Genomic DNA, 229,462 nt, shown 5'->3' on the forward strand with positions numbered 1-229,462 from the left:
CCGCTTCGCCACGGCGGATTTCGGGCAGTACACCTGGAAGCAGTTCCCGGTGATCGGCAGCGCCATCGTCGATTTCGCCTGCCTGGAACTGGGCATGGCGATCGCCATCGACGAGGAAGGCGATCCGCTGACCCATCGGCGCGACAAGAGCCTGGAAGCGGTCGGCATCCGCACGATGCACCTGAACGCCGCGGAAATCCTGACCGACATGGATGCCCTGCTGCCCCGCATTGCGGCCGGCATGCGGATGCGCATCGGCGACAAGCAGACTGCCCGCAAGGCGCATTACCGCGCCAATCCGGGCCAGACCAGCGGCCGGGTGCCTGGCCGTGACGGGCCGCCGCGTGGCGGTCCGGGTCGCGACGGGCCAGGACGGGCCGGGCCGGGCAGGACCGGACATGACCGCAAGCGGTAAGCTTCCCATGCGCTATGGATGCCGCACCTGCAGGAGCACGCCTCATGACTGACGAGTTGCGCCCGAGCACCATCTGCGGCCTGCTATATTGCGGCGACATCGGCGAACGCCACACCAACATGGCGGATTCCGGTGGCGATCCGTTGCTGATCTATGTGCAGAACGCGGCCACCCTGGCCCGCTCCCTTGCGGCGCACGAGCAGGCGCTGACGCTCGTCACCAACGATGCCATGCGCGTCGGCGGGCTGGTGGAGCAGGCCGGCGCCACCGGGCTGATCGCGGTGGAGGAAGTCGCATTCACGCTGGAGGTGCCGCGCGGCATTCCGTTCTATTCCGCCCATTTCAAGCTGGAGCTGCTGCGCCTGTTCGGCGAAGGCCGGTTCGGCGCCTTTCCCGCGCTGTTGGACCTGGATGTGGTGGCATTGCGGCCATTGGCCTTCCCGCCACGACCCGGCCTGTGGGCCTATGACATCGCACACGAGATGCTGGACGGGTCCGGCGGTGCGGTCGCCAGCCTGCAGGATCTCGCCGGCGTGCCGCTGCAATCGCGCAGCTGGTTCGGGGGCGAGTTCCTGGCCGGGCCGCAGGCGGAATTCGCGCGGCTGTGGCAGATGGTGGAGGAGCTCTGGCCGGATTACTGCAACTCCGCGGGCGAGTGGTATCACAGTGGTGACGAGATGGTGGTGTCCGCCGCGCTGAACCGGCTGGTCGACGACGGCATGACCGTCAACGATGCGGGCCGCGCCGGGCTGGTGTCCCGCTGGTGGTCGGTCCGCACGACACGCCGGTTGGGCCGGCTGGCCGATGCGCAGCAATGCGCGATCCTGCACCTGCCGGCGGACAAGCACCTGCTGGCGCGCCATTCCACCCGCCCCTTCGCCGCGGACGCCTTCGTCACCGACCTGCGCGCCGACGTGAAGGGCCGCGATTCCATCCTGCGCACCATCGCGCACAATCTGAAGGGGCGCCGCTTCGCCCCGCTGCTGGACTGACATGACCATGCTCATCATCGACAATCTTCATGCCGAAATCGACGGCAAGCCGATCCTCAAGGGCCTGACCCTCACCGTGAACGCGGGCGAGATCCACGCGATCATGGGCCCCAACGGTGCCGGCAAGTCGACGCTGGCCTATGTGCTGGGCGGGCGCCCCGGATATGAGGTGACGGGCGGTTCGGTCACGCTGAACGGCGCCGACCTGCTGGACATGGACCCGCATGAACGCGCCACCGCCGGCATGTTCCTGGGCTTCCAGTACCCGGTGGAGATCCCGGGCGTCTCCAACGTGCAGTTCCTGCGCGAGGCGCTGAACGCGCAGCGCACCGCGCGGGGCGAAGCGCCGCTGTCGGGCGGGGACTTCCTGAAGCTGGCACGGGAGAAGGCCGGGCTGCTGCGGATGGACATGGAGATGCTGAAGCGCAACGTGAATGTCGGCTTCTCCGGCGGCGAGAAGAAGCGCGCGGAGATGGTGCAGATGGGCATCCTCGACCCTGCCTTTGCCGTGCTGGACGAGACCGATAGCGGCCTCGACATCGATGCGCTGCGCGTGGTCGGCGACGGGATCAACGCCATCATGCGGGCGCCCGACAAGGCGGTGCTGCTGATCACGCATTACCAGCGGCTGCTGGATTATGTGCGCCCCGATTTCGTGCACGTGCTGGCCGCCGGCCGCATCGTCACCAGCGGCGGGCCTGAACTGGCGCAGCGGCTGGAGAGCGAAGGCTACGAGGCGGTGGCGTGATGGCCACCTTGCCTACCACCCGTGACGAGAACTGGCGCTATGCCGATGGCGCGGTGCTGGCGCAGCTGGACCCGGACGTGCTGGACCAGTGGGACGATTTCGATGTCGCCCCGGGTGAGACGGCGCGCCGCATCATCATGGCCGGCGGGGCCGGGCCGGAGCTGATCCGGGTGCGCGTCACCGTGGGTGATGGCGCCACGGCGGAGCTGTTCGGCGTGGTCGCCGGCGATGCCTATGCGCGGCTGGAGGTGGTCGTCCATCTGGGCCGGGGCGCGCATTTCCAGTTCGGCGGCGTCACCATCGGCGGCGGCGACGCGGTGCGGGAGATCGTGACCCGCATGGACCATGCGCTGCCCGACGCCACCAGCGACCAGGTGATCCGCGCGGTCCACTGGGGCACCGCGACCGGCAATTTCCTGGGCCGGATCGACGTGGCGCGCCATGCGCAGAAGACCGACGCGGCGCAGGACTTCAAGGGGCTGATCCTGGAACGCGGCGCGGCGACCAATGCCCGGCCGGAGCTGGAGATCTATGCCGATGACGTGAAATGCGCCCACGGCGCCTCCATCGGCCAGCTGGACGAGAGCGCCCGGTTCTACATGGCCGCGCGCGGCCTGCCGCCCGAGCTGGCGCGCAAGCTGCTGGTGCAGGCCTTCATCGGCGATGCCTTCGCCGCGCTGGGGGACGAGGGCGAGCAGGAGCGTTTGATGGACGTGGCGCTGGCCGCGCTGGGAGACCGGTCATGAGCAGCGCCGCGCCGACACTGGCGCCGCCACTGTCGCGCAAGGCCGACTTCCCCGGCCTGCTGACCGCCGGCGGGCAGCCGTGGCATTACCTGGACACCGCCGCCACCTCGCAGAAGCCGCAAGTTGTCATCGACGCGATGACCCGCGCGATCGGGGCCGATTACGCCACCGTGCATCGCGGCGTCTATGGCCGATCCGCCAACATGACGCTGGGTTACGAGGCCGCGCGCCGGCGCGTCGCCGCCTTCATCGGCGGGCAGGAGGATGAGCTGGTCTTCACCCGCGGCGCGACCGAGGCGATCAACCTGGTCGCCCATCAATGGCCGACCAAAGGCCGGGTGCTGCTGTCCGCGCTGGAGCATCATTCCAACATCGTGCCGTGGCAGCTGGCCGGCTGGCAGGTCGATGTCTGCCCGCTGACCGGCGATGGCCGGATCGACCTGGACGCCGCCGAACGCATGCTTACGGCGGAGCACGCCATGGTGTCCTTCGCCCACGTGTCCAACGTGCTGGGCAGCGTGCTGGACGCGCCCCGCGCGGCGGAGCTGGCGCACAATGTCGGCGCGCTGCTGCTGCTGGATGGCTGCCAGTCCGCTCCGCGGCTGACGCTCGATGTGGCGGCGCTCGGCTGCGACTTCTATGCCTTCAGCGGCCACAAGCTGTACGGCCCGACCGGGATCGGCGCGCTATGGGGCCGCAGCGAGCTGCTGAACCGGATGCCGCCCTGGCAGGGCGGTGGCTCGATGATCGACAAGGTCACCTTTGCGCAGAGCACCTACCTGCCCGCGCCCACAAGGTTCGAAGCCGGCACGCCCGCCATCGTTGAGGCGATCGCGCTGGCCGTGGCGTGCGACTATGTGGACGGGATCGGGCGCGACACGATCCATGCGCACGAGACGCAGCTGGTGGCGCAATTGCGCGAAGGCTTGCGCCAGTTCGACGACATCACCCTGTTCGGGCCGGAGGACAGCGCCGGCATCGTATCCTTTGCGATGCATGGGGTTCACCCGCACGATCTGGGCACCATATTGGATGAAGAGGACGTTGCCATCCGGGCCGGGCACCATTGCGCGCAGCCTTTGATGGAGCTGCTGGATGTGCCGGCCACGGCGCGCGCCAGCTTCGGCCTCTACAGCGACGAGGACGACGTCGCCGCGCTGCTGCGCGGCATCGCGCGGACCAGAAGGATTTTCGGATGACCCCGGACGAACAGCAATTGGCCAAACCGCCCCGCGCACGCGTTTCCGACCCGGACCTCGCGCCGGAGGAGCCCCGGCAGAAGGACTACCTGTCCGGCTTCCTGGCGCAGAAACCGGCGGAGCAGCCCGCGGGCGAGCCCGGCGGCGCCATGTATGATGCGGTGATCGAGGCGTTGAAGGACATCTTCGACCCAGAGATACCGGTCAACATCTACGATCTGGGGCTGATCTACGGCGTGGACGTGACGCCCGATGCCGATGTGGCGATCACCATGACGCTGACCACGCCGCACTGCCCGGTGGCCGAAACCATGCCGGGCGAGATCGAGATGCGCGTGGGCGCGCTGCCCGGCGTGCGTGATGCGCAGGTCAACGTCACCTGGGATCCGCCGTGGGATCCGTCCAAGATGACCGACGAGGCCCGCCTCGAACTGGGGATGCTGTAATGGCGACGACCGCACCTGTCCGCGCCCGGCCGGCCGCCGTCAACCTGACGCCCTCCGCCGAGGCGCGCGTGGCCGAACTGATGGGCAAGGCGCCTGAAGGCTCGATCGGCGTGAAGCTGTCGACCCCCCGGCGCGGCTGTTCGGGCCTGGCTTATTCGGTCGATTATGTCAGCGAAGAAGCCGCCTTCGACGAGAAGATCGAGACGCCCGGCGGCACCTTCTACATCGACGGGGCCAGCGTGCTCTATCTGGTGGGCAGCACGATGGACTGGGTGGAGGATGACTTCACCGCCGGCTTCGTGTTCACCAATCCCAACGCCAAGGGCGCGTGCGGCTGCGGCGAAAGCTTCATGGTCTGACTCCTGCTGATCCTTCCTGAAGGGGGAGGATCAGCAGTCGTTCAACGCCGGCCCAGCGCCGCCACACAGGCCGCGCGGTCGACTTCCTGCCCGTCACTGGCACGGCGTGCATCCACCCAGGTCGCCACCGGCTCCGCACCCTGCTGCAGCGGGTACAGGAACACATCCAGCACGCAGGCGGTGCTGCTGAATTGCAGCTTGCGCATGTCGCCTTCGCGCACATCCAGCCGGGGCTGCCCGAACTGCCGCACCAGCGTGGCGCCGTCGCGTTGGATCACCCGTTCCAGCCCGGCCATCTGCTGGATCTGCGGCGCCAGGAAACCGGTCTGCGGCGGCGGGGCGGGGCGTTCCGGCGGCGGCTGCTGTGTCTGCACATCCGGGCGCGGCGGCGGGCGCTGGCCAGTGCCACCCGCCTGCGGGATGGTGGTGCAGGCCGCCAGGCCGGTCAGCAACAGGGGGGCAAGGAGGCGAGGGGTCATGCTTTGTCCAGCTTGCGATGCAGCAGATGGGTGGCCGCTGCCGCCCCTAGCAGCGGGGCGATGAACGCAACACCCGGTACGGCCAGCAGCACGGCGATCATGCCGCCCAAAAGGAACCGTTCGGCGCGGGTGAAGGGCGCGGGCTGGCCGCTATCGCTCCGGTGGCGCAGCCAGACCATGTCCTGCAGTTCCCGCCCCAGCAGCACGGCATTGACCAGCAGGAACAGAGCCAGCGTGCCGACCCCGGTCACCAGCAGCGCGACCGCGAACGGCAAGGCCAGCAGGTTCGCCAGCAGCGCGCGCCCCGCACCCGCCAGCGCCACGCGCGCTTGCGTGGGCAATGACGGATCGCGGGCGCGCTGGGCGGCGGCGGGGTAATGCCGCTGCTCCACCAGCGCGACCACCTCGTCCGCGAAGAAGGCGATCACCGCCATCGCCACGATCCGCCAGCCGAGCCACAGGCCAAGCCCCACCAGCAGCACCGACAGCGCCGCGCGCAGCGGCCCCGCGCCGGCGAACAGCGCATCCTCCAGCCCGGCGGTAGCGAACAGCCAGTCCAGCCCCCACCAGCCCGCGCCGGCCAGAGCGGCGAACAGCAGCAGCGACACGGCGAGGCTGCGCGCCAGGATGGCCAGCACGCGCGGCCGGGCCAGTTCGCGGCAAGCCAGCATCAGGGATCGGGTGACAGCGAGCATACGGGGTTGCGATTGCGCGGGCGGCAGGGCAAGTCAACGCCCGCCGGGCAGGCCTGCCACGGCGTCTCCCCCTTTCCAGCTGTGTGGAACCCGAATGTCCGAACCCCGCTACGATGTCATCGCCATCGGCAACGCCATCGTCGATGTCATGGCCCCGGCCGAAGACGACCTGATCGCGCGGCTGGGCCTGAACCGGGGCGGCATGACGCTGGTGGACGAGGTCGGTGCCGATACCCTGTACGATGCGATGGGCCCCGCGCGGGAGATTTCGGGCGGGTCCGCCGCCAACACGCTGGCCGGCCTCGCCGTGCTGGGTGCGCGCTGCGCCTTCATCGGGCAGGTCGCGGACGACCAGCTGGGCGATGTGTTCGCGCATGACATCCGCGCCGCCGGGATCGACTTCGACACGCCGGCCCGCGCCGGGCAGCCGGCCACCGCGCGCTGCCTGATCTTCGTCAGCCCCGATGGGCAGCGCACCATGAACACCTTCCTGGGAGCCAGCCAGTTCCTGCCCGCCGAGCTGATCGACGAGGACGCGATCGCCGACGCCCGCGTGCTGTATCTGGAAGGCTACCTGTGGGATCCGGAGGAGCCGCGCGCCGCCATGCGCCGGGCGATCGCCGCCGCCCGCACCGCCGGGCGGCTGGTCGCCTTCACCCCGTCCGAGGAATTCGTGATCGCCCGCCATGGCGACGATTTCCGCGCCCTGATCGCGGCCGGGCAGATCGACATCCTGTTCGCCAATCAGGGCGAGCTGGCGGCGCTGACGGGCGAGGCCGATTTCGATGCCGGCCTAGCGCAGCTCGGCGCCAAGGTGCCGGTGCTGGTGGTGACGCGCGGCGCCGATGGCGCTGTGGCGCTGGTCGATGGGGTGCGGACCGAAGTCGCGGCGGAGCCGGTTGCGCGCGTGGTCGACACGACGGGCGCGGGCGACCTGTTCGCCGCCGGGTTCCTGTTCGGCCATGTGCAGGGGGAGGACGCCGCCACCTGCCTGCGCCGGGGCGCGATCGCCGCGGGTGAGATCATCAGCCATTATGGCGCCCGCACGGAAGTGAACCTGAAGCAGCTGATGGCCGACCGGCTGGGCTGAGGCGCCCCTGTTCCCGGCCCCTCTGGCCATCCGCCCGCCTGAAAGTTAAGGTCGGGCGCATGGCTGGGTCGGGTTCGGAACGGGTGTTTGAGCGGGCGGACGCCTTCCGCAAGGTGCGCGAGGCGCATCAGACGGAGATGGCGGAGGATTATGTCGAGCTGATCGGCGACCTGATCCGCCAGCATGGCGAGGCGCGGCTGACCGACATCGCCGACAGCGTGGGCGTGACCCAGGCCACCGCCAGCAAGGTGGTGGCCCGCCTGCGCCGCGACGGCCTGGTGGAGAACCGCCGCTACCGCTCCATCTTCCTCAGCGAAGCCGGGCAGGCCATGGCCACCATGTCCCGCGCCCGCCACCGGGCAGTGTTCGAATTCCTGCGTGCGCTGGGCGTGGACGAGGCCACCGCGCACGAGGATTCCGAAGGCATGGAGCACCATGTCAGCGAGACCACGCTGGACCGGCTGCGCGCGCTGACGGCCGAACTGCGCGCGCGCCAGACGCCTGCAGGCGATTAGGATTCAGCCACCGGTAACCACCCGCCTTCACGCGGCCTTCGCTCATGCGCTGCTACCACCGGCAAGAATTTGCAGGGTGGAGGCAGCATGGCGGGTGTCGGGAAGGGCAGGGTGGTCCGCATTGTTGCGGCACTCGCGCGGGTGGCGATGGCTGCCGGCATCGGCTGCATGGTGTTTTCGGCTGCCGTGACGCTGATCCTGGCAAATGGTGCATCGCCGACCCTGGTCGAACTCGCCGCCGATCTGGGCGTGCAGGGCGCGATGTGGGCGGTGGCAGGGTTCGTGGCGGATCGGCTGCTGCGGGTGGCCGGCGGGCGCCGGAGCGAACCGGTCGCGCCAGCGCCGCCATCCTGGCACAATCAGCATCTAGGGCACGAACGGCAGGCAAGGCCAGTCCACCGCCCTGCACCTTTGCCAACGGGATGGTGGACCGTGCTCGGTGTGCCAGCCGATGCCGTGCCGGCCAGTTTCGAAAGTGCCGCCCGCACCCTGTTGCGGCAATCCCATCCGGATCGCTGGGCCACCGCGGAGCCTGCCCGCCGGCAGGAAGCGGAAGGGCGCACCCGCGTCATCCTGCAGGCCCTGGCGGAGGCGCGGGCTTCCTCGCGCTGAAGGCGGATCGTTCTGGAACCCTGTACTAGGCGTCTTCGCGCGCCACCTCGCGCCAGCCGATATCCCGCCGGCAGAAGCCGGAAGGGAAGTCGACCGCCTCCACCGCGCGGTACGCCGCCGCCTGCGCCTCGCGAACGGTTGCGCCGCTGGCGGTGACGTTCAGCACCCGGCCTCCCGCCGCCACCAGCGCGCCGGCATCGTCCAGCGCGGTGCCGGCGTGGAACACCTGCGCCCCGGTCGCCTCCGCTGCATCAAGCCCGTCGATCGCGCCGCCCTTCTCCGGCACGTCGGGATAGCCGCGCGCCGCAAGCACCACGGTCAGCGCCGGATCGGGCGCGAAGTCGGGCGGGGGCATGGCGGCCAGTCGCCCTTCGGCACAGGCCAGCAGGTATTCGCCCAGATCACCCCGCAGCCGCAGCATCAGCACCTGACATTCCGGATCGCCGAAGCGGCAATTGTACTCGACCAGCTTCGGCCCATGCTCGGTCAGCATCAGCCCGGCATAGAGCACGCCGCTATACGGCATGCCTTCGGCCGCCATGGCGACCACGGTGGGCCGCACGATGGCCTCCATCGCCTCCGCCTGCAGGGCCGGGGTCAGCACGCGCGCGGGGCTGTAGGCGCCCATGCCGCCGGTGTTGGGGCCGATGTCGCCATCGCCCACCCGCTTGTGATCCTGCGCGCTGCCGAAGGGCAGGATATGCGTGCCGTCGGTGATGGCGAACAGGCTGGCCTCCTCGCCATGCATGAACTCCTCGATCACCAGCGTTGCTCCGGCGGCGGAGAACATGTCGGCAATCGCCGTCTCCGCATCGGTGCGGTTCTCCGCGATCACCACGCCCTTGCCCGCCGCCAGCCCGTCCGCCTTCAGCACATAGGGGGCGGTGAAGCGGTCCAGCGCCGCCAGTGCCGCGTCCGCGCTCTCCACCCGGACATAGCCGGCGGTGGGGATGTCGTGCCGCGCGCACAGATCCTTGGTGAAGCCCTTGCTGCCTTCCAGCTGCGCCGCGGCCCCGGACGGCCCGAAGACCGCCACGCCGGCGGCTCGCAGCGAATCGGCCAGGCCGTCCACCAGCGGCGCTTCCGGCCCGATCACGACCAGGCCGATATGCCCGGCCGCGCAGAAGCTTGTCACGGCGGCATGGTCGCCCACATCCAGCGTCACCAGCGCGGCATGGCGCGCGATGCCCGGATTGCCCGGAGCCGCGAACAGTCTACCACCATCGGCCAAGAGCTGGGATTGCGCCAGCTTCCATGCCAGCGCATGTTCGCGCCCGCCCCCACCCAGCAGCAGGATATTCATGCCCGGCCCCACTTCCTTCTTCGACGACAGCGGCGAACCCGCCCCCGGGCTGGTAGCGAAGGGCAAGCCGGGCGACAATTCCGCACCCCTGACCATCACCGAGATTTCCGGCCTGCTGAAGCGCACGGTGGAAGACCGCTTTGGCCATGTCCGGCTGCGCGGGGAATTGTCGGGCGTGAAGCGGGCCGCCAGCGGGCACCTGTATTGCTGCCTGAAGGATGACGGCGCGATCATCGACGGGGTGATGTGGCGCACCGGGGCGCAGCGCCTGGGCTTCGTGCCGGAGGACGGGATCGAGATCGTCGCCACTGGCAAGCTGACCACCTATCCCGGCCGCTCCAAGTACCAGGTCGTGATCGACAGCATGGAGATCGCGGGTGAGGGCGCGCTGCTGGCGCTGCTGGAGAAGACCCGCAAGCGGCTGGAGGCGGAAGGGCTGTTCGCCAGCGAGCGGAAGCGGGCGCTGCCCTTCATGCCGCGGGTGATCGGCGTGGTCACCAGCCCCACCGGCGCGGTGATCCGCGACATCCTGCACCGGCTGGCCGACCGCTGCCCGACCCATGTGCTGGTTTGGCCGGTGCTGGTGCAGGGGCAGGGCTCCGCCGCGCAGGTCACCGCTGCCATTGAAGGGTTCAACGGGATGCCGGCCGGCGGCGCGATCCCCCGGCCCGACCTGCTGATCGTGGCACGCGGCGGCGGATCGATCGAGGATCTGTGGGCCTTCAACGAGGAAGCGGTGGTCCGCGCCATCGCCGGCTCCGCCATTCCCACGATCAGCGCCGTGGGGCATGAGACGGACACCACGCTCGCCGATTTCGCCGCCGACCGCCGCGCTCCCACGCCCACCGCCGCGGCGGAGATCGCGGTGCCGGTGCTGCGCGAGTTGGCCGCCACGCTGGACGAGTTCGGCCTGCGCCAGCGCCGCTGCGCGCTGCGCCCGGTGACGCTGGGGCGGGAGCGGCTGGAGGCGCGCGTCGCCCGCCTGCCGCAGCCGCAGGCACTGGCGGCCGCCGCGCAGCAGCGGCTGGACGATGCGGGCGAACGCCTGCGCCGGGGGCTCGCCGACCGGGCCACCGCCGCGCGGCACCGGCTGGCCGACGATGGTGCGCGCCTGTCGCTGTCGCTGCTGCGTGAACGGGTCCGCTCCGCCGGGCGCGATCTCGCCGCCATCCGCCTGCGCCCGGCCATGCTGGAACGCGAGCTGCAGACGCGGCAGCAGCGGCTGGACGCGCTGGACCGGGTGCGGCGGCAGCTGGACCCCAAGGCGCCGCTGCAGCGCGGCTATGCGCTGGTCCACGCCGACGGGCATGCGGTCGTCGCGAGCCGCGATCTGGCCGCCAGCCTGCCTTCCCTGGTGCTGGAGTTCGCAGATGGTACGCTGGACGTGATTCCGCAGGATGCGTCTGCTCCCCCTGGCGCTTCGCCCCGCCGCAAGCCCGCCCGGTCGCCGGCCGGTGCTGCAACGCAGCAGCCGAAATTGCTTTAGGAGGCCGCAATCGCTAGGTTGCGGGCATGCTGATGAAGTCCGGTGAAGAACCCGCCACCCTGATCTACGGACCCAACGGTTTCCGCATGGTGCAGCCGGGCCGTTTCGTGCTGTGCGCGGTCAGCGGGGAAGCGATCGATCTGGAGGAGCTGCGGTACTGGAGCGTGGAGCGGCAGGAGGCCTATGCCAGTGCCGCCATCGCGACCGCCCGGCTGAGCGGGCAAGCCTGATCCGCCGCCTGCTGATCCCCGCGCCAGTGCTGGCGCTGATGGCCTGCGTGCCTGCGGTGCCGACAAGCGCTCCAATGCCGGTTGCCGCGCCGGGGCAAACGCCCAGCGGCGCAACCGCCACTCCGGTGCGGCCTGCGCCTCCCGTCGCACCGGATCCCTTCCGGCCGGCGGGCCCCGCCACCTTCTCCTTCGCGGGCGAGCTGACACAGGGCGGCTGGCTGCGCGGGCAGGCGCCGGGCGGCACCGTGGCGGCGCGGATCGACGACCAGCCGCTGGTGCTGGATGCCGACGGCCACTTCTTTGCCGCGCTGGACCGGGATGCGCCGGCGCAGGCGCTGCTGTCCGCGACCCTGGCCGATGGCCGCACGGTGGATCAGCCGGTCACCGTCTCCCCACGGGACTGGGACATCCAGCGGGTGAATGCCTCCCGCACCGCGGGCGTCCCGTCGGACAGCTTCATGGCCCGGCGGCGCCCCGAACTGGACGCCATCATCGCCGCCCGGGCGCAGGAGACCGGCGCGCAGGGGTGGCGGCAGGATTTCGCCTGGCCGGTCGCCGGGCGCATATCCGGCCGGTTCGGGTCGCAGCGGATCTATCGCGGGGAGCCGGGCAGCTACCATTCCGGGCTCGACATCGCGCCGGGCGCTGGCACCCCCTATGTGGCGCCCGCCGATGGCGTGGTGGTGCTGGTGGCGGAGCAACCCTTCAGCCTGGAGGGGAACCTGCTGATCGTGGACCATGGCGCGGGGCTCAACAGCGCGTTCCTTCATTCGCAATCGATCGCCGTCCGCGAAGGGCAGCGGGTGCGGCAGGGGGAGGTGCTGGGCCGCGTCGGTGCGACCGGGCGCGCCACCGGGCCGCATCTGCACTGGAGCCTGATGTGGCGCGGGCGGCGGCTGGATCCGCTGCTGTTCCTGCCGCCGCAGGGCTGAGGCGCCATCGTGCGCCAGCGCTATCGCCGGTGGCTGCGACTGCTGCCGCTGGCATTGCTGGCGCTGCTTGTCGCCCCCGGCACCTGGTGGCGCGACCAGCCCTTGCCGCTTGGCGAGCAGGCGGTGCTTTCCGTCACATCGCTGGAACTGGACCAGCCGCGGCACTGGCCGGCAGGGCTGACGCTGGCGGGCGCGTGGCACATCGCCAGCCGGCATGAAGGGTTCGGCGGCTATTCCGCACTGCTGGTGCTGCCCGGCGATCGCCTGCTGGCCTTCAGCGACCGGCGGGACTTCTTGGAGTTCCCGGTACCGGACACGGCGGCCGGCCCGGTGCGGATCGGGCCGGTCCCGCAGGATCCGGCGGGCCGTTACAAGCAGTCCGATTACGAGAGCGCCACCCGCGATCCGCTGACCGGTCGCCGCTGGCTGGGGGTGGAGGGCGCCAATGCCATCCGCCGGCTGGATGCACAGGGGCGGCCGGACGGCTTTGTTTCTCCGCCGCTCATGCAGCGCTGGCCATCCAATCAGGGGCCGGAGGCAATGGCCCGCCTGCCTGACGGCCGCTTTGTCGTGCTGGCGGAGGGCAGCCCCGGCAGCAAGCCGCGCAACAGCGAAGGGGTGCTGTTCGCGGGCGATCCGGTGGACGGGGCGCCGGCAACGCGCTTCCGCTTTCCCCGGCAGGGCCGCTACCGGCCGACGGACATGGCCGCGCTGCCCGATGGGCGCGTGCTGATCCTGCAGCGGCAGATCACGCCCGGCCTGCCGCCATTAGGCGCGCTGCTGGCGATCGCCGACCCGGCCACGATCCGTCCCGGGCGCCCGTGGCACTGGCAGGTGCTGGCGCCGCTTTCCCCGCCCATGCCGCGGGAGAATTACGAAGGGCTGGCGGTCACCCCCGCACCCGGCGGCGGGCACCACCTCTGGCTGATCTCCGACGACAACCAGTCCAGTCTGCAGCGCACCTTGCTGATCAAGCTGCACTGGAACGGGTAGGGGTCAGCCCGTCACGCCCAGATGGCCGGGCCCGAAGGCTTCGGGCAGCAGGGCGGACAGGCGCAGGTCGCGCCGGTCGCCGCCGCCGGCGCAGGTGACCGCCGGGTCCGCGCCGTCCAGGCTGGCCAGTTCGTGCAGCACCTGCCGGCAGCGGCCGCAGGGGACCGGCACGGCGCTTTCCGCAGCCACGGCCACGCTGACCAGCCCGCCCCGGCGCCCTTCGCCCAGCGCGCGGGCCACGGCCACCGTCTCGGCACAGAGCGACAGGCCGTAGCTGGCATTTTCCACATTGGTGCCCGTCACCACGGCGCCATCGGCGAACAGCAGCGCGGCGCCCACCCGGAACCGGGAATAGGGGGCGTAGGCATGGGCCAGCGCGCCTTGCGCCACGGCCAGCAGATCGTCGTTCGTCATGACCAATGCCCTAGGGCTGCGCCACCACCCAGCGCAAGGGCGTGTCCGCCGCCTCGCTGCGATAGGCGGCATTGGCGGTCCACAAGGTCCAGGGCCGGCCGGCATAGTCGGGCTGCAACCAGTCGCCGGTCAGCCACAGCCCGCGATCGAACCGGGCGGCCAGCTGATGATGCGCCTCGAACTCCGGGCTGATCGCCAGGATCGCAGGGGCGCCGGCATGGCGTTCGATCTGGTTCAGGAACGTCGTCAGTTCGCCCTGCAGCCCGGTGGCGGCCACCGGATCGGCGCAAGCGTCCGCGGTGCGGGCCAGCGCCACGGCCGGCGGCAGCAGGCGCGCATCGCGTGGCACGGTGATCACGAAATTGGCCGCCTGCGCATCGGCCGGCGCACAGGGGTCGTACAGGTGCAGCGCGCCCATGCTGAGGCCGGCGGCATGCCCGGCGGCCAGCGCATCCGCAAAGCGCGGGTCGCGCCCGGAGGCCCCGCGGCTCGCCTCCAGATAGGCGAAGCGCGCGCCTGTGGCGGCCAGCGCGCGCAGGTCCACCGGCCCGTCAGCGGCACTCAGCAGCACGCCCTGCACGGGAAAGGCCGTGCGGTCCGGCGTCCAGTGCGCCGCCTGCCACCAACCCCAGGCCGCAGCGGGCAGGCACAGCAGCAGCAGCGCCAGCGCCACGCGCCAGCGCCTTGCCTGCCACCATGCCCGTCTGCGTCCCATTCCGCCGCCCTGCCGCAAAGCGGTGAACAAGCGCTTACCTGCAGAGATCTGCCATCACCCCTTGATGTGCAACACGCAGATCAGCGTGAACAGGCGGCGGGCGGTGGCGAAATCGGCATCGACCTTGCCCTCCAGCGCTTCCTGCAGCTGGCGGGTCGCGCGGTCGTGAATCGCGCGGCGGGCCATGTCGATCGTCTCGATCTCCTGCGCCGAAGGGTTGCGCACCGCCTTGTAGTAGCTGTCGCAGATCGCAAAATATTCGCGGATGTCGCGCCGGAAGCGGGCGAGACCCAAGCCGATCGCGCCGGCCTCCACGCCGTCGCCGTCGCGCAGCCACAGGTCCAGCCGGCCATCGGCGACCGACAGGCGCAGCGTCCACGGGCCGCCATGCCCCTGTTCCACCGCCCGCAGCGGCACGAAATGATTGTCCGCCACCAGGTCGGTCATCGCAGCGGTACGCTCGCGCTCCACATCCTCGCTGCGCGACAGGATGGTGGAATCGTCCAGCTCGACATGAGCGATACGGTCGGTGCGGGTGGTTGGATCTTGCATGGCGGTCGGCTGCTTTCGCAAATTGGCGGGCTTTGCGCAATTCGGCTGGCAATGGCCGGGGTGCCGGTCCGTTCCGGTCCACAGCTTGTCCACAGGCTGCGCACAGGGCTCTGCACCGCACGGCCATTGCTGCCGGGGCGCGCACAGGGCACACCGCGCGCCATGGCCACGCTTCCCGATATTCTCCGCCACCCGGCCGCCGCTTCGGCCGAGTCGAACACGCCGCAGCCCCGCGCGCTGCCCGCGAACCTGGATGCGGAGGCCGCCTTCCTGGGCGCGGTGATGATCGACAATCGCGTGCTGGAGGAACTGACCGTTCCCCTGCGTGCCGACCATTTCTTCGAGCCGCTGCACGGCCGCATCTTCGACCGGATCACCCTGCAGATCGACAAGCAGATGGTGGTCACCCCCGTTACGCTGAAGCCGTTCTTCGATGCGGACCCGGCCATGGCGGAGCTGGGCGGCCCGTCCTACCTGCTGCGGCTGACGGCCGACGGCCAAGGCCTGCTCGTGCCGCGCGAACTGGCGCAGCAGATCTACGACCTGGCGCTGCTGCGCGAACTGGTCAGTGTGGGCCGCGAACTGGTGGAGGGCGCGCTCGACACCTCCGAATCGGTCGAACCGATGCTGCAGATCGAGTCGGCGGAAGCCGCGCTGTTCAAGGTGGCCGAGGGCGCGACCGGGCAGAACGAGGCGGAAAGCTTCCGCGGCGCGACCGGCAAGGCGCTGGCCATGATCGAGACGGCGATCAATTCCGGCGGCCATGTCAGCGGCAAGACGACGGGCCTCACCTCCATTAACGAAAAGGTCGGCGGGCTGCATGATTCCGACCTGATCATCCTGGCCGGCCGCCCCGGCATGGGGAAGAGCTCGCTCGCCACCAACATCGCCTTCAACTGCGCCGATCGCTGGCTGCGCGACAAGCGCGACGGGATCGAGAAGTCGGTCGGAGCGCCGGTCGCCCTGTTCAGCCTGGAAATGTCCAGCGACCAGCTGGCGACGCGTATCCTGGCCGAACAGGCGGGCATCTCCTCCGAAGCGTTGCGCATGGGCAAGATCAGCCGGGACGATTTCCAGCAGCTGTCCTATGCCAGCCAGCGCCTGGCCGAGCTGCCGCTGTATATCGACGACACGCCTGCCTTGTCCGTCTCCGCCCTGCGCGCCCGCGCCCGGCGGCTGAAGCGGCGCCACGGGATCGGGCTGATCGTGCTCGATTACCTGCAGCTGATGCAGGGCAGCGGGCGCAGCCAGGACAATCGCGTGAACGAGATTTCGGAAATCAGCCGCGGTCTGAAGACGCTGGCCAAGGAATTGCAGGTGCCGGTGATCGCCCTGTCGCAGCTCAGCCGTGCGGTGGAGCAGCGCGAGGACAAGCGCCCGATGCTGTCCGACCTGCGCGAATCCGGCTCCATCGAGCAGGATGCCGACATGGTGTGGTTCATCTTCCGCGAGGATTACTACGTCGCCAGCCGCGAGCCCAAGATGCCGACGGGCGATGGCGACATGAAGGGGCACGAGGCGCATGCCGCCTGGCAGGCGGAAATGGAGCAGGTCTATGGCCTGGCCGAACTGATCGTGGCCAAGCAGCGCCACGGTGCCACCGGCAAGGTGCGCCTGCGCTTCGAGCCCAAGATCACCCGCTTCTCCGACCTGGCGGAAGGTGAGTATGGCGGCGGGGGCGGCGGCTACGATTAAGCCAGGCGGCGCCTAGGCAATGGGCTGGCTGTGTGTCCGCCCGGGAAGGTGGAGATAGGTGGGGGAGAAGCAGCCGATCGCCTGCAGCCCTTCCCAGTCGAGGATCGTCAGCCGATCGCCATCGCGCACCACGACATTGTCGGCGCGCAGGCCCTGCAGCACGCGGTTGACGTGAACGGTGGTCAGGCCCAGCGCTTCGCCCAACTGCTCCTGCGTCAGCGGCACGCGGCAGCTATCGCCGTTCGCCTCTCCCCTGGCGCGCAGCCGGGTGATCAGTTCGCACAGCAGATGGGCGATCCGCTCCTGCGCCGGCCGCTGGCCCAGGCTGGCGATGCGGGCGCCCAGCACCACCTTGTCGTGCGCGGCGAACCAGCCCAGCGCCTCGGCAAAGTCGGCGTCGCGTCGCGCCAGATCCCGCAGGCGTGCCTTGGGGATAGCGGCGACTTCGCATTCGGTCAGGGCGGAAACGCTTTCGCCCGGCGGATCGAAGAAGACATTGTCCAGGTCGCAGATGTCGCCGGACAGCAGGAATGCGGTAATCTGCCGCCGCCCGTCCGCCAGCGTCCGCGTGCGGCATGCCCAACCGCTGAGCACGATGTGCAGATAGGCTGACGGAGTGCCGCTCAGCACGATATCGCTCTTCGCACAGACACGTCTCGGCTCGCGGCACAGCCGCTGCAGGAACTCCAGCGTTTCCGGCAACGGGCAACTCACCCGGCGCAATTGCCCGATGAACTGGTTTGTCCGGTCGCGCGTATGTCCTTGTGTGAATGCGGGCTGCCAAGACAAGAGATCTGACCCTGTTTATTGGAATCGAAGCTGTTCAGTCTTCGGCCCCTTACAATTCAGAACCTTGAGAGTGTCATTCGGTCCAGTACCGGACGGTCGCCGGCTATGTTGCGGTCGAGCCACACGGAACGCTGTTGGCCACAAGCACGTTGGGGGCCGTCAGGAGAGACCGTTGCCCTTGTCGATCCCCAAGGCAGAAACCCGCAACCGGCTCATCCGCCTGATGAGCGAGGCAGATCATGCCTTGCTTGCCCCGCACATGTCGCGGCAGCGCGTCAGCAAGTGCCAGGTTCTGCTGGATCGCGATCAATCGGCCGATCTGGTCTGGTTTCCGGAAAGCGGGGTCAGCAGCCTCATCACCATCTCCCCCGCGGGGCTGAGCGCGGAGAACGGCCTGTTCGGCCGCGATGGCTTCGTGCCCGTGCCGCTTGTTCTGGGCAGCAACCGGGGGCCGCAGCGGGCGGTGGTGCAGGTTGCGGGCGAGTGCCAGACCGTGCCCGTGCCCGAATTCCTGCGGGCGATAGCGGCCAGTCCCGACCTGCATCACCTCCTGCTGCGTTACACGCAGACCCTGCGGATACAGACGGCATTCACGGCGCTGAGCAATGCCGTTCACCACATCGACGAGCGACTGGCCCGCTGGCTGCTGATGACGCATGACCGGCTGGACGGCACCGAATTGCCGCTGACGCATGAATTCCTGTCAACCGTGCTGGGGGTCCGCCGCCCCAGCGTCACCACCGCGCTTCATGTCCTGGAAGGAAAGGGCTTCATCCGTTCGGAACGCGGCTGCATCATCATTCGCGACCGCGCCGCTCTGGAGCAGTTCGCCCGCGATTCCTACGGCGTGCCGGAAGCGGAATATGAACGTCTGATCGGGCCGCTGCGGTAAGACGGCTCAGTGACTGCGCGCGCGTTGCGCCTGGTCGAGCGCGCTCAGCAAATCATCGAACCGACCGTCATCGGTGATCGGGAACACCTTCTTCAGGCTGCTGCCCAGCGTCCGGACATTGCTTTCCGTCAACAGCCCGACCGCAACGATCTTTTCGCTTGGCACAACGTCGCGTCCTTCTCCTGCGCAATCCCGGATGGGTGGCATGTCAGCTAATGAACCACGGGCGGTGCAGATGTTTCCGCCAGCGGCATGGAAAGGAGTGGCCCGTCGCCGGGCCTGTCACGGTCCGCAGGTCCAGAAGCCATCGAACACGCGTTCCGCCCCATCGGCGCGTTGCGCCAGCAGTTCGGCCGAACGCGGCGGCGACTCGCCCCCGCCTTGAACAGCACGCCCCAGATTGCGGACGGTCAGCACCAGGCCCTGCGTACCGAAGCGTCCGCCATCCAGCATGGCATCGAACCCGCCATCCTTCAGCGCCATGCCCTGCTGCACATAGCTGCCGGTCTTCACCGCGGAGGTGGCCCGGCCATCATCGTCGGCCACACTGCCGCGCGCCAGCAGTAGAGGCGGGCTACCGGCAGTCTGGCTAAAGCTGCAGGCCAGTTCGCCCGCCAGCGTGACTCCTGCCAGGTCGCCTTCGGTCAGCGGCGACAGGACCAGCTGCGATCCGTCGCCGCCGGTCGTCGACCGGGCTGCAGCCGGGCTGTCCGTCGTCAGCGCCTGGCTTGCCTCCGGGATTGGAGTGGCGACAGGTGTGGCGGTGGGGGCGACCTGCGCCGTGGCGGTGCCGGGCTCCGCCGGCAGGGGCTGGTCGTCCGGCACGCTGCAAGCGGCGAGGGCGGCGCTGGCGATCAGTGCGGTGGCGAGATGGCGAGGGCTAGGGGTCATGCCCGTTCAACCCGCAGCCGCACCGCTGGTGCCCGGGGCAGCCGGCAGCCAGCGTTGACTCCGACCGGCTTGTCGCGTAAGTGGCGCCCTTTCCGCACAAGCTGTGTCTGACAAGGGAGTGCACCATGGCGCGCGTCACCGTCGAAGATTGCGTCGACAAGATTCCCAACCGCTTCGATCTGGTGCTGCTGGCGGCCCAGCGCGCGCGCGAGATTTCCGGCGGGGCGGAACTGACCATCGATCGCGATCGTGACAAGAACCCGGTTGTCGCCCTGCGCGAGATCGCCGAACAGACCGTGCGGCCCAAGCACCTGCATGAAAGTGTCGTCCAGTCGCTGCAGCGCGTCCTGCCGGACGAAGAGGACGAGGCTGATGCGATCGGCTCGCTCAGCCAGTCGGCCGAAGCCATGCGCCTGTCCGCGGCGGCACCCGCCCGCAACACCAGCGTGGGCGGCGATTACGAGGGCTGACCTCCGGTCCTGCATCATCACATCACCAAGGAGGGCCGTGCCGCAAGGTGCGGCCCTTCTTCGTTTATGAGCCTACATTGGTGAGTCCGCGTTATGACCGGGCGGAGACAGGCCTTGCCTGCCATGCCCGCCCTGTCCCAAGCTGCCAGCCATGGCAGTGATCGCGATCTATTCGGTGAAAGGCGGCGTGGGCAAGACCACGCTGGCCGCCAATCTGGCCTGGTGTTCGGCCGCCACATCCTGCCGCCGCACGCTGCTGTGGGATCTGGACCCGGCCGGCGGCGCCGGCTTCCTGCTGGGGGTGGATACCGGCGGTGCAGGCAAGGGCGCCGGGCAGATCTTCGCCGATGGTGAGCCCGATCGCCTGATCCGCCGCACCGCGTGGGACCGGCTGGACCTGCTGCCCGCCGACGAGTCCCTGCGCGACCTCGATGCGCTGTTCGCCACTTTGGGCAAGCGCAAGCGGCTGGCCAAGCTGACCGCCGCCCTGGCCGGGCGCTACGAACGCATCATCCTGGATTGCCCGCCCGTGCTGGGCGAGGTTGCGGGGCAGATCCTGCGCGCCACCGACCTGCTGGTGCTGCCGCTGCCACCCTCTCCGCTGTCCACCCGCGCGCAAGGCACGGTGGCAGCCGCGATCCGCCAGCGCACCAAGCGGGCACCACCGGTGCTGCCGGTCCTGTCCATGCTCGACCGCCGGCGCGCCCTGCACCGGGAGATCGCGGCGGAGCACCCGGACTGGCCGGCCATTCCGCTGGCCAGCGCGGTGGAGCAATGCGCGGTGCATCGGCAACCGGTAGGTGCCTTCGCTCCTGGCACCTCCGCCACGTCCGCCTTCAATCAGCTGTGGACCCGGGTCGAGCGCGAACTGAGCGCCTGAGGCTCGGAGCCTTGTCGCGGGCTGGCCGGCTGCATCCGTGCCTATCCGCTCCGCGGCGTTGCTGCCCGGTCGGGCGGCAGGCGAGACGGGCGGCGGAACCGTCATTCGTCAGGGCCATTGCCTTCATGGTGCATCGCCCGTCCTGGTCGTTCACGACAGGAGTATCTTCATGGCCACAGACACGCTGACCACCCGCAGCGGCATCGAGCTGCATGTCCGCCCTGCGACTGCGGCGGACGAGCCGGCACTGGCGACCTTCTTCGGCCAGGTCACGAGTGAGGATCTGCGCTTCCGCTTCCTTACCGCCGCCAAGGCGAGCAACGGCGCCATGCTGCAGGCGATGATCCGCCCCGAAGATCCCGATACACTCAGCCTGATCGTGACGGAGGCGGATGACGAGGCGGTGGTCGCCACCGCCATGCTGGCGGGGGACGGTGCGGGCAACCGGGCGGAGGCTGCCATCGTGCTCCGCGCCGACTGCAAGGCCCGGGGTATCGGCTACACCCTGCTCAGCCATTTGATCGGCGAGGCACAGGCGCGTGGCTATGCCGTGATCGAGTGCCTGGAGGACCGCGCCAACCACGGCGCCATATCGGTGGAGCGCGACCTCCATTTCGCGGCACAGGCCGTGCCGGGCGAACCCATGCTCGTGCTGCTGAGCAAGGAACTGCGGTGATCCGGCGACCTTCAGCCGCAGGCCTGCATGACGGCACGTGACGCAAGCATCCTGCTGCCCTAGGCTGCGCCGATGCAGGAGATCCTCGCCCCCTTCTATCTCTGGCTCAAGGCCGGCCACGTCATCTTCGTGATCTTCTGGATGGCCGGGCTGTTCATGTTGCCGCGCCTGTTTGTCTACCACCAGGAAAGCGCCCCCGGATCGCCGGAGCATGCGCAGTGGGTGCAACGCGAGACGCGGTTGCTGAAGATCATCCTGGGCCCATCCATGATCGTGGTCTGGCTGCTGGGCATCGCACTGGCGCTGGCGAGCGGCGCCTTCAGCCAGGGCTGGCTGCATGCCAAGCTGCTGATCGTGCTGGGTCTCAGCGGCTATCACGGTTTCCTGTCGGCCTATGCGAAGAAGCTGGCGCGCGGGGAGCGCACCCTTTCTGGCAAGGCGCTGCGCCTGCTGAACGAGGTGCCCGGCGTGGCAGCGGCGATCATCGTGGTGCTGGTGATCGTCAAGCCGTTCTGATTCCGCCCGCCAAATGCTCGGCGGGGAATTGACCTGCCGGGCAGGGGCGCATATCTGACAGGTACCCCGGCTGGGGGCGCTGCCATCGCGTGCGCCCGGGTCGCTTTCCCCAAGCCCTATACCCTCCGACCATCGGCCCGCCGGCCTCCGAACGGACATCAACCATGCACTTGAAAGAACTGAAGAAGCGGACGCCGGCCGAACTGGTATCCATGGCCGAGGATCTCGGCGTCGAGGGCGCCTCCACCATGCGCCGGCAGGACCTGATGTTCGCCATCCTGAAGGAAGTGGCGGATGACGGCGAGGAGATCCTGGGCATCGGCACGATCGAGGTGCTGCAGGACGGTTTCGGCTTCCTGCGCAGCCCGGAGGCGAACTACCTCGCCGGGCCGGACGACATCTACGTCTCCCCCAACCAGGTCCGCAAGATGGGCCTGCGCACCGGCGACACGGTCGAAGGCGAGATCCGCGCACCCAAGGACGGGGAGCGCTACTTCGCCCTGACCAAGCTGCTGAAGGTCAATTACGACGATCCAGACGCCGTGCGTCACCGCACCAATTTCGACAATCTCACGCCGCTTTACCCTGAAGAGCGGCTGGTGCTCGATACCGTCGACCCCACGGTCAAGGACAAGTCGGCCCGCGTGATCGACCTGATCAGCCCGCAGGGCAAGGGCCAGCGCGCCCTGATCGTTGCCCCGCCGCGCACCGGCAAGACCGTGCTGCTGCAGAACATGGCCAAGGCGATCACGGACAATCACCCGGAGGTGATCCTGCTGGTGCTGCTGGTGGACGAACGGCCCGAGGAAGTGACCGACATGCAGCGCTCCGTGAAGGGCGAGGTCATCTCCTCCACCTTTGACGAGCCCGCCCAGCGCCACGTGCAAGTCGCTGAAATGGTTATCGAAAAGGCCAAGCGCCTGGTCGAGCACAAGCGCGACGTGGTGATCCTGCTCGATTCCATCACCCGCCTGGGCCGCGCCTACAACACGGTGGTTCCTTCGTCGGGCAAGGTGCTGACCGGCGGTGTCGACGCCAACGCGCTGCAGCGCCCCAAGCGCTTCTTCGGCGCGGCGCGTAACATCGAGGAGGGCGGCTCGCTTTCCATCATCGCCACCGCGCTGATCGACACCGGCAGCCGCATGGACGAGGTGATCTTCGAAGAGTTCAAGGGCACCGGTAACTCGGAAATCGTGCTGGACCGCAAGGTGGCGGACAAGCGCATCTTCCCAGCGCTGGATGTCGGCAAGTCCGGTACCCGCAAGGAAGAGCTGCTGGTGGACAAGGCCAACCTCAGCAAGATGTGGGTCCTGCGCCGCATCCTGATGCAGATGGGCACCATCGATTCCATGGAGTTCCTGCTCGACAAGATGAAGGACTCCAAGACGAACGAGGACTTCTTCGCCACGATGAACCAGTAAGTTACGGCTTGCGAGGGGCGGGCAATTGCTGTTTCCTGCCCCTCGACAGCGTTTGGGAGTTGCGACGCCATGAAGATGACCATCGAGATCGACTGCTCGCCGGACGAGGCGCGCCGGTTCATGGGTCTGCCCGATGTGGAGCGGGTGAATGGCGTCTATCTGGATGCCATGAGCAAGGCGATGCAGAACGTCAGCAGTTTCGACCAGATCGAAAGCTACGCCAAGCAGGTCGCCCCGATGGGACAGTTCGGGCTGAACGTGTTCAAGAGCTTCATCGAAGGGGCGCAGCAGGCCGCTGGTACCGGCAGCCTGTCCAAGGACAACAAGCAGGGCTGACTTGGACACGATCTTCGCCTTGTCGAGCGGGGCACCGCCCGCCGGCATAGGCGTGGTGCGGATCAGCGGCCCCGCAGCTGGCGTCGCGCTGCAGGCATTGGCCGGTGGGTTGCCAGCGCCAAGGCGAGCAAGCTTCCGCACATTGCGCGACAAGGCGGGTGAGCCGCTCGACCAGGCGCTGGTCCTGTGGATGCCCGGACCGCGCACCGTTACCGGCGAGGACCTCGCCGAACTGCACCTGCATGGTGGCCGCGCGATCATTGCCGCAGTGGAAGGTGAGCTGGCGACGTTGCCGGCCCTGCGCCGCGCCGCCGCCGGAGAATTCACCCGCCGCGCCTTTGCCAATGGCCGCATCGATCTGGCGGAGGCGGAGGGTCTCGCGGACCTGCTGACCGCCGAAACCGAAATGCAGCGGCGGGCCGCGATGGTCATGGCCGGCGGCATCCTGTCGGCACAGGTGGAAGGCTGGGCGCGCCGGGTCTTGCACCTGGCGGCCATGCTGGAGGCCGTGCTCGACTTTGCCGATGAGGACGACGTGGCGCTGCCCCCAAGCTTCGCGTCAGATCTGGACAGGTTGGGAGATGACATCGAGGCAGCGATGGCCGTTCCGTCTGCTGAAATGCTGCGCGAAGGATTTCGGGTTGCCCTCGCCGGTCCGCCCAATGCGGGCAAATCCACTCTGTTCAACGCGCTGGTGGAGCAGGAGGCTGCCATCACGGCACCCATCCCGGGCACCACACGCGACGTGCTGACCCGACCGGTGGCAATTGCGGGTGTGCCGTTTCTGTTGATCGACATGGCAGGACTGCGCAGTGATGCCGTCGACCCGGTGGAAGCCATCGGGATCGCCCGGGCAGAGGGCGAAATTGCCGGCGCTGATCTGGTCCTGTGGCTGGGCCCGCACGGGCAGGGGCCGGATGGTGCATGGGAGATCGACGCGCAGTGCGATCGGGCCTTGTCGGGCAAGCCGGCGCCGGCTTTGCGACTGTCCGCAATAACGGGCGAGGGCATGAACGATCTGCGTCAGCGGCTTGTGGCCCATGCCACGGGACGGTTACCCAAGCCTGGGCAGGCTGCGCTGAACGCTCGTCAGCGCGAGTTGCTGCAGTCGGCGGCGCGGGCACTGAGCGAAGCGCGGCACTCCGCTGATCCGTTGATCCAGGCGGAACTGCTGCGAACGGTTCGGCGGAGCTTCGACCATCTTGTCGGTCGATCCGGAACTGAGGATCTGCTGGATGCACTGTTCGGCCGTTTCTGCATCGGCAAGTGAGGGTTCCACGTGGAACATCACTTTTGACCGTTGCCGCACAAGCGCCTAGATGAGGGCCATGCACGACTTCGACATTCTGGTGGTTGGCGGCGGACACGCCGGCTGCGAGGCGGCTGCGGCTGCTGCGCGCATGGGCGTGCGCGTGGGTCTGGTCACCTTCGATCTCGACACGGTCGGCGCGATGAGCTGCAATCCCGCCATCGGGGGCCTCGGGAAGGGGCACCTGGTCCGTGAAGTTGACGCGTTCGATGGACTGATTGCTCGTGCTGGGGATGCGGCGGCCATCCACTACCGGATGCTCAACCGCTCGAAAGGCAGTGCGGTGTGGGGGCCGCGCATTCAGGCGGACCGCCAATTGTTCCGCGCAGCCATCCGACGGGAGCTGAGCCGGTACCCCGATCTGACAATGATCGCAGGCGAGGCAGCGGCGCTGCGGCTGCAAGGGGGCAGAGTGATTGGTCTGCAGCTAGCAGATGGTACCAGCTTCCAGGCGCAGGCAGTAATCCTGTGTACCGGCACCTTCCTTGGCGGGCGCCTGTTCCGTGGCGAGGAGCGGCTGACGGGCGGCCGGATCGGCGAAGATGCGGCTCACCGCATGGCCCTGCAGTTGCGCGACGCGGCACTGCCGATGGCTCGGCTGAAGACCGGCACACCTCCGCGGCTTGACGGGCGGACCATCGACTGGGCACGGCTCGAGGTGCAGCCCTCTGATCCCGATCCCTGGACGCTCTCCCCGCTTACCGAGCGCAGAGCGAACCCGCAGCTTGCCTGTGCCATCACCCGGACCAATGGACGCAGCCACGATATTATCCGCGCCAATCTCGATCGATCCCCGCTCTTCAGCGGAGCGATTGAGGCGGCAGGTCCGCGCTATTGCCCGTCGATTGAGGACAAGATCCATCGCTTCGCCGACCGGGACGGGCACCAGGTGTTCCTTGAGCCCGAGGGTCTCGCCACGCCGCTGGTCTACCCCAATGGTATCAGCACATCGCTGCCCGTCGATGTGCAATTGGCCATGTTGCGCAGCATGGAAGGGTTGGAGCAGGTGCATATGGCCGTGCCGGGATATGCCGTGGAGTACGACCATATCGATCCGCGCGCGCTGACGCCGCAATTGGAGGTGCGCGCCATGCCGGGCCTGTATTGCGCCGGGCAGATCAACGGCACCACCGGTTATGAAGAGGCCGCTGCGCAGGGGCTGGTCGCTGGCCTGTCAGCGGCTGCAGAAGTGACCGGGCGCGATGCGCCGGCGCTGGATCGCGGCAACAGCTATATCGCGGTGATGATCGACGATCTGACGCTGAATGGTGTGAGCGAGCCCTATCGCATGCTGACCTCCCGCGCCGAGTATCGGCTGCGGCTGCGGGCCAATAACGCTTCTTCCCGGCTGACGCCGGTCGCGCTGGCGCTGGGCTGCGTCGGGGCGGAGCGCGCCGGCTGGTTCGCGCAGCAAGATGGGGAGCGGGCCCGCTGGGACGTCGCGCTGGAGCGTAGCGTTTCGGCGGCAGAGCTTGCGATTCCGGGGGTTCGCCGCGACGCAGGCCGGATGAGCCTGCGGAACTGGCTGCGCTTCCCGCAGGTAGAGTTGGCGACCCTCACGCCCTGGTTTGATGCGGAACTTGACCCGGGATCGCCGGTCGCCTTGGAGGTTGCCGAGGATGCGGCTTACGCGCCCTATCTGGAACGGCAGGAGAGCGAGCTGCGGGATCTGCGCAGCAGCCAGCATGTGCGGCTCGGCAGCAGCTTTGCCTATCACGCAGTGCCGGGATTGTCGGCCGAAATGGTGGAGCGGTTGCAGCGCGCACAGCCGGCGACGCTGGCGCAGGCTGGCCAGGTAAGGGGTATCACGCCGGCAGCTCTGGCCGCATTGCTGGTCCAAGCGCGCCGACAGCAGCAGGTTGCGGCATGATCGCCGACGAGGGCGCGGCGCGGGAATACTGTGCGCGATATCTGGATGCAGAGGGCTTGTCCCGGCTCGATCGGCTGACCACCATGCTGGCTGCGGAAAACCGGCAGCAGAACCTGGTAGCCGACGCTACCATCGCTGCAGTCTGGCAGCGGCACTATGCCGACAGCCTGCAATTGCTGCAGCATGCTCCGGAAGGTGAGGGGGTGTGGCTCGACCTTGGCACCGGTGCGGGGTTCCCCGGCCTGCCAGTGGCTTTGGCGCAGCCGCGACGAGTTGTGGTGCTGGTAGAGTCACGCAAGCGCCGGGTGGAATGGCTGGCGCAGTCTGTCGAGGCACTCGGACTGGCGAATGTGCGGATTGTCGGCACGCGACTGGAGCGTGCGGATACCGTCGCTGCGCAGGTGATCTCGGCCCGCGCCTTCGCTCCGCTCACCCGATTGCTACCGCTTGCCACCCGGTTTTCTTCTGCCGACACCACATGGCTCTTGCCCAAGGGGCGCTCCGCCGTACAGGAGTTGGCAGAGCAGAGTGCGGCAGTGCAGCAGATGTTCCATGTGGAACACTCCGTGACGGACGCAGGGGCCGGCATTCTGGTGGGGCGGGGGGTCCCGGCGACATGATCACCATCGCGATAGCCAATCAGAAGGGCGGGGTAGGCAAGACCACCACCGCCATCAACGTCGCGACCGCCATGGCGGCCGTGGGCTGGCGCACCTTGCTGGTCGATCTCGATCCGCAGGGTAATGCGTCCACGGGCTTGGGTGTCGGATCGGCGCAGCGGGATTATACCTCCTATGACCTCCTGCTGGGCGAGGCGGATCTGGCGCAATGCAGCGTTGCCACGACCATCCCGAACCTGACGCTGGTGCCCGGCACGGTGGATCTCAGCGGGGCCGAAATAGAGCTGGTGAGTGGCGAGCAGCGTACGCAACGCCTGCGAAACGCACTGGCCGATGCCCCGCACGACATCTGCTTTATCGACTGTCCGCCATCGTTGGGTCTGCTGACATTGAATGCCCTGGGCGCAGCCAACAGCCTGCTGGTGCCGCTGCAGTGCGAGTTCTTTGCCCTCGAGGGCCTGAGTCAGCTGTTGCAGACGGTCGAGCAGGTCAAGGATCGCTTTAACTCGCAGCTGGTGATCGTGGGCATTGTGCTGACGATGTATGATCGGCGCAACCGGCTGACGGAGCAGGTGGCTGACGATGTGCGCGAGACCCTGGGCGAGCTGGTATTCGAGGAGGTGATCCCGCGCAATGTCCGCCTGTCGGAGGCGCCCAGCCACGGCCTGCCAGCGCTGCTGTATGATCATCAATGCGCCGGGTCGCGGGCTTACATGAATCTGGCGCGCGAGTTGATCGGCCGGATCGGGGCAAAGGAAACAGCATGAGCGGCAAGGGTGATACAGTAGGTCAGGACCGCGCACCGGCCCGCCGCAAGCTGGGCAAGGGACTGGGCGCCCTGCTGGGCGAGGTGCGAGGCGAAGAGGCTGTTCCGGCGAAGCGGGGCGAGGATGGTCCGAACGCCGGCGTGCGCGAGGGGCTTGCCAGCCTCTCGGTCGCGTCGATCGAGCCGCACCCCGATCAGCCACGACGTCATTTCGACGAGGACGCATTGGACGAGCTCGCGGCCTCGATCGCCGCGCGAGGTGTGATCCAGCCGGTGATCGTGCGACCGCTGTTGGGCGGTCGGTACCAGCTGGTCGCCGGCGAACGACGCTGGCGAGCGGCACAGCGGGCGCGGTTGCACGAGATACCGGCGCTGGTGCGGGATCTGGCGGAGCGCGACGTCATGGCGCTGGCGTTGATCGAGAACATCCAGCGTGAAGACCTGAACCCGGTGGAGGAGGCCCGCGCCTATCACCGGCTGGCCGAGCACGAGGACATGACCCAGGCGGAGATTGCCCGCCTGGTGGAGAAGTCCCGCAGCCATGTCGCGAACCTGCTGCGCCTGCTGAGCCTGCCAGGCAGCGTGCTGGACCATGTGGAGGCCGGACGGTTGGATATGGGCCATGCACGCGCGCTGGTGGGTCATGGCGACGCGGTGGCGATTGCCGAGCGGGCGGTGTCCGAAGGGCTGACGGTGCGCGATGTCGAGCGGCTGGCGCGCAAGGACAAGGGCGAGGTCAAGTCCGAGCCGCGGCCCCGGACCAAGGGCACGGGTGCATTGGACCCGGACACCGAAGCTGTGCAGTCGAGCCTGGAAGAGTTCCTGGGCCTGCCCGTGCGGATTGCCCCGGATGCCGACCCACGGTCGGGTTCGATCACGGTGAGCTATCGCACGCTGGATCAGCTGGACATGCTGTGCCAGCGCCTTTCCGGCGGGGAAATCTGAGCCCTTATATCCCGTAAGTCGCTGAAATATTTACGTTTACCAACGATCTATAAGCGTCGAACGTAGCGCTTCTGCAATGGTCGGAAATCCCGATGGTACATACAGGAAGGGCCGACCCTCGCATCCAAGGATCGGCCCTTCCTGTAGCGGTAGTGAAACCGTTTAGGCAGCGGCAGCGGGCGCAGCAGCCTTCTTCAGATCACGCTTCACCTTCAGCGCGCGGGCGCTCAGCTTGGTGTCGGCGGTCTTCAGCAGCCAGTTGTCCAGCCCGCCATTGTGCTCGACCGAGCGCAGGCCGTGCGTGGAGACGCGGAACTTGAAGCTGCGATCCAGCCCTTCGCTCATCAGCGTGACGTTCTGCAGGTTGGGCAGGAAGACGCGCTTGGTCTTGTTGTTGGCGTGGCTCACATTGTGGCCAGTCTGGCGGCCCTTGCCGGTCAGTTCGCAGATGCGCGACATGCTTGCTCTCTCGAATCAGTTCGGGCCGGGAGGCAGCGGAAAGCCGCCAGAGGCCTGTGGGAAAGGCGCGCGCATAGCGTTCAGGGCGGTTGCCGTCAAGCAAAGGAGGCGATAGCGCAAGGCGCCATGACCCGCTGGCCGCTCCCTGCGCCGATGCAGCGCGCCCTGCAACTGGCGGCGCAAGCGGCCGGGGAAGGCGAAGTTCCGGTCGGCGCGGTGGTGGTTCGGGCAGGGCGGATCGTGGGGGAGGGGCGCAATGCTCCGCGTGCGCTGCACGATCCCACGGCCCATGCGGAAATCATGGCGATCCGGCAGGCGGCGGCGCATCTGGGCAGCGAGCGGCTGGGCGGGTGCGAGCTGTGGGTCACGCTGGAGCCATGCCCGATGTGTGCGGGGGCGATCATCCATGCGCGGCTGGACCGGCTGTATTATGCCGCGCCCGATCCCAAGGGCGGGGCGGTGGCGCATGGGGCCAGATTGTTCGACCAGCCCGGCTGCCTGCACCGGCCGGAGGTCTATTGCGGCATGGGGGAGAGCGAGTCGGTCGGTCTGCTGCGCACCTTCTTCATGGAGCGGCGCTAGCGCGGGCGAACCATCGCCGCGCACCCGGCGTGAACAGGCAGGCAGCGGCGGCAAGGGCCAGCGCCAGCGTCAGCCATTCGGCCGCCGGCATGCCGGACCGGGCCAGCAGCAGGCGCAGCGCGACCATCGCCGGCACCAGCCAGCGCACGAGTCGCGCACGGCGCCACCAGGCGAGCGCCACGGGAATCAGCACGATCGACAGCCGTGCGCTGCTCGCCACGATGGCGAAGTCGCGGGTAACGGTCAGGTCGGGGAAGGTGGCGGCCCAACCCGCCTGCGCCCGCGGCACGTCAGCCATGGCGACGGCAAAGGCGATCAGCCCTTGCACCACGAACAGCACGGCAAAGGCCCTGATGGGCCACGGGGGCGTCACAGGGGCGTGAAATCCAGCCCGATATCGGCGGCCGGCGCGCTCTGCGTCAGGCGGCCGACGGAGACATGATCGACCCCGGTGGCGGCGATGGCACCGATCGTGTCGAGCGTGACCCCGCCGCTTGCCTCGGTCACGGCACGGCCGGCGATCAGCCTCACGGCCTGGCGCAAGGTTTCGGGCGCCATGTTGTCGAGCAATATGTGATCGGCCCCGGCGGCCAGCGCGGGTTCGATCTGGTCGAGGTGGTCCACCTCGCAGATGATCCGCGCCACGCCGCCTGCCCGCGCCCGGCGAACCGCCTCGCCCACGTCACCCGCCACCGCAATGTGGTTGTCCTTGATCATCGCCGCATCCCACAGGCCCATGCGGTGGTTCTGTGCGCCGCCCATCCGGGTGCCGTATTTCTCCAGCAGGCGCAGGCCGGGGATGGTCTTGCGCGTGTCCAGCAGGGTGCAGCGCGTCGAACCCATTGCGTCCACATAGCGGCGGGTCAGGGTGGCGATGCCGGACAGGTGCTGCACCGTGTTGAGGGCGGAGCGTTCGGCCGTGAGCAGGGCCCGCGCATTGCCCTGCAGCCGCAGCAATGCGGTGCCGGCGGGCACCTGATCGCCATCCTGCACCAGCAGCTCGATCCGGATCTGGTCGTCCAGCGCGGAGAAGAAGGCGCAGGCCACCGGCAGCCCGGCGACCACGATGGGGTCCCGGCTGGCCATGACGCCGGCGAAGCGCGCATCGGCCGGGATGACGCTTTCCGCCGTCACGTCGCGTCCGCCACCGGGCAGGCCGGTGCCCAGATCCTCGTTCAGTATGGCGTCGACGAACGCCCCGAGATCGAGGCCGGGCAGATCGAAATTGTGATGCGAGTAAGGCATGGCTTCAGATGGCGCTTTTTACCGCCGCCCTCAAGCGGCGCCTACCGGACAGATCGGAAGGCAAGCCGCCGCCTGACGCGCATCATCCAACGGGCGCCGCGGATCAGTGAACGAAGCGCGCCACCACGTCGCGATAGGACCGGCTGACCTTCACCTCGGCGCCGGACTGCAGCACCAGGAAGCATTCGCCATTGGTGTGAGGCTTCACCTGCCGCACCTGGTCCAGGTTGACGATGGTGGAACGGTGCACGCGCTGGAAGGCGCGCGGGTCCAGCCGGCGTTCCAGATCCTTCATCGTCTCGCGCAGGATCAGCGAATTGTCGCCGGTATAGATGCACATGTAGTCGCCGGCCGCCTCGATATGTTCGATGCTCCCCACATCCACCCGGAAGATCTGCCCGCGATCCTTCACGTTGATGATCCGTTCATAGCGGCCCGCGGATTCGTCGTCGGGCGCGGCCATGTTTTCCACCGCATCGGGCGCGACCTCGGCCAGCACGTCCTTCAGCTTTTCCGCTTCCTCGCTCGACCGCTTCTCGGCCAGGCGCTGGCGCACCCGCTCGATCGTGTCGGCCAGCTGGTCGGGGTCGACCGGCTTCATCAGGTAATGGACGGCATTGGCCTCGAAGGCGCGGATCGCATGTTCGCCATAGGCGGTGACGAACACGAACAGGGGCGGCTCGATCTCCATCACGCCCTTCACGACGGAGAAGCCGTCGAACCCCGGCATCTGGATGTCGAGGAACACCAGATCGGGCTTCTCGGTCTTGATGGCGCGGATCGCCTCCCGCCCGTTGGCGCAGGTGGTGATGACTTCCACATCGGGGAAGGCTTCGAGCCGCAGCTGGAGACCCTGGATGGCGAGCTTTTCGTCGTCGACGAGAATGGTGCGGATTGTCATAGGTTGCTCCCCGATGCCCTGTGGACCGGTGGGTTGTGAACGGGCGAGTCGATGGCCGGTTTCGAAAGCGCGGCAAAAGGCTGCGGCGCCATGTCGGACCCGGCGCTATCGCCCTGCAATTCGAACGGTATCTCGATAGTCACGGTGAAACCGCCTTCAGGCGGCGTAGTGATCTCGAACCGGTGATCTTCGCCATAGGCCTGCGCCAGACGGTTGCGAATATTGGCCAGGCCCACGCCGGTGGACTCGGTGCGGCTGGCGGGCTGCTCCATCGCCAGGGCGCGCCCTTGCGTACCCGGGCCGGTATCGGCCACCACCAGCCGCAGGCGGCTGCCCAGCACCTGCGCCGTCAGGCTGATGCGGGCGCCTTCCTCCTGCGGGGAGACGGCGTATTTGATCGCGTTCTCGACCAGCGGCTGCAGCAGCAGGCTGGGGATGGCGGCATTCACCGCCGCCGGATCGACCCGGAAGCGGGTGCGCAGCCGCTCCTCGAACCGCATGCGCTCGATATCGAGATAGAGCTGCAGCGTGTGCACCTCCTGCGCGACAGTGACCGTGCCGCCGGGCTGCGCCACCAGCGTGTGCCGCAGGAAGGCGGAAAGGCGGGTCAGCATGGCATTGGCCGGTTCGGTCTGCTTCAGCAGCACCAGCGTGCTGATCGAATTGAGCGTGTTGAACAGGAAATGCGGGTTCAGCTGGTAGCGCAGCATGGCCAGCTGGGCGCTGGTCGCCTGCGCCTCCAGCCGCTCCAGCCGGTCCGCCTGTTCTTCCACCTGCAGGAAGTAGTTGATGGCGTAATACAGCGCCGACCAGGCACCCAGCAGCGTCAGGTCCAGGTAGAACGCACCCAGCACCAGGCTGGCAAAGCCGGTATCGCTGGTCTGCGCCTGATACAGGCTGAGCACCCAACCGTTGATCGCGGCAGAGACGATGACGGCCACGCCCAGCGCCAGCGCGGTCGAGCTCCAGGTCACCAGCGGGCGGCGGTGGATCAGCTGGCCGTAGATGACCGACAGGATCAGGCTGATGGAACAGCGCGTCACCATCTGGATCAGCACGATGACCAGGAAGCTGAGCGGCCGGCCATTGGCCAGGCTGGTGACGGCATGCAACAGCATCGCGCCGCCCCAGCCGATCATCTGCAGCCGCCAGAAGGCGCGGTTCTTGTCCGCGAAGAAGGGGGCGGCGGGGGTGAAGTGCAGCCGGGCGATGGCGGCGGCCTGGCTGGTCCCGTTGCGGGCGCCCGGCCGGCGCATAGCTGATGGCAGCGGGTTCAGCTTGCCGCCCCTTGGCCGGGGTTGCCGTCGCGGGCCGTCTGGACCGCCTCCGCCAGAGCCTGCTGGCCGACCGCCCCGCTCAGCAGCTGGTCGCCGGCGATCCAGGCGGGCGTGCCGTTGATCCCCAGCTGCGCGGCCATGGCACCATTGGCCTGCAGCGCCTGGTCGATCGCCCCGTTCCTGATGGCCGCCTGCGCCCGGGCCATGTCCAGTCCGGCCTCCCTGGCCGCCGCGGCGATGCCGGCTTCGGACGGCGGGCCCAGACGGAACATGGCATCGTGGAACGCGGCATACCGGCCCTGCTGCGCGGCGGCGAGCGCCATGCGCGCGGCATCGGCGCTGGCGGGGGAGAGGATCGGATATTCGCGCATCACCACCTTCAGGTCCGGATTGGCGGCAATCAGCGCCTTCACGTCATCCAGGCTGCGGCGGCAGAATCCGCAGGCATAATCGCTGAAGGCGACCAGCGTGACCGCACCCTGCGGATTGCCAAGCACCGCGCCGGAGAAGGGCTGTTCCAGCTGTGCGCGCAACGGCCCGATCCGGCCCTGCTGTTCCTGCTGCTGCAGCAGGGCGATGGCTTCGGGCAGGACCTGTGGGTTGGCCAGCAGGTAATCGCGGGTGCGGCTGTCGCCCAGGCCCGAATAGCTCCAGCCCGCGGCACCGGCAAAGCCGGCAACCAGGGCGACAAGGATCGTCAGCAGCCAGCGCATGGCTGCCGACCTAGTCGCGCGCCCGCGCCCGTTCAAGCTGTGCGCGTGCCTGCAACGCGACATCCTGTGCCCGCAGCCAGTCGGCCGAGCCTTCGGGCAGGCTGTGTTCGGCGGCTTCCGCGTTCTGCAGCGCGGCCGATGGCTGGCCGCTCATGATCAGCTGTTCGGCACTGGCCAGCTGCGCGCGGGGGATGTCACCCTGCTGGCCATAGACCACGCCCAGCTGATACCAGGCAAAGGGGTTCTCCCGGTCGCGCCCCACGGCGGCGCGCAGCACCTGCTCCGCTTCGGCCAGGTTGCGGCTGTCTTCCGTGGCGATCAGCGCATGGCCGAACGTGCCGGCGATCAGGCCGTTATTGTTGGTCAGCCGCGTCGCCTGCCGCAGCAGGGGCAGCGCCTCCTGTGGCCGGCCGGATTCCAGCAGCACCTGCCCCTTCAGCTCCAGGAAGTAGGGGTCGTCGGGGTCGGTGGCGATCAGCGCGTCCGTCTCCGCCAGCGCCAGGTCCATGCGCGCATCCTTGTGATAGGCATAGGCGCGGGCATAGCGGGCGGGCGCATCGTTCAGATAAGCGGGGTAGTGCGCCAGCGTGTCGGCCGGCTTCGCCAGATAGCCGTACAGCTTGGCCTTGATCCGTTCGAAGCGGCGCTGCTGATCGGGATCGGGCGGGGTGTCCCACGCCGGGTCCGCCTTGTAATCGGCCTGCAGCCGGCTGATCCGGTCGCCCGACAGCGGGTGCGTGCGGCTGAAGGTGGCATCGTCGTCCTGGCTGAAGCCGTAGCGGTATTCCAGGTTCTGCAGCCGGCCGAAGAAGGTGAGGCTGCCCTTGCCGGTGATGCCCGCGTCCGACAGATATTGCACGCCGGCCGCATCCGCGCTCGCCTCCTGCGCGCGGCTGAAGGACAGGAACGATCCCATCGCCGCCTGCTGGCCCAGCGCCATCGCGCCCATGGCCGCTTCCCCGGCGCCGGCCAGCGCGGCGGCGACGCCCACCAGCATGGACAGGATGGAGATGTTGGTGGCCGCGCTCATCCCTTCGGAAAAGCGCACGATGTGCCCGCCCTGGATATGGCCCAGCTCATGCGCCAGCACGCCCTGCACCTCGTTCGCGGTCTCCGCCGCGCCGATCAGGCCGGAATGGATGTAGATCCGCTGCCCGCCGGCGACAAAGGCGTTAATGCTGTTGTCGTTCAGCAGCACCACTTCCACTGCATTGGGCTGCAGCCCGGCAGCTTCGGACAGGGGCGCCATCATGTCCTGCAGCAGCGCCTCCGTTTCCGCATCGCGCAGCACCGACTGGGCCAGCACCGGCCGGGTGCCGAGCAGTAGCAGCGCGAACAACGCCAGGGCGAGCGCCGGCAGGCGGCGGAGGGTCACATCCATCGGCGCGGACCCCAACACGGGAGGGCTGAATACAGCGTTAAGGTTGGCGCGGGTGCCGCCCGGTATGCTCACGCCATCGCTTCCCACACCAGTCCGACCCCGACCAGCACCATCAGCCAGTGGATCGCGGTGTAGAACCGCTCTGCCGAGACCCTGCGCACCAGCCACACGCCGGCAAAGGTCGAGAGGATCGCCAGCGGAAACAGGGCGGCGGAGGTGAGCAGGTTGTCACGGTCGAACTGGCCCAGCGCCACATAGGCGGGCACCTTGATCCAGTTCAGCGCCGCGAAATACAGGGCCGTGGTGCCCACCAGATGGTCACGCCCCAAGTTGCGCGGCAGCACCCAGATCTGGAATGGCGGCTGGCCGGCATGGGCGATCTGGCTGGTATAGCCCGATGCGATGCCGAACAGCGACCCGACCCATTCGGGCCAGCGGCGGACCCGTGGCGGCAGGCTGTGGCGGGCGGCCCAGATGCGGTACAGGCCGAAGATGATGGAGATCGCGCCGACCATCGCCATGACGGTCATCGCCGACAGGCTGGCCGCGAAGACATAGCCGAGCCAGACGCCCAGAATCGATCCGGGCATCATCCAGGCCAGCAGGGGCCAGTCCACGGTGCGCCGGAACGCCCATACGCCGACCGCATCCTGCGCGATCAGGATCGGCAGCAGGATGGCGGCGGCGCGCACCGGATCGACGGCGAAGACCAGCATGGGCATGGCGAGGGCACCCATCCCGGCGAACCCGCCCTTCGACAGGCCGAGCAGGATGACCGCCGGTATTGCCAGGGCATAGAACAGCCAGTCATGCACCATGGGCGGCGCCTGCGGCAGGATGGTGGATGGTCAAGGTTTGGCTCCGACGGCGGCGATCCGGTGTGGTCGCCGATACGCCGCCGGGCCGCAAACCGCCACTCCCCGGCGTCAGAGCCCCATGCGCTGCGCGGCGGCGGCAATCAGTTGCGGGTCGGCGGGCACCTCGCCCAGCACCTGTTCCCCGCCCGCCGGATCGCGGCGCACCAGCATCAGCACCAGTTCGCCTGCCAACGGCAGCTCTGCCGCCGGGGCGGGCAGGCCCGGCCCATCCGCCCAGTCGGTCAGCAGCATGGGGGTCAGCGGCACCCGGTCACGGCGCAGGGCAGGGGCCATCTCGCGCGCGATCTGCGCCTCCAGCTGCTCGCCCGCCAGTTCCTTCCAGTTGATGACCGCCAGCACATGGGTCGGGCCGGTGCCGGTGGCGGTGAAGGGCAGCAGGATGCCGCGATACAGCATGGTCGAGCCGCGCAGCCCGACGAACTCGGCCTCGAACCCCGCGGGTGCGCCGCTATCGATGATGGCGCGGTAATGGTCGTCCACCCGTTCCAGCAGCGATCCGGCGGGTGCCTGATGCAGATGGGTCGGCGTGGTGTCGCCCAGGCCGCATTCAGCCGCCAGCGCCGCCCCCAGCCAGGTGATCGCCGGCTGTCCGGTGCCGTCCGGCACATGCAGCAGCACGGCATTGGCGGCAAAGCCGGGCAGGGCGGCCGGGTCCAGCATGTCGATCCGCGGCAGGCTGGTCTCCGCCAGCAGGCTGACCCAGTAATTGTAGGCACGCACCTGCATCCGGCGTTCGCCATGCCCGGCAAAGGCGGCGGCGCAGGTCAGCCCGCCATCATCGTCGGGCTGGTAATCCGCCAGGAAGGCGGTGTCTGCGGCTGCGGGCCCGAAATCCATTGCATGCCCCCCATGCGATTGGCTGAGAATCATTCGCGCAGCATGGCGGCGGGGGCGTGAAGGTTCGGTAAAGACGCGAAACTTCGGTAATCCAGGAAACTACAGCATGTAGCGCATGCGGATTGTCTGCTGCACCGGCTGCGCACCCACGGCAAAGGCGGCGTCGTCAAAGGTGGGCGGGCCCATCCGCACCCGCGCATCGCGCGAGAAGCCGAAGCCTTCGCGCGGAATCATCGCGGCCTTGTCCGCCCGGCCATTGCCGTTCTCGTCATGCAGCAGCGCGATGGCGTAGGTGCCGGGCCGTACATCGGGGAAGGTGATGACCAGCGTTTCCGGGGCCCCATCGGCCGGCACATTCGCGCGGTAGGATGCGGCATCGCCCCGGCAGCGGGGGAAGCGGCCTTCATTCGTCGTCATGCAGGCCATCACCACGCCATTGTGGTTGCGCAGCGCCGTCACCGCGACGCGCACGGTGACGCCATGCGGAACCTGCGCGGGCGAGGCTCCGACCAGCAACGGGGCGCTCAGGGCTGCTGCCAGCGCCGCGACAGGCCGCGATCCGTGCCGCACAGATGATCCCAGAACCGGAAATAGAGCCCGTAATTGCATTTGTACTCTTCATGGTGCCGCTGGTGGTGGCTGGCGGTTATCAGCCAGTTGCCCAACCTGGAGTTAACAAAGGCGGGCGGAAACATCTCCCACCCCATGTGGTTCGTCACGCCCATCACGGTCATGACCGTCAGCACCAGCCCCAGCACCGCCACATGCACGGGCAGCACGAACACCAGCACGGGAATGACCAGCGCACCGGTCAGCGACTCGGTCCAGTGGAAGGCCATCGCGGCCCAGGCCGTGGGCGGCCGGCTGGCATGGTGGACCGCATGCATCACCTTGAACCAGCGTGGCCGGTGCATCAGCCGGTGCGTCCAGTAGAACCAGGTGTCGTGCGCGAACAGGTACAGGAACAGCGAGGCGGGCAGCCACCAGAGCGGCCAGGCATCCCATTCGGCATAGATCCGGGTCCAGCCACGTTCCTGCCAGCCCCAGGCGATGATGCCCGCGGGCACGCCATAGATGATCGCGGCGGACAGCGACCAGGCGATCTCCCGCCGGATCTGCGGCCCCAGCGTGGCGTACAGCCCCGGCCGCACGCGCGCCGTGGCGAGGGCAAAGGCGCCGCTCACCAGCAGGTAGCGCAGGCCCACGATGGCCACCATCGCCGCCGCCGAGGCGATCAGCGCGGTCAGCATGGGGAGGGGAGCGGGCGACGGGTCATGCCGTGCCCTTTAGCGCAGCTGGTGGATGCAAGACAGGGTTGATGACAGCGCGTTTCGGCTACGTATTGTGTCGCATATCTTTCGCAATCGCTTTGTAAGGCTGTCAATGTGCGCAGGCAGACCGTCGACGGCCTGCCGCCCAGACATGTGCCTGCATCCGGGGAACTGACGATTATGGCCTTTATCGATTTCACGACCGCCTCCGCCGCCATCGGCGATGATGCCACCGTCACCCTGCTGGCGCAGGACTTCACCGGCTTCACCGGGGCCGGCTTCGCCGCCACGCCCGAAGCGGGCCAGCTGGACAGCGACACCTATGTCCTGACGGGCATGAGCGATGGCGACGGCCTGTTCGGCGGCACCTTCGCCAGCGGCGATTTCGCGCGCGGGCTCACCACCGGCGGCGTGACCACCGGCGGCCTTTATGCACTGGATCGCGGCGCGGGCGATACGGCTCTGTGGATCCAGCCCGGCGGCACCGACTGGACGCCCGGTGCCTTCGAGATCGCACTGGTGAACAGCGGCGAGAGCAGCGCCACCTTCCAGCTGAGCTACGACCTGCTGGTGCTGAACGATCAGGCGCGGTCCAACGCCCTGTTCGTGGAAGTGTCCGCCGACGGCAACGCCTGGAGCCGGGTCAGCGCGTTCGACTATGTCTCGCCCGAGGCGGCGGATGGGCTGGGCGTGCAGGCCTTTGCCCGCAGCGGCACGCTGGTGCTGCCCACCACCATCGCGAACGGCGCAACCTTCTACCTGCGCTTCGCGGGCGACGATGTCGGCGGTAGCGGTTCGCGTGACGAGTTCGGGCTGGACAATATCGTGGTCACCGCAGGCGCCGGTGGCGGCACTCCGGAGCCGGTGCCCGGCACGCTGGCCATCGCCGATGCAACCGTGGCCGAAGGTGACAGCGGCACCGCCGCGATCAGCTTCACCGTCACCCGCAGCGGCGGCAGCGACGGTGCGGTCTCCGCCACATGGGCGGTCAGCTTCGGCAGCGCCGATACGGCGGACTTCGCCGCAGGACAGGCCTTCACCGGCACCGTCAGCTTCGCCGAGGGCCAGACCAGCGCCACGGTCACGCTGGACGTTGCGGGCGACACGCTGGTGGAAGGCGACGAGACCTTCACCGTGACCCTGACCGATCCCACCGGCGGGGCGGCCATTGCCGGCGCCACGGCCACCGGCACCATCACCAATGATGATGCCGCCACTCCCGGCGGCCCGGTCGCGAATGTCTGGATCAACGAATTCCATTATGACGACGCCGGCACGGATGAAGGCGAGATGGTGGAGATCGCCGGCGCGGCGGGGACCGACCTGTCGGGCTACACCGTGGTGTTCTACAATGGCAGCAACGGCCCGGATGCGGCGGTCAGCTACCGCACGCTGGCGCTGACGGGCGTGATCGATGACGAAGGCGAAGGCTTCGGCGCGCTGGCGTTCGACCTGCCGGCCAACGCCATCCAGAACGGCGCGTCAGACGGCTTCGCGCTGATCGCGCCCGATGGCACGGTGGTGGAGTTCCTGTCCTATGAAGGCGTGATCACCGCCGCGGACGGTCCGGCTGCCGGCCTCACCAGCACCGATATCGGCGTGGCCGAGGCGGGCGATCCCGAAGGGCTGTCGCTGCAGCGCACCGGTGCGGGCGCGGCGGGTGCCGATTTCGACTGGACCGGTCCGGTGGCGGTCAGCGCCGGCTCGCTGAATGACGGGCAGGACATCATCGGCGCGAGCGACACCGGGCAGATCCGGGTGCTGGATGCCAGCGTGACGGAAGGCGATGACGGCACCAGCCAGATGCAATTCGTGGTCCGCCGCGCCGGCGGGCTGGGGAGCGAGGCCAGCGTCGATTTCGCGATCACGCTGGATGGCACCGCCGATGCGGCCGATCTGGCGCCTGGCGCGGTGCTGGCGGGCACCGTCACCTTCGCCGTGGGCCAGACCAGCGCGATCATCACCGTGCCGGTACAGGGCGACACGATCGGCGAAGGCAACGAGACGCTGACCGTGACGCTGGGCAACCCGCAGGGTGCGATCACCATCACCGACGGCACCGCCATCGGCCTGATCGTGAACGACGATCCCGTGGCGCTGACCATCATGCAGATCCAGGGCGCGGGCCATGCCTCCGCCTTTGCCGGCCAGATCGTTTCCACCACCGGCGTAGTAACGGCGGTCGCCGGCAACGGCTTCTACCTGCAGGATGAGGCGGGCGACGGCGACGCCGCCACCTCCGACGGCGTCTTCGTGTTCACCGGCAGCACGCCGACCGTCGCCGTCGGCGACCGCGCGGATGTGGGCGGGCAAGTGGCCGAATATGTCGGCGGCGCCGGCGCGCTCAGCCTGACGGAGATCATCAATCCGACCGTCACCGTGACCGCATCGGGCGTGGCGCTGCCGCAAACCGTGCTGATCGGCGCGAACGGCATCCTGCCTCCTTCGGAGGTGATCGACGATGACGGCCTGACCAGCTTCGACCCGACCACAGACGGCATCGACTTCTGGGAATCGCTTGAAGGCATGCGCGTCACCATCGAGACGCCGCAGGTGGTCGCCAGCACCAACAATTTCGGCGAGACGGACGTGGTCGCCAGCCTGGGGCAGGGCGCGACCGGCGTGAACGATCGCGGCGGGATCACCATCTCCGAAGGGGATTACAACCCGGAGAAGATCCAGCTGGACGATGGCCTGCTGGCCGGCTTCGACCCCGACTACACCACCGGCGACCAGCTGAGCGACGTGACCGGCGTGGTCGGCTATTCCTTCAACTTCTATGAAGTGCTGGTGACGGAAGCGGTCACCACCACGCTGGACACCACGGTGGACCGTGAGGTGACGGATCTGGTGGGCGATGCCGACAGCCTGACCTTCGCCAATTACAACATGGAGAACCTGGACGCAGCGGAGGAAAGCACCGACGGCTCGTTCGACCGGTTCGACCAGCTGGCGGCCGACATCGTCAACAATCTGCGCAGCCCCGACATCATCGCGGCGCAGGAACTGCAGGATGCAGACGGTCCGGGCGGCGGCAGCGACCTGACGGCGGTGGCCACGGCCAATGCGCTGATCCGCGCCATCCAGGATGCCGGCGGCCCGACCTACGCCTATGCCGAAGTCGCGCCCACCGTGCCCGGCAGCACCGGCGGCGAGCCGGGCGGGAACATCCGCAACGGATATTTCTACAATCCGGAACGGGTCAGCCTGGTGGATGGCAGCCTGCAGGTGATCGAGGATGCCGCCTTCAACGGCAGCCGCAGCCCGCTGGTGGCGACCTTCGACTTCTTTGGGGAGCAGTTCACCGCCATCAACATCCACTTCACCAGCCGCGGGGGCAGCGACCCGCTGTATGGCAGCACGCAGCCGGCGGCCAATGCCGGTGACGCCGCGCGCCAGGCGCAGGCGGCGGCGGTGAAGGCCTGGGTCAACGACCAGCTGGCGACCGACCCGGATGGCCAGTACGTGGTGGCGGGCGACTTCAACGGCTTCTATTTCGAAGCCTTCCAGCGCCAGCTGACCGATCCGGCGCAGGGCGGCGTGTTCACCAGCCTGCCGGAGGCTCTGCTGCCGGACGAGGAGGTCTATTCCTACCTGTTCGAAGGCAATTCGCAGTCGCTGGACAATCTGCTGGCGACCGGCGGGCTGTACCAGAATGCCGAGGTGGACATCGTCCACATCAATGCCGAGTTCGCCGATGCCGACCGGGCCAGCGACCACGATCCGGTGGTGGCGCGCTTCAACTTCGACCGTGCCACGCCCATCACCGGCACCGCCGGGGATGATGTGCTGACCGGCACGGATGGCGATGACGTGCTGCTGGGCCTGGCCGGCAACGACGTCCTGTTCGGCGGCCGTGGCAACAACACGCTGACGGGCGGCGCGGGCAATGACACCTTTATTGTCAGCGGGGCCTATCTGAACGCCAGCTATGCCACGATCACGGACTGGGAAGAAGGCGACACCTTCCGCATCAACTCGCTGGGCAACGGCCGGGTGCGGTACGAGGAGGTCGCGGGCGACACGATCGTCTATGCCAACGGCGTGGCGGTGGCCACGATCGAGGACACGAGCGTGCGCGAAGTGCTGGCCTCGCAGGAATACGAGTTCACCCCCCGCTCGATCGCCGTGGTGATCGACGGTGTGGCGACCTCCTTCGTGGCTTATGGCGGCGCGCAGGCGGACACGCTGAACGGCCGGGCCAACCAGTCGAACAACATCAGCGGGCTGGGCGGCGACGACATCATCAACGGCCGCAACGTCGATGACTACCTGTTCGGCAATGGTGGTGATGACATCCTGGATGGCGCTGCCGGTGAAGACTACCTGTATGGCGGTGGCGGCAACGACATCCTGCTGGGTGGCAATGGCAACGACTACCTGGAAGGCGGCAACGGGTCCGACCTGCTGTATGGCGGGCGCGGCAACGATATCCTGGTGGGCGGCGACGGGGCGGACACCTTCCGCTTTGCGCGCGCCAACGAAGGCGTCGACCGCGTGCTCGACTACAATGTCGGGGAAGACAGCCTGGAACTGGGCGTGAATGCGCGCCAGGTCACCTTCCAGGACAGCTCGGAAGGCTCGCAGATGTTCTTCCGCGGCGAACTGGTCGCCGACTTCATCGGCGTCAGCGCGGCGGACATGATGGGTGAGATCGGCCAGGCCGCCGCCATGGCGCGAATGGAAGACCTCGCCTGGGCGTAAGGTGACATAGCGGGGCGGGGCGGCCCGGTGCCGCCCCGCACATGCTTCAGCCGCGCAGGGGTACGCGGGCCAGCATCGTGTGCGCGGTCAGGTAGAGGCAGCGCCCGCCATTCTCGTCCTGGCCGATCGCGCAATTGGCGATCGCGGTGCCGGTGCCGATGATCCCCAGCAGGCGACCTTCCGGCGTCAGCACATGTATGCCGCCTGGCCCGCTGGCGAAGACGGTGCCGTTCTCCGCCACATCCATCCCGTCCGGCAGGCCCGGCCGCCCGGCGGCATGGTGGCTGCGCATGTCATGGAACAGGCGTGGCGGACCGCTGGGCCGGCCATCGGTGCCCAGCGCATAGGCCAGCACCTCTGGCCGCTGTTCGTCCGACAGGGACAGGTACAGCGTGCGCCCGTTCGGCGACAGGCCGACGCCGTTGGGCCGATGATGCCGGTCCAGCAGATGCAGCGCGCCGTCCGGATCGCGCAGATACAGGCCGTTATGCTGAACCTCGCGCAGAGGCGACTCCTCCGCCGCGGTGAAGCCGTAAGGCGGATCGGTGAAGTAGATCGCGCCGTTGCGGGCGATCGCCACGTCGTTGGGGCTGTTGAAGCGCTTGCCCTCGAACCGGTCGGCCAGAACCGTGCGGCGCATGGTGGCCAGGTCAATTGCGCTGATCACGCGGGTGCCGCTGTCGGCGATCACCAGGCGGCCGGCCCCGTCGATCGCCAGGCCGTTGGCGCCCGCCTCGCGGATCTCCGGCGGGACCGGGGTGGCCAGGCCCGCGGGGCGGAGGAACTCCTCGACGGCACCGCCGGGGCGGTAGCGGTACATGACATTGTTGCCGGGATCGGTGAACAGCAGGTAATTGCCGGCCGGCACCCAGGCCGGCCCTTCGGCCCAGCCATAGCCGGTTCCCAGCACCTCGGCCCGGGCAGCCGGGTCGATGATGGCGGCAAGCGCCGGGTCGAGCATCTCGACCCCGCCGATCCTTGGCCGGTCCGGTGTACCCGCCAGCCGGGCGGCGCAGCCCGCCAGCGGCAGGGCGGCAAGGCCAGCCAGCAGGGTGCGGCGGGTGGCGGTCACGCCCATGGCCACAGCAGGGCGGCCATGGCGAACATGGAAAGGCCGGCGATCGTCGAGCATAGGGTCCAACTCCGGAATGTCTGCGCCTCTGTCAGGCCCAGGAACTGCTTCACCAGCCAGAAGCCGGTATCGTTGACATGGCTGGCGACGGAGGCGCCCGCACCGATCGCCACGGTCACCAGCGCCACCTGCCCCGGCGACAGGCCCGCGACGGCGATCAGCGGCGCGGCAAGGCCGGCAGCGGTGACCATCGCCACCGTGGCGGACCCCTGCGCCACACGTACAAAGGCGGACAGCAGGAAGGCGAAGACCAGGGCGGACAGGTTGGCGGAGGCGACCAGCGCGGTGATCCGGTCGCCCGCGCCGGACTGGATCAGCACTTCCTTGTAAGCCGCGCCCGCCCCCACGACCAGCACCATCAGGCCCGCCGGCGCCAGCGCGCGGGTCATGATGTCGGAAATCACCTGCAGCGGGGCGTGCACGACCATCCGCAACCAGCTGCCGACAAAGCCGCAGGCGATGATCAGCGCGGTGAAGGGATGGCCGATGAACAGCAGCGTCGTCCTGACCGCGCCATCGGGCAGCCAGCCATCCGCCGCGGCGGCCAGCATGATCAGCGCCAGCGGTATCAGCATTCCGGCCAGAGCGGGGCCGAAGCCGATCGCGGCGGTGGCCGGCGCATCCGCGTCGAATTGTGGAGGCGGTGCCTGGTCGCCGAAGCCGGGCGCGCCATGCGCCAGGCGGGTGAAGACGGGACCGGCGATGATCGCCGCCGGAATGCCGCACAGCAATCCGTAGAATGCCAACAGGCCGTAATCGGTGCCGATCAGCTCCGCCACGGCGACCGGGCCGGGATGCGGCGGCAGCAGGGCATGCATGGTCATCAGGGCGGCCAGCAGCGGCAGCGCGAAATAGGTCACCCGTCGGCCGGCGCGCAGCGACAGGGTGGTCAGCAGCGGGGCGAGCACGATGAAGGCCACATCGAAGAACAGGGGCACGCCGACGATGAGGCCGACGGCGGTCAGCGCCCAGGGCGCGCGCCCTTCGCCGAATGCCGCCAGCAGCCGATGCGCCAGCGCCGCGACGCCGCCGCTCGCCTCCAGCAGCCCGCCCAGCATGGCGCCCAGGCCGATCACCACCGCCACGAAGCCCAGCGCCTGGCCGGTGCCTTCGCGCACGGCTTCCAGCACGCCGGCGGGCTCGCCACCCAGCACGAGGCCGGTGCCCAGCGCCACGACCAGCAGCGCGATGAAAGCCGGCACCTTCAGCCGCAACACCATCACGATCAGCGCGGCAATGCTGCCCGCGACGATCAGCAATACGGGACCGGTGCCCATGTCAGGAGACCGTCACGGGCGTGGCAAGCGCCGCGCCGGCCACCGCGTCCGCCGGCAGGGCATAGGCTTGCGGCACGGCCAGCGCGCCGGTCAGCCGGATGTCGGCGGAGGACGCACCGATCATCAAGTCCACCCGACCCGGCGCGACCTGCCAGCCATCATCGTCCCAGTGCGCGAACTGGTCGCTGGTCAGCGTGAAGCTGACGCGGCGGGTCTGGCCCGAATCCAGCGGTACCCGCACGAACCCGCGCAACTCGCGCTCCGGCCGGGCAAGTCCCGCAGCCGGTGCGCGGATGTACAGCTGCACCACCTCGTCGCCCGCCACCCGGCCATCATTGGTGATCGTGCAGCCGACGGTGTAGCGCGCCTTCTGCCCGTCCAGGTGCGTGTCGAGCGCAAGGTCGGCATAGGTGAAGCTGGCATAGCCAAGCCCATGGCCGAACGCGAACAGCGGACCGATATCGGTGTCGTGATAGCGCGCGCTGTCCACCGCCAGGTCCGGATTGGCCGGACGGCCGGTGGGCGGATGGGCGTAGAACAGAGGCAATTGCCCGCTGGTGCGCGGCATGCCCATCGGCAGGCGGCCGGCGGGGTTGACGCGGCCGTACAGCGCATCGGCAATGGCCGGCCCGGCCTCGTTGCCGGCGAACCAGGTCTCCAGCACGGCGGGAATGCCGTCCAGCGCCGCCTCCAGCGCCAGCGGTCGGCCGTTCATGAGCACCACCACGATCGGCTTGCCGACCTCGCGCAGCGCGGCGATCAGCGCCATCTGCGGGCCGGGCAGGGTGATGTCGGCGCGGCTGCGCGCCTCGCCCGAATGGTCGAAATCCTCGCCCAGCACCAGCACCACCACATCGGCATTCTGCGCGGCGGTGACGGCGGCGGGGATGCCCGCCTCATCATCGCTACGCGGCGCGACGCCGGGTGCGTAGGTCACATCGCCCATGGCTGTGCGCAGGGTGACGGAGTCCTCCTGCACCCCGCGCGCCTTCCACGAACCCAGCGTGCTGCGGGCGTCATCCGCCAGCGCGCCGACCAGCGCCACGCGGGCACCGGCGGTCAGCGGCAGCACGCCGCCTTCGTTGCGCAGCAGCACCAGCGATCGTTCCGCCGCCCGTCGCGCCTTCGCCCGGTGATCGGCGGACCCCAGCACTGTGCGTTCACGCACGGCATCGCCGAAGCGGTAGGGATCATCGAACAGGCCCAGCCGCGCCTTGGTCGCCAGGATGCGGCCGACAGCCTGATCCACCAGCGGCAGCAGCGTGGGATCGTTCGCCAGCGCCGTGCCGAGATGTTCGGCATAGGTGTCGCTGGTCATGTCCATGTCGACGCTGGCCCGCAGCGCCAGCGCGGCGGCCTCGGCCGGGGTGCTGGCGGCACCATGATCGATCAGTTCGGAAACGGCGTTCCAGTCGCTGACGACCAGCCCCTGATAGTTCCACTCGTCCCGCAGGATGCCGCGCACCAGATCGGCATTGCCGGTGGTGGGCACGCCGGCCAGATCGTTGAACGCGGTCATCATCGTGCCCACGCCCGCTGCCGCGACAGCGCGGAACGGCTGCAGATAGACCTCGCGGAGGGTACGCTCCGACACATCCGCCGTGTCATAATCGCGCCCGCCCATGCCCGCGCCATAGGCACCCAGATGCTTGGCGCAGGCCAGCACCGCATCGCGGCCGGCGAGGTCGGCGGTCTGGAAACCCTGCACCTGCGCCACGGCAATGCGGGCGCCGAGATATGGATCCTCGCCTGCACCCTCCACCACGCGGCCCCAGCGGGCATCGCGGGCGATGTCGATCATGGGGGCGAAGGTCCAGTGCAGCCCGCTGACCGCCGCCTCAATTGCCGCGACCCGCGCGGCCTCTTCCGCCACGGCGGGGTCGAAGCTGGCGGCCAGCGCCAGCGGCACGGGAAAGATGGTGCGGTATCCGTGGACCACATCCATCGCGAACAGCAGCGGGATGCCATGCGGCGATTCCTCCACCGCCACGCGCTGCAATTCGCGCAAGGGTTCCCCGCCCGCGACATGCAGGAACGATCCGATCCGCCCCGCACGCACGCGGTCCAGCGCGGCGGCATCCAGCCGGCTGTTCAGCGCCACCTGCCGCCCGCCGGCGACCTGGGTCATCTGGCCCAGCTTTTCCTCGACGCTCATGGCGGCGATCAGCCGGGCGATCCGCTCCGCATGCTGGCGCGGCAGGGCCGGCGCGGACTGCGCAAAAGCGGGGAAGCGGATGGCGGCGGCCAGCAGCGTACCGGCCACCAGCACTTCGCGGCGGCGCAACTCCATTCCGGCAGGCATCAGGCGGTCAGCCGGATGGCGCGGCCTTCGCGCGCGGACTGGTAGATCGCCTCGATGATCCGCATGTCGCGCAGACCCTCCATGCCGTTGGAGCGCGGCTCGGTGCCGGCCATGATGGATTCGGGCAGGTGGTCCAGCTGGGCGACGAACTGGTTCTTGGCCGGCGTGGGCAGGCGCACCTGCTCCGTCCTGCCTTCGCGATGCACCCATAGCTGGTGATCGGTGTAGGACGTCGCCGGCTCCGCCCGCAGCCAGCCTTCGGGGCCGTGCACGCGATAGGTGTTGTGGTTGGAGGTGTAGGAACTGACGCAGCTGGCCAGCGCCCCGCCGGGGAAGCGCAGCTGGAAGTTGATCCGGTCTTCCACCGTGGCGAAGCGCGGATCGCTGCGGTCGGTCAGCTCCATTGCGGTGACCTCCACCGGCTCCTCGCCCGCCAGATAGCGTGCGGCATTCAGGCTGTAGATGCCGATATCCATCAGCGACCCGCCGCCCGACAGCGGCTTGTCCAGCCGCCACTGGTTCGGCTGCGCGTCGAAGCCATGTTCGGAGGTGATGATGCGCACTTGGCCCAGCGCGTCGGACCGCGCCAGTTCCATCGCGTGCAGATTGTGCACCTCGAACTGCGAGCGGTAGCCGATCATCAGCTTCGTGCCGGCCTGGCGGCAGGCGGCGATCATCGCCTCCGCCTCCGCCGCGCTGATCGCCATCGGCTTCTCGCACATCACATGCTTGCCGGCCTGTGCGGCGCGGATGCTGTATTCGGCATGCATCGAATTGGGCAGCACGACATAGACGGCGTCGATATCGGGATTGTCGCGAATGCGGTCGTAATCGGCGTAGCTGTAACGGTGGGTCGCGGGGATGTCGTACTCCTCGCCATAGCGTTGCAGCTTCTCCGGCGTGCCGCTGACCAGCGCCACCAGCCGGGCATGTTCGCAATCCTTCAGGCGCGGCATGATCTGGTTGGTGGCGTAGGAGCCGAGGCCGACAATGGCATAGCCGAACTTGCGGCCCGGCTCCGCCGCGCGCGCCCGGCCGATCAGGGCACCTGCCGCCAGTGTCGCGCCCATGCCCGCAAGAACATGCCGCCGGTTGGCTGCCATCATCACCGTTCTCCCATCTGGCGGCCGATCTCCAGGCCATCTTTTCTGGTAACGGTATCATGCAAACGATTACGCGCAAGCACAAGCTGCTTGCGGATGCAATTACTCCGCTGTGAAGCGGAAGATGGTGGTGGAGCGGAAGGTTTGGCCCGGCCGCAGGACGGTGGAGGGGAAGTCTGGCTGGTTGGGGCTGTCGGGCGCGTGCTGCGTTTCGATCGCGTAGCCATCACCCTGCCGCAGCATCCGCCCGCCGGCACCCGCCAACGTTCCGTCGAAGCTGTTGGCGGTGTAGACCTGCATGCCGGGCTCGCTCGTCAGCACCTCCAGCACGCGCCCGCTGGCCGGATCGGTGGCGCGCGTCGCCAGGCGGATCGTGCCGTCCACCGCTCCCAGCGCGAACCAGTGGTCCAGCCCGCGGGTCAGCCGCATCTGCGGGTGAGGGTCGCGCAACCGCGTGCCGATTGGCGCGGCCTGCCGGAAATCGAAGGGCGTGCCGTCCACCGGCAGCATGCGGCCGGTCGGGATCCTGCCGGGCCCGAGCTCGGCGATCCTGTCGGCGAACAATTGCAACGACTGGCCGTCCGCAGAGCCGCCGCCCGCCAGATTGAAATAGGCATGATGCGTCAGGTTGAGCACGGTCGGTGCATCGCTTGTGGCGGTGTATTCGATCTGCAGCGCATCATCATCGGTCAGGGTGAAATCCACCTCCACCGACAGCCTGCCCGGGAAGCGGTTGGCCCCGGCCGGGCTGGTGTGGCGCAGCTTCACCGAACTGCAGCCGGCTGTCGTGCACTGTTCCGCCTGCCAGACCTGCGCCCCCAGGCTGTTGCGGCCGCCATGACTGACGGTGGCGGCGGGATCGTCGGCCAGGGCGACGCGCCGGCCATCCAGCACGAAGCCGCCACCGGAGATGCGCCCGGCATAGCGGCCGACGATGCTACCGAAATTGGCCCGCGCCTCGTAAGCAGCGAGATCGGGCAGGCCCAGCACGACATTGTCCAGCCGTCCCTCGCGATCGGGCATGGTGATGGCGGTGATGATGCCGCCCAGCGTCAGCAGGCTGACGCTGTGGCCGCGCGCGTTAGCGAGCGTGATCCGCTCCACCGCCTCGCCGCCGGCCGTGGTGCCATAGGGCTCGCGCACCACCTCCGCCCGTGCGGCCGCGGGCATGGCCAGCAGGAGGAGCGCGAGCGCGAGTCTCACCGCCCACTCTCGAGACGGGAGGCGATCGTGTCGCCCAGCCGCGCGCGATTGTTCGCCGGTGTCACCTCGCGCACGGCACCGTCCAGTTCCAGTCGTACCTGAACGCCTTCGCCGGTGCCGCGCGGCAGCGTCAGCACCAGATCCGCTGTGCGCGGCAAAAGGTTCGTTGGAGCCTCCAGCGCGGGGAAGGGCGCACGGGCGAGTTCCTGTCCGGCGGCATCGCTGGCGATGGCCGTGCCGGCTGATGTGGCCCGGGCGCCAAGAGAGTGCACCCGCACGCTCAGCCGCCGTCCGCGCAATGCCAGATCGTCGGCCGACAACCCGATATCGGGGCGCGTCGCGGGATCGTCATGGGATGTGGCGAGCGCGAAATCATAGACCATGCTGACGCCCGCCGGCAGGTCCAGCGCGATGCCGAGGCCGCGTTCCAGCTCCACCTGCTGCGCCGGGCCGGGCGCATCGGCGGCCCCGTCGCCATCACCATCGACGCCGCCCGCCATCGTCCATGTGCCAGCCGGCAGTTCCGCCCCGATCATCCGTGCGGCGACGCTGCGGCCCGACAGGTTGTGCGCCGTCACGCGGAACCGGTCGCGGCCCTGAGGCAGGACCAGGATGCCGACCTGCTCCGCCGCCAGGGGGTGGTCGAACCGCCAGCTGACCAGATTGCCGGGATAGATTGCGTTGCGCAGATGCGCGACGCCGCCCAGCCGTGCGCGCTGCAGCAGTTCCGATGGCAGGCTGACCCGGTCGGACCAGAAATGCGCCTCGGTCAGCAAGGGCAGGCGTTGTGTGGTGATGGCGACCTCCGCCTGCCACAGATCGGCCAGCAGGGTGGTGTCGCCGGTCTGCTGCCAGCGCACGAAGCGGGCAAGGGCGGCATCGCCCACCCCGCCCAGATTGCGGTCCACCGCGCGACCATCCGCGCCCGTGCCGTTGCCGGCGATGGTCTGCGCAATAGTCGCGCCATCTTGTATCCGCGCCAGCAGGTCTGCGTTGACGGTTGAGAGCGGCGCCACGTCGCCCTTCGCCAGATTGCCCAGCAGCGGACGCAGATAGCGCGGGTCCCCGGTCCAGTCGTAAGCGGCCCAGAACAGGTGCGATGCGCTGCCGAGGCCGCTGCCCTCCGCCGTGTCGGTCGCCCACGCGATCTCGGCCGGCAGGCGGAACGCGCCGTCGCGCTCCTCCCCATGGGCCAGCCAGCCATCCAGCAGTGACAGCACCGTCTGCCGCACCGCCGGCGCGCCGTTCCAGTTCACCAGCAGCAGGCCGGGATGGAAGATGAGGAAGCCGTAAGGCCGCTGCCAGCCCAGCGTGCCTTCGCGATAGATCTGCGACCCACTGAAATAGCTGCTGACCAGATGGTTGTGCCCGGCCGGGTTCACTTCTGCCAGCCGGCCATATTCGCGCGCCACCTGCATCGCGCGTTCGATCGCGGCAGGATCGCCCCATTCCATCTGCATCGCCTGCGCGACGGAGTTGATGCCCTCCTCGTAGGAATGCAGTTCGTCGGTGGCGATGCGGCTGAGCCCGCCGGTCCACATGCCGTTGGCATAGGTCGCATCCAGCACCCGGCGGACGGAGGCAGCCAGCCGTTCGGGCTGCACGCCCATGGCGGTGAGCGGCACCCACTGGTTGACGAGATCGGTGTCGTCCGACAGCCCGCCGCCGAACTCGCCATTGGGCACCTGCCGCTCGTCGATCCACCAGTCCACGAAGCGGCGCAGCAGCTTCAGCTGCTCGGTCTGCCAGAATGCCCAGGCGGGCACGCCGGCGGGCGGCTGGGGCAGGGTCAGCGAAGCGTAAGGCTGTTCGGGGTTCTTCTCGACCCAGTAGGCGCGCGCCAGCGCATTGCCGGGATCGACCCGCAGCACGTCCGAGATGTCGCGCTCGAACCGGTTCCAGACGGGGAACAGCCGCTGATTGGGCTGTTCCTCCACCAGGAAGGCGAGGTTGTCCCGCGCCTGTTCCAGCCGGTCGGCCACATGCTCCGCCTTGGCCTCGTCCCCAAGCTTGAACACGAGGCGCAGCCGGGCACCGGCCAACGCACCGGCATCGAAGCCGCCGCTCGCGGCACTGATGGAGACCATCAGGCTGTGCCCGCAAGTCAGGATGCGGTCGCGCGTGTCGAGCCACAGCGTGCGCGCTTCGTCCGGGCGAATCGAGACATTGACGTCCAGCAGGTCGCGGGCGGGCCACAGCGGATCGCGCACGCGGATGTTGAGCGGGATCAGCCCGTCATGCGTCGGCGGAAGGTCCAGCGCAGGCAGGTCTAGCGCGATGCCGTCCAGCCCCGCATCCATGTTCCCCCAGCCATAGGAGAAGCGGCTGGGCACCTCCCCCAAAGGCGGGTCGCGGAAGTCCGCGGGAACCAGCACATGCACCACCGGCATGGCCGGCGCGGCGGTGTCGGCGGTGTCGGCGGTGCGGGCAGCGCGCGGCGCGCCGGTGGGGAGGGCAACCACGATGCTGCGTTCGGCGGGCACGAAGCGGCCGGCGATGAAGTCCCGCGCCTCCGTCAGCGCAGAATAGCGCGCCGGATCGGCGGCGGGGTCGATGGAGTAGCTGAGCGTGACCAGCCTGCCCGGCACCTCTCCCGGCGCGACATGGTAGGCGGCGATTTCCTGGATCGGCGTTTCCGGCGTGGCGTTTTCCCAGCGGATCCTGCCGCCACGGCGATCCTGCGCCAGCTGCGTGGTGGTCCGTTCCACCCCTTCGCGCCGGCGCAGCAGCACGCCGGGCCCATCGCCGGCCACCCGGTTCAGCGTGCCATCGGCAGCGCCGGTCAACTCGATCCGGTTCCATGGCTCATCGGGTAGGGTCAGGTCGTAAGCGCGGCCGCCTTCGGAATAGACGTTCCAGTCGGGCAGCTGGAAGTAGTCGTCACGCCCCGGCAGGCGGGACCGGTTGTAGACGCCGGGCCAGGTCGTCTCCCGGATGCCGTCGGCCCCGCGGAACATCTTCGCCTTCAGGTCGCGCGTGTCGGCGAACTCTACCTTGCGGATGGTGGTGACCGGCGCGGTCAGCGGCGGCGGAGCCTTGTCCTGCCAGCCATGGCGCTGCAGCCAGGCGGCGCGCAGCGCGGCGTCGTCCGGGGCGGGCAGGACAGGCGCCTCGCCCCGCGCCAGCGCGGCCACGCCGGCATCGTCCAGCATCCGGTCGTAGATCCGCAGCTCGTCCATGTCGCCCGAGCGCCGGAAATTGTACATGCTGTGGACCTGGTACGGGCTGACGATGCGCTGGAACGGACCGAAGCCGAACAGCCCCATGTCGTACCGCGCCTGCCGGTCGGAGCTGGCGACCTGCCGCCCGTCGATCCACAGCCGCACGCCGGTCAGCTCGTCCCAGGCGAAGGCCACATGCACCCAGGCGTCGGGCGCAGGCGCGGACATTGCGGCGGAGATGCGGGTGCGCGCGAGATTGGTGTCGGTGACGAAGGCGTCATAGCCGGCGCCGTTCCAGTCGATCCGCAGCCAGCTCATGTCCCAGCTGGTGCTGTCCGCCGCACCCACCCGGAACAGCGTCACCGGTGCCTCGCCCAGCGGCGTGCGCGTGCGCAGGAAGAAGGACAGCGTGCCGCGCTGGGCGTGGATGTTGCCGGGGGCGGACCAGGCGAGCGCCAGATCGTCGTCCAGCGACAGGGCTGGCCCATCCGCGCCATCGGGCACGGTGGCAAGGCCGCGGGCGAAGATCGGCTGCGCCTCCCCGCCCGCCACCTGCGCGGTACCGGCATCATCGGCAGAAACAGCGAACAGCAGGCCGTCGCCATCCTGCGCCCGTGTCGCCGCCGGTAGCAGCAGCGCCGCTGCAACCAGCAGGGCGCTGCGGCCGATCATCGGGCCTGTTCGACCGTTTCGGGCACCGGCACGATCATGAGTCCCAGCTTCTGCCCGTTGCTGAGCAGGCCGGACTGCACCAGCAGGCGCTTGCCATCGGGGCTGAAGCTGGGATGCGTGTGGTCGGGGCGCATCAGGTGACCGCTGCTCAGCAGCGTGCGCTTGCCGTTCTCCCGGTCGATCAGCCACAGATTGCCGTCGAAATCGTCGCCCGCGGCCCAGCGCCCGTCATAGGTGACGGCGTTGTGCCAGTACCCGCCGGTGCTGCTATCGTCCTGCGGGATGTTGGGGTCGGTGAAGCCGCGCAGCGCGGCGCGGGTGAAATCCTCGATCGGAATCTGGCCCAGATGCTCCACGCTGTTGTCGCGCAGATTGACCACCAGGATGCCGGTGGGCACCTGCCGCAGCTCCCGCTTGTGGCCCATCAGGTTGAAGATCACGTGGTCCGCATCGGCGAACTGTTCATGCGTGACCCAGTCCAGCGGCCCTTCGGCATAGACCGGGCGGTTGCCGGTGCCGTCGGCGTTCACGATCCACATCCGTTGCGGCGCGTCGCCGCCGGTTTCGTGGCAATACAGGATCTCGCCCGGCCTGAACGGATTGGCCTGCACATGGCCCATGCGGAACGGCACTTCCACCACCGTGCGCACCGCGCCGCTGGCGAGGTCGATCGCGCGGAGGCCGCCGGGCACCTGCGGCACCGGCTGGCCGGGCTCGCGCGGGGGCGCCTGCCGGGCGTCGAAGCCGACATAGGCGGTGCGCTCGTCGGCATCCATCGTGAAGCCGCCGGCCTCGATGTGATCTTCGGGCATGGTGGCGACGACGCGTTCGTAGCCTTCGCGCTTCATCCGGCCGGCGGCGGCATCGGCCAGCAGCGGGGTTAGCTCGACCTCGATCAGCTGCGTGCGGCCGTTGCGAGCCTTGCGCATGTAGTACAGCCTGTTGCTCAGCCGCGCGACGTTGAGGCTGCCGGTGCCGACCCCCGGACCATCGGTCAGCTGGGTGATCGCGCCAGTGACCTCGTTGACGGCAAAGGCCTGCGACTCGCCATTCGCATCACGGTCGCCGGAACGGAAGATGATGTGCTGCCCATCGAACGCCCATTGCGGGTGCGTGGGGTAGTTCTTGGCATCGGTATGCCCGCCATCGGTCAGCACCGTCAGCACGCGGCCAGTGGTGCGGTCGGCGATCAGCTGCTGTTCCGAGGGGAATTGCCGCCCGACATCATCCGCCAGCGCCGGGGTCGCCACGAGGGCGGCTGCCGCCAGCAAGGTCAGCCGAACCGATCCGAAAACGTGCATCTGCAATCCTCTTTGCCATCGCGGTCGTCATCGCGACCTGCCATTTCAGCGGCATACAAGCACGTTCCAGCTTGTGGAACAACGTTTCACATTACGAACAAGTCCGGCGCGCTCAGACAGCCGGCTCCGTGAGCAGGCCGTACCGCTCCAGCATCGCTGCCGGCTCCGCATCACGGCCGCGAAAAGCGCGGAAGCTGTCCACCGCCGGGCGCGATGCGCCGCGGGCCAGCACCTCGGCCCGGAACAGGTCGCCGGTGGCGCGATCCACCAGCCCGGCCTCGGCAAAGCGCGCAAAGCCGTCCGCCGCCAGCACCTCGGCCCACAGATAGCTGTAATAGCCCGCAGCATAGCCGCCGCTGAAGATGTGGGTGAAGGCATGGGGGAAGCGGTGCCAGGCGGGCGGGCGCACCACCGCGATCTCCTCCCGCACGGCGTCCAGCACCTCCATCGGGTCGGTGCCCAGCGTGCCGCCATGCAGCAGCAGGTCGAACATGGCGAATTCGATCTGCCGCAACAGCGCCAGGCCCGACTGGAAGTTGCGCGCGCCCTGCATCCGGCCGAACAGCTCGGCCGGCAGCGCCTCTCCCGTCAGGTAATGGCCGGACATGCCGGTCAGCACGTCGCGATCCCAGGCGAAATCCTCTAGCAGCTGGCTGGGCAGCTCGACCGCGTCCCATTCGAAGCCGCTGGTGCCGGCGATGCCCGGGCGGTTCACGGTCGTGAAGATGCCGTGCAGCGCGTGGCCGGTCTCGTGCAGCAGGGTGACGATGTCGTTGTGGCTCAGCAGCGCAGGGCTATCCTCGCCATCGGGCGCCCAGTTGCAGTTGAGCGTGGCGACCGGCACGCGCACCGCATTGCCGTCCGCCAGACGCGGGCGCATGCCCGACATCCAGGCGCCGCCGCGCTTGCCGGCGCGGGCGTGCAGGTCGACATACAGGCCGGCGATCACCTGGCCGCTCTCGTCCGCAACGTCGTAATACAGGGCCTCCGCATGTGGCAGCGGCATGTCGGTGCGCTGCTGCAGAGTGATACCGAACAGCTGCTCCAGCAGGCGCTGCCAGCCATCCAGCACGCGGGCGACCGGGAAGTAGGCGCGCACCGCTTCCTCATCCAGCGCGTGGCGCATGGAACGCAGCCGCTCGGCGGCGAAGGCGATGTCCCATGGCTGCAGGTCGGCGATGCCCAGTTCCGCCGCGGCGAAGCTGCGCAGCTCCGCCAGGTCGCGCTCCGCCGCAGGGCGGGCACGATTGGCGAGATCACGCAGGAAGGCCAGCACCTCCCCGCCATTGGGCGCCATCTTGGTCGCCAGCGAACGCTCCACCGGATCGGCGAAGCCCAGCAGCGCCGCAGCTTCCCGCCGCAGGGTGACGATGCGCGCGATACGCCCGCTATTGTCGAACCGCCCGGCCTGCGGTCCCTGGTCGGAAGCGCGGGTGCCGAAGGCCTCGTACACCCGGAACCGCAGGTCGCGGTTGCGGGCAAAGCGCAGCACCGCCTGCACGCTGGGCTGCCGCAGCGTCACCAGCCAGCCTTCCAGGCCCGCATCGCGCGCAGCGGAGGCCAGCATGGCGCGATCCGCCTGCGAAAGACCCTCCAGCAGTGCCTCGTCAGTCACATGCTCGGTCCAGGCTTCGGTGGCGTCCAGCACGGCGTTGGCGAATTCGGTGCCGAGCTCCGCCAGCTCGACCGTGATCGCGCTGAACCGGGCGCGCGCCGCCGGCTCCAGCGCGACGCCGGACAGGGTGAAGCCGCGAATGGCATGGTTCAGCGCCGCGCGGTCCGCGGCGTCGGCCCGCGCCATCTCCGGCGATGCGGCCAGCGCGCTGAACACTTCGAACAGGTCGCGGTTCTGTTCCACCGCCAGCCCGTTCTCCACCACCAGCACCTTGCCGGCGGCTTCCGCGGCGCGCAGTTCGGGCGTGTCGGCTACCGCGCCCAGATGAGTCACGGCGGACCACAGGCTGTCCACGATCGTCTCCGCGCGCTCGAACGGCAGCCAAGCCTCCGCAAAGCTGGTCGGCCGCCGGGTGACGATATCGGCCACCACGGCGCGATGATGCGCCAGCGCCTCGTCCAGCGCAGCGCCGATGGCGGCCGGGGTGAGCGCGGGGAAGGCCGGGGGCGAGAGCGGATCGAGCAGGGGGTTCATCGCTCTGAGATGCGTATGGCGCAGGCAGGGGTCAACCGCGCCGCCCCAAGCCTTCTTGCACGCTGATCGAACGACGCTATCTCGCGGCCCATGGCCCAACCGCTCTCCCTCACCGTCAATGGCGCCCCGCGCCGGTCCGAAGCCACCACGGTCGCGCAGCTGGTCGCCGAGCTGTCGCTGCGGCCGGACAAGGTCGCGGTCGAACGCAATGGCGCCATCGTGCCGCGATCGACCTTGGGCGAGGCGCCGCTGACCGATGGCGACGTGCTGGAGATCGTGCATTTCGTGGGCGGCGGCGATCATGCGGCAGCCCCCCCCACAGTGGACGACGACAGCTGGGAAGTCGCCGGCCACCGCTTCCGCTCGCGCCTGATCGTGGGCACGGGCAAGTACAAGGACTTCGCCCAGAACGCCGCCGCGCTATCCGCCAGCGGGGCGGAGATCGTGACGGTGGCGGTGCGCCGCGTGAACGTGACCGACCCTGGCGCGCCGATGCTGACCGACTTCATCGACCCGGCCAAGGTCACCTACCTGCCCAACACCGCCGGCTGCTTCACCGCGGAGGACGCGATCCGCACCCTGCGCCTGGCGCGCGAGGCCGGCGGCTGGGACCTGGTGAAGCTGGAAGTGCTGGGCGAGGCGCGCACGCTGTATCCCGACATGCGCGAGACGCTGAAGGCGACGGAGGTGCTGGCCAAGGAAGGCTTCAAGCCGATGGTCTATTGCGTGGACGATCCCATCGCCGCCAAGCAGCTGGAAGAGGCCGGCGCGGTCGCGATCATGCCGCTGGGCGCGCCGATCGGATCGGGGCTGGGCATCCAGAACCGCGTCACCATCCGCCTGATCGTGGAAGGCGCCACCGTGCCGGTGCTGGTGGATGCCGGCGTCGGCACCGCCAGCGATGCGGCGGTGGCGATGGAACTGGGCGTGGACGGCGTGCTGATGAACACCGCCATTGCCGAGGCGAAGGACCCGATCCGCATGGCCCGCGCCATGAAGCTGGCGGTGGAGGCCGGGCGCGACGCCTATCTGGCAGGGCGCATGGGCACGCGCCGCTATGCCGATCCGTCCAGCCCGCTGGCCGGGCTGATCTGACAGGAGCCGGTGCCGGCTTTCCCCACCGTAATCGATTGACTTCTGCCTCCGCGTGGCTTGATTGCGCTAACAGGCCGGGCAACGGTGGTGGAGGAATCATGAAGGCAGGAACGATCGGGCTGGCGGCATTGCTGCTGGCGAGCAGCGCGGCGGTGACGGCGCAGGATACCGGCGGCAGTGCACCCGCCGCGGGCGCGGCGCAGGCCCATCCGGAAAGCTGGCCCGTGCTGCAGATGCAGCGCCAGCGCGATCCCGCGATCGAGACGCGGATCGACGCTTTGCTGGCGGAGATGAATGTCGAGGACAAGGTCGGCCAGCTGCTGCAGGTCGACATCGCCTCCATCACCCCGCAGGACTTCGAGACCTACAAGCTCGGCTCCATCCTGAATGGCGGCAATTCGGCCCCGAATGGTGACGAGTTCGCGCCGGCCGCGGAGTGGCTGAAGCTGTTCGACGCCTTCTACGACGCATCGGTGAAGCGCAGCGACGGGCGGCCGGCGATCCCGGTGATCTGGGGCACCGATGCGGTGCACGGCCACAACAACATCGTCGGCGCCACGCTGTTTCCGCATAATATCGGCCTGGGCGCCGCGCGCGATCCGGACCTGATCCGCCGCATCGGCGTCGCCACCGCGGCGGAAACGGCGGCGACCGGCATCGACTGGAGCTTCGCGCCGACCGTGGCCGTGGTGCAGGACGACCGCTGGGGCCGGACCTACGAAAGCTATTCGGAAGAGCCGGAGGTGGTCGCCGCTTATGCCGGAGCGATGGTGCAGGGCATCCAGGGCCGCGTGGGCGACGACTTCATGCAGCCCGGCCATGTGATCTCCAGCGTGAAGCACTTCCTGGCCGATGGCGGCACCGGCGGGCGCGACCAGGGCGACGCGCGCATTTCGGAAGAGGTGCTGCGCGACGTGCATGCCGCCGGCTACACCACCGCACTGCCGGCCGGCGCGCTGACCGTGATGCCCAGCTTCTCCAGCTGGAACGGCGTGAAGATGACCGGCAACACCAGCATCCTGACGGGCGTGCTGAAGGATCGCTGGGGCTTTGACGGCTTCGCAGTCGGTGACTGGAACGCGCACGGCCAGCTGCCGGGCTGCACCAACGAGGATTGCGCGGCGGCGATCAATGCCGGGCTCGACATGTTCATGTATTCCGGCCCGGGCTGGAAGGATCTGTACGCCAATACGCTGCGGGCCGCGCAGGACGGCACCATCCCTGCCGCCCGGCTGGACGATGCGGTGCGCCGCATCCTGCGCGTGAAGCTGCTGGCCGGCACCTTCGAGGCGGGCCGCCCGTCCGAACGGCCGATGGCCGGACGGTTCGAGCTGCTCGGTTCGCCCGAACATCGTGCCCTGGCGCGGGAGGCGGTGCGCCGGTCGCTGGTGCTGCTGAAGAACGAAGGCAACGTGCTGCCGGTGAAGCCGGGCGCCAATGTGCTGGTCGCCGGGCCGGGGGCCGACGATATCGGCATGCAGTCGGGCGGCTGGTCGCTGACCTGGCAGGGCACGGATGTGACCAACGCCAACTTCCCCAACGCGCAGTCGATCTGGGCCGGCCTGCAGGAAGCCGTACAGGCGGGCGGCGGCACCGCCACCCTGTCGGCCGATGGCAGCTTCACGCAGAAGCCCGACGTGGCCATCGTGGTGTTCGGCGAGACGCCCTATGCCGAATTCAGCGGCGATCGTCCGACGCTGGAGTTCAACCCCGATGACAAGGCCGCGCTCGCCATGCTGCAGCGGCTGAAGGCGGCTGGCATTCCCACCGTGTCGGTGTTCCTGTCCGGCCGGCCGATGTGGGTCAATCCGGAGCTGAACCAGTCGGACGCCTTCGTGGCGGCCTGGCTGCCGGGCACGGAGGGCGGCGGCGGCATCGCCGATGTGCTGGTGGCCGGCGCTGACGGGCAGGCGCGGCATGATTTCGCAGGCACGCTGTCATTCAGCTGGCCCAAGCGGCTGGACCAGTACGTCCTGAACCAGCGGGACGAGGGCTATGACCCGCTGTTCCCGTTCGGCTACGGCCTGACCTATGCCGGCGGCGGCAGCGTGCCGCAGCTGGATGAAAGCCGGCCGGCGGTAACGGGCGGCGACCAGAACGCGCTGTTCGTGCGCGGCCGGCTGGCCCCGGGTGCGCAGACCGTGACCGATGGTGCGGTGACGCTGGGCCGCGTGGACCGGCTGGCGCAGGAGGACAGCCTGCAGCTGACCTATGCTGGCACGGGCACGCTGGCGCTGGCCCAGGCACAACCGATCGACCTGACCCGCGAATCGAACGGGCAGCTCAGCCTGCTGATGGAATATCGCGTAGTGGCCCCGCCGGCCGGGACGGTGACGCTGGGCATGACCGGCGGCGGTACCGCCAGCGTGCCGATCACCGGCGCATTGCGCGAAGGTGCCGGCGAATGGCGCGAACTGGCCGTGCCGCTGCGCTGCTTCGCCGACAATGGTGTCGACATGGCGGCAGTGACCCGCCCAGCCGCGATCACCAGTTCCGGAGCGTTGCGGCTGGACGTGTCCGGCATCCGCATCGCCAGCGCACTCCCGGGCCCGGTGACCTGCGGCACGCCCTGATCGCGCAGCCCGGAGCGGACACGGGTCCGCTCCGGGCGGACTGGCGCCTGAAGGTCGCATGACGATGTGTGGGAAGTGGTGCACCCGACAGGATTCGAACCTGTGACCCCTGCCTTCGGAGGGCAGTACTCTATCCAGCTGAGCTACGGGTGCGCTGGCGCGTGCCTCTACATCGGCCCGGGGCGCGGGGTCAAATGCAATCGTCGCCCGATCGCCTGTGCTTGACCTCGTTCCCGATCCGTTCCAGCAAGGCTGGATGAGCGACTCTCTTCTGCTGCCCGCCGCCGCCCTCGACCTCCCCGAAGCGGAGCGGCGGTCGCGTGCGGTGGCGCGGGGGATCTGCCGGCTGTTCGCCCGCAACGACATCTGGGCCATTGCCGAAATGCCGCTGCGCAACAATCGCCGGGCGGACCTGATGGGGGTGGATGCCAAGGGGCGCATCGTGATCGTGGAGATCAAGACCGCCCGCAGCGACCTGCTGGGCGATGGCAAGTGGCCCGACTACCTGGATTTCTGCGACCGGTTCTACTGGGGTCTGCCACCCGAACTGGACCGGTCGGTGCTGGAAAGCGCGGACTACCGGCCCGATTGCTGCGGCATCATCGTGGCGGATGGCTATGATGCGGAGATCGTGCGCCCGGCGCCCAGCCACCCGCTGAACGCCGCGCGCCGGCGGGTGGAGGTGGAGCGGCTGGCGCGCGCCGCTCTGCGCCGGCAGGTGGTGGCGCTCGACCCCGAATGTTCGGCGTTCGGGGCTGGCTGAGGCGCTGCTCAGCCCATCAGGCCCAGCACCAGCAGCACGGTGACGAACAGGCTGACGATCACCTGGATGAAGAAGGTCAGCACCACAGTGCGCCACAGGGCGGAGCCGCGCGACAGGCCATAGGCATGGCGCAGCTGGGTCGCCATGTGCCAGATCGGCAGCACGGTGCCCGCGAGCAGCAGCCATGTCAGCGGCACCCCGGCAAAGCCCAGGATCGTCAGCACGACGAACAGCAGCGACATGAACGACAGCGAATAGGTGACGAACACCGCGTGGTCGTACAGGCCGAACCGTCTCCGCCATGCGAACAGCAGCGCCACGAAGGGGAGCGACAGCGGGATCAGCAGCCAGCTGAACTTGTAGCTGTTCGATTGCAGCTTGTAGAGCGCCAGGCCCGGGTTCTTGCGCGCCTTCTCGATCCCGTGATCCAGCCGGGTCCAGCCCGTGTGGATGTTCTCCAGCTGCTCGGTGGGATCGGCGTTGCTCTGCGCGCGTCCCAGCACATTGAGGGCGGCGTCCAGTTCCGCCAGGCGGTCCTGCAGCGCGGCGCGCGTAGGGTCGTCATCCGGCACTTCCGCCAGCTGGCGCGCGATGTCGACCCGATCGCCGCGCGCCCTGATCTGCAGCTCGGTCACGCTGGCCTGCGTCTCGTTCGACAACGCCAGATCAGCCGGCGGGCCGATGCCGGCGATCTGGAACACGGCGAACATGATGAAGACCGTGAACAGGAACAGCCCCATCGGCGACACGAAGCGCATCCGCTCCCCTTCGATATAGCGGCGGGTCAGCTGCCCCGGCCGGCGCAGCAGCATCGGCAGCGTCGCCCAGGTCCGCCCTTCGAAATGCAGCGCGCCGTGCAGCAGATCGTGCAGGAAGGCGCCGGCGGTGCGGTGAAGATGCGCCTCCTGCCCGCAGGCATGGCAATGCGGGCCGATCAGCGCGGTGCCGCAGTTCAGGCAGGCGGCCTCATGCGTGTGCCCGTCCGGCGCCACGGGGGCGGGCGGGACGATTGTCTGCCCGCTGCTGGCCTGCACGCTGTCGCTCATGTCGGAACCCCCCGGTTGCCCGCATGATAGTGGCAGCGGCCTGCTTGTCGAGCGGAACAGAGGTGGAACGCCAATGCGTCATCGGCGTTGGGGCTGGCAGAGGAGCATTGTGCAATGACTGTCCAGACCCCTGACGAAAACCCCAAGGCCCACCCGGTGTCCAACGCGCAGAAGGACCCGGACAACTGGACCACGGGCGACGAGCCGATGACCGGCGCCCAGGCCAGCTACCTCAAGACCCTGAGCGAGGAAGCCGGCAAGGACGATGATTACGCCACCGACCTGACCAAGGCCGAGGCATCCAAGCGGATCGACGCGCTGCAGGAAGAGACCGGGCGCGGCCAGTAAGCGCAGGCCATCCGGCGCCACTGTTGCAGCGGCGCCGGATCGGCGCGCCACTATCCGTCGAGCGCGGTGAAGCGGAAGTCGCGGAACTTCGCCTCGCCCGGACCGGCGGCATACAGGCCGGGGCGCAGCATCAGGAAATCCCCGCGCACATTGTGATGATAGCCGGACACTTCCATGCCCCGGTCGAAGCGGTGCCAGGTCTGCCCGCCATCGCCGCTGGTGTCGAAAGTGACGATATGCGCGTCATTGGTAACGCGCAGCCGCATTCGGCGGCCATGCGGGTTGGCCGGCCGCCCGCGCTCGATGCCATATTGGTGCGTGACGAAGCGGTCCTCGTCAAAGCCCAGCCCGGCATAGAGCTTGTCGTCATAGAACAGGATCAGCCCCGCCCGCCCGCCCGGCGCGATCTCGATATCGCATTCGAAAGTGTAGCGCCGGTCGCCCGCGGTGATCAGCAGGGGTGACCCGCTGGAGGGCGCCTCGCCCTTGCCGGCCAGGTGCAGCGTGTTGTCGGCCACGCGGATGCGCGTCGCCTCGTCCGGGGCAGGGCGGAAGAAGGCCCATTTACTGCCCAAGGCGAGCGGCTGCGAGAAATCGTCCGACAGCGCCATGCCGTGCGGCTGCACGGCGCCGCCCTGCGGCTTGACGATCGGCTGCGACAGGTCGCCGCCGGTCATGTGGAACCAGCCATCATCGGTGAAGGTGACCGGGTCGAGCAGGCATTGCCGCCCCAGCGTCCAGAAATCGTTCTCGTACCCGTGATAGACCGACCACCAGGCGCCGTCAGGGGCCTGCACCAGGCTGGCATGGCCGCGCGACCACCACGCCTCGTCCAGCGAGGTGGTGCGGACCAGCGGATTGTCCGGATGGTGTTCCCACGGCCCATGGATGGAGCGCGAACGGGCGGCGATGACCATGTGCCCGGTCGGCGGGCCGGCGGTGCCGCCCACGGCGGTGATCATGTAGAACCAGTCGCCCACCCGATGGATCTTGGGCCCTTCGGGGCTGAATCCCTCGACCACCCAGTCAGACGGGTAGCGCCACGGATCGTAGACATGCTCCACCTCGCCGGCGAGGGAGAGATTGTCGTCGCTCAGCCGTACCCGGTCTCCGCCAGACAGGAACAGCCACTTGCTGCCATCTTCCCCCACGGCATGGCACGGGTCGATATGATCATGCAGGCCGAGCGCGACGGGATCGCTCCACGGACCTTCGATCTTGTCGGCGTAAGCCACGAAGATGTCGTTCCGGGGCTTTGCCTTCACCGGGATGTAGAGGAGGTAGCGGCCCCCCTCCTTGTGCAGCGACGGCGCCCAGACGGAGCCGATATTGCGGGTCAGCGCGGCGTTCAGCGGGCGCCAGTTCACCAGGTCGCGCGAATGCCAGATGGTGAGGCCGGGATAGGCATCGAAGGTGGAGAAGGTCATGTAGTAATCCTCCCCATCCTGCAGGATCGCCGGGTCCGGTCGGTCGCCCGACACCACCGGATTGAGGAAGCTGCCATTGCCCAGATCGGGGATGCGCTGATTGTCGAACCCGCGGACATAGGCGGGCGGCGGCGGCGTGCCCGTGCCAGCAGCGGCCCGTGCGACACCTGCCGGGGTCAGCGCGACAAGGCCGGTGGCGGCGGTGCCGACGAACAGGGATCGGCGATCAGTCTGCATGCTCAAGCTCCTTGTCACCCCAGCGGGGTCGTTCGCGCCCAGGCGCGCCACAGTTCGGGCCAGATCTCCACCGGCTTGCCGATGGTCTGGCGCAGGCCGAAGCCGTGGCCGCCCACTTCGAACAGATGCGTTTCGACGCGCAGCCCCTTCCCCTTCAGCGCGTCGCGCAGGCGCAGCGTGTTGGCCACGGGGACCGCGCCATCATCTTCGGCATGAAGCAGGAAGAAGGGTGGGGCATCCGCCGGCACGTTGCGGTCGGGCGAATGAGCCGCCTCCAGCTCTGCCGAGGGATCGGGGCCGAGCAGCAGCTCGCGCGATCCGGCATGGGCGATGGCTGGGTCCATGGAGATGACGGGGTAGATCGGCGCCGCGGAGCAGGGCCGGGCGGACAGCCGGTCCGCCGCATCGACCGGGTCGTAAGCCGGGTGCGCGAAGCGGGTGGACAGGTCGGCGCAGACATGGCCGCCGGCGGAAAAGCCCATGGCGCCCACCCGTTCGGGGCCGATGCCATAGTCGCCCGCGCGGTGGCGGATCAGGCGCATGGCGCGCTGCGCATCGGCCAGGGCCACGTCGGTGCGGTTGGCCCAGCCTTCGCCCGGCAGGCGGTAGAACAGCACAAAGCAGGTGAAGCCACGCTCCGTCAGCCAGCGGGCGAGTTCATACCCTTCCTTGTCCACCACCACCAGGCGATAGCCGCCGCCCGGCGTCAGCAGCACGGCCGCGCCGTTCGGCCGGGCAGGGCGGAACACCACCATCCGGGGTACGGCGATGCCCTGCACCGAACGGTCGCTGATGGCCGGGTCGGAGGCGCGCTGCGTCACCGTTTCCACCGGCAGGGTGGCCGGTGCGCCGGGAGCGCCCCCCGGCCACAGGTCGATCACTTCGGTCGGATCGGGCTGAACCGGCATCGGACCACCGGCGGCGGCGGGCGGGGCGGTCTGCCCCCGCGCCGCGCCGGTGGCGAGGCCGGCCGACAGGGCCACCCCCGCCGTCATTCCGGCGGCCAGCAGCGATCGCCGGTCCAGGCCCGTTCCCACCATCACAGCTGCACGCGAACACCGGCCATGATGATGCGGCCGAAACGGTTGTTCTCGTAATTGCGGCGGGTGAAGTCATCCACCCAGCGCTTGCGGGCCGCATCGGTCAGGTTGGTGCCTTCCAGCGTGACGGAGAGCTGTTCTGTCACATTGTAGCGGATCGACGCGTCGACGTTCAGGATATCGTCGAACCCTTCGAACACGTTGCGGTTGCCGCTGAGCCCGTCGATATACTCGTCACGCCAGGCGAGCGAGGTCCGGACGGAGAACTTCTCGTTCTCCCAATACAGGGTACCGTTGGCGGCGCGCTTGGCCATGTCCAGCAGCGGACGCTGGAAGATGTCGGACGTGCCCGTCGGGTTGCCGCTGCGGTCCAGGCCGGTCCCGGGGGTCGGCACGGTATATTCCACGTCGCTTTCGATCAGCGTCACATTGCCCAGCACGCCGAAGCCGCTGAGGAAGCTGCTGTCGGTGAAGGCGCTGAACGGCAGGTTCAGCGAGAATTCGACACCGCGCAGGCTGCCGCCCGGATTGTTGACCTGGGTGCGGTATTCGATCGGCACGCCCGGATTGGTGCCGCCGACGATGGCCTCGTACAGCGGGGTGCCGGGCGTCAGCAGCGAAGTCGGCAGCTGGCTGTCGGCAAAGGTGCCCTGCTGGCTGCCCGCGATCGGGAAGTTGTCGATCTCCTTGGAGAACACCGCGACCGATGCCAGTGCCCCCGGCGCGAAGTACCATTCCACCGCTGCGTCATAGGCCATTGCCCGGAACGGTTCGAGGAACGGGTTGCCGGTGGTGATGCGGAAGTTGAACGGATCGATCGAGCCGCCCGGCGTCAGGCTGCCCAGCGACGGACGGGTGATCACCCGGCTCATCGCACCACGCAGGATGACATCGTCCGTCACGAACAGATTGACGTTCAGCGCGGGCAGGAAGTCGTCATAATCCCGCTCCACGGTCACCTGATTGGTGCCGACGAAGCCGGTGGAGGACTGGTCCGTGCGGACATAGCGCAGGCCCAGATTGCCGGTGAAGCGCAGGCCGAAGAAGTCGCTGTCCCAGTTCGCCTGGATATAGCCGCCGGTCGTCTTCTCCGTGACGGAGCGGGTGTCGCCCGGGAAAGCGGCAGGGTTCAGCTCGAACAGCCCGACCGCATCGGCTGCCGGACCCAGCTGCGGCACGACCCATTCATTGGTGTTGCCGGCGGGCTGGCCCGCGCTGCCCAGTTGGAACAGTTCGGCGATGTTGCCCGTCACCGGCAGGCCGTACTGCCCCGCCGCACAGGTGAAGGCGGCGCAATAGGTGCTGTCCGCGCGATAGCCGATCGTGTCGAAATCGAACTGGCGATACACGCCGCCGATCTCGAAGTTCAGTTCGTCCGTTGCCTGCCAGTCGATATTGCCGGACACGGTCTTGAACTTGTTGGTTGTTTCCGACGGCCGGTTGCGGAACTCCGCCAGCTGGAACTGTGTCGGATCGCTGATCCCGTTATTCCCGAAGCTGAGCTGCGGGCTGTCCATGTCGCTGTAATCGTAGCTGTAGCCGTTGAAGTCGCGATCGTCGAAGATCAGCGTGGCCTCGCGCGTGATCGGCGCCTCCGACTTGGAGAAGCCGCCCAGGATGTCGATCTTCACCCGGTCGCTGAACTCGTGCTCCACCCGGGCGGACAGCTGGTGGAACTTGGTCTCGCTTTCGCGGGAATAGCGTTCCGTGCGCACCCAGGCATTGTTGAACGTGCCGGAGATCAGATTGTTGTCGCCGTCGATCTCGTAATCGACCACGTCGATGGTCCGTTCGTTGGACCGGAACAGCACCTCGCCCCAATATTCGTCGCGGCTGGCCTTAAAGGTGGAATACAGGCCGTCAACCGACAGCTTGGTGCGGTCGGTGGGCGCCCACTGGACGGAACCGGTCAGGCCCAGCCGCTCGCGGTCATGCTCGACCGCGCCGTAGCGCGGGATGCGCGGGTGGAAGGCAAGGCCGACCTCGTCGCAGGCGCTGTTCGGCGTGTATGTGGTGCCGGTGTAGCACGACGTGCCGCCGACGGAGCGGAACGCACCCTGCGTCCAGCGCACACTGTTGTTGCCCAGCTCGCTGGTCTTGTACTGCGAATAGGCGGCGGAGACGCTGACGCCGAAGGTGCCGTCATCATTGGTCCAGCCCAGCAGGCCGGCCAGGCGCGGGCCGGCATCTTCGCTGAGGTCGTTGTAGCGGACCTGTGCGGAGGCGACGGCGCTGAAGCCGCTATCCAGTGCGAGCGGGTTGCCGGTGTTGAGGTCGACCACCGCACCCAGCGAACCCTCGTCCAGCGAGGCTTCGGCGGTCTTGTGCACCACCAGCGAACTGAACAGCTCTGCCGCGAACACGTTGAAGTCGAAGCCGCGCTCGCGATTGGCGGACGCGTCGGAGGTGGAGGTGGCGACCGCCTCCATCCCGTTGACGCGCACGCGGGTGAACTGCTGCCCCAGGCCGCGCACGGTGATGGCGCGGCCTTCGCCGGCCTCCCGCTGGATGGAGACGCCCGGCACGCGCTGCAGCGATTCGGCCAGGTTGGTATCGGGGAACTTGGCAATGTCTTCCGCCACGATCACGTCCACCTGACTGGCGGAGTTGCGCTTGGCCGCGATCGCGGCATCCAGCGCCTGGCGGAAGCCGGTGACGACGATCTCGCCGCCGACATCCTGGGTCACCTGCTCGTTCAGATCGTCCTGCGCCACGGATGCGCCGGGCGTGCCCGACTGCTGCGCCATGGCTGATGCGGGCAGCACGATGGCGCCGCCTGCCAGCAGGGCGACCTTCAGCTTGCCCGTGAAATTATGCGTGTTCATGCCCATCACTCCCCAATGTCGGCGGTGTCGTCATGGGGATCGGCAGCCTCTCGGCTCCATCTCCAGACATCGCTCTGCTCCTGCCCGGCTTTCTCTGGAAACCGGTGTCATTGGGTCTTGTCCCGTGCCGTCTCCACTGTCAAGACAGGGGTGGGAGAGAAGCCATGAACATTGTTGCAAGATTGACACTATCGACCGCCGCCATGCTGTGCGTGCTGAATGCCGGCGCGGCCCTGGCCCATCCGGACGACCCGACGCAGGGCGGGGCCGGCGGGCGGATCATCCGCGTGACCACGCTGGCCAAGGACGGACCGGGCAGCTTCGCCGAAGCGCTCGCCACGAAGGGGCCGCGCATCATCGTGTTCGAGGTCGGCGGCGCGATCGACCTGGAAAAGTCGGTGCTCGACATCCGCGAACCCTTTGTCACGATCGCGGGGCAGACCGCGCCGTCGCCGGGCATCACCCTGCTGCGCGGCGGGATCGACGTGAACACGCATGACGTGATCCTGTCCAACATGCGCATCCTGAACGGCAGCAATGGGGAACCGCTGCTCAGCGGGTGGGAAACGGACAGCTTCTCCACCGTGGCTGGGTACAATGTGGTGGTGGAGAACAACACCTTCCTGTGGGCGGTGGACGAGAACATGTCCGCCAGCGGCCCTCGCTTCACCGGCGACACCGTGGCGGAGTGGCGGCAGGGAACCAGCCACGACGTCGTGTTCCGCCTGAACCTGGCGGCGGAGGGCCTGGCCAATTCGACCCACCCCAAGGGCGAACATTCCAAGGGGTCGCTGATCCACGACAATGCCACCGGCATCGTGTTCGACCGCAATATCTGGGCCCATCATGTCGAGCGCAGCCCGCTGGTGAAGGGCGGGGCGCAGGTGCTGATGGTCAACAATTTGATCTACAACCCGCAACACCGCGCGGTGCATTACAATTTGATGGACCTGGAATGGGCCGGGCACGAGCCTGTCACCGGGGAGATCACCGCCGTCGGCAACGTCATGCGCGGCGGCAACGACACGGACGAGAACCTGCCCTTCCTGATGCTGGGCGGCGTGGGCGATCTTGCCTATTACGGGCGAGACAACATCATGGTGGACCTGCACGGCAACCCGCTGCCCGCCTTTGGCCGCTATGGCGTCACCGCCGCGCAGCTGATCGAGGCGCCCGAGCCGCTGGCCAGCCTGGATGGCTATGACATCATGCCCGCCGCCGATGTGGAGACAACGGTGCTTGCCACCGCCGGCGCGCGGCCGTGGGATCGCGGCCCGCAGGAGGTGCGCGTCCTGTACTTCATCGCCGAAGGGCGCGGCGATGTGATCGACAGCGAAGTCGAGGTTGGCGGCTATCCCACGATCGAGCCGACCAGCGCCCCCTTCGTGGAGGCGGAGTGGGACCTTGCCACGATGCGGCCAAAGAACGGCATGTATCCGGGCCAGACGGAAGGCGGGCAGGAGCACCTGTCCCCGCGCGGCCGCGCCATGCGGGCATCCCGCTGATGCGGGGTGCGGCCCTGCTGCTCGCCCTGGTGACTGCTCCGGCAATGGCGCAGGAGCAGCCCGCTACCGCGCCGCCCATGGTGGTGGTGCGCGAAAGCGAGGTGGAGGTGCGCGAACCGGTGCCGCATGGCGCCATCGGCATGTCCACCGCCTACCGCATCAGCGACGCCGCGCCGCAGCCACGCCGGATGGAGTTCCGCCGCCGCGTGCTGGATGTGGGTGCCGCCATCGGCGAGCATCCCATCAAGCATGACGAGGTCTATTACGTCACCGCGGGCGAGGGCGTCGTCATCTCGGATGGGGTGGAGGCGGCGCTGGAGCCGGGCATGGCCGCATATCTGTATGACGGCGCGGTGGTCGGCATCCGGCAGGTGGGCGAGGAGCCGCTGTCGCTGATCGTCGCCTATCCGGTCGATCCGCCGGCAGCGCAGTAGCCCTTCACGTTCCCGGCTGGATGTAGGGCCCCTTGGCCCACAGCTCCCGCTCCCACCTGCGCGGATCATCCACGCAGGCCGTGCGATCCTGCCCCACGACCAGCGTGGCGCGCGTCGGCAGGGTGTAGGGGCGCCACTCGGCCGAGCCGGGCTGCCCCGTCGCTGCAAGCGAGGTGAAGTCGCGCATCATCTGCCGGCTGATCTCCCGCGCGCGCGCATCCGTGCCGGACATGCTGCCCACCGCATCCAGCGTGCCGAACACATAGGGGATGTCGTCCGTGTGCCCGGCCCCGCGCAAGGGATCGACGGGGGAAGGGCGGTCCAGCTGATAGACCCAGGTGCGTTCCGCCTCGGCGGCAGCGCGGGCATCGGCCTCGATCACCTGCCCCGGCCAGCTGCGCCCGGCGGTCGTCGCGGCGTAGAACACCTGCTCGACCGTCCAGTCGGGATATTGCGCCCGGTACTGCGCCACCACCCAGCGCGGGTCGAGGTCGATCTTGATCTGCGGTGCCATCCGCTCCGCGATGTTGTCCCAGCGCAGCCCGGTCGCCACATCCCCGCGCGGGTTGATGAAGGCGCGGGTCTCCTGCGCGGTGTTGCCCAGGATCATCGGAATGTCGTGCGACTGCGCCGGCGCATCGGGCCAGAAGGGGTGCCGCGGCAGGTTCACCATGTCGAGCACCGGCCCGAAATAGACGCGCCCGCCCATGATCGGGTCCTGCGCCTGCAGCGCCTCCATCAGCCGTTCCACCGGCAGCGCCAGCAGTGCATCGGTGTCGCCCTCCGCCACGCCGGCTTTCGCCATGAAGGCGCGCATGCGGGCAGTGGCGTTGGCCGGGCCGGTGGCGGTGACCTGCTGGCCGCTCATGGTGGCGGCGGAATGGAACAGGCCGGCGGCGGCAGGCATCGCCATCAGCGTGGCGATCTTGGCACCGCCGCCTGACTGCCCGAACACCATCACCCGCGCCGGATCGCCGCCGAACGCCGCGATGTTGTCCCGCACCCATTGCAGCGCGCAGATCAGGTCGAGCTGACCCAGATTGCCACTGTCGGCAAAGCGTTCGCCCCACGGCGACAGCCAGCCATAGCCGAGCACGTTCAGCCGCTGGTTGACGGTGACGACCACCACATCGCCATCGGCAGCCAGATGCGGCCCCTGGGTCAAAGGGTCGGTGACGCTGCCGGTGGTGTAGGCCCCGCCATGGAAGTAGACCATCACCGGCCGGCGCGCAGCGGGCGCAACCTCCGGGGTCCAGACGTTGAGGAATAGGCAGTCCTCGCTCTGCGCCTCGTCCGTGTTGCCCTGCTGCGGGGCGACCGGGCCGAAGGCGGTGGCGGGCAGCGGGTCGCCGGTGAACGGCACCGCCGCGGGTGGTGCCCAGCGCGCGGCGGTGGCGTAGCGGATGCCGAGGAAGGCCGGCACGCGGCGGTCGATCAGCCCGGTATAGCGCCCAGCCTTCGGTGCCGCACCGCGCCGCCGCTGCGCCAGCGCCGGCCCGGCCGTCAGCGCCGCGCCCGCCATTCCGCCGGCCAGCACCGCGCGGCGCGTGACGCCCTCAACGCCGGACATCACCACCGCCGTCGAACGCCTCCAGCTCCGCCCGGGTGACCGCGATCGTGTCGCCCGGCACGCCGTGCTTCATCGCCGCCATCGCCAGCGCGCTGCGCGCCATCTCCCGCGCGCTGGCGCCTTCCAGATATCGCAGCAGCAGGCCGGCGGCGAAGGCATCGCCGGTGCCGATGCGATCGACGATGTTCTCGATCCGCATGTCGTCCGTCTGCCAATGATCGCCCCGCAGATCGACCCGCGCCGCCAACTCGTGCGTGGAGGCGGCAACCACGTGCCGAGCGGTGGAGGCGATCAGCTTCAGCCGGGGGAAAGCGGCGAAGGCCGCCTCCGCCGCGTGCCGCCGCCGGTCCGGTCCGTCGCCGCTGAACGTCTCGCCCAGCAGCAGGCTGATGTCGCGGTGATTGCCGATCAGCACCTCCGCTTCCGCCACCAGCCTGGTCAGGATGGCGCGCGGGTCGCTGTCCCAGGCGGACCACAAGTTGGAGCGGTAATTGCCGTCAAAGCAGATCGGTACGCCCGCGGCATTGGCGGCGGCGACCGCCGCTTCGGCCAGGGCCACGCCGGCCGGCCCCAATGCGGGGGTGATGCCGGAGATGTGCAGCAGCGCCGCCCCTTCCAGTGCGCCGGCGAAGTCGAATGCGTCCGGCGTGGCCCCGACGAAGGCGCTGTTCGCCCGGTCATAAGTGACCCGCCCCGCGATCGGCCCGGCCGGCGATTCGAAGAAGTACAGGCCCATGCGGCCTTCGCCGGAAACGATCCGGCTGATATCCACGCCCGCCGTGCCCAACGCGCCGCGCGCCATGTGCCCCAGCGGATTGTCGGGCACCAGGCTGACGCTGCGGACCGGCCGCCCCAGCGCGGACAGCGCGATGGCCACATTCGCCTCCGCCCCGCCGACATCGATGTTCAGGTGCGACGTCCGCGCCAGCGGCACCTGCCCCGGGGGGGACAGGCGCAGCAGCAGCTCGCCGAACGTGACGACCGGGGCCAAGGCAGGGGTGGTGGCGGAGGCTGAGCTCATCGGCCCATCCAGCCGCCATCGACTGTCAGGACATGGCCCTGCACATAATCGGATGCCTTGCTGGCCAGGAACACGGCCGCACCGCCGATATCCTCCGGCGCGCCCCAGCGGCCTTCGGGGATCCGCTCCAGGATCTGGCGGTTGCGCGTCTCGTCCGCCTGCAGGGCGGCGGTGTTGTTGGTGGCGATGTAGCCGGGGGCAATGGCGTTCACGTTGATGCCCTTGGCCGCCCATTCATTGGCCAGCAGCTTGGTCAGGCCGGCCACGCCGCTCTTGCTGGCGGTATAGCTGGGCACGCGGATGCCGCCTTGGAAGGACAGCAGCGATGCCACGTTGATGATCTTGCCGCGCTGCCCCGTCTGGCCGGACCAGCCGGTCATGTGCCGCGCCGCCGCCTGGCACAGGAAGAACAGCGTCTTCAGGTTGGTGTCCATCACCGCGTCCCAGTCGGCTTCGGTGAAGTCCAGCGAGTCGGCGCGGCGGATGATGCCGGCATTGTTGACCAGGATGTCCAGCCGCCCCAGCTTCGACACGACCGTGCCGACCACTTCGGTCACCGGCCCGACGGAGGACAGGTCCGCCCCCACCAGCTCGCACCGGCGGCCCATCGACCGCACCTTGGCGGCGGTCTCGGTTGCCTCGCTGCGGCCCACGGCGGCGATATCCGCGCCGGCGGCAGCCAGCGCCAGTGCGATGCCCTGGCCGATGCCGGTATTGGCGCCGGTCACCAGCGCCACGCGGCCGGTCAGATCGAACAATGCCATGCTACTTCTTCTCCAAGGAAACCGGTGTCACGAAACAGTGTAGGCGCTATGCCGGCGGCAGATCAACCCGCACGCTGCGCCACGGACGCGCGGCTGACCAGATCGGCGGGGAAGCGGCTCGGCTCTTCCCCCGCGATGTCCGGGCGGATCAGCTTCAGCGCGGCCGCCCGCGCCATCGGGCGGATCGGCCAGCGCACGGTGGTCATCGGCGGCCAGATATGCGCGGCGATCGGCGCATCGTCGAACCCGATCAGCGACAGATCGTCCGGCACCTGCAGGCCGCGGGTGCGCGCGGTGTGCAGCGCGCCGGCGGCCATCTCGTCATTGCTGCAGAAGATCGCGGTCGGCCGGTCCGCCACGTCCAGCAACGCCTCCGCCCCGGCCACGCCCGATGCGAAGCGATAGCTGCCCTGCGTCACCAGCTCGTCCGGCACGGCCAGCCCATGCCGTGCCATCGCTTCCCGGAAGCCGGTTGCCCGCTCATGCGCCGAGCGGAAGCCGACCGGGCCCAGGATCAGGCCGATGCGGCGATGGCCCTGCGCTACCAGGTGATCGACCGCGCCGGCGACCGCCTCCCGGTCGTTCGATCCCACCGCATGCGCCGGTTCGTCCAGCTGCGCGCTGCCCATCCGGACATAGCCGCAGCCCAGCTGCGCGCACATCTGCGCCAGGTCGTCATTCTCGCTGATGGGCGGCAGGAACAGCACCCCGAACAGGCGCTGGCGTTCGATGAAGCGGCGGCAATCATCCACCAGCGTGGGCGAGTGGCGATCCACCGGGCGCACCACCAGCGCGAAATCCATGTCGCGGATCACGTCCAGGATACCTTCCTGCACGTTCAGCACGGTCTGCGCATTGGGGTTGTCGTGCAGCAGGCCGATCAGGAAATTGCGCCGCAGCGCCAGCGCGCGGGCCTGCGGATTGGGCACATAGCCCAGCTCCGCGATGACCCGGGCCACCTTGTCGCGCGTGTCGGTGCGCAGCAACGGGGAAGCGTTGATGACGCGGCTGACCGTCTTTTTGGAGACGCCCGCCACCCGCGCGACGTCGTTGATCGTCGGCTGCCCCTTGCTCATCGGCTTGTCATGTTCTCCCACCAGGCAGTCATAGCCATGCTTTGCCACCGCCGACAATCGCCATCCGCATGTGCGGTGCGGTCGCGCGACAAAGTTTTTGACACCGGTTTCCGGCTGATCCATGCCGCGCGTTCAAGCAGGATTGGGAAGGGATTATCGCCATGTCGGGCGACAACACTAACAAGCAGGCGATCGCACGCGCCTTTGTCGATGCACGCCGCAGCGGAACTGCGCTCGCCACCTATCCGGGGGAGCGGCCAGCCACGCTGGCACAGGCTTACGAGATCCAGGACGCAGCGCTGGAACTGTGGGGCGAACGGCAGATCGGCGGCTGGAAGGTCGGCAAGGTGCCGCCGCAGCATCAGCAGGCGCTGGGTGCGGACCGGCTGGCCGGGCCGATCTTCGCCGATACGGTGGTCGAGGCGGCCGAGGGGCTGACGCTGCCGATCTTCGCCGGCGGCTTTGCCGCGGCGGAGGCGGAGTTCATGCTGCGGCTCGCCCCGCCCGCCGGCGCCACCACGCCGCCCGCCACCAATGAAGAGGCCCGCCAGTGGGTCGACCAGGTGCGGCTGGGGATCGAGATCGCCTCCTCCCCATGGAAGGGCATCAATGATGACGGTCCCTGCGTGACCGTCGCCGACCATGGCAACAATCACGGCCTGGTGCTTGGCCCCGTGCTGCCCGAAGGCGAGTGGGACGCGATCGACAGCATCGAGGTCGGCGTGTTCTTCGATGGCGCGCATGTGAACAGCGCCACCACCGCCACCATGCTGGACGGCCCGTTCGGCGCGGTGCGGTTCCTCATCGCCAACCTGATGGCCCGCGGCATCGCGCCGCAGGCCGGCTGGTGGGTCTCCAGCGGAGCGGTGACCGGGGTGCATGAAGTGGCCTCGGGCACGCTGGTGCGCGCCACCTTCGGTGCCGCCGACGCGGTGGAGGTGACGGTCGACTGACCTGTCAGGCGCGGATTGCAGCCGCTTCCGGAAGATCGGCTGCAATTCGCGGTTGAGCCGCGTTGGTGATAGCGTTATCAAACCTCCGAGTAATAGGTTGGCTGCCACGCGATGCGCAGCCCGATTGTGGGAGAGGGTGAATGATGGCTTTCGATCCGGCAGCCCTGCCGGATGACCATGCGGATGCGGTGCTGGCCGGGCGGGTGATGCTCGCCGACGGTCCGGTGCCGGTGATCCTGCGCGGCGGACAGGTGCATGACGTGTCCGCGACCGCCCCGACCACCGCCGACCTGTTCGACCTGCCGAATGCGGCGGGGGTGGACGGCCCGGTGCTGTGCAGCGTGGAGCAGTTGACGATCGGCGGCGGCGAGTTCGAGCTGCTCGCCCCGATCGACCTGCAATGCGTCAAGGCCTGCGGCGTCACCTTCGCCGTCTCTGCGATCGAGCGGGTGATCGAGGAACGCGCGCGCGGCGATGCCGGCGCAGCAGCGGCGATCCGGGCCGAGCTGGAGGAACGCGTCGGCGGCGGCATCCGCAATGTGGAGCCGGGCAGCGAGCCGGCCGCACGGCTGAAGGCCGCCCTGATCGAGGCGGGCATGTGGTCGCAATATCTGGAGGTCGCGATCGGCCCGGATGCGGAGGTCTTCACCAAGGCGCCGGTCCTGTCCAGCGTGGGCTGGGGCGCGCCCGTCGGCATCCGTTCCGATTCCAGCTGGAACAATCCGGAACCCGAAATCGTCCTGATCGCCAATGCGGCGGGCGACGTGGTCGGCGCGACGCTGGGCAATGACGTCAATCTGCGCGACTTTGAAGGGCGCAGCGCGCTGCTGCTGGGCAAGGCGAAGGACAACAACGCCTCCTGCGCGATCGGCCCCTTCGTGCGCCTGTTCGACGACCGCTACACTATCGACGATGTCCGTAATGCGGAGCTGGATCTGGTGATCGACGGGCCTGAAGGCTACCGCCTGCAGGGTCACAGCTCCATGCAGCAGATCAGCCGCGATCCGCTGGACCTGGTGCGCCAGACCTTGTCGGAACATCAATATCCGGACGGCTTCACCCTGTTCCTGGGCACTTTGTTCGCGCCGGTGCAGGATCGTGACGATCCGGGCCGCGGCTTCACGCACAAGGTGGGCGACGTGGTGCGGATCACCACCCCGAAACTGGGCACGCTGCAGAACCCGGTCACCACTTCGGCCGATGCCGCTCCGTGGAGCTTCGGCATCCGCGACCTGTTCCGCACGCTGGCGACACGCCAGGCGCAGGTTCCCGCGGCATGAGCGGCGCGACCTATCCCAGCCTCCGGGGCAAACGCGTGCTGGTGACCGGCGGCGGGTCGGGCATCGGCGCCGGTGTCGTGGAAGGCTTCGTGGCGCAGGGCGCAGCTGTCACCTTCTTCGACATCGCGCAGGAGGATTCCGAAGCGCTGGTGGCGCAGCTGGACGGCAAGCCCGTGTTCGAACGGGTCGACCTGACGCGGATCGACGAGGTGCGCGAAGCGATCGCCCGGCTGGGCCCGTTCGACGTGCTGGTCAACAATGCCGCCAATGACGACCGCCACCAGGTGGCCGACGTGACGGAGGAGTACTGGGACAACCGCATCGCGGTGAACCTGAAGCACACCTTCTTCTGCGCGCAGGCGGTGATCCCGGCCATGCAGCAGGCCGGCGGCGGCGCGATCATCAATCTGGGCTCCATCTCCTGGCATCTGGGCCTGCCCGATCTGGCGCTGTACCAGACCTGCAAGGCCGCCATCGAGGGCCTGACCCGCAGCCTGGCGCGCGATTTCGGGCGCGACAACATTCGCGTCACCAGCGTGATCCCCGGCAACGTCCGCACTCCGCGCCAGCTGCAATGGTACACGCCCGAAGGCGAGGCGGAGATCGTCGCCGCGCAATGCATGGACGGCCGCCTGCTGCCGCCGGACATCGCCGCCATGGTGATGTTCCTGGCATCGGACGATGCCCGGCTGGTGACGGGGCACAGCTACTTCGTGGATGCCGGCTGGCGCTGACGCGATGCGGCTGACCGCTCACGACTGGACCCTGGAGCTGAGCCCCCGGCTGGGCGGCAGCATCCTGGCGCTGGAGCAAGCGGGCCGGGCCGTGCTGCGCCCCGGCGGCACCGATGCGGCACATCCGCTGGAGACCGCATGTTTCCCGCTGGTGCCTTACGCCAACCGCATTGCGCAGGGGCGCTTCACCCATGACGGGGAGAGCCACGAACTGCCGCGCAATTTCGGCGCCGATCATCCGCACACGCTGCACGGCACCGGCTGGCTGCGTGCGTGGACGGTCGCCGCGCAGGGGGCGGACAGCGTGGTGCTGGCGTACGAACATGCCGGCGACGTCCACTGGCCCTGGCCTTTCGCGGCGGAGCAGCGCTTCACCCTGGCGCCCGGCAGCATGATCCTGGAGCTGTCGGTGCGATCATTGGCGGACGGGCCGGTGCCGGCGGGGCTGGGGCTGCACCCCTATTTTCCGTGTGACGACGCCACCCGGCTGACGATGGCGACCGGACAGGCCTGGCTGGCCGACGCGGACGATCTGCGCACCGATCCCGTACCTCTCGACCGTTTCGGCGACTGGCATGCAGGTGCGCCGGTGCGCGGCGACACCCTGATCGACAACAGCTACTCCGGGTGGGACGGACAGGCGCGGATCAGGCAGCGGGATCACGTGCTGGACCTGTCCGCCACCGGCGCGCCCGATTGCCACCTGTACCGCCCGCCTGGCGGTGACTTCTTCTGCCTGGAGCCGGTCAGCCACCTGCCCGATGCGATCAATCGCGAGGGGATGGCGCTGCTAGCACCCGGTGAAACGCAGACACTGGGCCTGACGCTGACGATCACGGATCGCTGAACGGCCGGAACGCCGCGCTTGGACGATGCCTCAGTTGCCGAGCGACCCCGTCCGGCCCCGATCGATCATGGCCTGGCTGCTGGACTGCGCGGCTTCGGCGATGCGGGTCCATTCCGCGACGGTGCGACATTCGCGCCGGCTGGGGATCATTGACCCGGTATTGGCGAAACGCTTGCAGATGCGCTTGTTCGGGTCGGCCGCCGGCTCCGGCGCGGCGGCGGGGGCCGGTGCCGTGGCGGCTTGCGGTGCGGCGGCCGGCTGCGCCGCAGCCTGGGCGGGTGCGGCGGCGAGAGTCAGCACGCCGGCGGCAAGAAAGGTCAGCATGGTCGCTCCTTCATCTGAACAGGTGGAGCAATAGAACACGAGCCGCGCGCGAAGGCAAAAGCCAATCGCCGCCCCCTGTTCGACCGGCCGCGACCGTGGCATCGCTGCCGCATGACAAGCAGACCTGCCCCCGTGCGCGACCCTGACTGGCTGGTGCATCGCTATGACGCGGTGGGCGATGCGTTTCACTACATTCCGGCGCCGCGGGACTTGCGCAGCCGCGCGGTGTTCCTGACCGATGCGGAGCTGGGCGCCCCGGCGCAGGCGCCTGTGCCGGTGGCGCGCATGCGGGCGATGGCGGGGATGGCCGCGAAGGAGGCGGACGCGCCGCTGCGGCTGATCGTGCATTCGGCCTTCTGCTGCTCCACGCTACTGGCCCGCGCCTTCGACCTGCCGGGCATCGCCCATGCGTTGAAGGAGCCGGTCGTGCTGAATGACCTTGCTGGATGGCGCCGCCGGGGCGGAGCGCCGCGAGAGGTGGCGGCGCGGCTGGATGACACACTGCGGCTGCTGGCGGCACCTGTGCCAGCGGGCGAGGCGCTGGTGGTGAAACCCTCCAATGCGGTGAACGCGCTGACCATGGCGATGCTGGCGCTGCGGCCGGACGCATGCGCCATCCTGCTGCACGCGCCCTTGCCGACCTTTCTGGCGTCCGTCGCATCGAAGGGGCTGGAAGGCCGCCTGTGGGTGCGTGAATTGTGGACCAAGCTGGCGGCGGACGGCCTGACCGAACTGGCGGTGGAGCCGGCCGATCCGCTGCGGCACAGCGACCTGCAGATCGCTGCGCTGGGCTGGCTGGCGCAGCACCGGCTGTTCGGCCAGATCGCCGCCCGCTTCGGCGGCCGAGTGCGCACGCTGGACAGCGCCACGCTGCTGGCGCAGCCGGAACGCGCACTGGCGGCGGCGGCGGAGCTGTTCCGGCTGCGGGTGGATGCCGCCGCGATCGCCGCCGGACCGGCCTTTGCCCGCCATTCCAAGACCGGCGAAGGCTTCGGCGCGGGCGAGCGGACGGCGGTGCATGATGCCGCGCGCGCGGCGCACGGGCCGGAGATCGCGCTGGTGACGCAATGGGCGCACGCCGTGGCCGCTGCCAACGGCATCGCCATGGATCTGCTACAGCCGCTCGGCTGACATGAAAAAGGGCGGCCCTGTTGCCAGGACCGCCCCCTTTCAGATTGCCTCGGGCAAACCGCGGATCAGAACCGCAGGCGCGCGCCCAGCAGGAACCGGCGACCGATCGGATCATAGGTCGACGGGAAGGTGTTGCCGCTGTTGTAGGCGGTCGCACCGATGGTGTTGCCCACCAGCGGCGGATCCTTGTCGAACACGTTGGACACGGCCAGCGTGTAGGTCAGGTGGTCGCCATGCTGGTACCGCAGCGACAGGTCGAAGATGTCGTAGGCATCGATGCGGTTGAAGTCGAAATCGTCGCCGCCCATGCCGTCCACCGGGCCGGTGTAGGCTGCTTCATCGGGATCGTTGGCGAATTCGTACTCCATGCTGCTCAGGTGACGCCACAGGAACGAGACGTCCAGGGCATCGAAGGTCAGCGTGGTGCGCTGCGACCAGCTGAATTCCGGCTGCAGCGAACCGCAGTTGACGGAATACAGGCCAACGCAATCGCGGTTGAGGCTATCGACCGAGGTCACATTGGCGTTGAACGTGTTCTTGTTCGTCCAGTTGCCGATGAAGCCCAGCGACAGGCCGAACCAGTCGAAGTCGCGGGTGTAGTTCACCACCAGGTCGATACCGTCGGTCTCCAGCCGGCCCAGGTTGGACAGGCCGATCGGCAGGCCCGGCGTGGTGCCGTAATCACCCGACAGCGACCCGTCGATCGGGTTGCGGCGGATGGCGGTGCAGGCCGGGTTGCTGGTGCTGAGATTGACGTCGAAGCAGGCGCTGATCACGTCGCCCGGGGTGGGCGAGCTGACGGCGTCCGTCACCACGATGTTGTAGTAATCGACGGTGGCGTTGAAGCCCTGCAGGAAGTCGGGCTGCAGCACCACGCCCACGGTCCAGCTGTCCGACGTTTCCGGCTGCAGGTTCAGGTTGCCGCCGCCGATGGTGTTGGCCTGGCCGGAGGTCGGCACCGCGATGGCGCCGATCACGCCCGCCGGGGCACCCTGAGCGATACAGACATCGCGCAGCGCACCGGTGGGAACCGGACGGCCCGGGATGGGTGCGCCGGCATCGGTCAGGTTGGCGCAGGGATCGTCCGACAGGTTGGTCAGAACGGTGTTCACCGGACTGAACAGTTCGGAGATGTTCGGCGCGCGGACCGCACGGTTGAACACGCCGCGGACGGTCAGGCCATAGACCGGTTCCCAACGACCGCCGACCTTCCAGGTCGTGGTGGAATAGGTCGGGCTGGACGGCGCATCCACGCGGTAGTCGGAATAGCGGATGCCGCCTTCCAGCTGCAGCGTCTCGAAGAACGGCCGGTCGGCTACGAGCGGTACGATGACCTCGCCGATCGCCTCCCACACGTCATAACCGCCATTGATGTTCGGGCTCGCGCCGCCGGCGCCACCCAGATCACCCGATTCGGACAGCGAATCGGACAGGCTGGATGCGTCGTACTTGCGATATTCGCCCGCCACCGCGAAGCTGACCTGCTCGGTCGCCAGGGGCGAACCGAAGCCGGCGCCGCCGGAGATGGCCGCATGGGCCTGGAACTGCGACACATTGGTCTGCGAGATGCTGGTGCCGGTCAGGAAGTCGACTGCTTCCGGCGTGATCGCACCCTCCGGGCCGAAGAAGTTGACCGGGATACAGCCACCGGTTTCGTCCTGGCAGATGGCGCTGCCGTCGGCTCCACGGGAAACCAGCAGCGACTGCGCCACACGCGAATTCAGCGTGTAGCCCTGGATCAGCTGCTTGTTCTCGCTTTCGCCATACGTACCATAGATGTCGTATTGCAGGTCGGCGGTGATGTTGCCGCGCACGCCGGCGCGGTAGTCGAAGAAGGTGGTCGTGTATTCGGAGATACGCGGGCCGACTTCCGTGGCGCGACGGGACAGAGAGGTGTTCGCCTCGCGGTAGGCCGCATCACCCGGGTTGGCGGTTGCTGCCGCATCGCATTCCGCCTGCGTGTACAGCGGCGAATAGCCGGCGCCCGAGTTGGTATCGAAGCCGCAGAAGGCGTTGCGTTGCGCGGTCGTCAGGAAAGGATTGTTCAGGCTGACTGCGACGGGGATGCCGAAGGCGCCCGACGGGGCGATGATCGTGCTGACCGTGTTCTTGGAGAACAGCGCGCGATTGTACACTTCGACGCTGTCGGAAATTTCGTAATTCGCGGCAGCATAGGTGTTGAAGCGTTCGAACGGCGTCTGGAAGATGTTGTCCGGATTGAAGTTGAACGGATCGTACTCTGCAGTCTGGCGGAAGGCGGTGCCGTCCGCGGTGATCTGGCGCGTACCCTGCACGATCGCGCCGCCGATGATCGCATCGGCGCCGGTGGGATTCACATTGCCGAAACGCGACGGGACCGAGGTGCCCGAGCCGCCGACGCCGCCGGTGAAGGAGTCGATCTGCTCCAGCGAGATGTCGCGGTTGCCCTGGAACACCGGGTCCACCGACTGGTAGCCGATCGACAGCACGGCATTGCCGCGATTGTCGTCGAAGTTGGCGCCCACGGTCAGGTCGGCGCGGAAGCTCTTGCCGTCACCTGCTTCGGGAATGCCGCCGGTGACGTTCAGGTCGATGCCGGCGAAATCGGTGCGGGTGATGAAGTTGACGACGCCGGTGATCGCGTCCGCACCATAGGTGGTGGAGGCGCCGCCGGTCAGCGTCTCGGCCCGCTGGACCAGGGCCAGCGGGATGTTGTTGAGGTCGAACTGGCCCGCCAGCGTGCCCGGGGTCAGGCGCACGCCATCCAGCAGCACCAGGTTGCGGTTGGAACCGAGGCCGCGCAGGTTGACGAAGGACGCGCCGCCATTGCCGTTGTTCACGGCCGAACCGATGGAGGGAACGACGCCCGGCAGTTCGCGCAGCAGCTCTTCGGCCAGGGTGGCCTGCTGCAGGTCGATCTCGTCCGAGCCGATCACGTTGACCGGGTTGGCGGCCAGCAGATTCGGGTTGCTGATCAGCGATCCGGTAACGACGATGGCGTTGCCGCTGGAGATGGTCTCGTCCTGCGGTGTGACCTGTGCACTGGCGGTGTTGGGGGTGCCCGTGACGTTCTCGGTCGTCTGCGGTGCGACTTGCGCGAAGGCCGGGGTGGCGAAGGCGCCCACCAGCAGGGTCGAAGCAAGCAGCTTCTGACGCGTCAGCTTCCTCATGAGTTCGAAGTCCCTTTTGTTCGCGGCGGTCCGTCCCTGTTGCGGCCGCGCGGGTGATCGCGTTTTCGAGCGACTGGTAACGAGTGTATTGATTTTCCGCACTTGCGAGCAATGAGATTTCGCGGATAGTATCATCTTACACAAGATAGTGGCATTTGCGTCACACAACCGTCATGTGTGGCTTGCGCGTTACAGCGCGGAAAGGTGATCGGATGCGGTGCAGCCCCGGCAGAACACTTGTTGCGATGATGGTGGTTGCGGCGACGCCACAGGTGTGGGCGCAGGATGCCACAGCCGATCCCGCGGCGTCGGCGCTGATCGCCGAACTGGCCGCCTGCCGCCCGCTGACGGACGATGCGCAGCGGCTGTCCTGTCTGGATCGCGCGGCCGCCGCGCTGGTCGATGCGCAGGCCGCGAACCAGGTGGTGCTGGTGGACCGCGCGGCCGTGCGCGATGCCAAGCGCGCCGTGTTCGGTTTCTCCTTGCCCGAGATCCGGTTGTTCCAGGGCGGCGGGGAGGACGAGGCGGAGGAAGTCCGCTCCCTGTCCGGCACGCTGGCGCAGGTGCGCCCGTTCTCTCGCGGGCTGCATCTGTTCGTGCTGGACGACGGGTCGCAATGGCAGACCACCGAAGCCCGGACCAACTTCTTCCCGCGCGCCGGCGATCCGTTCACGATCACCGCCGGGGCGCTGGGCAGCTACAATGCGCGGGTGGATGGCAGCCGCAGCATCAGCGTCAAGCGGGTCAACTGACCCGGCAATCAGGTTAAAGGAACAGATGATGGGTGTCGTGGCGAAATATGGGGCCGGACTGCTGGCGGCGGCGGCGATCTTCGCATTGCCGGTGGCGGCGCAGCAGGCAGGCAGCACGCCTGCCCCGGCGGCGCCGACGGGTGCGGCAGCGGAGGACGCGCGGCTCAACGCCTTTCTTGACGCAGCCTTCGATGCCTCGCTCGCGCTCAGCCCTGAAAGCATGACCAGCCTGGGGTTGAAGACCGAATACGACCGGCTGGACGATTACACCGATGCCGGCGCCGCCCGCGCGCTGGCCCTGCGCGAAAGCCAGCTGGCGCAGTTGCGGCGGGACTTCGATCCCGCGCGGCTCGGCCCCGAAGGCCGGGTCAGCTATCGCCTGTTCGAACAGGCGGTGGAGCAGGACCGGCGCCAGTTCGCCTGGCGCGATCACGGCTTCCCCGTGTCCACCAATGGCAGCCCGGCGGGCGAGATCCCGGTGTTCCTGATCAACCAGCACCGGGTGGAGAATGTGGAGGATGCGCGCGCCTACATCGCCCGCATCGTGGATGCGGAGCGGGTGATGGGCGAGGTCGCAGGCCAGATCCGCAGTCAGGCGCAGAAGGGCATCGTGCCGCCGAAGATGGTGTTCGAGCCCGCCCGCGCCGATGCCGAGCTGGTCATCACCGGCGCGCCGTTCGATGATGGCGCGGACAGCACCGTGCTGGCCGACTTCCGCGAGAAGGTGACCGCGCTGGAGCTGGATGCCGCCACGCGCGACACGCTGGTGGCGGAAGCGAGCGCGGCGCTGGCCGGGCCGTTCCGTCGGGGCTTCGACACGCTGTTCGCCGCGCTGGACGCGGTGGAGCCGCTGGCGACCGGCAACAATGGCGCGTGGAGCCTGCCCGATGGCGGCGACTACTATCAGGCGCGGCTGGCCTATTACACGACCACCGACATGACGGCCGAGCAGATCCATCAGCTGGGTCTGGACCAGGTGGCGGCAATCCGGGCGGAGATGGACGCGGCGCGCCAGCAGATGGGCTATGCCGGCACGCTGGACGAGCTGATCGCCGCGGTGCGCACCGATCCGCAATACCGCTTCCCCAACGATGACAGCGGCAAGGAACAGTATCTGACCGAGTCCCGCGCCGTGATCGCGAAGATCATGGCGAAGGCGCCGGAATATTTCCACCGCCTGCCGGAGGCTGCGCTGGAAGTGCGCGCGGTGGAGCCGTGGCGGCAGGAAACCGCCTCCGTCGCGTTCTACAACCGGCCGGCTCCGGACGGTTCGCGCCCCGGCATCTTCTACGTCAACTTGGCAGACATGACGCAGGTGTCGCGCCTGCAGGTGGAAAGCATTGCCGCGCATGAAGGCGCGCCGGGGCACCATTTCCAGATCGCCCGCGCGCAGGAACTGCCCGGCCTGCCCAAGTTCCGCCGCTTCGGCTTCTATGGCAGCTATATCGAAGGGTGGGGGCTCTACAGCGAACGGCTGGCCGGCGAGATGGGCCTGTACCAGACGCCGGAGGCACGCTTCGGCATGCTGTCGCTGCAGATGTGGCGCGCGATCCGCATGGTGGTGGACACCGGCATGCACGCCAAGCGCTGGACCCGCGAGCAGGCGATCGACTACTTCCGGGCCAATTCCCCGGTGTCGGAGCGCGACATCGCCAAGGAGATCGACCGCTACCTCAACAATCCCGGGCAGGCGACCAGCTACATGGTCGGCCAGCTGCACATCGCCGGCCTGCGCAAGAAGGCGGAAGCTGCGCTCGGCGAGCGGTTCGACCTGCGCGACTTCCACGAGGTGGTGCTGGGCAATGGCTCCGTTCCGCTGGAAGTGCTGACCGAGCAGGTGGATGCCTACATCGCAGGCAAGCAGGCCTGAATGTCGGGGCGCGGTGGTGATGGCCGCCGCGCCCCCGCCTGTCACCCCAGCATGCGGTCGGTGACCAGCCGTTCCAGCACGGTCAGCGGCATCGGCCCCTCGCGCAGCACATCGTGGAAGGCCCGCGGATCAAACGCCGCACCCTGCTTCGCCTTCACCGCGTCGCGCAGCTTGACCCATTGGGTGTGCCCGATCTTGTAGGAGCAGGCCTGCCCCGGCCAGGCGGTGTAGCGGTCGATCTCGTTCTGGCTGCGCTGGCGGGCGATGCCGGTGGTGTCGATCAGGAAATCGGTCGCGCGCTCCCGGCTCCAGCGCTGATGATGCATGCCGGAATCGACCACCAGCCGCGTGGCGCGGAACAGCAGCGATTGCAGGTAGCCGACCTGCCCCAGCGGATCGCCGTCATACATGCCCATCTCGTCCGCCAGCTGTTCCGAATACAGCGCCCACCCTTCGGTATAGCCGGAAAAGCCCGCGCGGCGGCGGATCAGCGGGATGGCGTCAGATTCCAGCGCCGTCATCACCTGCAAATGATGGCCGGGCACCGCCTCGTGATAGGACAGGGTCGCCAGCCCGAACTTGGGCCGGTTGAAGGTGTCGCGCAGATTGATGAAATAGATCGCCGGGCGCGATCCATCCAGCGACGCGCTCTGGTAATAGCCGCCGGGTGCGCCGTCCTGGATCGACGGGGGCACGCGGCGCACCTCCACCGGGGCCTGGGGCAGGGTGCTGAACTGTTCGGGCAGGCGGGCGGACATCGCCTCGATCTGCCGGTTCAGCGCCGCCAGCAGCTCCGCCCGGCCGGGATCGGTGTTGGGGAAGAGCTGGTCCGGCCGCTCGTTCAGCGCCACCAGCCGTTCGCCGACGGTGCCCTGCGTCATGCCCTGCGCCTGCAGGATCCGGTCGATCCGGTCGCTGATCTGGGCCACCTGTTCCAGCCCCATGCGGTGGATCTCGGCCCCGTCCAGCGCAACGGTGGTCGCCGCTTCGGCGGCGGCGGCGTAATAGGCCTCCCCATCGGGCAGGCGCCACACGCCGGCATCATGCGTGGCGCGCTTCCGCAAATCGGTCAGCAGCGCACGCTGCCGGTCCAGTGCGGGGAACACCTCGCCCTCCACGATCGAGACGGCCCGAGCTACTCGGTCATCCGGCAGGCCGGCCTCCGTCAGCTTGCGGGCGAGGGCGGTGACCAGCACGGTCTCCCCCGCCGGCTGGTCGCGCAGCTGGCCCAACTGGCCCAGCGTGGTGTCCAGCAGGTAATCGGGCGCGAACACGCCGGCCGCGGCATCGTCGGCCTGCCGCTGCGTGTCCTGGTCGATCGCGGTGGCAAAGGCGGCGACGCGTGCCAGATAGGCATCGGCATCAGCCGCATTGGCAATGCGGTGTTGTGAATCCAGGAAGTCCGGCACGTCGCGATAGGCGCCGCTCAGCTGCGTCAGCACATAGGGCGCATAACGGCCCATGCTGGCACCGTAGCGGAACCGTTCCGCGCCGCTGATGGAATGTTCCAGCTGGTAGGTCACCACCTCGTGATCCAGCCGGCTGGAAGGGGAGAGTGCCGCCACCGGCACGGCCTGCAGCTGCGCCAGCTCCGCCTTCGCCCGCGCCAGATCGGCCGTGACGCCCGCGGCGGAGCGGTCGTCCAGCTGCGAGCGGAGCGGCGCCAGTTCGCCGGTGTCGAGGCCCAGCCGGGTCGCCCCTTCCGGGCTTTCGGTCAGCCGCGCGGCAAAGAAGCGGTCCAGCATCGCGCGCAGCTGCACATCAGCGGCGGACGGAGTGGCACTCGCCTGGCCTGCGACCTGTGCGGCCGCCGGAAGCGCGGCGGCGACGGCCACCGCGCTGGCGCTGCCCAGGAACAGGCGCCGGTTCATGTTGGTGCTCACGCTCACTTCTCCCACCAATAGGCGCCGCGCTTCGCATCGCCCGTCGTCACCTCGTCCAGCGTCGCCGCGTCGTACAGCCGCCCGCCCAGCATCACCTGATGCACCTTGTCGCTGTTGCGGATGTCGGCGCTGGGATCGGCATCCAGCACCAGGAGGTCGGCCAGCTTGCCCGCCTCCAGCGATCCGATGTCGCGCGCCATGCCCAGCGACTGCGCCGCCACGATGGTGCCCGCGCCCAGCGCCTGCACCGGGGTCATCCCGCCGCGCACGAAGGACCACAGCTCCCAATGCGCGCCGATGCCGGCCTGCTGGCCATGCGCGCCGATCGACACCTTCACGCCGCGCTCCGCCAGCTTGGCGGCTTCGCGTGCGTTGTCGTCATCCACGAAGTTGGACTCGGGCGCAGTGATGCGGCGAGCATTGTCGGCCAGCAACCGGGTGGGCGGGGTGTGTGCCTGCAGCAGCGGATGGGCGAATACATCCGTCGCCTGCCGCCAGTACGGATCGCCCGCCAGCCCGCCATAGCTGACCACCAGCGTCGGGGTGTAGTTGGTGGTGCTGCCGCTGAAGAACTGCAGCACATCGTCATAGAACACGTCCAGCGGGACATTATGCTCGAGGGTCGAGTTGCCGTCCGCCACCAGGTTCATGTCCATGCCGAACAGCGATCCGCCCTCGGCCACGACCTGCATGTTCTCCTGCCGGGCGGCCTCCACCACCTGCTGCCGCTGGTCGCGGCGCGGCTGGTTGTAGTTCTTCACGCTGTGCGCGCCCTGCGCCTTCAGCCGGCGGACATGCGCCAGCGCATCGTCCAGGCTGTTGATCTCCGCATAAACGTCCGCCGCCTTGGCGCCGTAGACGATCTCCCCGGTGGAGAAGATGCGCGGGGCCAGGATCAGGCCGGCGCGCTGCATCTCCGATGCGGCGAAGATCTCGCTGCTGGTGTTGGACGGATCGTGCAGGGTGGTGGTGCCCAGCGCCAGGTTCTGCAGCATGGACCAGTTGCGCTGCGGCACCAGCTCCCCCGTGCCGGCCGGGCCATGGGCATGGGCGTCGATCAGGCCGGGCATGATCGTCTTGCCCGTGGCATCCACGTTGATCGCGCCCGCCGGGATCGGGGTGGAGGCGCGCGGGCCGACCGCGACGATCCGGTCGCCCCGGATCACCACCACGCCATCATCCACGATCCCGCCATCGGGCGATGCCATGGTGATGATGCGCGCGCCGGTCAGCGCCACGGTGGCGGTCGCTTTTGCGGCGTCCACCTCCATCGCCAGCGACACGCCGGCAGTGGGCGGGGTGAAGCCCTGTTCGCCCTCGTCCCGCGGAGCGGCGGGGAACAGCTGCGTGGTCTCCGCCGTGAACAGCGTCGGCCCCAGGCTCCAGTGCAGGCGTTGCCCGTCATTGGACCAGTTGATGTAGTCCGCCCCGCCCGCACTGGCGCGCGTTACCGGCAGCGCCTTGGCATCGGGCGCCAGCGACACCGCCTGCCCGCCTGGCATCAACGGCACGACAAAGGCGGCATAGTTCTGGCGGAACGCGACAAAGCGGCTGTCGGGCGACACGATGTAGTCGGTCGCGAGCGCGCCCGTCGCATGGACGCGGCGGTCCTGCCCGTTGAGATCGGTGCTGACCAGCTGGCGCTCGCTCGCGCCGTCGGTGCTGCCCTCCGCGATCATGAAGATGCGGTCGCTGCCGGCGCCGAACTGTGGCGCGGCCAGCCCGCGGGCCACGCGCACCACCTCGCCGCCATCGGCCGCCACCCGGTAAACCCCGGGGTCGGCCGACCAGTTGGGATTGGTCAGCCCGCCATCGCCGACACGTTCGAACACGATCGTCTCGCCATCGGGGCTGAAGCGGGGCCGCGCATAATGGCCCGGTTGCTGCGTGACGTCGCGCGGCGCACCGCCGCCCGCCGCCACCGTGCGGATGTGGCCCAACCCGTCATCGGTCCAGCCGACGAACACGATCTGGCGCCCGTCGCGCGACCAGCTGGGGAACAGTTCAAACCCCTCCCCACCGCGCGTCAGCCGGCGCGGCTCGCCACCGGACACCGGCTTCAGCCACAGCTTGCCGAGCGATTCGAACACCACTTGTCGCCCGTCAGGCGACACGCTGGCGAAGCGCGGCATGGCGGTGGTGAAGCGGTCCGGCGCGACGGTGATTTCCGGATGCGGCGCGTCGATCACGCCGCGCGTGTCGTCCACCGCGAAGGGGATCACGCGCGCGGCCGTGCCATCGGCATTCACGCGGTTGATCTTGCCATTGGCCCAGAACACGATCGCGCTGCTGTCGGGCAGCCAGGCCATGTTGGGATAAACGCCGGTGACCGCCCAGGTCTCCTGCACGTCCTGGTCCAGATCGTCGAAGATCTTGCGCTCCTCGCCGCTCTCCAGATCCTTTACATACAGCTTGGACCGGGTCGCTTCCCGGCGGACGAAGGCGATCCGCTTGCCATCCGGGCTGGGCGTCGGGCGCACCGCGCCGCCGGCGCCGGTCACCGCCGTGCTGACCTCGCCGGTGGCGAAGTCATAGCGCTCGATATCGAACAGGTTGGTGTTGGAATCCTGCGCATATTCGAAGATCGGGCCGGGCGTGACATTGCGGGTGTAGAACACCGCGCTGCCATCGGCGGCATAGACCGGCTCGCCCAGTTCCTTCTGGTGGACGGGATCGGGCCGCTCCACCAGCGGGACGCCGGCGCCGCCGCTGACATGGTACAGCCAGACCTCCCCGGTGCCGAGCGAGCGGCCGGTGGTGAAGTGCTTCTTGGCGACGATGAACTGCCCGTCCGGGCTCCAGCTCGGCTGGTTCAGCAGGCGGAAGTCCTCCTTCGTCACCTGCCGCATGTCGCTGCCGTCGCGGTTCATGATCCAGATATTGTCGCCGCCGCCCCGGTCGCTGGTGAAGGCGATGCGCTGCCCGTCAGGCGAAAAGCGCGGCTGCACTTCCCAGGCCAGCCCTTCGGCGATGCGGGTGGGCGTGCCGCCGGCGATCGGCATCGTGTAGATGTCGCCCATCAGCGTGAAGGCGATGGTGCGGCCATCGGGGCTGACGTCCAGGTCCATCCAGCTGCCTTCGTCCACCCGCAGCGGCACCTGCCGGACCGTGGCGCCAGTCGGAGCGTTGACGTCCCACTTGGGCGCCTCGTCAGCCTCTTGCGCGAGGGCGGTGAGCGGCATGGCGGTGCCCGCCAGCAGGGCGATGGCGGCGATACGGTGATACATGGTGGTCCCCTCTAGGAATCTGGATCAGTAGGCCAGCGCGCAGCCATCGGCGCGCATTTCGCTGGCGGCAGCATAGACGCGGCTGTTTCCGTCGCGGCGATGTTCGACGCACTGGTACCGGCCGAAGCCGCCATCGGGGTCGCCGATGGTCCAGCCCATATTGGCCAGCTCCGCGCGGGTCTTTTCCGGCACACCGGTTTCCAGCCTGAGCAGGCCGGTATCGGGCAGGCCGGGGGCATCCTCGCCCATCACTTCGGACGACCCCTCATGATGCCAGCGCGGGCTGTCGCCGGCGGACTGGATCTCCAGCCCGTAATCGACCGTGTTGACGATGATCTGCGCCTGCCCCTGCGGCTGCATGTCGCCCCCCATCACGCCGAAGCTCATCCACGGATCATTGCCGCGCGTGGCGAAGCCCGGGATGATGGTCTGGAACGGCCGCTTGCCGGGCGCATAGATGTTGGGGTGCCCGTTCTGCAGACTGAACAGCTGGCCCCGGTCCTGGAACATGAAGCCGAGGCCATCGGCCACCAGCCCCGATCCCATGCCGCGGAAATTGGACTGGATCATCGACACCATCATGCCGCTGTAATCGGCGCAGCTGAAATAGGTGGTGTCGCCCCGGCCGGGCGCGTTGCCCGGCTGCACATTCGGCGCGATCCGGTCTGGCCGGATCAGCTTCGCCCGCTGCGCCGCATATTCCTTCGACACCAGCCATTCGACCGGCAGGTCTGTGAACTTCGGATCGGCATAATACCGCGCGCGATCCTCGTAAGCGAGGCGCTTCGCCTCCGCCTGCAGGTGGATCGATTGCGCCGACTGGAAGCCGGCACCCTTCAGGTCGAAATGTTCCAGCATGTTCAGCATCTGCAGCGTGGCGATGCCCTGCGTGTTCTCCCCCAGCGCGTGCACGGTGGTGCCGCGATAGTCGGTGCTGTGCGGCTGCACCCATTCGCTGCGGTGGCGCGCCAGGTCCTCGGCCCGCAGCCAGCCGCCGATACGGCGGAAATAGGCGTCGATGGTGCGCGCGATCGGCCCGGCGTAGAAGGCATCGCGCCCGCCCTCGGCGATCATCTGGTATGTGCGCGCCAGATCCGGGTTGCGGAACACCTGCCCCGTCTGCGGTCCCGCGCCATCGGCCATGCCATAGGTGCGCAAGGCATTGTCCGCTTCCTCCAGCCCGTTGTTCGGGCGGCGGAAGGCGAGCAGGTTGCGGCGGATGTACCAGGCGATCATGTCCGGCACCGGCGCACCTTCCAGCGCCATGGTGATGGCCGGCATGAACAGGTCGCGCCACGGCAGCTTGCCGTAGCTCTGGTGCAGCGTCCACCAGGCATCCACCGTGCCCGGGACCGAGACGCTGATCGCACCCAACGCCGGCAGCACACCGTTGCGCGCCCGTTCGCGGACCGTCTCCAGCGACAGGCCCATGGGGGAGGCGCCAGATCCGGCCAGGCCCATCACCTTCCGCGTCGCCGGGTCCCACACCATGGCGTAGCAGTCGCCGCCGATGCCGCAGGCGGTCGGTTCCAGCAGGCCCAGGCAGCTGTTGATGGTGATGGCCGCATCCACCGCCGAACCGCCCGCGCGCAGGATGGCGATGCCCGCCTGCGTGGCCAGCGGATGGGCGGTGCCGGCCGCGCCGTGCGTGCCGTAGGCGGCGGTGCGGCTGGCGAAGCTGGCACCCACCGGCCGGTCGCCCGCCTGCACGTCGGGCCGCAGGAAGCGCGCCTCGTCCTGCGGCCAGGCAGGTGCCGGTGTGGCATCGCTGGCGGGCATCGGCGCCCCGCCCTGGCCACCGCCGGGCGGGGCGCTGTTGCTCTGGGCCAGAGCGGCGGGCGCAAGCGTGACGGCCGGCATGGCGGCGATGAAGGTGCGACGGCGCATGGGCGATGTGTCCCTGTTGGTCTCTTATGTGACCATGACCATCCGCGTATACGATCATATCTGCAACGCCAAATGCATGTTTTCCCGCCGGCATGGGACATATTGCACCCTTGTGGCGCGCAGGCGCCGGGCGCACTTGGGCTGGCATGGAGCATGATCTGATCATCGTCGGCGGTGGGCCGGTGGGGCTGGCGCTGGCGGCGGCGCTGGCGCCGCTGGGCCGCAGCATCGCCGTGGTGGAGCGGCAGCCCCGGGCCGCGCTGGCCGATCCGGCGGAGGATGGCCGCTATATCGCGCTGACCCATCGCTCGATCGGCTTCCTGCAGCAGGTCGGCGCGTGGGACCGGATCGACCCGGCGGACCGCTCCCCCTTGCGGGAGGCGCAGGTGCTGAACGGCCAGTCGCCCTTCGCGCTAAGCTTCGATCCGGGCAGCGGAGGGGCGCAGTGGCTGGGGCAGCTCGTCTCCAACCACCTGATCCGCCGCGCCCTGTTCGATACGGTTGCCGCATATGGCAACGTCACCCTGCTGGCCGATGTGGCGGTGCAGGATGTCGCCACCGATCGCCGCGCCGCGCGCGTGACGCTGGCCGATGGGCGCGTGCTGACCGGACAGTTGCTGGCGGGCGCCGACAGCCGCTTCAGCAAGGTGCGCGAGGCACTCGGCATCGGGGCGGAGGTGAAGCGGCTGGGCCGCTCCATGCTGCTGGCCCGGGTCGCGCATGAGGGCGATCACGGGGGCATCGCCACCGAGTGGTTCCAGCATGGCCACACCATCGCCATGCTGCCGCTGAACGGCCGCCGCTCCTCCGCCGTGCTGACGCTGGAGGATTCGGATGTGGTGCGGGTCGCCGCCATGTCGCCCGCCGAACTGGGGGCGGAGATCACCCGCCGCTATGGCCATCGGCTGGGCGCAATGCAGGTGGAGGCGGGGCCGCATGTCTATCCGCTGGCCGTGACCTATGCGGCCCATTTCGCCGCCCGCCGCGCCGCGCTGCTGGGCGATGCGGCGGTGGGGATGAACCCGGTGACGGCGCATGGCTTTAATCTGGGGTTGCAGGGCGTTGCCAGCCTGGCCGGGCTGATCGGCGGTGCCGGGGCGGGTGCCGACTGGGGTGGGACGCTGCTGCTGCGCCGGTTCGAAGGCGCACACCGGCTGGCGACGCGCCCGATCTATGCCGCCACCAACCTGCTGGTCGGCCTGTATGGCGATGACAGCCTGCCCGCCCGGGTGATGCGCCACGCCACCCTGCGCGCCGGGGCGCACCTGCCGCTCGCCCGCCGCGCCGTGGCCCGGATGCTGATGCAACCCTAGCTTCCTGAGAAAGCTATTGAGAATAAGTTTCAGCAAGACTATGCGGCCATCCGTGTTCCCGAGGGGGGACGATCTGGATGGGGAAAATGATGCGTCTGAAGTCTGCCATGCTGCTGGGTGCCGCGCTGCCGGCGCTGTTTCTGTCGGAAGCGCCGGTGCTGGCGCAGGATGCCGGCGACAGGGCGGATAGCGCGGACAGCACGGATGACGACATCATCGTCAGCGGCAAATACACGATCGCCGATGCCATCGACACCGCGACCGGCCTGGGGCTGACGATCCGCGAGACGCCGCAATCGGTGTCCATCATCACCGCGCAGCGCATCCGCGACCAGAACCTAGTCAGCATCGCCGACGTGGTGGACAACGCCGTGGGCGTCACGTCCGAGACGATCGACGATGTGCGCAACAATTTCTACGCCCGCGGTTTCCAGATCACCAATTACCAGATCGACAGCGTGCCGATGGCCTGGACGTTGGCGGGCGGCGCGGGCGAGACCAATATCGACGTGTCCATCTTCGACCGGGTGGAGGTCGTGCGCGGCGCCACCGGCCTGATGACCGGCGCGGGCGAGCCTTCGGCCAGCATCAACATGGTGCGCAAGCAGGCCAACAGCGTGGACTGGACCGGCTATGCCGATGTGCAATACGGATCATGGGACACGGTGCGCGCCACGGCCGATGTGGGCGGCGCGATCTCCGCCGATGGTCGCGTGCGGTTCCGCGGCGTCGCCCGCTACGAGCAGGGCGACAACTTCATCGACGTGTACGAGAACGAGAAATACGTCCTCTACGGCACGGTGGAAGCCGATCTGACGCCCGATACCGAGGTGCGCGCCGGCTACAGCCACCAGCGGCACACGCCCAGCGGCGTCGCCTGGGGCGCGCTGCCGACCTATGACAGCAATGGCGACTTCCTGGACTGGGACCGCAGCCAGACGACCTCCGCGCCGTGGAGCCACTGGAACACCACCAACAGCAACCTGTTCATCAGCGGCGAGCATGATTTCGGCAATGGCTGGCGCGCGCAGGTGCATTACAACTTCGTGCGCAACCAGCAGCAGGCGACGCTGCTGTATTTCAGCGGTTTCGTGGATGCGGATACCGGCACGATCGGCTCGGCCTACCCCTACAAGGATGAAGGCGACAACCGGCAGAGCAGCTTCAACGGGCAGGTCAACGGCCGGGTGAACGTGTTCGGCCGCGATCACGAGATCGTGGTGGGCGGCCTGCACTCCAACCTGGTGCGCGACACCTCCACTTTCGGGGTGGTGCCCGGCTATCAGGCGACCGACTATCCGTTCGTCGGCTACGAGGGCGAGTATCCCGATCCCGGCTTCACGGACGAGACCACCTTGCGGGTGGACGAGCGGGTCAAGCAGACCGGTGTCTATGGCGCGGTGCGGCTGAACCTGTCCGACCGGTTGAAGCTCATCGGCGGCGGGCGTATCGCCAGCTGGGAACAGACCGGCATCAATTATGAAGTGCGCAGCGACTTCGGCGATGACGGGGTGTTCATCCCCTATGCCGGTGCGCTGTTCGACCTGACGCCGAACCACCGGCTCTACGCCAGCTATACCGAGATCTTCCAGCCGCAGGGCGAGCTCGGCCGTGACTTCGTGCAGCTCGATCCGCTGCAGGGCGTGTCCTACGAGGTGGGCCTGAAGAGCGCGTTCTTCGACGAGGCTCTGCAGACCACGATCGCGCTGTTCCGCATCGAGCAGGACAATGTGGCGATCAATCCCCTGCAGGCGCCGCCCTCGGTCCCCGGCGGCCTGCCGCGCACCACTTACGAAGCGGGCGAAGGCGTGGTCAGCAAGGGGTTCGAGATCGAGGCAACGGGCGAGATCGTGCCCGGCTGGAACATCAATGCCGGCTTCAGCCTGTTCGAGGCGGAGGATGCCGCCGGCGACGACGTGCTGACCGACCAGCCGCGCAAGCTGCTGAAGCTGTTCACCACCTTCACCCCCGATGGCGGCATGTCGCCGCTGACCGTGGGCGGCGGCGTGAACTACCGCAGCCGGGCCTATTCCGATGGCATGCTGACCCTGCCGGGTGGCGAGGTCATCACGCCCCGGTTCGAACAGGGCGGCTATGCCATCGTCAACCTGATGGCGCGGTACCAGCTGACCGAGCAGCTGCAGCTGCAGGCCAATCTGGAGAACCTGCTGGACGAGGAATATTACAGCCAGATCGGCTTCTACAGCCAGTATCGCTGGGGCACCCCGCGCAACGTGATGGTGGGCGCCAGCCTGCAGTTCTGACGCTTTCCTCGTCATTGCGAGCCGGCGCAGCAGGCGTGGCAATCCAGGGAAACCGGGCGCAGCGCTCGTGGCTCTGGATTGCTTCGCTACGCTCGCAATGACGAATAGGTTTGCCATGCGCCCCAACTTCCAGCCCGCGGTCTACATCATGTGCAACAAGCGCAATGGCACGCTGTATGTCGGTGCGACCTCCAACTTGCCGCAGCGTGCCTGGCAGCATCGGGAAGGCGTGGCGGACGGGTTCACCAAGCGATACGGCTGCAAGCTGCTGGTCTGGTACGAGCAGCACGCCACTATGGATCATGCCATCACGCGCGAGAAGCAGCTGAAGGCGGGCTCGCGGCAGAAGAAGCCGGCGTTGGTCGAGCAGGGCAATCCCAATTGGCAGGACCTGTTCGCCAAAATCTGTGCCTGACATTTTCCCTCGTCATTGCGAGCCTGCGCAGCAGGCGTGGCAATCCAGGGCCGCACGCGCAGCGTTTGTGGCCCTGGATTGCTTCGCTACGCTCGCAATGACGAAGGTCAGGGCGTCTGCCACCCATGCTCCAGGAAATGCAGCGCGCAGCCGCCCAGCAGCGCCGCGCCGCGGGGCAGGGCGGCCTCGTCCAGCATCATGCGGGTGGAGTGCAGGCCCGGCTGCGCGGCGGGATCGTTGCTGTCGGCGGGGGCCACGCCCAGGAAGGCCATGGCACCGGGCACCTGCTGCAGCACGTAGGAGAAGTCCTCCGCCCCCATCAAAGGGTGGGCCATCGGCAGGTAATCGGCCTGCGGCAGCGCGCCTGCGACTTCCGCCACCAGAGCGGCGGCGCGCGGATCGTTGACGGTGGGCGGGAAGCCGTCCGTCACCGTCACCTCGGCCGTGCATTCATGCGCGGCGGCGATGCCGTCCGCCAGCCGGGCCAGCGCCGTCCGCACATCCTGCCGCCGCTCCGCGCTCAGGGTGCGGATGGTGCCGCTCAGCACCGCTTCGTTCGGGATGACATTGTGCGCGCTGCCCGCCTGCAGCGTGGTGATCGTGATCACGGTCGCCTCCGCCGCGCTGTAGCGGCGGGTGATCAGTGCCTGGATCGCGGTGACGATCTCCGCCGCCACCGGCACCGGGTCGCGCGTCTGATGCGGCAGGCTGGCATGGCCGCCGCGCCCGGTAACGGCGATGCGCAGCATGTCCGCCGCCGCCAGCATGGTGCCGGGCCGGCAGGTCACCTGCCCGTGTGGCATGTCGGGCATGATGTGCAGCGCGAAGGCGGCATCGGGCAGCGGATCGAGCAGCCCGTCCTCGATCATGTGCCGCGCGCCGAAATGGCCTTCCTCCCCCGGCTGGAACATGAAGCGGACCTCGCCCGCCAGCTCGTTCTGCCGCGCCGCCAGCAGCCGCGCGGCGCCCGCCAGCAAGGCGGTGTGGGCATCGTGCCCGCAGGCATGCATCCGGCCGGCGATGGTGGAGGCAAAGGGCAGGCCGGTCGCCTCCGCCATGGGCAGCGCATCCATGTCGCCGCGCAGCAGCACGGATCGGCCAGGCCGCGCGCCGCGCAGCGTGGCGATCGCGCCGGTGGCGGAGGTGCCGGTGCGCCATTCCAGCGGCAGGTCGGCCAGTTCGCTGCGCACCTTGGCCAGCGTCAGCGGCGTCTCCAGCCCCAGTTCCGGCTCCGCATGAATGGCGCGGCGCAGCGCGGTGATGCGAGGGGCGAGCGCCGTGGCGGCGGGCAGCAGGTCGGTGAACATGGTGCGCAGCCTATCGTACCGGGGCTGCGGGGCAAGCCTGCGTTCATTGACGCGCACGCAGGGGCGCGCGCGTCTGGCAGGTGATGGTCATCCTGCCGTTTTCAGGTAAACGCGCAGACACCATGAACGCGACGATCCATCTGTTCGACCAGTTGCCGGTCGCGCCGCTGGCCGATGCCGGCGCGCCCGACGCCGTGCGCGCGCCTGTGCGGGACGTGCCGCTGGTCGGCGTGATCCGCAACCAGCGCAGCCACCGCAATGCCGGCGGCGCGCAGCCGGAGATCACCTCCAGGGCCACGCTGCTGGTGGAAGCGCCCACGCGCCGGGGCGAGCTGCTGGACATCCTGCGCCGCTTTGCCGAGCAGCGGGTCGATTATCTGGTGGTGGATGGCGGCGACGGCACGGTGCGCGACGTGCTGACCTGCGGCACGGCGGTGTTCGGCCAGGCCTGGCCGCAGCTGATCGTGCTGCCCAGCGGCAAGACCAACGCGCTGGCGGCCGACCTGTTGCTGCCGGCCGATTGGTCGCTGGACCGGGCGCTGGCCTGCGCGGCGCAGGGGCACGGCGTACGTCGGCGGCCGCTGGTCGTGGCGGAGGTCGACAATCCGCAGGCGCGCGTAGTCGGCTTCGCGCTAGGTGCCGGCCTCTATACCCGCGCCGTCGCGCTGGGGCAGCGGGCGCACCGGCATGGCGCGTTCAACGCCGCAGTGGTGGTGCTGACCGCGCTGTGGACCGTGCTGCAGGCGTTGTTCGGCCGCGCAAACAATCCCTATCGCCGCTCCACCCCGATGCGGCTCAGCGATGCGGCCGGCCGCCCGCTGCCGCATGTGCAGGGCCCGCGGGCCGACGAACGGTTCATGCTGTTCGTCTCCACGCTGGAGCGGTTTCCCGGCGGGGTGCGCCCGTTCCGCAAGCTGGGCGGGGCGATGCGCATGGCGCTGGTCGATCGTGCGCGCGCCGGCGTGCTGCTGCGCATCCCGCTGGCGTTGGCCGGGCTGATCGGCGGCGGCCCGGTGCGGCGCGGTTACCACCTGCTGGGCGGGCAGGAGTTCGGCCTGGAGCTGGGCGAGGAGTTCATCCTGGACGGGGAAGCTTTTCCCCCGGGCCGATATCGCCTGTCGCTGGGGCCGCGGCTGATCTTCGTCACGCCATGAGCCGGCCGGCTGTGTCCATCGACCCTGCCGTGTCCGCCTTCGCCGCCCGTCTGGCCGTTGGGGAAGCGGGCGCGGCGGCGGTGCTGTTCTACGGTTCCAACCTCAGGACCGGCTCGCTGGACGGCGTGCTCGACTTCTATGTGCTGACCGATGGCCCGGTGGAGCGGGGGCTGTGGCCGCGCGTGTCCTATCGCGAATGGCGGCACGATGGCCGGGATCTGCGCGCCAAGATCGCCACCATGCACCTGGCGACCTTCGCGGCGGCGGCGGCGGGGCGCACGCTGGACACGACCATCTGGGCGCGCTTCGTGCAGCCATCGGCGCTGGTGTGGCAGCGCGACGAGGCGGGCGCGGCACAGGTGGCGCGGGCACTGGACGCGGCGGCCGGGACCGCCGCCTGGCTGGCCGCCGCGCTGGGCCCGGCGCAGGGGCGGGAGGAGGATTACTGGCGCGCGCTGTTCCGCGCCACCTATCGGGCTGAACTGCGGGTGGAGGCACCGGGGCGCGAGGACACGATCCTGGCCACGCACCGCACCCATTTCACCGGCCTGCTGCCCCGCATCTGGGCACGGGACGGCATCGCCTTCGATCAGGATGGCGACAGGCTGATTCCCTATCTCAGCGCCGCGCAGCGCCTGCGTGCGCGGCGCTGGTGGGGGCGGCGGCGGCGGATGGGCAAGCCGCTGAACGTGGTGCGGCTGGTGCGCGCGGCGGCGACCTTCGACGGCGCGGCCCGCTACGCCGCGTGGAAGGTGGAGCGGCACACCGGTGTCGCGGTGGAGGTCACGCCGTGGCGCGAACGGCACCCTCTGCTGTCGGCGCCCGCCATGCTGCTGGAACTGGCGAGAAAGCGACGTAGCGGACGCTAGTCCCGCACCAGCGCCTGCAGGGCGGCGATCCTGTCGGCCTCGTGCACCGGCTTGTCCCAGCGGATGCGGTGGATGCGCGGGAAGCGCATGGCGAGGCCGCTCTTGTGTCGCTTGCTGACGTGGATGGAGTCGAACGCGACCTCGAACACCAGTGACCGGTCGGTCTCCCGCACCGGGCCGAACCGCTTCACCGTGTGTTGCCGCACATGGCGGTCCAGCCGCTTCAGCTCCTCGTCCGTGAAGCCGGAATAGGCCTTGCCCACGGGCAGCAGCTCCGCACCTTCATCCGGGTCGCCGTCCCAGCAGCCGAAGGTGTAGTCGCTGTAGAAGCTGGCGCGCCGGCCGCTGCCGCGTTGCGCATACATCAGCACGCAATCCACCAGCAGCGGATCGCGCTTCCACTTGTACCACAGGCCGGTGCGCCGCCCTGCGACATAGGGGCTGTCGCGCTTCTTCAGCATCACCCCCTCGATCGCATCGTCGCGCGTGCCTTCGCGGATGGTGGCGAGATGGGCGAAATGGTCGGCAGCGATCACGGCGGAAATGTCGAACCTGTCTGCCGGCAGCCGTGGCAGCAGCGCCTCCAGCGCGGCGCGACGCTCCGTCCAGGGGCGCTCGCGCAGATCCTCGCCATCCAGTTGCAATACGTCATATAACCGCACGAAGGCTGGGGCTTCGGCCAGCATCTTGGCGCTGACGGCCTTGCGCCCGAGCCGTTGTTGCAAGGCGTTGAAGCTGGCCGCGCCGCCTTCCTCACCCCCCTGATGCGCGCCGCGCACCAGCAATTCGCCATCCAGCACGGCGGGGATCGTCAGCGCTTCCGCCATTTCGGGGAAGGTGCCGGTGATGTCCTCCCCACCACGCGAATAGAGCCGTGTCTCGCCGCCAGCATGGGCCAGCTGCACGCGGATGCCGTCCCACTTCCATTCCGCCACATAGTCGAGCAGGTCGACCTCGAGCTCCTCCAGCGGGTGCGCCAGCATGAAAGGGCGGAACAGCGGCAGCGCCGCCGTGTCGGGCGGGGCTGCGCCGTTGGCCGCCCAGTCGAACAGGGCGGTGTAGGGGGCGGGGATGGCGTGCCAATATTCCTCCACCTCCTCCACGCTGACTTCGAAGGCCTGAGCGAAGGCGGTCTTGGCCAGCCGCGCCGATACGCCCACGCGCATCGCCCCCGTGGCCATCTTCAGCAGGGCATAGCGGCCGTCGGCATCCAGCCGGTCGAGCAGCTGCGCCAGCTTCACGCCCACGGTGGCGCGCGTCATCTCCGCCAGCAGCTCCACCGCTTCACTGACGGTCGGCGGGGAGGGCGGGTTGCCCGGCAGTGCGGGGCCCTGAGGCCACAGCAGGCTGGCGGTTTCCGCCGTGTCGCCCACGAAATCGCGGCTGAGCGTCCACAGCACCGGATCGACCCGGTCGTGCAGCAGGTTGCGGATGGTGGAGCTCTTGACCGCCGGGAAGTCCAGCCCTTCGGTCAGTGCCGCCAGCGCCCAGCCGCGATCGGGGTCGGGCGTGCGGCGCAGGTAATCGGCCACCAGCTGCAGCTTGGCATTGCGGCTGGTGGTGTAGACCAGCGAGTCGATCAGGGCGGCGAACTCTTCCACCGTCAGTCGTCCTCGTCCTCGTCGTAACCGACCAGCGCCAGCGCGCGCGCCTTGCGCTGATGCAGCTCGCACCAGCGCAGCAGCGCTTCCTCCCGCCCGTGCGTGATCCAGCTTTCCTGCGGATTTACCTCCTGGATGGTTCGGATCAGCTCGGGCCAGTCGGCATGGTCGGAGATGATCAGCGGCAGTTCCACCCCGCGCTGCCGCGCACGCTGGCGCACCATCATCCAGCCGCTGGCCATCGATGTGACCGGATCGGGCAGGCGCCGGCTCCAGCGATCATTCAGCGCGGATGGCGGCGCCATCACCACAGCCCCGCGCATCTCGTCCTTCTTCGCGTCGCTGACCAGCCGCAGCTCGCCAAGGTCGATGCCCCAATCCTCGTACAGGCGGCACATGCGTTCCAGCGCGCCATGCAGGAAGACCGGCCGATCATGCCCGGCACGGCGCAGCTCCGCGATCACCCGCTGCGCCTTGCCCAGCGCATAGGCGCCCACCAGCACGCAGCGGTCGGGCTGGTCGGCCAGGCGCTGCAGCAGCTTGGCCATCTCGCCCTCGATCGGCGGATGGGTGAAGACCGGCAGGCCGAAGGTCGCCTCCGTGATGAAGATGTCGCACGGCGTCACCTGGAAGGGCGGGCAGGTCGGGTCGTGGCGGCGCTTGTAGTCGCCGGTCACGATCACCCGTTCGCCCGCATGTTCCAGCAGGATCTGTGCGCTGCCCAGCACATGGCCGGCGGGCAGGTAGGTCGCATCGACGCCGCCGGGCAGGCGGATCGTCTCGCCATACTCCACCGGCACTGCGCCTTCGCGCGTGTTGTAGCGCAGCTCCATGATGGCGAGCGTGGCGGGCGTCGCCACCGTCTGCCCGTGCCCGCCGCGCGCATGGTCGGCATGGCCGTGCGTCACCAGCGCGTGCGGCACCTCGCGCGCCGGATCGATCCAGCAATCGGCCGGCACCACATGGATGCCCCACGGCTCCGGCCGGATCCAACTGAAGTTCGCGGGCATACCTCCTCCCAATGAGACAGGAGGTATGCAGTTCCTGCCGCTCAGCCCGTGTTGCCGGGCGCGTAAGGGAAGCTGAGCGACTGGTAGTAATCCAGATCACGTGGCGGAGCGGCCGCGCCACCGGGCATCGGCAGGCCGTTCAGGGAGCGCCAGTAGGCGATGCTGGCATCGCGCCACCATTGCGCGTCACGCTGCTGGATCGCCAGGAAGGCGGCGGTCTGTTCGTGCCGCTCCGCATCCACCAGCGGGGCCAATGCGTGCCACTGCCGGCGCATCTCGGCCACGTTGCCGATCCCCCGATCATAGCGGTGCACCAGCTCCGCCCACAACGGGCGGCCGGACTGCATCCGGTAATCCCACGGCAGATGGTGGAACCACAGCAGGTCCGCCTCCGGCGTGGTGGCGGGATCGGCGAAGCGGGCGGCGAGCGGCGCGGCATATTGCGCCACCGCATTGCTGCCGGTCGACGTCCGGTCGAAGCCGATGCCCTGCCGGTCCGCCTTGTGGTAATAGGCCGGGTTCCATTCGGGCCGCGCCAGATCGGCGATCCACGGCGCGGGGCCGTAATGGTGGCCGGTGCCCATCAGATGCGCCAGGCCCAGCGGCGTCATGTAATCGACCACCGCCTGCCGCGAGCCCATCATCATGGACACGACCGGTCCGGTCAGCGCCGGATCGGGCGTGAAGGTCAGCGCCGCCCATTCGCGCGCGATCGCCTCCGCCGGCAGGGTGTGGTCCCAGGCCAGCCGGCCGAACGCATACCAGTTCGCCTGATCGAAGGTGGAGCCGGACCAGTTGCGATCCGCACCGATATTGGCGACGCCGGCAATGCCGGTCAGCTGGTGTCCCTCCAGCGAACCGTCCACCACCCGCGCCACCGTGGAGCCGGCCCCGCGCACCATGGTGTCGGCGTCCAGCACCTCCTCCCACATGGTGCCGAGGTAAGCGAGGTGCGTGTTGAAGCCGAGATATTCCTTGGTGATCTGCAGCTCCAGCATCAGCGGGGTCTGCGGCATGGCGCCGAACAATGGGTGGAACGGCTCGCGCGGCTGGAAGTCGATCGCGCCGTTCTTCACCTGCACCAGCACATTGTCGGCGAACTGGCCATCCAGCGGCTTGAACTCGGTATAAGCCTGCTTGCCGCGATCGTCCGGGTCGGTGTCGGCATAGACGAAGGCGCGCCACATCACGATGCCGCCATGGGGCGCCACCGCGCGGGCCAGCATGTTGGCGCCATCGGCATGGCTGCGGTCATAGTCGCGCGGGCCGGGCTGGCCTTCGCTGTTGGCCTTCACCAGGAAGCCGCCGAAGTCGGGGATGGCCCTGTAGATTTCAGCCGCCTTCGCATCCCACCAGGCCTGCACCTGCGGGTCCAGCGGGTCGGCCGTGTCCAGCCCGCCCAGTTCGACCGGAGCGGAGAAGCGGGCCGAGAGATAGACCTTGATGCCATAGGGGCGGAACACCTCCGCCAGCGCTGCCGCCTTGGCGATGTAAGGTGCGGTCAGGCTGTCGGCCTTTGCGTTCACATTGTTCAGCACCGTGCCGTTGATGCCCAGCGCAGCATTGGCGCGGGCATAGTCGGTGTAGCGTGGCCCGGTATATTCGGGCAGCGTCCACCAGTCCCAGATGCTTTCCCCGGAATAGCCGCGCTCCACCGAGCCATCCAGATTGTCCCAGTGGTTCAGCACGCGCAGGCCGATGCGCGGGGCGGAGGCGAGGTCGACACCAGCCAGCGCCCCACCGCTGCCCAGATGGCGCAGCAGCGCGAAGGCGCCATGCAGCACGCCGATATCGCTGTTGCCGGTCACCAGGGTCGCGGGCGCGTCGCCCAGCCGCACCTGCCGGATCAGGTAGCCCTCCGTTCCAAGATCACCCAGCGGCAGGCCCAGCGCGGCCACCTGCGGGTCGGCGGCAGCGGCCAGCACCACGCGCGCGCCGCGTCCCTGCGTCTCGCCCGCCATGGCGGCGAATGCGCGGATCAGCTCGGCTTCCGCCGCGCGCAGGGTTGGCGTGTCACCACGCCGCTCCACCGCAGCAGGCAGGGCAGCCGCGCCTTCCGCAGCCAGCGGGCGATAGCGCAGCCATAGATCGTGGCCGTCCTCCGCCAGCGCCGGTGCCGGCAGCAGGATCGCGGCAAGGACCAGCAGCCAGCGCCTCAGGGGGGTGAACATCCTCGCATCTCCATCGTGCCCGCTTGTCGGGGCTTTGCTGGTACCGCTAACACCTCTGGCCGTGTTTACAAAGCCCGGGCGGAACCGGCAGGCGCTTGCGCGTTCTGTCAGCTGACACCCCGATCCCAGGAGCGGACCCGCACTGCCATGGCCAACATCCCCTACCAGCCCGATCCCGCCCGTTATGACGGGCAGATGCCCTATCGCCGGTGCGGCCGCAGCGGACTGGACCTGCCGGCGATCTCGCTGGGCCTGTGGCAGAATTTTGGCGGGGCCGACGTGTTCGAAACCGGCCGCGCGGTGCTGCGCCGCGCCTTCGATCGCGGGGTGACGCATTTCGATCTCGCCAACAATTACGGGCCGCCCTTCGGCTCGGCGGAGGAGAATTTCGGCCGCATCATGGCCGCCGATTTCCGCGATCACCGTGACGAGCTGATCATCTCCAGCAAGGCGGGATGGGACATGTGGCCCGGCCCCTATGGCGGCCCGTCGGGCAGCCGCAAATATGTGATCGCCAGCTGCGACCAGAGCCTGCAGCGCATGGGCCTGGATTATGTCGACATCTTCTATTCGCACCGGGTGGACGAGAGCACCCCGCTGGAAGAGACGATGGGCGCGCTGGCGCAACTGCATGCACAGGGCAAGGCGCTGTATGTCGGCATCTCCTCCTACAGCCCGGAGCTGACGCGGGCCGCCGCGGCGATCCTGGCGGAGCACAAGGTGCCGCTGCTGATCCACCAGCCCAGCTATTCGCTGCTGAACCGCTGGATCGAGGGAGGGTTGCTGGACACGCTGGAGGATCTGGGCACCGGCTGCATCGCCTTCTCCCCGCTGGCGCAGGGGATGCTGACGGACAAGTACCTGGCCGGCGTGCCGGAAGGCTCACGCGCCACCAAGGGCCGATCCTTGCGCGAAGGTTTCCTGTCGGAGGACAATCTGGCGCGCATCCGCAAGCTGGCGGACATCGCCGCGGCGCGCGGGCAGAGCCTGGCGCAGATGGCCATCGCCTGGGTCCTGCGCGACCCGCGCGTGACCAGCGCCCTGATCGGCGCGCGCAATGTGGAGCAGCTCGACAACAGCCTGGATGCTGTCAAGCGGCTCGACTTCGCAGAGGACGAGCTGGCCGCGATCGACGCTGCGGTGGCGGAGGGCGGGATCAACCTGTGGGAGGTGTCATCGCGCATCACCGAAGTGCCGCCCGCCGGCGGCGTGCCGCTGGCGAAGTAGGGGGCGCGGCCTGCCGGCTGCTTGACAACCGACGGGGGCTGTATGAGCATCCGGCCATGCTTGCTCCCGTGCTGCTCCTCATGGCGCAAGCCGCCTCCGCCGCCCCGGCCTCAGCGCCGGCGGACGAGATCGTCGTCGTCGGCCAACGGATCGAGGAGGAGCTGGCCACCTGCCTCGCACGCAGCTGCCCGCCCAAGGAAGAGATCGAGCTGTCGCTCCAACTCTCCGTGAACCAGTTCGCCAGCGGGCGCTACACGGATGCGCGCAATACCTTGCAACGCGCGATCCGCCGCAATCGCGACCATGCGGCCGAGCTGCCCGGGCCGGTATCGATGATGTACGCCACCCTGGCATCCGTTGCGGAGCATCAAGGCGACCCGCGCTTGTGGCGCCAGTCAGCGCGGAACAATGTGGAGGTGCTGCGCCAGCATGTGGGCGAGAGCCACGTGGCGACGCTGGGGCAGGAACTGGCCTTTGCTGACAGCATGGTCGGCCTGGGGACGCTGGATTCCGCAGGCGCGCTGTACCGGGCTGTCCAGCGCAAGGCTGCGGATAGCGGCAACGCACAGTTCGCTGCCGGTGCGGCATTCCGCCGCGCGTGGCTGGCGCTGTTGCAGGAGCATGACCGGGATGCCTTGCGCCTGGCGGACGAGGCTGTCGGCCTTGCCGGTGCCGACGACCGGCTGATGCGGGACTTGCGCGAGATCCTCCGAACACGGATCGCGGTCCGCGAAGGGGACAATGACGCGGTCGATGCGCTGGCCACCCGGTTGCGACAGGCCGCGACGGACCCTCCGCGCCTGCTGTTCGCATCCGGGTACGAGGACATCAATGCGGACGATACCGTGGAGGTGAACCGCTTCATCGATTCGGACCTGCGGCTGGCCGATGTGGGTTACTGGATCCGGCCGGACGGGCGGACCGCGGATATCGAGATCCTGCGCAATAACGGGCTTGGCCAATGGGCGCCCGGCATCCTGCGCCAGATCAGGAGCCGTCGCTATGTCCCGTTCGACGGGGCGGCGGGCAATCCGGGCCTTTACCGGATCGAGCGTTTCACGGTGCGGGCCACCAAGGGGGACGTGACCGGCTCCCACATCGAACAGCGGCGGGGCGACCTGACGATCCATGTCGTCGACCTCACCGAAACGGAGGCGATGGGCGAGGCGCATCGCCGGCGCCTGCGCGAGGCGGCGGCACCGGTCGGCTGAGGGCCGGAAGGAGGTGGCGCATGCCGGCACCACCCCCGCTCGACTGCGCCTACTTGAACGGGCTGATCGTGCGGATCGTGCCATCCGGGTTGTAGGTCAGCTCCGTCACCTTCACGTTGCGCAGGCGCGTCTGGCCGGACAGCTGCGTGTCGGCATAGAACAGCCACCACTTGCCGCCCTGCTCCACGATGGAATGGTGCGTGGTCCAGCCTTCCACCGGCTCCAGGATGCGGCCGCGATAGGTGAAGGGGCCATAGGGGGAATCGCCGGTGGCATAGACCAGGTAATGCGTGTCCCCGGTCGAGTAGCTGAGATAGTACTTGCCGTTATATTTGTGCATCCACGCCGCCTCGAAGAAGCGGCGGTCGGTGTCGCCGCCCAGGATCGGCTTGCCCGCCTCGTCCAGGATCTGCACATCGCGCGGGGCTTCGGAGAAGGTCTTCATGCCGCCATCCATGCGCGCGATCTTGGGCATCAGGGCCGGCTGGTCGGGCTGCTCCAGATCGGTCTTCGATCCGTTCGCCTGGTAATTGCCGGTGGCCCAGCGTTGCAGCTGGCCGCCCCAGATGCCGCCGAAATACATGTAGGAGGCGCCGTCATCATCGGTGAAAACGGCCGGGTCGATGGAGAAGCTGCCGGGGATCGGCTGCGGATCGGGCGTGAACGGGCCGGTCGGGCTGTCGGAGGTGGCGACGCCGATGCGGAACACGCCCTGCTTGTCCTTGGCCGGGAAGTAGAGGTAGTAGGTGCCGTTCTTGAACGCCGCGTCGGGCGCCCACATCTGGCGGGCCGCCCACGGCACCTGATCCACGTCCAGCGCCACCGGATGCACCGTAACCGGCGCGCCGACCCGATCCATGGAGAGGACGCGGTAGTCGCGCATTTCGAAATGGCTGCCCAGATCGTCTTCCGGCGTGGGGCCGTCGATGTCGTGGCTGGCATAGATGTACATCCGCCCGTCGAACACATGGGCGGACGGGTCGGCGGTGTAGATCTCGCTCACCAGCGGTTGCGAGAGATATTCCCGGCCATCGGAGGAGCGCGCCTCGCCCTCGGCCGCCTGTTCCGGGGCGGAGGTGCAGGCGGCGGCGCACAGGATGGTGGACGCCAGCACGGCGGCACGAAGCAGTTTCATTGATTGTCCTCTCCAGGATGTATTTTGCGATAACGCTATCATGGTCGCGGCCGGCGGCGCAAGGCTCAGCCGACCTCCAGCACCGCGGTCTGCAGATTGACCGAGTCCGCACCGGTCATGATGTCGAACCGGCCCGGTTCGACCACCTCGCGCATGTCGATGTCCCACATGGTAAAGGTGCGGCGGTCCAGCGTGAAGCGCACCGTGCGCCGTTCGCCCGGCGCCAGGGTCACCCGCTCGAACCCTTTCAGCTCCTTGATCGGCCTGGTGACGGATGCGACCTGGTCATGAACATAGAGCTGCACCACCTCGTCGCCCGCTCGCGTGCCGGTGTTGCGCACATCGACCTCCACCTGCACCGTGCCGGCCAAGCCGATTGCTTGCGCCGACAGACGTGGCGGCGACAGTTCGAACGTGGTGTAGCTGAGCCCGTGGCCGAAGGGGAACAGCGGCGCGGTCGTGTCGAACAGGTAGCCGCGCCCGACCGAAGGCTTGCTGTTGTAGAACAGCGGCAGCTGCCCTTCGTTTCGCGCCACCGTGACCGGCAGCTTGGCCCCGGGATTGACGTCGCCGAACAGCGCGTCGGCAATGGCGGTGCCGCCCTCCTGCCCGGGGTACCAGCATTCCAGCAGCGCATTGGCGCGGGCGGCGATGGCGGGCCAGCTGGGCGGGCGGCCATTGATGGCGCACACGACCACCGGCTTGCCCAGCGCATGCAGCGCATCGAACAGCTCGTTTTGTTCGCCCACGATGTCGATATCGGTGCGGTCGCCCAGATGGTTCCTGGCGAAGCCTTCGCGACTGGTCTGCTCCGTATCGCCGATCGCAAGCACGATCAGGTCGGCACCACGCGCCGCCTCCACCGCTTCGGCGATCATGCGGCGGTTCTCCGCCGGATCGGCCAGCAGCACCTCGCTTTCGGAGCGGTCTTCCGTCTGGGTGATGCGCACGCCTTGCGCCACGATCAGCCGTTCGGCGGGCAGGCGGGCGCGCAAGGCATCGGCCAGCGTCACCACCTGCCGCGGCGCGCCGGAATAGCCGCCCAGCCGGGCGACCTGCGCGTTCGGGCCGATCAACGCGACCGTACCTGCACGCGACTGGTCCAGCGGCAGCGTGCCGTCATTGGTCAGCAGGCACAGCGACTTGCGCGCCGCCTCCAGCGCCAGGGCGCGGCCTTCAGCATTGCCGGTAACGCGCTGCGCCTCCGCCAGATCGGCATAGGGGTTCTCGAACATGCCGGCGCGGAATTTCAGCCGCAGCATGCGCGCGCAGGCCTGGTCGACCGCGGCCTCCGCCACGCGGCCGTCGCGCACCTGTTCCACCAGCGTGCGGAACGCCTCGCCATCGGGCAGTTCCGAATCCACGCCCGCGGCCAGCGCAAGCCGGGCCGCGCCCTCCTTGTCCGCCGCGACATGGTGGATGCTGGCAAGCTCCGTCACCCCGCCATAATCGCTGACGATGGCCCCATCGAAGCCCCATTCACCGCGCAGGATATCGCCCAGCAGCCAGCGATTGGCATGGCTCGGCACGCCGTCCAGCTCGTTGTAGGACGGCATGACAGCGGCCAGCCCGGTGCGTTCCACCACGGCGCGGAAGGGCGGGAAGAAGAACTCGCGCAGCTCCCGCTCCGCCAGCGGGGCGGGGCCGATATTGTTGCCGGCCTGCGGCTGGCCATGGCCGGTCATGTGCTTCAGCGTGGTGAAGACGTGGCCGGGCGCCAGCGTGCTGCCTTCGCCCTGCAAGCCGATCACGCTGGCGACGCCCATCTCGCCGCACAGATAGGGATCCTCGCCGAAGGTCTCCTCGATCCGGCCCCAGCGCGGGTCGCGCGCGATATCGACGACCGGCGACAGGGTCAGGTGAGCGCCATGCGCGCGCACCTCCAGCCCGGTCTGCCGCTGCACCCGGCGCATCATGTCGCGGTCGAATGTGCCGGCCAGCCCGATTGCCTGTGGGAACATGGTGGCGTCCGGCGCCATGTAGCCGTGCAGCGATTCCTCGTGGAACAGCACGGGGATGCCCAGCCGCGTCTCTTCCGCCGCCCAGCGCTGCACCGCATTGACGAAATTGACCGTCGATTCCGCCCCACGCCAGCGCGCGCCTGTGCCGCCGGCGACCTCTGCCACCTCCGGCCCGCCGCGCCGGTCGGACGGGCGGGTGACCTGGCCGATACCGTGGGGATAGGCGCGGCTGGCCTTGCGGGCGTCGAAGTCCAGCGCGCCATCGCGCATGATCTCCGACTTGGCGGCCCATAGGGCGATGATCTGGCCGACCTTCTCCTCCAGCGTCATGCGAACCAGCAGGTCGCGCACGCGCAGGTCGATGGGTGCGGTCGGGTCGCGATAAAGCGGGCGGTCGCTGCCTTGCGCAAAGGCGGCTGGCGTGATCCCGATGGCGGACGCGCTGGCCAGCAGGCACAGTGCCCGGCGGCGGCTGATATTGGTCATGACCTCTCCCTGGTCGAATTTGTTAGCGCTAACGAACAGGCTGGGCGGACATGTGTCAAGGGGTGCAGGCAGCTTGCCCATTGCCACGCCTGCCGGATCGTGACAGCAGCTTTCACATGGTGAAAACCTCCCGCCGCCAGCGCTCCGCCCCCACGATCATCGATGTCGCCAAGCGCGCGGGCGTGTCGCCCATGACCGTGTCGCGCGTCATCAATGGCGAAAACAATGTGCGGCCGGCTACCCGCGAACTGGTCAACAGCGCGATCAGCGCGCTGAACTACGCGCCCAATCCGGCGGCCCGCAGCCTGGCAGGCGCGGGGCAGAGCCGGATCGGCCTGCTCTATTCCAACCCCAGCGCCGGCTATCTCAGCGAATTCCTCGTCGGCAGCCTGGACCAGGCCAGCCGGCGTGACGTGCAGCTGATCGTGGAACGGTGCGAGCCCGGCGATCACGAGATCGAGGTGGCGCGCCACCTGATCGAATCGGGTGTGGACGGCATCCTGCTGCCGCCGCCGCTATGCGATTCGCCGGCCCTGCTCCGGCTGCTGGCGGAAGAACAGGTGCGCGCCGTGCTGGTCGGCAGCGCGGTGCCGCCGGCCGGGCAGCTGGCCGTCAGCATCGACGATTGCCAGGCCGCCTATGCCATGACGCGGCATCTGCTGGGTTTGGGGCACCGGCGCATCGGCTTCATCAAGGGCAATCCCACGCTGAAGGCCAGCGCGCATCGCTATGCCGGCTATTGCTCCGCGCTGGAGGATGCCGAGGTGGTCCTGGATCTGGAGCTGGTGGCGCCGGGGCTGTTCACCTATCGCTCCGGCCTGGATGCGGCCGAGCAGCTGCTGGACCTGGCCGACGCGCCCACCGCGATCTTTGCCGGCAATGACGACATGGCCGCCGCCAGCGTGGCCGTGGCGCACCGCCGCGGGCTGGACGTGCCGGGCGACCTGACCGTCTGCGGGTTCGACGACACCACGCTGGCGACCACCATCTGGCCGGAACTGACCACCATCCACCAGCCGATCGCCGACATGAGCCGCGCGGCGGTGGACCTGCTGGTCAGCGCCATCCGCCAGCAATCGCCGCCCGATCAGCGGCACTGCGTGCTGGATTACACGCTGATCCGCCGCCAGTCCGACGCGCCGCCCCGCCGCAGGCCGCATTCGGCCCATCCATGACTTGCACTCTGCCGCCGGCATGTTAGCGATAACAGCATAAGGGCGCGGAGAGGCGCCCGGCAGGAGAGTAATTGTATGGAACGCCGGCCCGTTCGCCCCTTCCGTTCGCGCGACTGGTTCGCCGCACCGCACCGATCCGACATGGCCGCGCTCTATCTGGAGCGGTTCATGAATTACGGCCTGACGCCGGAGGAGCTGCAGGCGGGCAAGCCGATCATCGGCATCGCGCAATCGGGCAGCGACCTGTCCCCCTGCAACCGCATCCATGTGGATCTGGCCAAGCGGGTGCGCGACGGGATCATCTCCGCCGGTGGCATTCCCATCGAATTTCCGACGCTGCCGATCTTCGAGAACTGCCGCCGGCCATCCGCCGCGCTGGACCGCAACCTGGCGGCCATGACGTTGACCGAAACGCTGTACGGCTATCCGCTGGATGCCGTGGTGCTGACCACCGGCTGCGACAAGACCACGCCGGCGGGCATCATGGCGGCGATCACCGTCAACATCCCGGCCATCGTCCTGTCCGGCGGGCCGATGCTGGATGGCTGGCACGAAGGCGAGCTGGTGGGATCGGGCACGGTGATCTGGCGCAGCCGGCGCAAGCTGGCCGCCGGCGAGATCGACGAGGAGGAGTTCCTGCGCCGCGCGACCGACAGCGCGCCGTCACCCGGCCATTGCAACACCATGGGCACGGCCAGCACCATGAACGCGATCGCGGAGGCGATGGGCCTGTCGCTGCCCGGCTGCGCGGCGATCCCGGCACCCTATCGCGAACGCGGCCAAATGGCGTTCCGCACCGGCCAGCGCATCGTGGACATGGCGTATGAGGATCTGCGCCCGCTCGACATCCTGACCCGCGGTTCGTTCCTGAACGCGATCCGCACCTGCACCGCCATCGGCGGCTCCTCCAACGCGCAGCCGCACATCAATGCGATGGCGGCCCACGCCGGCATCCCCATCAGTGCCGCCGACTGGATGGAGCATGGTTACGACCTGCCGCTGCTGGCCGATGTGCAGCCGGCGGGCCGCTTCCTGGGCGAACGCTTCCACCGCGCGGGCGGCGTGCCGGCGATCCTGTGCGAACTGGCGGGGGCGGGGAAGCTGGACAGCGCGTGCCTGACGGTGACCGGCAGGACGATCGGGGAGAACATCGCCGGCCGCGAGGCGACCGACCGCGAGGTGATCCGCCCGTTCGACCAGCCGCTGAAGGAGACCGCCGGCTTCCTGGTGCTGAGCGGCAACCTGTTCGACTTCGCCATCATGAAGACCAGCGTCATCTCGCCGGAGTTCCGCGCCCGCTATTTGTCCGAACCCGGGCGGGAGAACCTGTACGAGGCCCGCGCCGTGGTGTTCGACGGATCGGACGATTACCACAACCGCATCAACGATCCGGCGTTGGAGATAGACGAGCGCACGATCCTGGTGATCCGCGGCTCCGGCCCGCTGGGCTGGCCCGGATCGGCGGAGGTGGTCAACATGCAGCCGCCTGATGCGCTGATCCAGCGCGGCGTGCTGACGCTGCCGACCATGGGCGACGGCCGGCAGTCGGGCACGTCGGACAGCCCCTCCATCCTCAACATCTCGCCCGAAAGCGCGGCGGGCGGGGGTTTGGCCTGGCTGCGCGATGGCGACACCATCCATATCGACCTCAATACCGGCCGCTGCGACGCACTGGTGGACGAGGCGGAGATCGCCCGGCGCCTGGCAGAGTCGCCGCCCCAGGGCGTGCCCGCCAGCAACAGCCCGTGGGAAGAGCTGTACCGCGAAAAAGTGGGACAGCTGGCGGATGGCGGGGTGCTGGACTTTGCGCTCAAATATCGTGGAATCGCGGAGCGCACTCCGCGACATAATCACTGACAATTCAGGAGAGGGATCTAGGAATGAGTGACATCGGAAGGGGCGCGACGGCCATGGCCACGCCGCCAGAGCGGGCGAATATGGGCTTCATCGCCGCCATCGTGTCGGTGGCGACGATCGGCGGCCTGCTGTTCGGCTATGACAGCGGCGCGGTGAACGGCACGCAGGAAGGGCTGACCACCGCGTTCGGCCTGTCCGAAGGGGGGCTGGGCTTCACCGTCGGCTCGCTGCTGATCGGCTGCTTCATCGGCGCCTTTTCCGCCGCGACGCTGGCCGACAGCATCGGCCGGCGCAACGTGCTGCGGCTGGCGGCGCTGCTGTTCCTGATCGGCGCGCTGATCCAGGGCTTCGCCGGCAGCCAGCTGGTGTTCGTGCTGGCGCGCATCGCCGGCGGCATCTCCGTCGGCGCGGCCAGCGTGCTGTCGCCCGCCTACATCTCCGAGGTCGCCCCGGCGCATATCCGCGGGCGGATGACCACGGTGCAGCAGATCATGATCATCACCGGGCTGACCACCGCCTTCGTGGTGAACTACTTCCTGGCGCAGGCGGCCGGCGCTTCCACCAATATCTGGTGGGCCGGGCTGGAAGCCTGGCGCTGGATGTACCTGATGCAGGCCGTGCCGGCCGCGATCTTCCTGCTGGCGCTGTTCTTCATCCCGGAATCCCCGCGCTTCCTGGTGGGCAAGGGCCGGCATGACCATGCCAGCACCGTGCTGGTCCGCCTGTTCGGCGAAACGGTCGCCAAGGCCAAGCTGCTGGAAATCCAGAACAGCTTCGTCGGGCAGCACGATCCCAAGCTGTCGGATGTGCGCGCCCCCGGCACCTTCCTGCGGCCGATCGTGTGGGCGGGCCTGGTGCTTGCCGTGTTCCAGCAGCTGGTCGGCATCAATGTGATCTTCTATTACGGCTCCACCCTGTGGCAGCTGGCCGGCTTCACCGAAGACCAGTCGCTGCTGATCAACATCGTGTCGGGCGTGGTATCGATCGCCGCCTGCTTCCTGACCATCGCGCTGGTGGACAAGATCGGGCGCAAGCCGCTGCTGCTGATCGGTTCCGCCGGCATGACGGTGACGCTGTTCATGCTGGTCTATGTGTTCTCCAACGGGACGCTGGATGCGGAAGGGCAGCTGCAGCTGTCGTCCAACCTGGGCACCACGGCGCTGATCGCGGCCAACCTGTATGTGATCTTCTTCAACATCAGCTGGGGCCCGATCATGTGGGTCATGCTGGGGGAGATGTTTCCCAACCAGATCCGCGGCTCCGCGCTGGCGGTGTGCGGGTTTGCGCAGTGGTTCTCCAACTACCTGATCGCACAAAGCTTCCCGATCATGGCATCGATGCTGGGGCTGGCGGTCAGCTACAGCTTCTACGCCTTCTGCGCGCTGCTCAGCTTCTTCCTGGTGAAGCGGTTCATCACGGAAACCAAGGGCAAGGAACTGGAGGAGATGCAGGGCTGAGCCCGCGACCCTTCCGGCCTGACAGGGGCGGGGCAGCCACATGGCCGCCTCGCCCTTTTTCTATCCGGCGCAGACGTTCTCGCCCGGCTGTGCCGCGCCGGCCGGTACCGGCACGCCCGCAGCCGCTGCCGCACGGTCCAGCCGCGGGCTGGGGCCGGGCAGCGACAGGTCGGTCGCGGCGACGTAGAACGGATCGGCCTGGGCCAGTTCCACCGGCACGAAGCGGAAGCCGAGTTCGCGGTACAGCGCCAGCAGGCGCGGCATCATGCGCGCATCGAACGCGCCGGCATGCAGCAGCAGCACATAGGGAATGTCCCGCCCCAGCGCGCCCTGCGCCATCGCCCGCGCATTCAGCGCGCCTGTGCGGGCGGCCTGCAGGTAGCTGTCCTCCAGCGCGGCGATCGCGGCAGTGTCGTCCTTCGCCACGCAGCGGGCATAGGCGCCGTTCCAGGCCCAGTCGCCGAAGTCCATCGTCACCGCCGCGACGCGGTAGTTGCCGCTGCGCAGGGTGTCCCGCGCCGCCGCCACGGTCGCCGCGTCGTCGCCTTCGGACAGGTAGGGATAACGGAACCAGCGCCAGTCCTCCCCCGCCATCAGCCGGGCGAGCACCGGCTCGTTGCGGGCCACCTCTGCGGCGAAGCCCTGCCGGTTCACCGCCGTTACATTGGCGTGGGACCAGTTGTGATTGCCCAACGGGAAGCCGGCCTGCCGCCACGCGCGCAGCACCGCCTCGCCATCGCCTTCGTCCTTGCCCGCATTGACAAAGCCCATCGGCGCGGTGGCGCCGGCATCGCGGAAGGCGGCGATCAGCGCCTGCGTGACCGCCAGATGGGTCTCGCCCGGCGGCAGCGGGCCGTGGGCCGGCAGGTCGTCCACCGTGATCGCCAGCATCGGCGCAGCGTCTGCGGCCTCGTCCGCGAACAGGTCCAGCGGCACCGCCGCCGCCATGGCGGCATAGCCCGCCGGTGACGGGTGCAGGTGGTCGCCGGAATCATGAACCGCCGCCATGCGCGCCGGGTCCGCCGGATCGCGCAAGGCGGCATCGAAGTCGATCACCGCATCGAAGGTGCCGCTGGTGCGGATGAAGGCGTTGATCGCCTGCCGGTCCGCCTCGCTTTCCGGCCCCGGATGGTAATAGTCGTTGCCGACGAAGGGCGTGATCGTGCCGCCGATCAGGCGGATGCCGTGGGCATGGGCGCGCTCCGCCATCTGGCGGTAGGCGCCGGTGATCTCCGCCACGATGCGGGCATGCTCCTCCGGCGTGGCGGGCGCATCGCGGGTCAGCGTGCCCAGATCGTTGACCCCTTCCAGCAGGATCACGTCCGTCACCCCGCTGCGGGCGATCACGTCGCGGTCGAACCGGGCCAGCAGATTGGGGCCGATCCCGTCCAGCAGCACCCGATTGCCGCCGATCCCGGCATTGATCACGCCAACATGCTCCGTCCCCGCATGGCCGCGCAGCCGGGTCAGCAGGTGATCGGTCCAGCGCTGGTAGGTGTCGGGCTGCACGCCATAGCCGTCGGTGATCGAATCGCCGATCGCCACGATCGTGCGCGCGGGCGCGACTTCGGCGGTGGCATCCACCTCCACATCGGCCAGCAGGTGCCAGCCAAGAAGGGCGGTGGCGTCGGCGAAGGCGGTATCATCCACATGATCGCCGGCCAGCGTGAAGGCAGTGGCGCGCGATCCCGGATGGCCGGTGCGCACCGCCGGCGCGGCGGGCAGATGCAGCGTCACCGCCAGATCGGCGCTGGCCTGCGTCGGCAGATCGACCGGGTCCGAATACATCTCCGCACCGGGCGGGATGCGCACCCAGCGCGCGCCGGCAAAGGTCAGCGGGCGGCTGTCCCGCACCGCCGCCTGGCCCGGCGTGAGCACCAGTCCGACGGCCGCGCCATCCACCAGCAGCGGCTGCGTGCCGAACAGGTTGGACAGGCGCACGCGCAAACGCGGGCCGCCGATCGACAGGCGCACCGGTTGCCGGACCGTGACGGGGCCGGGCAGCGGCGCCTTGTCCGCATCCTGCCCTTCCACCCGGATCTGCGCGGTGCCCCAGCTGGCGGTCCAGTCCTGCGCCCCCGCGCCCGTCGTCAGCAGCAGCAGCGCCGCCGCGCCAGCTAGCCAGCGGGACATCAGCTTGCAGGACATTGCGCACCCTCCGGATCGGTGACCAGCCGTGCCTCGGCCAGGGAGAGCGTGAAGGGCGCATCGGCGCGGATCGCGACCGGCGCGTCCACCGCCGCCATGTCGCCGCTCGCGGCCTGGAAGCAGCGCAACGGCACGCGCAAGGTGCGCCAGTTTCCGCCCGCGCCCATCAGCGTGGCGACGTCCAGCACTCCATTGCCCAGGATCAGCTGCACGGGGCCGGACGGTGCCCGGTCCACCCGATATTGCAGCTGCAGCAGCATGTCGCCGTTGGTTTCCCGGCTGAGGCCCAGCACCGGTCCGGCGATCCGCGCCGTGCCCGCGCCGCGCCAGCTGAGCTGCACTGCGCCTTCCTGCAATTGCGGGCTGTCCACCGCCGCCTGCGCAACCGTGTCGTCCAGCTGCAAGGCATAGGGTTCCGGCACCCGGCCGCGGGTGAAGAACAGCGTGGTGTTGGCGAGGCTCGCATCCACGCCGGCTTCTTCGGCCAGCTGCGGCACGCTGCCGCCTTCGGCATAGGACAGGCCATAGCCGAGCGGGAACAGCGGGTCATAGCCGTCCTGCCCTTCGTTCAGCGTGAACTGGCCCGCATTCTTCGGCCAGCTGAAGGACAGGCGCCCGCGAAAATCGTGCCGCGCCGTACCGTCCGCGCCGGCGATCAGCACATCGGCGATGCCGCCGCCTTCCGATCCCGGCAGCCAGCCGGCGACAAAGGCGTCCGATGCGTTCAGCTCCGGATTGACCCACAAGGGCCGGCCGGACAGGAACACCGACACGGTGGGGATGCCCGCCCCCTTCAGCCGGCGCAGCAGCTCCAGCGAGTGCTTGTCGCCCGCCTCGAACTCCAGCGTGCGCACATCGCCGCGCCCTTCGGCATAGGGCATCTCCCCGAACACCACGATCGCGGCATCGGGCCGGTCGGTGAAGCTGCCATCGACGCTGAGCGTGGCGGAGCCGCCGCCGGCCGCCATCGCCTCCGCAATGCCGGCATGGATCGACTGCCCGTTGGGGAAATCGGCATTGCTGTTGCCGTCGCCCTGCCAGCTCAACGTCCAGCCGCCCGATTGCAGGCCGATATCGTCCGCATGGGTTCCGGCGACCAGCAGCTTCGCATCGGGCCTCAGCGGCAGCACGCCATCATTCTTCAGCAGCACCAGCGACTGGCGCACCGCCTCCCGCGCAACCGCGCGATGCTCCGGCGCGCCGATCACGCCGGCGCGGTCGGTGAAGGGCCGGGCGGCATCGAACAGGCCCAGCCGGTGCTTCACCCGCAGGATGCGGCGCACGGCATCGTCGATCCGCTCCAGCGGGATCGTGCCGGCGCGCACCTGCGCCAGCGTGGTGTCGAACAGGCCCTGCCAGCTGTCGGGCGCCATCGCCATGTCCAGCCCGGCATTGAAGCTGGCCGCGCAATCGGTCTTGGTGCAGCCGGCCACCTGCGCATGGCCGTTCCAGTCGCCCACGATGAACCCGTCAAAGCCCATCCGCCCCTTCAGCACATTGGTCAGCAGCGACCGGTTGCCGTGCATCTTCTCGCCATTCCACGAATTGAACGAGGCCATGATCGTCATCACCCCGCCGCGGATCGCCATGGGGTAGCCGGGATTGTGCGTGGCGATCAGCTCGGCTTCCGACACCTGCGTATTGCCCTGGTCCACGCCATCGGCGGTGCCGCCATCGCCCAGGAAGTGCTTGGCGCTCGCCGCCACCCGCCCGACCTGAATGGTGGTGAGGCCGGGCTTGCCCTGCAGCCCTTCGACCATGGCGCCGGCAAAGGCGCGCACGATCTCCGGATCCTCGGAATAGCCTTCATATGTGCGGCCCCAGCGGTCATCCTGCGGCACCGCCAGCGTGGGGCCGAACGCCCAGTGGATACCGGCGGCCGCCGTCTCCTTCGCGGTCGCGTCGCCAATGCGGCGGATCAGATCGGGGTTACGCGTCGCGCCCAGGCCGACATTGTGGGGAAACAGCGTGGCACCCACGACATTGTTGTTGCCGTGCACCGCGTCGATGCCGAAGATGATCGGGATGGGCGTGTGGCCGCTGCGAGGCTCCATCGCCGCCGTTTCGAACGCGTCCACCGTGGCGGCCCAGTCGGCGCCGGGCGAGCGGTCGGGCTTGCCGATGGGCGGGGAGCTGCCGCCCGCCAGGATGGAGCCGAGCGGATAGCGGCGCAGATCGTCCGGCGTGATCGCGCTGGTATCCGCCTGGATCATCTGGCCGATCTTCTCCTCCAGGCTCATGCGCGCCATCAGCTGCGTCACGAAGGCTTCGGTTTCGGGATCGACCAGGCCGCGGCTGCGCGCCTCGGGCCACAGTTCCGGATGGGCGGTGCTGGCCGGCGCGCTGTCCTGCGCCATCGCGGTGGAGGCCAGCAAGGCAGCGCCTGCCACCACCCAGATTCCCGTGCGTCTCATCCCGAACTCTCCCCGCCCTGTCTTGTCTCACGCATCCCGGAGCCCACATTGCCCCCGTATCGCTCTGCTGTTAGCGTTACCGGAAGCTGCAGCACGGATCAATCAGGGCGCCGGTCCCCGGCACCCCCACAGCGACAAGGATCACGAACCGACCATGGCCACACAGACCGCAACCCCCAGCGAAATGCTCCGCTCCATCGATGCCGCCACCGGCGAGCCGTTCGGCGAACCGTTCACCACGCATGGCGCCTCTGATGTGGATGCCGCCTGCGCCGCCGCTGCTGCCGCATTCGACGATTACCGCAGCCGCCCGCTGGAGGATCGCGCCGCGTTCCTGGACCGCATCGGTGACGAGATCATGGCGATCGGCGATCCCCTGATCGAGGCGGCGATGCGCGAATCCGGCCTGCCGCGCGCCCGGCTGGAGGGCGAGCGCGGCCGCACCGTGGGCCAGCTGAAGCTGTTCGCGCAGGTGGTGCGCGACGGCAATTTCCTGGGCCTGCGGATCGACAGCGCGCTGCCCGATCGCCAGCCGCTGCCCCGGCCGGACCTGCGCCTGCGCAAGGTGCCGCTGGGCCCGGTCGCCGTGTTCGGCGCGTCCAACTTCCCGCTCGCCTTTTCTACCGCCGGCGGTGACACGGCATCGGCGCTGGCCGCCGGTTGCCCGGTGGTGGTGAAGGGCCATGGCGCCCATCCGCGCACCGGCACGCTGGTGGCGGAAGCGATCGCCCGCGCGGTCCAGGCCTGCAACATGCCGGCTGGCGTGTTCAACCACCTGCTCGGCCCGGGCAACCAGGTCGGCAGCGCGCTGGTGCAGGATCCGCGCATCGCTGCGGTGGGCTTCACCGGTTCGCGCGGCGGCGGCATGGCGCTGGTCAAGCTGGCGCAGGCCCGCCCGGTGCCGATCCCGGTCTATGCCGAAATGTCGAGCATCAACCCCGTGCTGCTGATGCCGCATGCGCTGGCCACCCGTGGCGCCGCGCTGGGCACCGCATTCGTCGGTTCGCTGACCATGGGCGCGGGGCAGTTCTGCACCAATCCCGGCCTGCTGCTGGCGATCGAGGGCGAAGGGCTGGACGCGTTCCTGGATGCGGCACGTGCCGCGCTGGCCGATGCGCCGGCCTCCACCATGCTGACGCCCGGCATCCACGCCGCCTACACGAAGGGTGTCGAGGACCTGTCCAGCCACCAGCATGTCGAGACGATCGGGCGCGGCGCGGTCGGCAGCGGTACCTGCGGTCAGGCCGGCCTGTTCGCCACCACGGCGGAAGCCTTCCTGTCGGACGAGGCGCTGGGTCACGAGATCTTCGGCGCTTCCAGCTTGCTGGTCCGCTGCCGGGACGAGGCCGAGCTGATCCGCGTGCTGCAGAACGCCGAAGGGCAGCTGACCGCCACGATCCAGATGGATGGCGGCGACACGGACATGGCGCAGCGCCTGCTGCCCGTGCTGGAGTTGAAGGCCGGTCGCGTGCTGGTCAATGGCTGGCCTACCGGCGTGGAAGTGGCGCATGCCATGGTCCATGGCGGGCCGTTCCCGTCGACCTCTGACGGGCGCACCACCAGCGTCGGCAGCCTGGCGATCGATCGCTATCTGCGGCCGGTCTCCTACCAGAACCTGCCGGCGGAACTGCTGCCGGCGGAACTGCGCGACGGTGCCACCCTGCCGCGCATGGTCGACGGCAAGTCTGCCTGATCAGGCTGGCGGGCGGCCTGCGACGGGCCGCCCGCCACCTTTGCGTTACTGCGCCCCCTCGCCGGTCTGCGCCATCGCGGCGTGAACCAGCGCGACATAGCTGGGCGTCATGTTCACCACATATTCGTTCTGCCCCCAGAAGAACGGCCAATCCTCCTTGTTCTCCGGGTAGTCGGGCTTCAGCACCAGCACGCCCGGCACCACGCCGCCGGCGATGAAGGACAGATCGGCCCGGTTCATGCCATAGGCGACTTCCTTCGACCGTGCGCCCACGCCCGACACGAAGGACAAATTGTGCGCCGGATGCGTGCCGTGGAGGTAGTCCAGCGCGCGGAACACTTGGCCGCCGTCGCTCAGTTCCGGGAACGCCGTGTGGATCGCATGGTCGGTCAGCCCGGCCTGGATCACCGCGCCATTGCCCGCCCAGCCGCCAGTGGTGATCGGCACGCCATAGGGGTTGGGGTCGGTTTCCTGCGGCGCCGCCTTCCAAGCGCGCGCGGCCTGCTCCACCTGTGCGCGATAGCTGGCGGGCATGTGCGGCAGCGCCTTGATCGCGACCGTCGCATAACCGCCGAACTGCTGCGACACCTCGGGCCACAGCCGGGTGATCGCCTCGGCATAGGCCGTGTCCTGCGTGGTCACCAGCAGCTCCACCGCGGCGGTGAACTCCTCGCCCGGCAGCCAGCCCCCGGTGGTGTTGCCGTGGCTGAAGGTGTTGGGCGCATGGCTGTGCTCCTCCGACCAGACATCCCGCGCAATACGCAGCGCCTTGTCGGCCAGCGCATCATTGTGCCCGCGCAAGGCCCGTGCCGCACCCGCCAGCGCCGCGGCGGAGCCGTAATTGAGCGCGCTGGACTTGCTGGTAAACACCCAGCGATCATCCGGCGTGCCGCTGCGGTCGCCCTTCCGCTCGCCAAAGGCCAGCGACGGGTCATAGATCAGGCCGTCGGTCTTCGATGCCGCATCGCCCAGATGGGTGTACTGCGCCACGTCCGGTTCCACCACGCCATGCACGGCATAGCCGACCGCATCGTACATGGAGGCGAGATAGAGCGCGCCATGTTCGATCTGCTGCAGGATGTCGGGCTTGCCGTCGGGCACGTGCAGCTCGACCCGGCGCAGGGCATGATCCACCAGCGTCTGGTCGCGGGCGGGGCGGTGATCGTCCCACAGGCCGACCAGGCTGCGCATCACGGCATATTGCGTCTGCGTGCGGATGTCGAAATCGCCCGCATCCAGCCAGCCGCCGACATTCAGGCCGGGGATGTGCTCTCCGGCTGCGAACTTCGTGTCGGTGGTCGGCCCCTGCCGGTACAGGTCGATATGCTCGTGATTGACCGGCGCCTGTCGCGCATCGTCGCGATGGGGCTCACCGTGCCAGACGCGATAGGCCTCGTTCACCAGCATGTGATCCATCTGCACCGGCATGTAGACGTCCATGCCCGGATGCCAGGCGGTGGCGTAGACATCGGCGCCGATGCGGAAGGGGGCGGTGCGCTGCCCGGCATAATCCAGCTGGTACAGGCCCGGCTCCTTCACGCCGCTGAAGTCGAAGGTGGCGTAATTGTAGCGCAGATATCGGCCCCAGGGCTTTGCGGCGCCGGCCGCCACCGCTTCCGTGCCGTCCTCCGTCACCCGCAGCAGCGTGACGTTGCCGCCGCGCTCGTCCTGCTTGTCCAGTTCCAGCACCGCGACCTTGGCCTGATCGGGGGTGTAGCCGACCTGGGAATGGCCGATCACCGGCGCGCGCAGCCAGCCGGGGACCAGCGTGGGCGACAGGGTCCATTCCACCACGCGCCCGGTCCGCCCTTCGGGAATCAGGCTGCGCGCCACGAACCAGCCATTCTGCGCCTGGTTGCGGCCATCATACAGGCTGATCGTGCCGGCGTCGGAACGGATGCCGACGCGCCGCGCCGGATCTTCCGGCGCCAGCATCAGCTGCTGCCCGGTCGCCAGCGGCAGCGGCTCCGCCCCAGGGCCGATGTCGCGCCCGCTGGCGGCATTGCGCTCGCCACCCGCAACCATGTCGCTGGCCGGATGCAGCGGGAAGGCGCCGCCCCGGCCATCCGCCAGCCAGGAGTGGTGGAAATAGGCCGATGGCAGGAATTCCAGGTTCAGCCCGGCGCGGCCTGCCAATGCGGCGGGCAGCGGCTGGTCCAGCACCACGGACAGCTTCACCGTGTCCCCGTCCGGTTCGGCCAGGATGCGGTACTGGAACTGGTAGTCGGGATATTCCAGCAGCACCTCGATCCGCCCGGTGGCGGGATCGACGTTGCGGCTGACCAGCCGGCCGATCTCGTCCCACTGGCCGGGCGTCGGCGACAGGCGCACATCGCCATTGGTGGCGATCCGTTCGCCCTGCTGGATCAGCTCGACGCCCGAATGCTTGGCATCGGCGAACAGCCCGTCATACCAGTTGGAGAACACCAGCACATTGGCGGCGTCCCCTTCGTAATATTCGGCCTCGTTCAGCGTCAGCGGATCGTCCTGCGCCAGCGCCGGCATGGCGGCGGCGAGGGCCAGGGTGGATGCCAGCGCGGCAAGCCTGTGGCGGATGATGCGATTCATAGGTTCTGCTCCCCGATTATCGTTGTTGATCAGATGGTTCACGGCCGAACAGCCGGTCGGCGGCAAGCGCCAGGAACATGTAGTTGGTGGCCCCGCCGCCCATCACATATTCGGCCTGCTGCCAGAAATAGGGCCACTCCTTCAGCTCCGGCAGATCGGGCCGGATCAGGTTGGTGCCGCTGATGACACCGCCCGGAATGTAGCTGAAATCCGCCCGGTTCAGGCCATAGGCGACGGTGGCGGAACGCGCGCCAACGCCGGACACGAAGCTGCTGGTGTTCGATCCCGGATGCACGCCCAGCACGAAATTCAACGCATTCAGCCAGCCATCATTGCCGGTGACCTGCGGCCAGCCCTTGGCAAAGAAGAACTGCCGCACGCCGCGTTCCTGGATTTGCCAGCCGGCACCCCAGATCTCCGGCGTGTAGGGCACGCCATAGGGGCTGTCGGTGCGGGCGCTCTGCACCACCTGCGCCTGATGACTGGCGACCGCTTCCGCCAGTTGCCGGCGGAACGCGGGGGGCAGGCGATCCTGCACGCTGTGCAGCATCCAGCCGGTGCTGGCGACATCGGCCAGGATGCGCGGGGCGAGGGTTGCCAACCGGTCGGCATAGGCCTGATCGCCGGTAGTCTGCAGCAGTTCGGCCAGCGCGAACACTTCGGGCGCCAGGGTCTTGCCGCGCCCCTGCGCCTTGGCGGTGATGTCGCGCGCCGCCGCCAGCGCCTCGGCCGCCATCTGCGGGCTCTCCGTGCGGAGCACGCGGGCGGACGCGGCCAGCGCGGCGGCGGCATCCAGCTCCCGGTCCGGGTTGTCCTCCGTGAACACCCAGCGGTCATCGGCCGGGATCGGGTCGCCATTGTTGTCGACGCCCAGATCGGTCCCGCCGCCCGGCTGGTTGTCGGTCACGTTCACCGTGTCACCCAGCAGCACATATTGCCGCAGATTGGGCACGATGATCCCGCGATACAGCCGGCCCATGGCGCGATAGCCGCCCAGGATCGACAGCAGCCCATGTTCGATCTGCTGGATGGCATCGTTGCGCCCGTCAGGATCGCGGATCTCCACCGACTTGGTCGCCTGGTCGATGCGCGTAGCGTCGTAATCGAGGCCGAACTCCTCCACCATCTTGCTGAGGATCCACACTTCGCCCGCCTGCGATTCCACGCGCAGATCGTCGTCGCCCGCATCGTGCCAGCCGCCCGCATCCAGATGCGGTACGTGCTCGCCCGACTGGTAGCGGTTGAGGGTGGACGGCCCCTGCACATAGCCGTCGAAATGGTTGAGGTCGGTCGGCGCCATCAGCGCGTCGTCCAGATGGTCGCGCCCGTGCCAGACGCGGTACTTTTCCCGCACCAGCATGTGGCACATCTGGATCGGCAGGAAATATTCTAGCGTCGGCTGCCACGCGCCGCGCGCGAACACCGCGCTGTCGATGCGGAACGGCTCCGACAGCTGCTCGCCATAGCCGATCTGGTACAGGCCAGGCTCCGTCACCCCGCTGAAATCGAAGGTGCGGTACTGATAGCGCAGGAAGTCGCCCCAGCGATCGGGGGTGGCGGACAGCACCGGCTGGCGCCCGCCTTCGCCCAGCCGGTACAGCTGCGCCGGCGTGTCGCCCGCATCGTTCGGGTCCAGTTCGATCACCGCGCGCTTCGGCTGCTCCGGCGCGTAGCCGATCTGGGACACCTGGATCACCGGTTCGTATTGCCAGCCGGGGATCACATTGGGCGTCACCACCCATTCCACCGCGCCGGTGGTGGCCCCGGCGGCGACCGGCTGGCGCACGATGTACCAGCCATTATTGTGCGCCGATCGCCCGTCAATCAGCTGCAGCTGGCCGTTGCGGCTCTCGATACGGATGCGCTGCGCATCCTGCTCCGGCGCGACCAGCAGCACCTTGCCTTCGGCCAGCGGCTCCGCCAGCGGCTGGCCGACCAGCGATTGCACCGGGCCGTTGGCGTCCACATTGCGCGGCACTGGCAGGTCCGGGCCACCCGCGCGCACCACCGGGCCGCCGGGCTGGCGCGGGAAGGTGCCGGCGGCATCGTCCAGCACCCAGCCCTTGCCGAACAGGGGTGTGGGAAACAGTTCCAGGTTGAAGCCGACCTTGCCGACCCATTCGGCCGGCAGCGGCTTGTCCAGATCGACGCTGATGCGGAAACCGCCATTGCTCTCCGGCGTCACCCGCACCTGATAGGTGAGGTCCAGGTCCGGGTAGAAGATCGGGTTGAAGCCAGTCCCGTTCTTGGCCGGATCGGGGTAGCTGAGGCGTTGCGTGATGGTGCCCGTCGCCCGGTCGATCACCCGCTCGCCTGCGGAAACCGGCATGGGCGACCACTGGCCGGGCTCCGGCTCCAGCCGGAGATCGCCATTGGCGGCCACGCGCGATCCGTGCTGGATGATGGTGACGCCTGTCTGGTGCCCATCGGGGTAGATGTCGTCGAACACGATGACGTCCAGCCCCGGCTCCGTCAGATAGCCGCGCTCGCCGAGACGCAGGCCGTCCTGCGCCAGAGCGGTTGGGGCCAGCAGCATCGGTAGCGCTATCATCGGCGCTCGCAGCCAGTGCAGCTTATGTCCGGTCATCCTCATGTCCCCCGATTGTTGTTGTTCAGGCAGCGCGTGGATCGGGCGGCGCGCCGCCATGCCGATCCAGGAATTGCTGATGCGTGGGCAGGCGGGCCACCGAGGCGGCGGTTGCAGCCTGCATGGCGGCTAGGGTTTGCTGCAGCCGATCCGGCGGCATCAGCCGGGCCACATGGTGATGACCTTCCGGCTCCAGCCGCTGACCCAGCATCACCTGCACCCAGCTATCCACCCGGAACAGATCCTCCGCGCCCTGCCAGGCGTGCGCCGCCTCCCGCCACACGGCAATGCGGTCGGCCAGGCTGTCCGGCAGGGGCATGTCGCGCATCCGCTGCCAGAAGGGTTCGGGCCGCTGGTTCAGCACATAGTGCAGCATGACGAAGTCGCGCACCCGCTCCAGCTCCCGCTGGGCGAGATCGTCGAACCGGCGGGCGAGGGCAGGCGTGCTGCCGTTGAAAGGGAAGAGCTGCAGCAGCCGGGTGATGGCGATCATGGTCAGGTGGATGCTGGTCGATTCCAGCGGCTCCACGAACCCGCTCGCCAGGCTTAGCGCCACGCAGTTCTTCACCCACACGCGCTTGCGCCGGCCGGTGGTGAAGCGGATCAGCCGCGGCTCGGTCAGTGCCTCGCCTTCCACCATGCTGGCGAAGCGATGGTGTGCCTCGTCATCGGACAGGTAGTCGCTGGCATAGACCAGCCCGTTGCCCATGCGGTGCTGCAGCGGGATCTGCCAGCGCCAGCCCGCATCATGGGCGATGGCGCGGGTGTAGGGCATGGCCGGACCGGTGGCGCGGGTCTGCATCGCCAGCGCGCGGTTGGTCGGCAGCCAGTGGCTCCAATCCTCCCACCCGGCCTGCATCTCGCCTTCGATCAGCAGGGCGCGAAAGCCGGTGCAGTCCAGGAACAGGTCGCCCGCGACGCGGGTGCCATCCTCCAGCACCAGCGCGGCGATGTCGCCGCTGGCACCGTCGCGCTCCACCCGCGCGATCCTGCCCTCCATCCGGGTCAGCCCCTGCGCCTCCGCCTGCTCGCGCAGCGCCTTGGCATAGAGCCCAGCATCGAGGTGATAGGCGTAGTTCAGCGTGCCCTGTTCGTCCGTGGCGAAGCGGCCAAGGCGCGCGGCCTCGTGCTCCGCGCAAGCGGCGCTGACCGCTCCGCCGAAGCCTTGCGCGCGGGCCTCCAGCCACATGTGGTGGAACTCCGCCATCCAGGTGCCGCGGCCCAGCGCGCCGAAGGAGTGGATGTAGCTGTCGCCCTCCCGCGCCCAGTTCTCGAACTGGATGCCCAGCTTGAAGCTGGCCTTGGTGCTGCGCAGGAAGGTGCGCTCGTCCAGCCCCAGCAGTGCGTGGAAGCTGCGAATGGTGGGGATGGTCGCCTCGCCCACGCCGATGGTGCCGATCGCATCGGATTCCACCAGCGTCACCGCCACCTGATCCCGCAATTGGCGGGTCAGCGCGGCCGCCGCCAGCCAGCCGGCGGTGCCACCGCCTGCGATCACGACTCTCTGCACGCCAGTTTTCCCCGTCATCGGTTCAGCTTCTGCAGCAGCCGCGCGCGCAGGCGACGGGCGCCGACCTCGTCCAGCGGCGCCAGCGCGCCCTGTGCATGCTCCGGCAGATGCGCGGCGGCCTGTTCGGGCGGGCCCCAGACATAATAGTCGAACATCGCCCGCCACGCCTGCTTCTCGGCCTCCGGCCGGTCGCGCAGGCTCAGCAGCCCGTGCAGCAGCGTGTTCATCGGCGTATCGGCGAAGCGCGGCACCGGGTTCCACCAATAGTTGATCATGGCATTGAACGGGTCCAGCGCCTCCACATTGTGCCACCACAGGGCGGGGTAGAACAGCACGTCCCCCGGCTCCATCTCCGCCACCTGTGCATGGGCCAGCGCCTCGGCGAAGCGGGGATAGCGGGCGAGGTCGGGATCGCGTAGATCCACCATGGACACGACCTGCCCGCCCGGCGTCGGCTCCAGCGGGCCGGGATACAGGTTCGCGACCTGATCGGGCGGGAACAGGGTGAAACGCCGCTGGCCGACCATGCAGCAGGCGATGTTGTTCGACATGTCGTAATGCGTGGCCGCGACCGTGCGATTGCCGATCCAGATGCTCGCCACCGGCTCCGCGCCCAGCAGGTCGGCCCCCAGCGCCGGCCCGTTTTCCGCGCGCAGGCCCGGCAGGAAGGTGTCGAGATCGGCCGAGCCCAGATAGAGCGCGGGCGCGGCCGGATCGCCGGCGGTGGCCGCCATGCGCGCCAGATAGTCGGCCAGCGTCACCTGCTCCGCCGTGAAGTTCAGGCCGGTGATGTCGTGGTTGTAGAAGAACCGCCCGCCGATCGCCGGATCGCCGGTATAGCCGACCATGCGGTGCCCGGCATCGAAGCGGCGCAGATATGCCATCGCCGCCCCGGCCCCGTCCTGCCCGGCACGCACCAGCGGCCAGTCCCGGCCGAAGCCCTTCAGCAGGGCCGGCTGGCCCTCCACCAGCAGCTCGGCCACGGGGATCGTGTCCATGCCGGCGGCGTCGATGGCGCGCACAGGGGTTGGCGCGTCAGCCACGGCGCGCATTCTTCAGCTCGATCAGGCGGGCCATGTTGCCCAGCGACGCCTGCACCAGGAAGGCCAGCCGCAGCACGCCCGCACGGTTCAGCCGCGACAGCGTGTCGCCGTCCAGCCCGGCCAGCCGGTCGGCGGCGACGGTGTGATACTGGTTGAGGGCAATCTCGCGGCTGCTGTCCAGCGTCACGGTGATCGCCACGGGTTCGATCAGGCCGCCGCCGTCCAGCGCGGCGAACATCGCCTCGGTGGCGGGCAGGCCTTCGCCGATCAGCTGCAGGCTGCGGGTCGCGCGCTGCAGGGCGGGCGCATGGCCGCCATGGGGCAGGAACAGGGGTTCGCCTGTGTCGCGGCTGATGCGCGGATCGTCCAGGTCGACATGGATCGTCGCCTCGCCCGTGTCGGGGCGCAGCGCGACGGAAAAAGGCCCGCGGGCCTGCACGGCGGGGACCGTGCGGCTGGTCCAGCGGTCGCCGTCGAGAAACAGGTTTTCCCCGCGCTCCAGCCCCAGCAGCACCACGGCGCGCCAGGTGCCGGCATCGTCGCGCCGGAACAGGATGGGAAATTCGCGGGCCAGCGGTTCGAACTCGCCGGGCACCGCCAGCAACTGGTTCACCGCGTCGCCGTGATCCGGCCCGTGGCGCATGGCCACGCGCAGATCGTGATGGTCGATGGTGTCGAGGGGGACGGGTGTGGTCATGGGGCAAGCTTACCGCAGGCGGGGCCGCTCGCAAGCGGCCCCGCCCCGGCAAGGTTCAGGTCAGAAGCGGAAACGCGCGCCCACGAAGTAACGCGGCTTCAGCTCGGAGGCGAAGAACATCTGACGTTCGCTGCGGCCATAGGTCCGGACCGTCGCGCTCAGCAGGTTGATCGCCTCGAACGACACCGACACGGTTGGCGTGATGTCGTAGCTGGTGGCCAGGTCCAGCGTGCCGAATGCCTTGGTGAACACGGGGTTGCGGTTGGTGCCGCCCCGGTTCAGGCCCGACAGGAAGCTGTCGCGCCAATTATAGGCAAGCCGGCCGGAGAAGCCGTACTTCTCGAAGATGCCGGTAACGTTCAGCGTGTCCGACAGACCGATCAGCGCGAACTGGTCGACCCCGATCGGGGCACCGCGATCCGCACCGACGTCGCCATTGACGTTGGTGTAGGAGGCGGAAACGCCGAAGCCGCTGTCGCCGAAGAAGTGCTGACCCTGCACTTCGAAGCCATAGATGTTGGCGGATTCGTTGTTGATCGGCGTTGTCGTCTGGAACTGGAACAGCGGATCGTCGGCATTGGCGGTGACGTCGAACTGCGCCAGGATGCTGTCCGCATAGGCCTGGTCGAGGTTGCCGTTGACGATGTTGGCCTGGAACTCCGCGGAAGCCGCCGCCACGTTGCCGCCGTTCTGGTCGATCAGCGCGGTCAGCGTGAACAGTTCCACTTCGCTCGCGTCCCGACCCAGGGCCTGCAGCTCGGCCAGTGCAGCACCCGAACGGGTACCGGGTGCGCCGCTGGTGGGATCGCGCAGGCCGAACAGGGGCTGCACGACCGTGCCCGAGCCGACGAAGTTGTTCACCTTCTTCGCAAAGAAGCCGAACGAAACATAGCTCGACCGGTCATAATACCATTCCAGCGACACGTCGATATTGTCGGACAGCAGCGGGCGCAGGCCCGGATTGCCGGTTCCGCCCGTGGCCTGCCCGTCCAGCGCGATCGGGCGGCCCGGCGCGCCTGCCGTGGTGGAGGCGAACAGGTTGCCGTAATCCGGCCGGGCCAGGGTGCGGCTGTAGGACACGCGGGCGACCACGTCGTCCATCGGTTCCAGCTGGAAGTCGATCGACGGCAGCAGGTTGTTGTACTCGCCGTCGGCCACGATGTCCTGCAGCTCGTCGCTGACCCGCACGGTGAAGTCGTTGTCGGATGTCCAGATGATGGCCGCCGGGATGGCCTGCTGCGCCACCGATTCCACCTTGGTGTTTTCCCAGCGGACGCCAGCCGTGATCTTTGCATCGCGGCCGCCGATGTCGAAGTTGAGGGTGGTCTGCGCGTAGACCGCCAGGATCTTCTCCGAAACCTCGTCGTACTGGTTCGCCGTCACCCGCTGCTGGTTGGTGTCGGTCGGCGCCTGGATGCCGTCAACCAGCGGCTGGTTGTCCTGGGCATAGATCGGCGAGAAGATGTTCAGCAGATCGACCGCATTGCCGCGGAACGAGATGTTGTTGTCGGTCGCGTTGAACTTGCTGTACTTGCAGCCCTGGCAGAACTGCTCGACCAGATCGCCACCGAAGGCGGCGATGTCGCCCGCCTGGGTGATGCCCCAGTTGCCCAGGATCTGTTCGGTCTGCTGCCGTTCGCTGATCATCTTGGCGTCGATATAGGTCGCGCCCACATCGAACCGGTCACCATCGCCGAAATCCCAGCCAAGGTCGGCGCGCAACTGGTTGACGCGCTGTTCCTGACGCGACGCATTGGTGCGCGCCACCTGCGAACCGAGATCGCCGATGTCCAGCACGCCGTTATTGTTGCCGTTGATGTCGTTCAATGTGTAGCGCTGCGCCGGGATGTCGCCCGTGTGATCGGCCGAGTGGCCGTCGACGACCGGGGCGCCCATGCTGAACAGCGTGGAGCTGGCGCCATTGGGCGCATCGGGGTTCGTCTCGGACTTGGAGTGGTTGCCGTCCAGGCTCAGCGTCAGGCCGTCGGCCAGTTCGTAGGTGGCGTTCAGGCCGTAGGACTGCAGCTCGCTCTTGGTGGCGCGGTACTGCTGCTCGAAGCCCATGTCCTTGGTGGCGTAGCGGCTGCCTTCTTCCAGGATCACGGCGGTGCGCACGACTGGGTCGTCGTCGAACACGACCCGGTCGAACGGCGTGTTGAACCAGTTGGTCTGGTCGTTGCGCGCCTCGCTGACGGCGTTCTGCGCATACAGCGCGTCACCGGTGATCGTCAGCCCGTCCACCGGGCGGAACTGCATGGTGAGCGAGCCATTGATGCGCTCACGCTCGAAGGTGGAGTAGTTGTAGCGGCTGTCATCGGGGATGCCGACCAGCTGGCTGGGATCGGTCGGTGCGTTCTCCACCACCGTGGGGTTGTCGCCGCCGCGAACAATGGTGGCGACGTCGGAGTAGGGCCGGATGTTCCAGCCATTCACCACCGCGCTCGCCGCCGCGCTCTTGCGCTTCTGGTAGGCACCGAAGGCCGATACGCCGAACGTGTCTTCCGGGTTGGACCAGCTGATCACGCCGGTGACTTCGGGCGTGACGCTGAAACCGTCGCGGCTGGCATCGTACAGTCCCTTGCCGCCGATCGAACCGCGCAGACCTTCGGCAGCCCCCTCCAGCGGACGCTGGGTCACGACGTTGATGGAGGCGCCGATGCCGCCGGTCGGCACCGCGGCGCGGCCGGTCTTGTACACTTCCAGCCGGGTGACGCCTTCCGACGCCAGGTTCTGGAAGTCGAACGAGCGGCTGGTGGCGCGGCCGAAATCGACCGAAGCGTCGCCGCCGACCGTGTTGACGTCGGTCGTCGCCAGCTGGCGGCCATTGATGGTCACCAGGTTGAAGGACGGGCCAAAGCCGCGAACGGTGACCTGCGAACCTTCGCCATTGCGGCGGTCGATCGACACGCCGGGAATGCGCTGCAGCGATTCGGCCAGGTTGGTGTCGGGGAACTTGCCGATGTCCTCGGCCGAGATGGCGTCGACCACACCCACGGAATTGCGCTTGATCGCGGCGGCCGCCTCAAGGCTGGCGCGCACGCCGGTGACGACGATCTCGTCCTCCGGACCGTTCGCGGCAGGCAGGCCGGTGGGCAGGGCGCCGACGCCCTGGCCGCTCGTCTCGGTCTCGCTGCCGGGCTGCGGATTGGTCGGCGATCCGGTCTGCTGCGCCATGGCAGGCGCTGCGATGATCCCGGTGGATAGCGCTAACATCGACGCGGACAGCGTCAGCTTCGAAAAAGCAAAAGCCCTCATTGGGGTGGTCCTCTCCTCTTACAGGCGCTCTGCGCGCCGGTCTCCGTAGCCGTGTGAATCCGGCTTGGTTCGAGAGCTACCTTGTATCAGGCCGGTGTCAACGCCCTATCGCACCATCGTGTTAACGCTAACCTCGACTGTAGCAGCAGAGCAACGCAATCGATTACGGTTTGTCAGTCCGCAGCGCGGTCGGCGGCCTCCTTCTCCTGCACCTGCCAAACAGTGATTGCCGGATCGTCGCGCAGGATCCTGGCTTCCGGATCGACGACGTAGTGCGCATCGCCGGCGCCCAGCTCCAGCATGCCCGTTCCGTCAGCCATCGGTGCCACCAGCACACGGTCCCCCACGCGCACCTCCACCGGCATGGCGAAGGGCAGGGCGGACGGTGTCTCCCACCGCAGGATCAGGCGTGATCCCTGGCGCTCCTCCACCAGCCGGGGCAGCGGGGCCTGCCGCCAATAGGCGTCGAAGAACCACTCCATCGGCCGGCCGGTCACCTCGCTGACGATGGCCGCGAATTCGGCGGTGGTGCGGCGCACCGGCGCGAAGTTGCCCGGGGCCGGGTCCGGCCGTCCATAGACCAGCCGGCGCAGGGACCGGCGAAATGCCGCATCGCCGATGGTCATGCGCAGCGTGTGGCTGATCCAGCTGCCCTTGTAGTAGATGTCGTTGCCCCAGCCGCTCTCCGCATCCAGGTAATCGCCGGTGCTGGTCGGGTCGGCCGAGACCAGCGGCACGCGGCTCAGCACCCGCTTGCGCTGGTCCCACAGCGCCACGTCATAGGCCATGCGCCCGTTCTTCCACAGCAGGTACAGCGGCTGCATGTAGCTGCCGAGCCCTTCGTGCAGCCACATCTCGCCTTCGGTCGCATTGGTCAGCTGGTTGGCGAACCATTCGTGGGAGAATTCGTGCTGCGCCAGCCAGTCATACCCTTCCGGCCCGCGCTTGTAGCCGTTGCCGTACGCGTTGATGGTCTGGTGCTCCATGCCCAGATGCGGCGTCTCCGCCAGGCCGACCTTCTCGTCGCCGAAGGGATAGGGGCCGACCACGTCCTCGAAGAAGGCGAGATAGTCCTGCATCTCACCCAGCAGATATTGCACGTCCTCCGGCCGGTCGCCCGGCAGGTGCCAATATTGCACGGGAATGGTGTTGCCATAGGTGCTGCGATATCGCGCTTCCGCCAGCTGGTACGGCCCGACCTGCAGCGTCACGCCGTAATTGTTGGGGTTGCGCGCGCGCCAGCGCCAGGTGGCCCAGCCGCCCTCGTGCTCCTCCCCGATCAGCACGCCATTGCAGGCAGCGACCAGCCCTTCGGGCACGGTTACGCTCAGGTCCAGTTGCGCGATCCGCTTGGCCGGATGGTCCAGGCAGGGCCAGAACATGTCGCACCCTTCGCCCTGGATGGCGCTGGCGATCCAGGGCTGTCCGTCCTGCGTCCGCGCCCAGGTGAAGCCGCCATCCCACGGCGCGCGTCGGGCCACATGCGGCGCGCCGCTCCAGGCGATCGCCACCCGGGCCTGCGCCCCGGCGGCGAGCGGGCGGGGCAGGGTGATGGTCAGCAGCCCGTCCGGGTTGCTCCACGCTGATGGGGCCAGCGGTTGCCCATCCACGCTGATGCCGGTGACGGCAAACCGCGGATCGAGGTCGAAGGCCAGCCGGTCCTGCGGCGCATCCACCGTCACGGTGTAATCCGCCGTGCCCGCCAGGCTGCGACTCGCCGGATCGACGGTGAAGCCCAGCGCCAGATAGGGCACCGCCATGCTGGCACGGATCGGGTCGAGCGGCAGGCCGCTCTGCGCGGTGCGCTCCGCCAGCGGGGGCGCATCCTGCGCGATGACCGGCGTGGCGAGAAGAAGGGCGGCGGAGGCGAGGGCGGGCAGCTTCATCGCCCATGTCTAGCGCATGCCGGCCCGAACGGAAAAGGGCGGGCCGCAAGCATCACGCCCGCGGCCCGCCCTCTACTCCATCACGCCAATCCTGTGGCGCCGGCGGTCAGTCCTGCCCGCTCTGCTCCTCCGCCGCGTCGGCCGGTCCGGCGGACTTGGGGGCGCGACGCTTCTTGCCCGGCTTGGCTGCACCGGGTGCGGCGGGCGTCAGTTCGAAGGACAGCTTGTCGTCCTTCAGGCTGACATGCACCTCGCCGCCGGAGGCAAGCTTGCCGAACAGCAGCTCCTCCGCCAGCGGCTGCTTCACCTTGTCCTGGATCAGCCGGGCCATCGGCCGGGCACCCATCAGCTTGTCATAGCCCTTGATCGCCAGCCATTCGCGCGCATCGGTATCGAACTGGATGTGCACGTTCTGGTCGGTCAGCTGCAGTTCCAGCTGCAGGATGTTCTTGTCGACCACGCGGCTGACAGTCTCCTGCTCCAGGTAATCGAACGGCACGATCGCATCCAGCCGGTTGCGGAATTCGGGGGCGAACATCTTCTTCACCGCCTCTTCCGCCGCCTCCACCCGGGTGCCGGCGCCAAAGCCGATGCCCTGCTTCGCCGCGTCGGCGGCACCGGCATTGGTGGTCATGATCAGCACGACATTGCGGAAATCTACCGTCTTGCCGTGGTGATCGGTCAGGCGGCCATTATCCATCACCTGCAGCAGGATGTTGAACAGGTCGGGATGCGCCTTCTCGATCTCGTCCAGCAGCAGCACGCAATGCGGATGCTGGTCGATGGCATCGGTCAGCAACCCGCCCTGGTCATAGCCGACATAGCCCGGAGGGGCGCCGATCAGCCGGCTGACCGAGTGCCGCTCCATATATTCGGACATGTCGAACCGCTTCAGCTCGATGCCCATGATGCTGGCCAGCTGGCGCGCGACCTCCGTCTTGCCGACGCCGGTGGGGCCGGAGAACAGGAAGGAGCCGATCGGCTTGTCCGCATCGCGCAGGCCGGCACGGGAGAGCTTCATGGCGGTGGCGAGCACGTCGATCGCCTTGTCCTGCCCGAACACCACGCGCTTCAGGTCCTTGTCCAGCGTGGCGAGCACGGCCTTGTCGTCCTTGCTGACCGACTTGGCCGGGATCCGCGCCATGGTGGCGATGACCTTCTCGATCTCCTTGGAGGTGATCGTGCGCCGGCGGCGGCTGGGCGGCACCAGCATCTGCATGGCGCCGACCTCGTCGATCACGTCGATCGCCTTGTCGGGCAGCTTGCGATCGTTGATGTAGCGCGCGCTCATCTCCACCGCGGTCTTGATCGCGTCAGGCGTGTACTTGACCTTGTGGTGCTCTTCGAACGCGGAGCGCAGGCCGCGCAGGATCTTGATCGTATCCTCCACGCTCGGCTCGTTCACGTCGATCTTCTGGAACCGGCGCAGCAGGGCGCGATCCTTCTCGAAGTGATTGCGGAACTCCTTGTAGGTGGTCGAACCGATGCAGCGGATCGCGCCGCTGGACAGCGCCGGCTTCAGCAGGTTGGACGCATCCATCGCCCCGCCGCTGGTCGCGCCGGCGCCGATCACCGTGTGGATCTCGTCGATGAACAGCACCGCCTCGGGCATCTTCTCCAGTTCGGACACGACCTGCTTCAGCCGCTCCTCGAAATCGCCGCGATACCGCGTGCCCGCCAGCAGCGCGCCCATGTCGAGGCTGTAGATGATCGCATCCAGCAGCACCTCGGGCACCTCGCCCTCCACGATCTTGCGCGCCAGGCCTTCGGCGATGGCGGTCTTGCCCACGCCGGGATCGCCCACATAGAGCGGGTTGTTCTTGGACCGGCGGCACAGGATCTGCACCGTGCGGTCCACCTCCGGCCCACGGCCGATCAGCGGGTCGACCTTGCCGTCCAGCGCCTTCTTGTTGAGGTTGACGGTGAACTGGTCGAGCGCGGATTCCTTCTTGTTCTTTTCCGGCTTCTCCTCGCCCTTGGCGGCGCGATCCTGCTCCGTCCCGCTGGGCGTGCGGCCTTCGACCGGCTTGCCGCCCTTGCCGATGCCGTGGCTGATGAAGCTGACCGCATCCAGCCGGCTCATGTCCTGCTGCTGCAGGAAATAGACGGCGTAGCTGTCCCGTTCGGAGAACAGCGCGACCAGCACGTTGGCGCCGGTGACGACGTCCTTGCCGCTGGACTGGACATGCAGGATGGCGCGCTGGATCACCCGCTGGAACCCGGCGGTGGGCTGCGGGTCGGCGTCGTCCTCCGTCTTCAGGCTCTGATATTCCTGGTCCAGATACTGGCGCACCACATTGCCCAGCTCGCCCAGTTCGACACCGCAGGCGCGCATCACTTCGGATGCCTCCGGGTCGCTCACCAGTGCCAGCAGCAGATGTTCCAGCGTCGCATATTCGTGGCTGCGCTCGGTCGCGTTCTGCAGCGCCGTGTGCAGGGTCTTCTCGAGGTTCTGGGCGAAACTAGGCATAAAGGGGGGTGCTTTCGTGCGGGGATGCGGTCCGAAGGTCGGCGATGGAAAGAAACGGGCGTGCATGCCCCGGTCGGGGCCGTCCGCAGCCGCGCGCGCACTCGCCTCTGGGCGCCGCGGGTTTGTTCACAATGGAGGATATGGGGCTCGAAAGCGCCGATGCAAAGTGGGCCGGGGCGGGGCCGCGCCCCATCAGTCGTGTTGCCTGCTGCTGAAGATCGATTCCGCCAGCCGCCGATGATCGGCGGCCTTGTCGGCATGGGCCTGGACCCGGGCGATCTCCGCCTCCAGCGCGGCGATGCGCGCGGTCAGTTCGTCCTGTGAATAGCGGTCGAGCGGCTCTGCGGCCAGCAGGCTGGCATGCCCCAACGGATGCCCGGGGCCGCGGAGCAGAGGGCTCTCGTCGTCCATTGGGGGCAGCATCACCCTCCGCCCGCTTGCTGTCAATGGGCCGACTCCCTAGGTGCCGCAATTGATCCGCCAGCAAGGGAATGGCCGCGCATGGACTCGCAATTGCCTGAAAACATGACTGCCATCACCATCGACCCGGATGCCGGCGGCGGGCCGGAGGCGCTGGTGCCCGCCACCGTTCCCGTTCCGGCTCCCGGCGCTGGCCAGGTGCTGATCCGCGTGGCCCATGCGGGCGTAAACCGGCCTGACGTGCTGCAGCGGCGGGGGCTCTACCCGCCGCCGCCCGGCGCCTCCGAAATTCCGGGGCTGGAGGTCGCCGGCACGATCGTGGCGCTGGGCGAAGGCGCCGATCCGGCGCTGCACGGCCAGACCGTGTGCGCCCTGCTGTCGGGCGGCGGCTATGCCGAATATGCGCTGGCCGATGCAGGCCTGTGCCTGCCGGTGCCCGCCGGGCTTTCGCTGGCAGAGGCCGCCGCGCTGCCGGAAACCCTGTTCACCGTGTGGCACAACGTGTTCCAGCGCGGGGCTGCACAGGCGGGGCAGCGGCTGCTGGTGCATGGCGGCACCAGCGGCATCGGCACGATGGCCACCATGCTGGGCACGCTGAAGGGGCTGGAGGTGTTCGTCACCTGCGGCACCGACGACAAATGCGCCGAAGCGCTGGAGATCGGCGCCGACCACGCGATCAATTACCGCACCGCCGATTTCGTGGAGCGGGTCATGACCCTGACGGACGGGGAGGGTGTCGACCTGGTGCTGGACATGGTGGCGGGCAGCTACACCCAGCGCAATCTCGATTGCCTGGCGCCGGATGGCCGGCTGGTCACCATCGCCACGCTGGGTGGGGCGAAGGCGGAGGTGAACATGGCGGGCGTGATGATGAAGCGGCATACGCTGACCGGCTCCACCCTGCGCGCCCGCCCGGCCGCGTTCAAGGCGGCGCTGGCGGCCGATCTGCTGCAGCACGCCTGGCCGCTGGTGATGGATGGTGCCTTGCGCCCGGTGATGGACGAAAGCTTCCAGCTGGCCGACGCAGCAGAGGCGCACCGCCGGATGGAGGCGGGAGACCATGTGGGCAAGATCGTGCTGGATGTGGCAGCCGGCTGATCATTCTTGCCACAGGCCTGCAACGCCGTGATCGTAGGTGCCTTCCTGCAAGTGATTCGGCGGAGGGTGGCAGGCATGGCGAACTGGCGTTGTGCAGGGGTGCTGGCCGCGGCAGCGGCGATGGCCGGCACGACGCCGGCGGCGGCGCAGGTCTGGTTCGACATGCCTGCCCTGATGTCGCCGGTCGTGACCAATCCCTGTCCGGACGGTCGATGCCCGGCCGTGGAAAGCGAGCCGGAGCCCGCATCACCCCAGGGGGATGAGGCGCCGGCCCTCGGCGCGGTGTTGCAGCGGGTGGTGCAGGGCAGCAGCGGCGCCGTTGCAGGCCAGGCCGGGCCGGCGACCTTTCCCTACCGCCCGTCCATATCGCGTCGCGAGGCGCGGCTGGCGGAGTTTGTCGCGTCCGTCCGCATGCGGGACGCGGCGGAGGCGGACGCGCTGGCGGCCCTTTTCGCCAGCACCAACATATTCGCGCAGATCGACACGGTGATGCAGACGGCAGGTCTGACGGCGACGAACCTGGCGGATGCCTGCACGCTGTGGTGGATCATCGCCTGGCATGGTGCGCAGGGGGCGGAGGCCACCCTCGATCCCGCGCAGGCTGCCGCGGTCCGGCGGCAGGCCGGCGCGGCCCTGGCCGCTGTCCCCGCGCTGGCGCGGAACGATGATGCCATGCGGCAGATGATGGCGGAGGAGATGTTGCTGCAGGCCCTGCTGATGGACCAGGCGGTCACGGCTGCTGCAAAGGACGCTGTCCAGTTGGAGCGCGTGAGCGACCTTATCCGGCGGAGTGCCGCCGCCGGCGGGCTGGATCTGGACGCCCAGGCGCTGACGGCGGAGGGCTTTGTCCCCCGTTGAAGCTGTGGCACGCCTGCCTTCCAGCGGTCATACAGTCTCGCAAGTGACCGCAAACTGGCCGAACCCTGTCACACAACGCTGCCAATGTCGCCAGCATGCACGATGCAGCAATGGGGGCGACAATGTTCGATACCTATCTGGATGCGGATGTCGGTAATGCCGGCGCGCTCAGGATGTTTCCGGCGCTGGACCTGACGGGCGAGCCCGACCTTCCCGAACCGGTGGAGCCGGGCGACCGGCGCCGCTATCGCACCATCTGGATCAGCGACGTGCATCTGGGCACGCGCGGCTGCAACGCAGGGCTGCTGCTCGATTTCCTGGACCGCACGGACAGCGACACGCTGTACCTGGTGGGCGACATCATCGATGGCTGGCGGCTGAAGAAGAAGTTCTTCTGGCCTGCCGCCCATAATGATGTGGTGCGGCGCATCCTGAAGCGGGCCAAGCGCGGCACGCGGATCGTCTACATCCCCGGCAATCATGACGAGATGTTCCGCCAGTTCACCGGGCTCAGCTTCGGCGGGGTCGAGATCCGCCGCGCCGCCTTCCACACCACCGCCGATGGCCGCCGCCTGCTGGTGACCCATGGCGACGAATTCGACGCGGTGATGCTGGCGCATCGCTGGCTCGCCTTCGTGGGGGACGCGCTTTACGGCATCACCATGGAGCTGAACCGCTGGACCAATGCGGCCCGCCGGCGGCTGGGCATGCCGTACTGGTCGCTCAGCAAGATGGCCAAGCACAAGGTCAAGAACGCGGTCGAGTTCATCTCCCGCTACGAGGAGGTGGTGGCCCGCGCGGCGCGCGACCGGGGCGTGGACGGGGTGGTCTGCGGCCATATCCACACGGCGGAGTTCCGCACCATCGACGGTGTCGAATACTGGAACGACGGCGACTGGGTGGAAGGGTGCAACGCGCTGGTCGAACATGCGGACGGCCGGATGGAGATCCTGCATTGGGCAGACGAGATGGCCGCCCGTGCCGCAGCGCAGGACAGCGCAAAAGTCACCCGGTTGCGCGCGGCCTGAGGCGGGCCAGGTGCGCCTCGCGCTGGTCACCGACGCCTGGGCCCCGCAGGTCAATGGCGTGGTCCGCACGCTGGCGGCGGTGACCGCGCAATTGCGCAGCCGCGGGCACGAGGTGGGCGTGATCTCGCCCGACATGTTCCGGTCGCTGCCATGTCCCACCTATCCGGAGATCCGGCTGGCGATGACCGGCGCCGGACGGGTCGGCCGGTTGCTGGACGAATTCGCGCCCGACGCGCTGCATCTCAGCACCGAAGGTCCGCTGGGCTGGGCCGCGCGCGGCTGGTCGGTGCGGCGGGGCCGGGCCTTCACCACCGCCTATCACACGCAGTTCCCGGACTATCTGGCGCGGCGCACCGGGCTCGATCCGCGGCTGTTCTGGCCCTACATCCGCCACTTCCACCGCCCGGCGGCGGGCATCATGGTGGCGACCGGCACGATTCGCGACCAGTTGCAGGCGCAGGGGCTGACCCAGGTGCGCCCGTGGGGGCGCGGGGTGGATCTGGCCGCCTTCGGGCCCGATGTCGCCCCGCCCGACCTGTTCTTCGACCTGCCGCGGCCGATCCAGCTTTATGTCGGCCGCGTGGCGCCGGAAAAGAATGTGGAGGCGTTCCTCGCCAACACTCACGGGGGCAGCAAGGTGGTGGTGGGCGACGGCCCCGCGCTGGCCCGGCTGCAGGCGCAGTTTCCGCAGGCGCTGTTCCTGGGCAGGCAGAGCGGCGCGGCGCTGGCCGCCTGTTATGCCGGGGCGGACGTGCTGGTCTTCCCCAGCCGGACCGACACGTTCGGGCTGGTGATGATCGAGGCGCTGGCCTGCGGCACGCCGGTGGCCGCCTACCCGGTCGCCGGCCCGTTGGACGTGCTGACGCCCGCCAGCGGCGCCATGGCGGACCGGCTGGAGGATGCGATCGCCGGCGCCGTCAGGCTGGACCGCGGCGATTGCCTGGCGCATGGCCGATCCTTCACCTGGGCCGCCAGCGCCGACCAGTTCCTGCACGCGCTGGAGCCTGCCGGTGCGCTGCGCGACGGTAACAAACGGCCCGCTTTCGCCTGATCTTCTTGCCGTTCGCATCCATAAGGGTTACATCTGTTCCGGTACGGCCGCTCCGCGATGGGGCGGCCCTTTGTTTATCGAGCGGAGAGCCGACGTGGCCCAGCCCACCCCCCTGATGCCCCATGCGACCGCCAGCTGGCTGGTCGACAACACCGCATTGAGCTTCGAGCAGATCTCGGAATTCTGCGGGCTGCACATCCTGGAGGTGCAGGCCATGGCGGACGACCTCACCAGCACGAAGTATACCGGCCGCGACCCGGTCCATTCCGGTGAACTGACCCATGCGGAGATCGAGAAGGCGCAGGCGGACCCCGCCTACCGCCTGAAGATGCACCGCGCGCCGGTGGATGTCAGCCGAACCAAGGGCCCGCGCTACACCCCGGTGTCCAAGCGGCAGGACAAGCCCGACGGTATTGCCTGGATCATCCGCAACCACCCGGAAATCAGCAATGCGCAGATCGGCAAGCTGATCGGCACGACCCGCACCACGATCGATGCCATCCGCGAACGCAGCCACTGGAACATCAGCAACATCACGCCAAAGGATCCCGTCACGCTGGGCCTGTGTTCGCAGCGGGAGCTGGATGCAGCGGTGGCCCGCGCCGGCAAGAACCTGCCGCAGGACAATGATGCGGACGAAGGTGCGGAGCCCGTGGCCGAGCAGCGCGACGATCGCGCCATCCTGATCCAGGAACTGCGCGCCGAACGCGATGCCGCGAGCCGCGCCGCATCCGAAGCCGCGCAGGAGGCCGAGGCCGAGGCATGGCTGGAGGCACGCCGCACGGCCGAGGCTGGCGAGGGCTGAGGCCGACGGGCTAGCAGGGGCGGCGACCAGGCCGCCCCTGCTGGCCCTGCTGCCGTCACATATACTTCATGGTGATGGCGATCGGCTGCACCGTACGCGCCGGCACATTGAAGTTGGTGCTGGTGTAGCTGGGTTTGCCCAAATTGAAGATGTTGATGGACGGGTTGTTGCTCATGCCCCCGCCATCGGTGCGCAGGTCCGTCCGGCCGTTATTGTTCACATCGTGCCGCACCGCGATGGCATAGGTGCCGGCTACCGGCACGGGCATGCACACCTGCATCGTGCCGCCGCGCGCGGGCAGTTCGATCCGGTTGATCCAGCGTCCGCTCTGCAGCCAGTCGGCCTTGATGCCGCGATACAGCTGCACCCGCAACGTCCCGCCACCCTGCTTGATGCCGGTTATCGTGATGAAGATCGCCGGCCCCCGGTCGGCGCGGCAGAGGGCCGGATTGTGCCCGATCTCGTTCTGGAACTGCGCCTGCGCCGGCATCGCCGTGCCCGCCAGCAAGGCGACACAGGTGAAAGCGGCGACGGGCAGACGGCGGAGGCGACGAAATGAGGTCAAGCGAAGGGTTCCGTAAACAGCTGGCATGATAAGGCCCGGCCGCGAATGGTATCGCGGCAGACCAAGGGTTGGTGAACGACCCCGTTTTGCCGCAGGAGCGGTGAACTCGTGCTTAATCGTACATTCTCCATATGGGCAGGGCGGGGCGGACGTTCTACAATGCCGACCCGGACGGCGATGGCGGCCGGTTCAACCGTAACAGCCGGAGCGGAATGCCGCGTGGACCCGAGCACCCGTTTAGCGACCTGGCCGGCCGCCTTGCCGCATGTAACGGTGGTGATCCCGGCGTGGAACATGGGCCGGTACATCGCGCGGTCCATCGCCAGCGCGCTGGCCCAGACCTGGCCCGCGCTGGACGTGCTGGTGGTGGACGACGGATCGACGGACGACACCCGCGCCATTGCGGAGGAGATCGCGGCGCGCGATCCCCGCGTCAGCGTGCACAGCTTCCCCAATGGCGGCGTGGCACGGGCGCGCAATCGCGGGACCGAACTGGCGCGCGGCACCTGGGTCGCGTTCCTGGATGCGGACGATCTGTGGCATCCGGCCAAGATAGAGAAGCAGCTGACCGCGTTGCAGGTCCATCCGCCGGAGGAAGGCTGGGTCGGCTGCTATACCCTGTTCCGCATGGTGGACGAACACGACCAGGTGATCGCCAGCGGCTATGGCGCGGGCAAGCGCGGGTCATTCTTCTACGATCACCTGCTGGTCAATCATGTGGGCAACGGGTCCAGCCTGCTGGTGCTGCGCGAAGCCGCGCTGGAGGTGGGGGGCTTCGACCCGTCCTATGCGGAGGCCGGCATCGGCGGCAGCGAGGATTTCGATTTCCAGCTGCGCCTGCTGATGCGGTACAAGCTGGAATATGTCCCCGAATATCTGGTCGGCTACCGGCTGCATGCGGCACAGATGTCGGCGGACCAGACGCGCATGGCGCTGGGCCACATCGCGGTGGTCGAACGCTTCGTCCACGCGGCGCAGCTGGATGGGCGCCAGGCGCAGTTCGCGCTGGTGGCGGCCAATCGCAACGCGGTGGCGGCCTTTGCCCGGTCGGGCGACTGGACCAATGTCCGCCGCGCGGCGCGCAAATTGTGGGGGGACGATCGCTCCGCCGCCCTGATGTTCGCCGCCGACCGGCTCAGCTTCGCCGCCCGCCGCGGCCTGGCGCGGCTGGGCCATCGCTGGGGCAGTCATGCCCGGCTGAGCACCCGGAGCTGGCCCTTCGCCGAGTGCGACCCGCTGCCGGGAATCCTGCCGGACGGACGCCAGGCCCGCCCCGGCTCGCCCCTCTACCCCGCGCCACTGGACAGTCCGCAGGGCCCGCTGGCCGAGGACGAGGTGGAAGAAGCCGACGAGGACGAGGCGTAGAGCCTAGCCCGCCTTCACCGCGCGCAGGGTGACCACCATCGGATAGGCCGCGTCGGCCTGCTCCAGCCACTCGGTCCGCACCTCCTCCTGCGCCAGGCCGTGCAGGAAGCAGGTGGCGGCATAGACATTGCCCTCCACCATCACTGTCATGTTCTCCGCCCCGAACAGGGGTTCGAACATGCGCGTGACGGAGGAGCCGGTCAGCGACCAGAACCAGTTCGCGCCCCATTCGCCGCGATCCACGCTGCTGGTGCCCGGCACGGTCAGCAGCAGCACGCCGCCGGGCTTCAGCGCCCGGTACAGCTCCGCCGCGGCGTCGGGCATGTCCCACACCAGCATCAGCGTCTGCGTCAGCACCAGGCAGTCGAAGGCATCGGCGGGCAGCAGGCCCGGCTGGCCCAGATCGCCGACGATGGTCGCTTCCGGGTTCTCGGCATGGGCGTGCAGCACATCCTGCCGGGTGATCGCGGCGCCGCCGAACCTTTGGGAATATTCGGCATCCCCCACCTCCAGCACGCGGCCGGCGATGTCGGGCCGGTGCCGGTCCAGGAACCGTTCGATATAGAAGCGATCGATCGGCGTGCCCCGGTCATAGCCGAAATTGGGGCTGATCGGCGTCGGCCGGTCCATGTCGCCCAGATTGGCGCGGCCCGGTTCCGGCGTGCCGGTCAGCCGGCGCTTCGCCTTGGCAAAGGCGGCGGGCGGCAGGGCACGGCGCGCGGCCCACACGGCGGCGGCGATCAGCGATGCAGCGGGGGCGAGGCGGGCCATGCGCCACCTTTGCCCGGCAATGCGCGCCAGCGATAGACCCGCCGTTTCCCGCCCCGAACTCCTCCACGCGGCCAGCGCATAGGCGCGCGCCCACCCACGCCGCCCCCGCGCCACCGCGGCCTGCCCCTCCGCGTCCACCGGCATGTGCCGCTGCTGCACCGCCCAGGCGGCGGCCAGCACACGGGCCGGATCGCCGGACGCGTTGGTGCCGTGGATGCGGTATTCGGCCATCAGATGATCGTGGCAGGCGACCGGCCAGCGCAGCGCCAACCGCAGGAACAGGTCGTAATCCTCGCATTGGCGAAGGGCCTCGTCGAAGCCGCCGGCCTCCAGCAGCCGGGCCCGGTCGAACAGGGCGGTGGCGATCATGCCCACGCAATTGGTGCGCAGGAAGGCCAGCCGCGCATCCGGTTCGCAGCGTTCCAGCGCCGGCGGGGTCAGTGGGCGCCACTCCGCGTCGACCCGCCGGTGCGCGCCATAGACGAAGGCGGCTTGTGGATGCGCCGCCATGCATGCTGCCGCGTGGGCCAGGGCACCGGGCAGCAGCCGGTCATCCGCATCCAGGAACAGCACGGCATCGCCGGTGGCCGCCCGCGCACCGCTGTTGCGCGCCGCCGAAGGTCCGCGCGGCGTATCGTGGCGCAGCACCTGCACTCCGGCGAAGCGCGTGGCGACCTGCGCCGTGTCATCGGCAGAGCCGTCATCCACCACGATGATCCGGGCCGGCACGTCCTGCGCCACGATGCTCGCGATCGCCTCCGCCAGCCAAGGGGCCGCATTGTGCGCCGGGATGACGACGCTGATGCTCATCGCCGCAGAATCCCGCGCAGCCACAAGGCCAGCCGGCCGATGGCGGTATGGCGGTATGTCGCGGGGCGCAGCCGGTCGCGCACCAGCCGCCGGCGCACGGCGCGCGCCACCACCGGCACGTCGTTGCGCCGCAGCCAGTCGCGATACCAGCGGAGAAAGAACCGCCGCCGGGCCGGGTAATGCCCGCCGCCGATCATTCCCGCCACCGAGCTGTCGGCATGGATGCGGTAATCCAGCCAGACCTCGCTGGAGAACCACACGGGCAGCGTGGCGAAGATCTTGCCGAAGGCGGCGCAATCCTCGAACGATCCGGTGAACTGGTCCTCGAACCCGCCGACCTCCGCCAAGGCATCGCGCCGCACCAGCACGTCGGACGGGCAGGGCGCCCCTGCCGCGCCCAGCGGGTACAGCGCCAGCGCGGCTTCCGGCGGCGGGACCAGGCAATCATGGCGGTGCCCGGTCGGCGTCAGCACATCGGCGCGTCCCTCCCAGCTGCCCCAGTAATTGACCGTGCCCGCCAGCAGCGCGATCCGTGGTTCCGCCTCCACGATCGCCAGCTGCGCCTCCAGCTTGCCCGGCCGCCAGCGATCGTCCGCGTCGATGAAGGCGATCCACGGGGCCTGCGCATGGGCCAGCCCCAGATTGCGCGCCGCACTCATCCCGCGATTGCCGCCCCCCGGATGCGCCAGGCAGCGGATGCGCCGGTCGTCGGCGGCATAGAACCGCGCCAGCGCCGCGCTCCGGTCGGTGCTGCCGTCATCGACCAGCAGCAGTTCCCAGTCGCCACGATCCTGTGCCAGCACGCTGTCGATAGCTTCGCCCAGGAAGCGTTCGCCGTTCAGATAGATGCAGATGATGGAGACAGCGGGCACGGCCGGGCTTGTAGCTTGCCCGATGGCCCGCCGCACCCCTGTTCCCGCTTGTTGCGCCCGATCACCATCGGTAAGCGATGGGCGCATGAGCACCGCGCCGCTGATCTCGCCTTCCATGCTGTCCGCAGATTTCGCCCGGCTGGGGGAGGAGGTGCGCGCCATCGATGCGGCGGGTGCCGACTGGATCCACCTGGACGTGATGGACGGCCATTTCGTGCCCAACCTCACCTTCGGTCCGATGGTGGTGCAGGCGATGCGGCCCTACAGCGCCAAGACCTTCGACGTGCACCTGATGGTCAGCCCGGTGGATCTGTGGATCGAGCCGTTCGCCAAGGCAGGCGCGGACTACATCACCGTCCACCCGGAGGCTGGCGCCCACACCCACCGCACGGTGCAGGCGATCCGCGCGGCGGGCGCGAAGCCGGGCATCTCGCTCAACCCCGCGACGCCGGCCAAGATGCTGGACTACCTGCTGGACGAGATCGACCTGGTGCTGGTGATGAGCGTCAATCCCGGCTTCGGCGGGCAGAGCTTCATCGCCAGCCAGCTGAAGAAGATCGAGGCGATCCGCAAGATGATCGACAAGACCGGCCGCGACATCCGGCTGGAGGTGGATGGCGGTGTGAGCCCCACCACGGCGCGGCAATGCGTGGAGGCGGGCGCAGACGTGCTGGTCGCCGGCAGCGCCGCCTTTGCCGGCGGGCCGGATCGCTACGCCGCCAATATCGCCGCCTTGCGCGGGACCGGGCAGGCCTGACGCGATGAGCGGGGGCGGCGAGTCGGGCGAGGGGCGCAACCCGCGCAACCGCTTCCTGCGCCCGCGAGAGTTCGAGGCGGAGGAGCCGACACCCCCGCCGGCGCCGGTGGCCGAGCCGGCCACGCCGATCCTGCAGCGCTTGCGCCGGCCGAAGGTGGCGGCGGAACCTGCCGCCGAAGCGGTGCCTTCAGCAGCTCCGGCTCCGGCTCCGACGCCCACACCAACCCCGGCGCCAGCTGCCGCCCCCGCGCCGACGCCAGCGCCCACACGCCCGGTGCCGCACCCGGCGCCGGTGGATCCGCCGCTGATCGAGGATGCGCTGCCGGCTGTCTCCTTCGCGCCGGAGGTGCATGCGGGGGAAAAGCTGGTGCGGGTGGCCTATCGGATGGGCCTGTCGGGCAGCACCCTGTCGCGCCCCTTCGGCCGGCCGCTGCGTCCACGCCTGCTGGCCACGGTGGAAAGCCCGCTGGCCGGCAGCCGCCCCGCCGGGCTGGCGCTGCGCGCCGGGCACTTCCTGATCCACGGCGTGCGTACGCCGCTGGTGGACATCGACTATGCCGCCGCCGCGCCGCTGTCCCCGCCGCTGGAACGCAGCGTGCATGGCTTCACCTGGCTGCGCGACCTGGCCGCGGGCGGGACCGTGGCGCAGGGGGCTCCGGTGGCCGAGCGGATCCTGCGCGGCTGGCTGGACGCCAACCGGCTGACCAATCGCAAGGGCGCCGGGTGGAAGGTCGGCCATGCCGGGCATCGCCTGCTCGCCTGGCTGGTCCATGCGCCGCTGATCCTGTCGGGCAGCGACAAGGTGTTCCGCGCCCGCGTGCTGGCCGCCATTGCCGACCATGCCGCCTGGCTGGACCGGCAGGCGGGCCGGGCGGACAGCCCGCTGGAGGCGCTGGCCGGCTGGTGCGCGGTCACCGCCGCCGGCCTGCTGCTGCCTGACGGACAGCCGCGCCGCCTGCATGGCGAGGCCGGGCTGGGCGAGGCTGTGGGGGAGCTGGTCGGCCGCGATGGCGGCGTATTGTCGCGCAGCCCGCTGGCCCAGATCGAGGCGATCGAGCTGCTGGTCGAACTCGCCGCCTGCTACCGCGCCACCCGTCGCCCGCTGCCGGCCCATATCGGTGCGATGCTGCAATTGCTGGTGCCTCCGCTGCTGACCGTGCTGCACAGCGACGGGGGTCTCAGCAGCTGGCAGGGTGCCGGCGCGATCGCACCGGCGCGCATCGCCGCGCTGGTCGACGCCAGCAATGTGCGCGCCCGGCCGCTGGTGGATGCGCGGCAGTGGGGGTACCAGCGGATCTCCGCCGGGATCAACGACCGGCAGCGCACCGTGCTGCTGATGGACGCCGCGCCCCCGCCGCTTGCGCGCCATTCGCTGTGCGGCTGCGCCTCCACCCTTGCGGTGGAGCTGTCGGCCGGGCCGCATCGCATCGTGGTCAATTGCGGCGGCGCGGCCGTTGCTGGCGGACAGGTGCCCACCCGGCTGGAGCAGATGCTGCGCTCCACGGCGGCCCATTCCACGCTGGTGCTGGGGGATGCCAACAGCACTGCGGTGAAGGTCGCGGGCAGGCTGGGGGCCGGGGTCAGCGAGGTTGAAGTGGACCGCCGCCGTGCGACCCTGCCCGATGGCCGGCGGGAAGCGACGCAGGTGGAGGCCAGCCATGACGGCTATGGCGCGCGGCTGGGCCTGGTCCACCGCCGCATCGTCACGCTGAGCGGTGACGGCACGCTGCTGCTGGGGGAGGACCGGCTGGAGCCGACTGGCCGCAAGGGGCGCCGCGCCAAGGTGCCCTATGGCTTGCGCTTCCATCTGGGTCCGGAGATAGAGCCCGCGCTGCTGCCCGCCGGTGACGGGGCGCTGCTGCCCCTGCCCGATGGTACGCAATGGGTGTTCCACGCCCCCGGCCAGCAGCTGGTGGTGGATGAAAGCCTGTGGGTCGATGGCGAGGGCCTGCCACATCCGGTGCAGCAGCTGGTGCTGGAAGGCACGCTGGAACGCGACGGGGCGGAGATCGCCTGGCGGTTTGAAAAGGTATGAATGGCATGAGTGACGTGACGATCAGGCGGGCGCTGCTGTCCGTGTCGGACAAGACCGGGCTGGTGGACCTGGCCAGCCGCCTGGCCAAGGGCGGGGTGGAACTGGTGTCCACCGGCGGCACCGCCCGCGCCCTGCGCGATGCTGGCCTGCCCGTGCTGGACGTGTCGGACGTGACCGGCTTCCCCGAGATGATGGATGGCCGCGTCAAGACGCTGCACCCGCTGATCCATGGCGGCCTGCTGGCCGTGCGCGATGACGAGGCACACCTTGCCGCGATGGACGCGCACGATATCGGCGCGATCGACCTGCTGGTGGTCAACCTCTACCCGTTTGAGGCGACCGTGGCGCGCGGGGCGGAGCGGGACGAGATCATCGAGAACATCGATATTGGCGGCCCGGCCATGGTGCGGTCCGCATCCAAGAACCACGCCTTCGTCTCCATCGTCACCGATCCGGCCGATTACGCCACCCTGCTGGAGGAACTGGCGGAGCATGACGGCGCCACCACGCTGGCCTTCCGCCGGCGCATGGCGGCCAAGGCGTTCGCCGCCACCGCCGCCTATGACGGCATGATCAGCCAGTGGTTCGCCACCGCCGACCAGGGGCAGACCTTCCCCGACATGCTGGCCCTGCCCGCGCGCCGGCTGGCCGAACTGCGCTATGGCGAGAACCCGCACCAGCAGGCCGCGCTCTACACACCGCTGGGCGCCGCCGCGCCCGGGCTGGCGCAGGCGCAGCAGGTGCAGGGCAAGGCGCTGTCCTACAACAATTACAACGATGCCGATGCCGCGCTGGAACTGGTGGCGGAATTTGCCGGTGGTGAGCCCGCCGTGGTGATCGTCAAGCACGCCAATCCCTGCGGCGTGGCGCAAGCCGCCAGCTTGCTGGATGCCTGGACGGCCGCGCTGGCCTGCGATCCGGTGTCGGCCTTTGGCGGGATCGTGGCGGTCAACCGCCCGCTGGACGGCGCCACCGCGCAGGCCATCTGCCAGATCTTCACCGAAGTGGTGATCGCCCCCGCCGCGGACGAGGAGGCGCGCGCCGCCTTTGCCGCCAAGAAGAACCTGCGGCTGCTGCTGGTGGACGAACTGCCCGACCCGCGCCGCGCGGGCCTGCTGGTCAAGCCGATCGCCGGCGGCCTGCTGGCGCAGACCCGCGATGGCGGGGCGATCACGGCCGACGACCTGCAGGTCGTCACCGAGCGCGCGCCCACCGATCAGGAACTGACCGATTGCCTGTTCGCCTGGACGGTGGCGCGGCATGTGAAGTCGAACGCGATCGTCTATGCCAAGGATGGCGTCACCGCCGGGATCGGCGCGGGGCAGATGAACCGCAAGGATTCCAGCCGCATCGCCGCCCTGCGCGCGGCCGAGATGGCGGAGATGGCCGGGTGGGACCAGTCGCGCACGATCGGTTCGGCCATGGCCTCCGACGCGTTTCTGCCCTTTGCCGACGGGATCGACATGGCCGTGGCCGCCGGCGCGACCGCGATCATCCAGCCGGGCGGGTCGATCCGCGATGCCGAGGTGATCGCCGCCGCCAACGAAGCGGGCATCGCCATGGTCTTCACCGGCATGCGCCACTTCCGCCACTGACACACGAACCCCCGCCCTTCCGGTGAAGGGCGGGGGTCAGGTGCTGCAGCGATCAGTTGCGCGCGTTGTTCACTTCTTCGGTGCTGATCGGGGTGATGCGGATCTCCACCCGGCGGTTCAGCGCGCGGCCTTCGGCCGTGCTGTTGTCAGCGACCGGGTACTGCTCGCCATAGCCCACCGTCTCCAGCCGGGCGCGCGACACGCCGCGGCTGACCAGGTAGTTGGCGACCGATTCGGCGCGCCGGCGCGACAGGTCCAGATTGTAGGTGTCGGCACCGGTGGAATCGGTGTGGCCCATCACATCGACCAGGCTGTTGGGATACTGGATCATGCTCTGCGCCACGCTGTCCAGCGCGCTGCGGAACGCCGGGCTGATCGTGGTGCTGTCCACCGCGAAGGTCACTTCGGGCAGGTTGACCAGGATGCCGGTGCCGTCCGGCGTTTCAGTCACATCGACGCCGGTGCCGGCGGTCGCCTCGTCCAGCTCGCGGATCTGCTGGTCGATCTGGTTGCCGATCACCGCGCCGCCCACGCCGCCGATCCCTGCGCCCAGGATGCGCCCGGTCTTGCCGCCGATCAGCCCGCCCAGCAGATAGCCCAGGCCCGCGCCGCCCGCGCCGCCGATTGCCGCCCGGCTGATGCTGCGTTCGCCGGTGTTGGGGTCGGTCACGCAGGCCGACAGGCCCAGCATCGAAACCGCCGCCATGCTGGCGATGGCGATGCGGCCGATCCGCCGGTTGCGGGCGCGCGGGGGCTGTTCTGAGTTGATCATGTAAGGGTGCATCCTTGTCCTGTGTGGTGCCGGCATGGTTGATGCCATGCGCGGCCCTGCGCTTATGTGAACAAACATTGCTGCACCCCGTTCCGGCGGATACCGGACGCACGAGTCTCGACTCGCCTACACGATCTGCTAGCGCAGGAGGCGCAATGTCTCCCTTCCCCTGGTCCGACCTCGCCCTCCTCGCCGCGCTGATCCTGCTGAACGGCATCTTTGCCATGAGCGAGCTGGCGATCGTATCGGCAAGGCCGGCACAGCTGCGCATGGCGGCCGATCGCGGCAGCAGCGCGGCCCGCACCGCGCTGGAGCTGGCGGCCGATCCGGGCAAGTTCCTGTCCACCGTGCAGATCGGCATCACGCTGGTGGGCATCGTCAACGGCGCGATCTCCGGCGCGGCGCTGGGCGGCCCGGTGGGCGAGCGGCTGGAGCTGCTGGGCGTCCCGGCCGACATGGCGGACAATGCCGGCTTCGCGCTGGTGATCGCGGTCACCACCTATCTCAGCCTGATCATCGGCGAACTGGTGCCCAAGCAGTTCGCCCTGCGCGCTTCGGTGCCGGTCGCCATGCTGATGGCCAGGCCGATGGCGCTGCTGGCCCGGGTTGCCGCGCCGTTCGTGTGGCTGCTCGACAAGTCGTCCTCCATCCTGCTGCGCCTCCTCGGCATGCGCGCCTCCGGCGAATCCGCGCTGACCGCGGAAGAGCTGCAGATGATGTTTGCCGACGCCCGCCATTCGGGCGTGATCGGGGAACAGGAACGCACCATCCTGTCTGGCGTGATGCGGCTGAACGAACGCCCCGTGCGCGAGTTGATGACCCCGCGCACGGAGCTCGACTGGATCGACCTCAACGCCGACGAAGCCGGCATCCGCGCCACCATCGATGCCAGCCCCCATTCGCGCCTGCCGGTGGCGGACGGGACGCCCGACAAGGTGGTGGGCGTGGTCAAGGTGCGCGAAGTTCTGGCCCTGCTGCTGGCGGGCGAAGCCGTGCGGCTGGACCAGGCCATGCGCAAGGCGGAGGTCGTGCCCGACCAGCTGGACGCGATGGATGCGCTGACCGTGCTGCAGGCCAGCGGCACCGGCATGGTGCTGGTGCATGACGAATACGGCCATTTCGAAGGCATCGTCACCCCGGCCGACCTGCTCAGCGCCATGGCCGGCGGCTTCGCCAGCCACCAGGACGAAGGCGACCAGCCGCTGCTGACGGAGCGGGCGGACGGATCGCTGCTGGTGGCGGGATCGATGTCGGCCGATGCGCTGGCCGAGCGGCTGGGCATCGAACTGTCGGACGACCGCGAATTCGGCACGGCGGCCGGCTACATCCTGTGGCTGCTGAAACGCCTGCCGGTGGAAGGCGAGGCGTGCGAGGACCAGGGCTGGCGGTTCGAGGTGGTCGACATGGATGGCCGCCGGATCGACAAGCTGCTGGTCAGCAAGGTGGACGTGGCGGAGGCATGAGGGCGGAGGCATGAGGGCGGGGCACTGACCCGGCCCGAAAAGGCCCGCGCGGCCTGAGCCGCGCGGGCGCGGCATCAATCCTCGTCAGGCTCGACAGGGGCAGCAGTGGGCGCGGCCGGGATGGCGGCGCTGGCATCCTGCCCGTCACCTTCCGGCGCGGCCAGGATGGACTGGGTCGCGGCGCCCTTGTTCACGGTGTTGGTCGCGGTATCGCCCACACTGGACCGGATACCCGGATCCGCCTCGCCCGCCGCCTGCACGGCGCGATATTCCACGCCGCTGCGCTGCGCCGGTCCGCCGAACAGGGCGGCCATCGCCTGCTCCGTCGCGCCTTCGCCCGGACGCGGGGCGCCGGGGCCCGGAGGAACCAGCTGGAAATCGGGCGGCACGATCAGCGGCGCCTGCCGCTGCACGGCGAACTCGTCCGGCCGCTCCCGGTCCAGCAGGCCGGCATTGCCGCCGCCGCATCCGGCCAGTGCCGCGCCAAGGATCAGAGGAAGGGTCAGGCAAACGCGCATCAGAGAGTCTCCGCGGAAGTGTCCGCTCCCCCCGCGCCGTGGCGGGGCTCGCGTGTCTCGCGCATGAACAATGCACGGACCAGAAGGATGAGGACGCCGATGGTGATTGCCGCATCGGCCAGGTTGAAGATCAGGAACGGGCGATAGCCCCAGACCTGGAAATCGGCGAAATCGACGACATAGCCATACAGGAACCGGTCGCGGATATTGCCCACAGCGCCGCCCAGCACCAGCGCCAGGGCGGCGATGTCGCCCAGCAGCTTCTCGCGCATCATCCACACCACGATGACCGCCGCGATCAGCCCGGTCACCGCCAGCAGCATCCAGCGCGCCTGATCGGTGTTCGCGCTGAACAGGCCGAGCGAGATGCCCCGGTTCTCCGTCCAGGTCAGGTCGAAGAAGGGCAGCAGGTCGATGTGCCCCCGCTGCTGCAGCTGCAGCGGTTCGATCATCAGCCATTTGGTGAACTGGTCCGCCACGAAGACCAGCACCGCGAGGGCGAGGCCCAGGACCCGGTTCCTTGTCGGGCGGGTCATCGCGCGGCCTCCACCTGCGGCACCGCCTCGGCGCAGCGGTCGCACAGCGCGCCATCCTCCGGCACTTCGGGCAGCAGCCGCCAGCAGCGGCCGCACTTGGCATCGTCCGCCTTGGCCACCAGCACGCCGTCACCATCGTGGCGCGTCACCGCGCCGGTGATGAACAGCTCCGCCAGCAGCGCATCGCTGACATCCGCGGGCACCGCAGCGGCCGGCACGCCGACCTCCGCCTCCAGGCTGGAACGGACCACCTTCTCGCGCCGCAGCGGCTCGATCGCTTCCAGCACCTGCTCGCGCAAGGCGCGCAGCTGCGCCCAGCGCGCCTCGTCCGCCTCGGCCACCGGCACTTCCGGCCATTCCAGCAGATGCACGCTGCCCGCATCCGGGTAACGCGTGCCCCAGGCCTCTTCGGCGGTGAACACCAGCACCGGCGCGAGGTAGCGGACCAGCGCATGGAACAAAGTGTCCATCACCGTCCGGCAGGCCCGCCGGCGCAGGTCAGCCGGTGCGTCGCAATACAGGCTGTCCTTGCGGATATCGAAGTAGAAGGCGCTGAGTTCCTCGTTGCAGAACTCGCCCACGCTGCGGACATAGGTATTGAAGTCGAACGCATCGACCGCCCCGCGCAAGGTCGCATCCAGCACGCCCAGCCGCGCCAGCATGTAGCGTTCCAGCTCCGGCATCTCGGCCACCGGCAGCGCCTCGGCCTCGCTGTAGCCTTCCAAGGCGCCCAGCAGGTAGCGGACCGTGTTGCGCAGCTTGCGATAGCCATCGGCCACGCCCTTCAGGATCTCGTCGCCGATGCGGTGATCCTCGGTATAGTCGACGCTCAGCGCCCAAAGGCGGATGATGTCCGCACCGTAATCACGCATCAGGTCCAGCGGGCTGATCGTGTTGCCCTTGGATTTGGACATCTTCTCGCCCTTGCCGTCCATGGTGAAGCCATGAGTCAGCACCGCATTGTACGGCGCCCGGCCGCGCGTGGCGCAGCTTTCCAGCAAGGAGGACTGGAACCAGCCACGATGCTGGTCGGACCCTTCCAGATACAGGTCGGCCGGCCATTGCAGCGCCGGCCAGCGCCCGGACTCCAGCACGAAGGCATGGGTGCAGCCCGAATCGAACCACACATCCAGGATGTCGGTGATCTTCTCGTAATCGTCCGCCGCGTATTCATCCGTCAGGAAGTCGCCTGCATACCAGGCATCCACGCCGCCTTCGCGCACCGCATCCACGATGCGCTGATTGACGATCGGATCGGCCAGGTACTCGCCGGTGCCGCGATGGACATACAGCGTGATCGGCACGCCCCAAGCGCGCTGGCGGCTGAGCACCCAGTCGGGCCGCCCTTCCACCATGCTGCCGATGCGGTTGCGGCCCTTTTCCGGCACCCAGCGCGTATCGGCGATCGCCTTCACGGCCGTTTCGCGCAAGGTGGCCTGCGGATGCGCTTCGGTGCCCAGCGCCACTGCGCCGCCGATCCCGCCCAGCGGCGCGACGGGGAAGTCGAAGGGCTGCATCGCCTGATCCATCGGCACGAACCATTGCGGCGTGCAGCGGAAGATCAGCTTGGCCTTGGACCGCCAGCTATGCGGGTAGGAATGGCGGTAGTCGGCAGAGGCCGCCAGCAGCCCGCCGGCTTCTTGCAGAGCGGTGCAGATCGGCCCTTCCGGCGCGTTGAACTTGGGGTTGATGACCGAAGCCGCCCCGCCCAGCCACGGCCAGTCCGCGCGGTAGCGGCCATCAGCCTCCACCACGAACTTGGGACCGATGCCATATTCGCGGCACAGCTCGAAATCGTCCTCGCCATGGTCGGGTGCCATGTGGACGAGGCCGGTGCCGCTGTCGGTGGTGACGAAGCCGCCGGGCAGCATCGGGCGCAGGTCCGCGAAGAAGCCGCCGAGATGGTGCATCGGGTGGCGGACCTTGGTGCCGGCGAGGTCGGAGCCTAGGATGGTCTGCTTCGGTGTAAGCGCTGCACGCCAACTATCTCCGAAACTCTGGTCGATGCGCTTTTCAACCGCTGCAAGCAGGGGTTGAGCGACGAGGATGTGCTTACCCGCGAGATGACGAAGAGGGTGGCTCTCCAGTGCCTCATCAACCGAAGCGTTTCCGTCCACGGAAGCCCCGACGACGACCTGCGCGACAACATACTCAACCTCCGGCCCATAAGCCAAAGCCTGGTTCACCGGGATCGTCCACGGCGTCGTGGTCCAGATCACCGCATACGCGCCGACCAGCTCCGCCACCGGCGACTCGACGATCTCGAACGCCACGTCGATCTGGGTGGAGGTGATGTCCTCATACTCCACCTCAGCCTCGGCCAGGGCGGTCTTCTCCACCGGGGACCACATCACCGGCTTGGCCCCGCGATACAGCAACCCGCTTTCGGCGAACTTCAGCAGCTCGCGCACGATGGTCGCCTCCGCGGCGTAGTCCATCGTCAGGTAGGGATGGTCCCAGTCGCCCATCCCGCCCAGCCGCTTCAGCTGCTCGCGCTGCACGTCCACCCATTGGGCGGCATAGGCGCGGCACTCGGCGCGGAACTCGTCCGCCGGGACCTCGTCCTTGTTCAGCTTCTTCTTGCGGTACTGCTCCTCCACCTTCCACTCGATGGGCAGGCCGTGGCAGTCCCAGCCGGGCACATAGGGCGCATCCTTGCCCAGCAGCGTCTGGGTGCGGATCACCATGTCCTTCAGCACATGGTTCAGCGCATGGCCGATATGCATGTCGCCATTGGCGTAAGGTGGGCCATCGTGGAGGATGAACTTCTCGGCACCGTCGCGCGCGGCGCGCAACTGGCCGTGCAGGTCCGCCGCCTGCCAGCGGGCCAGGATTTCCGGTTCCTTCTGCGGCAGGCCGGCCTTCATGGGGAAGGCGGTCTTGGGCAGGAAGACGGTGTCTCGATAGTCGCGCGGTTCGGTCATGCTGCCCGCGCCTTAGCCGCGCAGGGGCCGCACTGCAATTTCAACCCTCCGTTCGTCATCGCGAGCGAAGCGCGGCGATCCAGGTCGCAAGGGCGAAGCTAGGAGATTGCGCCACCCCAGCGCGCCACCGCCGCACGGTGCAGCGCCGGCGCGCAGGCCAGCACGCCCCAATCCTGCGGCACGCGCTTGTTGAAGGTGATCGTCGCGCCGTTCGCATCGCTGACCGCCGCGCCCGCCTCCCGCGCGATCAGGATGGCGGCGGCGATGTCCCATTCATGGCCCCAGCGCTGTGTCACCAGCAGGTCCGCCCGGTCATCCGCCACCATGGCGATGCGCAGCGCAATGGAATTGGGCTTGGCCACGGCCACCAGGTCGGCGTCGCTGCGCGGCAGCGAATCGGCCGGGATGCGCGCGCCGGGCAGCTCCGTGCGCGTGCTCGCCGTCAGCCGTTCGCCGTTCAGGAACGCGCCAGCGCCCGCCGTCGCGCTCCATACTTCGTGGCGGGCCGGGGCAACCAGCGTCGCCATCAGCGGCCGCCCGGCGCTGACCAGCGCGACCGATACGCACCAGCCGGGCCGCCCGCGGATGAAGTCGCGCGTGCCGTCGATCGGGTCGACCAGCCACACCAGGTCGCGTTGCAGCCGGTCGGGCGCGTCGACCGTTTCCTCGCTCAGCCACCCGGCGGCGGGCAGCAGGGCGGTCAGTTCGCGCTTCAGGAATGCGTCCACCATCAGGTCGGCATCGCTCACCGGCCCGGCCGCGCCCTTGCTCCAGTGGCGCAGCGCATGGCCGCCGCCCGGCCACAGGTTCATGGCCATGGCCCCGGCTTGGCTGCAGATGGCTTCCAGACGTGCGCGATCGATCATGGGTGCGATGCAGCAATGGAGTGGGCGGTTAGCGTTTGCAACCCGCGGCCCCCTTCCTTATGCGCGGCCGCAAACCTCATTCCTGCAAGAGAAGGTCCGCCAGCATGAACCTCCACGAATACCAGGCCAAGGAACTCCTCGCCAAGTACGGCATCGGCATCCCCAAGGGCGTGCCCGCCATGAGCGTGGAGGAAGCCGTCGCCGGCGCCAAGTCGCTGCCCGGCCCGCTCTATGTCGTGAAGGCGCAGATCCATGCCGGCGGCCGCGGCAAGGGCAAGTTCAAGGAACTGGGCGAAGAGGCCAAGGGTGGCGTGCGCCTGGCCAAGAGCATCGAGGACGTGCAGCGCGACGCGACCGACATGCTGGGCAACACGCTGGTCACCGTGCAGACCGGCGATGCCGGCAAGCAGGTCAACCGCCTGTATGTCACCGATGGCGTGGACATCGCCAAGGAATATTACCTGTCGATGCTGGTGGACCGCGCGTCCGGCCGCGTCGCCATGGTGGTCTCCACCGAAGGCGGCATGGATATCGAGACCGTGGCGCATGACACGCCCGAGCTGATCACCACCATCACCATCGACCCGGCATCGGGCTTCCAGCCGCATCACGGTCGCGCCGTGGCCTTCGCGCTGAAGCTGGAAGGTGGCCTGGCCAAGGCCGCGCAGAAGCTGTCCAAGCAGCTGTACGACGCCTTCACCGCGCTCGATTGCGACATGCTGGAGATCAACCCGCTGGTCGAGACGAAGGACGGCGAGCTGCTGGTGCTCGACACCAAGATGAGCTTCGATTCCAACGCCCTGTACCGCCACCCCGACGTCGCCGCCCTGCGCGACGAGACGGAGGAGGACCCGATGGAGGTCGAGGCTTCGAAGTACGACCTCGCCTATATCAAGCTGGATGGCGACATCGGCTGCATGGTCAACGGCGCCGGCCTGGCGATGGCGACGATGGACATCATCAAGCTGAACGGCATGTTCCCGGCCAACTTCCTGGATGTCGGCGGCGGCGCCAACAAGGAGAAGGTGACCGCGGCGTTCAAGATCATCCTGGCCGATCCGGCGGTGAAGGGCATCCTGGTCAACATCTTCGGGGGCATCATGAAGTGTGACATCATCGCCGAAGGCATCGTCGCCGCGGCGAAGGAAGTGAACCTGTCCGTGCCGCTGGTGGTCCGCCTGGAAGGCACCAACGTGGAGAAGGGCAAGGAAATCCTGGCCAATAGCGGCCTGGCGATCGTCCCGGCCGACGATCTGGGCGACGCCGCCCGCAAGATCGTGGCGGAGGTCAAGCAGGCCGCCTGATCGGGCCACCTGCTGCCGATACCTGGAAGGGGCGCCCGCAACGGCGCCCCTTTTGCGTTGCGGGCCAAGCAGAACTAATCGCCCCCACAGGCATTCCACCTGCCACAGTCTTGACGCAAGGCTGCCCCTTGGCGAAGGCGTACCGCCTGACAGCGGCTCGCAAAGACAGCCCAGAGCGACAGGTGCAAAAGGATGCCCGCGATGAAGATCCTCGTCCCCGTGAAGCGGGTGATCGACTACAATGTTCGCCCCCGCGTGAAGGCCGATGGCAGCGGCGTGGACCTGGCCAATGTGAAGATGAGCATGAACCCGTTCGACGAGATCGCCGTCGAACAGGCCGTCCGGCTCAAGGAAGCCGGCCAGGCGGAGGAGATCGTGGTCGTCTCCGTCGGCCCGGCCAAGGCGGCCGACACGCTGCGATCCGCCATGGCGATGGGCGCCGATCGCGCGGTGCTGGTGCAGACGGAGGAGACGGTCGAACCGCTCGCCGTTGCCAAGATCCTGAAGGCGGTGTTCGAGGCCGAACAGCCCGGCCTGGTGATCCTGGGCAAGCAGGCGATCGACGATGATTGCAACCAGACCGGCCAGATGCTCGCCGCTCTCACCGGCCGTCCGCAGGGCACCTTCGCCAGCAAGGTGGAGATCGCCGGCGACAGCGTGAACGTCACGCGCGAGGTCGATGGCGGGCTGGAAACGATCGCCCTGACCATGCCGGCGATCGTCACCGCCGACCTGCGCCTGAACGAGCCGCGCTATGCCAGCCTGCCCAACATCATGAAGGCGAAGAAGAAGCCGATCGACACGAAGACGCCGGAGGATTTCGGCGTTGACGTGACCCCGCGGCTGAAGGTGCTGAAGGTCAGCGAGCCTGCCGGGCGCGCCGCCGGCGTGCTGGTCGGTTCGGTCGACGAGCTGGTCGCGAAGATCAAGGATATGGGAGTGGTCGCATGAAGGCCCTGGTTCTCGCCGAACATGGCGGTGGCGCGCTGAAGGATTCCACCCTTTCCACCATCACCGCCGCCACGCAGCTGGGCGGCGATGTCACCGTGCTGGTCGCCGGCTCCGGCGCAGAGGCGCAGCAGGCCGCCGATGCCGCGGCCCAGGTCGCCGGTGTCGCCAGGGTGCTGCTGGCCGACGATGCGGCTTACGGGCAGATGCTGGCGGAGAACGTCGCCGCGCTGATCGTGCCGCTGATGGACAGCCACGATGCGCTGCTGTGCCCGGCCACCTCCAACGGCAAGAACATCGCCCCGCGCGTTGCCGCCTTGCTGGACGTGATGCAGGTGTCGGACGTGCTGTCGATCGAAGGCGAACGCACCTTCACCCGCCCGATCTATGCCGGCAACGCCATCGCCACGGTGGAAAGCGCGGAGGCCAAGCTGGTCCTGACCGTGCGCGGCACCAGCTTCGCCAAGGCGGAGGCTGCCGGCGGCAGCGCGCCCGTGGAACCGGTCGGCGGGTCGGGCGATGCCGGCCTGTCGCGCTTCGTCGGGTGCGAGGACAGCGCCAGCGACCGGCCCGAACTGACCAGTGCGGGCGTGGTCGTGTCGGGCGGCCGCGCGCTGAAGGATGCGGAAACGTTCGAGGCGATCATCACGCCACTGGCGGACAAGCTGCACGCCGCCATCGGCGCCAGCCGCGCCGCCGTGGACGCGGGCTATATCGGCAATGATCACCAGGTCGGCCAGACCGGCAAGATCGTCGCCCCGGAGGTCTACATCGCGGTCGGCATCTCCGGCGCGATCCAGCACCTGGCCGGCATGAAGGATTCCAAGATCATCATCGCCATCAACAAGGATCCGGACGCGCCGATCTTCCAGGTGGCCGATGTCGGCCTGGTGGCGGACATCTTCGAAGCGGTGCCGGAACTGACGTCGAAGCTGTAAGGACGGAGCCCTCCCCACGCAGGGGAGGGCTCCGCCTCAGTCCGCGCCGAACAGGTCGCGGGTGAAGACCTTGTCCGCCACATCGCGGATCTCGGGGCTCAGCCGGTTGGCGATGATCACGTCGCAATCCGCCTTGAAGGTTGCCAGGTCGCGCTCGATCCGCGAGCCGAAGAACAGCGCGTCCTCCATGGCCGGTTCGAAGATCACCACCTCGATCCCCTTGGCCTTGATCCGCTTCATGATGCCCTGCACCGATGACTGGCGGAAATTGTCCGAATCCGCCTTCATCACCAGGCGATAGACACCCACGCGGCGCGGCGCCCGCGCGATGATCTGTTCGGCCAGGAAATCCTTGCGCGTGCTGTTCGCATCCACGATCGCGCGGATCAGGTTCTGCGGCACGTCCGAATAGTTGGCCAGCAGCTGCTTGGTGTCCTTGGGCAGGCAGTACCCGCCATAGCCGAAGCTGGGATTGTTGTAGTGGGTGCCGATCCGGGGGTCGAGGCCGACCCCTTCGATGATCTGTCGCGTGTCCATGCCGCCGGCGATGGCGTAGCTGTCCAGCTCGTTGAAGAACGCCACCCGCATGGCGAGGTAGGTGTTGGCGAACAGCTTGATCGCCTCGGCCTCCCGGCTGTCGGTGAACAGGATCTCGACATCCTGCTTCTGTGCACCCTGCCGCAGCAATTCGGCAAAGATGCGCGCCCGTTCGGACCGTTCGCCCACGATGATCCGGCTGGGATGCAGATTGTCGTGCAGCGCGCGCCCTTCGCGCAGGAATTCCGGGCTGAAGATCACCTGTTCGGTGTGCAGCCGCGCGCGCACATCGTCCACGAAGCCGACGGGGATGGTCGACTTGACCACGATGGTGGCATCGGGATTGGCGGCGGCCGCCTGCCGGATCACCGCCTCCACGCTGGCGGTGTTGAACTTGTTGGTCGCCACGTCGTAATCCGTGGGCGTCGCCACGATCACGTAATCGGCCCCCGCCAGCGCCGCACCCGCGTCCAGCGTGGCGGTCAGGTCCAGCGGGCGGTTGGCCAGGAAGTCCTGCAGTTCAGGGTCGACGATCGGCGATTGCCGCCGGTTGAGCATGTCCACCCGATCCGCCACCAGGTCGACCGCGACCACCTCATTGTGCTGCGCCAGCAGCACCGCGTTCGACAGCCCCACATAACCCAGACCAAACACCGCGATCTTCATTGCGCGCGCATTCCCCATGTTGCCCACTGGCAGATTGGGGCGGGCTATAGGGGTGGGGCAGGGCCGCGAACAACCACTAACCTTCACGGCGGATTCGCCCACTGCTGCGATCCCGCCTTGCCAACCTCCTGCCTGCGCTGGCACATTCGCGGGCAGGGCACGAGGGGGGAAATGGTAGATGCATCACACCGGCAGGTTCCGCACACTCCTCGCCGCAGGTGCACTCGCCGCTGCCCATATGTCCGGTCCGGCCGCCGCGACGGAACTGGTGCTGGCCCAGGCATCGGGCAGCAAATGGATCATGGATAACGGCCTGAACAGCTGCCGACTGGCGCGCGAGTTCGGGGAGGGGGAAGATCGCGTCTTCCTGAAGCTGGAGCAATGGGCGCCAGGGGAGATGCTGAGCATGCTGCTGGCCGGCCAGCCGTTGGCTGCATTCGCGGAACAGCGGATGACGCAGATCGGCTTTGGCGAGCCAACCGGCCCCTCAGGCTTGCGAGATCGGCTGGGGTATCCGGCCACGCTGAATGATCGTGGCCCGGCCATGATATTCCCCGCTGTCACTCTTACCCGTCAATCCGATTCTTCCGCCGACGGTTCGCCTCCGGTCGACCTGTGGCCTTTCCTGGAAGCGCAGGACATGGCCATCGCCGACCGGATCCAACTGGTGCAGGGGGACGACACGCTGCGCCTGCAAGCCGCGAGTTTGCCTCAGGCACTGGTGGTGCTCGATACCTGTTCCAGAGCACGGCTGACCGAATGGGGCCTGGATGCCGAGGCACATCGCACGCTGACCCGCATCGCATGGCCCCGCAACCTGGCGCAGCTCAGTGAGCGCATCCACAACAACTGGCCTGAAGCACTGCTGGACAAAGGGGGGCAGGGGGCGATCCATGTGCGCATGATTGTGGAGCCGGACGGATCGGTCGGGGAATGCACCATCACGCCCATGACGAACTCCGACCTGCCCGCATCGGCCTGCCGGATCTTTGCCCGCGGCGCCAAGTTCAACCCGGCGCTGGACGCATCGGGCGCGCCTGTCCGCTCCTTCTGGGCCACAACCGTCACATATACTCTGGAAACCGGAGAGTGATGATGCGGCTCGTGCGAGACAACGCAATGCTTGCCCACCTGCTCCTGCTCGCCGCCGCCCCGCTGGCCTGCCTACTTTCCGGTCCGGCCCATGCGGCGGAGCTGGCGCTGGCCAGCGCGCCCGGCAGCAACTGGGTGATGGACGGGGCGGAGAACAGCTGCCGCCTGATCCGCGAATTCGGCGAAGGGGACGACCGCGTCAACCTGCTGATCACGCAATGGTCGCCGGGCAAGAGCTTCTCCATGGTGGTGGCCGGCCGCCCCTTGCGCCGGTTCGACGACGGGCGCCCGGTGGAGGTGCAGTTCGGCGATGCTGCCGGCCCGCTGGGGCCGCGCCCGGAACGGCCGGTGAAGGGCACGCTGGGCGACAATGCCGCCGCGCTGATCTTCCATTCCGTCTATCTCACGCCGCCCCCGCCGGACGGGGCGAACCCGGCCGCCCGTCCGCCGGAATATGGCACCGCGGCGCCGATGCTCCCGCCCGCGGCACGGGCTGCGGCTGACCGGATCGAACTGGTGCAGGGGCGCGACCGGCTGCGGCTGGAACCCACCCGGCTGGGCGATGCGCTGGCGGTGCTGGATGATTGTTCGGGCCAGCGGCTGGCCGAATGGGGGCTGGATCGGGCGGCGCATGCCACCATGATCCAGGCGCCCGAACCGCTGAACTTCGAAGATCTGTCGCGGCGAATCCAGCGCTATTACCCGCTGGCGGCGCGAATGCGCGGGGAACAGGGCAACCTGCACATGCGCATGCTGGTGGACGAGGCCGGCATCGCCACCGATTGCACGATCACCGCCGCCAGCGAGACCAGCCGCATCACCACCAATGCCTGCGAACAGTTCACGGCAGAGGGCCTGTTCCTTCCCGCGCTGGACGCCGCCGGCAAGCCGATGAAGTCCTTCTACGCCACCTCCATCCTGTTCCGGATGCAGGCGCCTTGACCGGGCTGCAGGATCGATCCGTGATCAAGCGCCATAACGTGAGTCCGACACCCGAGATGCATCACACATGCAAGATCGTCCTCCCGCTCGCCTGTGCCGCGTTGGCCCTGTCGCCAAGTCCGGTCACCGCCCGCGAAGTGGTGCTGACCGATGCGCCCGGCAGCAACTGGGTGGTCGATAATGGCGACGACAGCTGCCGCCTGGTAAGGGAGCTGGGCGAAGGAAGCGACCGGGTCACGCTGATGCTCACCCAATGGGCACCGGGGGAGAAGTTCTCGCTCACCCTGACCGGCCGTCCACTTCGCCGGTTCGACCAACGAACGATCATGCTCGCCTTTGCCGATCGCGACGGGCCGTTGGGGCGGCGCCCGGTGGATTTCATGGAAGGCAAGCTCGGCGAAACCGATGACGTCCTGGTCGCCAGTTCCGCCTACCTGACGAGACCGCCGGAAGGAGATGCTGAGAAGAACGTCGCCGCGTCGACGGCGGAGGCGCCCGACCCCCAATCGCCTTACGGCACTGTCGCTCCCAGGCTCGCACCGGGAGCCATCGCCCTGGCTGACCGGATCGAATTGTCGCAAGGGATCGACACATTGCGGCTTCAGCCCACCCGGCTGGCGGATGCACTGGGTGTGCTGGACGCCTGTTCGCAAAGCCGTCTGCCGGAATGGGGACTGGACCCGATCGCGCATCAGACCATGATCCAGCGACCCAAGCTGCAAAACGCGGAGGCGCTGGTAACCAAGGTCCAGCAGAACTACCCTCTTGCAGCAGTGATGCGAAACGAACAGGCCGACCTGCACATGCGCATGCTGGTAGACGAGGCCGGCACCGCTAGCGATTGCACGGTCATCGCGGGTAGCCGAAACGACAGGATCACTACCGATGCTTGCGAGCTTTTTGCAAATGAAGCGGTGTTTCTTCCCGCACTGGACACCACAGGCAAGCCAATGACGTCGTTCTTCACGACTTCGATCCTGTTCCGCCTTCATCCTTAGCGCACGGTTCCCGGCGCAACACCCGCACCGGGGCATCGGCCAGCAGTGTGTCGCGCACCGGCGCAAAGCCCAGCCGCGCCGCCAACGCCAGCGAAGGCGCATTGTCCGGCGCGATCAGCGCCACGATGGGGGATGGTCCGTGGTGCGTGTCGAACCAGTCCAGCGCCGCCGTCACAGCCTCGCGCGCCAGCCCCTGCCCGACCATGTCGTGCCGCAGGATCCAGCCCGCCTCGGGCATGTCGTCCACATCATCGCCCAGCCCGCGCCAGGCATGGAACACGCCGACCTGCCCCACCGTCTCGCCACTGGCGGCCAGCCGGACCATGAACCCGCCATAGCCATACAGCGTCCAGCTGCCGGCATTGCGGGCGAAGCGGGTGAAGAACTCGGCCTCGCTTTGCGGGCCACCCAGATGGCGGTTGGTGTCGGCATGGTCGGTGATCGCCCGCATGGCCGCGACGTCGCTGCGGTTCGGCGGCTCCAGCACCAGCCGTTCGGTGGCGATCCGGATCACAGGGCGGTGGTGATCGCGTGCAGCGTCAGGCCGACCAGCCCGCCCACCAATGTCCCGTTAATGCGGATGAACTGCAGGTCGCGGCCCACCGCCCCTTCGATCCGAGCGGTTACGGTGTTGGCATCCCACCGCTTCACCGTGTCCGACACCAGCGCCACGATGCCCCCGCCATAGCGGCTGGCCACGCCCACCAGCGTGCGCCGGGCGAAGCGGTTGACCTGCAGCTGCAGGCGGGCATCGCTGCCGAGCCCGCGGCCCAGTTCCGCCAGGCTGGCATCGAGCGATCCCAACCCGCTGCCGGCGGGGTCGCGCGCGGCGGCGATCAGGCCGGTGCGCAGCCGTTCCCACACGCCCATCCACCATTCGGCGGCGGCGGGGTTGGCCAGGATGCGCGCCTTGGCTGCCTCCACCCTGGCGCGGGTATCGGGGTCGTGCACCAGGTCGTGCGCCAGCCGGGCCAGGCTTTCATCCACCTTGGCGCGCAAGGGATGGTCGGGATCGACCAGCAGTTCGGCCAGCATCCGGTACAGGCCGTCGACCACGCTGTTGCCCAGCCGCTCGTCCAGCCCGGTCCAGCGGATGACCGATCCGGCGCGGTCGCTGACCATGCGACGCACCAGCGCCTCGTTCCCTTCCAGCACGCCGCCCAGCCAGCGGATCAGCATGTCCATCAGCGGCCGATGGCGCCCCCCGGCGATCATGGCAGACAATGCGTGGCCGATCATCGGCGCCAGCTCCAGCCGGCCCGCCTGCTTCGCCAGCAGGTGACGCACCTGCTCGCCCAGGGCCTGCGGGTCGAGCGACTCCAGCACATCCGCCAGCAGCCCGGCGACGCCGGCGCGCAGCTTGGTGCCGCGCTCCGCCTGCGGGCGCTGCAGGAACTCGCCCAGCATCCGCGCCGGATTGGCGTGGTGGAGCCGGCGGGCGATCACCGCGGGGGTCAGGAAATTGGCCCGCAGGAAACCCGCCATCGTGTCGGCGATGCGATCCTTGTTGCGCGGGATGATCGCGGTGTGCGGGATCGGCAGGCCCAGCGGGTGGCGGAACAGGGCGGTCACGGCAAACCAGTCCGCCAGCCCGCCCACCATGGCCGCTTCGGCAAAGGCGGCCACCCACGCCCAGGCCGGATGGCCGCCCGCCCGTTCCATGCCGTGGGCGAGCGCGAACAGGCCCGCCATCGCCACCAGCAAGGCCGTGGCGGTGGCGCGCATCCGGCGGGCGCGATCGGGCGTCGGATTACTCGGCAGGTTGTGCCACCGCGGTTGGGCCCACTTCGTCACCCGGACGATAGGTCAGGAAACGGTGGCGCATCCATGGCCCCAGCCGCTTCTCCAGCCCGTCCGCCAGGCTGAAGCCGGCGGGCACGATGATCAGCGTCAGCAGGGTCGACAGCAGCAGGCCGCCGATCACCACCGTGCCCATCGGCGCGCGCCAGGCGCCATCGCCACCCAGCGACAGGGCAGTGGGGATCATGCCCGCGGTCATCGCCACGGTGGTCATGATGATCGGCTGCGCGCGCTTGTGCCCGGCTTCCATGATCGCGGCCTGCTTGTCGCCGCCGGCCGCCATCTCCTCGATCGCGAAGTCGATCAGCAGGATGGAGTTCTTGCCCACGATGCCGAACAGCATCAGCATGCCGATGAACACCGGCAGGCTCATCGGCTGGCCGATCGCGGTCAGCAGCAGCAGGCCGCCCAGCGGCGCCAGCGCGAGGCTGGCCATGTTGACCAGCGGCGACACCAGCCGGCGATACAGCAGCACCAGCACCGCGAAGACCAGCAGGATGCCGCTGACCAGCGCAATGGCGAAGTTGTTGATCATGTCCGCCTGCCATTCGTCGGACCCGACGGGCGCGTTGGAAACGCCGGTCGGCAGGTTCTGCATGATCGGCAGGCGATCGATAGCCGGCTTCACGTCGCCGCTGGCGAAGCCGGGGGCGATGTCGGCGCTGACGAAGACACGACGGTCCTGGTTCACGCGCTGGATCGCGGTCGGCCCCGCGCCGAAGGAGATGTCGGCCAACCGTTCCAGCGGCACCGATCCGCCGCCGGCGGTGGGGACGGGCAGGTTGCGGATGTTGCTGATGTCGCGCCGGTCGGATTCGTCCAGCCGCACGCGGATCGGCACCTGCCGGTCCGACAGGCTGAAGCGCGCGGCGTTCTGGTCGATGTCGCCCAGCGTGGCGATGCGGATGGCCTGGCTCAGCGCGCTGGTGGTGACGCCCAGGCTGGCGGCCAGATCTTCCCGCGGGGTGATGATCAGCTCGGGCCGCTGCAGGTCCGCCTCCACCCGAGGGGCGATCACGCCCGGCACACCGCGCATCTGTCCGGCCAGCACCGTGGCGGTCTGTTCCAGCACCTTCGTGTCGGAGCCGGACAGCATCACGTTGATCGCCCGTCCGCTGCCGCCACCGCCGCCACCCTGCGGATCCTGGAAGTTCACGCGCGCATCGGGGAATTCCTGCAACGCCGGGGCCAGCTCCCGCTCGAACTCCAGGCTGGTGCGCACCCGGTCCTCCCGGAACACCAGCCGCACGGAACCTTCGCCCTCGCGCACGATGCCCATCGCCAGCAGCACTTCCTGCTCCTGCCGCATCCGGTTGGCGATCGCGTCGATCACCGCTTCGGTCTGGCGCAGGGTGGTGCCGGGCACCATCGTCACGCTGATGCGCGAGAAGTCGCTGTCGGAATTGGGGAAGAATTGCGAGGGCAGGTTCATCCCCAGCAGCCCGGTCATCACCAGCGCAGCCGCCCCGGTGCCGATCATCCATACCCGGTGATCCAGCATCCGCGCGCCGAACCGGCCGCGGCGATGAACATACCAGTCCCGGAAGGCATGGCCGAACATCCGCGCCAGCACATTGGTGCCCAGCAGCATCAGCCGCGCCGCCAGCCAGCCGGCCAGGCCCGCCGCCGCCAGCAGCAGCCCCAGGCAGGCGATAAGCACGACAAAGGCCGCCGCGCGCGCCAGGAAATCCGGCAGAAAGCCGAACAGGCCGACCCACGCCTTCATGTCCACCAGCCCCGGAACGCCGCCGACCACGCCGCCGATCACCGCCATTGCCCCGACCACAAAAGCCAGGCCGACGAGGCCGAACAGCAGGGCCGCGATCGGCAACCAGCGCCGATGGAACTCGCCCGTCGGGCCCAGGGCGCGCAGCCGCCGATCCGCACTCGTGCGATCGATCGACCAGGCAAGAGCCCGCATGTACACGTCCATCCACCGGCCGCCGCCATGTTCGGCATGGCCTTCCGCCTTCAGGAAATAGGCCGCGATCATGGGTGTGATCATGCGCGCGACCAGCAGCGAGATGAGCACGGAGACGACCACGGTCAGGCCGAAATTCTTGAAGAACTGCCCGGCGATGCCCGGCATCAGCCCGACCGGCAGGAACACGGCGACGATCGACATGGTGGTGGCGACCACCGCCAGCCCGATCTCGTCCGCCGCGTCGATGCTGGCCTGGAACGCGCTCTTGCCCATGCGCATGTGGCGCACGATGTTCTCGATCTCCACGATCGCGTCGTCGACCAGCACGCCGGCAACCAGCCCGAGCGCCAGCAGCGACAGGCTGTTCAGCGTGAAGCCGAGCATGTCCATGAACCAGAAGGTCGGGATGGCCGAAAGCGGGATGGCCAGCGCGGCGATCACCGTCGCGCGCCAGTCGCGCAGGAAGATCAGCACCACGATCACCGCCAGCACCGCGCCTTCGATCATGGCGTTGATCGAGCTGTCATATTGCTGGCGGGTATAGTCCACCTCCGTGAACAGGCGGGTGAAACGCACACCGGGATTCTCGGTCTGCAGCGCCTTCAGCACCTCCGCCGCGCCGTCATAGACGGACACGTCGGATTCGCCGCGGGCGCGGGTAATGCCGAAAGTCACGACCTGCCGGCCGTTGATCTTGGCCAGGCTGCTGATCTCGCCATAGGCATCGCTGACGCGGGCGATGTCCGACAGCTTGACGGTGCGCCCGTCGCCCAGCCCGATCTGCGTCTGCGACAGTTCGTAGACATCCTGCGCATTGCCCAGCACGCGCACCGACTGGCGCGATCCCGCGATCTCCGCCTGGCCGCCGGCGGCGTTGAGGTTCAGCTGGCGCAGTGCGGCATTGACCTGCGATGCGGTGACGCCCAGCCCCTGCATCCGCTGCGGATCCAGGATCACCAGGATTTCCCGGTCGACGCCGCCATTGCGGCTGACCTCTGCCAGGCCGGGCACGGTCAGCAGCCGCTTGGTCACGACATCATCGATGAACCAGGACAGTTGCTCGATCGTCATGTCGTCGGCCGCGACGCCGAAGAAGACGATGGGCTCGCTGCTGGTCTGCTGGCGGTAGATCTGCGGTTCCAGGATCCCGTCGGGCAGCTCGCCGCGGATCTGGTCGATATTGGCCTTCACCTCGTTCACGGCCTGCGCGATGTCGGTGCCGAGCGCGAACTCGATGGAGGTGACGCTGGCGCCTTCCTCCGCGGTGGAGTAGATGTTCTCCACCCCTTCCAGTGTCTGTATCGCGGCCTCGACCCGCTGCGTGATCTGGTTCTCGATCTCCGTCGGGGCGGCGCCCGGCTGGCTGATGACGCTGATCACCACCGGCAGCTCGATGTCCGGGTTGTTCTGCACATCCATGGACATGAAGGCGACGATGCCCGCCAGCATCAGACCGATGAAGGCCAGGATCGGGACCAGCGGATTGCGGATCGACCAGGCGGAGATGTTGGCGAAGTTCATGGGTGCTCGCCTCAGCTCGCGGCGGGGCGCTGGGCCACGGGCCGCACGGTGTCGCCTTCGTTCAGGAAGCCGCCGGCGCGCAGCACGATACGCTCGCTGCCGTCCAGCCCTTGCGTGACGGCGATGCCTTCCGGCGCAACCCGGCCCAGCTGGACCGGCCGTCGGGCAACCTTGTTGTCGCGGCCGACGATATAGACGAAGCTGGTGCCGTCCGTCGCGGTCTGGATCGCGCTTTCGGGCAGCATCGGCGCGACCACCGCGCCGGCATTGATCCGCGCCGTGGCGAAGCCGCCGGGGCGCAGCGCCTCGTCATAGGGGAGGGCGATGCGGGCGGTGCCCTGCCGGTTGCCCTGGTCGATGATCGGCGAAACCTGCCAGACCTGGCCGGTGAAGCTCCGGTCCGTGCCCACCGGCACGACCTCCGCCGGGACGCCGGTGCTGATCTGCGCCAGCTCGCCTTCGCCCACGCGGGCCAGCAGTTCCATCTCGCCGCCGCGGGCGATGGTGAACAGGGCGGCCTGTCCGCCGCTGACCACCTGGCCCAGTTCCACATTGCGTTCCAGCACCAGCCCGGCGGCGGGGGCCACGATGTTCAGCCGGGCATTGCGCGCCTGCGCCTCCCGATACTGGGCCTGGGCCACCCGCACCCGCGCCCGCGCCGCATCGCGCGTGGCGGTCAGCTGGTCGATATTGGCCTGGCTGATGAATCCGCGATCCACCAGCCGGTTGGCGCGTTCCAGATTGGCCTGCGCCAGCTCCAGATCGGCCTGGTTCACGTCCACCTGCGCCTGCAGGCTGCGGGCCTGTTCGGTCTGCACCGAGCGGTCGATCACCGCCAGCACCTGCCCCTGCCGCACCCAGTCGCCCGCTTCCACGGGGATGGACACGACATTGCCGCCTTCGCCCACCACGCCGACCGGCATGGCGCGGCGCGCGGCCATGGTGCCGGTGGCGGTGATGGTGCCGGCGACGGAGCTGCGGCCCGGCGAGATAACCGTGACGGACTGCGCCACGTCCTGCGGCGCGAAGTCGGTGTTGGCGCCGCCATGGTTCAGCAGAAAGGTCAGCCCGCCCAGCAGCGCGACGATCACCCCGGCCGTGATCAGCAGGCGACGGCGCGTGCGCTTGCGGGCGGCATCATCCTCCGCCACGGTCACGTGGGTTTCCCCGCCATGGGTGACGGGATCCGAATCGGACATCGCCGGATTTGCCGCCGCGCCAAATTCCTGCGGCTTGGGTTCGTAATTCATCTGCGCCATCAGCCTCTTGCAACGGCTTTGCCGGTGGCCCGGGCATGCGGGTCGTCACGGGCCATTGTCCGCCCGCCGGTGTAGTCACCTCCGCAACTTGTAGCAATGCACCTTCCATCAAGGCCCGATGTGGCCCGACGAACGCTTGTTTCAGAGGCTGTACGGCGCGCGCAACAAAAAGGGGCGGGGTCGCCACTGGCGCCCCGCCCCTGTTTTCAGCATCCGGCCTGCACTGGGCAGGCCGGGTCAGCCGATGTGCCGGTGCTTCAGCGCACCCGGCCGCGCTGCACCAGATTGACGATCGCCAGCAGCACCACGGCGCCGACGATGGCGATGATGAAACCGGTGATGTTGAAGGTCTGGATGGTGCCCTGCACGCCGAACAGCGCGCCGGCCAGCACATTGCCGATCAACGCACCGATGATGCCGACCACGATGTTCCAGAAGATCCCCATGGAAGCGTCACGGTTCATGACCATGCTGGCCAGCCAGCCCGCAACACCGCCTACAATGATCGCAACAATCCAACCCATGCCCTGTCTCCTTGTTCTTCCCCTGCGCGGACCTGCGCAGCGGCTTCGTACAGGCGACAAACGGGGGCTTGCTCCATGCGTTCCCCGCGACCGGACGTGCCTGGGCGGCGACCGATGGATCGGGCTTGGTTCAATAGCGCAGTTGTCGTTGATATTGATCGCGATAATGCTTGATCTGCGTGACGCGCAGCCCGCGCATTCCCGACCGGTCGAACCCGCGCTGCCAGCCGGCGAACTCCTCCAGCGTCAGGCCATAGCGGTCCAGCACCTGCTCGATCGTCAGCAGACCGCCATTCACCGCGGCGACCACCTCCGCCTTGCGCCGGATCACCCAGCGCCGGGTGTCGGGCGGGGGCAGGTCGTCCACGGTGATGGGCAGGCCCAGCGGTCCGATCACGGACGGGGCGGCGCCCGCCGCTGGCCGCTCCCCATCGCTGCCGCTGATCGTCGTACCTGCCTGCGTCTTCATCCTGTGCGCCCCCTCATGGTCCCGTATCTCGCGGGCAGCATGGCCTTGCCGGTCTTGGCACGGGCTGAAAGGCTTGGGTTAACGGCGTGTTGGGGAACGGCGCCGCCGCTCGCCCGCCATATCGGGATTCTCCGGCAATCATCCGGCGGTCTTAGGCGTGCTTTGGCAAACAGGGGGTTAAGCGCCGCCAATGGTCAAACCGGCGCGGATGGTGTAGGGGGCCGCCCATCATGACGACCCTTCTGGCCTCCGATGCCGCGCGCCTGTTCGACCTGCCGCGTGCGCCTGCGCAGTGCCGCATCGTGGTGGCGATGTCGGGAGGGGTGGACAGTTCCGTCGTCGCCGGCCTCGCCGCCGCCACCGGGGCGGAGGTGGTGGGCATCACCCTGCAGCTGTACGATCACGGCGCGGCAACCGGGCGCAAGGGGGCGTGCTGCGCGGGCGACGACATCCGCGATGCGCGCAGCGTGGCCGACCGGCTGGGCATCGCGCATTACGTGTTCGATCACGAAAGCAGCTTCCGCGAACAGGTGGTGGAACGCTTTGCCGACGATTACCTGACCGGCCGTACGCCGATCCCCTGCATCCGCTGCAACATGGGCCCCAAGTTCACCGACCTGCTGACGATGGCGCGCGAGCTGGGCGCCGATTGCCTGGCGACCGGCCATTATGTGCGCCGGGTGACGGGCGCCGCCGGCCCGGAACTGCACCGGGCGGCCGATCCCGCGCGTGACCAGTCCTATTTCCTCTACGGCACCACGGCCGAACAGCTGGCCTTTCTGCGTTTCCCGCTGGGCGACCTGCCCAAGCAGGAGGTGCGGATCATGGCGGAGGCGATGCGGCTGGCCGTGGCGGGCAAGCCCGACAGCCAGGACATCTGCTTCGTGCCCGATGGCGATTATGCCCGCGTGGTGAAGAAGGTGCGGCCCGAAGGGGTGGCGCCCGGCGCGATCGTCCATGCCGAGACGGGGGAGCAGCTGGGCAGCCACGGGGGTGTGATCCACTTCACCGTCGGCCAGCGCCGCGGGCTGGAGATCGGCGGACAGCCCGAACCGCTCTATGTGACCGGGATCGACGCCGCCAGTGCCGAGGTCCGCGTAGGGCCGCGCCGCCTGCTGGCCGTCAGCGCCGCGCGGCTGGAGGATACGGTCCGGATCGGTCCGCTGCCCGCCGCCACGCCCGACCAGCCCTTCCATGCCAAGGTGCGGTCCATGGCCAGGCCCGTGCCGGTCACGCTGGAAGGGCCGCTGGGCGACGGGGCCGGCGCGACCATCCGCTTCCACGCGCCCGAATATGGCGTGGCCCCCGGGCAGGCGGCAGTGCTCTATGCCGGGGACCGGGTGCTGGGCGGCGGCTGGATCGAGGGGACGGAGGCCTAGCGCTCGGCTTCCCACGGCTCCAGCAGGCAGCCGGGACCGGGTGAGTAGGTGGCCGTCTGGCGGGCGAACAGGGGCATGGTGGCGGTGACGCTGCGTGCCTCCTCGTCCTCGCTCAGGAACACGGCGCCCATACCGGGTTCGAAGTCGCGGGTGCAGTCGTCCAGCGTCCGGCCGCCGATGTGCCGGCATGAACAGGCGGTGCGCGCCCCGAAGCTGGCGGCGGTGGTGGCGTAGGCGTCCAGCGTCGGCCAGGCGAACCACAGCCCGCCGGCCCCGAGCGCAAGCACCGCCAGCAGCAGGCGCGGCCAGAATCGGGCGCGCGGTGCCTGCCGGTCTGCCATTGCCCCATTTGCCGTTGCCAATCGCCTGCCCCTGCCGGAAGAAGCGCGCCATGCCGCGCCGCCGCCCCTTTATCGCCACCACCCTGCTGCTGCCAGTCTTGCTTGCCGCCTGCGGCACGGAGGCGCCGACCGCGCCCGCACCGCCCTCCGCCGAGGCGCTGTCGGTGGTCGTGGCCAGGCCGGGCGCCGACCGGGCCGAGCTGGCGCGCGCGGTCGATGCGCTGTTCACGGCGGAGGGCATCGGCGAGACCCGCGCGCTGCTGGTGCTGCACGATGGGGAGGTGGTGGCGCAGCGCTATGCCGCAGGGTTCGGGCCGGACAGCCGGTTCCAGGGCTGGTCCATGTCCAAGACCGTCACCGCGCTGCTGATCGGCCTGCTGGTGTCGGACGGCAGGCTGGCGCTGGACGGGCCGGCTCCGGTGCCGCTGTGGCAGCGCGCCGGCGATCCGCGGGGTGAGATCACGGTGCGTCACCTGCTGCAGATGCGCAGCGGGCTGAAGCATCAGGAGATGGCCGATCCGGTGTACGAATCGGCGGAAGTGCGCATGATGTTCGGCGACGGGCGCGACGACATGGCCGCCTGGGCCGAGGCGCAGGTGCTGGAACATGCTCCGGGTACGACCTTCACCTATTCCACGCCCACCAGCGTGATCCTGTCGGACATCGCGGCCCGCGTGCTGGCGCCAGACGGCTCCCCGGCGGAGCGGCAGGCGGCGGTCTCCAGCTATCTGCAGACGCGGCTGGCGGTACCGTTGGGGCTGCGCCGCCTGACGGCCGAACATGACCGGCAGGGCACGATGGTCGGCGGCGCAATGGTCTGGGCCACGGCGGCGGACTGGGCCCGGCTGGGCGAGCTGCTGCGGCGCGAAGGCGTTGCCGCCACCGGCACGCAGGTGCTGCCGCGCGGCTGGGTGGAGCTGATGCGCGATCCCAGCCCCGCCTCCCCCGATTATGGCGGGGCGCTGTGGCTCAACCGGCCGAGCGGGGGCGAGCGGCAGGTGCTGTTCCCGCAGGCCGGCCCGGCGGACCTGTTCGCGCTGGTGGGCCATCTGGGGCAATATGTGCTGGTCGCGCCCGGGCAGGAACTGACCGTGGTGCGGCTGGGCAAGACCGATCAGGCGGACCGGCCCGCGCTGGTCCGGGCGCTGGCCGATCTGGTGACGGTGTACCGCTAAGGCAGGGTGAAGCGCCCCTCCACCACCGTCACGCAAGGACCGCCCAGCCAGGCGCGGTCGCCTTCCAGCCGGCAATGGACATCGCCGCCGCGCTCCGATGCCTGATGCGCGGTGAAGCTGTCACGGCCCAGCCGGGGCGCCCAGAACGTGCTCAGCACGGCATGGGCGCTGCCGGTGACCGGGTCTTCCGGGATGCCGACGCCCGGCACGAAGACCCGGCTGACCACATCCGTCTTGGTGCCCGGCGCGGTGCAGATGAACTGGTGGTCCGGCCCCAGCCGCGCCAGCCCCGCCATGTCGGGCGCCAAGGCGCGCACCGCCGCCTCGTCTTCGAACAGGAACAGGTTGTAGCCATCCTCCCGCCGCCACACGCCCGCGGGCTCCGCGCCCAGCAGCGCCACGACCTCCGGCCAGCTGGTCGCTTCCACGCGGATCGCGGGCAGGCCCAGCGCATAGATCGCGCCATCGCGCCGCACCTCCAGCAGGCCGGCGCGGCGGGTGCGGAAGGTGACGCGCTGTGCACCGTCACGCTCCAGCAGCGTGTGCCCGCTGGCGAGCGTGGCATGCCCGCACAGCTGCACCTCGCCACCCGGCGCGAACCAGCGCAGCTCCCAATCGGCCACCTCGCTGGGATCGCGCAGCACGAAGGCGGTTTCGGCGAACATGTTCTCCGCCGCGATCTGCTGCATCGCGGCGTCGGGCAGCCACTCGGTCAGCTCCAGCACCGCGGCCTGGTTGCCGGCAAAGGCCCGGGCGGCGAAGGCATCGACATGCCAGTAAGGGACGGACCGGCTCACGGGTACAGCAACGTGCTGGTCCAGCTGCCATCGGCCGCCTGCCTGAACTGCCGCCGCTCGTGCAGGCGCGCGGCGCGGTCCTGCCAGAACTCCATGCTGGCCGGCGCCAGGCGGAACCCGGTCCAGTGCGGCGGGCGCGGGACCGGCGCCCCCGCCAGTTCCCGTTCCAGCGCATCGACCCGGTTCAGATAGGTCTGCCGGTCGTCCAGCGGCCGCGACTGGTCCGACGCGGCGCTGCCCAGCTGGGAGGCGCGCCCGCGCGAGGCGAAATAGGCGTCGGCCTCTTCCGCACTCACCTCCTCCAGCAGCCCTTCGATGCGGATTTGCCGGCGCAGCGATTTCCAGTGAAACAGCAGCGCGGCACAGGGATTGGCGGCGATTTCCCGCCCCTTGCGGCTTTCGGCGTTGGTGTAGAACACGAAGCCGGCGGCATCATACCCCTTCAGCAGCACCATCCTCAGCGACGGGCGGCCATCGGGCTTGGCGGTGGCCAGCGCCATGGCGTTGGGGTCGTTCGGTTCGCTGTCCTGCGCCTGGGCGAACCACTCAGCGAACAGGGCAAAGGGATCGATGTCGGGGATGGCGTCATGCTGATCGGTCATGGTGCGACCTTAGAGCGGTGGGGCCTGCTGGCAAAGCCGCTTGCTCTCCGCCATTGCCTTACCAAGGGTCCAGACCCACAAACGGCAATGGCCGTGATCGCCCGGCCGTGTTCGTCCGGCAAGAAGCGGTGCGCAGCGCGTGGCGGCGCCACGCGCAAGTGCCGCGACGCAGTCGGCGGGCGCGACCGGGCGACCGCGAAGCGGCGGGCGGCTTTTGGCACCGGGCAGCGTCGCGCGTCGGTCACGATGGATTACCATCGCTCCCTCCTTGCTCCTTGCCCGGTGCCAAAAGCCGCTCCGTCACGACCGTTGCCGTTTGTGGGTCTGGGCCCTAGCTAACACACCATGGCAGCAGATCCCTATTCCACCCTTGGCGTCACCCGTTCGGCCAGCGAGGCGGAGATCAAGTCCGCCTATCGCAAGCTGGCGAAGGAACTGCATCCCGACCGCAATGCCGACAATCCCAAGGCGGCGCAGCGCTTTTCCGAGATCACCAATGCCTACGACCTGCTGGGCGACAAGGACAAGCGCGCCCGGTTTGACCGGGGCGAGATCGACGCGGACGGCAACCCGGCCTCCCCCTTCGGCGCCGGCGGCGGCGGCGGTTTCGGTGGTGGCGGCTTCGGCGGGGCCGGCATGGGCGGTCGCGCCGGTGGTGCGCGCGGCTTCGAGGAGTTCGCCGGGCAGGAAGCCGATCTGGGCGACATCTTCGAAGGGCTGTTCGGCGGGCGAGGCGGCCCCGGCATGGGCGGCATGGGCGGAGCGGGTATGGGCGCCGGCATGGGTGCAGGAGCCGGACGGCGCGCGCCGCAGCGCGGGGCCAACGTCAATTACCGGCTGAAAGTCGCGTTCATCGATGCCGCGACCCTGGCGCCGCAGCGCATCGCGCTGAGCGATGGCGCCACGATCGACCTGAAGCTGCCCGCGGGCGTGGAGGACGGCACGCAGCTGCGCCTGAAGGGCAAGGGCGAGCCCGGCGCGGGCGGCCCCGGCGACGCGACCGTCACGATCGAGGTGCAGCCGCACCCCTTCTTCACCCGCGATGGCGATGATGTGCGGCTGGACCTGCCGATCACGCTGGACGAGGCGGTGGCCGGCGCCAAGGTCAAGGTGCCCACGGTGGACGGCCCGGTGATGCTGACCGTCGCACCGGGCAGCGGCGGCGGCAAGGTGCTGCGCCTGAAAGGCCGCGGCTTCACCCGCAAGGCCGGCGGAAGGGGCGACCAGCTGGTGACGCTGAACGTGGCTTTGCCGGCGGATCTGACCGAACTGGCCGAGCGGTTGGAGGGGTGGAGCGATCCTACGCCGGTGCGGGCGCGGCTGGGGGTCTAGGGCGGCTTGACGGGGGTCCGGCTGTCCCGGAGAGGCACCGAGTTCAGCCGCAGCCGTTCAGGAGATCACCATGTCCGTCGCCGTCCTGTACCAGGCCCTTCCGCCGCCGGTGATCGACGGATTGCGGAAAGAGGCGAAGCCGGGCGGCTATTCCGATGGCGGTGCGGACATCGCCCATGCGCTGCGGCTGGCGGGCGAGGCCGTCGTGACCCCGGTGTCGGCACCGGATCCCGCCACGGCGATGGATTGGGTGTTTCCGGACAGTGCCGCAGGGATCGCCGCGGCGGTTGCGGCGGGGGCCTCGGTCCTGTGGGCGAACACCGTGCTGTTCGCCGGGCACCCCCTTGAAGGCGTCCTCGCCAGCTTTGACATCGTCGGCCAGCTGCCAGCCGCGATGCAGGCGTTCGACGACAAGTTCGCCACCAACCGCATGCTGGCGGGAGCCGGATTGCCGGTTGCGCGGTCGTTCCTGCTGTCCGGAACCGCCCGGGAGGGGGTCCATACCTTGGCGGATGTCGATCAGTCCTGTGCCGAGCATGACATGGTCTTTCCCTTGATCGTCAAACCCGTGCGTGGGCGGGGCAGCCAGGGCGTGACGCTCGTCGACGATCTGGCGGCCCTTTGGTCGGCGGCGGCTGACCTGATCCAGGCGGCCACCTTCGGCGACATGCTGATGGTGGAAGAATATCTGGGCGGTGACGAGATGACGGTCACGGTGATGCCGCCCATCGCTCCGCGGCCTGACGGCAGCCACGCGCAGCGGCACTGGACCTTGCGGCCGGTGTACCGATTCGATCAGCGTGGCGGGGTCGCGCCGTACAATGGCGATGTCCCGGTCACCGCCAACAGCATGGCCATCGATGAAGCGCGCCTGCAGGATCCGGCGATCGTTGCCATGCTGGAAAGCTGCGCCGCGGCGGCCGCCCATGTTGATGCGCGCTCCGCGATCCGGATCGATTGCCGGGCGGACGGGCATGGCACGTTCCGGCTGTTCGACCTCAACATGAAACCGAACATGACCGGTCCGGGCCGCCCCGGACGGGACGATCAGGATTGCCTGTCCGCCATCGCGGCCCGTGCGGATGGCTGGCGCTACGTCGATCTCCTGCGCGCCATGCTGGCGGCCCGTTGGCGGCAGGACAGCGCAGCCAGCTAGGCCGGTGAATCAGGCCCGCGCTTCCTCCACGCCCGTGCTGTTGTGGCGCAGCGCGGTCAGCACCGTGTCCACGATCTGCGGGGCGTTGAGGCCGGCCTGATCATACTGCTTGTCCGGCGCGTCATGGTCCTGGAACAGGTCGGGCAGGCGCATGGTGCGGATCTTCAGGCCGGCATCGGTCAGGCCCAGATCGCTCGCCAGCGTCAGCACATGCGCGCCGAGGCCGCCGATCGAGCCTTCCTCCACCGTGACCACCACTTCATGCGTGGCGATCAGCTTGCGGATCAGATCGGTGTCGAGCGGCTTGGCGAAACGCAGATCGGCGACCGTGGTGCTGAGCCCCTTTGCCTCCAGCTGGTCGGCCGCCTTCAGCGCCTCTGCCAGGCGGGTGCCGAGCGACAGGATGGCGATCTTGCTGCCCTGCTTAACGATGCGGCCCTTGCCGATCTCCAGGCGCTCCGGCGTTCCGGGCATGGCCACCCCGGTGCCGTTGCCGCGGGGGTAGCGGAAGGCGATGGGGCCGCTGTCGTGCAGCGCGGCGGTGTAGGTCATGTGGACCAGCTCCGCCTCGTCCGCCGCGGCCATCACCACCATGTTGGGCAGGGTGGCGAGATAGGTGACGTCGAAACTGCCCGCATGGGTGGCGCCATCGGCCCCCACCAGACCGGCGCGGTCGATGGCGAAGCGGACCGGCAGGTTCTGGATCGCCACATCATGCACCACCTGGTCAAAGGCGCGCTGCAGGAAAGTGGAATAGATCGCGCAGAACGGCCGCATGCCCTGCGCCGCCAGACCGGCGGCGAAGGTCACCGCATGCTGTTCGGCGATGCCGACATCGAAGGTGCGGTCAGGATGCTGCGTGCCGAACTTGTCCACGCCGGTGCCGCCCGGCATGGCGGCGGTGATGGCGCAGATGCGTGGGTCCGTCTCTGCCAGCTTCGCCAGAGTCTCGCCGAACACGTTCTGGTAGGCGGGCGGGCCGCCAGCGCTCTTCTTCTGTTCGCCGGTGATGACGTCGAACTTCTGCACGCCGTGATACTTGTCCGCCGCGCTCTCGGCCGGGCCGTAGCCCTTGCCCTTCTGCGTCACGACATGGATCAGGCACGGACCTTCGGCTGCGTCGCGCACATTTTCCAGCACGGGGATCAGCTGGTCCAGATCGTGTCCGTCGACCGGGCCGACATAATAGAAGCCCAGTTCCTCGAACAGGGTGCCGCCCATGGCCATGCCGCGGGCATATTCGTCCGTCAGCTTGGCCGCGCGATGCAGCGGCTGGGGCAGCTTGCGGGCCAGCTTCTTGGCCAGTTCGCGCAGACCCAGGAACCGCCCGTCGCTCACCAGCCGGGCGAGATAGCCCGACAGGCCGCCCACCGGCGGCGCGATCGACATGTCGTTGTCGTTCAGGATGACCACCAGCCGGTTGCCGGCAGCCTCCGCATTGTTCATCGCCTCATAGGCCATGCCCGCGCTCATCGCGCCGTCGCCGATCACGGCGATCGCCTTGCCGTTCGCCCCCATCAGCTTGTTGGCGATGGCGAAGCCCAGGCCCGCGGAGATGGAGGTGGAGGAATGCGCCGCGCCGAACGGGTCGTATTCGCTCTCCGTCCGCTTGGTGAAGCCGGACAGGCCGCCGCCCTGGCGCAGGGTGCGGATCCGGTCGCGCCGGCCGGTCAGGATCTTGTGCGGATAGGCCTGGTGGCCAACATCCCAGATCAGCCGGTCGGTCGGCGTATCGAACACGTAATGGATGGCGACCGTCAGCTCCACGACGCCCAGGCCGGAGCCCAGGTGCCCGCCGGTGGAACCGACCGCGTCGATCATCTCCTGCCGCAGCTCGTCCGCCAGCTGGGGCAGCTGCTTGGGCTGCAGGCGGCGCAGATCGGCGGGCAGGTTGACCTGATCGAGCAGGGGGGTGGAAGGACCGTTCATCTTGAGTGACTTACACAGGCGGGGGCGGCCTGTCGATTATGTGCGAAGCGATCAGCCCGCGCAGGCCGCACACAGCCCGCGCAATTCCACCACCGGGCGCACATCGGCAAAGCCTGCCTTGCCGCCCGCATCGCGCAGGGCCCCGGTCAGCCGGTCATCGTCCAGATGGGTGGCCGCGCCGCAATCGTCGCAGATCAGGTAGATGCAATCGTGCCGGCAGCCCGGATGCGTGTTGGCGATAAAGGCATTGGCGCTTTCGATCCGGTTGGCGAGGTTGGTGCGCACGAACAGGTCGAGGATGCGGTAGATCGAATTGGCCGCCACGCGCTTGCCGCGCTGATTGCCGACCTCCTCCGCGATGTCATAGGCGCTGACCGGGCGGGCCTGCGCGGCGAGCGCGGCGAACACGCTGGCGCGCATGGCGGTCCATTGTTCGCCGGCGCGGGTCAGCGCGGCTTCGGCCTCCGCCGCCAGATCAGGGCCGCTATGTTCGTGATGCGCATGTTTCGCCATGCGACGGGATATAGGCGGGGATCAGCCGCTGCGGAAGGTCGCGCGGTAATGGTCGGGGAACATGCGGCGCAGCGCCGCCACCTTGGGCGCGTCCCACCGCTGGATATAGCCGTGCTGCGGATTGCGGCGGGCGAAGTCCTGATGCTCGGCTTCCGCCTCGAAGAACTGGCGCGCCGGTTCTATCGCCGTCACGATCGGGCGGCTCCACACGCCGCTCTGCCGCATCTGCGCCAGATAGGCGGCGGCGACCTCGCGCTGTTCGGCGCTGACCGGGATCAGCGCGGCACGGTACTGGCTGCCGCGATCCGGCCCCTGCCGGTCGCGCAGGGTCGGGTCCGCAACCACGGAAAAGAAGATGCGCAACAGCTGGTCATAGCGGATTTGCGCCGGATCATAGGTGACGCGCACCGTTTCCGCATGGCCGCTCAACCCGCTGGACACGCGATAATAGCTGGCGGTGGCCGCATTGCCGCCGTGATAGCCGCTGACCGCGCTGGTCACGCCCTTCACATGGCTGAACACCGCCTCCACACCCCAGAAGCAGCCGCCGGCGAAATAGGCGGTTTTGAGCCCGCCTTGTTCATCTGCTGGGCGCGCCGCAACGGGTGCTTCAAAGGTGGCGTCGGCCGCCGCCGCCGGCGCGCAGGCGGCCAGCGCCGCCGCTGCGAGCAGCGGAGCGAGGCGGACGGGCAGGCGGCGGGACAGCGTCATGTCAGACGGTGGCGATCGTCGCCAGCAGCGCGGTGGCGGTGATGCCGAAGCCAGCGAGGAAGGACAGGACGACATCATTCTTGAACAGGGACATGGCAGTTGACTCCAGTGGCACAGGGCCGTGGGATGCCTGATGCACACCCGGCCGTTGCCCGATACTGAATGCGGTGGTCGGCTGCGGTTCAGCCGGGCTTCGTGCATGGTGGCGGGCTTCAGCCTATCTGGGCCGCGGACCTGTTTGTCGCCATGCAGCTTTTCCATACCCATCAGTATGGAATGTTGTCAACCGGGCAGCAGCTGCCACAGCGGATTGGCGGGATCGGCCAGCAGCCGCGCCGTCATGGCCAGGCTCAGCACCACCAGCAAGGGGCGCACCCCGCGTCCGCCATAACGGATCGCCAGATGCGCGCCCAGCTGGTTGCCGGCCACGTTGGCGGCGGCCATGGCCAGGCCCAGCACCCACAGCACATGGCCGCCGGCGATCATCGCTGCAAGAGCAGACAGGTTGGTGGCCAGGTTGATCAGCTTGGTATTGGCGATGGCGCGCACCAGCCCCAGCCCGCCCAGCGTGACCAGCGCCAGCGTCAGGAACGATCCGGTGCCGGGGCCGAAGAACCCGTCATAGAAGCCGATCGCGCCGCACACCAGCGACAGGCCGACCGCACCCAGCCGGGCCTTGCGGTCGACATCGCCCATCGGCGGGGCCAGCCAGAAATACAGCGCCATGGCGATCAGCAGCACCGGCACCAGCGCGCCCAGGAAGGTCGGGTCCACATGCTGCACGGTGACCGCGCCCGCCGCGCTGCCCGCGAAGGCGGCCGCCACCGGCCCGGCAAAGGCGCGCAGGTTCACATGGCCGGCGCGAGCATAGGCGATCACGGCGGAACCGGTGCCGAGCGAGCTCATCAGCTTGTTGGTCGCCAGCGCCGCGACCGGCGGGATGCCGGCGGCCAGCGTGGCGGGGATCGTCAGCAGCCCGCCGCCGCCGGCCATCGCATCCACCGTGCCCGCCAGGAAGGCGACCGCCACCAGCAGCGCGAAGGCCTCTGCCGCCAGTTCCACCTACCCTGCCGCCAGCAAGCTGCGGGCCCGGGCGCAATCTTCATCCATCTGCGCGACCAGCGCGTCCAGCGAATCGAACTTCGCTTCCGGCCGCAGGAAATGGCGCAGCGCCACCTCCAGCTCCCGGCTGTAGAGATCACCGGAGAAGTCGAACAGGAACGGCTCCAGCAGCTCGACCGGCGGATCGAATTGCGGGCGGACGCCCAGATTGGCGGCGCCCTGCCATTCCTGGCCGCTGTTTAGGTCGCGCACCGTCACGGCATAGATGCCGTATCGCGGCCGCAGGTAGGATCCCATGTCCATGTTGGCGGTGGGATACCCGATCGTGCGGCCGCGCTTGTCGCCATGCTGCACCCGGGCGCGCACGGCGAAGGGGCGGGTCAGCAGCTCGGTCGCCACCTCGCATTCGCCGGCCTTCAGCGAATCGCGGATGCGGCTGGAACTGACGGTCAGCCCGCCGGCGGTGACCGGCGCCACGGTGCGCGCGGTGATGCCGTAGCGCGCGCCGTCACTCGCCAGGGTGGCTGTGCTGCCGCCGCGGCCTTGTCCGAAGGTGAAATCCTGCCCGGTGACCACGCCGCCTGCACCCATGCGCCCGGCCAGCAGTTCGGCCACGAAGGCGGGCGCCGGCATGGCGGCCAGCTCCGCATCGAAGCCGAAGACCAGCATGGCGTTCGCCCCGGCGGCGGCGAACAGTTCCTGCCGCTGGTCCAGGGTCGTCAGGCGGAACGGCGGCACGTGCGGTGCGAAATGGCGTACCGGATGGGGATCGAAGGTGGCGACGATCGCCGGGCGACCTTCGCTGCGGGCCCATTCCACCGCTTCGGCCACCACGCGCTGGTGACCCAGGTGGAACCCGTCGAAATTGCCCAGCGCGACGATCGCGCCGCGCAGGGATGCCGGCAGCGTGTCGCGATGCGTGCAGCGGATCACGCTGCGCGCCGTTCGTAAGTGACGAAGGCGTAAGCCGGCCAGGCATCGGCGGCGGGATGCGCCTCGCGCGCGACCTCGACCCAGTCCGAACCCGGCGCGGGCATCCGCACCTCGCCGCCGGTCTGTTCGTCCACTTCGGTGATTTCCTGCCGGGTGGCATGGGGTTCGAACAGGGCGAAGATCTCCGCCCCGCCGATCACCGCCACATCACCAACGCCAGACAGGGCGAGCGCCGCGTCCACATCATGCGCCACCTCCGCACCCTCCGCCTGCCAGTCACGCTGGCGTGTCAGCACGATATGCCGGCGGCCGGGCAGCAGGCCGGGCAGGCTGTCGAAGGTCTTGCGGCCCATCACCATCGGCAGGCCGGTGGTCAGGCGGCGGAATCGCTGCAGGTCCGCGCGGATCTTCCACGGCACGTCGCCACCAAGCGCGATGGTGCCGTCCGCCGCGCGGGCCACCACAAAGATGATTCGCCGCCCTGCCATGTCAGCCGATGCGGGTCACATGCCCCATCTTGCGCCCGTCGCGCGCATCGCCCTTGCCATACAGGTGCAGCTGCGCCGCCCCGTCCGCCAGCAGCGCGACCGGGTCGGCCACGTCGTCGCCCAGCAGATTGCGCATGGTGACGGGCAGCACGCGGGTGGTGGTGTCGCCCAGCGGCAGGCCACAGATGGCGCGGATGTGGTTGGCGAATTGGCAGGTGACCGCGCCTTCGATCGTCCAGTGCCCGGAATTGTGGACCCGGGGCGCCATCTCGTTGAACACCGGCCCGTCCGCGCCCGCGAAGAACTCGCAGGTCAGCACGCCGACATAATCCAGCGCCTTGGCCACCTGCAGCGCCAGATCGCGCGCCCGGTCCACCTGCCCGGCCACCAGCGGGCCGGGGGGCAGGGTGGAGGTGGCCAGGATGCCGCCCTGATGCACGTTCTGCGTCGAATCCCAGAACCGCACTTCGCCGTCGCGCCCGCGCACCAGGATGACGGAGAACTCCGCCGCGAAGCGCACCAGGCCTTCATAGACAAAACCGCCGGCCGAAAGGTCCAGCGCGGCGACGTCGTCCGGCGTGATCAGCCGCCACTGACCCTTGCCGTCATAGCCCTCGCGCCGGGTCTTCAGGATGCCGGGCAGGCCGATGGCGTTGAGGGCGACCCGCAGATCGTCATGATCGTCCACCGGGCAATAGGGTGCCGGGCGGCCGCCCATGCCCTCCACGAAGTCCTTCTCCCGCAGCCGGTCCTGCGCGATCTCCAGCGCGGCGAGGCCGGGGGCGAGCTTGTCGGCCGGCAGCAGGCCCAGCGGCTCCACCGGAACATTCTCGAATTCGTACGTGACCACGTCGCAGCCCGCGGCAAAGCGGGTCAGCGCGGCTTCGTCGTCCCACGCCGCCTCCGTCGCTTCGACGCATACCTCCGCCGCGACATTGTCGCCCGGCGGGGCATAGACGTGGCAGCGATAGCCCAGCTGCGCCGCGGCGATCGCGAGCATGCGGCCAAGCTGTCCGCCGCCAAGGATGCCGATGGTCGAACCGGGAAGGATGGGCACCATGGTCAGGCCGCGCCCTCATCCACCGGAGCTTCGGCCACGCGCTCGCTCTGCGCGGTGCGCCAGGCGATCAGCCGGGCGGCCAGTGCCTCGTCGGTCAGCGCCAGGATGGAGGCCGCCAGCAGGCCGGCATTGGTGGCCCCGGCCGGGCCGATCGCCAGCGTGCCGGTGGGAATGCCGGCGGGCATCTGCACGATGGACAGCAGGCTATCCAGGCCGCTGAGCGCGCGCGACTGCACCGGCACGCCCAGCACCGGCAGATGCGTCAGCGCCGCGACCATGCCGGGCAGGTGCGCCGCGCCGCCGGCGCCGGCCACGATCACCCGGAAGCCCTGCTCATGCGCGGTCTTGCCGAACTGGTGCAGCCGGTCGGGCGTGCGATGGGCGGAGATGATCCGCGCCGCATGACCCACCTCCAGCGCGTCCAGCACCTCGGCGGCGCAGCGCATCGTCCCCCAGTCGGACTGGCTGCCCATGATGATGGCCACAGGCGGCAGGGTAGAGGGCGCGTCCGCCATCAGATATCCTTCAGGTACCGCCGCTCGCCGGGCTGCATCGCATCGTCGAACTGGTAGATGATCGGCTGGCCGGTGGGGATCTCCAGCCCGGTGATGTCGTCATCCGAAATGCCGGACAGATGCTTCACCAGCGCGCGCAGCGAATTGCCATGGGCGCTGATGATCACCGTCTCGCCCGCGGCCAGCTGCGGCAGGATCGTGCTTTCCCAATACGGCAGCACGCGTTCGATGGTCAGCTTCAGGCTTTCGGTCGCGGGAATGTCCAGCCCGGCATAGCGCGCGTCGCTGGCCAGATCGAACGGGCCGCCTTCCTCCATCGCCGGGGGCGGCACGTCGAAGCTGCGGCGCCAGACATGCACCTGCTCCTCGCCATGCTTGGCCGCCGTCTCCGCCTTGTTCAGGCCGGTCAGCCCGCCATAATGCCGCTCGTTCAGGCGCCAGTCCTTCACCTCCGGGATCCACAGCCGGCCGCAGGCTTCCAGCGCCAGGTGCAGCGTGCGGATCGCGCGCAGCTGCACGGAGGTGTAGGCCAGGGTCGGCAGGATGCCGCGTTCCGCCAGCAGGGTGCCCGCGGCGGCGGCTTCGGTCACGCCCTGCTCGGTCAGGTCGACGTCCCACCAGCCGGTGAAGCGGTTTTCCAGGTTCCATTGGCTCTGGCCGTGGCGGACAAGGATCAGCGTGGGCATGGTGGCGGGACGCTCCGGTTTGGTGGGCAGGAGAGGTGCGCGCCCTAGCGGGGCGGGGGGGCTTTGGGAAGATGCTGCCCCACCGCCCCGGGCGTGTCCGCGCCGGCCTGCTCCGCCGGTGCGTTGGCGGCCATGGCGCGGCCCTGCGCCTTGCGGCGGTGCAGGTTCTCGCGCAGCTGCGCGGCGAGGCGTTCCTCGCGGGTGGGGCTGGCACCTTTGGTCATCGCCAGGATGCTTGCCGGGTGCAGCCATGCTTGACAAGTAGGAGGCGGGCGGCCAATGGCGCGCCCTTGCCGCGGTACCTGAAGAATCAGGCGCCGCCGGCCAGCCGGATGGTAAGCTGCTGTAGCTCAGTGGTAGAGCGCACCCTTGGTAAGGGTGAGGTCGGGAGTTCAATCCTCCCTAGCAGCACCATCGGCCCGCATCTCTGCGTTGGGGCAAAGCTGCCCTTCATCCCCTCCTGATGACTGTCCCTCGCCGCTTCCTGCCGCCGGTGCGCGCTGGAACGGCAGGTGCGCGTGGGGGTTGCTGCTGTACTCACCTGCGGAGGGATCGCGGCCTTCGGCCCGGATCCCGCGCCGCCGAACCGAAAGCAGCCCTGCATGACAGCGAATTCCGAAGCGGCCCTGACACTGGCCAGCGCCGAAACCTCCGGCCTGAAGGTCCGCTCCCGCGATGGTGACGGGTTGGGCCACATCAAGGCGCTGATGATCGACAAGCGCACGGGCCGCTCCACCTATGCGGTGCTCAGCCTCGGCGGCTTTTTGGGCATGAACAAGAGCTATTATCCGGTGCCGTTCAGCCTGCTCGACTATGACGTGACCAGCGACGAATATGTGGTCACGATCGATCGCCGCGTCCTGGAAGGCGGGCCGAGCTGGGCCAGCAACGAGCCCGAGTTCAACCAGGCCTATGCGGATCGCGTCTCCAGCTATTACGGCACGGAACCCAGCCCGATCATGTGATCTTCGACGCGCTTGCCGTGGGCGGGTGTATCACGCATACACCACACCTATGGATGACGCGCCCCCGCTTGCAGACGAGCCGCTGACCCCGCTCGATCCCGCCTATGTCCGGCTGGTGCGTCTGCTGACGGGAATTGCCCTGGCTGTGCCGGTGATCGCCGCATTGGCGCTGGAGGTGGCGCAGTTGCTGCCACCCGGCGCGGTGGCGGTGCCGGTGGTGCTGGCGGCGGGGTGGCTGCTGCTGCGCCTGCCGCTGCGGCGCTGGCGGGCGCGGGGCTACAGCTGGGGAACAGACGCGCTGCGGGTGGTGCGCGGGCTGTGGTGGCGGCGCGACATCACCGTACCGTTCGGCCGCGTGCAGCACCTGGATGTGACGCAGGGCCCGCTGGAGCGCCTGTTCGGGCTGGGCACGCTGGTGCTGCATACGGCGGGCAATCACAACAGCAGCGTGGCGCTGACCGGCCTGGCGCATGGGCAGGCGCTGGCCATGCGCGACGCGATCCGCGCGCATGTGGCGCTGCATTCCCGGTGAGCGGGCCAGCGGAGGTCGCGGCGGGAGACTGGCGGCGGACCGCGCCGGTCGGCATGGTCGCCGGCGTGCTGGCCAGCCTGCCGCGCGCCGCCCTGTCGATCGTCGCCGCCATCGCCGGTGCGCGCACCATTGGCGATCGCGGCATCATGGCGGGGCTGCTGGTCGTGGCGCTCGTGGTTACGCTGGGCTGGGTGGTGCTGGCGTGGCGGCATCACCGCTACCTGATCGGACCGGACGACCTGCGCATCGAACAGGGCATCCTGTCGCGCCAGGTGCGCGCGATCCCCTATGACCGCATCCATGACGTCGCCCTGCGCGAGCCGCTGGTCGCGCGGCTGTTCGGGCTGGCGGAGGTGGCCTTCGACACCGGCACCGGCGGCAAGGACGAGGCCAAGCTGGCCTTCGTCACCCGCGATGAAGGCGCGCGCCTGCGCGACACGGTCCGCGCGCGGCGGGCAGGGGTGGTCGACGCGCCAGCGGATGCGACGATGGTACAGGAGCAGGAGGTTGCCCGCACCCTGTTCGTGCTGACACCCGCCCGGCTGCTGCTGTTCGGCATCTTCGAGTTCTCTCTGGTGGTGCTTGCCGTGCTGGCGGGTGCGGCGCAGCAGCTCGACTTCCTGCTGCCGTTCGAGCTGTATGACTGGCGCGAATGGCGGGAGATCGGCGGTGGGCCGCTGCACTGGCTGCTCGGCCTGGGCCTGGCGGTGCAGGTGGTGGCGGCGGTGCTGGGCCTGCTGCTGCTGATCCCGGTCGGGCTGCTGACCGGCATCGTGCGCACGGCCCTGCGGGACTGGGGCTTCCGGCTGGAGGAGACCAGCCGCGGTCTGCGCCGCCGGCGCGGACTGTTGACGCTGAGCGACGTGGTGATGCCGTTGGAACGGGTGCAGGCGCTGGTGCTGGGCACGGGCCTGCTGCGCCGCCGCTGGGGCTGGCACGGATTGCAGGCGATCAGCCTGGCGCAGGACAGCAAGGACCAGAGCCACACGCTGGTGCCCTTCGCGCAAATGGCGGAGGTCGCGCCGGTGGCCGCGCTGGCGGGCTTGCCGCTGCCGGGCGAGGGGCAGGCATGGCAGCGCGCATCGGCCGGCTGGCGCAATCACCGGATGGTGCTGTCGGCCGTGCTGCCCGGGCTGATCGGACTGGGCATGCTGGTGCTGCCGCTGGATCTGCCCGCCGGTGCGGCACTGCCGGCGGCGGTGTCCTTGTGGCTGGTGGCCGTGGTGCTGGCCTTCCGCCAGTATTATCTGTGGCGACACAACCGCCATGCGCTGGCGGACGGGTTGCTGTACTCACGGGAAGGCTGGCTGTCCCCGCGCCTGGCGATCGCCGCGCCGGCAAAGCTGCAATCGGCGGAGCTGCGCCAAGGACCGCTGGCGCGATTGGGCCAGTATGCCGACCTGCATCTGGGGCTCGCCGGCGGCACCCTGGCGCTGCATGGGCTGCCGGTGGAGCAGGCGCGGGCGATCCATTCGGCGCTGCTGGCGCGGATGGCGGCCGTGGATTTCTCCGCCGCCAATCTGCATGCCCCCGATCCCCCTGCCACCTAGCTGGGGGTGGGCGCGCGCAGTTCCGCCCATTCCGGGTGACGGCGGAAGGCGGCTTCGACATAGGAGCAGGCGGGCTCGATCGTGAAGCCCTGTTCGCGGGCATCGGCCACCAGCGCCTCCACCAGCTGCATCGCGACGCCGCCGCCGCGCGCTTCCGGCGGGACAAAGGTGTGGTCGGCGATCCGGGTGGAGCCGCGGGCGCGCCATGTCAGCTCCGCGCCGCGCGCCGCACCGGGCACCTCGGCCCGATAGGCGCCATGGGTGGTCTCGTCAGTGCTGGTAATGTTTAGGGCGGACACGACCGCGTTCTCCTTCTTGCGCCTGATCCCCTTCAAAGCCATGGCAGCCTGATGCAGTTCCTGTCCGACAACACCGCCGCCGTGCATCCGCGCATCTGGGACGCGTTGCGCGCCGCCGATGCGCCGGATGCGCCCTATGATGGCGATGCGCTGAGCCAGCGGCTGGACGCGGCGTTCGGCGCCTTGTTCGGGCGGGAGGTCGCCGTGCTGTGGGCCGCCACCGGCACCGCCGCCAATTGCCTGGCGCTGACCCCGATGGTGCCGCCGCATGGCGCGGTGCTGTGCCATGCAGAAGCGCATGTGGAGAACGATGAAGGCGGCGCGCCCGGCTTCTTCCTGCACGGCGCCAAGCTGATGCTGGTGGAGGGCGCCGACGCGAAGCTGACGCCGGAGGCCCTGACGGCGCGGCTGGATGCCATTCCGCAAGGCGTGCACTGGGTGCAGCCGACCGCCATCACCCTGACACAGGCCAGCGAGCTGGGCTGCGTCTACCGGCCGGAGGAGCTGGCCGCGCTGTCCGCCCTGGCGCGCGGGCGCGGGCTGTACCTCCACATGGATGGCGCGCGCTTCGCCAATGCCGCCGCTTTCCTGAACGCGGATGCCGCGACGGCCTGCGGCGACGTGGATGCGCTCAGCTTCGGCTGCATCAAGAATGGCGGCATGAGCGCCGAGGCGATCGTGTTCTTCGACCCCGCTCTGGCCGATGTGGCCCGCCGCCGGCGCAAGCAGGCCGGACAGCTGCAGAGCAAGGGCCGCTTCCTGGCGGCGCAGCTGCTGGCCATGGTGGAAGGCGACCTGTGGCTGGCCAATGGCCGCGCCGCCAACGCCGCCGCGGCGGAGATCGCCGGCAGCGCGGGCGAACGCCTGCTGCATCCGGTGGAGGCAAACGAGCTGTTCGTGCGGCTGTCGCCCGAGGAACGGCAGGCGCTGCGCGACCGTGGGTTCGGCTTCTACGACTGGGGCGCCGATGCTGCCCGCTTCGTGACCGCGTGGGACACGCGCGAGGAGGACGCCCGGGCACTGGCCCGCGCGCTGGCGCAGCTGTGAGCATCGAGATCGGCACCAAACCCGGCCATGCGCTGCTGCGGCCCGACATCGCGCTGCCATTCCTGGCGGTGGCGCTGATCTGGGGATCGACCTGGTTCGTGATCAAGGACGGGCTGGCCGCGGCGCCGCCCAGCTGGTCGGTCGCCTATCGTTTCGGCATTGCCACAATCGGCATGTTCGTGCTGGCGGCGATCAGCAACCGGCGGTCGGGGCGACGGGGCTTTTCCATGACCGTCGGCGGCCATCTGGTGGCGGTGCTGCTGGGGCTGTTCCAGTTCTTTGGCAATTTCAACTTCGTCTACCGCGCGGAACTGCACCTGACATCGGGCATCGTGGCGGTGCTGTTCGGCCTGCTGATCGTGCCCAATGCGATCCTGGGCCGGCTGTTCCTGGGGCAGCCGATCACCCGCCGCTTCGTGGCGGGATCGCTGCTGGGCATTGGCGGGATCGTGCTGCTGCTGGTGCACGAGGCGGCGCTTGCGCCACCGACCGGGCAGGTGGGCCTGGGCATTGCGTTGACCGTTTGCGCGATCCTGTCCGCCAGCACGGCCAATGTGCTGCAGGCGACCGATATCGCCAAGCGGCGGCCGCTGTTGCTGCTGCTGGCCTGGGCCATGCTGTGGGGCACGGTGGCGAATGTGGCGCTGGCGTGGACGCTTAACGGTGCGCCGGTGCTGCCGGCCTCTCCGCGCTACTGGGGGGGAGTGACCTATTTGGCGCTGATCGGATCGGTGGTGACGTTCCCGCTCTATTTCCGGCTGATCCGTGATCTTGGGCCGGGACGCGCGGCCTATAACGGCGTGATGGTGCCGGTCGTGGCAATGGCGCTGTCGACCCTGTTCGAAGGCTATGTCTGGTCGCCGCTGGCGATGGGCGGCGCGGCGCTGACGATGGTCGGGCTGATTGTGGCGCTGCGCGGGCGCGCGGCGCCGATGCGTCAGCCGCCGGCGGAGTTACAGGCCAGCAGCCCGCTGCGGTAATCGGGAAAGGCGGGCCGCCAGCCCAGCACCCGGCCGGCGCGGCCATTCGCCACCCGGCGGTTCTCCGCGTAGAAGCCGCGCGCCATGGGGGACAGCTGCGCCTCCTCCAGTGACTGCATGGGCGGCGGATCGCGGCCGAGCAGGCGGCAGGCTTCATCTATCACCGCATTCTGGCTGGCGGGCAGGTCGTCCGCCAAATTGTAGGCGCCCGGCGGGCCGGCGAGCGCCGCCAGCACGCCGCTGGCGATGTCCGCCACATGCACCCGGCTGAACACCTGATCGGGAATGTCGATGCGATGGGCCCGGCCCTCCCGCACCCGGTCGAGCGCGCTGCGGCCCGGCCCGTAGATGCCCGGCAGGCGCAGCACCCGCGCTTGCCGCGCCAGCCAGGCGGCATCCGCCGCGCTGCGGGCGGTGCGCCGGCCGGTGCCGGTGGGCGCGCTTTCATCGACCCAGGCGCCGCCCGCATCGCCATACACGCCGGTCGAGGATAGATAGGCCGCTGTCTTGCCCGTCAGCAGCGGACCGTAACGGTCCAGCACCGGGTCGCGGCCATCGGCCGGCGGAACACTGGACAGGATATGGCTGGCGCCCGCCAATCCCCGTTCGACCGCCTCCGCATCATCGAAGGCCATGTCGCCCGCGCTGCCCGTGGCGCCGACCTGCCAGCCGGCGGCCAGAGCGGCCTCCCGCACATGACTCGCAGAATATCCCAGGCCAAAGATGAACAGATACGACATCGGCACGTTCTAGCGGCATAAGGCGGCATCGCGCACGCCAGAAGTCGAAGAAAGCCCGGATCTGCCATGGATATCGCCCGCACCCCATCCACGCCCGACGGCAACCCGCATCTGGCCGACGCCCCGCCCCTGCCGCCGCAGCCGCCGGTGATCCTGCGGGAGGATTACCGCCCGTTTCCGTGGCTGGTGCCCAATGTGCGGCTCGATTTCACGCTGGGCCTGACCGAGACCACCATCCGGGCCGAACTGGAGGTGGCGCGCAACCCGGCGGCCGACAGCACGCCGGTGCTGCGCCTGAACGGCGACGGACTGACCGCGCTGGAAGTGCTGGTGGATGGGGAAGTGCTGAACAGCTGGGTGATGGAAGGGCCGGACCTGCTGGTCACCCTGCCCGGCGGTGCCCATACCGTCGGCATTACCACCAGGATCGACCCCATGGCCAACAGCCAGCTGATGGGCCTGTATGCCAGCGGCGGCATGCTGTGCACCCAGTGCGAGGCGGAAGGCTTCCGCCGCATCGCCTTCTTCCCGGACCGGCCCGACGTGCTGTCCACCTATCGCGTGCGGATGAGCGGGCCACGAGCCGACTTCCCCGTGCTGCTGTCCAATGGCGACTTGGTGGGCAAGGGTGCCGGGGAGGACGGCACACACTGGGCCGAATGGCACGACCCCTGGCCCAAGCCGTCCTATCTGTTCGCGCTGGTCGCGGGCGACCTGGTGGCCCAGCGCGACAGCTTCACCACGATGAACGGGCGCGAGGTGCAGCTGGCGATCTATGTCCGCGCGGAGGATGAGGGCCGCACTGACCACGCCATGCAGTCGCTCAAGCGCTCGATGCGGTGGGACGAGGAGGTGTTCGGGCGCGAATACGACCTGGGCATCTTCAACATCGTCGCCGTCAGCGATTTCAACATGGGGGCGATGGAGAACAAGGGGCTGAACGTCTTCAACACGAAATATGTGCTGGCCGACCCCGACACCGCCACTGATGGCGATTATGACGCGGTCGAAGGCGTGATCGCGCATGAGTACTTCCACAACTGGTCCGGCAATCGCGTCACCTGTCGCGACTGGTTCCAGCTGAGCCTGAAGGAAGGCTTCACCGTGCTGCGCGACCAGCTGTTCAGCCAGGACATGGGCAGCGCGCCGGTCAAGCGGATCGAGGATGTGCGGGTGCTGCGATCGGTCCAGTTTCCGGAGGATTCCGGCCCGCTGGCGCATCCGATCCGGCCCGATTCCTTTCGCGAGATCAGCAATTTCTACACCGCCACCGTGTACAACAAGGGGGCGGAGGTGATCCGCATGATGCGCACCATGGCGGGGCCGGAACGGTTCCGCGCCGGCTGCGACCTGTATTTCCAGCGCCACGATGGCGAAGCCGCGACCTGCGAGGATTTCGTGCGCGCGATGGAGGACGGCACCGGGATGGACCTGCGCCAGTTCCGCCGCTGGTACAGCCAGGCCGGCACGCCGCAGGTGCGCGTCGCGGTCGCGCCGGGTGCAGATGGCGTGACGCTGACCCTGTCGCAGAGCACGCCCGCGACACCGGGTCAGGAGGGCAAGCAGCCGGTGCCGATCCCGCTGCGGCTGGCGCTGCACGACCGTGCGACCGGCGTGCTGGGCACCGAGACGCTGCTGGTGCTGACCGCGGCCGAGCAAAGCTTCACCCTGCCGCATGCAGGCGAGGCGCCCGTGCTGTCGATCAATCGCGGCTTCTCCGCCCCCGTGGTGATCCGGCGCGACGTGGCGCCGGCGGACCTGATGTTCCTGGCCGCGCGCGACGACGATCCCTTTGCCCGGTACGAGGCGATGCAGGATCTGGTGGTCGGCCACCTGCTGTCCGCCGTGCGCGGGGATGCGCCAGAGGAACTGGGGACCGAGGGCGGCCGGGCGGCGATCCGCGACGTGCTGGCCACCGTGCTGGCCGATGACGGCATCGACGACCTGATGCGCGGCGAATTGCTGATCCTGCCGGGCGAGACCTACCTGGCCGAACAGCTGCCGGTCGCTGATCCCGGCCGCATCCATGCCGCGCGCGAGGAGCTGAAGGGCTGGCTGGCGCAGCAGCTGGAGGCCGAGCTGGTGGCGCTGCACGACCGGGCGAGCCGGGTCGGCAACGGCTTCGACGCGGCGGCCAAGGGCGCGCGCAAGGTCAAGACGCAGGCGCTGGTGTTCCTGGCCGCGGGCAATCCCGCGCTGGCGGCGCGACTCGCCGCCGCGCAATATGACGCAGCCTGCCAGCCCGGCGGCACCATGACCGACCGGCAGGGCGCGCTGATGGTGCTGGCAGGTCTGAACTCGCCGGAGCGGACCGCGCGGTTGCTGGACTTCTACAACCGCCACCGCAGCAATGCGCTGGTGATCGACAAATGGTTCGCGCTGCAGGCCCAATCGCTGCATCCGCAGGCGCTGGCCCATGTGCAGGCGCTGGCGCAGCACCCCGATTTCACCTTGCGCAATCCCAATCGCGCCCGTTCGCTGTTCATGGCCTTTGTCGGCAATCCGCACGCCTTCCATGCCGCGGACGGCGAAGGCTATCGCATGATTGCGGATACGGTGCTGGCGCTCGACCCGCTCAATCCCCAGACCGCCGCCCGCTTCGTGCCGCCGCTGGGCCGCTGGCGCCGGATCGAGCCGGGCCGGGCTGCGCTGATGCGCGAGCAGCTGGAGCGGATCGCCGCCGCCCCGCGCCTGTCGCGCGACACCTTCGAACAGGTGAGCCGGTCCCTTGGCTGAGGACATGCTGACCAGCGACGCGCTGGCGGGGGTGCCGCACGGCTTCGGCACCGCGCTGGCCGGCGACATGGGGCTGCGGGGGCTGCCGTCCGATGATCCCGCGCTCGCCCCCGTGCAGGCGAACCGCGCCCGGGCTGCCGAGGCCGTCCTGCCTGGGGCGCGGCTGGTGGGGGTGTACCAGGTGCATGGCACCACCTGCGTGGAGGCAGGCGAGTGGACGGATGATGCGCGGCCGCAGGCCGATGCGCTGGTGACCGATCGGCCGGGCCTGCTGCTGGGCATCCTGACCGCCGATTGCGCGCCCGTCCTGCTGGCGGATCGCGCCGCCGGCGTGGTCGGCGCGGCGCATGCCGGATGGAAGGGCGCAGTGGGCGGCGTGGTGGAGGCGACGCTTGCCGCGATGGAGCGGCTGGGCGCCCGCCGGGCCGACATCGCTGCCGCGATCGGGCCCACCATCGGCCAGGCCAGCTACGAGGTCGACGCCCCGTTCCGCACCCGCCTCGCCGCCAAGGGGAAGGATGGGGGCGAGGCCCGCTTCTTCGCGCCCGGCACGCGCGTGGGCCATTGGCAGTTCGACCTGCCGGGCTTTGTCGCCGCCCGGCTGGTGGATGGCGGGGTCGGGCAGGTGGCGGTGCTGCCCTGCGACACCTATGCGGATGTGGGCCGGTTCTTCTCCTTTCGCCGGGCCACGCATCGGGGCCAGGCGGATTATGGCCGGCACCTGTCCCTGATCGGTCTGCCCGATCGCCGCCGATCGGTGCGCGCCCATATCGTTTGATCGCAAAACGTGCCGCTGCCAAATCACTGTTGGCACTCACCCGCCCCTCCGCTAGGCATGGGGGCAATGCCGTGCCTGGGCCGTATCTGGGAAACCGGATAACAGCGCGGCGGGAGAACAAGGGACAGGTTGCGCGCGGATCGGCTCCAGCGCGGGCGACCAACAGGGTAGAGTGATGGCAAGCACCACGGGCGCCGCCCCCGATGACGCGATGACCACAGATGGCGATTCCGGTACGCACCCCGTGCGCCGGCGTGATTTCATCAACATCGCCGCAGTCTCCGCCGCCGGCGTGGGCGGGCTGGCGGTGCTGTATCCGCTGATCAGCCAGATGGCCCCGTCCAAGGACGTGCTGGCCGAATCGACGACGGAGCTTGATCTGTCGGCGATCCAGCCGGGCCAGGCGGTCAAGGCGGTGTTCCGCAAGCAGCCGGTCTTCATCCGCAACCTGACGCCGCAGGAAATCGCCGCGGCGGATGCGGTGGACGTGTCTTCGCTGCGCGATCCACAGACCCTGGCCGAACGGACCAAGGCCGGCCATGGCAACTGGCTGATCACCATGGGCGTGTGCACCCATCTGGGCTGCGTGCCGCTGGGTGCGGGCGAGGGCGAGAACAAGGGCGAGTTCGGCGGCTATTTCTGCCCGTGCCATGGTTCGCACTACGACACGGCCGCGCGCATCCGCAAAGGGCCGGCGCCCACGAACCTGCTGGTGCCGGAATACGAATTCACCACCGACACGACCGTCGTGATCGGCTGAGCGGGGAGGGACCAGAACCATGAGCTTTCCCTGGGCCAAGGCCTACGAACCCAAGGCGCCGCTGATGCGCTTCCTGGACGAACGGCTGCCGCTGCCGCGCTTTGTCTACAATGCGGTGGGCGCCGGCTACCCGGTGCCGCGCAACCTCAGCTATTTCTGGAATTTCGGCATTCTGGCGGGCTTCTGCCTGGTGCTGCAGATCGTCACCGGCGTGGTGCTGGCGATGCATTATTCGGCCAACGCGCTGGTCGCCTTCAATTCGGTCGAGCACATCATGCGCGACGTGAACTGGGGCTGGATGCTGCGTTACGCCCATGCCAACGGCGCATCGTTCTTCTTCGTGGTGGTCTACATCCACATCTTCCGCGGCCTGTTCTACTCGTCCTACAAGGCCCCGCGGGAGATGATCTGGCTGCTGGGCGTGGTCATCTTCCTGCTGATGATGGCCACCGCCTTCATGGGCTACGTCCTGCCCTGGGGCCAGATGAGCTTCTGGGGCGCCAAGGTCATCACCGGCCTGTTCGGCGCGATCCCGCTGGTGGGCGAGCCGCTGCAGATCTGGCTGCTGGGCGGCTACGCGCCGGACAACGCCGCGCTGAACCGCTTCTATTCGCTGCATTTCCTGCTGCCCTTCGTGATCGCGGGCGTCGTGATCCTGCATATCTGGGCGCTACACATCCCAGGGTCGTCAAACCCCACGGGCGTGGAGGTGAAGAGCGAGTCCGACACCGTGCCGTTCCACCCGTATTACACGGCGAAGGACGGGTTCGGGCTGGGCGTATTCCTGATCATCTACACGCTGTTCGTGTTCTTCCTGCCGAACGCGCTGGGCCATCCGGACAATTACATCCCGGCCAACCCGCTCTCCACCCCGGCGCATATCGTGCCCGAATGGTATTTCTGGCCGTTCTACGCGATCCTGCGCGCCTTCACCTCGGACTTCCTGTTGCCGGCGAAGCTGTGGGGCGTGCTGGCCATGTTCAGCGCGATCCTGTGCTGGTTCTTCCTGCCCTGGCTCGACCGCTCGCCGGTGCGGTCCGGGCATTACCGGCCGCTGTTCCGCAAGTTCTTCTTGTTCGGGCTGATCCCGTGCATGGCGGTGCTGTTCTGGTGCGGCGGCGCCCCGGCGGAAGAGCCCTATGTGATGCTGAGCCAGATCGCGACGGCGTACTACTTCCTCCACTTCCTGGTGATCCTGCCGATCGTCAGCCTGGTGGAACGACCGGAGCCGTTGCCGTACTCCATCACCGACGCCGTACTGGGCACGCCTGCCGATGACGGCACGGTGAAGGGCCACATGATCCAGGGCGAAAACGCCCGGCCTGCCGTCTGATCTGGCGCGAGAGGGAACACACACATGACGCGCCTGATCGGCATCCTCGTCGGCCTGGTCTTCACCTTCGTGGTGTTGCTGGCCTTTGTCTTCGGTGCCTGGACCTTTGCGACCGAAGAGGTCTCTCCCACGGCAGAGCACGAGTTCCACCTGGCCCCGCGCCACGCCAGCTACCAGTTCGACGGTGCGCTCGGCACCTGGGACTACCAGCAGCTGCAGCGTGGGTACCAGGTGTACAAGGAGGTCTGCTCCGCCTGCCATTCGCTGAAGCTGGTCGGGCTGCGCAACCTGGCGGAGCTGGGCTATACCGAGGCCGAGGTGAAGGCGGAGGCGGCCAGCTGGGTCGTTCCCGGCATCGACCCGGTCACGGGCGAGGCCAGCACCCGGCCGGGCACGCCGACCGACTATTTCCCCTCGCCCTATCCCAATGACGTGGCGGCGGCGGCGGCCAACAACAATGCCGTGCCACCCGACCTGTCGCTGATCACCAAGGCGCGCCATCACGGCACGGAATATGTCCGTTCGCTGCTGACCGGCTATCGCAATCCGGACACCTTCTCCGTCGACGGCAAGCGGCTGAAGGAGGAGTTCCCCGACTTTGAAACGCCGGCCGGGCTGCACTTCAACCCGTATTTTCCCAACCTCAACCTCGCCATGGCGCCGCCACTGACGACGCCGGGGCAGGTGACCTATGCCGATGGCACCGATCCCACGATCGAGCAGATGGCGACGGATGTGTCCGCCTTCCTGACCTGGACCGCGGAACCCACGCTGGTGCGGCGCAAGCAGACCGGCTGGCCGGTGCTGGGCTTCCTGCTGTTTGCCACGGTGCTGGCCTGGTATGCCAAGAAGCAGGTCTGGGCGCCGGTGAAGCCGAAGAAGCGCAAGGGCGCGGTCACCGCCACCGCGACACCGGGCGACCACGAGGCGTGAGAGGGCCGGAACGGCTGCAGGCGCTGGTCCGCACCGTTCCGGACTTCCCCGCCGCGGGCATCCTGTTCCGCGACCTGTCTCCGCTGCTGGCGGATGCCGCCGGCTTCGCCCACGCGATCGATCTGCTGGCCGCCCTCGCGACGGAGGCCGGACCGCTGCCGGACGTGATCGCCGGCATGGAAGCCCGCGGCTTCATCTATGGCGCGGCGCTGGCCGCGCATCTGCGCATCGGCTTCGTGCCGCTGCGCAAGGCGGGCAAGCTGCCGCCGCCGGTGATGGCGACCGACTACACGCTGGAATATGGCACCGCGCGGCTGGAGATGTCGGCCCTGGCGGTGCGGCCCGGCCAGCGCGTGCTGCTGGTGGACGATCTGCTGGCGACCGGCGGCACTACGCTGGCCGGGGCACGGCTGCTGCGGCAGGCGGGCGCGACTGTCGACCGTGCATTGTTCGTGATCGCGCTGGACGATGCGGGCGGCCATACGGCGCTGGCGGAGCAAAGTATCACGCCCGCAGCCCTGCTCCACTGCTGAGCGGCTGCGGCTGGCCGCCATGGCACCTTTGGCCCGGCCGCGCATTGGCAGGGCAGGGTATCTTCTCTACGCCACGGGGTCATGGAACATCAGGCACTTGTAATCGCGCTGATCGGCGTGCTGGGGATCGGCGCGCAGTGGATTGCCTGGCGCACCGGCTGGCCGGCGATCGTCCTGATGCTGGCGGCGGGGTTCATCGCCGGACCGGGTCTGCACCTGATCGATCCGCACGCCGCCTTCGGCGACCTGCTGGAGCCGCTGGTCTCGATCGGCGTGGCGCTGATCCTGTTCGAAGGCGGCCTCAGCCTGGAATTTCGCGAATTGCGCAAGGTGGGCGACGCGCTGTGGCGGCTGGTCGTCTTCGGCGTGCCGCTGGGCTGGCTGTTCGGCAGCCTGGCGCTGTACTACATCGCCGGCCTGGTCTGGCCGGTCGCGATCCTGTTCGCCGGCATCCTGGTGGTGACAGGCCCCACCGTGGTCATGCCCTTGCTGCGGCAGGGCAGCGTGCAGCAACGCCCCGCCGGTATCCTGAAGTGGGAAGCCATCGTAAATGATCCGGTCGGCGCGCTGTGCGCCGTGATCGCGTACGAATATTTCCGCCTGTCGCAGGAAGGCGCCACCCTGGTGGAGGTCGTCGGGCCGCTGCTGGTCGCCGCCGTGCTGGCGGGCGGCATCGGCTATGGCGCGGCCTGGCTGATCGCCTGGGCGTTCCCCCGCGGCCTGATCCCCGAATATCTGAAGGCGCCGGTGCTGCTGGTGACGGTGGTCGGCGTGTTCGTCGGCTGCAACCTGATCGCGCATGAGGCCGGGCTGGTGGCGGTGACGGTGATGGGCATCGCGCTGGCCAACATGCCTGCGGCGGGCCTCAGGTCGATCCACTCCTTCAAGCAGAATGTGGCGGTGCTGCTGGTTTCCGGCCTGTTCATCCTGCTGTCGGCCAGCCTGAACGTGGAAGAGCTGGCGAGCTTTGAATGGCGTTTCGGCGCCTTCCTGCTGGCGCTGCTGTTCCTGGTGCGGCCGGCCACCGTGCTGCTCAGCCTGCTGGGCAGTTCCGTGCCATGGAACGAGCGGCTGTTCGTGGCATGGATCGCGCCGCGCGGCATCGTGCTGGTGGCGATTTCGGGCCTGTTCGCGCTGCGCCTGAACGAGCTCGGCTATGCCGATGGCTCCATCCTGATCGGCCTCAGCTTCGCGGTGGTGGTGGCGACCATCGTGGCGCATGGCTTCACGCTGAACCTCGTCGCCCGGCTGCTGAAGATCAAGGGGGAGACGCGCCCCGGCCTGCTGATCGTCGGCGCGACCCCGTGGACCGTGGCGCTGGCCAAGCAGATGCACGACCTGGAAACGCCCGTGCTGCTGGTGGACGGCAACTGGACCCGGCTGAAGCCCGCCCGGGCCGCGGGCCTGCCGACCTATCACGGCGAGATCCTGCACGAGGCGACGGAGGACAAGCTGGACCTCACCCCGTTCCAGGTGCTGGTCGCCGCCACGGACAACGAGGCCTACAACACGCTGGTCTGTTCGGAGTTCGCGCCGGAGATCGGCACGGACCGCGTCTACCAGCTGGGCGACCGGGTGGACGAGGAAGACCACCGCGCGCTGCCCGCATCGCTGCGCGGCCGCGCGCTGTTCGCCGATGCGATCACGCCCGAACAGCTGGCGGCCTGGCAGGACGAAGGCTGGGTGTTCCGCCGCACCCGCCTGTCGGAACAGTTCGGCCTGGCGGAGGCGCGCGAGGCGTTGCCCGAAGGTGCGCAGACGCTGCTGCTGCTGCGCCCCGGCGGGCAGATGCGCTTCTTCACCCATGCCAGCGCGCCCGAGCCGCAGGAAGGCGACACCATCATCTCCTTCGGCCCGCCGCGCCAGCGCACGCCGGAGGACGCCGCCGCCCGGCGCGCCGGCCGCCGCGAACAGACCATCACCGCAGAGGGAGCAACATGACAGCCACCATCCGAACGACCCTGCTGGTTTCCGGAATGCTGGGTGCCGTATTGCTGGCCGGATGCCGCGATGCCGGGTCCGATCCGGCGCCCGAGGCTTCGCCCACGGCGCAGGAGCCGCCCGTGATCAGCGTGCCCAGCGCCACCCCGTCGGAAACCGCCGTCGCCTCCATCATCCGTCCTGACGTGGCCAGCGAGCCCGCCGTCGACCTCCCGCCGGAGCCGCTGGCGCTGACGGTGTCCTTTCCGGAAGGGGCCCGACTGACCCAGGAGGCGGAGACGCAGCTGACCGGCATGCTGGAGGCGAAGGCGCTGAAGGAAGGCTGGCCGATCGTGCTGCGCGGCCACAGCGACAGCGACGGCACGGACGGTGCCAACCTTGCCACATCGCGCCGGCGCGCGCAGGCCGTGGCGGACTGGCTGGTCGCGCACGGCATCGACAAGGCGCGCATCCGCGTCATCGCGCTGGGCGAACAGAACCCGGCGGCACCCAATGCCCGGCCGGACGGCACGCCGGACGACGCCGGTCGCGCCCGCAACCGCCGGGTGGAGATCACCGTCGCCGCGCCTGAAGGCGGAGGCGCCTCTGCTGGGCAAGAGGAGCAGCGCGGCCCGAGCGCGGCGCAGCGTCTGACGCAGGATTAGGGAGAACGCCGCGCATCACGCTTGCGATCGGTCGCGACCGGTGGCATTTGCGCCTGGCGCGAGCGGGTATAGCTTAGTGGTAAAGCTCCAGCCTTCCAAGCTGGCTATGCGGGTTCGATTCCCGCTACCCGCTCCACTTTCCTTCCCCTTTGACACCGGCTGCCCGATATACGACATTTGCGGTCGTAATGTCCTGAGGGGGGGTGGATCATGGCGCGTATGGCCAGGCTGGACCGGTTGCTGACGCTGGTCGGTGCGCTGAACGATACGGCCGACGGGCTGACGCTGGACGAGATGGCGGAGGCGATCGGCACCGATCGCCGCACGGCGGAGCGGTTGCGCGACGTCATCCGCCTGCATTTCGAGCTGGACGAGGACGTAGTCGAACGCCGCAAGCGGTTCCGCATTCGCGGCACCTTGCGGCGGGTCTATACCCGACCCAACGCCGCCGAACTGGCCGCGCTGCAGACCGCGGCGGAAGGAGCACGGCGCGAAGGGGCAGCCCATGCGCCGCTGCTCGAGACGCTCGGCAGCAAGGTGCGCGCCGCGCTCGACGACCGGGAAAAGCGCAAGCTGGACCCTGATCTGGAGCCGCTCGCCCGGCTGCAGCGGCAATTCGTGCCCGCTGGTCCGCTGGCGCCGGGCGAATCGTCCGCGCTGGCGCAGGTGCAGGGCGCGATCATGGCCGGGCAGTGCCTGGAGTTCGACTATCTTCGCGAAGGGTGGGACGAGCCGCGCTGGCGCCGGGTGATTCCGGTCGGGCTGATCCACGGCCCCGTCACCTATCTGATCGGGCAGATGCCGGGCCGGGACCGCCCGCCCGCCCCCTACCGCCTGGACCGCATGAGCGACCCGCGCATCGGCAACGAGCCGGGCTGCCCCGACGAGACATGGGATCTGGACGCCTGGATGGCGGGCAGTTTCGGTATCTGGCGGGAGGAGGGGCACGACGTGGTCCTGCGCGTCGCCCCGGCCGCCGTGTCACGCGCGCGCGCCTGGCGCTTCCACCCCGGGCAGGTGGTGGAGGAGGATGGTGACGAGCTGCTGGTGCGGTTCCATGCCGGCGGCCTGCGCGAGATCGCCGACCACCTGTTCACCTGGGGCGGGGAGGTCCGCATCGAGGGGCCGGAGGAGCTGCGCAGCGTCATGCGCGAACGGCTGGCGGCGGCGGGCGCCTGCCTTTAATATTCCGCGCTGATCCTGATGCCGTAGCTGGCTGGCCGGGCCGGTTGCGCGATATCGGCGCTGGTGAAGAAATTGCGCGTCAGGTCGTATTCGCGGTTGAAGATGTTGCGGCCCCACAGCGCCACCCGCCACGATCCGTCCGCCGGTGCCAGCGCGAGTTCGGCATTGGCCACGAAATAGGCCGGGATGTCGTAGGTCTCGCCCAGCCATGAAGGGTAGCGGCTGCGCCAGGTCAGCGTGGAGCCGGGCGTCAGGGTCAGCCCGTTCAGCGGCAGCTCCCAGGCGATCTGCGCGCCGGCGGACCAGCGCGGGAAGGGGATCGTCTCGCCGGCACGGTCCACGAAGACCGCCTGCCTCGCGGCGCGGCTGGCGGGCACGTCCAGATCCTCAAACTCGAGATATTGCCCATGCTTGAACCCGGCAAAGGGCGCCAGCAGCAGGCCGGGCAGCGGGGTCAGCGCCAGCTCCACCTCCGCCCCGGCGATGCGCGAGCGGTCCGCATTGGTGAAGCGCCCAACCGGCCCGTTCGCGCCATAGACGGCGGACAGCACCTGCTGGTCCCGGTAATCGTACCAGAACGCCGCCGCATTGACCTGCGCCCAGGGTGCCGGCTGGCTCTTGATGCCCAGTTCGTAGGCGTACAGCGTCTCGGGCGCGAAGGGCTCGATCCCGCTGCGATCGCCGGTGTTATAGGTGGTGAAGCCGCCCGACTTCACGCCCCGGCTGGCCGAGGCATAGAGCAGCAGGTCGTCGGCCGGGGACCATTCCAGCGCCAGCTTGCCCGTCAGCGGCTGCATGCGGGTGCGGGCGTCGGTGGGCGGCAGGGCCTGCGCACCGCCGAACGCCGAGCCGAACCCCTGCAGTTCGCGCGTCTCCTCCTCGTAGCGCAGGCCGGCGACCAGCTTCCATTGCGGCGACAGCGCCAGCTCGGCTTGCCCGAACACCGCCAGGGACTCGACCTCCTGCGCGTAAGTCACGCGGGCATAGGTGCCGTAGACGTCGATGAAGTCGCTGAAATAGCGTTCGTCCAGCTGCTGCTGCGACCAGTAGGCCCCCGCAGTCCAGGCCAGCGCGCCGGTGCTGCCGGCCAGGCGCAGCTCCTGCGACCAGACCTCCACCTCGCTGCCGAAGAAGGTGTCCGCCTCGACACTGGCGCTGGCGTCCCAGTCGCCGAACTGCCGCCGGTCGAGCCGGTCGTAGCTGGTCAGGCTGGTGAGCGTGACCGCGCCGAAATCGTAGGCCAGCCGGGCGGAGGCGCCGCGGCTGTCATTGTCCACGCCGGGCTTCGCGCCTTCGTCCAGGCCGGTATCGGCGGCCAGCCGCGGCGAGATGCCCCAGCCGGTGGCGAAGCGGTCGCGGTCCGCCGGGATCACCGGCCCGGCGCCGGCGCGGGTGGGCAGGTCGTTCAGCAGGTACAGGCCGACCGCTTCGGATCGGTCGCGGCCCCAGTGCAGGTCGAGCAGCGCATCGAAGCCGCTGCCCGCCGGGCGGATCGCCAGCAGCGCGCGGGCACCCAGCCGGTTCGCATCGCCCAGGCTCCGGCCATTGTCGCGGTTGGTCTGGTACGCGCCGCCCTGCTGCGTGGCACCCGCCAGCCGCAGCGAAACACCATCGGCTAGCGGCGCGTTCAGGTGCGCCTCCCCCAGCAGCGCGCCGAAGCGGCCCAGTTCCAGCGTGGCGCCGGCGCCCAGCGCATCGGTTGGCCGGTTGGTGACGAAATTGACCGCGCCCCCGGTGGTGTTGCGGCCATACAGCGTGCCTTGCGGGCCGCGCAGCACCTCCACCCGGGCGATGTCGAACAGCAGGCCCTGCGTCATCGCGGGCACCGGCTGGGCGACCTCGTTGACATAGACGCCCACGCTGGGCGCATTGTTGGTGGCGTAATCCTGGAAGCCGACGCCCCGCAGGCGGAACTGCGGCGCGCCGCCGCCGAAGGCCGGCTCGATCTCCAGGCTGGGGGTGGCATCGGCCAGCCCGTTCACATTGGTGATGCCGCGCTGCGCCAGAACGGTATCGTCGATGACGCTGAGTGCGATACCGACATCCTGCGCCGCCTGCTCGCGCCGTTGGGCGGTGACCAGGATCGGCTCGCCCTCCGCTTCCTCCGCCAAGGCCGGGGTGGTGAGGGCAAGCAGGGTGACGGCAGGCAGCAGGATCTTCATGGCGGTGGCGCAATAGCGGTCCTGCTGCACCTGCACACCCCGCCCCTCGATTTGCTTGCGAAGAAGTGGCAGAAACGCCACGGCAGCGGGATGCAGCGCATGACACTTGATCGCAGGAGCGTGCTGGCCGGCGGGGCCGGAGTGGCCGGCCTGCTGATGGCCGGGCCGCTTCGCGCGCAGACGGCGGAGGCGGCGGCGCGCACCGGGCCGCGCAATCTGATCACCGACGTGGCCGGCCTCACCGTCGGGCAGGCCGACGATCCACGTATTCGCACCGGCGCCACAGTGATCCTGGGGGACGGCCTGTTGCAGGCGGCAATCGACGTACGCGGCGGCGGGCCGGGCACGCGCGAGAGCGACGTGATGGACGCGCACAATCTGGTCCATGCGGTCAACGCCGTGACCCTGTCGGGCGGATCGTCCTACGGCCTCGCCGCCGCCGATGGCGTCGCGGCGGAGCTGGGCGCGCGCGGCATCGGCTATGGCGGCCTCGCCAGCGCGGGCGTGCCGGTGTCGCCCATCGTGACGGGTGCGATCCTGTATGACCTGGCCAATGGCGGTGACAAGGCATGGGGCGCGCAGCCGCCCTACAACGATCTGGGCCGCCGCGCCCTGGCTGCCGCCGGCGCGGAGTTTGCGCTGGGCACGGAAGGCGCGGGCTATGGTGCGATGGCGGGCGGGCTGAAGGGCGGCATCGGTTCCGCCTCCACGCTGGCCAGCGGCGGCTTCACCGTCGGGGCGATCGTGGCGGTCAATTCGCTTGGGTCTGTCGTGGCGCCGGGCACGCGGCACTTCTGGGCCAGCCCGTTCGAACTGGAGGGCGAGTTTGGCGGCCTGCCGCCCCGCGCCTTGCGCGCCAACCCGGAGGAATGGGGCCTGTCCAAGCTGGCGCGGGCGCGGGAGAACACCACCATAGCGTGCGTCGCCACCGATCTGGCGCTGACCACCACGGAGCTGAAGCGCGTGGCGATCATGGCGCAGGACGGCCTCGCCCGCGCGATCCGCCCGGTGCACACGCCGTTCGACGGCGACGTGGTGTTCGCGCTCGCCACGGGCAAGCGGGAAGCGCCGGTGGAGGAGATGGCGCGGCACATGGCCGTGCTGCAAGCCGGCACGATCGCCGCCGACACGCTGGCCCGCGCGGTGGCGCGCGGTGTGTTCGCGGCCACCCCGCCGCCGGGCGCGGACGTCACCTGCTGGCGCGACCTGCCCGAACAATGAGCCGCCTCTGGCCGGTACTGGTGGGGCTGGTCCTGCCGCTGGCGCTGATCCTGGCGAGCGCCCTGCTGGTGCCCGATGATGCACCCCGCCTGCTGGGCATCAGCCTGGCAAACTGGTGCCTGTTCGCGTGCGCGCCGGTGACCACCGCATTACTGGCGGTCTGCTATCGCTGGGGTCCGCGCGCATGACGCTGGCTGTGTTTCTCGCCATCATGGCGCTGTCGCTCGGCATCGCACTGTGGTCCCGCCGGGGGCATGGGCAGCAGGGCGCGCGCGCCTTCTTCACCGCATCCGGCCAGTTCGGCGCGGTGCTGTTCTTTTTCCTGTCGGTGGGGGAGACCTACTCCATTGCCAGCATGCTGGGCTTCCCCGGCGGGGTCTATGATGGTGGCGACGCCTTTGTGCTGTGGTTCTTCGGCTACATCCTGCTGGCCTGCTGCTGCATCTATTTCCTGGGGCCGTGGATCTGGCGGGCGGGGCGGCTGTATGGCAGCGCCACCATCCCTGACTTCTTCCGCGACCATTGGGGCAGTCGGCCGCTGGAGCTGCTGATCGCGATCACCTCCATCATCCTGCTGCTGCCGATCGGCACCATGCAGTTCACCGGCCTCCGGCTGGTGCTGGGCGGGCTGGCACCGGAGGCGCGGCCGGTGCTGCTGACGGGTGCGGCGGGGCTGCTGTGCTTCGCCTATGTGGTGATCGCCGGCCTGCGCGCCTCCGCCTTCGTGGCGGTGCTGAAGGACCTGCTGATGATGGGATCGATCCTGCTGGTGGGCGGGCTCGCCATCGCGGACTGGCAGGCGGTGCCGGCCGTAGCGCAAGCCGTACCCGCGCCCGCCGCCACGCAGCCGGACATGGTGTTCGCCATCTCCACCATCCTGCTGCAGGCGGTCGGCTTCACCATGATCCCGCAGAACTGGGCCTTCCTGTTTTCCGCCAAGAACCCGCAGGCGATCCGCCGCGCGCAGGTGGCGGCCCCGCTCTACATGCTGATGTTCCCGCTGCTGATGGCGACCGCCACCTATGCGCAGGGGCATGGCATCGTGCCTTCCGAGCCTGACTACGTGTTCCTGGCCGTGGCGGAGGTGCTGCTGCATCCGGCGGCCATGGGGCTGGTGATGGCGGCAGTGGCGCTGTCGGGGCTGGTGATCCTGTCCAGCGTGTGCCTGGCGATCGGCCCGCTGGTCACGCGCAATTTGGCACCGAACCTGGGCAGCGCGGCGCAGCAGCGCTGGAGCCGGTGGGTCGTCGCCGCCTTCCTGCTGCTCAGCCTGCTGAGCGCGGAGAGCGGGGGCACGCTGATGGCTCGGCTGAACAATCTGTTCTATTTCGGGGTGGTGCAGACCCTGCCCGGCTTCATCGCCGCCCTGCTGCTGCCCCGCGTGCCGGTGGCGGCGGTGATCGGCGGGATCGTGGCGGGCGACGGGCTGGTGCTGGCGCTGTGGCTGGGCAATGTGCCAGTCGGCGGGCTGAATCTCGGCGTGATCGGCCTCGCCGCCAATATCGCGGTGCTGGCCGGGGTGACGCTGCTGCGCCCGCGCAATGGCGGGCGCAGCGTGGTGTCGGCGGTGCGGGCGGGCGAAGCCTAGCCGAACTTGCCCTCGAACTGCGGCACGACCGTCTCTGTTGGCGGGCGGCTGAGGTCGGTATCGGCCACCTCGTCCGTATGCACATGGAAATGCACCAGGTTCGCCGGGCCGAAATGGGTGGTGATCGCCGCGTCGGTCGCATCACGGCCCCGTGCCATCACGATCCGGCCCACGCGCGGGCGGTTGTGGCGCGCGTCGAAAGTGTACCAGCGCCCGCCAATATAGGCCTCGAACCACGCGGAGAAATCCATCGGCGCGTCGACCGGATCGACGCCGATATCGCCCAGATAGCCGGTGCAGTAGCGCGCCGGGATGTTGATCTCCCGGCACAGGGTCACCGCCAGATGGGCGAAGTCGCGGCACACGCCGACCTGTTCATGCCAGGCGTCGGAGCCGGACCGGGTGTTGCGCGCATGGTGGTACCCGAACTCGACCCGGTCATGCGCCAGCGCCACCAGCGCCTGCACCTTGTCCCATCCGCTGGCGAGGTGCGAAGTCGCGCCCCACGCCTCCTGCGTCAGCCGGCCGACCTCGCAGTAACGGCTGCCCAGCAGGTAGACGAGCACCTCGTCCGGCAGCTCCGACACTGGATGCTGCACGGCATCGGGCACCACCGGATCGGCCGTGTCCGGCACCTCGATCACGAAATCGCTGCGCACCCAGGTGTCGCCGGGCGGCAGTACGCAGCGGGTGGCGTGATTGCCGAACCCGTCGCGGAAATGGTGCAGCTGGATCTCCGGCTCAGTTACGATCCGCTGCAGCGTGCGCAATTGCGGTTCGTGCTCGGGCAGGACACTGAGCAACAGATTGGTCGGGATCGGCTGCCAGGTGCGGAAGCAGATGTCGAAACCGGTGCGGATCAGCATGGGCGAGACCCCCTGTATGTGTTGACGGCAACCATGCGCATGGGCTTCTCCTGCCGGAATGACCGAACCAGTGCTTTGCCCGGCAGACCCCGCCCCCGTCACCCTGATCGGGCCGCCTCTCGCGCCCGGGCCCCTGCTGTTCCTGGGCGATCATGCCGGGGCGCTGATTCCGCGATCCCTGGGCACGCTGGGCGTGGGGGAAGCGGATCGGCGCCGGCATATCGCGCTGGACATAGGGGTCGGACAATTGGGGCGGCTGCTGGCTGAACACTTTGGTGCAACATTTGTTTCGCAGACCTATTCACGGCTGGTGGTGGACTGCAACCGCGACCCGTTCAGCGCCGACGCCATGCCGCATGTCAGCGACGGCACCGCCATTCCCGGCAATAGGGATCTGTCCGGTGAGGCGAGGGCCGCCCGCATCGCGGCGATTCACGAGCCCTATCACCGGGCGATCGCCGATCTGCTGGACGAACGCCGCGTGGCGGGCCTGCCGACCATCCTGGTGGCGCTGCACAGCTTCACGCCGGTCTTCGGCGCGGAGGAGCGCCCGTGGCAGGCCGGCGTGATCCATGGCGGGCCGGGCTCCGACTATGGCCGCCGCGTGCTGGCGGGCCTGCGGCAGGTGCCCGGACTGACGGTGGGGGACAACCAGCCCTACGCCTTCGACGACACCGATTACACGGTCCCCCGCCACGCCTTCCCCAATGCCCTGCAATGGCTGGAAATAGAGATCCGGCAGGACCTGCTGGAGGCGGACGACCAGGTGGCCGAGGTCGCCCGCTGGCTCGCCCCCGTGCTGCAAGCAGCGATGGAAGGCTAGGCAGCGCCGCGGCGCAGCATTACAAGCACCGCCGATGGCTTCCGAACCGCGCCCCCACGCCCCGCACCGTATCGTGTTCGCCAATGAAAAAGGCGGCACGGGCAAGTCGACCACCGCCGTGCATGTCGCGGTCGCGCTGGCCTATGGCGGGGCCAGGGTCGCGGCGATCGACCTGGATCACCGCCAGCGCACGCTGCACCGCTATTTCGAGAATCGCATCGACACGGAAAAGCGCCGGGAGATCGAGCTGCCCGGCGCCCGGTTCGACGTGTTCGCCCCGACGGGTGACGACCCGGCCGACATCGCCGCGCTGGAAGAGCGCGTGGCGGAGCTGGGGCAGGGCATGGACGTGGTGCTGTTCGACACCGCCGGGCGCGACGATCCGCTGGCCCGCCATGCGGCGGCGCAGGCGGACACGCTGGTCACGCCGATGAATGACAGCTTTGTCGATTTCGACCTGATCGGCCAGGTGGATGCGGAGACCTTCAAGGTCCGGCGGCTGAGCTTCTATGCCGAACTGATCTGGGAAGCGCGCAAGAAGCGCGCCATGCGCCAGCTGGAGGACGGCGAGCGTCGGCGGGAGATGGACTGGCTGGTGGTGCGCAACCGCGTGCAGCGGCTGGACGCGCGCAACCAGAAGCGGATCGACCAGGCGCTGTACGAATTGTCGCAGCGGGTCGGCTTCCGCGTGGCGCACGGCCTGTCCGAACGGGTGATCTATCGCGAGCTGTTCCCCAGCGGGCTGACCCTGCTGGACAAGGGGCATCTGGGCGAGCTGGGCACCAGCCACCTGGTCGCCCGGCAGGAACTGCGCACGCTGGTCGCGGCGCTGAACCTGCCGCGCTTCACCCCTGTGGCCGGCAGCTCCGCCGCCGCGCCCGATTACCAGGCCGCCTGAGCATGGCAAAATTCCTGATCATCGCCCTGCTGGCCGTGCTGGTGTGGTGGATGGTCACCGGTCGCTGGCCCTGGCAGGCCAAGCCGACCCGCCTGCAGCGGCAGACCGATCGTGCGCGCAAGCTGCTGTCCGTGCCCGCCGGCGCCACCCGGCCTGACATCCACGCCGCGCATCGCCGGCTGATCGCCACCGTCCACCCGGACCGGGGCGGCAGTACCGCCATGGTGCACCGCGCCAACGAGGCGCGCGACCTGCTGATCGCGCAACTGCCCGTCGAACATCAGATTCCATCGTCCAAGGAGGACCAATGAGCCACCAGTTCCACCCAACCGTGCTGCGCGAATACGACATTCGCGGGATCATCGGCGAAACGCTGGGGGCGGAGGATGCCCGCGCCATCGGCCGCGGCTTCGGCACGCTGCTGCGCCGCGCCGGCGGCAAGCTGGTGGCGGTCGGCTATGACGGCCGCGTCAGCAGCCCGATGCTGGAACATGCGCTGGTCGAAGGCCTGACCGCCAGCGGCTGCGACGTACGCAAGATCGGCATGGGGGCGACGCCCATGCTGTATTATGCCGAGGCGTCAGACGAACAGGTTGATGGCGGCATTCAGATAACCGGCAGCCACAATCCCGCCAATTATAACGGCTTCAAGATGGTATTTCAGGGGCGTCCGTTCTTTGGCGCCGACATCCAGACGCTGGGCCGGATGGCGGCGGAAGGTGATTGGGACGACGGAACGGGCGAAGTGCACGCGCTGGATGTCATGGACGCTTACATAGAGCGCCTGCTGACCGGTCTGGAAGGTGTGGACCCGGAAGAGCTCGGCAAGCTGCGGATCGGCTGGGACGCGGGCAACGGCGCCGCCGGCCCCGCGCTGGAGCTGCTCGCCGCCCGTCTGCCGGGGGAGCATCATCTGCTGTTCACCGAAGTTGATGGCAATTTCCCCAATCATCATCCCGATCCCACTGTCCCGGAAAACCTTAAGGATCTGCAAAGGCTGGTCGCGGAGAAGAACCTCCATTTCGGTGTGGCTTTCGACGGGGACGGCGACCGGATCGGCGCGATCGACGGCGAAGGGCGCATCATCTGGGGCGATCAGCTGCTGATGATCTATGCCGAGGACCTGCTGCAGCGGCAGCCGGGCGTGACGATCATCGCCGACGTGAAGGCCAGCCGCGCGCTGTTCGATCAGGTGGCGGCACATGGCGGCAAGCCGCTGATGTGGAAGACGGGCCACAGCCTGATTAAGTCCAAAATGAAGGAAACGGGCTCTCCGCTGGCCGGCGAGATGAGCGGGCACGTGTTCTTCGCTGACACCTATTACGGGTATGACGATGCGCTGTATGCCGGCATCCGCCTGATCGCCGCCTGCGCCCGGCTGGGCAAGTCGGTGACGGAGCTGAGGAGCGCCATGCCGGCGATGCTCAACACGCCGGAGATGCGCTTCCAGGTCGACGAAAGCCGAAAGTTCGCCGCGATCGACGAGGTGAAGGACCGGCTGTCGAAGACCGATGCGGACGTCAACGACACCGATGGCGTGCGCGTGACCAGCGACGATGGCTGGTGGCTGCTGCGCGCCAGCAACACGCAGGACGTGCTGGTCGCCCGCGCCGAAAGCTACACCCAGGAAGGTCTGGACCGGCTGATGGGCCAGATCGACGAGCAACTCGCGGCATCCGGTCTGGAGCGCGGCGAACAGGCGGCACACTGATGCTGCGGCGCCTTCTGTTCGCAGTGGGCGCCATCGCCCTCCTGCCCGCCACCCCGGTGGCGGCGCAGGAGGCGCAAGCGACCGACGAGGGCATCCGCGGCTTCGCGCAGGCGCTGTTCCCGCCGGATCCGCTGACGCCGGAACAGGAGGCACGCATGCCGGCGGCAAGCGTCCTGGCGCAGCAGATCGTGGTGCCGGGCAGCTATGCCAGCCTGATGGCGAAGCTGGCTGGAACGACCTACCGGCCGATGCTGGGACTGCTCGGCCTGGGCAAGATCGACACCCTCTTCGTGGTCAACCAGCTCGGCTTGTCGGTGGAGCAATGGCAGGCGGTGCCCGAACCCAGCCAGGCCGAACTGGCACGCCTGTTCGACTCGGCATACGATCAACGCACCCCTGTCTCCATGGCCGTGGCCACAGATGCCCTGGAGCAGGTCTTTGCCGCAATGGAGCCATCCATGCGTCAGGCCGTGGCCGAGGCCCATGCCCGCCGCTTCACGCAGTCCGAGCTGGAGGAGATGGCAGCCTTCTTCGCCACACCCGTCGGCAAGGCCTATGCAGGCCAGTGGCTTGCGCTGAGTGCCGATCCGCAGATCATGTCTGCCGGCATGGAGGTGACGCCGCGCATGATCCAGGCGATGCCTGACATACAGCAGCGCATGAAGCTTGCTCAGGCGGCCCTGGGCGAACGGCGAAGCTACGCCGACTTTTCGGCTGCGGAACGGAACCGGGCGGCGCAACTTGTCGGCCTGGATCGCGCCACGCTGGACCAGACCGTTGCCGATGCCACGGAGAAATCCCCCCGGAACTAACATCCATTAACCCCGGAACACCTCTCGACGCCCATCCGTTGGCCGCCCGAAGGATACCGGGGCACCCATGCTGATCGCTGATGATATCGCCGACTTGCGGCGAGAGGAACTGTTCGCGCAGATCGCGGAAGCGGGCTTTCCCTGCGTGGGGGCCAAGTCGGCGCTTGCCCGCGGCACGCTGAAGGTGATCGTCGGCCATTCGCTGGAAAGCGCGTGGGACGACGTCAAGATCCACTCCGAACTGCTGGAATGGGCCAAGGGCTGGCGCGCCGACCCGGAAGGGCTGCGCTCGCTGGCGGTGGTCTATGACACGCCAACCGACCTGACGGAGGAGCAGTTCGAGGCGCTGCTGTGGGAGCGGCTGCAATCGCTGGCCGACAAGGACCAGTGGCGTGGGCAACCTTATGACCAGCGCGTCAGCTCCGACCCGACCGACCCGCATTTCTCGCTCAGCTTCGGTGGGGAGGCGTTCTTCGTGGTCGGCCTGCATCCCGGCGCCAGCCGCCCGGCGCGCCGGTTCCGCCACCCCACGCTGGTGTTCAACCTGCATGAACAGTTCGAACATCTGCGCGATGCCGGCCGGTACGAGAAGATGCGCAAGACCATCCTGCAGCGCGACGTGGCGCTGGCCGGATCGGTCAATCCGATGCTGTCCCGCTATGGTGAGACGAGCGAGGCGCGGCAATATTCCGGCCGGCAGGTTGGCGAGGACTGGACCTGCCCGTTCCATGACAAGCGCAGCGAATCGGCCCCGGAATGAGCCTGCACGTCATCCCGCCACGCAGCGGGGCCGCCTTCACCTTGCGCGCAGGGCAGCTGTTGAAGGTGATCGATCCGATGGGGGTGCAGGTGTCCGACCTGCTGGCCTTCAGCGCCGCCGACACAAGGGAGGTGATCAGCAATGGGCGCACCTTCGATTACGAGGAGACCATCGCGCTCACCACCGGCAACCGGCTGTGGTCCAACCGGTCCAACGTGCTGCTGGAGATCGTGGAGGACAGCGTCGGCCGGCATGATTTCCTGCTGACCCCGTGCAGCGAGGCGACCTTTCGCCACTTCTATCCGGACCATCCGGTGCATCGCGGCTGCTTCGGCAATCTGGCGGAGGCGCTGGCGCCCTATGGCGTGGAGCCGGATGCGATCCCCACCGCCTTCAACCTGTTCATGAACGTGCCGGTGGCGCCTGACGGCACGCTGCAGGTCGATCCCCCGGTGTCGGCGCCCGGCGACTTCATCACGCTGCGCGCAGCCATGGATTGCGTGATCGGGCTGACGGCCTGTTCGGCCTATGCCTCCAATGGCGGCAGCTTCAAGCCGATCCATTACCAGCTGCTGGACTAGGGCCGGCCCCTAGCTGGCGATCAGTGCGCCTTCCTGGCCGGCGATCGCCGCAGTACCGCGGATCGCGTTCTTGGCCTGGTACAGCGCCTGGTCCGCACGGCTCATCAAGGTGGCCCGGTCCATGCAGTCGGGTGCCAGCCAGGCCGCGCCCAGCGTGCCCGACACGGCGATGGGCGCCTTCGCCCCGGGGCATTCCACATCCTGCCGCAGCGTGGCCAGCAGGCGGCGCATCGTGCCCGGCAGGTCGGCCAGCAGGTCCGGTTCCGTCAGCAGCAGCACGAATTCGTCGCCCCCCATCCGCCCCGCAAAGGACCCGGCCAGCCAGGATGCGCGCAGCGCCTGCCCCGCCCGGCGCAGCACCTCATCCCCCATTGCATGGCCGCACTGGTCGTTCACCGCCTTGAAGTGGTCCAGATCGATCAGCACCAGCACCAGCGGCGCGCCGTCCGCCTGACAGCGGGCGATGGTCTGGTCCAGATGCGCGTTGCAGCGCTTGCGCGATCCTAGCCGGGTCAGTTCATCGACGTCGGCCGCCTCGCGCAGCGCGGTCTCCAGTTCGTGCCGCTCGGTGATGTCCTGGAACACGCCGAACACGGCCACGGCCTGGCCATCCTGCAGTTCCATCTCGCCCAGCGATCGCACCCGTCGCTCTTGCAGCATGGCGGTCACCATCGTCACTTCCACATCGAAGCCCCGGCCGGTGCGGACGGTCTGGTCCACCGCATCCTGCAACCGCTGGCGATCTTCCGGTGGGAAGAAGTCATAGGCTTCCTCCACGGCGATGGCGCTGCCGGGCGGCAGTTCGAAGATGGAATAAAGCTGGGGAGACCATTCGACGCGTTCGTCGGCCACCGTGAACCGCCATGATCCGATCTGCGCCAGGCGTTCGGCCTGCTGCAATTGCCGGTGCAGCCGCTCCTTCTCGGCCAGCGCCTGCCCGTACTGCTCCGCCACATGGCGCGCGCGCGCTTCGGCGAGACGTGCCGCCAGCAGGGTTTCCAGGACCTGGCCCAGCGTTTCCAGCACCTGCAGGTCCTGCGACGTCGCCTGCCGCGCCTGATTGTCGATGGCGCACAACGTGCCGATCGGCACCGGCGGGCGATCCGGCCGGGTCTCTATCCGCAGCGGTACGCCGGCATAGAAGCGGATATTGGGATCGCCTTTCACCAGCGGATTGTCGCGGAATTGCGGGTCGGCCTGCGCATCGGGCACGATCAACGGGCGGTTGAGCCGCACGGGAACGCGGCAGAAGGACTGTTCCAGCGGTGTCTCGGACACTTGCAGGCCGTACCGGGCCTTGAACCATTGCCGCTGCGCATCGATCAGTGACACCAGCGCGATCGGACAGCCGAGCAGTTCGGCCGCAAGCTGCGCTATCAGGTCGAATTCGCGATCCGGCGGGCTGTCGAGAATCTCGAGCATCCCCAGCGCCTGAACGCGATCTTCCGCACGCGGATCGATCCTGGTGTTGTCTGTCAGCATCATGGTCAGGCGATTAGCACAAGTGCATGAACGGCTGCACCCTCGAGGACTATCCCCGACGGTCTGCCAGCATACGAAAAGGGGCCCGCCGTCAGGCGAGCCCCCTTGTGCAGGCCGTGATCGGCCGTGCCGTCAGGTCAGGGAGCTATCCGTCCCGCTGCGGCCGAGGGAGGAGGTCCGGCCGCCGTCGCGAGCCGTGTCGCTGCTGTCCTTGATGCGCAGATTGTTCTGCACATGCTTCACGCCGGACAGGTCGTGCGTCAGGTCTTCCGCGTGGCGCTTCTGCTGGCGGCTGGTCACCGTGCCATCCAGCGTCACCTCGCCATCCTGCACCGTCACCTGGATCTGCCGCCCGTCCACGTCACGATCATGGGTGATCGTGTCGCACACATCCTCCAGGATGCGCTGGTCGGACCGGGTGTAGTTTGCCGGGCCGGAGCCGCGGTGATCCTGCTCGCGCCGGCGGGCGGCGTCGTCATCGCCGAACCAGCTGGCGACCGTGTCCCCCGCCTTGTCGAAGAAGCCGCGTTCATCGTCGCGCCCGGACCCGTAGCGGTCGCGCGACGGCGCCGCGCCAAAGCTGCCCGCACCGGAACTGGCGCCGTAGGGTCCGTAATTGCCATAGCTGGTGCCCGGTGCCCGGTTCTGGCGCGGGGCGGAGAAATCGTGGCCGCCGAAATCGTTGCTCGTGAAGCTGTCGAAGCCGCGCTGTTCGCCATTGGTCGGCCGGCTGGCGCCATAGCCGCCGCGCGAACGGCCGTCCTCCGACGTGTCATAGCCACGCGACTGTCCGCCGCCGAAGCTGCGGCTCTGGCTGCCGCCATAGCCCTGGCCGCCACGGCCGCCGCTGCGATCATACCGTCCGCGCCCGCCGAAATCGTCATTGTTCCACCCGCTCTCGCCCATCTGACCGTAGGAGCGGTTCTCGTCGCCATAGGAGTAGTCGCGGTCGCTGAACTGTTCGTTCTGGCGGTTGTCGTAGCGGTCATTGCGACCATTCTGATTGCGGTTCATGCGTTCTCTCCAGCTTTGTCGCTGCCAACAACAATCGGGTATCGGCTGGGGCAGCCCTGCAGCGCCGATCCCGCCCGGCCACGCCTGGTGCGGCCGGGGTATGGCAAGAGAACGGTTCGCCGGCGGCAATGGTTGCAACCGTTCGGCGCACAGCCTTCGCAACTGGGCGCACTGGCAGGCGCGGCTTGGCCCGGCGGGGTGGAGCCGCCATATGTCAAAGATGCCCGCCGCCACCTTGCCGCCCGAGATCACCAGCTGGTTCGCGCAGCGCGACTGGCGCGTGCGGCGGCACCAGCAGGAGATGTTCGATGCCGCGCAAGGCGGCGACCATGCGCTGCTGGTGGCCGACACCGGCGCGGGCAAGACGCTGGCGGGGTTCCTGCCCACGCTGGCGGCCTTCTGCCCGTCGCGCGGTGCCGTGCCGGACGGGTTGCACACGCTGTACGTCTCCCCCCTGAAGGCGTTGGCGCATGATGTGCAGCGCAACCTGATGACGCCCGTGGCCGAGATGGGCCTGAAGCTGACGGTGGAGACGCGCAGCGGAGATACCCCGTCCGACCGCAAGAAGCGGCAGCGCAGCCGGCCGCCCAACGTGCTGCTGACCACGCCCGAAAGCCTCAGCCTGCTGCTGTCCTATTCCGACAGTTTCGAGCTGTTTGCCGGGCTGAAGCGCATCGTGATCGACGAGGTGCACGCCTTCGCCACCGACAAGCGCGGCGACCTGCTGGCGCTGGCGCTGTCCCGGTTGCAGGAAATCGCGCCCGGCCTGCAGCGTGCGGCCCTGTCCGCCACCCTGGCCGATCCCGAGGCATTCCGCGGCTGGCTGGCGCCGTGGGGCGAGGTCGACCGGGTCCGGCTGGTGCAGGGAGAGGCCGGCGCCCCGGCGGAGGTGGAGATCCTGCTGCCGCAGGATGCGCGCGTGCCGTGGGGCGGCCATGCGGCGATCTGGGCGATCCCGCAGCTGTACGAACGCATCCGCGCCAACCGCACCACGCTGATCTTCGCCAACACGCGCTTCCTGGCGGAATATATCTTCCAGCATCTGTGGGACGCGAACGAGGACACGCTGCCCATCGGCATCCATCACGGATCGCTGAGCAAGGAAGCGCGCCGCAAGGTGGAAGGCGCGATGGCGGAGGGGCGGCTGCGGGCGCTGGTCTGTACTGCCAGCCTGGATCTGGGCGTGGACTGGGGCGACATCGACTGCGTGGTGCAGATGGGCGCGCCCAAGGGATCGAGCCGGCTGCTGCAGCGGATCGGCCGCGCCAATCACCGGCTGGACCAGTCCTCCCGCGCGCTGCTGGTGCCGGGCAACCGCTTCGAGTTCCTGGAGGCAACCGCCGCCAAGGAGGCCGTCGATCAGGGGCAGCGCGATGGCGAGGACTTCCGCCCCGGCGCGCTGGACGTGCTGGCGCAGCATGTGATGGCCTGCGCCTGCGCCGCCCCGTTCGATGGTGCGGCGCTGCTGGCGGAGATCCGCTCCACGCTCTCCTACGCCTGGGTGGACGAGGCGGTGTGGGACCGCGTGCTCGCCTATGTCTCCACCGGCGGATATGCGCTGAAGGCCTATGACAAGTTTCGCCGGATCACGCAGGAGGCGGACGGCAGCTGGCGGCTGACGCACCCGGAACAGGCCGCACGCCACCGGCTGAATGCCGGCATCATCGTCGATTCGCAGATGCTGGAGGTCCGCTTCGGCAGCAAGAACCGGCCCGGCCGATCGCTGGGCCGGGTGGAGGAACGCTTCGCCGCCGCGCTGCGCCCGGGCGATACCTTCCAGTTCGCCGGGGTGAATGTGGAAGTGGTGCAGGTGCACGACATGGAACTGCTGGTGCGCGCCAGCACCAAGGCGGCCATGATCCCCTCATACGGGGGCTTGCGCCTGCCGCTGACCACCCATCTGGCGGACCGTGTGCGCGAGCTGCTGGTCGATCGCGCTGGCTGGGCCCGCTTCCCCGACGATGTGCGCGAGTGGCTGGAGGTGCAGGACTGGCGCAGCGAGATGCCTGGGCCGGACAGCCTGCTGGTGGAAAGCTTCCCCCATGCGAAGCGCGAATACACCGTCTACTATACCTTCATCGGCTGGAACGCGAACCAGTCGCTCGGCATGCTGATCACCAAGCGGATGGAGGAGCGCGGGCTGATGCCCGGCGGCTTCGTCGCCAATGACTACTCGCTGGCGGTGTGGGGCTACAAGCCGGTGGACGATCCCGCGCCGCTGCTGTCGCCCGACATCCTGACGCATGAATTCGTGGACTGGGTGACGCAATCGCACCTGCTGCGCCGCGCCTTTCGCGAGGTGGCGGTGATCGGCGGGCTGGTGGAGCGGCAGCAGCCCGGCACCCGCAAGAGCGGGCGGCAGGTGACCTTCTCCACCGACCTGATCTACGACGTGCTGCGCAAATACGAGCCCGACCACCTGCTGATCGAGGCCGCCTGGGCCGATGCTCGTGCGCGGATGACCGATGTGGGGCGGCTGGGCGACCTGCTGGACAGCGCCGCGGCGCAGCTCAACCATGTCCGGCTGGACCGGGTCAGCCCGCTGGCCGTGCCGGTGATGGTGATGATCGGGCGCGAGGCGCTGCCGCAGGGATCGTCTGACGACGACCTGCTGCTGGAGGCGGAGAGCCTGGCGGGCGAGGCGATGCGCGGGGATTGAGAGGCGGCGCTTGTCCACCCCATGCTGCGCATGGGGAGGACAGAGATCTCCTCAGCCGGTCACGCCCAGCAGCCGGTCGACCTTGCCGCGCGTGAAGGAATGGTAGGTCGGACGCGTCCGGTCGTAGATGCGGCGGGCGATCGGCTGACCCCACTCGCCCTGTTCCGTCAGGGTCCTGAACAGCGGCTCCACGAACTTGTTGCGACCGACACTGGCCAGGAACGCCTCCGCCTGCGGCACCACCGGCTGGTAGCGGTTGCGCAAACCGGCTTGCAGCCACAGGAACTTCACCTCGGTATTGCCGGTGGCGGACAGGTTCAGCGTGCGGTCCAGCCGGGCCAGCTCCTCTGCGGAGATCGTCTGCGGCAGGGTCTGCAGGAAGCGCATCTGTTCGGCCGCCGACCAGCCGGTCCACGCCTGCGCATCCAGCGTGCGATCCGCGCCATAGGCCCGCGCCGCCGCATCCACCGCGGCGAAAGCCTGATCATCCGCGCGCGCGACATTGGCGGGAATGCCGGTGCCATAGACCCACTGGTCCAGCATCAGCCGCTGTTCCAGTGCCGCGTCACCGCCGATCAGGTTCTCGCGCAGGTCAGCAAGGAACATGGCGGAGGTGGCGGGCTGGAACGCGTGCCGGTCGAACCAGCTGCGCAGCCACGGATCGAAGCGGTCCCGGCCGACGATGCTTTCGGCGGTGTGCAGGAACAGCGCGCCCTTGTCGTAAGTGATGGTCGAATTGTAATCGAGCGGATCGAGCCCGTCGGGCGTGCGCAGCGCGGTGCCGGGTGCATTGGCGCCCAGTTCCTCCACCGCTTCCACCACGCCGGCATAGCTCAGCGCGCGTTCCTGCCCGGCGCGGGTGTCGCCGAACACCACTTCCGAAATGCGATTTTCCAGATAGGAGGTCACGCCTTCGTTCAGCCAGCCATCGCGCCAGCTGGCATAGGTGACCAGATTGCCCGACCAGCTATGCGCCAGCTCATGCGCCACCAGCCCGGTCAGCGACCGGTCGCCGGCGATGAAGGTGGGGGTGAGGAAGGTCATCACCGGGTTCTCCATCCCCCCATACGGGAAGGAGGGCGGCAGCACGATCATGTCGTAGCGGCCCCAGCGATAGTCGCCATACAGCCCCTCGGCCGCATCGATCATCGCTTCGGTGTCCACCAGCTCGGCCGCGGCGCGGTCCAGCGTCGCCGGCTCCGCCCACACGCCGGAACGGGGGCCAAGCGGGCGGAAGTCGATGTCGCCGGCGGCCACCGCGATCAGATAGGGCGCGACCGGCTGGTCCATGGTGAAGGTGAAGGCGCGGCGGCCGCCACCCACATCCTGCGCATCGCCCTGCCGGATGCCCGACATCACCACGTCCAGCGTCGCCGGCGCGGTGACCCGCGCGTGCCAGGTCTGGCGGATGCCGGGGCTGTCCTGCGTGGGGATCCAGGTGCGGTTGTTGATCGCCTGCCCCTGGCTGAACATGAAGGGGTGCTCGCCGCCAGCGGTCTGCTGCGGCGCCAGCCATTGCAGCGCGTCCGCCCCGGCGCCGGACGTGTAGTTGACCGTGATCTGCCGGGCATCGCCGATCCGCACCGTTACCGGCTCCCCCTTGCCGGCGATGGTCTCCCCCACGGTGAAGGGGATCTGGCTGCCACCGGGCGCGGTGATCCCGCTGATCTGCAGGCCCCTGGAGTCGAGGATGATCTCCTGCGCACCGGACGCAGCGGCGATGTCGAGCGTGGCGGTGCCGCCCACCGTCTGTGCCCGGAAATCGAGCGCGAGGTCGAGGTCGACATGGGTGACCCGCGCGATTTCAGGCCGGGCGAAAGTATATTCGTCACGCGCCTCCGCCGTGGTCAGGACCGGCGAGATCATGCGGTCGGCCTGTTCTCCGCCCACGGTGGTGCAGGCGGCAGTAAGGCATAGGGCAGCAGGGGCCAGCAGGCGCATCGAGATCTCCGGGGGAAAGAAAGGCGTGTTGCCCGCACGTTAGGCGCGGGCAAGCAGGCTTGTCCACTTTCCGGCCGGCCGGGACAGGGCCGGTCCGTTACACCCAGGCGAATGCGTCGCGCAGGCGGGCCGCGCCGTCCGTGGCGAACCAGGCGCCGTGGGCGAACACCACCTTGTCCGGCGCCAGTTCGACCATCGTGCGGATGTCTGACCGGGCCTGCTCCCCGCCGGCCAGCAGCGCGGCACGCACATGCAGCGCGGGACGGCCGACATTCCCGCGTACCAGCCGGGCCGCCAGCGCGGTGACCGGCGGCAGCCTTGCCGGTTCCAGGTTCTCCACCAGATCGGTCAGCACCAGCGTCCGGCTGGGTTCGTGCAGCAGCCACGCCTCGGCCAGGCCCAGGCCGCGGACCAGCCCCTGCCGGATGGTGCCGGACCATTCCGGCGGCGCCGTCTCGCCCAGATCACGGTCGAGGCGCAGGCCGGACTTCTTCACCTGCGCCCGGTCACGCAGGCCCGGCACGGCCCAGGTGACCGCCTGGGGAAAGGCCTGCTGCCAGCCTGCCATGAACTGCCAGTGCGCGGTGGTCGGCGCCACCATGTGGCTGATCGGCCCCAATTCGGTGATCGCCTGTGCCAGGGCCGGCGAATGCCGGATGGGGGAGTGCAGCAGCAGCGATCCGTTGCCCAGCCGGATCACGGTCATCCGCACCGGCATGGTCAGCCCCATGGCATGGATCGGCGCGCCATCGACGATCCAGATGCCCTCTGCGACAGGCTTCGGCTTGTCGATCGGGAGGTAGGCACTTGGCCCGGCTGGCTGCCGGCGGGCGGCCCAGACCTTGGCGGCGATCGCGGCAACAGCCAGCGAACCGGCGATCTTCAGATTGCGGGACATGCTGTTCCCCTCAGATGATGGGCTTGCCGCCGGTGACGGCGATCGTCGCGCCCGAGATGTAGCTCGCTTCGTCGCTGGCCAGCATCACGTATGGCGGCGCCAGCTCGCTTGGCTGGGCCGGGCGGCCCAGGGGATAGCTCTTGCCGAACTCCTTCACCTCCTCGGGCGGCATGGTGGCGGGGATCAGCGGGGTCCAGACCGGCCCCGGCGCGACGCAGTTCACGCGGATGCCCTTGTCCGCCAGCAATTGCGCCAGCCCGCCGGTGAAGTTCTGGATCGCGCCCTTGGTGGTGGCATAGGGCAGCAGCGTCTGCTTGGGCATGTCGGCATTCACCGACGTCGTGTTGATGATCGCGGCGCCCTCCCGCATGTGCGGCACGGCGGCCTTCGACAGGTAGAACATGGCATGGATGTTCGTGCGGAATGTCGCTTCCCACTCCTCGTCCGGAATGTCGCCGATATCCTCAAACGTCATCTGGTGCGCGGCGTTGTTGACCAGGATGTCGATCCTGCCGAACTCCGACACCGCCTTGTCCACGATGGCGCGGCAATGGTCGGCGGAGCCAATGTCGCCGGGCACCAGCACCGCCTTGCGCCCCGCCTGCTCGATCCATCGCGCGGTATCCTGCGCGTCCTCATCCTCGTTGAGGTAGGAGATCAGCACGTCCGCCCCCTCCCGCGCGAAGGCGATGGCGACCGCGCGGCCGATGCCGCTGTCGCCGCCGGTGATGACGGCCTTCTTGCCTTCCAGCCTGCCCGACCCACGATAGCTGTCCTCGCCATGATCGGGGCGCGGGTTCATCTTCGCGGTGGTGCCGGGCGTGTCCTGCTGCTGTTCGGGCAAGGGCGGCTGCGCGTTGTCGGGCGTGTCCATCACTTCCTCCTGCATTGTCGCGTGGGCGTATTCTCTCGACAGACAAGCTGGAGCGGCGGGGTTGGTTTCCCGAACGTTGAACGCGCCACAATCCGCCGACCACACCGGCAGGGAACTTCCCGGCAACCGCGCGGCTTCGATGTGCAAACCGTCGATGAAGCAGGAGGCCGATCATGGCGTATGAGTTGTGGTACTGGCCGGGCCTGCCCGGGCGTGGCGAGTTCGTCCGTGTGGCGCTGGAAGCTGCCGGGCAGCCCTATGCCGACAAGGGGTGCGAGGAGGGCGCGGAGGCGCTGATACAGGACCTGCAGGGGCGCAGCGGTATCCGGCCCTTCGCTCCGCCCTATCTGGTGGACAGCGACATGGCGGAAGGCGGCGGCACGCTGGTGGTGGGGCAGGTGGCCCACATCGTCACCTATCTGGGCCACAAGCACGGTTTCGCCGGCGACACCTTCCTGGTCCAGTTGCAGCTGACCCAGCTGCAGCTGGATATCTCGGACATGGTGGCGGAGGTGCACGCCACGCACCATCCGCTGGCCAACAGCCTGTATTACGATGACCAGAAGGAGGCGGCGGCGCGCCGGGCGCAGGAGTTCCGGGCCGAGCGCATTCCCAAGTTCCTCGACCATTTCGAAGCGGCGCTGGGCGCGACGGACGGGCCGTTTGTAGCGGGCGCGGGCTGGACGCATGTCGATACCAGCCTGTTCCAGCTGCTGGAGGGGCTCGACTACGCCTTTCCGCAGCGGATGGCGGCGGTGCGGAACAAGTATCCCGCCTTGCAGCGGATGCGTGATGCGGTGGCGCAGCTGCCGGGGGTGGCCGCCTATCTCGCATCCGGCCGGCGGCAGGCCTTCAACGAGGACGGCATCTTCCGCCATTACCCGGAACTGGACGCCGCGGAGTAGCGGCCGCCAGTTCGGTTGCATGTTGCGCCCGGCGGCACACCTCGTCTAAGGGGCCGGCAATCACATGGACCCGGTGCAACACCGGGTGGCTATTCCGGCCGCCGATCCGCCGGACAACATCGCACTGACAGACCGATGAAAAAGCCACGCCGCGAAGGCGTGGTGTGCCCGGTCATGGAACCGCAATGTCACTCCTTACACAATCCTACCGCCGTGAATGGTTCACGGACATGGCGGGCGCACGCCGTGACATCATGGCCGGCATCGTCGTCGCGCTAGCCCTGATCCCCGAAGCGATCGGCTTTTCCATCATCGCCGGGGTCGATCCACGGGTCGGCCTCTACGCCTCCGTCACCATCGCGATGGTGATCGCCTTCATCGGCGGGCGGCCCGGCATGGTCTCCGCCGCGACCGCAGCCGTCGCCGTGCTGGTGACGCCGCTGGTGCGCGATCATGGCGTCGAGTACCTGTTCGCCGCCACCATCCTGATGGGCCTGATCCAGATCGTGGCGGGAGCGGCGCGGTTGCATCTGCTGATGCAGTTCGTGTCGCGATCGGTCATCACCGGCTTCGTCAATGCGCTCGCGATCCTGGTGCTGCTGGCGCAGCTGCCGCAGCTGACCGGCGTCACCTGGCACACCTATGCACTGGTCGCCGGCGGGCTGGTGATCATCTACCTGCTGCCGCGCATCACCACGGCCGTGCCATCGACCCTGGTGGCGGTCGTGGTGCTGAGCGTTCTGGCCATCACGCTGGACCTGCCGGTCACTAGGGTAGGCGACATGGGCCTGCTGCCCGACGGTTTGCCCACATGGACGCTGCCGCAGGTGCCGCTGACATGGGAGACGCTGCGCATCATCGCCCCGTACTCGCTGGCGATGGCGGCGGTCGGGCTGCTGGAGTCGCTGCTCACGGCGCAGATCCTGGACGACATGACCGATACCGACAGCGACAAGCAGCGCGAATGCGCCGGGCAGGGCGGAGCCAACATCGTGACCGCGTTGCTGGGCGGGATGGGCGGTTGCGCGGTGATCGGGCAGTCGATTATCAACGTCACCAGCGGCGGCCGCGGGCGACTGTCGACCTTCGCCAGCGGGGCGTTCCTGCTGTTCCTGCTGACCGTGTTGGGCGAGGTGGTCGGACAGGTGCCGATGGCGGCGCTGGTCGCGGTGATGATCATGGTGTCGATCGGCGCCTTCAGCTGGAACTCCATCCCGAACCTGCGCCGGCATCCGGCGACCTCCTCCATCGTCATGCTGACGACCGTGGCGGTGGTGCTGGCGACGCGCGACCTGTCGCTGGGCGTGCTGGCCGGCGTGCTGCTGTCGGGCATCTTCTTCGCCGGCAAGGTGCAGCGGATGTTCGGGGTGGAGCGCGACAGCACCGCTGACGGCGTCACTTACCGCGTGACGGGGCAGATCTTCTTCGCCTCTGTCGACCGCTTCACCCGCGCCTTCGGGACGGAGGGCGCAGTGCCCGTGACCATCGACGTCGCGGCCGCGCATTTCTGGGACATCTCGGCCGTCGGCGCGCTGGACAAGATCGTCGCTCGGCTGCGGCGGGACGGGGCGCAGGTGCAGGTCATCGGCTACAACCGGGCCAGCGCCGATATCGTGGACCGCTTCGCCCTGCACGATCGCACCGGCGTGGAACTGGGCGCGACGCCGCACTGAGGCGAGGCGACCGGGCGCGGGCCTTTTTAGCGTGCGCCGGGTCGCAGGCGCTGCCACGCCCGGCGCGGCAGGCGCCCGTCGATCGCCGCCAGGCCGCCGGCCAGGAAGGCGAGGCCGGCGGCATGCCGGGGCTGCAGCACCTCGCCCAGGAACAGCGCCCCCAGCGCGATGGCGGTGACGGGGATCAGGAAGGTGACCAGCAGCAGATTGGTCGCCCCCGCCGTCGCCAGCAGGCGGTAATAGATCACGAAGGCCAGCGCGGTGGACAGCAGCACCAGCCCGGCCAGCGCGCCCCAGACGGCGGGCGAGGGCATCGGAAGGCGCCAGGGCGTGTCCACCAGCATAACCGGCAGCAGCAGCACCAGGGTGGAACAGGCGAGCTGGCCGCAGGCGGCGGAGATGGGCGCCACGCCCAGCACCTTCATCTGCCGGCCATAGATGCCGGACAGCGCGTAGCACAGGGTTGCCAGCAGGCAGGCGCCCTGCGCCAGCACCGCGCCGCCCATGCCTGCCAGCGCATCGCCGCCGATCATCAGCACCACGCCGGCAAAGCCCAGCGCCACGCCGGCGAGCCTGCCCGGGGTCGCCTTCTCGTCAACGGTGAACAGATGCGCCGCCACCACGCCCCAGAGCGGAGTGGTGGCGTTGAGGATGGAGGCGAGCCCGCTGGCGATCTGCGTCTGGCTCCAGGTCAGCAGGGTAAACGGCACCACATTGTTCAGCAGTGCGATCGCGGCC

General features: G+C 68.7%; 196 protein-coding genes, 3 tRNA genes and 1 other annotated feature (2 of these 200 cut by a window edge). Of the genes, 102 read left to right on the plus strand and 97 right to left on the minus strand.

The window, feature by feature from the left end; translation table 11 throughout:
• The 7 genes in view from D5S08_RS04155 to D5S08_RS04185 are tightly spaced (at most 44 nt apart) and all read left to right on the plus strand, a layout consistent with a single transcriptional unit that may run on beyond the window.
• On the plus strand, window positions 1–415 hold the 3' portion of the coding sequence (locus tag D5S08_RS04155) for a DUF559 domain-containing protein (protein ID WP_121115833.1). 164 nt of this gene lie to the left of the window's left edge; the window shows 415 of its 579 coding nt (coding positions 165–579); its start codon lies off the left edge, out of view; it ends in the stop codon at window positions 413–415.
• 44 nt (window positions 416–459) lie between these two features.
• Window positions 460–1,407, plus strand: a complete 948-nt coding sequence (locus D5S08_RS04160; RefSeq protein ID WP_121115835.1) for a hypothetical protein — start codon at window positions 460–462, stop codon at window positions 1,405–1,407.
• Between the two features lie 7 nt (window positions 1,408–1,414).
• On the plus strand, window positions 1,415–2,155 hold the full coding sequence (sufC, locus tag D5S08_RS04165) for a Fe-S cluster assembly ATPase SufC (RefSeq protein ID WP_121116233.1): 741 nt from the start codon (window positions 1,415–1,417) through the stop codon (window positions 2,153–2,155).
• Complete coding sequence (locus D5S08_RS04170; protein ID WP_121115837.1) at window positions 2,155–2,901, plus strand: SufD family Fe-S cluster assembly protein; 747 nt, start codon at window positions 2,155–2,157, stop codon at window positions 2,899–2,901. The genes sufC and D5S08_RS04170 overlap by 1 nt, the downstream gene beginning before the upstream one ends.
• Window positions 2,898–4,100: an aminotransferase class V-fold PLP-dependent enzyme gene (locus D5S08_RS04175; RefSeq protein WP_121115839.1), complete on the plus strand. Its 1,203-nt coding sequence runs from the start codon at window positions 2,898–2,900 to the stop codon at window positions 4,098–4,100. The genes D5S08_RS04170 and D5S08_RS04175 overlap by 4 nt, the downstream gene beginning before the upstream one ends.
• Window positions 4,097–4,546, plus strand: a complete 450-nt coding sequence (locus tag D5S08_RS04180; protein WP_121115841.1) for an SUF system Fe-S cluster assembly protein — start codon at window positions 4,097–4,099, stop codon at window positions 4,544–4,546. The genes D5S08_RS04175 and D5S08_RS04180 overlap by 4 nt, the downstream gene beginning before the upstream one ends.
• Window positions 4,546–4,905: a HesB/IscA family protein gene (locus D5S08_RS04185; protein ID WP_121115843.1), complete on the plus strand. Its 360-nt coding sequence runs from the start codon at window positions 4,546–4,548 to the stop codon at window positions 4,903–4,905. The genes D5S08_RS04180 and D5S08_RS04185 overlap by 1 nt, the downstream gene beginning before the upstream one ends.
• A gap of 41 nt (window positions 4,906–4,946) precedes the next feature.
• On the opposite strand, the gene D5S08_RS04190 is transcribed toward D5S08_RS04185, so the two are convergent.
• Window positions 4,947–5,384, minus strand: coding sequence for a hypothetical protein (locus D5S08_RS04190; RefSeq protein WP_121115845.1), 438 nt, complete (start codon window positions 5,382–5,384; stop codon window positions 4,947–4,949).
• A complete protein-coding gene (locus D5S08_RS04195; RefSeq protein WP_241557221.1) occupies window positions 5,381–6,055 on the minus strand; it encodes an EI24 domain-containing protein in 675 nt (224 codons plus the stop codon). Before D5S08_RS04195 ends, D5S08_RS04190 begins: the two co-directional genes overlap by 4 nt.
• Window positions 6,056–6,173: 118 nt before the next feature.
• Here D5S08_RS04195 and D5S08_RS04200 point away from each other — a divergent pair, with 118 nt between their 5' ends.
• The 3 genes from D5S08_RS04200 to D5S08_RS04210 all read left to right on the plus strand — a co-directional run bounded on the left by D5S08_RS04200 (window position 6,174) and on the right by D5S08_RS04210 (window position 8,296).
• Window positions 6,174–7,169 carry an adenosine kinase gene (locus D5S08_RS04200; protein WP_121115849.1) on the plus strand — a complete coding sequence of 332 codons (996 nt, stop codon included), beginning with the start codon at window positions 6,174–6,176 and terminating at the stop codon, window positions 7,167–7,169.
• A gap of 59 nt (window positions 7,170–7,228) precedes the next feature.
• Window positions 7,229–7,684, plus strand: coding sequence for a manganese-binding transcriptional regulator MntR (gene mntR, locus D5S08_RS04205; RefSeq protein ID WP_121115851.1), 456 nt, complete (start codon window positions 7,229–7,231; stop codon window positions 7,682–7,684).
• Between the two features lie 87 nt (window positions 7,685–7,771).
• Window positions 7,772–8,296, plus strand: coding sequence for a J domain-containing protein (locus tag D5S08_RS04210; RefSeq protein WP_126665488.1), 525 nt, complete (start codon window positions 7,772–7,774; stop codon window positions 8,294–8,296).
• Between the two features lie 25 nt (window positions 8,297–8,321).
• Here D5S08_RS04210 and purD read toward each other — a convergent pair whose 3' ends face one another.
• Window positions 8,322–9,599 (minus strand): phosphoribosylamine--glycine ligase, encoded by a 1,278-nt coding sequence (purD, locus tag D5S08_RS04215; protein ID WP_121115855.1) that lies wholly within the window; start codon window positions 9,597–9,599, stop codon window positions 8,322–8,324.
• Here purD and xseA point away from each other — a divergent pair.
• From xseA to D5S08_RS04235, 4 genes are all read left to right on the plus strand, one after another.
• Window positions 9,598–11,085 carry an exodeoxyribonuclease VII large subunit gene (gene xseA, locus D5S08_RS04220; protein ID WP_121115857.1) on the plus strand — a complete coding sequence of 496 codons (1,488 nt, stop codon included), beginning with the start codon at window positions 9,598–9,600 and terminating at the stop codon, window positions 11,083–11,085. The two genes, purD and xseA, sit on opposite strands and share 2 nt — an antisense overlap.
• A 26-nt stretch (window positions 11,086–11,111) precedes the next feature.
• Window positions 11,112–11,315 (plus strand): DUF2093 domain-containing protein, encoded by a 204-nt coding sequence (locus tag D5S08_RS04225; RefSeq protein ID WP_121115859.1) that lies wholly within the window; start codon window positions 11,112–11,114, stop codon window positions 11,313–11,315.
• A 74-nt stretch (window positions 11,316–11,389) separates the two neighbouring features.
• Window positions 11,390–12,247, plus strand: coding sequence for a M23 family metallopeptidase (locus D5S08_RS04230; RefSeq protein ID WP_121115860.1), 858 nt, complete (start codon window positions 11,390–11,392; stop codon window positions 12,245–12,247).
• Between the two features lie 9 nt (window positions 12,248–12,256).
• Window positions 12,257–13,240 carry an esterase-like activity of phytase family protein gene (locus D5S08_RS04235; protein ID WP_162301921.1) on the plus strand — a complete coding sequence of 328 codons (984 nt, stop codon included), beginning with the start codon at window positions 12,257–12,259 and terminating at the stop codon, window positions 13,238–13,240.
• A gap of 3 nt (window positions 13,241–13,243) precedes the next feature.
• On the opposite strand, the gene D5S08_RS04240 is transcribed toward D5S08_RS04235, so the two are convergent.
• The 3 genes from D5S08_RS04240 to D5S08_RS04250 are packed head-to-tail and all read right to left on the minus strand — an operon-like array spanning window position 13,244 to window position 14,921.
• Window positions 13,244–13,654, minus strand: coding sequence for a cytidine deaminase (locus D5S08_RS04240; RefSeq protein WP_121115864.1), 411 nt, complete (start codon window positions 13,652–13,654; stop codon window positions 13,244–13,246).
• 10 nt (window positions 13,655–13,664) lie between these two features.
• A complete protein-coding gene (locus tag D5S08_RS04245; RefSeq protein ID WP_121115866.1) occupies window positions 13,665–14,369 on the minus strand; it encodes a glycoside hydrolase family 25 protein in 705 nt (234 codons plus the stop codon).
• 54 nt (window positions 14,370–14,423) lie between these two features.
• Window positions 14,424–14,921, minus strand: a complete 498-nt coding sequence (locus tag D5S08_RS04250) for a UPF0262 family protein (RefSeq protein ID WP_121116235.1) — start codon at window positions 14,919–14,921, stop codon at window positions 14,424–14,426.
• Between the two features lie 162 nt (window positions 14,922–15,083).
• Here D5S08_RS04250 and D5S08_RS04255 point away from each other — a divergent pair, with 162 nt between their 5' ends.
• Entirely contained in the window at window positions 15,084–16,616 is a 1,533-nt protein-coding gene (locus D5S08_RS04255) for a replicative DNA helicase (RefSeq protein WP_241557222.1), read from the plus strand.
• A 12-nt stretch (window positions 16,617–16,628) separates the two neighbouring features.
• Here D5S08_RS04255 and D5S08_RS04260 read toward each other — a convergent pair whose 3' ends face one another.
• Window positions 16,629–17,318, minus strand: coding sequence for a Crp/Fnr family transcriptional regulator (locus D5S08_RS04260; protein ID WP_206610281.1), 690 nt, complete (start codon window positions 17,316–17,318; stop codon window positions 16,629–16,631).
• Between the two features lie 259 nt (window positions 17,319–17,577).
• Here D5S08_RS04260 and D5S08_RS04265 point away from each other — a divergent pair, with 259 nt between their 5' ends.
• Entirely contained in the window at window positions 17,578–18,297 is a 720-nt protein-coding gene (locus tag D5S08_RS04265) for a Crp/Fnr family transcriptional regulator (RefSeq protein WP_241557223.1), read from the plus strand.
• A gap of 6 nt (window positions 18,298–18,303) precedes the next feature.
• Here the strand turns inward: D5S08_RS04265 and D5S08_RS04270 are convergent, their stop codons facing one another.
• Together D5S08_RS04270 and D5S08_RS04275 are read right to left on the minus strand one after the other, a co-directional pair.
• Window positions 18,304–18,462: a hypothetical protein gene (locus tag D5S08_RS04270; RefSeq protein ID WP_241557224.1), complete on the minus strand. Its 159-nt coding sequence runs from the start codon at window positions 18,460–18,462 to the stop codon at window positions 18,304–18,306.
• Window positions 18,463–18,579: 117 nt separating this feature from the next.
• The gene (locus D5S08_RS04275; protein ID WP_126665489.1) at window positions 18,580–19,188 is read right to left on the minus strand and encodes a hypothetical protein; all 609 of its coding nucleotides are present in this window, start codon (window positions 19,186–19,188) and stop codon (window positions 18,580–18,582) included.
• A 125-nt stretch (window positions 19,189–19,313) separates the two neighbouring features.
• Between D5S08_RS04275 and rpoZ the strand changes: the two genes are divergently transcribed.
• The 11 genes from rpoZ to D5S08_RS04330 all read left to right on the plus strand — a co-directional run bounded on the left by rpoZ (window position 19,314) and on the right by D5S08_RS04330 (window position 28,997).
• Window positions 19,314–19,658: a DNA-directed RNA polymerase subunit omega gene (rpoZ, locus tag D5S08_RS04280; protein WP_039097148.1), complete on the plus strand. Its 345-nt coding sequence runs from the start codon at window positions 19,314–19,316 to the stop codon at window positions 19,656–19,658.
• Between the two features lie 151 nt (window positions 19,659–19,809).
• Window positions 19,810–20,538 carry a ParA family protein gene (locus tag D5S08_RS04285; protein WP_121115876.1) on the plus strand — a complete coding sequence of 243 codons (729 nt, stop codon included), beginning with the start codon at window positions 19,810–19,812 and terminating at the stop codon, window positions 20,536–20,538.
• Window positions 20,539–20,707: 169 nt separating this feature from the next.
• Window positions 20,708–21,214 carry a GNAT family N-acetyltransferase gene (locus tag D5S08_RS04290; RefSeq protein WP_121115877.1) on the plus strand — a complete coding sequence of 169 codons (507 nt, stop codon included), beginning with the start codon at window positions 20,708–20,710 and terminating at the stop codon, window positions 21,212–21,214.
• 72 nt (window positions 21,215–21,286) lie between these two features.
• Window positions 21,287–21,730 (plus strand): CopD family protein, encoded by a 444-nt coding sequence (locus D5S08_RS04295; RefSeq protein ID WP_121115879.1) that lies wholly within the window; start codon window positions 21,287–21,289, stop codon window positions 21,728–21,730.
• Window positions 21,731–21,894: 164 nt separating this feature from the next.
• Window positions 21,895–23,151 carry a transcription termination factor Rho gene (gene rho, locus D5S08_RS04300; protein WP_121115881.1) on the plus strand — a complete coding sequence of 419 codons (1,257 nt, stop codon included), beginning with the start codon at window positions 21,895–21,897 and terminating at the stop codon, window positions 23,149–23,151.
• A gap of 69 nt (window positions 23,152–23,220) precedes the next feature.
• Entirely contained in the window at window positions 23,221–23,487 is a 267-nt protein-coding gene (locus D5S08_RS04305) for a DUF6489 family protein (RefSeq protein ID WP_121115882.1), read from the plus strand.
• A 1-nt stretch (window position 23,488) separates the two neighbouring features.
• Window positions 23,489–24,757 carry a tRNA uridine-5-carboxymethylaminomethyl(34) synthesis GTPase MnmE gene (gene mnmE, locus D5S08_RS04310; RefSeq protein WP_121115884.1) on the plus strand — a complete coding sequence of 423 codons (1,269 nt, stop codon included), beginning with the start codon at window positions 23,489–23,491 and terminating at the stop codon, window positions 24,755–24,757.
• 58 nt (window positions 24,758–24,815) lie between these two features.
• A complete protein-coding gene (gene mnmG / locus D5S08_RS04315) occupies window positions 24,816–26,666 on the plus strand; it encodes a tRNA uridine-5-carboxymethylaminomethyl(34) synthesis enzyme MnmG (RefSeq protein ID WP_121115886.1) in 1,851 nt (616 codons plus the stop codon).
• On the plus strand, window positions 26,663–27,286 hold the full coding sequence (gene rsmG / locus D5S08_RS04320) for a 16S rRNA (guanine(527)-N(7))-methyltransferase RsmG (RefSeq protein ID WP_121115888.1): 624 nt from the start codon (window positions 26,663–26,665) through the stop codon (window positions 27,284–27,286). The genes mnmG and rsmG overlap by 4 nt, the downstream gene beginning before the upstream one ends.
• Window positions 27,283–28,053 (plus strand): ParA family protein, encoded by a 771-nt coding sequence (locus tag D5S08_RS04325; protein ID WP_121115890.1) that lies wholly within the window; start codon window positions 27,283–27,285, stop codon window positions 28,051–28,053. The genes rsmG and D5S08_RS04325 overlap by 4 nt, the downstream gene beginning before the upstream one ends.
• Complete coding sequence (locus D5S08_RS04330) at window positions 28,050–28,997, plus strand: ParB/RepB/Spo0J family partition protein (protein ID WP_121115892.1); 948 nt, start codon at window positions 28,050–28,052, stop codon at window positions 28,995–28,997. The genes D5S08_RS04325 and D5S08_RS04330 overlap by 4 nt, the downstream gene beginning before the upstream one ends.
• A gap of 162 nt (window positions 28,998–29,159) precedes the next feature.
• On the opposite strand, the gene rpmB is transcribed toward D5S08_RS04330, so the two are convergent.
• Window positions 29,160–29,456 (minus strand): 50S ribosomal protein L28, encoded by a 297-nt coding sequence (rpmB, locus tag D5S08_RS04335; RefSeq protein WP_121115894.1) that lies wholly within the window; start codon window positions 29,454–29,456, stop codon window positions 29,160–29,162.
• A 126-nt stretch (window positions 29,457–29,582) separates the two neighbouring features.
• On the opposite strand from rpmB, the gene D5S08_RS04340 reads away from it, so the two are divergent.
• Complete coding sequence (locus tag D5S08_RS04340) at window positions 29,583–30,038, plus strand: nucleoside deaminase (RefSeq protein WP_121115896.1); 456 nt, start codon at window positions 29,583–29,585, stop codon at window positions 30,036–30,038.
• Here D5S08_RS04340 and D5S08_RS04345 read toward each other — a convergent pair.
• The 10 genes from D5S08_RS04345 to D5S08_RS04390 form a co-directional block, all read right to left on the minus strand.
• Entirely contained in the window at window positions 30,022–30,411 is a 390-nt protein-coding gene (locus D5S08_RS04345) for a hypothetical protein (protein WP_126665490.1), read from the minus strand. The genes D5S08_RS04340 and D5S08_RS04345 overlap by 17 nt on opposite strands.
• Window positions 30,408–31,283, minus strand: a complete 876-nt coding sequence (nadC, locus tag D5S08_RS04350) for a carboxylating nicotinate-nucleotide diphosphorylase (protein WP_121115900.1) — start codon at window positions 31,281–31,283, stop codon at window positions 30,408–30,410. Before nadC ends, D5S08_RS04345 begins: the two co-directional genes overlap by 4 nt.
• A 103-nt stretch (window positions 31,284–31,386) precedes the next feature.
• The gene (locus tag D5S08_RS04355; RefSeq protein WP_121115902.1) at window positions 31,387–32,184 is read right to left on the minus strand and encodes a LytR/AlgR family response regulator transcription factor; all 798 of its coding nucleotides are present in this window, start codon (window positions 32,182–32,184) and stop codon (window positions 31,387–31,389) included.
• Window positions 32,181–33,440, minus strand: coding sequence for a sensor histidine kinase (locus D5S08_RS04360; protein WP_121115904.1), 1,260 nt, complete (start codon window positions 33,438–33,440; stop codon window positions 32,181–32,183). The genes D5S08_RS04355 and D5S08_RS04360 overlap by 4 nt, the downstream gene beginning before the upstream one ends.
• Before the next feature lie 17 nt (window positions 33,441–33,457).
• Window positions 33,458–34,174 carry a DsbA family protein gene (locus tag D5S08_RS04365; RefSeq protein ID WP_121115906.1) on the minus strand — a complete coding sequence of 239 codons (717 nt, stop codon included), beginning with the start codon at window positions 34,172–34,174 and terminating at the stop codon, window positions 33,458–33,460.
• Between the two features lie 10 nt (window positions 34,175–34,184).
• Entirely contained in the window at window positions 34,185–35,555 is a 1,371-nt protein-coding gene (locus tag D5S08_RS04370) for a M48 family metalloprotease (protein ID WP_121115908.1), read from the minus strand.
• Between the two features lie 68 nt (window positions 35,556–35,623).
• Window positions 35,624–36,373, minus strand: coding sequence for a sulfite exporter TauE/SafE family protein (locus tag D5S08_RS04375; RefSeq protein WP_121115910.1), 750 nt, complete (start codon window positions 36,371–36,373; stop codon window positions 35,624–35,626).
• Window positions 36,374–36,481: 108 nt separating this feature from the next.
• On the minus strand, window positions 36,482–37,270 hold the full coding sequence (locus D5S08_RS04380) for a PAS domain-containing protein (protein ID WP_121115912.1): 789 nt from the start codon (window positions 37,268–37,270) through the stop codon (window positions 36,482–36,484).
• 99 nt (window positions 37,271–37,369) lie between these two features.
• On the minus strand, window positions 37,370–37,786 hold the full coding sequence (locus D5S08_RS04385) for a DUF2141 domain-containing protein (RefSeq protein ID WP_241557225.1): 417 nt from the start codon (window positions 37,784–37,786) through the stop codon (window positions 37,370–37,372).
• A gap of 8 nt (window positions 37,787–37,794) precedes the next feature.
• Window positions 37,795–38,520 carry a sterol desaturase family protein gene (locus tag D5S08_RS04390; protein WP_121115916.1) on the minus strand — a complete coding sequence of 242 codons (726 nt, stop codon included), beginning with the start codon at window positions 38,518–38,520 and terminating at the stop codon, window positions 37,795–37,797.
• A 201-nt stretch (window positions 38,521–38,721) separates the two neighbouring features.
• On the opposite strand from D5S08_RS04390, the gene D5S08_RS04395 reads away from it, so the two are divergent.
• Window positions 38,722–43,245, plus strand: a complete 4,524-nt coding sequence (locus D5S08_RS04395; protein ID WP_126665491.1) for a Calx-beta domain-containing protein — start codon at window positions 38,722–38,724, stop codon at window positions 43,243–43,245.
• Between the two features lie 46 nt (window positions 43,246–43,291).
• Here the strand turns inward: D5S08_RS04395 and D5S08_RS04400 are convergent, their stop codons facing one another.
• The 8 genes from D5S08_RS04400 to D5S08_RS04435 form a co-directional block, all read right to left on the minus strand.
• The gene (locus D5S08_RS04400) at window positions 43,292–44,377 is read right to left on the minus strand and encodes an SMP-30/gluconolactonase/LRE family protein (RefSeq protein WP_241557226.1); all 1,086 of its coding nucleotides are present in this window, start codon (window positions 44,375–44,377) and stop codon (window positions 43,292–43,294) included.
• Window positions 44,314–45,654 (minus strand): GntT/GntP/DsdX family permease, encoded by a 1,341-nt coding sequence (locus D5S08_RS04405; RefSeq protein WP_121115922.1) that lies wholly within the window; start codon window positions 45,652–45,654, stop codon window positions 44,314–44,316. Before D5S08_RS04405 ends, D5S08_RS04400 begins: the two co-directional genes overlap by 64 nt.
• A 1-nt stretch (window position 45,655) precedes the next feature.
• A complete protein-coding gene (locus D5S08_RS04410; RefSeq protein WP_241557227.1) occupies window positions 45,656–47,944 on the minus strand; it encodes a glycoside hydrolase family 3 N-terminal domain-containing protein in 2,289 nt (762 codons plus the stop codon).
• 11 nt (window positions 47,945–47,955) lie between these two features.
• Complete coding sequence (locus D5S08_RS04415; RefSeq protein WP_121116241.1) at window positions 47,956–49,059, minus strand: Gfo/Idh/MocA family protein; 1,104 nt, start codon at window positions 49,057–49,059, stop codon at window positions 47,956–47,958.
• 102 nt (window positions 49,060–49,161) lie between these two features.
• Window positions 49,162–50,262 (minus strand): aldose epimerase family protein, encoded by a 1,101-nt coding sequence (locus D5S08_RS04420; RefSeq protein WP_241557228.1) that lies wholly within the window; start codon window positions 50,260–50,262, stop codon window positions 49,162–49,164.
• A complete protein-coding gene (locus D5S08_RS04425) occupies window positions 50,259–54,095 on the minus strand; it encodes a LamG-like jellyroll fold domain-containing protein (RefSeq protein WP_121115926.1) in 3,837 nt (1,278 codons plus the stop codon). The genes D5S08_RS04420 and D5S08_RS04425 overlap by 4 nt, the downstream gene beginning before the upstream one ends.
• Window positions 54,092–55,396, minus strand: coding sequence for an oligogalacturonate lyase family protein (locus D5S08_RS04430; protein ID WP_206610282.1), 1,305 nt, complete (start codon window positions 55,394–55,396; stop codon window positions 54,092–54,094). The genes D5S08_RS04425 and D5S08_RS04430 overlap by 4 nt, the downstream gene beginning before the upstream one ends.
• Before the next feature lie 112 nt (window positions 55,397–55,508).
• Window positions 55,509–57,545: a M3 family metallopeptidase gene (locus D5S08_RS04435; protein ID WP_121115928.1), complete on the minus strand. Its 2,037-nt coding sequence runs from the start codon at window positions 57,543–57,545 to the stop codon at window positions 55,509–55,511.
• Between the two features lie 90 nt (window positions 57,546–57,635).
• Here D5S08_RS04435 and thiS point away from each other — a divergent pair, with 90 nt between their 5' ends.
• Entirely contained in the window at window positions 57,636–58,640 is a 1,005-nt protein-coding gene (gene thiS, locus D5S08_RS04440) for a sulfur carrier protein ThiS (protein WP_121115930.1), read from the plus strand.
• A 98-nt stretch (window positions 58,641–58,738) separates the two neighbouring features.
• On the plus strand, window positions 58,739–61,213 hold the full coding sequence (locus D5S08_RS04445) for a glycoside hydrolase family 3 protein (protein WP_121115933.1): 2,475 nt from the start codon (window positions 58,739–58,741) through the stop codon (window positions 61,211–61,213).
• Between the two features lie 76 nt (window positions 61,214–61,289).
• Here the strand turns inward: D5S08_RS04445 and D5S08_RS04450 are convergent.
• Window positions 61,290–61,366 (minus strand) — tRNA-Arg (locus tag D5S08_RS04450).
• Window positions 61,367–61,469: 103 nt separating this feature from the next.
• Here D5S08_RS04450 and D5S08_RS04455 point away from each other — a divergent pair.
• Window positions 61,470–61,976 (plus strand): MmcB family DNA repair protein, encoded by a 507-nt coding sequence (locus D5S08_RS04455; RefSeq protein ID WP_121115935.1) that lies wholly within the window; start codon window positions 61,470–61,472, stop codon window positions 61,974–61,976.
• An 8-nt stretch (window positions 61,977–61,984) separates the two neighbouring features.
• Here D5S08_RS04455 and D5S08_RS04460 read toward each other — a convergent pair whose 3' ends face one another.
• The gene (locus tag D5S08_RS04460; protein ID WP_121115937.1) at window positions 61,985–63,022 is read right to left on the minus strand and encodes a DUF3667 domain-containing protein; all 1,038 of its coding nucleotides are present in this window, start codon (window positions 63,020–63,022) and stop codon (window positions 61,985–61,987) included.
• 114 nt (window positions 63,023–63,136) lie between these two features.
• On the opposite strand from D5S08_RS04460, the gene D5S08_RS04465 reads away from it, so the two are divergent.
• On the plus strand, window positions 63,137–63,370 hold the full coding sequence (locus tag D5S08_RS04465; RefSeq protein ID WP_121115939.1) for a DUF3072 domain-containing protein: 234 nt from the start codon (window positions 63,137–63,139) through the stop codon (window positions 63,368–63,370).
• A gap of 50 nt (window positions 63,371–63,420) precedes the next feature.
• On the opposite strand, the gene D5S08_RS04470 is transcribed toward D5S08_RS04465, so the two are convergent.
• From D5S08_RS04470 to D5S08_RS04480, 3 genes are read right to left on the minus strand one after another with little or no spacing between them, the layout of a single operon-like run.
• Window positions 63,421–65,034: a family 43 glycosylhydrolase gene (locus tag D5S08_RS04470; RefSeq protein WP_121115941.1), complete on the minus strand. Its 1,614-nt coding sequence runs from the start codon at window positions 65,032–65,034 to the stop codon at window positions 63,421–63,423.
• A gap of 14 nt (window positions 65,035–65,048) precedes the next feature.
• Complete coding sequence (locus tag D5S08_RS04475; RefSeq protein ID WP_241557229.1) at window positions 65,049–66,074, minus strand: alpha/beta hydrolase; 1,026 nt, start codon at window positions 66,072–66,074, stop codon at window positions 65,049–65,051.
• Window positions 66,074–68,899: a TonB-dependent receptor gene (locus D5S08_RS04480; protein ID WP_121116247.1), complete on the minus strand. Its 2,826-nt coding sequence runs from the start codon at window positions 68,897–68,899 to the stop codon at window positions 66,074–66,076. Before D5S08_RS04480 ends, D5S08_RS04475 begins: the two co-directional genes overlap by 1 nt.
• Window positions 68,900–69,102: 203 nt before the next feature.
• Between D5S08_RS04480 and D5S08_RS04485 the strand changes: the two genes are divergently transcribed.
• Together D5S08_RS04485 and D5S08_RS04490 are read left to right on the plus strand one after the other, a co-directional pair.
• Window positions 69,103–70,404, plus strand: coding sequence for a pectate lyase family protein (locus tag D5S08_RS04485; protein WP_121115943.1), 1,302 nt, complete (start codon window positions 69,103–69,105; stop codon window positions 70,402–70,404).
• A 44-nt stretch (window positions 70,405–70,448) separates the two neighbouring features.
• Complete coding sequence (locus D5S08_RS04490; protein WP_121116249.1) at window positions 70,449–70,838, plus strand: cupin domain-containing protein; 390 nt, start codon at window positions 70,449–70,451, stop codon at window positions 70,836–70,838.
• A 4-nt stretch (window positions 70,839–70,842) separates the two neighbouring features.
• On the opposite strand, the gene D5S08_RS04495 is transcribed toward D5S08_RS04490, so the two are convergent.
• The 4 genes from D5S08_RS04495 to D5S08_RS04510 form a co-directional block, all read right to left on the minus strand.
• Window positions 70,843–72,408, minus strand: coding sequence for a carboxylesterase/lipase family protein (locus tag D5S08_RS04495; RefSeq protein WP_121115945.1), 1,566 nt, complete (start codon window positions 72,406–72,408; stop codon window positions 70,843–70,845).
• Window positions 72,395–73,429: a sugar kinase gene (locus tag D5S08_RS04500; protein ID WP_121115947.1), complete on the minus strand. Its 1,035-nt coding sequence runs from the start codon at window positions 73,427–73,429 to the stop codon at window positions 72,395–72,397. Before D5S08_RS04500 ends, D5S08_RS04495 begins: the two co-directional genes overlap by 14 nt.
• Window positions 73,426–74,193, minus strand: a complete 768-nt coding sequence (gene kduD, locus D5S08_RS04505) for a 2-dehydro-3-deoxy-D-gluconate 5-dehydrogenase KduD (protein WP_121115948.1) — start codon at window positions 74,191–74,193, stop codon at window positions 73,426–73,428. The genes D5S08_RS04500 and kduD overlap by 4 nt, the downstream gene beginning before the upstream one ends.
• A 62-nt stretch (window positions 74,194–74,255) precedes the next feature.
• A complete protein-coding gene (locus tag D5S08_RS04510) occupies window positions 74,256–75,269 on the minus strand; it encodes a LacI family DNA-binding transcriptional regulator (RefSeq protein WP_121116251.1) in 1,014 nt (337 codons plus the stop codon).
• 161 nt (window positions 75,270–75,430) lie between these two features.
• On the opposite strand from D5S08_RS04510, the gene D5S08_RS04515 reads away from it, so the two are divergent.
• From D5S08_RS04515 to D5S08_RS04530, 4 genes are all read left to right on the plus strand, one after another.
• Window positions 75,431–76,222, plus strand: coding sequence for a 2-keto-4-pentenoate hydratase (locus tag D5S08_RS04515; protein ID WP_121115950.1), 792 nt, complete (start codon window positions 75,431–75,433; stop codon window positions 76,220–76,222).
• A 140-nt stretch (window positions 76,223–76,362) separates the two neighbouring features.
• Complete coding sequence (locus tag D5S08_RS04520; protein ID WP_121115952.1) at window positions 76,363–77,502, plus strand: fumarylacetoacetate hydrolase family protein; 1,140 nt, start codon at window positions 76,363–76,365, stop codon at window positions 77,500–77,502.
• Complete coding sequence (xylB, locus tag D5S08_RS04525; RefSeq protein WP_121115954.1) at window positions 77,499–78,236, plus strand: D-xylose 1-dehydrogenase; 738 nt, start codon at window positions 77,499–77,501, stop codon at window positions 78,234–78,236. The genes D5S08_RS04520 and xylB overlap by 4 nt, the downstream gene beginning before the upstream one ends.
• A 4-nt stretch (window positions 78,237–78,240) precedes the next feature.
• Window positions 78,241–79,083, plus strand: a complete 843-nt coding sequence (locus D5S08_RS04530; protein ID WP_121116253.1) for an aldose 1-epimerase — start codon at window positions 78,241–78,243, stop codon at window positions 79,081–79,083.
• A gap of 30 nt (window positions 79,084–79,113) precedes the next feature.
• Here D5S08_RS04530 and D5S08_RS04535 read toward each other — a convergent pair whose 3' ends face one another.
• A complete protein-coding gene (locus D5S08_RS04535; RefSeq protein WP_121115956.1) occupies window positions 79,114–79,407 on the minus strand; it encodes a hypothetical protein in 294 nt (97 codons plus the stop codon).
• Window positions 79,408–79,518: 111 nt separating this feature from the next.
• Between D5S08_RS04535 and D5S08_RS04540 the strand changes: the two genes are divergently transcribed.
• Window positions 79,519–80,538 carry a hypothetical protein gene (locus D5S08_RS04540; RefSeq protein WP_121115958.1) on the plus strand — a complete coding sequence of 340 codons (1,020 nt, stop codon included), beginning with the start codon at window positions 79,519–79,521 and terminating at the stop codon, window positions 80,536–80,538.
• A 65-nt stretch (window positions 80,539–80,603) separates the two neighbouring features.
• Here D5S08_RS04540 and D5S08_RS04545 read toward each other — a convergent pair whose 3' ends face one another.
• Window positions 80,604–83,687 carry a TonB-dependent receptor domain-containing protein gene (locus D5S08_RS04545; protein ID WP_121115960.1) on the minus strand — a complete coding sequence of 1,028 codons (3,084 nt, stop codon included), beginning with the start codon at window positions 83,685–83,687 and terminating at the stop codon, window positions 80,604–80,606.
• 245 nt (window positions 83,688–83,932) lie between these two features.
• Between D5S08_RS04545 and D5S08_RS04550 the strand changes: the two genes are divergently transcribed.
• Both D5S08_RS04550 and D5S08_RS04555 read left to right on the plus strand, forming a co-directional pair.
• Window positions 83,933–84,439, plus strand: coding sequence for a hypothetical protein (locus D5S08_RS04550; protein ID WP_121115962.1), 507 nt, complete (start codon window positions 83,933–83,935; stop codon window positions 84,437–84,439).
• Window positions 84,440–84,464: 25 nt separating this feature from the next.
• Window positions 84,465–86,309 (plus strand): DUF885 domain-containing protein, encoded by a 1,845-nt coding sequence (locus D5S08_RS04555; RefSeq protein ID WP_241557230.1) that lies wholly within the window; start codon window positions 84,465–84,467, stop codon window positions 86,307–86,309.
• Between the two features lie 41 nt (window positions 86,310–86,350).
• Here D5S08_RS04555 and D5S08_RS04560 read toward each other — a convergent pair whose 3' ends face one another.
• From D5S08_RS04560 to D5S08_RS04570, 3 genes are read right to left on the minus strand one after another with little or no spacing between them, the layout of a single operon-like run.
• Complete coding sequence (locus D5S08_RS04560) at window positions 86,351–88,180, minus strand: DUF885 domain-containing protein (protein ID WP_121116257.1); 1,830 nt, start codon at window positions 88,178–88,180, stop codon at window positions 86,351–86,353.
• A 14-nt stretch (window positions 88,181–88,194) separates the two neighbouring features.
• Complete coding sequence (locus tag D5S08_RS04565) at window positions 88,195–91,419, minus strand: amidohydrolase family protein (protein WP_121115964.1); 3,225 nt, start codon at window positions 91,417–91,419, stop codon at window positions 88,195–88,197.
• A gap of 24 nt (window positions 91,420–91,443) precedes the next feature.
• Window positions 91,444–93,306 (minus strand): gamma-glutamyltransferase family protein, encoded by a 1,863-nt coding sequence (locus D5S08_RS04570; RefSeq protein WP_121115966.1) that lies wholly within the window; start codon window positions 93,304–93,306, stop codon window positions 91,444–91,446.
• Between the two features lie 146 nt (window positions 93,307–93,452).
• On the opposite strand from D5S08_RS04570, the gene ubiM reads away from it, so the two are divergent.
• The 3 genes from ubiM to D5S08_RS04585 all read left to right on the plus strand — a co-directional run bounded on the left by ubiM (window position 93,453) and on the right by D5S08_RS04585 (window position 97,298).
• Complete coding sequence (ubiM, locus tag D5S08_RS04575; protein ID WP_121115968.1) at window positions 93,453–94,619, plus strand: 5-demethoxyubiquinol-8 5-hydroxylase UbiM; 1,167 nt, start codon at window positions 93,453–93,455, stop codon at window positions 94,617–94,619.
• A gap of 86 nt (window positions 94,620–94,705) precedes the next feature.
• Complete coding sequence (locus D5S08_RS04580) at window positions 94,706–96,883, plus strand: TonB-dependent siderophore receptor (RefSeq protein WP_241557231.1); 2,178 nt, start codon at window positions 94,706–94,708, stop codon at window positions 96,881–96,883.
• Window positions 96,884–96,998: 115 nt separating this feature from the next.
• Window positions 96,999–97,298 carry a GIY-YIG nuclease family protein gene (locus D5S08_RS04585; RefSeq protein WP_121115970.1) on the plus strand — a complete coding sequence of 100 codons (300 nt, stop codon included), beginning with the start codon at window positions 96,999–97,001 and terminating at the stop codon, window positions 97,296–97,298.
• Window positions 97,299–97,405: 107 nt separating this feature from the next.
• Here D5S08_RS04585 and D5S08_RS04590 read toward each other — a convergent pair whose 3' ends face one another.
• Window positions 97,406–98,605 carry a M20 metallopeptidase family protein gene (locus tag D5S08_RS04590; RefSeq protein ID WP_121115972.1) on the minus strand — a complete coding sequence of 400 codons (1,200 nt, stop codon included), beginning with the start codon at window positions 98,603–98,605 and terminating at the stop codon, window positions 97,406–97,408.
• A gap of 122 nt (window positions 98,606–98,727) precedes the next feature.
• Between D5S08_RS04590 and D5S08_RS04595 the strand changes: the two genes are divergently transcribed.
• A complete protein-coding gene (locus D5S08_RS04595) occupies window positions 98,728–99,759 on the plus strand; it encodes a diacylglycerol kinase family protein (RefSeq protein ID WP_162301922.1) in 1,032 nt (343 codons plus the stop codon).
• Window positions 99,756–100,628, plus strand: coding sequence for a hypothetical protein (locus D5S08_RS04600; protein WP_121115976.1), 873 nt, complete (start codon window positions 99,756–99,758; stop codon window positions 100,626–100,628). The genes D5S08_RS04595 and D5S08_RS04600 overlap by 4 nt, the downstream gene beginning before the upstream one ends.
• Here D5S08_RS04600 and D5S08_RS04605 read toward each other — a convergent pair.
• From D5S08_RS04605 to D5S08_RS04615, 3 genes are read right to left on the minus strand one after another with little or no spacing between them, the layout of a single operon-like run.
• Window positions 100,625–102,229, minus strand: a complete 1,605-nt coding sequence (locus tag D5S08_RS04605) for a cisplatin damage response ATP-dependent DNA ligase (protein WP_121115978.1) — start codon at window positions 102,227–102,229, stop codon at window positions 100,625–100,627. The two genes, D5S08_RS04600 and D5S08_RS04605, sit on opposite strands and share 4 nt — an antisense overlap.
• A 2-nt stretch (window positions 102,230–102,231) precedes the next feature.
• A complete protein-coding gene (locus D5S08_RS04610) occupies window positions 102,232–103,239 on the minus strand; it encodes a ligase-associated DNA damage response exonuclease (protein ID WP_121115980.1) in 1,008 nt (335 codons plus the stop codon).
• 41 nt (window positions 103,240–103,280) lie between these two features.
• Complete coding sequence (locus D5S08_RS04615) at window positions 103,281–105,410, minus strand: alpha-glucuronidase family glycosyl hydrolase (RefSeq protein WP_121115982.1); 2,130 nt, start codon at window positions 105,408–105,410, stop codon at window positions 103,281–103,283.
• 147 nt (window positions 105,411–105,557) lie between these two features.
• Here D5S08_RS04615 and mgrA point away from each other — a divergent pair, with 147 nt between their 5' ends.
• Both mgrA and D5S08_RS04625 read left to right on the plus strand, forming a co-directional pair.
• Window positions 105,558–106,637 carry an L-glyceraldehyde 3-phosphate reductase gene (gene mgrA / locus D5S08_RS04620; protein WP_121115984.1) on the plus strand — a complete coding sequence of 360 codons (1,080 nt, stop codon included), beginning with the start codon at window positions 105,558–105,560 and terminating at the stop codon, window positions 106,635–106,637.
• Between the two features lie 56 nt (window positions 106,638–106,693).
• Window positions 106,694–107,848: a hypothetical protein gene (locus tag D5S08_RS04625; protein ID WP_121115986.1), complete on the plus strand. Its 1,155-nt coding sequence runs from the start codon at window positions 106,694–106,696 to the stop codon at window positions 107,846–107,848.
• Between the two features lie 49 nt (window positions 107,849–107,897).
• On the opposite strand, the gene D5S08_RS04630 is transcribed toward D5S08_RS04625, so the two are convergent.
• Complete coding sequence (locus D5S08_RS04630) at window positions 107,898–108,983, minus strand: glycoside hydrolase family 43 protein (RefSeq protein ID WP_121115988.1); 1,086 nt, start codon at window positions 108,981–108,983, stop codon at window positions 107,898–107,900.
• A 65-nt stretch (window positions 108,984–109,048) separates the two neighbouring features.
• A complete protein-coding gene (locus D5S08_RS04635; RefSeq protein WP_121115990.1) occupies window positions 109,049–111,430 on the minus strand; it encodes a glycoside hydrolase family 3 N-terminal domain-containing protein in 2,382 nt (793 codons plus the stop codon).
• A gap of 116 nt (window positions 111,431–111,546) precedes the next feature.
• On the opposite strand from D5S08_RS04635, the gene D5S08_RS04640 reads away from it, so the two are divergent.
• The 3 genes from D5S08_RS04640 (at window position 111,547) to D5S08_RS04650 (ending at window position 115,919) form a co-directional block, all read left to right on the plus strand.
• Window positions 111,547–112,605 (plus strand): LacI family DNA-binding transcriptional regulator, encoded by a 1,059-nt coding sequence (locus D5S08_RS04640; protein WP_121115992.1) that lies wholly within the window; start codon window positions 111,547–111,549, stop codon window positions 112,603–112,605.
• Between the two features lie 75 nt (window positions 112,606–112,680).
• Window positions 112,681–114,462: an IlvD/Edd family dehydratase gene (locus D5S08_RS04645; RefSeq protein WP_121115994.1), complete on the plus strand. Its 1,782-nt coding sequence runs from the start codon at window positions 112,681–112,683 to the stop codon at window positions 114,460–114,462.
• Between the two features lie 53 nt (window positions 114,463–114,515).
• A complete protein-coding gene (locus D5S08_RS04650; RefSeq protein WP_121115996.1) occupies window positions 114,516–115,919 on the plus strand; it encodes a sugar porter family MFS transporter in 1,404 nt (467 codons plus the stop codon).
• Between the two features lie 60 nt (window positions 115,920–115,979).
• On the opposite strand, the gene D5S08_RS04655 is transcribed toward D5S08_RS04650, so the two are convergent.
• Together D5S08_RS04655 and D5S08_RS04660 are read right to left on the minus strand one after the other, a co-directional pair.
• The gene (locus D5S08_RS04655; protein ID WP_241557233.1) at window positions 115,980–118,067 is read right to left on the minus strand and encodes a GDSL-type esterase/lipase family protein; all 2,088 of its coding nucleotides are present in this window, start codon (window positions 118,065–118,067) and stop codon (window positions 115,980–115,982) included.
• A complete protein-coding gene (locus D5S08_RS04660) occupies window positions 118,052–120,481 on the minus strand; it encodes a glycoside hydrolase family 3 protein (RefSeq protein ID WP_121115998.1) in 2,430 nt (809 codons plus the stop codon). Before D5S08_RS04660 ends, D5S08_RS04655 begins: the two co-directional genes overlap by 16 nt.
• Window positions 120,482–120,635: 154 nt before the next feature.
• On the opposite strand from D5S08_RS04660, the gene D5S08_RS04665 reads away from it, so the two are divergent.
• Window positions 120,636–122,174, plus strand: a complete 1,539-nt coding sequence (locus D5S08_RS04665; RefSeq protein ID WP_121116000.1) for an aldehyde dehydrogenase (NADP(+)) — start codon at window positions 120,636–120,638, stop codon at window positions 122,172–122,174.
• 45 nt (window positions 122,175–122,219) lie between these two features.
• Here the strand turns inward: D5S08_RS04665 and D5S08_RS04670 are convergent, their stop codons facing one another.
• The 9 genes from D5S08_RS04670 to D5S08_RS04710 form a co-directional block, all read right to left on the minus strand.
• Window positions 122,220–124,742 carry a glycoside hydrolase family 9 protein gene (locus D5S08_RS04670; protein WP_121116002.1) on the minus strand — a complete coding sequence of 841 codons (2,523 nt, stop codon included), beginning with the start codon at window positions 124,740–124,742 and terminating at the stop codon, window positions 122,220–122,222.
• 16 nt (window positions 124,743–124,758) lie between these two features.
• Complete coding sequence (locus D5S08_RS04675; protein WP_206610283.1) at window positions 124,759–127,278, minus strand: glycoside hydrolase family 9 protein; 2,520 nt, start codon at window positions 127,276–127,278, stop codon at window positions 124,759–124,761.
• Between the two features lie 76 nt (window positions 127,279–127,354).
• Window positions 127,355–128,857, minus strand: coding sequence for a tryptophan halogenase family protein (locus D5S08_RS04680; protein WP_121116004.1), 1,503 nt, complete (start codon window positions 128,855–128,857; stop codon window positions 127,355–127,357).
• Window positions 128,854–129,891 carry a cupin-like domain-containing protein gene (locus tag D5S08_RS04685; RefSeq protein WP_162301923.1) on the minus strand — a complete coding sequence of 346 codons (1,038 nt, stop codon included), beginning with the start codon at window positions 129,889–129,891 and terminating at the stop codon, window positions 128,854–128,856. Before D5S08_RS04685 ends, D5S08_RS04680 begins: the two co-directional genes overlap by 4 nt.
• Window positions 129,875–130,579: a SapC family protein gene (locus tag D5S08_RS04690; RefSeq protein WP_121116006.1), complete on the minus strand. Its 705-nt coding sequence runs from the start codon at window positions 130,577–130,579 to the stop codon at window positions 129,875–129,877. Before D5S08_RS04690 ends, D5S08_RS04685 begins: the two co-directional genes overlap by 17 nt.
• A gap of 60 nt (window positions 130,580–130,639) precedes the next feature.
• Entirely contained in the window at window positions 130,640–133,792 is a 3,153-nt protein-coding gene (locus D5S08_RS04695; RefSeq protein WP_241557234.1) for a TonB-dependent receptor, read from the minus strand.
• A 215-nt stretch (window positions 133,793–134,007) separates the two neighbouring features.
• The gene (locus tag D5S08_RS04700) at window positions 134,008–135,720 is read right to left on the minus strand and encodes a M1 family metallopeptidase (RefSeq protein WP_121116009.1); all 1,713 of its coding nucleotides are present in this window, start codon (window positions 135,718–135,720) and stop codon (window positions 134,008–134,010) included.
• A 106-nt stretch (window positions 135,721–135,826) separates the two neighbouring features.
• The gene (gene clpA / locus D5S08_RS04705) at window positions 135,827–138,190 is read right to left on the minus strand and encodes an ATP-dependent Clp protease ATP-binding subunit ClpA (protein WP_121116011.1); all 2,364 of its coding nucleotides are present in this window, start codon (window positions 138,188–138,190) and stop codon (window positions 135,827–135,829) included.
• A 192-nt stretch (window positions 138,191–138,382) separates the two neighbouring features.
• A complete protein-coding gene (locus tag D5S08_RS04710; protein ID WP_121116013.1) occupies window positions 138,383–138,601 on the minus strand; it encodes a DUF1192 domain-containing protein in 219 nt (72 codons plus the stop codon).
• 90 nt (window positions 138,602–138,691) lie between these two features.
• Here D5S08_RS04710 and D5S08_RS04715 point away from each other — a divergent pair, with 90 nt between their 5' ends.
• The 5 genes from D5S08_RS04715 to D5S08_RS04735 all read left to right on the plus strand — a co-directional run bounded on the left by D5S08_RS04715 (window position 138,692) and on the right by D5S08_RS04735 (window position 143,450).
• Window positions 138,692–139,708 (plus strand): NAD(P)H-quinone oxidoreductase, encoded by a 1,017-nt coding sequence (locus tag D5S08_RS04715; protein ID WP_121116015.1) that lies wholly within the window; start codon window positions 138,692–138,694, stop codon window positions 139,706–139,708.
• Window positions 139,709–139,783: 75 nt separating this feature from the next.
• On the plus strand, window positions 139,784–140,566 hold the full coding sequence (locus D5S08_RS04720) for a DUF6683 family protein (RefSeq protein WP_126665492.1): 783 nt from the start codon (window positions 139,784–139,786) through the stop codon (window positions 140,564–140,566).
• Between the two features lie 173 nt (window positions 140,567–140,739).
• Window positions 140,740–141,594, plus strand: coding sequence for a UDP-2,3-diacylglucosamine diphosphatase (locus D5S08_RS04725; RefSeq protein WP_121116268.1), 855 nt, complete (start codon window positions 140,740–140,742; stop codon window positions 141,592–141,594).
• Window positions 141,595–141,604: 10 nt separating this feature from the next.
• The gene (locus D5S08_RS04730; RefSeq protein ID WP_121116019.1) at window positions 141,605–142,645 is read left to right on the plus strand and encodes a glycosyltransferase family 4 protein; all 1,041 of its coding nucleotides are present in this window, start codon (window positions 141,605–141,607) and stop codon (window positions 142,643–142,645) included.
• Between the two features lie 94 nt (window positions 142,646–142,739).
• Window positions 142,740–143,450, plus strand: coding sequence for a DUF1013 domain-containing protein (locus D5S08_RS04735; RefSeq protein ID WP_121116021.1), 711 nt, complete (start codon window positions 142,740–142,742; stop codon window positions 143,448–143,450).
• A gap of 55 nt (window positions 143,451–143,505) precedes the next feature.
• Here D5S08_RS04735 and D5S08_RS04740 read toward each other — a convergent pair whose 3' ends face one another.
• Window positions 143,506–144,015 carry a DUF2141 domain-containing protein gene (locus D5S08_RS04740; RefSeq protein ID WP_241557235.1) on the minus strand — a complete coding sequence of 170 codons (510 nt, stop codon included), beginning with the start codon at window positions 144,013–144,015 and terminating at the stop codon, window positions 143,506–143,508.
• Between the two features lie 177 nt (window positions 144,016–144,192).
• Here D5S08_RS04740 and D5S08_RS04745 point away from each other — a divergent pair, with 177 nt between their 5' ends.
• Complete coding sequence (locus D5S08_RS04745) at window positions 144,193–145,380, plus strand: glycosyltransferase family 2 protein (protein WP_277750401.1); 1,188 nt, start codon at window positions 144,193–144,195, stop codon at window positions 145,378–145,380.
• Between the two features lie 3 nt (window positions 145,381–145,383).
• Here the strand turns inward: D5S08_RS04745 and D5S08_RS04750 are convergent, their stop codons facing one another.
• A complete protein-coding gene (locus D5S08_RS04750; RefSeq protein ID WP_121116027.1) occupies window positions 145,384–146,961 on the minus strand; it encodes a glycosyltransferase in 1,578 nt (525 codons plus the stop codon).
• Entirely contained in the window at window positions 146,958–147,833 is an 876-nt protein-coding gene (locus tag D5S08_RS04755) for a glycosyltransferase family 2 protein (protein WP_162301925.1), read from the minus strand. The genes D5S08_RS04750 and D5S08_RS04755 overlap by 4 nt, the downstream gene beginning before the upstream one ends.
• Window positions 147,834–147,918: 85 nt before the next feature.
• On the opposite strand from D5S08_RS04755, the gene rpe reads away from it, so the two are divergent.
• Genes rpe through purH form a run of 3 tightly spaced genes read left to right on the plus strand, consistent with a single transcriptional unit; the run spans window position 147,919 to window position 152,220 of the window.
• Window positions 147,919–148,590, plus strand: coding sequence for a ribulose-phosphate 3-epimerase (gene rpe, locus D5S08_RS04760; protein ID WP_121116031.1), 672 nt, complete (start codon window positions 147,919–147,921; stop codon window positions 148,588–148,590).
• Between the two features lie 4 nt (window positions 148,591–148,594).
• Window positions 148,595–150,625 carry a heparinase II/III family protein gene (locus D5S08_RS04765; protein ID WP_121116033.1) on the plus strand — a complete coding sequence of 677 codons (2,031 nt, stop codon included), beginning with the start codon at window positions 148,595–148,597 and terminating at the stop codon, window positions 150,623–150,625.
• Window positions 150,626–150,630: 5 nt separating this feature from the next.
• Window positions 150,631–152,220 carry a bifunctional phosphoribosylaminoimidazolecarboxamide formyltransferase/IMP cyclohydrolase gene (gene purH / locus D5S08_RS04770; RefSeq protein ID WP_121116270.1) on the plus strand — a complete coding sequence of 530 codons (1,590 nt, stop codon included), beginning with the start codon at window positions 150,631–150,633 and terminating at the stop codon, window positions 152,218–152,220.
• 52 nt (window positions 152,221–152,272) lie between these two features.
• Here the strand turns inward: purH and D5S08_RS04775 are convergent, their stop codons facing one another.
• Window positions 152,273–152,926, minus strand: coding sequence for a YiaD family glycine zipper/OmpA-like lipoprotein (locus tag D5S08_RS04775; RefSeq protein WP_479680438.1), 654 nt, complete (start codon window positions 152,924–152,926; stop codon window positions 152,273–152,275).
• 221 nt (window positions 152,927–153,147) lie between these two features.
• On the opposite strand from D5S08_RS04775, the gene D5S08_RS04780 reads away from it, so the two are divergent.
• Entirely contained in the window at window positions 153,148–154,455 is a 1,308-nt protein-coding gene (locus tag D5S08_RS04780) for a hemolysin family protein (protein ID WP_121116037.1), read from the plus strand.
• A 74-nt stretch (window positions 154,456–154,529) separates the two neighbouring features.
• Here D5S08_RS04780 and D5S08_RS04785 read toward each other — a convergent pair whose 3' ends face one another.
• From D5S08_RS04785 to D5S08_RS04800, 4 genes are all read right to left on the minus strand, one after another.
• A complete protein-coding gene (locus D5S08_RS04785; protein ID WP_121116039.1) occupies window positions 154,530–154,973 on the minus strand; it encodes a DUF3035 domain-containing protein in 444 nt (147 codons plus the stop codon).
• On the minus strand, window positions 154,973–155,509 hold the full coding sequence (gene lspA / locus D5S08_RS04790; RefSeq protein ID WP_121116272.1) for a signal peptidase II: 537 nt from the start codon (window positions 155,507–155,509) through the stop codon (window positions 154,973–154,975). Before lspA ends, D5S08_RS04785 begins: the two co-directional genes overlap by 1 nt.
• On the minus strand, window positions 155,506–158,433 hold the full coding sequence (gene ileS / locus D5S08_RS04795) for an isoleucine--tRNA ligase (RefSeq protein ID WP_121116041.1): 2,928 nt from the start codon (window positions 158,431–158,433) through the stop codon (window positions 155,506–155,508). The genes lspA and ileS overlap by 4 nt, the downstream gene beginning before the upstream one ends.
• A gap of 98 nt (window positions 158,434–158,531) precedes the next feature.
• Window positions 158,532–159,299: a 3'(2'),5'-bisphosphate nucleotidase CysQ gene (locus D5S08_RS04800; protein WP_121116043.1), complete on the minus strand. Its 768-nt coding sequence runs from the start codon at window positions 159,297–159,299 to the stop codon at window positions 158,532–158,534.
• 104 nt (window positions 159,300–159,403) lie between these two features.
• Between D5S08_RS04800 and sucC the strand changes: the two genes are divergently transcribed.
• From sucC to D5S08_RS04815, 3 genes are all read left to right on the plus strand, one after another.
• Window positions 159,404–160,603 carry an ADP-forming succinate--CoA ligase subunit beta gene (gene sucC / locus D5S08_RS04805; RefSeq protein WP_121116045.1) on the plus strand — a complete coding sequence of 400 codons (1,200 nt, stop codon included), beginning with the start codon at window positions 159,404–159,406 and terminating at the stop codon, window positions 160,601–160,603.
• 201 nt (window positions 160,604–160,804) lie between these two features.
• On the plus strand, window positions 160,805–161,554 hold the full coding sequence (locus tag D5S08_RS04810; RefSeq protein ID WP_121116047.1) for an electron transfer flavoprotein subunit beta/FixA family protein: 750 nt from the start codon (window positions 160,805–160,807) through the stop codon (window positions 161,552–161,554).
• Window positions 161,551–162,489 (plus strand): electron transfer flavoprotein subunit alpha/FixB family protein, encoded by a 939-nt coding sequence (locus D5S08_RS04815; protein WP_121116049.1) that lies wholly within the window; start codon window positions 161,551–161,553, stop codon window positions 162,487–162,489. Before D5S08_RS04810 ends, D5S08_RS04815 begins: the two co-directional genes overlap by 4 nt.
• 36 nt (window positions 162,490–162,525) lie before the next feature.
• Here the strand turns inward: D5S08_RS04815 and D5S08_RS04820 are convergent, their stop codons facing one another.
• Window positions 162,526–163,692, minus strand: a complete 1,167-nt coding sequence (locus D5S08_RS04820) for a nucleotide sugar dehydrogenase (protein ID WP_121116051.1) — start codon at window positions 163,690–163,692, stop codon at window positions 162,526–162,528.
• 178 nt (window positions 163,693–163,870) lie between these two features.
• Between D5S08_RS04820 and D5S08_RS04825 the strand changes: the two genes are divergently transcribed.
• Genes D5S08_RS04825 through D5S08_RS04835 form a run of 3 tightly spaced genes read left to right on the plus strand, consistent with a single transcriptional unit; the run spans window position 163,871 to window position 166,724 of the window.
• Window positions 163,871–164,785: an energy transducer TonB gene (locus D5S08_RS04825; protein WP_121116053.1), complete on the plus strand. Its 915-nt coding sequence runs from the start codon at window positions 163,871–163,873 to the stop codon at window positions 164,783–164,785.
• 26 nt (window positions 164,786–164,811) lie between these two features.
• A complete protein-coding gene (locus D5S08_RS04830) occupies window positions 164,812–165,726 on the plus strand; it encodes an energy transducer TonB (protein WP_162301926.1) in 915 nt (304 codons plus the stop codon).
• Window positions 165,727–165,746: 20 nt separating this feature from the next.
• Window positions 165,747–166,724, plus strand: a complete 978-nt coding sequence (locus D5S08_RS04835) for an energy transducer TonB (protein ID WP_126665493.1) — start codon at window positions 165,747–165,749, stop codon at window positions 166,722–166,724.
• On the opposite strand, the gene D5S08_RS04840 is transcribed toward D5S08_RS04835, so the two are convergent.
• The 6 genes from D5S08_RS04840 to sciP all read right to left on the minus strand — a co-directional run bounded on the left by D5S08_RS04840 (window position 166,690) and on the right by sciP (window position 174,221).
• Window positions 166,690–167,238, minus strand: a complete 549-nt coding sequence (locus tag D5S08_RS04840; RefSeq protein ID WP_241557236.1) for a GNAT family N-acetyltransferase — start codon at window positions 167,236–167,238, stop codon at window positions 166,690–166,692. The two genes, D5S08_RS04835 and D5S08_RS04840, sit on opposite strands and share 35 nt — an antisense overlap.
• Complete coding sequence (locus D5S08_RS04845; protein ID WP_121116059.1) at window positions 167,235–168,449, minus strand: DUF445 domain-containing protein; 1,215 nt, start codon at window positions 168,447–168,449, stop codon at window positions 167,235–167,237. Before D5S08_RS04845 ends, D5S08_RS04840 begins: the two co-directional genes overlap by 4 nt.
• 25 nt (window positions 168,450–168,474) lie before the next feature.
• Window positions 168,475–171,969, minus strand: a complete 3,495-nt coding sequence (locus D5S08_RS04850; protein ID WP_121116061.1) for an efflux RND transporter permease subunit — start codon at window positions 171,967–171,969, stop codon at window positions 168,475–168,477.
• Window positions 171,970–171,980: 11 nt separating this feature from the next.
• Window positions 171,981–173,219 (minus strand): efflux RND transporter periplasmic adaptor subunit, encoded by a 1,239-nt coding sequence (locus D5S08_RS04855; RefSeq protein ID WP_421757448.1) that lies wholly within the window; start codon window positions 173,217–173,219, stop codon window positions 171,981–171,983.
• Between the two features lie 266 nt (window positions 173,220–173,485).
• Window positions 173,486–173,752, minus strand: coding sequence for a GlsB/YeaQ/YmgE family stress response membrane protein (locus D5S08_RS04860; RefSeq protein ID WP_121116063.1), 267 nt, complete (start codon window positions 173,750–173,752; stop codon window positions 173,486–173,488).
• Window positions 173,753–173,882: 130 nt separating this feature from the next.
• On the minus strand, window positions 173,883–174,221 hold the full coding sequence (gene sciP / locus D5S08_RS04865; RefSeq protein ID WP_121116065.1) for a CtrA inhibitor SciP: 339 nt from the start codon (window positions 174,219–174,221) through the stop codon (window positions 173,883–173,885).
• Between the two features lie 230 nt (window positions 174,222–174,451).
• Here sciP and mnmA point away from each other — a divergent pair, with 230 nt between their 5' ends.
• Window positions 174,452–175,600: a tRNA 2-thiouridine(34) synthase MnmA gene (mnmA, locus tag D5S08_RS04870; protein ID WP_121116067.1), complete on the plus strand. Its 1,149-nt coding sequence runs from the start codon at window positions 174,452–174,454 to the stop codon at window positions 175,598–175,600.
• Here mnmA and D5S08_RS04875 read toward each other — a convergent pair.
• On the minus strand, window positions 175,597–175,941 hold the full coding sequence (locus D5S08_RS04875; protein WP_121116069.1) for a hypothetical protein: 345 nt from the start codon (window positions 175,939–175,941) through the stop codon (window positions 175,597–175,599). The two genes, mnmA and D5S08_RS04875, sit on opposite strands and share 4 nt — an antisense overlap.
• 50 nt (window positions 175,942–175,991) lie before the next feature.
• On the opposite strand from D5S08_RS04875, the gene D5S08_RS04880 reads away from it, so the two are divergent.
• Window positions 175,992–177,116 carry a serine hydrolase domain-containing protein gene (locus D5S08_RS04880; protein WP_121116071.1) on the plus strand — a complete coding sequence of 375 codons (1,125 nt, stop codon included), beginning with the start codon at window positions 175,992–175,994 and terminating at the stop codon, window positions 177,114–177,116.
• On the opposite strand, the gene D5S08_RS04885 is transcribed toward D5S08_RS04880, so the two are convergent.
• Both D5S08_RS04885 and pdxH read right to left on the minus strand, forming a co-directional pair.
• Entirely contained in the window at window positions 177,113–177,913 is an 801-nt protein-coding gene (locus D5S08_RS04885; protein WP_121116073.1) for a PhzF family phenazine biosynthesis protein, read from the minus strand. The two genes, D5S08_RS04880 and D5S08_RS04885, sit on opposite strands and share 4 nt — an antisense overlap.
• Window positions 177,910–178,515: a pyridoxamine 5'-phosphate oxidase gene (gene pdxH, locus D5S08_RS04890; RefSeq protein ID WP_121116075.1), complete on the minus strand. Its 606-nt coding sequence runs from the start codon at window positions 178,513–178,515 to the stop codon at window positions 177,910–177,912. The genes D5S08_RS04885 and pdxH overlap by 4 nt, the downstream gene beginning before the upstream one ends.
• 345 nt (window positions 178,516–178,860) lie before the next feature.
• Between pdxH and D5S08_RS04895 the strand changes: the two genes are divergently transcribed.
• The gene (locus D5S08_RS04895; protein ID WP_121116077.1) at window positions 178,861–179,847 is read left to right on the plus strand and encodes a DnaJ C-terminal domain-containing protein; all 987 of its coding nucleotides are present in this window, start codon (window positions 178,861–178,863) and stop codon (window positions 179,845–179,847) included.
• A 70-nt stretch (window positions 179,848–179,917) separates the two neighbouring features.
• The gene (locus tag D5S08_RS04900; protein WP_121116079.1) at window positions 179,918–181,003 is read left to right on the plus strand and encodes a D-alanine--D-alanine ligase family protein; all 1,086 of its coding nucleotides are present in this window, start codon (window positions 179,918–179,920) and stop codon (window positions 181,001–181,003) included.
• A 9-nt stretch (window positions 181,004–181,012) separates the two neighbouring features.
• Here D5S08_RS04900 and dxs read toward each other — a convergent pair whose 3' ends face one another.
• The 10 genes from dxs to D5S08_RS04950 form a co-directional block, all read right to left on the minus strand.
• Complete coding sequence (dxs, locus tag D5S08_RS04905) at window positions 181,013–182,932, minus strand: 1-deoxy-D-xylulose-5-phosphate synthase (RefSeq protein WP_121116081.1); 1,920 nt, start codon at window positions 182,930–182,932, stop codon at window positions 181,013–181,015.
• Window positions 182,933–182,983: 51 nt separating this feature from the next.
• Complete coding sequence (locus D5S08_RS04910; protein ID WP_121116083.1) at window positions 182,984–183,445, minus strand: Fur family transcriptional regulator; 462 nt, start codon at window positions 183,443–183,445, stop codon at window positions 182,984–182,986.
• Window positions 183,446–183,466: 21 nt separating this feature from the next.
• Window positions 183,467–184,156 carry a peptide-methionine (S)-S-oxide reductase MsrA gene (gene msrA, locus D5S08_RS04915; RefSeq protein ID WP_121116085.1) on the minus strand — a complete coding sequence of 230 codons (690 nt, stop codon included), beginning with the start codon at window positions 184,154–184,156 and terminating at the stop codon, window positions 183,467–183,469.
• Between the two features lie 282 nt (window positions 184,157–184,438).
• A complete protein-coding gene (locus tag D5S08_RS04920) occupies window positions 184,439–185,218 on the minus strand; it encodes a TSUP family transporter (protein ID WP_121116087.1) in 780 nt (259 codons plus the stop codon).
• Window positions 185,219–186,151, minus strand: a complete 933-nt coding sequence (locus tag D5S08_RS04925; RefSeq protein WP_121116089.1) for a bifunctional riboflavin kinase/FAD synthetase — start codon at window positions 186,149–186,151, stop codon at window positions 185,219–185,221.
• Window positions 186,148–186,639 carry a dihydrofolate reductase gene (locus tag D5S08_RS04930; RefSeq protein ID WP_121116091.1) on the minus strand — a complete coding sequence of 164 codons (492 nt, stop codon included), beginning with the start codon at window positions 186,637–186,639 and terminating at the stop codon, window positions 186,148–186,150. The genes D5S08_RS04925 and D5S08_RS04930 overlap by 4 nt, the downstream gene beginning before the upstream one ends.
• Before the next feature lies 1 nt (window position 186,640).
• Window positions 186,641–187,699 carry a 5-(carboxyamino)imidazole ribonucleotide synthase gene (locus tag D5S08_RS04935; protein WP_121116093.1) on the minus strand — a complete coding sequence of 353 codons (1,059 nt, stop codon included), beginning with the start codon at window positions 187,697–187,699 and terminating at the stop codon, window positions 186,641–186,643.
• Window positions 187,700–187,701: 2 nt separating this feature from the next.
• On the minus strand, window positions 187,702–188,214 hold the full coding sequence (gene purE, locus D5S08_RS04940; protein ID WP_206610284.1) for a 5-(carboxyamino)imidazole ribonucleotide mutase: 513 nt from the start codon (window positions 188,212–188,214) through the stop codon (window positions 187,702–187,704).
• On the minus strand, window positions 188,214–188,900 hold the full coding sequence (gene gpmA / locus D5S08_RS04945) for a 2,3-diphosphoglycerate-dependent phosphoglycerate mutase (protein ID WP_121116095.1): 687 nt from the start codon (window positions 188,898–188,900) through the stop codon (window positions 188,214–188,216). Before gpmA ends, purE begins: the two co-directional genes overlap by 1 nt.
• Window positions 188,901–188,944: 44 nt before the next feature.
• Window positions 188,945–189,124: a hypothetical protein gene (locus D5S08_RS04950; RefSeq protein WP_121116096.1), complete on the minus strand. Its 180-nt coding sequence runs from the start codon at window positions 189,122–189,124 to the stop codon at window positions 188,945–188,947.
• A gap of 115 nt (window positions 189,125–189,239) precedes the next feature.
• On the opposite strand from D5S08_RS04950, the gene D5S08_RS04955 reads away from it, so the two are divergent.
• The 4 genes from D5S08_RS04955 to D5S08_RS04970 all read left to right on the plus strand — a co-directional run bounded on the left by D5S08_RS04955 (window position 189,240) and on the right by D5S08_RS04970 (window position 191,947).
• Window positions 189,240–189,314 (plus strand) — tRNA-Thr (locus D5S08_RS04955).
• A 188-nt stretch (window positions 189,315–189,502) separates the two neighbouring features.
• Window positions 189,503–189,865 (plus strand): PRC-barrel domain-containing protein, encoded by a 363-nt coding sequence (locus D5S08_RS04960; RefSeq protein ID WP_121116098.1) that lies wholly within the window; start codon window positions 189,503–189,505, stop codon window positions 189,863–189,865.
• Window positions 189,866–189,914: 49 nt separating this feature from the next.
• Window positions 189,915–190,397 (plus strand): PH domain-containing protein, encoded by a 483-nt coding sequence (locus D5S08_RS04965; protein WP_121116100.1) that lies wholly within the window; start codon window positions 189,915–189,917, stop codon window positions 190,395–190,397.
• Window positions 190,394–191,947, plus strand: a complete 1,554-nt coding sequence (locus D5S08_RS04970; RefSeq protein WP_121116102.1) for a PH domain-containing protein — start codon at window positions 190,394–190,396, stop codon at window positions 191,945–191,947. Before D5S08_RS04965 ends, D5S08_RS04970 begins: the two co-directional genes overlap by 4 nt.
• Here D5S08_RS04970 and D5S08_RS04975 read toward each other — a convergent pair.
• Window positions 191,944–192,246 (minus strand): GNAT family N-acetyltransferase, encoded by a 303-nt coding sequence (locus D5S08_RS04975; protein ID WP_121116280.1) that lies wholly within the window; start codon window positions 192,244–192,246, stop codon window positions 191,944–191,946. The genes D5S08_RS04970 and D5S08_RS04975 overlap by 4 nt on opposite strands.
• Window positions 192,247–192,297: 51 nt before the next feature.
• Between D5S08_RS04975 and D5S08_RS04980 the strand changes: the two genes are divergently transcribed.
• Window positions 192,298–193,293 (plus strand): threonine aldolase family protein, encoded by a 996-nt coding sequence (locus D5S08_RS04980; protein WP_121116104.1) that lies wholly within the window; start codon window positions 192,298–192,300, stop codon window positions 193,291–193,293.
• A complete protein-coding gene (locus tag D5S08_RS04985; RefSeq protein WP_338322937.1) occupies window positions 193,290–194,273 on the plus strand; it encodes a DMT family transporter in 984 nt (327 codons plus the stop codon). The genes D5S08_RS04980 and D5S08_RS04985 overlap by 4 nt, the downstream gene beginning before the upstream one ends.
• Here D5S08_RS04985 and D5S08_RS04990 read toward each other — a convergent pair.
• Window positions 194,231–195,013, minus strand: a complete 783-nt coding sequence (locus D5S08_RS04990) for a Rossmann-fold NAD(P)-binding domain-containing protein (RefSeq protein WP_121116105.1) — start codon at window positions 195,011–195,013, stop codon at window positions 194,231–194,233. The two genes, D5S08_RS04985 and D5S08_RS04990, sit on opposite strands and share 43 nt — an antisense overlap.
• Before the next feature lie 66 nt (window positions 195,014–195,079).
• Here D5S08_RS04990 and pepN point away from each other — a divergent pair, with 66 nt between their 5' ends.
• The 10 genes from pepN (at window position 195,080) to D5S08_RS05040 (ending at window position 205,856) form a co-directional block, all read left to right on the plus strand.
• A complete protein-coding gene (pepN, locus tag D5S08_RS04995; RefSeq protein WP_121116107.1) occupies window positions 195,080–197,749 on the plus strand; it encodes an aminopeptidase N in 2,670 nt (889 codons plus the stop codon).
• Between the two features lie 4 nt (window positions 197,750–197,753).
• The gene (gene pgeF / locus D5S08_RS05000; protein WP_121116109.1) at window positions 197,754–198,527 is read left to right on the plus strand and encodes a peptidoglycan editing factor PgeF; all 774 of its coding nucleotides are present in this window, start codon (window positions 197,754–197,756) and stop codon (window positions 198,525–198,527) included.
• Window positions 198,528–198,738: 211 nt separating this feature from the next.
• Window positions 198,739–199,287 (plus strand): ubiquinol-cytochrome c reductase iron-sulfur subunit, encoded by a 549-nt coding sequence (gene petA, locus D5S08_RS05005; RefSeq protein WP_121116284.1) that lies wholly within the window; start codon window positions 198,739–198,741, stop codon window positions 199,285–199,287.
• 19 nt (window positions 199,288–199,306) lie between these two features.
• On the plus strand, window positions 199,307–200,620 hold the full coding sequence (locus D5S08_RS05010; RefSeq protein ID WP_121116111.1) for a cytochrome b: 1,314 nt from the start codon (window positions 199,307–199,309) through the stop codon (window positions 200,618–200,620).
• A 24-nt stretch (window positions 200,621–200,644) separates the two neighbouring features.
• Window positions 200,645–201,553 (plus strand): cytochrome c1, encoded by a 909-nt coding sequence (locus D5S08_RS05015; protein WP_121116113.1) that lies wholly within the window; start codon window positions 200,645–200,647, stop codon window positions 201,551–201,553.
• On the plus strand, window positions 201,550–202,086 hold the full coding sequence (locus D5S08_RS05020; RefSeq protein ID WP_121116115.1) for an adenine phosphoribosyltransferase: 537 nt from the start codon (window positions 201,550–201,552) through the stop codon (window positions 202,084–202,086). The genes D5S08_RS05015 and D5S08_RS05020 overlap by 4 nt, the downstream gene beginning before the upstream one ends.
• Window positions 202,087–202,167: 81 nt before the next feature.
• On the plus strand, window positions 202,168–204,027 hold the full coding sequence (locus D5S08_RS05025; protein ID WP_121116117.1) for a cation:proton antiporter: 1,860 nt from the start codon (window positions 202,168–202,170) through the stop codon (window positions 204,025–204,027).
• Window positions 204,024–204,671: an OmpA family protein gene (locus D5S08_RS05030; RefSeq protein WP_121116119.1), complete on the plus strand. Its 648-nt coding sequence runs from the start codon at window positions 204,024–204,026 to the stop codon at window positions 204,669–204,671. Before D5S08_RS05025 ends, D5S08_RS05030 begins: the two co-directional genes overlap by 4 nt.
• Before the next feature lie 62 nt (window positions 204,672–204,733).
• A tRNA-Gly gene (locus D5S08_RS05035) sits at window positions 204,734–204,807 on the plus strand.
• 74 nt (window positions 204,808–204,881) lie between these two features.
• Window positions 204,882–205,856: a helix-turn-helix transcriptional regulator gene (locus tag D5S08_RS05040; RefSeq protein ID WP_175578870.1), complete on the plus strand. Its 975-nt coding sequence runs from the start codon at window positions 204,882–204,884 to the stop codon at window positions 205,854–205,856.
• Here D5S08_RS05040 and D5S08_RS05045 read toward each other — a convergent pair.
• Window positions 205,853–208,099 carry a TonB-dependent receptor gene (locus D5S08_RS05045; protein WP_206610285.1) on the minus strand — a complete coding sequence of 749 codons (2,247 nt, stop codon included), beginning with the start codon at window positions 208,097–208,099 and terminating at the stop codon, window positions 205,853–205,855. The genes D5S08_RS05040 and D5S08_RS05045 overlap by 4 nt on opposite strands.
• Window positions 208,100–208,117: 18 nt before the next feature.
• On the opposite strand from D5S08_RS05045, the gene D5S08_RS05050 reads away from it, so the two are divergent.
• The 3 genes from D5S08_RS05050 to D5S08_RS05060 are packed head-to-tail and all read left to right on the plus strand — an operon-like array spanning window position 208,118 to window position 210,827.
• Complete coding sequence (locus D5S08_RS05050) at window positions 208,118–209,239, plus strand: P1 family peptidase (RefSeq protein ID WP_121116288.1); 1,122 nt, start codon at window positions 208,118–208,120, stop codon at window positions 209,237–209,239.
• Entirely contained in the window at window positions 209,236–209,427 is a 192-nt protein-coding gene (locus D5S08_RS05055; RefSeq protein ID WP_121116123.1) for a hypothetical protein, read from the plus strand. Before D5S08_RS05050 ends, D5S08_RS05055 begins: the two co-directional genes overlap by 4 nt.
• Window positions 209,424–210,827 carry a sodium:solute symporter family protein gene (locus D5S08_RS05060; protein ID WP_121116125.1) on the plus strand — a complete coding sequence of 468 codons (1,404 nt, stop codon included), beginning with the start codon at window positions 209,424–209,426 and terminating at the stop codon, window positions 210,825–210,827. Before D5S08_RS05055 ends, D5S08_RS05060 begins: the two co-directional genes overlap by 4 nt.
• Here the strand turns inward: D5S08_RS05060 and D5S08_RS05065 are convergent.
• On the minus strand, window positions 210,824–211,693 hold the full coding sequence (locus D5S08_RS05065; RefSeq protein WP_121116127.1) for a transglutaminase-like domain-containing protein: 870 nt from the start codon (window positions 211,691–211,693) through the stop codon (window positions 210,824–210,826). The genes D5S08_RS05060 and D5S08_RS05065 overlap by 4 nt on opposite strands.
• 58 nt (window positions 211,694–211,751) lie before the next feature.
• Between D5S08_RS05065 and D5S08_RS05070 the strand changes: the two genes are divergently transcribed.
• From D5S08_RS05070 to D5S08_RS05100, 7 genes are all read left to right on the plus strand, one after another.
• Window positions 211,752–212,516 carry an N-formylglutamate amidohydrolase gene (locus D5S08_RS05070; protein WP_121116129.1) on the plus strand — a complete coding sequence of 255 codons (765 nt, stop codon included), beginning with the start codon at window positions 211,752–211,754 and terminating at the stop codon, window positions 212,514–212,516.
• Between the two features lie 34 nt (window positions 212,517–212,550).
• Window positions 212,551–213,414: a division plane positioning ATPase MipZ gene (locus tag D5S08_RS05075; protein ID WP_121116131.1), complete on the plus strand. Its 864-nt coding sequence runs from the start codon at window positions 212,551–212,553 to the stop codon at window positions 213,412–213,414.
• Between the two features lie 2 nt (window positions 213,415–213,416).
• Window positions 213,417–213,725 (plus strand): J domain-containing protein, encoded by a 309-nt coding sequence (locus D5S08_RS05080; RefSeq protein WP_121116133.1) that lies wholly within the window; start codon window positions 213,417–213,419, stop codon window positions 213,723–213,725.
• Window positions 213,722–215,125, plus strand: coding sequence for a phosphoglucomutase/phosphomannomutase PgmG (pgmG, locus tag D5S08_RS05085; protein ID WP_121116135.1), 1,404 nt, complete (start codon window positions 213,722–213,724; stop codon window positions 215,123–215,125). Before D5S08_RS05080 ends, pgmG begins: the two co-directional genes overlap by 4 nt.
• Entirely contained in the window at window positions 215,125–215,937 is an 813-nt protein-coding gene (locus tag D5S08_RS05090; RefSeq protein ID WP_121116137.1) for a DUF2059 domain-containing protein, read from the plus strand. The genes pgmG and D5S08_RS05090 overlap by 1 nt, the downstream gene beginning before the upstream one ends.
• A gap of 67 nt (window positions 215,938–216,004) precedes the next feature.
• Window positions 216,005–216,697: a guanitoxin biosynthesis heme-dependent pre-guanitoxin N-hydroxylase GntA gene (gene gntA, locus D5S08_RS05095; RefSeq protein ID WP_121116139.1), complete on the plus strand. Its 693-nt coding sequence runs from the start codon at window positions 216,005–216,007 to the stop codon at window positions 216,695–216,697.
• Window positions 216,694–217,278 (plus strand): DUF1989 domain-containing protein, encoded by a 585-nt coding sequence (locus D5S08_RS05100; protein ID WP_175578871.1) that lies wholly within the window; start codon window positions 216,694–216,696, stop codon window positions 217,276–217,278. The genes gntA and D5S08_RS05100 overlap by 4 nt, the downstream gene beginning before the upstream one ends.
• 9 nt (window positions 217,279–217,287) lie before the next feature.
• On the opposite strand, the gene D5S08_RS05105 is transcribed toward D5S08_RS05100, so the two are convergent.
• Both D5S08_RS05105 and D5S08_RS05110 read right to left on the minus strand, forming a co-directional pair.
• Window positions 217,288–218,763: a diguanylate cyclase domain-containing protein gene (locus D5S08_RS05105; protein ID WP_121116143.1), complete on the minus strand. Its 1,476-nt coding sequence runs from the start codon at window positions 218,761–218,763 to the stop codon at window positions 217,288–217,290.
• 129 nt (window positions 218,764–218,892) lie between these two features.
• A complete protein-coding gene (locus D5S08_RS05110; protein WP_121116145.1) occupies window positions 218,893–219,774 on the minus strand; it encodes a BON domain-containing protein in 882 nt (293 codons plus the stop codon).
• A gap of 220 nt (window positions 219,775–219,994) precedes the next feature.
• Between D5S08_RS05110 and D5S08_RS05115 the strand changes: the two genes are divergently transcribed.
• A complete protein-coding gene (locus tag D5S08_RS05115; protein ID WP_121116147.1) occupies window positions 219,995–222,433 on the plus strand; it encodes a ligase-associated DNA damage response DEXH box helicase in 2,439 nt (812 codons plus the stop codon).
• A gap of 51 nt (window positions 222,434–222,484) precedes the next feature.
• Here D5S08_RS05115 and D5S08_RS05120 read toward each other — a convergent pair whose 3' ends face one another.
• The 3 genes from D5S08_RS05120 to D5S08_RS05130 all read right to left on the minus strand — a co-directional run bounded on the left by D5S08_RS05120 (window position 222,485) and on the right by D5S08_RS05130 (window position 226,146).
• Entirely contained in the window at window positions 222,485–224,374 is a 1,890-nt protein-coding gene (locus D5S08_RS05120) for a M1 family metallopeptidase (RefSeq protein WP_121116149.1), read from the minus strand.
• A 97-nt stretch (window positions 224,375–224,471) separates the two neighbouring features.
• Window positions 224,472–225,272, minus strand: coding sequence for a DUF4336 domain-containing protein (locus D5S08_RS05125; protein ID WP_121116151.1), 801 nt, complete (start codon window positions 225,270–225,272; stop codon window positions 224,472–224,474).
• A gap of 10 nt (window positions 225,273–225,282) precedes the next feature.
• The gene (locus D5S08_RS05130) at window positions 225,283–226,146 is read right to left on the minus strand and encodes an SDR family oxidoreductase (protein WP_121116290.1); all 864 of its coding nucleotides are present in this window, start codon (window positions 226,144–226,146) and stop codon (window positions 225,283–225,285) included.
• 173 nt (window positions 226,147–226,319) lie between these two features.
• Here D5S08_RS05130 and D5S08_RS05135 point away from each other — a divergent pair, with 173 nt between their 5' ends.
• Complete coding sequence (locus tag D5S08_RS05135) at window positions 226,320–227,051, plus strand: glutathione S-transferase (protein WP_121116153.1); 732 nt, start codon at window positions 226,320–226,322, stop codon at window positions 227,049–227,051.
• A gap of 63 nt (window positions 227,052–227,114) precedes the next feature.
• Window positions 227,115–227,170, plus strand: a sequence feature (sul1 is cis-regulatory element that is thought to sense ions involved in sulfur or methionine metabolism; They are found in Alphaproteobacteria).
• Between the two features lie 66 nt (window positions 227,171–227,236).
• Window positions 227,237–228,724 (plus strand): SulP family inorganic anion transporter, encoded by a 1,488-nt coding sequence (locus D5S08_RS05140; RefSeq protein ID WP_121116155.1) that lies wholly within the window; start codon window positions 227,237–227,239, stop codon window positions 228,722–228,724.
• A 26-nt stretch (window positions 228,725–228,750) separates the two neighbouring features.
• On the opposite strand, the gene D5S08_RS05145 is transcribed toward D5S08_RS05140, so the two are convergent.
• Window positions 228,751–229,462, minus strand: the 3' portion of a protein-coding gene (locus tag D5S08_RS05145) for a DMT family transporter (protein WP_121116292.1). The gene runs 221 nt beyond the window's last position; the window shows 712 of its 933 coding nt (coding positions 222–933); the start codon falls outside the window, past its right edge; it ends in the stop codon at window positions 228,751–228,753.

Origin of the sequence: Croceibacterium ferulae, assembly GCF_003660445.1 — a bacterium.
Lineage (GTDB): Bacteria > Pseudomonadota > Alphaproteobacteria > Sphingomonadales > Sphingomonadaceae > Croceibacterium > Croceibacterium ferulae.

Coding starts and splice junctions, on each gene's coding strand:
- msrA (WP_121116085.1), bottom strand. CDS start 184,156: ATGACGCTGTCCCGCCGCCTGCCCGTCCGCCTCGCTCCGCTGCTCGCA.
- D5S08_RS04610 (WP_121115980.1), bottom strand. CDS start 103,239: ATGCCCGCGAACTTCAGTTGGATCCGGCCGGAGCCGTGGGGCATCCAT.
- D5S08_RS05030 (WP_121116119.1), top strand. CDS start 204,024: ATGACAGCCACCATCCGAACGACCCTGCTGGTTTCCGGAATGCTGGGT.
- D5S08_RS04245 (WP_121115866.1), bottom strand. CDS start 14,369: ATGGGACGCAGACGGGCATGGTGGCAGGCAAGGCGCTGGCGCGTGGCG.
- D5S08_RS05015 (WP_121116113.1), top strand. CDS start 200,645: ATGACGCGCCTGATCGGCATCCTCGTCGGCCTGGTCTTCACCTTCGTG.
- D5S08_RS04615 (WP_121115982.1), bottom strand. CDS start 105,410: ATGTTCACCCCCCTGAGGCGCTGGCTGCTGGTCCTTGCCGCGATCCTG.
- D5S08_RS04590 (WP_121115972.1), bottom strand. CDS start 98,605: ATGTTCACCGACCTGCTGCCCGCCGCCACGGCGCTCGCCCCTCGCATC.
- xylB (WP_121115954.1), top strand. CDS start 77,499: ATGAGCGGCGCGACCTATCCCAGCCTCCGGGGCAAACGCGTGCTGGTG.
- purE (WP_206610284.1), bottom strand. CDS start 188,214: ATGGCGGACGCGCCCTCTACCCTGCCGCCTGTGGCCATCATCATGGGC.
- D5S08_RS05110 (WP_121116145.1), bottom strand. CDS start 219,774: ATGAACCGCAATCAGAATGGTCGCAATGACCGCTACGACAACCGCCAG.
- D5S08_RS04560 (WP_121116257.1), bottom strand. CDS start 88,180: ATGAACCGGCGCCTGTTCCTGGGCAGCGCCAGCGCGGTGGCCGTCGCC.
- D5S08_RS04195 (WP_241557221.1), bottom strand. CDS start 6,055: ATGCTGGCTTGCCGCGAACTGGCCCGGCCGCGCGTGCTGGCCATCCTG.
- D5S08_RS05075 (WP_121116131.1), top strand. CDS start 212,551: ATGGCTTCCGAACCGCGCCCCCACGCCCCGCACCGTATCGTGTTCGCC.
- D5S08_RS04520 (WP_121115952.1), top strand. CDS start 76,363: ATGATGGCTTTCGATCCGGCAGCCCTGCCGGATGACCATGCGGATGCG.
- D5S08_RS04200 (WP_121115849.1), top strand. CDS start 6,174: ATGTCCGAACCCCGCTACGATGTCATCGCCATCGGCAACGCCATCGTC.
- pgeF (WP_121116109.1), top strand. CDS start 197,754: ATGCTGACCAGCGACGCGCTGGCGGGGGTGCCGCACGGCTTCGGCACC.
- D5S08_RS04690 (WP_121116006.1), bottom strand. CDS start 130,579: ATGACCACACCCGTCCCCCTCGACACCATCGACCATCACGATCTGCGC.
- D5S08_RS04860 (WP_121116063.1), bottom strand. CDS start 173,752: ATGGGTTGGATTGTTGCGATCATTGTAGGCGGTGTTGCGGGCTGGCTG.
- D5S08_RS04680 (WP_121116004.1), bottom strand. CDS start 128,857: ATGACGGGGAAAACTGGCGTGCAGAGAGTCGTGATCGCAGGCGGTGGC.
- D5S08_RS04850 (WP_121116061.1), bottom strand. CDS start 171,969: ATGAACTTCGCCAACATCTCCGCCTGGTCGATCCGCAATCCGCTGGTC.
- D5S08_RS04515 (WP_121115950.1), top strand. CDS start 75,431: ATGTCGGGCGACAACACTAACAAGCAGGCGATCGCACGCGCCTTTGTC.
- rpmB (WP_121115894.1), bottom strand. CDS start 29,456: ATGTCGCGCATCTGCGAACTGACCGGCAAGGGCCGCCAGACTGGCCAC.
- D5S08_RS05100 (WP_175578871.1), top strand. CDS start 216,694: ATGAGCCTGCACGTCATCCCGCCACGCAGCGGGGCCGCCTTCACCTTG.
- D5S08_RS04430 (WP_206610282.1), bottom strand. CDS start 55,396: ATGCACGTTTTCGGATCGGTTCGGCTGACCTTGCTGGCGGCAGCCGCC.
- D5S08_RS05140 (WP_121116155.1), top strand. CDS start 227,237: ATGTCACTCCTTACACAATCCTACCGCCGTGAATGGTTCACGGACATG.
- D5S08_RS04425 (WP_121115926.1), bottom strand. CDS start 54,095: ATGATCGGCCGCAGCGCCCTGCTGGTTGCAGCGGCGCTGCTGCTACCG.
- purD (WP_121115855.1), bottom strand. CDS start 9,599: ATGAATATCCTGCTGCTGGGTGGGGGCGGGCGCGAACATGCGCTGGCA.
- D5S08_RS04780 (WP_121116037.1), top strand. CDS start 153,148: ATGTCTCCCTTCCCCTGGTCCGACCTCGCCCTCCTCGCCGCGCTGATC.
- D5S08_RS05010 (WP_121116111.1), top strand. CDS start 199,307: ATGAGCTTTCCCTGGGCCAAGGCCTACGAACCCAAGGCGCCGCTGATG.
- D5S08_RS04325 (WP_121115890.1), top strand. CDS start 27,283: ATGATCACCATCGCGATAGCCAATCAGAAGGGCGGGGTAGGCAAGACC.
- D5S08_RS04190 (WP_121115845.1), bottom strand. CDS start 5,384: ATGACCCCTCGCCTCCTTGCCCCCCTGTTGCTGACCGGCCTGGCGGCC.
- pdxH (WP_121116075.1), bottom strand. CDS start 178,515: ATGACCGATCAGCATGACGCCATCCCCGACATCGATCCCTTTGCCCTG.
- D5S08_RS04485 (WP_121115943.1), top strand. CDS start 69,103: ATGCTGTGCGTGCTGAATGCCGGCGCGGCCCTGGCCCATCCGGACGAC.
- D5S08_RS04600 (WP_121115976.1), top strand. CDS start 99,756: ATGAGCCGGCCGGCTGTGTCCATCGACCCTGCCGTGTCCGCCTTCGCC.
- D5S08_RS04745 (WP_277750401.1), top strand. CDS start 144,193: ATGGCGGCCGGTTCAACCGTAACAGCCGGAGCGGAATGCCGCGTGGAC.
- D5S08_RS04470 (WP_121115941.1), bottom strand. CDS start 65,034: ATGCAGACTGATCGCCGATCCCTGTTCGTCGGCACCGCCGCCACCGGC.
- D5S08_RS04810 (WP_121116047.1), top strand. CDS start 160,805: ATGAAGATCCTCGTCCCCGTGAAGCGGGTGATCGACTACAATGTTCGC.
- D5S08_RS04965 (WP_121116100.1), top strand. CDS start 189,915: ATGGATGACGCGCCCCCGCTTGCAGACGAGCCGCTGACCCCGCTCGAT.
- D5S08_RS04380 (WP_121115912.1), bottom strand. CDS start 37,270: ATGGATTTCGGGCCCGCAGCCGCAGACACCGCCTTCCTGGCGGATTAC.
- D5S08_RS05065 (WP_121116127.1), bottom strand. CDS start 211,693: ATGCTGATCCGCACCGGTTTCGACATCTGCTTCCGCACCTGGCAGCCG.
- D5S08_RS04240 (WP_121115864.1), bottom strand. CDS start 13,654: ATGACGAACGACGATCTGCTGGCCGTGGCGCAAGGCGCGCTGGCCCAT.
- D5S08_RS04935 (WP_121116093.1), bottom strand. CDS start 187,699: ATGGTGCCCATCCTTCCCGGTTCGACCATCGGCATCCTTGGCGGCGGA.
- D5S08_RS04930 (WP_121116091.1), bottom strand. CDS start 186,639: ATGGCAGGGCGGCGAATCATCTTTGTGGTGGCCCGCGCGGCGGACGGC.
- D5S08_RS04365 (WP_121115906.1), bottom strand. CDS start 34,174: ATGCGCTGGCTGCTGACGATCCTTGTCGCCCTGGTTGCCGGCTTTGCC.
- D5S08_RS04695 (WP_241557234.1), bottom strand. CDS start 133,792: ATGTTAGCGCTATCCACCGGGATCATCGCAGCGCCTGCCATGGCGCAG.
- clpA (WP_121116011.1), bottom strand. CDS start 138,190: ATGCCTAGTTTCGCCCAGAACCTCGAGAAGACCCTGCACACGGCGCTG.
- mnmG (WP_121115886.1), top strand. CDS start 24,816: ATGCACGACTTCGACATTCTGGTGGTTGGCGGCGGACACGCCGGCTGC.
- D5S08_RS05105 (WP_121116143.1), bottom strand. CDS start 218,763: ATGATGCTGACAGACAACACCAGGATCGATCCGCGTGCGGAAGATCGC.
- D5S08_RS04990 (WP_121116105.1), bottom strand. CDS start 195,013: ATGTCGTATCTGTTCATCTTTGGCCTGGGATATTCTGCGAGTCATGTG.
- pepN (WP_121116107.1), top strand. CDS start 195,080: ATGGATATCGCCCGCACCCCATCCACGCCCGACGGCAACCCGCATCTG.
- D5S08_RS04685 (WP_162301923.1), bottom strand. CDS start 129,891: ATGCGCGCCGTGGCTGACGCGCCAACCCCTGTGCGCGCCATCGACGCC.
- D5S08_RS04580 (WP_241557231.1), top strand. CDS start 94,706: ATGATGCGTCTGAAGTCTGCCATGCTGCTGGGTGCCGCGCTGCCGGCG.
- D5S08_RS04395 (WP_126665491.1), top strand. CDS start 38,722: ATGGCCTTTATCGATTTCACGACCGCCTCCGCCGCCATCGGCGATGAT.
- D5S08_RS04370 (WP_121115908.1), bottom strand. CDS start 35,555: ATGGATGTGACCCTCCGCCGCCTGCCGGCGCTCGCCCTGGCGTTGTTC.
- rsmG (WP_121115888.1), top strand. CDS start 26,663: ATGATCGCCGACGAGGGCGCGGCGCGGGAATACTGTGCGCGATATCTG.
- D5S08_RS04535 (WP_121115956.1), bottom strand. CDS start 79,407: ATGCTGACCTTTCTTGCCGCCGGCGTGCTGACTCTCGCCGCCGCACCC.
- D5S08_RS04360 (WP_121115904.1), bottom strand. CDS start 33,440: ATGCGCCGGCCGGGCGCCCGCAACGGGACCAGCCAGGCCGCCGCCATC.
- D5S08_RS04910 (WP_121116083.1), bottom strand. CDS start 183,445: ATGGCGAAACATGCGCATCACGAACATAGCGGCCCTGATCTGGCGGCG.
- D5S08_RS04445 (WP_121115933.1), top strand. CDS start 58,739: ATGAAGGCAGGAACGATCGGGCTGGCGGCATTGCTGCTGGCGAGCAGC.
- D5S08_RS05135 (WP_121116153.1), top strand. CDS start 226,320: ATGGCGTATGAGTTGTGGTACTGGCCGGGCCTGCCCGGGCGTGGCGAG.
- D5S08_RS04950 (WP_121116096.1), bottom strand. CDS start 189,124: ATGACCAAAGGTGCCAGCCCCACCCGCGAGGAACGCCTCGCCGCGCAG.
- D5S08_RS05115 (WP_121116147.1), top strand. CDS start 219,995: ATGCCCGCCGCCACCTTGCCGCCCGAGATCACCAGCTGGTTCGCGCAG.
- D5S08_RS04250 (WP_121116235.1), bottom strand. CDS start 14,921: ATGCAAGATCCAACCACCCGCACCGACCGTATCGCTCATGTCGAGCTG.
- D5S08_RS04750 (WP_121116027.1), bottom strand. CDS start 146,961: ATGAGCATCAGCGTCGTCATCCCGGCGCACAATGCGGCCCCTTGGCTG.
- nadC (WP_121115900.1), bottom strand. CDS start 31,283: ATGCCTTACTCGCATCACAATTTCGATCTGCCCGGCCTCGATCTCGGG.
- D5S08_RS04230 (WP_121115860.1), top strand. CDS start 11,390: ATGCCGGTTGCCGCGCCGGGGCAAACGCCCAGCGGCGCAACCGCCACT.
- D5S08_RS05080 (WP_121116133.1), top strand. CDS start 213,417: ATGGCAAAATTCCTGATCATCGCCCTGCTGGCCGTGCTGGTGTGGTGG.
- rpe (WP_121116031.1), top strand. CDS start 147,919: ATGAGCACCGCGCCGCTGATCTCGCCTTCCATGCTGTCCGCAGATTTC.
- D5S08_RS04435 (WP_121115928.1), bottom strand. CDS start 57,545: ATGAACCCCCTGCTCGATCCGCTCTCGCCCCCGGCCTTCCCCGCGCTC.
- D5S08_RS04775 (WP_479680438.1), bottom strand. CDS start 152,926: ATGGCGGCGGTTTCGATGCTGGGCCTGTCGGCCTGCGTGACCGACCCC.
- D5S08_RS04725 (WP_121116268.1), top strand. CDS start 140,740: ATGTTTCCGGCGCTGGACCTGACGGGCGAGCCCGACCTTCCCGAACCG.
- D5S08_RS04655 (WP_241557233.1), bottom strand. CDS start 118,067: ATGTCCTGCAAGCTGATGTCCCGCTGGCTAGCTGGCGCGGCGGCGCTG.
- D5S08_RS04455 (WP_121115935.1), top strand. CDS start 61,470: ATGAGCGACTCTCTTCTGCTGCCCGCCGCCGCCCTCGACCTCCCCGAA.
- D5S08_RS04565 (WP_121115964.1), bottom strand. CDS start 91,419: ATGTATCACCGTATCGCCGCCATCGCCCTGCTGGCGGGCACCGCCATG.
- sufC (WP_121116233.1), top strand. CDS start 1,415: ATGCTCATCATCGACAATCTTCATGCCGAAATCGACGGCAAGCCGATC.
- thiS (WP_121115930.1), top strand. CDS start 57,636: ATGGCCCAACCGCTCTCCCTCACCGTCAATGGCGCCCCGCGCCGGTCC.
- D5S08_RS04845 (WP_121116059.1), bottom strand. CDS start 168,449: ATGCGCGCCACCGCCACGGCCTTGCTGGTGGCGATGGCGGGCCTGTTC.
- D5S08_RS04355 (WP_121115902.1), bottom strand. CDS start 32,184: ATGACAATCCGCACCATTCTCGTCGACGACGAAAAGCTCGCCATCCAG.
- D5S08_RS04180 (WP_121115841.1), top strand. CDS start 4,097: ATGACCCCGGACGAACAGCAATTGGCCAAACCGCCCCGCGCACGCGTT.
- D5S08_RS04660 (WP_121115998.1), bottom strand. CDS start 120,481: ATGAGACGCACGGGAATCTGGGTGGTGGCAGGCGCTGCCTTGCTGGCC.
- D5S08_RS05025 (WP_121116117.1), top strand. CDS start 202,168: ATGGAACATCAGGCACTTGTAATCGCGCTGATCGGCGTGCTGGGGATC.
- D5S08_RS04710 (WP_121116013.1), bottom strand. CDS start 138,601: ATGGACGACGAGAGCCCTCTGCTCCGCGGCCCCGGGCATCCGTTGGGG.
- D5S08_RS05050 (WP_121116288.1), top strand. CDS start 208,118: ATGACACTTGATCGCAGGAGCGTGCTGGCCGGCGGGGCCGGAGTGGCC.
- D5S08_RS04630 (WP_121115988.1), bottom strand. CDS start 108,983: ATGAAACTGCTTCGTGCCGCCGTGCTGGCGTCCACCATCCTGTGCGCC.
- lspA (WP_121116272.1), bottom strand. CDS start 155,509: ATGACCCGCCCGACAAGGAACCGGGTCCTGGGCCTCGCCCTCGCGGTG.
- D5S08_RS05040 (WP_175578870.1), top strand. CDS start 204,882: ATGGCGCGTATGGCCAGGCTGGACCGGTTGCTGACGCTGGTCGGTGCG.
- D5S08_RS04595 (WP_162301922.1), top strand. CDS start 98,728: ATGAACGCGACGATCCATCTGTTCGACCAGTTGCCGGTCGCGCCGCTG.
- D5S08_RS04625 (WP_121115986.1), top strand. CDS start 106,694: ATGCTTGCTCCCGTGCTGCTCCTCATGGCGCAAGCCGCCTCCGCCGCC.
- D5S08_RS04290 (WP_121115877.1), top strand. CDS start 20,708: ATGGCCACAGACACGCTGACCACCCGCAGCGGCATCGAGCTGCATGTC.
- D5S08_RS04855 (WP_421757448.1), bottom strand. CDS start 173,219: ATGAATTACGAACCCAAGCCGCAGGAATTTGGCGCGGCGGCAAATCCG.
- dxs (WP_121116081.1), bottom strand. CDS start 182,932: ATGAACGGTCCTTCCACCCCCCTGCTCGATCAGGTCAACCTGCCCGCC.
- D5S08_RS04170 (WP_121115837.1), top strand. CDS start 2,155: ATGGCCACCTTGCCTACCACCCGTGACGAGAACTGGCGCTATGCCGAT.
- D5S08_RS04720 (WP_126665492.1), top strand. CDS start 139,784: ATGGCGAACTGGCGTTGTGCAGGGGTGCTGGCCGCGGCAGCGGCGATG.
- D5S08_RS04650 (WP_121115996.1), top strand. CDS start 114,516: ATGGCCACGCCGCCAGAGCGGGCGAATATGGGCTTCATCGCCGCCATC.
- D5S08_RS04700 (WP_121116009.1), bottom strand. CDS start 135,720: ATGAAGCTGCCCGCCCTCGCCTCCGCCGCCCTTCTTCTCGCCACGCCG.
- D5S08_RS04785 (WP_121116039.1), bottom strand. CDS start 154,973: ATGCGCGTTTGCCTGACCCTTCCTCTGATCCTTGGCGCGGCACTGGCC.
- D5S08_RS04820 (WP_121116051.1), bottom strand. CDS start 163,692: ATGAAGATCGCGGTGTTTGGTCTGGGTTATGTGGGGCTGTCGAACGCG.
- kduD (WP_121115948.1), bottom strand. CDS start 74,193: ATGGCATTGTTCGATCTGACCGGCCGCGTGGCGCTGGTGACCGGCGCC.
- D5S08_RS04400 (WP_241557226.1), bottom strand. CDS start 44,377: ATGCTCGACGATCGCCGGCCTTTCCATGTTCGCCATGGCCGCCCTGCT.
- mgrA (WP_121115984.1), top strand. CDS start 105,558: ATGGCCAACATCCCCTACCAGCCCGATCCCGCCCGTTATGACGGGCAG.
- D5S08_RS04480 (WP_121116247.1), bottom strand. CDS start 68,899: ATGAACACGCATAATTTCACGGGCAAGCTGAAGGTCGCCCTGCTGGCA.
- pgmG (WP_121116135.1), top strand. CDS start 213,722: ATGAGCCACCAGTTCCACCCAACCGTGCTGCGCGAATACGACATTCGC.
- D5S08_RS04475 (WP_241557229.1), bottom strand. CDS start 66,074: ATGGTGGGAACGGGCCTGGACCGGCGATCGCTGCTGGCCGCCGGAATG.
- D5S08_RS04210 (WP_126665488.1), top strand. CDS start 7,772: ATGGCGGGTGTCGGGAAGGGCAGGGTGGTCCGCATTGTTGCGGCACTC.
- D5S08_RS04555 (WP_241557230.1), top strand. CDS start 84,465: ATGATGGGTGTCGTGGCGAAATATGGGGCCGGACTGCTGGCGGCGGCG.
- D5S08_RS04830 (WP_162301926.1), top strand. CDS start 164,812: ATGCTTGCCCACCTGCTCCTGCTCGCCGCCGCCCCGCTGGCCTGCCTA.
- D5S08_RS04285 (WP_121115876.1), top strand. CDS start 19,810: ATGGCAGTGATCGCGATCTATTCGGTGAAAGGCGGCGTGGGCAAGACC.
- D5S08_RS04800 (WP_121116043.1), bottom strand. CDS start 159,299: ATGATCGATCGCGCACGTCTGGAAGCCATCTGCAGCCAAGCCGGGGCC.
- rho (WP_121115881.1), top strand. CDS start 21,895: ATGCACTTGAAAGAACTGAAGAAGCGGACGCCGGCCGAACTGGTATCC.
- D5S08_RS04875 (WP_121116069.1), bottom strand. CDS start 175,941: ATGGCAGACCGGCAGGCACCGCGCGCCCGATTCTGGCCGCGCCTGCTG.
- D5S08_RS04765 (WP_121116033.1), top strand. CDS start 148,595: ATGAGCGGGGGCGGCGAGTCGGGCGAGGGGCGCAACCCGCGCAACCGC.
- purH (WP_121116270.1), top strand. CDS start 150,631: ATGAGTGACGTGACGATCAGGCGGGCGCTGCTGTCCGTGTCGGACAAG.
- D5S08_RS04550 (WP_121115962.1), top strand. CDS start 83,933: ATGATGGTGGTTGCGGCGACGCCACAGGTGTGGGCGCAGGATGCCACA.
- D5S08_RS04500 (WP_121115947.1), bottom strand. CDS start 73,429: ATGAGCTCAGCCTCCGCCACCACCCCTGCCTTGGCCCCGGTCGTCACG.
- D5S08_RS04645 (WP_121115994.1), top strand. CDS start 112,681: ATGGAACGCCGGCCCGTTCGCCCCTTCCGTTCGCGCGACTGGTTCGCC.
- D5S08_RS04980 (WP_121116104.1), top strand. CDS start 192,298: ATGCAGTTCCTGTCCGACAACACCGCCGCCGTGCATCCGCGCATCTGG.
- D5S08_RS04390 (WP_121115916.1), bottom strand. CDS start 38,520: ATGCTGACCGCGCTGATCGCCTCGGCGGCGGCGATGGTGGCCATCGTG.
- D5S08_RS04640 (WP_121115992.1), top strand. CDS start 111,547: ATGGTGAAAACCTCCCGCCGCCAGCGCTCCGCCCCCACGATCATCGAT.
- D5S08_RS05070 (WP_121116129.1), top strand. CDS start 211,752: ATGACCGAACCAGTGCTTTGCCCGGCAGACCCCGCCCCCGTCACCCTG.
- sucC (WP_121116045.1), top strand. CDS start 159,404: ATGAACCTCCACGAATACCAGGCCAAGGAACTCCTCGCCAAGTACGGC.
- D5S08_RS05125 (WP_121116151.1), bottom strand. CDS start 225,272: ATGTCCCGCAATCTGAAGATCGCCGGTTCGCTGGCTGTTGCCGCGATC.
- petA (WP_121116284.1), top strand. CDS start 198,739: ATGACCACAGATGGCGATTCCGGTACGCACCCCGTGCGCCGGCGTGAT.
- D5S08_RS04160 (WP_121115835.1), top strand. CDS start 460: ATGACTGACGAGTTGCGCCCGAGCACCATCTGCGGCCTGCTATATTGC.
- D5S08_RS04410 (WP_241557227.1), bottom strand. CDS start 47,944: ATGGAGTTGCGCCGCCGCGAAGTGCTGGTGGCCGGTACGCTGCTGGCC.
- D5S08_RS05120 (WP_121116149.1), bottom strand. CDS start 224,374: ATGCGCCTGCTGGCCCCTGCTGCCCTATGCCTTACTGCCGCCTGCACC.
- D5S08_RS05055 (WP_121116123.1), top strand. CDS start 209,236: ATGAGCCGCCTCTGGCCGGTACTGGTGGGGCTGGTCCTGCCGCTGGCG.
- D5S08_RS04305 (WP_121115882.1), top strand. CDS start 23,221: ATGAAGATGACCATCGAGATCGACTGCTCGCCGGACGAGGCGCGCCGG.
- D5S08_RS04225 (WP_121115859.1), top strand. CDS start 11,112: ATGCTGATGAAGTCCGGTGAAGAACCCGCCACCCTGATCTACGGACCC.
- D5S08_RS04490 (WP_121116249.1), top strand. CDS start 70,449: ATGGCGCAGGAGCAGCCCGCTACCGCGCCGCCCATGGTGGTGGTGCGC.
- D5S08_RS04275 (WP_126665489.1), bottom strand. CDS start 19,188: ATGACCCCTAGCCCTCGCCATCTCGCCACCGCACTGATCGCCAGCGCC.
- D5S08_RS04375 (WP_121115910.1), bottom strand. CDS start 36,373: ATGGTGCATGACTGGCTGTTCTATGCCCTGGCAATACCGGCGGTCATC.
- D5S08_RS04815 (WP_121116049.1), top strand. CDS start 161,551: ATGAAGGCCCTGGTTCTCGCCGAACATGGCGGTGGCGCGCTGAAGGAT.
- gpmA (WP_121116095.1), bottom strand. CDS start 188,900: ATGCCCACGCTGATCCTTGTCCGCCACGGCCAGAGCCAATGGAACCTG.
- xseA (WP_121115857.1), top strand. CDS start 9,598: ATGCCCGGCCCCACTTCCTTCTTCGACGACAGCGGCGAACCCGCCCCC.
- mnmA (WP_121116067.1), top strand. CDS start 174,452: ATGACGACCCTTCTGGCCTCCGATGCCGCGCGCCTGTTCGACCTGCCG.
- D5S08_RS04530 (WP_121116253.1), top strand. CDS start 78,241: ATGCGGCTGACCGCTCACGACTGGACCCTGGAGCTGAGCCCCCGGCTG.
- D5S08_RS04465 (WP_121115939.1), top strand. CDS start 63,137: ATGACTGTCCAGACCCCTGACGAAAACCCCAAGGCCCACCCGGTGTCC.
- gntA (WP_121116139.1), top strand. CDS start 216,005: ATGCTGATCGCTGATGATATCGCCGACTTGCGGCGAGAGGAACTGTTC.
- D5S08_RS04540 (WP_121115958.1), top strand. CDS start 79,519: ATGACAAGCAGACCTGCCCCCGTGCGCGACCCTGACTGGCTGGTGCAT.
- D5S08_RS04570 (WP_121115966.1), bottom strand. CDS start 93,306: ATGCGCCGTCGCACCTTCATCGCCGCCATGCCGGCCGTCACGCTTGCG.
- D5S08_RS04405 (WP_121115922.1), bottom strand. CDS start 45,654: ATGGGCACCGGTCCCGTATTGCTGATCGTCGCGGGCAGCATTGCCGCG.
- sciP (WP_121116065.1), bottom strand. CDS start 174,221: ATGAAGACGCAGGCAGGTACGACGATCAGCGGCAGCGATGGGGAGCGG.
- D5S08_RS04255 (WP_241557222.1), top strand. CDS start 15,084: ATGGCCACGCTTCCCGATATTCTCCGCCACCCGGCCGCCGCTTCGGCC.
- D5S08_RS04665 (WP_121116000.1), top strand. CDS start 120,636: ATGGCCACACAGACCGCAACCCCCAGCGAAATGCTCCGCTCCATCGAT.
- D5S08_RS04185 (WP_121115843.1), top strand. CDS start 4,546: ATGGCGACGACCGCACCTGTCCGCGCCCGGCCGGCCGCCGTCAACCTG.
- mntR (WP_121115851.1), top strand. CDS start 7,229: ATGGCTGGGTCGGGTTCGGAACGGGTGTTTGAGCGGGCGGACGCCTTC.
- D5S08_RS04175 (WP_121115839.1), top strand. CDS start 2,898: ATGAGCAGCGCCGCGCCGACACTGGCGCCGCCACTGTCGCGCAAGGCC.
- rpoZ (WP_039097148.1), top strand. CDS start 19,314: ATGGCGCGCGTCACCGTCGAAGATTGCGTCGACAAGATTCCCAACCGC.
- D5S08_RS04715 (WP_121116015.1), top strand. CDS start 138,692: ATGGACTCGCAATTGCCTGAAAACATGACTGCCATCACCATCGACCCG.
- D5S08_RS04295 (WP_121115879.1), top strand. CDS start 21,287: ATGCAGGAGATCCTCGCCCCCTTCTATCTCTGGCTCAAGGCCGGCCAC.
- D5S08_RS04585 (WP_121115970.1), top strand. CDS start 96,999: ATGCGCCCCAACTTCCAGCCCGCGGTCTACATCATGTGCAACAAGCGC.
- D5S08_RS04460 (WP_121115937.1), bottom strand. CDS start 63,022: ATGAGCGACAGCGTGCAGGCCAGCAGCGGGCAGACAATCGTCCCGCCC.
- D5S08_RS04670 (WP_121116002.1), bottom strand. CDS start 124,742: ATGAATCGCATCATCCGCCACAGGCTTGCCGCGCTGGCATCCACCCTG.
- ubiM (WP_121115968.1), top strand. CDS start 93,453: ATGGAGCATGATCTGATCATCGTCGGCGGTGGGCCGGTGGGGCTGGCG.
- D5S08_RS05130 (WP_121116290.1), bottom strand. CDS start 226,146: ATGGACACGCCCGACAACGCGCAGCCGCCCTTGCCCGAACAGCAGCAG.
- D5S08_RS04415 (WP_121116241.1), bottom strand. CDS start 49,059: ATGGCAGCCAACCGGCGGCATGTTCTTGCGGGCATGGGCGCGACACTG.
- D5S08_RS04895 (WP_121116077.1), top strand. CDS start 178,861: ATGGCAGCAGATCCCTATTCCACCCTTGGCGTCACCCGTTCGGCCAGC.
- ileS (WP_121116041.1), bottom strand. CDS start 158,433: ATGACCGAACCGCGCGACTATCGAGACACCGTCTTCCTGCCCAAGACC.
- D5S08_RS04510 (WP_121116251.1), bottom strand. CDS start 75,269: ATGAGCAAGGGGCAGCCGACGATCAACGACGTCGCGCGGGTGGCGGGC.
- D5S08_RS04960 (WP_121116098.1), top strand. CDS start 189,503: ATGACAGCGAATTCCGAAGCGGCCCTGACACTGGCCAGCGCCGAAACC.
- D5S08_RS04495 (WP_121115945.1), bottom strand. CDS start 72,408: ATGTCCGGCGTTGAGGGCGTCACGCGCCGCGCGGTGCTGGCCGGCGGA.
- D5S08_RS05060 (WP_121116125.1), top strand. CDS start 209,424: ATGACGCTGGCTGTGTTTCTCGCCATCATGGCGCTGTCGCTCGGCATC.
- D5S08_RS04340 (WP_121115896.1), top strand. CDS start 29,583: ATGACCCGCTGGCCGCTCCCTGCGCCGATGCAGCGCGCCCTGCAACTG.
- D5S08_RS05090 (WP_121116137.1), top strand. CDS start 215,125: ATGCTGCGGCGCCTTCTGTTCGCAGTGGGCGCCATCGCCCTCCTGCCC.
- D5S08_RS04635 (WP_121115990.1), bottom strand. CDS start 111,430: ATGACCAATATCAGCCGCCGCCGGGCACTGTGCCTGCTGGCCAGCGCG.
- D5S08_RS04900 (WP_121116079.1), top strand. CDS start 179,918: ATGTCCGTCGCCGTCCTGTACCAGGCCCTTCCGCCGCCGGTGATCGAC.
- D5S08_RS04330 (WP_121115892.1), top strand. CDS start 28,050: ATGAGCGGCAAGGGTGATACAGTAGGTCAGGACCGCGCACCGGCCCGC.
- D5S08_RS04545 (WP_121115960.1), bottom strand. CDS start 83,687: ATGAGGAAGCTGACGCGTCAGAAGCTGCTTGCTTCGACCCTGCTGGTG.
- D5S08_RS04880 (WP_121116071.1), top strand. CDS start 175,992: ATGCCGCGCCGCCGCCCCTTTATCGCCACCACCCTGCTGCTGCCAGTC.
- D5S08_RS04675 (WP_206610283.1), bottom strand. CDS start 127,278: ATGCTGCTGGCCCCAACCGCTCTGGCGCAGGACGGCCTGCGTCTCGGC.
- D5S08_RS04825 (WP_121116053.1), top strand. CDS start 163,871: ATGCATCACACCGGCAGGTTCCGCACACTCCTCGCCGCAGGTGCACTC.